Genomic DNA, 230,686 nt, shown 5'->3' with positions numbered 1-230,686 from the left:
CAAGCGTATTGAGGATTTGAAAGGCAAAACCATTGGTGTGGACGCGCCGGGCACCTCGCCATATTTTGCGCTGGCCTGGATGCTGGATAAAAATGGCATGAGTATGAAAGATGTGAAGATAGCCACACTGTCACCGCAGGCGTCGGCGCAAGCGTTCGTCGCAGGCCAGAATGATGCAGCGATGAGCTACGAACCGTACCTTTCCACTATTCGTCAGCACCCTCAAACGGGCAAAATTCTGGCCACCACGCTGGATTATCCAATGGTAATGGACACGCTGGGTTGTACCCCGGCATTTTTGCAGCAGAATCCACAGGCTGGGAAAGCGCTGGTGGAAAGCTATTTCGATGCGCTGGCGATGATCAAATCACAGCCGGAGAAATCCTATGAAATCATGGGAGCGGCAGTGAAATCGACCGGCAAGGCATTTGCTCAGTCCGCCAGTTATCTGCGTTGGCAGGATCGTGAGCAGAACCGCCGCTTTTTCAACGGTGAAATTCAACAGTTCAGCAATGAAGCCGCCAAACTATTACTGGAAGCGAAAGTTATTCGCAAAAAACCAGATATTTCCACCCTGTATGACGCCAGTTATGTGAAATGACCATGGAGGAGTCTGATGTGAACAGTTTCACCAGTGCGGTCAATGCTGCGCCCCAAACGCCAACTGCTCTGCCGGACGCCGCGTCGCGCGTACATAATCCGCTGATGGTGCCGCTGAGGCCGGTTTCTTCCCGTCTACGCTGGACGCTGGGGGTCGCTTTCTTTGTGCTGTTTGTTGCTATCTGGTCGCTGGTGACATTCGGTGGCGCCGTATCACCCACATTCCTGGCCGATCCGCTGACCATGCTGCATGAAGGCGTACTGTTGTTTACGGAGTACAACTTCTCGCTGGATATCGGCATGACGGTAATGCGCGTACTGGCTGGATTTCTATTGGCGGCCATTATCGGTGTCCCGCTGGGGATTCTGATGGGCGCTTATAAGCTGGTGGAGGCATTTTTTGAGCCGTTTGTCTCGTTCTGCCGGTATCTACCGGCATCAGCCTTTATCCCTTTGCTGATCTTATGGGCGGGGATCGGCGAAATGCAGAAAATACTGGTGATTTTCATCGGTTCCTTTTTCCAGATTGTCCTGATGGTGGCCGTCACTGTCGGCACTGCACGTCGTGATCTGGTGGAAGCGGCCTATACACTGGGGTGTTCCAGTCGCAGTATTGTGCGACGAGTATTGATTCCCGGTGCCGCGCCGGATATCGCTGAACTGTTGCGGTTGGTGCTGGGATGGGCCTGGACCTATGTCATTGTAGCGGAGCTGATTGGCTCTTCCAGCGGTATCGGTCATATGATTGTCGATAGCCAGGCACTGCTCAATACCGGACAAATCATCTTCGGCATTATTGTGATCGGCTGTATCGGCTTGCTGTCTGATTTTCTGTTTAAAGCCGCTAACCGCCGGTTATTTGCCTGGAGTGCGTTGCGATGAAATACAGTAAATTATCCGTACGCCAGGTTGAGCGGGTTTTCACCGGGCCGAAAGGCGAAACTATCCAGGCACTGAAACCGATTGAATATCAAGTGAATGAGAATGACTTTATCACTATTCTCGGTCCTTCCGGTTGCGGTAAATCGACGCTGCTGCGGATTATCGCCGGGTTGGATGAACCGACCCGTGGTGAAGTGTGGCTGGATGGCCGCCTGGTCGATGGGCCGGGTGCTGATCGTGGCATGGTGTTCCAGAGTTACACGCTGTTTCCGTGGCTGACGGTGCAGGAAAATATCTGCTTTGGTTTACAGGAGCGTGGTGTCAGTAAGGCACAACAAAAAGAGCGCAGTAATTATTATATTCATCAGGTGGGGTTGCGTGGTTTTGAACATCACTACCCACGCCAACTGTCTGGCGGGATGCAGCAGCGTACTGCCATTGCCCGCGCATTGGCTAACGATCCAAAAGTGTTGCTGATGGACGAACCGTTTGGTGCGCTGGATAACCAGACCCGGGTGATGATGCAGGAGCTCTTGTTGTCAGTTTGGGAATCATCGCGCAAGACGGTGTTGTTTGTCACTCATGACATTGATGAAGCCATTTTCATGGCGAACAAAGTCGCGATTTTTAGTGCTCGGCCGGGACAGATTAAACATGAAGTGGCAGTGGATTTCCCCTGGCCCCGTGACTATACCCTGAAAACGTCGCCGGCGTTCATGGCGTTGAAAGCGCAGATTACCGAAGAGATTCGCAGTGAAACCCGACAAGCTCTGACGCACTGATGGAGACCACCGCTAGCGCCAAGCCTGTGCGGTGGAGCATCAACTGAATTTGCTAATGACAAAATAAGCAGTGAACCAAGGTTGTGTCGATATTGTTACCGTATCCAGTGATACCTGCTGTACCCGTAGGGTGTGAATATGGCATAAAGTTTGTCTGATTAAGGTTTTGTTTCGAAACGTTGCATTTATAAGACAGATCACAGGAAGGATTATGACACAACAGGTTTTTTTCCCTGCTACCGTACTGCGTGGGGCAGGTGTAAGCCAGCAACTGGGAACATTGTGTGCCCAATTGGGTACACGGGTGTTAGTGGTCGGGGGCCGAAAGGCATTGGCTGCCACGGAAGCGCTGATTCACGGGCAGTTGCAACAGGTGGATGTGGCGCTGGCAGCGGTGGAGTGGTCTGGCGAGCATTGCAGTATCAGCCAGATCGAGCGGCTGTGTGAGCGAGTGCGTGAAACCGGCAGTGATGTGTTGTTGGCGGTGGGCGGTGGTAAAGCGCTGGATACTGGCAAGGCGGTGGCATTCCAGTGCGCTATCCCGGTGGTGACTTTGCCGACTATCGCGGCCACCTGTGCCGCTGTTACACCGTTGTCGGTGCGTTACCACGATGACGGCCATTTTCACGACCTGTACCATTTGTCCGTTGCCCCGGCCGCCGTGGTGATCGACAGTGGCTTGCTGGCACGGGCGCCATTACGCTGGTTGGCCGCCGGGCTGGGCGATACGCTGGCTAAATGGTACGAATTCAGGGCGATTGATACCGGTCGTAACGACAGCGGGTTTGCGGCGTCTTCTCGGGCCAACAGCGAAATCTGTTTTCAACTGATTAACCGCTATGGTGCTGAAGCCTGTCAGGCGGTGAATGCCGGAAAAAGCAGCGATGCGTTGGATCAGGTGCTGGATGCCATCTTCCTGTTTGCCGGATTAACGTCGTTGATGGCCAGTGGCGCTCACGCGGCGGCATCTCATGCGTTGTATGAAGGGTTTACGGCGTGTGACAAGACCCGCGAGTTTGGCCATGGTTTGCTGGTGGGATTCGGTAATCTGTGTTTGCTGGCACTGGAACAACGCAGCGATGACGAGTTGCTGGAGGCTATCCGGCTGGCGCGTGTCTGTGCGGTGCCGCTAGCGCTGGCTGACATCTGTCCAGACCTGACGGAGGATGAATTGAAGACCATTGTCCGGGCATCGGTAGTGGCACCGGATATGGACAATCTGCCATTTAGTGTCACTGAAGATATGATTCATCAGGCAATTTATCGCGTTGAAGCGTTGGCTGAACGCGCAATCACGGGCTGAAGTTGATCAGAACAACCGGTGTTATCGAAAGGGCAACTGCCGGATGATATACACCGGCAGATGAGCGGTGGGCTAGCCTAGTGCCTTTTCTATACAGCGCTTGAAAATTCGCACGCCCACCTCCAGTGACTTCAGGTCGAAGTGCATGTCAGGGTGATGTAAGCCGGGTTCAAGGTTGGTTCCCAACCCCCAGAATCCGGCTTTTACATTTGGGCGCAGACGTGGATAGAAGAAGAAATCTTCCCCTCCAACCGTGCTTTGGGGTGGGGTTAATCCAGCGCTCCCCAGCACATCAACAATCGCTTCACTGATCAGGGTCGTGGCGTCTTGATGAATTTCCGCCGCCGGGATGAATTTCATCAGTTTGACATCGGCAATAGCGCCAAAGGCTGCGGCACTGTGCTCGATAGCACAGGTCACTTTCTCTTTCAGCAGATCCATTGTGTCGTTGTGTGCGGCACGCAGATCCCAGCAGACGACGGCTTTATCCGGAATGGAATTGGTGACGCCCGCGTCGCACAGAAAACGAGTGGCTTTGGCGCTCCAGGTGAGATGTGGCGGCAAAGGGACGGCTTTTACCGCCATGACGGCATGGGAGGCGGCCTCTAGCGCATTAATACCCAGATGGGGGCGTGCACCGTGGGCGGGTTTGCCGTGAAAAGTCACTTCCAGTGTACTGCTGGCAGAGTAATACATGGCCGGAATGGCTTCACCCAATACACACTCTTCAACCGGACGCAGGTGAAAGCCGAGAAGCATCTCCACATCATCAATAGCACCGCCTTCCACCATGGCGATAGCGCCAGTAGCCAGTTCTTCTGCGGGTTGAAACAGGATCTTCAGCCGGCCCTTTTTCACACTGCCTTCGCGTATGATCTCCTGTGCTACGGTCAGCACCACCGATGCGTGCGCGTCATGACCACAGGTATGGCGGGCGCAGTGTTCGCCATTGATGATATGGCCGAGTGCATCCATGTCGGCACGTAGCGCCAGCACTGGACCGGGAAGACCGCTGTCCAGCTCGGCGACGATACCGGTGGTGCCGCTAACGCCACGGGTGACGTTATAGCCCACTGCTTCTAACTGGTTGGCGATATAATCGGCGGTCTGAAACTCCTGAAACCCCAGCTCTGGAATCGTGTGAAGGTAATGGTAATGCGCTAAAACAATGGACATGTATTGGTTCTCTGTTATCGATCAGCAGAAGCTGAATAAAGCAACTCTCGGGCCAACCATCAACGTTATGGTGATCGTACCAGCCATGATACTCAGATTACCGGTTAAACAGCGCTTATCCATCAAGGTCAGTCAGGTGAGGTTGTGGTTTATCAGCGGCTCTATCCATCATTGCATCGGAAGAATGTTGTCAGATCAATAGACGGTCAGCTATCGCAGCCCGAAAATGAAATCTATGCAGAAAATTCATCCTTTTGGTTGATATCTTTCAGTCCTTTCACCGTGTTTACATCATTACTCCTGTGTGCACTTTTTTTTGATTGCACATCTTTCTCTGTCTCTGCTGTATAACAAGAATAAAAGGAGTGTCACATGAGTGATGTTACGTTACTTCCTCAGGTGATGGCTTTCCTCAGCCGTTCACATGGTAATTTCATTAATGGTGATGTTGTACCCGGTAGTGGTGAGCCGTTTGACGTCATCAATCCCGCCACGGGTAAACCGCTGTCGCAGGTTTTCAGCGCTGATGCATTACAAGCCGATGCCGCGATGCAGGTTGCGCGTGAGGCATTTTCTTCCTGGCGTGAGATGCCCACCTTACAGCGCGGTACGCTGTTGTTAAAGCTGGCAGACAAGCTGGAACAACACCGTGAAGAGCTGGCACAGCTGGAAAGCCTCTGTTCAGGCAAAACCATTACGCTGTCGCGTATGCTGGAGCTTGATCAGTCAGTAGCGTTTTTACGGTATTTTGCCGGCTGGGCAGGGAAAATCAGTGGCGAAACGCTTGATGTTTCCCTGCCTTCCTTTGCCGGGGAGAAATATACCGCATTTACCCGTCGCCAGCCGGTAGGTGTGGTGGTCGGCATCGTTCCCTGGAATTTCTCTATTATGATTGCTGTTTGGAAACTGGCAGCGGCGCTGGTCTGTGGTTGTACCGTGGTGCTGAAACCCAGCGAGTACACGCCGTTGACGTTGCTGAGGGTAGCCGAACTGGCGATGGAAAGCGGTTTTCCGGCCGGCGTGCTGAATGTGATCAACGGTCCGGGAGCCACACTGGGTCCACAACTGATTTCTCATCCCGCTTGTGCCAAGGTCAGCTTTACTGGCTCAGTGGCGACTGGCCATGCCGTTAACCGGATGGCAACCGAGGGGAGCAAACGCGTCACGCTGGAACTGGGGGGAAAAATGCCGCGCTATTTTTTGACGATATGGCGCCAGAGGAGATGGTCAATGGCATCATCGAAGCGGGGTATCTCAATCAAGGGCAAATTTGTGCTGCTGCCGAGTGTTTCTACCTTCCCGAAGAGAAGATTGATGTGGTTTTGTCAATGCTGAAAACACGGCTGGCAGCGATGAAATTGGGATCGCCGCTGGATGAAAGCACGGAAATGGGCCCGCTGGCTAACCGGGTGCAGTTTGACAAAGTGCTTAGCCTGATTGATACCGCGCGGCGTGAGGGCAACGACATTATTTGCGGTGGCCACGCCCTGGAGAGAGACGGCTTTTTCGTCCAACCCACGGCCATTCGTGTCTCTCAACCGGATGACACATTGATGCGGGAAGAAACCTTCGGTCCGGTGTGCGGTTTTATCGCCTATCGTGACGAGCAACAGGCGTTGGATCTCATCAACAGTTCAGCATTCGGCTTGGCAGCCAGCGTCTGGTCGCACAATATCAGCAAGGCACTGCGCTACAGTGAAAGCATTGCAGCCGGCATGGTCTGGGTGAATATGCATACCTTCCTCGATCCTGCCGTGCCCTTTGGCGGCATGAAAGGCTCTGGTGTTGGGCGCGAATTCGGCAGTGCGTTTATTGAGGATTACACCGAGCTAAAGTCGGTTATGGTGCGTTACTAAAAAAGTTAACAGGGCAGGACGATGATGATACTGCCCTAGCTGATCCGCTTTTCATACCATGTTGCATTGACATTACGCAGCAGTTCGGTGCGATTGCTGGCGTGTGTCTTGATGAAGATATTGCGCAGGTGGGTTTTTACTGTCGAAAGAGCAATATTAAGGTGACTGGCAATATGTTTATTGCAGGCTCCTTCGCGAATCATCTCCACCACTTCCTGCTCTTTGCGTGTCAGCCGTTGTGGTGCTTCCGAGGGTAATAACTCCGCGGTTGCCACCTCTATTAACGGCAAGGTGGCACGTAAGCGCATACTCTCTTGTGATGTAAAGGGTTTATCCCGCATCAGCGAAAGGGCGGCGACAATCTTTTTCTGCTTACGCACAAAGATTTCGTTCATATCGCCTATCGCATACGGTTTCATAAACCGGTGGTAATACGGGGTTTTGCGAAAGGTATCATCCAGCCCGGCGAAGGTCACTGGCTGATGGTTGAAACGTTTTGGGTGCAGCGGATCCAACGCTAAAAATTCACGCATATAGCTTTGATGCATCTCTTTGGAAATGCCGGATAAAATATGCTGCTGAGGCATCAGTTGCTCATCCACCAGATAGAAAGCGCCGAACGAGCCGGGAATCAGCCGGGTGATATTTTCCAGACAGCTATAGATGAACGCATCAGATTGTATTGTTAAAGTCACTTTCGGCATTCTGGATTCCTCACAATTTCTTATTGGTTTCTATAAGCGCACCAATTGCCCATCCATAAGCGCAGTCAAACCTGACATCGTAATTGGTTGTATTCGATGTGTTATTGGTAATAGATTGATAATTAGCGATAAAGCCGCGAAAGAGTGAGAGGGTGTGACGGGCGTCGTAATCTGTGAAGATTTCCCTAAATGTTTCCATAAAGCAACGCCTGGTTACCCCGTAAGATCCTGTGGCAGTGCGGCAATATCTTGTGTCTCACCCTGCATGCCAGAGGCGCACAGAGCGTTAAATTCATACAGCAACGCTTTTAGCTGCTTCATTTTTTGCGGACCAAACTGCTCTTCTATTTGCTGATAGCCAGCTTCAATCTCGCTGCATGCTTGCTGGTAAAGCGTGACGCCTTGAGGTGTCAGGGAAGCAAACAATTTGCGTTGATCGTTAAGCGGCTTGAGACGAAAAACCAGCCCGTCTCGCTCCAGCCGCGTCAGGATGCCAGTGAGGCTTGGCCGCAAAATACAGGCTTCTCTTGCCAGTGAGTGAAAGTCCAGTGAACGGCGTTCCGCCAAAATACGAATAATGCGCCACTGCTGTTCAGTAAGATTGTGGCGGTTCAGTATCGGCCTGAAAAAACGCATTGCCGTTTCACGCGCTTGAAGTAACGCAATTGTCAGGGATTCATGCATAAGCATTCCGGTTTCATCAAAGAGTGATCTGAAGCATTGCTGATTCCCAGTATATTTTCTGACTCTCCAACTGCCTAGCAAATAAAACATATCGATGAAAATAAATCCTAAAACATTAACAAGTTAATAAAGTGATCTTTATCACGAAATCAAATAACAAAAAATTAACAATAACGTAAATTTTATATTTTTTATATATAAATTATATAGTTATACTCTAATTGTTTAAGTGATAACTGGATCACAATTCCATAACATTCGATTGATTTGTTCTTCATACCCGATCTAATAATTATGTCATTAACATGTTAACAATAGCGTGCAGGACATGTTCTCGTGTGAGGAAAGACAATAATGAAGAGGTCTGTATTTGCTGTCGCGTTAAACCACTCATCTCAGATCGCGGCCTGGGATGAGGATTTCCATTTGGCGCCCTATAAGACGCCACCCAAAACACCAGTTTGGTTTATCAAACCGCGTAATACCCATTGCTGCGATCAGGACATGATCTCTTTGCCGTCAGGGCAGCAGGTTTTCAGCGGCGGCACACTGGCGGTGGTGATGGGTAAAAAAGCACGCAAAGTGGCCTCGACGGATGCCCCGCAATATATCGCCGGTTATGTGCTGGTGAATGAGCTGAGTCTGGCGGAAAAGAGCTTCTACCGGCCAGCCATCAAAGCGAAATGTCGTGATGGTTTCTGCCCGATTGGTGAAATGAGCGGGATTCAGGATGTCAGTGCGCTGGACATTGTCACCGAAGTCAACGGCGTGGTGAAGCAGCGCTGGTCGACGTCAGAACTGCATCGTGACGCGGCAACGTTGATCGCTGCATTGAGTGATTTCGCCACGCTTCAGCCAGGCGATCTCATTCTACTGGGCACACCGCAGCAACGTGTGCCGGTCATGGCGGGAGACACGGTGGTCATCAACGCTGATGGCTTGCCATCCCTGACTAACCATTTCACGAACCAAGCCATTGAGATGGAACAGCCTGATGCCTATCCAACGCTGTTTGCGTTGGGGCTGAACTATGCCGACCATGCCACGGAACTGGATTTCAATGCACCGGAAGAGCCGTTGGTTTTCATCAAGGCACCTAATACGTTGACCGGTGACAACGCTGTCAGCGTGCGCCCGGATCATCTGGAATACATGCATTACGAGGCGGAGTTAGTGGTGGTGATCGGTAAAACCGCGCGCAACGTCAGTCGTGAACAGGCGCTTGAATATGTGCAGGGGTACACCGTGTGTAATGACTATGCGGTGCGCGATTATCTGGAAAACTATTATCGCCCCAACCTGCGGGTGAAAAGTCGCGACACGCTCACGCCGCTGCTACACACCATCGTACCGCGCGAGTTGATTCCCGATGCGCAAAACTTGCAATTGAAAACCTTTGTGAATGGCGAGTTACGTCAGTCTGGCAATACCTGCAACATGGTATTTGATGTGCCTTTTCTGGTCGCCTGGCTGAGCGAATTCATGACGTTGCAGCCCGGCGACATGATTGCCACCGGCACACCAAAAGGCTTGGCCGATGTGAAACCCGGCGATGAAGTAGTGGTGGAAGTGGAGGGTGTTGGTCGCTTAACCAACCGGATCGTCAGTGAACAACAGTTTGAGGATAGCCTGGAATGAAAAAAATAAATCATTGGATTAATGGTAAAAATGTCAGTAGCGATGACTACTTTACCACCATCAATCCGGCAACCGGAGCGGTGCTGGCGGAAGTCGCTTCCGGTGGGGAAAAAGAGATCCATCAGGCAGTAGCAGCGGCGAAAAATGCATTCCCGAAATGGGCCGATACCCCGATGAAAGAGCGCGCACGTCTGATGCGCCGTTTGGGTGAATTGATCGACCAGAACGTATCGGCGATTGCCGAACTGGAAACCGCCGATACCGGCCTGCCGATTCATCAGACCAAAAATGTGCTGATCCCGCGGGCGTCACACAACTTCGACTTCTTTGCAGAAACATGTCAGCAGATGAATGGGCGGACCTATCCGGTGGATAGCACGATGCTCAACTATACATTGCTGCAACCGGTGGGTGTTTGTGCGTTGGTATCGCCGTGGAATGTCCCGTTTATGACGGCAACCTGGAAAACAGCACCCTGTCTGGCGCTGGGAAATACCGCAGTGCTGAAAATGTCCGAATTGTCGCCACTCAGCGCCGATCGTCTGGGCGAGTTGGCGTTGGAGGCGGGGATTCCGCCGGGTGTGCTGAATGTGGTGCAGGGTTATGGTGCCACGGCGGGGGATGCGCTGGTGCGTCATCACGATGTACGCGCGATCTCCTTCACGGGAGGAACCGCTACCGGCCGTCAGATCATGAAGAACGCCGGGCTGAAAAAATTTTCCATGGAGCTGGGTGGCAAGTCGCCAGTGCTGGTGTTTGAAGATGCGGATATTGAGCGTGCGCTGGATGCGGCGTTGTTCACCATCTTCTCGCTTAATGGCGAACGCTGTACTGCAGGCTCACGCATCTTTATCCAGCAAAGTATCTATCCCGAATTTGTTAAACGTTTTGCCGAACGCGCCAATCGCTTGCGCGTCGGTGATCCCACCGATCCCAACACTCAGGTGGGCGCGCTGATCAGTCAGCAACACTGGGAAAAAGTTTCCCGCTACATTCGTCTCGGCATTGAAGAAGGCGCCACGCTGCTGGCGGGTGGCCCGGATAAACCGGCGGGACTAAGTCAAGGGCATTTCCTTCGTCCGACGGTGCTGGCCGATGTCGACAACCGGATGCGTGTGGCACAGGAGGAGATCTTCGGTCCGGTGGCCTGCCTGTTGCCATTCAAAGATGAAGCGGAAGGTTTACGTCTGGCCAACGATGTGGAATACGGTCTGGCTTCCTATCTCTGGACGCAGGATGTTAGCAAGGTATTGCGCCTGTCGCGCGGCATTGAAGCTGGCATGGTGTTTGTCAACACACAGAATGTGCGCGATCTGCGGCAGCCATTTGGCGGCATCAAAGCTTCCGGTACTGGTCGTGAAGGCGGCGAATACAGCCTTGACGTGTTTGCAGAACTGAAAAACGTTTGTATCTCTTTTGGCGATCATCACATCCCTAAATGGGGTGAGTAGGAGTCACCGATGGGCAAGTTAGCGTTAGCAGCAAAAATTACCCACGTTCCTTCGATGTACCTGTCGGAATTACCGGGTCAGTACCACGGTTGTCGTCAGGCCGCTATCGATGGACACCGGGAAATCAGCCGACGCTGCCGTGAGCTGGGCGTCGATACGGTCGTGGTGTTTGACACGCACTGGCTGGTGAACAGTGCGTACCACATTAACTGTAATCGTCACTATAAAGGTGTCTACACCAGCCACGAACTACCACACTTTATTCGAGACATGGAGTACGAATATGACGGTAATCCGGAACTGGGTTATCTGATTGCCGAGGAAGCTTCGGCCCATGGTGTGCGGGCCAAGGCTCATGCCATCGAAACCCTGAGTCTTGAATATGGCACGCTGGTGCCGATGCGATACATGAACAGCGATCGTTACTTCAACGTGGTTTCTCTCTCTGCCTTCTGCACCGTGCATGACTTTGCCGACAGCCGTCGTATGGGGGAAGCGGTGCGCCGCGCCATCGAAAAATATGATGGTACGGTAGCCGTACTGGCCAGTGGATCGCTTTCTCACCGTTTCATCGACGATCAACGTGCTGAACAGGGCATGAACGCCTGGACACGCGAGTTCGATAAGCAGATGGATAAACGCGTCGTGAAGCTATGGCGTGAGGGCTTGTTCGCCGAATTCTGCCGCATGTTGCCGGAATATGCCGACTACTGCTATGGCGAAGGAAACATGCATGACACCGTCATGTTGATGGGGCTGATGGGCTGGGATACTTATCGTGGTCACGTGGAGTTTGTGACCGAACTGTTCCCCAGCTCCGGCACTGGGCAAGTCAACGCCGTTTTCCCGCTGACCGTCTGAGATCATCGTTAACACAGAAATTGGCATGCCCTTATTGCCGACAGGGACGCCTTTTGCCGTCCCTGAATACTGAATACAGGAGTTTGTTATGCCCCATTTTGTGACGGAATGTACCGAAAATATTCGTCAGCAGGCACGTCTGCCAGTGCTGTTTGCCCAAGTCAACACGTTACTGGCGGACAGCGGCATTTTTCCACTCGGCGGGATTCGCAGCCGGGCGCACTGGATTGATACCTGGCAGATGGCTGACGGTAAACAAGATTACGCTTTTGTCCATATGACACTGAAAATCGGTCACGGCCGGGATCTGGCGGCGCTACAACCGGTGATGATATCCCTGTTCGCCTGTATTCAGGCGCATTTTGCCGAGCTGATGGCCGAGCGTTATCTGGCGTTGTCATTGGTGGTGGAGGAGTTACATCCAGTCCTCAATTTCAAACAGAACAACGTTCATGCACTGTTTCGCTGAAGGAAAAATCATGAGAAATGAACTGCAGTTGTTACGCCATCAGGCTTACATCGACGGTGAGTGGGTCGATGCCTTGAATGGCAAACAGTTCAACGTAACCGATCCAGCCAGCGGCGACGTGATTGCCAGTGTGGCGGATGTGGGAGAAGCCGAAACCCGGCAGGCGATTGCTGCCGCAGAGCAGGCGCAAAAAAGTTGGCGCAAAACCAGTGCGCATGAACGCAGTGCCATTCTTAAGCGCTGGCACAAACTGATCATGCTGTATCAGATGCCACTGGCGCAGTTGCTAAGCCAGGAGCAGGGAAAACCGCTTAATGAATCCATGAGTGAAATTGCCTACGGTGCCAGTTTTATCGAATGGTTCGCGGAGGAGGGGAAACGTACTTATGGCGAAACCATCCCTTCTCCGACGGTTAGCCGCCGGCTGGTCACTATCAGACAGCCGATCGGCGTGGTGGCGGCCATCACCCCCTGGAACTTTCCCAATGCGATGATTACCCGCAAAGTCGGGCCGGCACTGGCGGCGGGTTGCACTGTGGTATTAAAACCGGCCGCTGAAACCCCGTTGTCGGCACTGGCACTGGCGGTGTTGGCTGAGGAAGCCGGTTTGCCGAAAGGGGTTCTGAATATCGTGACATCGTCTGATGCGGCGACTATCGGCGCGACGCTGACCGCCAGCGATGTGGTGCGCAAGCTGTCATTCACTGGCTCAACGCGTGTCGGCAAGCTGTTGATGGCACAGAGCGCCGACACGGTAAAAAAACTGTCGCTGGAGTTGGGCGGCAATGCCCCGCTGATCGTCTTTGACGATGCTGACCTGAACAGCGCGGTCGCCGGGGCTCTGGCCGCCAAATTCCGCAACAGCGGCCAGACCTGTGTGTGTGCCAACCGTATTCTGGTGCAGGACGGTATCTATGACGCTTTTGCCGGGCGATTTGCGAAAGCCGTTGCCGAGCTGAAGGTAGCGCCAGCCAGTGACAGCAAGGCGCAACAGGGCCCGCTCATCACGTCCGCAGCCTGTCGCAAGGTGGAAGAACATATCGCCGATGCGCTGTCGTTGGGAGCAACGCTGTTGACCGGCGGCAAACCGCATGCGTTGGGTGGGCAGTTTTTCCAGCCTACAGTGCTGTCAAATGTCACGACGAAGATGCGTATCGCTCATGAAGAAACTTTCGGCCCGGTTGCGCCGCTGTTCCGTTTTCATGACGAACAGGAGGCCATTGACCTGGCCAACGCCACGGAGACTGGCCTGGCGGCCTATTTCTGGTCGCAAAATGTGCAGCGGGTCTGGCGTGTCGCCGAAGCGCTGGAGAGCGGTATGGTCGGCATCAATGAAGGCCTGATGTCCAACGAGGTGGCGCCGTTTGGCGGGGTTAAACAATCTGGTCTGGGGCGCGAAGGTTCCCGCTACGGCATTGATGAATATCTGGAAGTGAAATATCTCTGCTTTGGCGGAATGGGCGAAACAGGAGTGTCACCATGCTGAATGCGGAAACCATTAATAGCCTGGCTGGTGAGCTGCATCAGGCCGAGAAAAATCGCGAACAGATTCGCCAGCTTTCGTTGCGTCACCCGGAGATAACTATTGATGACGCCTATGCGATTCAGCGCCGGTGGGTGTCAACCAAAATCGCCGAAGGTCGCGTACTGAAAGGGCACAAGATTGGGCTGACCTCGAAAGCGATGCAAGCCAGTTCGCAAATTGACGAACCTGATTATGGTGCCTTGCTGGACGATATGTTCTTTAACGATGGCAGTGATATTCCCATTGATCGCTTCATTGTGCCGCGTGTTGAGGTCGAACTGGCCTTTGTGCTGGCGAAACCGCTGCGTGGCCCGAATTGCTCGCTGTTCGACGTGTATAACGCCACCGACTATATCATCCCGGCGCTGGAAATCATTGATGCGCGTTGCCACGGCATCGACCCGGTGGAGCAACGTCCGCGCAAGGTGTTCGACACCATTTCAGACAATGCGGCCAATGCGGGGGTCGTGATGGGGGGACGCCCGATTAAACCCGATGCACTGGATCTACGCTGGATTGCAGCGTTGATGTATCGCAACGGCGTTATTGAGGAGTCTGGTGTGGCGGCGGCGGTACTTAACCATCCGGCCAACGGTGTGGCTTGGCTGGCAAATAAACTGGCACCCTATGACGTTCAGCTGGAAGCGGGCCAAATCATCCTCGGAGGATCGTTCACCCGGCCGGTGCCGGCGCGTAAAGGCGACACCTTCCATGTGGATTACGGTGTGATGGGTGCCATCAGTTGCCGTTTCGTTTAAGGAGTAAGCATGTTCATTAATGTGTTTAAACAGGCGCTGCGGGAGAAGCAGCCACAGATTGGTTTGTGGCTCGGGCTGGCCAACAGCTATAGCGCCGAACTATTGGCAGGAGCTGGTTTTCACTGGCTGATGATTGATGGTGAGCACGCACCCAACGACGTGCGTTCCGTGTTGGGACAGTTGCAAGCCATCGCGCCCTATAACAGTCATCCGGTGGTGCGTCCGCCGTGGAATGACCCGGTGATCATCAAACAATTGCTGGATACCGGTGCCCAGACGCTGCTGATCCCGATGGTACAAACCGCAGCAGACGCCGAGTTGGCGGTAAAAGCCTGTCGTTACCCACCCCATGGGATACGAGGCGTAGGCAGTGCGTTGGCACGCGCCTCGCGCTGGAATCGTATCGCCGATTACCTGGTGCGGGCTGATGAGCAGATCTGCGTACTGGTGCAGATTGAGACGCGTCAGGGTGTGGAAAATCTGGACGCTATTCTGGCGGTTGAGGGCGTAGATGGCGTGTTTATCGGACCGGCGGATTTGAGTGCGGATATGGGGTTTCCCGGTAATCCCACGCACTCGGACGTTCAGGCGGTGATTGAACAAGCCATTGACAGGATCCTGGCGGCCGACAAGGCACCGGGCATCCTGATGGCCAATGAAAAACGGGCGCAGCACTACCTGGAACGTGGCGCGTTGTTTGTTGCGGTCGGCGTCGATACCACATTACTGGCCCGCTCGGCAGAAGCGCTGGCAGCCCGTTTTACTACCCTGCCGACCCCGGTTATTCACCGCAGCAAGTCGGTTTACTAAGCACAAGGGAGAAAACCATGACAACGTTAATGCAACATGAAAACAGAGAAGAGTTGTCCGGCATTGAACAACGGGTCATTAAAAAGTTATTCAGACGTTTAATTGTCTTTTTGTTCGTGCTGTTTGTTTTCTCCTTTCTTGATCGCATCAACATTGGTTTTGCCGGTCTGACCATGGGCAAAGAACTGGGGTTGACCTCCACCATGTTTGGCCTGGCGACCACACTGTTTTATGTGACCTATGTGCTGTGCGGTATTCCCAGCAATGTGATGCTGGGAATTGTCGGTGCACGCCGCTGGATTGCGACCATCATGGTGCTGTGGGGGATCGCTTCCACCTGCACAATGTTCGCCTCCAGTCCGCATACACTCTATGTACTGCGTATGCTGGTGGGGATCACCGAAGCGGGCTTTCTACCCGGTATTCTGGTCTATCTGACCTGGTGGTTTCCCGCTTACTATCGTGCTCGTGCCAATGCGTTATTTATGATTGCCATGCCGGTTACCATGATGGTGGGATCGATATTATCTGGATATATCCTCGCGCTGGACGGCGTAATGAACCTGAAAGGCTGGCAATGGTTATTCATGCTGGAAGGCGGCCCGTCGCTGATCCTCGGTGTGGTTACCTGGTTCTTTCTGGACGATAAACCGGCCCAGGCCAAGTGGCTGGACAAAGAGGAAAAACAGGCACTACAGAACATGATCGACCAGGAACGGGAGACGGTAGCGCCGACGCCACATGTATCGCGCCGTATGTGGCGGGATGTGTTGACCCCGACGGTATTAATGTACACGCTGGCTTATTTTTGCCTGACCAATACCCTAAGCGCCATTAACATCTGGACGCCGCAGATCCTGCAAAGTTTTAATCGAGGGAGTAGCAATATCGTCATTGGCCTGCTCGCGGCCATTCCGCAATTCTGCACTATTCTCGGTATGGTCTGGTGGAGCCGACGTTCCGATCGCTTGAAAGAGCGCAAACGCCACACCATCGTGCCATATCTGTTTGCCGCCGCCGGTTGGCTGCTGGCTTCCGCCACTTCGCACAATATGGTGCAGTTGCTGGGCATTATCATGGCTTCGGCAGGATCGTTCACCGCCATGGCGATCTTCTGGACCACGCCGGACCAGGTGATCAGTTTCAAAGCACGCGCGGTAGCGCTGGCGGTGATTAATGCTGTCGGTAATGTCGGGTCTGCACTCAGTCCTTTGCTGATCGGTATCCTGCGTGATGCCACCGGCAGCTTCAATTCCGGACTATGGTTTGTCGCCGGATTGCTCGTCGTCGGGGCGTTGGTGGTATCACGCATTCCGATGTCTGCAGGAAGGCCGCAAACGCAGACGGTGATGTTGTCTACACGCAATGTGGGAGGTAGCGATAATGCCGACAACAATGCCGCAACACTTTGAAAATATCGATATCAGCAAAGAGTACGATGCCCGTTACGGTAATGATGATGTTCATTATGAAACCTTTGCCCGTCTGGCAGCGTTTTTTGGGCGCGATATGCGCCCACACTGGCATGATCGTTATTTTCAACTGCATTTTCTGGCAACGGGGGAAATTACCCTGCAACTGGAGGATCATTTTTATGCAGTAAAAGCACCGTTGTTTGTGTTGACTCCCCCCTCAGTGCCCCATGCGTTTTTCACCGAGCCGGATAGTGATGGTCATGTTTTAACGGTGCGGCAGGAGCTGATCTGGCCGTTGATAGAGACATTATGGCCGGGTAGTGGTAGTGCCATTAATATGCGAGGCATTTGCCTGTCGTTGGAGTCGTCGCCACAAACATTGGAGGCGTTGAATCATTATTGGCCGCTGATAGCCCATGAGTTTCAACATCAACAGCCAGGGCGCGACACACTACTATCCTCACTGGCGCTGGCGATATTTACGTTATTGCTGCGGGAGGCTCCTCCCAATGATCATTCCGTTTGTAGTGTGCGTGGAGAAATGAAGCTGTTCCAGCGTTTCAATCGTCTGGTTGACGATCATTTCCGTGATCACTTTACAGTGTCCGATTATTCGCAGCATTTGGGCATCAGTGAGTCACGCCTGACGGAGTTGTGTAAGCGTTTTGCCAATCAACCTCCTAAGCGCCTGATTTTTGAACGTGTACTGCGCGATGCAAAGCGTCTATTGCTGTATAGCTCGCAAAGCGTTCATCAAATTGCTTTCACGCTGGGTTATAAAGATCCGGCCTATTTCGCACGGTTTTTTAATCGAATGGAAGGTTGTGCGCCAAGTAAATATCGCCATCGCTGAGTCTTGCGCCGGGCGGTTCTGGTTGGTTAACCCGCTGTTCTTTTTTATTACTTTTGATCCCGATCGCAAATTACATATCTATCGTTTAATCCTGGTGAAAAGTACCGGTAATCGCCTGAAACGTCTCTTCCTCCTGGTCCTGTACAGCGGTTAAATCGGTTAACAGAAAACAAACATCGAATTAACAAATTGGCCGTTGTTTGTTCCTTTTTACTGAGAAGACATGAGGTAGATATGAAGCCTGAAGCACATCGCGCTGCCACCAATCGACCGTTTACCGGTGACGAGTATTTAAAGAGCCTACAGGATGGGCGTGAAATTTATATTTACGGCGAGCGGGTGAAAGACGTCACCACACACCCAGCGTTCCGTAATGCCGCAGGTTCTGTCGCTGCCTTATATGACGCGCTGCATGCACCGGAAACACATGACAACCTGTGCTGGCAAACGGATACGGGTAACGGCGGTTACACTCACCGCACGTTCCGTTTTGCCCGTTCGGCTGAAGAGATTCGTCAACAGCGCGATGCTATTGCGGATTGGTCACGCCTTAGCTACGGCTGGATGGGGCGCACGCCTGACTACAAAGCGGCTTTTGGTTGCTCACTGGGTGCCAACCCGGAATTTTATGGCGAATATGCGGACAACGCGCGTACCTGGTACAAACGCATTCAGGAAGCCGGTCTTTATTTTAACCACGCTATCGTCAACCCACCCATCGACCGCCATAAACCGGCGGATGAGGTGAAAGATGTGTATGTGCAGGTGGAGAAAGAGACCGATGCAGGCATCATCGTCAGTGGCGCCAAGGTTGTCGCCACCAATTCGGCGTTGACCCACTACAACTTCATTGGCTTTGGTTCCGCGCAGGTGATGGGGGACGATCCTGGTTTTGCCCTGATGTTTATCGCTCCGATGGATGCTGATGGTGTGAAGCTGATTTCCCGCGCATCCTATGAACTGGTCGCTGGCGTTACCGGTACACCGTTTGACTACCCGCTCTCTAGCCGCTTTGATGAAAACGACGCGATTCTGGTGCTGGATAAGGTGTTGATCCCGTGGGAGAACGTACTGATCTATCGCGATTTTGATCGTTGTCGTCGCTGGAGTGTGGAAGCAGGATTTGCCCGTCTCTATCCGATGCAGGCGTGTGTGCGTCTGGCGGTGAAACTCGATTTTATCACCGCGTTGTTTCAGAAAAGCCTGGAGTGTACCGGTGTGTTGGAGTTCCGAGGCGTACAGGCTGCCTTGGGGGAAGTCGTGGCGTGGCGCAATCTGTTCTGGTCATTGAGTGATGCCATGTGGGCTGAAGCCAAGGACTGGAAGAATGGTGCCTGGTTACCGGATATGCAGGCAATGCAGACCTATCGGGTGCTGGCGCCGATGGCTTACAGCAAAATCAAAAACATCATTGAGAGTAATGTCACCAGTGGCCTGATCTATCTTCCATCCAGTGTACGTGACCTGAACAACCCAGAAATCGACCGCTATCTGGCTCAGTATGTGCGCGGCTCCAATGGGATGGATCACGAGCAGCGGATCAAGATCCTCAAACTGATGTGGGATGCCATGGGCAGCGAATTTGGTGGTCGCCATGAACTCTATGAAATCAACTATGCCGGTAGTCAGGATGAAGTCCGTCTGCAATGCCTGCGTCACGCACAGGGTTCCGGCAACATGAAGAGCATGATGGATATGGTAGAGCGCTGTCTGGCGGATTATGACCGCGACGGCTGGACCATACCGCATCTTCACAACAATACCGATATCAACCAGCTTGATCGATTGCTGAAATAACGGGAGGTTCCCATGTCTCATGAAGAACAACAGCGTTTACGTTTCCGTGACGCGATGGCCAGCTTGCCAGCGGCTGTTAATATTGTCACCACTCAAGGAGTGGCAGGGCGCTGCGGTATTACCGCTACAGCAGTCTGTTCGGTGACAGATACGCCGCCGACACTGTTGGTTTGTGTCAATCGTAAAAGCGCCATGAACCCGGTGTTCGAGCAAAATGGCAGGATGTGTGTCAACGTGCTGAATCATGAACAAGAGGAGATGGCACGCCATTTTGCCGGGATGACAAACGTTGCCATGGAACAGCGTTTCTTGCTGGAAGGTTGGCACGATGGTGAACTGGGGCAGCCAGTGTTGCACCAGTCCCTGGCTAGCCTGGAGGGAAACATTCAGCAAATTCAGTCCATTGGGACGCATCAGGTCTATTTGTTGGAAATCAGGCACATCACGCTAGCGGAAGAGGGACACGGTCTGATTTACTTTAAACGTCAGTTTCACACCATCCATCATGAGGACGCGCTGGTAACCGCATGACGCAGGTACTCCCGAGATGAAAAGTGGCGGGAAAAGCACAAGGCAGTAGCCTCGCCACTATCACCGCTATATGGCGTTGTCACCAAACTCAAGCCTGACGATAATCGTCAGGTTTACTGCGTTTTGAGATACTACGGGACTGCCAACCAGGGTAACCGGCTACGGCATTAGCCGTGCTACGGGCTGTAGACATTATTCCAGCGTTTGACGCTGTGTCAGCATCGGGAAACCTTTCATCCACAGCGTCACCACCAACAGGGTGCCGATGCCGCCCAGCACGATGGCAGGCACGACGCCCAGCCAGGCCGCAGTGACGCCGGATTCAAACTCTCCAAGCTGGTTGGACGTGCCGATGAAAATGGAGTTGGCCGCGCTGACTCTGCCTCGCATTTCATCCGGCGTTTCCAGTTGAACCAATGTTGAACGGATCACCACGCTAATCATGTCGGAAGCGCCCAGCACCAACAACGCGGATAAGGACAGCCACAATTGATTGGACAAGCCGAATAGGATGGTTGCCAGCCCAAACAGGGCCACGGCCATAAACATGATTTTACCGACATTCTGACGCAGAGGGTGTCGAGTCAGATAAATGGACATCAGTACGGCACCAAGCGCGGGCGCACAACGCAACAGGCCAAGCCCCCAGGAGCCGGTATGTAGAATATCTTTGGCGACGATAGGCAACAGAGCGGTCGCGCCACCCAGCAATACCGCAAACATATCCAACGATATGGACCCCAGTATTACTGGATTGCGGCGGATAAAATGTATACCGCTGAACAGGGTTTTCAGATTGACCGGTGATTTGGCCAGTGCCTGATGGGTGTAACGCAACCGGAACAGGAACAGGGATGAAAGTAGAAAACACGCCATGCTGGCGGTGTACAGGACGGTGGATCCCAATAGGTAGATCAGGCCGCCAAGGGCTGGCCCGACGATGACGGTCGCCTCACGGGCGGACGCCATCAGCGCCAGCGCACGGGACAGCAGACCTGGCTCAATCAGGTTAGGCAGTAACGCTTGCGTTGCCGGCATCTCAAAAGCCCGTGTCGCACCCAGTATGGCTGAACAGGCATAAATCATTGTCGCACTGATGGTCTGTGTGAAACAGCCCACTGCCAGCACCAGCACCGTGGCAGCCATCACCAGCCGGGCAAACAGAATAATCCGTCGCCGGTTATACTGGTCCACCGCGTGGCCAGCAAACAGAGTCAGAGCCAACTGCGGCAGAAATTGGGCCAACCCCACCAGCCCGAGGTTTAATGCGCTGTTAGTGAGCGCATACATTTGCCAACCAATCCCCACGACTAACATCTGAAAGGCCAGAGAAGACGCAATCTGACCAGTCCAGAAACACAGAAATGTCGGGGATTTGAACAGTGAGGTTTCCACGGGTGTTGATCCTGAAAGAGTAATGGTAGGGCCGACGAAGCCACCAGTTTACATGAGTGGCACTTTCATTAGCCAGATTGGTTTACAGCAGATAATGATCGCATTCTGATCGGGTTTTCTGAGTTTCAATCTGATAGACCGGTATATCCAGTAGTGGCAAAGTAGTGAACATATCATGCACCTATTTTCTTTCACATTGCTGACGGGCTGTTTGTCCTCAGTAATTCGGTTATCGCCTGCCTCTTGAAATTCATTGGGTATAAATAGATTTATATTTTTCAACTATTATTATTAATAACGGATCATAGTGACTTGTCAGTGTGAAATTTATGGTCATTAACCATCTTAATCATGATTGAATTATAAGGTTATATATCTTTAAAATAACCTGAAGTAATAATGGTTTTAATTTACTCATTTTTTTGCTGACTTGGTGCGATATATCAACAGTAGACTTGATGAATGACAACTCAACAACTAGGCTTTATTTAGCTTTAAATATCTTTGACAGGATATATCCGTCATACTTCAAGTTGCAGGTGTGTCGGCTGCGTTTGCTCACCCGAATCACTGATCTGAGTAAGCTCATCGGGATTCGCTCACCTGCCGCCTTCCTGCACTTCGAATTATTTTGGGTATATAAGGCTATTCAAATGAACTATATCCGCTATTTTTGCACCTTGCAGGTGTGTTGGCGTGATTGCCCGGCCTTACCTAGGCCGCTATGATCAGCATTCAAATCGGCTCAAGGCAGATTTCCGCTTACCGCCGAGCACTTACTCAGGTAAGTGCTCGGGGTTTGCCTACTTGCTATCTTCCTGCATCTTGAAATCTAGTGGATATATACAGTAGAGCAAGGTGAATATTATGTCAGATCAAATGGTTGGTGAGTGGAGTGGTTTTCATAAACTTGATGCGGTTGATATGGCTTTATTCGATTCAGTTGTCGTACATTTATTGGGCGTAAAATATACGCCACTGCTTGTTGCCACCCAAGCCGTTTCAGGGAGAAATTATTGTTTTCTCTCTGAGGCTGTTGGGCTTTATCCAAAAGCAAAAACCAATGTTGTAATAATCTATATTTATAAGCCCCTGGATGGGGATGCACATATCACCCACATTGATAAAGTCTTACCATAGAAAAGCGTAGAGAGGCTGACCATGGTTGGCCTCTCTACTATCCACGGGAATCAGTATCCATAACGAATGGCATCTTTACTTTTCTGCATTAGCATATCAATCTTGGTTGAGTAATCTTCCAACCCTTTTGCATCACCTGCTTCTGAACATTGACGGCGTTTCGCGTTATAAGCTTTCATTAACTGCGCCTGTGCAAAACCGGGTTTCCCATAACAGGCTATACTCTGTTCCCAGCATGCAATCGCCGCATCCATCTCTTGTTGTTCATGAAAATGCCTCCCCAGTTCATTGAGGGCATTAGCGCGATCCTGTGGCGTAAGATCTTGCGCCATAATGGTCTCTATTGGTGTAACCATACCTCCTCCAGATTTATGATTAATGGAATAGGTTAAGAATGTGGCCGAATATCAGGCCGACGCTGATGACATCGGAGTCGCTGAACGTCACATTGGATAACCCAAACTTGCCAAGCAGTGGCAGAAGCAGGGCGGGCAATAGCGTAATAAACAGCCCGTGGAAGATACCGCCAATAATCGCCCCCCGGCGCCCACCCACGGCATTGGCAAATATCCCCGCAGTGCCGCCCGCAAAGAAGTTGGTCAACATGCCCGGTAAAATCATGGCCAGGCCGATAACCGGGAAGAAGAACATACCGATAATTGATCCAATAGTGGTGGAAATAAAACCGATGATCACGGCGTTAGGGGCATAGGGGAATAGCACCGGACAATCGAGTGCTGGAATCGCGTTCGGCACGATACGAAGGGCGATGCCGCGAAACGCGGGGACTATTTCAGCCAGCAATAACCTGACACCCGACAGCAGGACATAAACACCGACCACAAACTGCACGGATTGCAGGAAAGAATAGACCAGATAATTGACGTTATTAGCGAAAGGCGCAACCACGATCGGACCTGCGGCGATGGCCGGGATGATATAGATCGGGATCATCACTACCATCATCGAAAGATAGGTATCCTGCAAGAAGGAAAATGCCTGGGGAAGTTCAAAATCTTCCGTACTCTTTTCAGCATTCCCGGTCAGTTTGGCGACCCCGGCCTGAATGATGTAGCCGATAGTACAGAAATGACCAAGCGCAAAATCATTCGACCCGGTTATTTTCCGCACGATAGGTTGCGCCAGTACGGGCATACCGACGGCCATTGTGCCAGCAATTACACCGCCGATAATAATAAGCTCTGTGCCGCGTAATCCCCCCATATAGCCAATCACGGAGCAGACGGTTGCCATCCAAAGCGAAGCCTGACCGGTCAGAAATATATATTTAAATCTTGTGAATCTGGCGATTAATATATTTACTATGAAAGCCAAAACCATAATCAATGCAGTTTCACGCCCGAGAGTTTGTTGTGCAATACCGGCAATCGATCCGACATCGGTAACAACGCCGCGCATGTTGAATCCCTTCTGGAATATTTCACCCAGAAAATTAAGCGCATTAACAATGATATTGGCACCAGCAAGTATAATTAGAAAACCCAACAAGGTTTTCAGTGTCCCGGTTATGACTTGCCCTGGGCTTTTTTTAAGGGCAATAAGCCCAATCATGGCAATGAGCGATATTAATATTGACGCTTGGCCAAGCACATCGTTTACAATAAAATGGAGGAAAGACATAATAAGTCCCCTGTATGGATTCACAATAATCGGAGTGTTAATTAAAAATTATTTAGCCAAATGCCCCATGGTTTGAAGCACGGGGATTAGCTTTGTTTTTATTTCATTTTTATCCACCAAACGTTTCAGATATATAATTGTCGCGTTGATGGTGTAATGCTGAAACTGAGATTTGAAGTTCTCACCGGTCATAATAATATCCGCACGCGTCGAGGTGGCGCTGGAAATATCACAGTGAGCAAGAGTGGCTTCGACCCCCAAATCTTTCAGCGCCGCTTCAATACTCATTTCGCAGGCAAAGCTGCTACCCAGACCAGCGCCGCATACTGCCAGGATTGATAACTTTTCCATAAATATTCCTTAGGTGTTCGTTAGTCGATTTTGCGCTGTTGCCTATATAACCCGAGATCTATCAAGGTACAGATGCACCGTCTTTATTACTCGGCCTTTCCATCGCCATCAGCCCGTTGGGCCGCCGTGCGCATCGTTCAGATCGGCTCCAGGCAGATTTGTCGCTTACTCGTATTATTGACTTAGAATTGCTGAACTATTTTCAGTATCGTGTCTTTATCTTTCGCTATTTTTAATTTCTTTATGGTTTCCTCATCGCAGAATATTTTTGCCAGGCTGGCAATCATATCAATATGTGAGTGGCTATCCACGGCAGCCAGACCAAATATGATATAAACCGGGTCATTATCTTCACTGCCAAACTCGACACCTTCAGAGATAATAACCAGAGAGAGTGCGGTTCTTATTACTCCGTTTTCTGGTCTGGCATGTGGCATAGCAATACCTTCGCCGAGAACATAATAAGGGCCGATTTCTTCATGCATTGCATAAATAGCTTGAAGATAGCGATCTTCGACCGCTAATTGAGCAATTAATGGTTGCATGGCTAAAGCTACTGCACTTCGCCAGTCTTCTGTTTTATCAATTATGCTAATGTTACTTTCATTAATCCAGTCAGTTAACATAATATCCCTTTTCGATGAATTGGAATTTATTGCAGTATGATGTTTCTTAAAAGTAAAAACTGTGATCTATCTTTTCCTATCTGTTATTTTCAAAAAATAAAAAATAGCCAGTAAAGCATGAAAAATAATGTCTTATAGAAATAGTGGTTATTTATTTTTTATCATGATGAAATCCTTATCAGGAAAGATAATATTATTTAATAACGTTAATTTTCACCGTGCCATTATTAATGAATTTAAATTTTCATATATCCGTCATCCTGGAATCGATTGGCATTGGTTCTGAAAGCGACTTTACTACCCAGTCATTGATGCTATCCATGTCTATCGGTTGATCTTGATCCACCGAATAGACCGGGCCAAAACCCATCGGCGTCGCTTTTTCGGCAAGCGTGATCAATTCTGGTATGTATTCAGCACCAGGATGTCCAGGTAAACGCTGGTCGAGCCGTGCCATGTAGCGTTGTCCCGCCAGATCGCCAGAAATATGACACCAGATTTCCACCATGTTAGTGACACCCGCCTGCACCAGGTATGTTTTCAGTACGTCTTTCGGTTGAAAACCAAACCAGGCATCGACGATAAAAGTGCTGCCGTTGGGTGCTCCGGCCACAATGGACCAGATAACCTGATAACTCGCCTGGCCCAGTAGGCGATTAAACCGGCGATCCACACCTTCAATGCGCTGAAGAAAAGGGTTTTTAATGCCATCCAGTGATAGCTGAAGCCAGCCGGTCCGTTCAGAAAGCGCCACGGCAAGACGACTTTTCCCCGATGCGGGAATTCCGTTGACCAGGATAACCCGCTTACCCGAGACGTTGTTGGTCGACTCAGGTGGTGATACCTGCGTATCAGAATGGTAGTGAGCCCGGGATTCAACGTCAGACACTGTTCTTTTCTCCGTCATTTTTCACCTGCCCGGCCTTATTTAGCGGCGTGGTAATATTGTTGAATAACTGCCTGAATCTCGTTCAGACGCGGAATGGCCAGCGTTTCCAGTCTTTCCCTGGTAGATGTTCTGTCCAGCGAAATACAGTCTTTCCACAGTGAGCGACCGGCGATCACACCGGAAGCTCCTTTGCTCATGGCATCGGCGACCTGTGTAAGGAACGTTGTGTGATCGACGCCTGCCGACAGTACCGCCCAAGGCACATCGCCGGCGAGTTTGGTGATCTCTTCACATGCGAGTAGTGATCCCGGGTAGGGTAGTTTGAGCACTTTGGCACCGCAATCAAGACAAATTTTGGTTCCTTCGTAGATCAACGATGGCACTTTTTCTTTATAGGCTTCTTCGGTTTCACTCTCGAGTTTATAAGTCAGGAACTCAACGACCAGCAATAAATCTTCGCGGGCAAAATCTTCAATGCAGTGGTGCAGGATTGCTATATTATGCTGATTGGCTGCTGGGTGATCGGCGCGTAGATAAACCATAATTTTACCTCCGGTTGCGCCTAGCTCACGTACTCGACGGGCAGTTATTTTCGGCACCAGTCTGGAGAGGCGATAGCCTTCCGGGGATACATCCCATCCTGACGCATCCAGACCAATCAGTAACGCGGTATCTCGGGCGATAATGCCGTCGTCGACTAATTGTGGTACGGCACACACAGCATCGACCAGGACACAGGACGCTTTGCTGGCCAGATACTTGGTGATATCCGCTTTAATCACCCCCAACTCACGTTCAGAGATGCTGGCCTGCTGCTGAGGGTCGTTCGATAACAGGCTGCGCATGGCACCGCGCTGATCACAGGCGATAACCATCATCGCGCCATCGTTACCGCAGATTTGCTGATAACTGCGTAATTCTGAAGTGGACATTTTTGACATATGTTTCTCCTTTGGGTGAAATTTATTGCATGTAAAAAATCTCTCAGACTGACTTGTAGTGATCTCCATTTTCTCTGGTTTTAGCAGGATTAAAACTGCTCAATGTGCCGGTATATAAGGGTTTATTCGTCTTAAGCGCATTGCATTCTCTTGGGCGCTGCGCAATAATTACCCTATCAACGAAATGAGTGTAATACATTGCTGAAAGGAATTTCAAGCTGAAAGAGCCAATTTTGCAAGAAGTTGCAGCCACGCGCGCTATGATGCATATGGTGGCGAAGCTGCATTACGAGTCAGACATGTCTCAAAAGGAGATTGCCCAGAAATTGGACGTCTCTACCGCAACGATTTCTCGATTGCTTAATAAAGCGCGTGCGGCGGGCATTGTGCGCATTGAAGTCATCGAGTTGTCTTCACCGGAAAATATGACCGCCGATCTGATACAGCGACTGGGGCTGAAGCAGGCATTTGTGGTGGATGCCCCGCCTAACAATGTGCTGGGTTCACTGACCACACCCCTGGCTTCAATTCTGCAACAGGCCGGACTAGGTGCTGGCTCGGTGTTGGGGATTGGCTGGGGGCGGGCAATCAGAGAAGTGACGCTGGCTGGTTTACCGCGGCTACCCGGCGTGTTGACCGTTGCATTGAACGGCGGTATGCAACAGGCGGCACCACATTTCCAGATAACCGAATTTGTCCGGCGCGCCGCCGAGCAGATGGAAGGCACGCCGTATTTTCTGCATGCACCTTATATTTCTTCTGCTGAACTGCGTGATGCGTTTCTCAGTGATGCCAGTGTGCAGGAAATTATTTCACTGTGGGATCGTCTTGATGTCGCGATTGTTGGTGTGGGGTTAACCCATGCGCCGAAGCCGAGTGAATCCACCACGGCGACACCTGGCGAGCAGGCGTTGAGTCAGGCTGCTGGCGATGTGCTGCGTCACTATGTGACTGAGTCTGGTGAGATTCTGCATTGGGAAGGCGAGGAGCGAATGATTGCGGCATCGCCTGAACAGTTGCGCCGTACACCGCTGACTATCGGGGTGGCGGCGACACCAGAAAAAGCTGCCGGGATTATCGGTGCGGTGCGTTCGGGGATGATTAACTCGTTGGTAACGGATGTCAATACCGCCCAGGCGATCCTGGAGAGACTGCCAGTGAATGGGCTGTAGAACGCACGTCACGGTAATAAAACCTAATCTCCCGGTACACGGATTTATGGTGCACAGTGACGGTTAGTAATTCGTCTATTCCTACCATTGCTCCATTTATTCTTTATTCCGGGAAAACTTTCGTCGCTTTAGTGTCCACCGAACATATCCTGTGATAGTAACGGAAAGTGGTTGCTGCTCTGTTTACCGCGGGCAACCGCCACTTTCTGTACCGGGCATTCAGGTGTGTGAGGCGCTGTCTGTACTGCGATGGGACATATAGTCACGTGGCCCTTCTCCCACATACAACTGACGTGGGCGATAAATATTCAGTGGCTCGCTGTGCATTTCGTTCCAGTGCGTCACCCAACCCAATGTCCGTCCGACAGCAGTGACCACGGTAAACATGGTTGAAGGTAATCCCATTGCCTTTAGAATAACCGCCGTATAGAAATCGACACTGGGGTACAGGCCATTGTCAATGAAGAATGGGTTGCTCATCGCCACACTTTCCAGCGCCATCGCTACCTGTAGCAAGCTGTCCTCCATACCCAGTTCTTTCAGAACCCGATGACAGGTATCCCTCAGGATAGCCGCGCGGGGATCGAAGTGTTGATATAGAGAGTTACCAAAACCCAGGCGGCGGAACACTTCAGGATGCAACATGGCCCGGTTCAAAAACTCAGGGATCTGATCCACGGTTTGGATCTCTTCCAGCATCTGCATGCAAGCCTCACTCGCACCACCGTGTGATGACCCCCACATCGACGCCAGACCTGCCGCAATACAGGCGAAAGGGTTAGCCCCTGAGGAGCCGGCCGCTCGTACCGTCATGGTGGAAGGGCACTGACCATGATCGGCATGCAGGATTAGAATCTGATCCATTGCATGCTCCAGTACGGGATTGATCTCGTATGGCTCAGCCTGCACTGCGAACAACATATGCAGAAAGTTGCCAGCGTAGGACAAGTTGTTGCGCGGGTAGTTAGCGGGTTGTTCGATGGCGTATTTGTAGCTCATGGCCGCCAGTGTCGGCATTTTTGACAGCAGTCTGACTTCCGCCAGTTTTCGGTGATCCGGATCATCCACATCCAGCACATCATGATAGAACGCCGCCAGCGCACCCACCAATGCGCACATTAATGCCATGGGATGAGAATCGCGACGAAAGCCGCTACACATCCGTGCCATCTGTTCGTTTACCAGTGTATGGCGCGTGATGATTTGTCTGAAATCCTGATATTCCGCTTCAGTAGGTGGTTCGCCATACAAAAGGATGTAACTCATTTCCAGAAAGTCACATTGACTCGCCAGTTGAGCCACCGGAAATCCCCGATGTAGCAGAATACTGTTATCGGTGTCGATATAACTGATGGCGGACTTGCAACCTGCGGTATTGTTAAACCCTGGATCGAAGCTACATAGCCCTTGTTTTTCCAAAGGCCGGATATCTACGCCAGCGCGTCCCAGTGTCCCGGAAAGCAAATCCATTGAAATATCATCATGTTCGTCCAGCGAAAGCGTTACTTGTTGTTGCGTCATAAATATGATCTTCCTGACTGCAAGATGAGAAAATGGCGATGAGACGCGCCGCTCTGTCCGACAGGTCTGCGTCGATGCCGCCTGGCGGTGTTTCTCCAGGCAGATTCTCCACAATAGCGACCTACTAGCGGTGATTCTTTGATGTAAATGAAGAAAAAGGAGGTAAACGCGATATGCACCCATCTGACGGAATACGTCAGTCCCATTCCTTGTCTCTCATTTCATGCTACGGAACCCGTGGTTTTTAAAACCCACTCATTCTAAAAATCACAAACAGGAATGACGCGATGATAAAAACATCCCATTTGTCTCACCCATCTCTACTCCACATCGAGATGAATACGTCCCACTCTGATGATAAGTTAATGCCTGAACCATCAAATCTAAACGATCCTCGCTGGAAAAGTTTACCGTCTTTATTGAATGACTCAGTATTAGCAAGATTCGATCAGAGTCGATGTACCAACAATCACGGCATACATGAACGAGCAATGTGTTTCGGATTATCGTTAAGCTGGTTGGAAAAGGTCAAGAAAGACGGTTCCCATGCCAATCACTATGCAGCGGCAGAAAGGATGAATTATCTGGCTTCCTTTGATGGCGTTGTAAACTCCCGAATTCTGCATAATTTCTATCGTCACGAACACGCGTTCCAAATCAAACTAGCGACAGCAAGCGGCGATATCAGCAAGGCTTCGTTGGCAGGAACAGAAAGCCTGATTCAGGCGGCGGAGTATAAGAATATAAAACTCAAACCACGGCTTGAGAATCAGCTCAGTAAAGATATGCCTTTCCTGACTATGGTAAAAACATCAGAAAGATATTTGAAAGATGATGATGCTGCATTCGATACATTTAACTCAGCATTAGCTGATGCAAAACGAGGCATTATGGCTATCTATAGCCATGAAGGATCTCATGCACTGGGCTTTTCTAAATCAGAAAACGGAAAAAAATTAATATTCGACCCTAATAATGGTGAGTTTGAATTTCATAAAAATGATTTCAAGGAAATGATTAATAAATTCTCCGCAATCAGCGGGTTACCTATGGTGGGTCTACAGATTTTCAACGCCGAATAACCCTTGCACGCGATGGATTAGTAAACTCTATTTATGCCCGTACTATTATCCCAACTCGCCGTCTGCCACCGGCCCTCAGTGTCAGCTACCGTGTTAAGTCAAGAAAAAATAAACTTTAACTTTTGGTGAATAGCATCCTGTGCACTGAGGGAAGGAATATCCGAAGCTACCCTCTATAACTGGCGTAATCAGGCTAAACAGACGGGAAAACCGGTGCCCGGTGCAGACAAAAACAGTGAACAGTGGCCGGCGGAAGCCCGCTTCGCTGCCATCGTGGAAACCGCCACGAAAGATTTCGGCTGGCTGCGCTCACGCTGTCAGCAACACTGGTATAAGACCGGAAATCACCACGCAGTTTGACGGCATTTCCCTGTTTTGCCTGACAGGTCAGGTAACTGCTCATCAATCCACCTGCTATTGTGGGGGGATGTGTTGTGATAAGAAGTCGGAATGTGGCATCTGGGAACGCTTATTTATAAAGGTTAGTTAAATTGTGATTTGTGAATTACGCCGCATAGGTGCTCTATCTCTATAGCGTTCAGATTCGGCGTTCGAGGAAGCTGACCTTCCATTGTATTATTGTTATTTTATGGCCTCTTTGTATTCATCTATAACGGAATCTTGCCGACGATCCCGGATGAACTGAATCAAGAATAGAATCTATTCATCACCCTCCATGTTTTCTAAACTTATATCACATTAACTTATGCTATTTTTCTTCACTTAGTCCATGTGGGATATTTACGTGCATTGTATGTAATAACATATCCTTACACATTCTTGGTCCTTTTTAATATAAGTCGTGGAGTTTTGTTCATCACTTTTTATGATGAAACATTGATGTATTATTTATTAAGATTAACAACTCATTCTACTCAATATCATACATTCCTCTGGAACCTTTTGGCGCTGTACGACCCCGGAATTACATATATTAACGCCTATAAAGTGGATAATCTGTTCGCTGGTGGCTTTATTTTGGTTCAGCTAATACATTAAATAATTAAATTAATTTCTGAAGTTATTACATGGCGTCATATCAGTTTTGAGCGGCTACGACATCGTGCAATAAGTATTTTGACGTGAGGAGTACGGCTCAACGTGTAAAAGAGCATTCTTTGCGTAGATGTTAGTATCTGGCGGGTCAAAGTTGCTGCAATTAAAAATTACAAAAATTATCGACTATAATTTTTTTTGCTTAACATGGAATTAATTGCTAAATAATTAAATTATGCAGAATTATATTCTGCATGTGTGGGTATATTTTTCCTATATGACACGGAATAAGAAATATCTTACATATGTATGAAAAGGTTAATGAGTTATTAAAAAAAGCGTAAAGGATAAGGCCTTCCGTAAATTTCAATAAGATAATTCTTGGTAAAAAAAATATAAATCCGATCAATAAATGGTTATTTATAGCTTAAATCTATTGATCTGGTGTTTACGATCGGCAAAAACGATTGGAATCATTTTCTCAAGGTAATATTCTCTCTCCCTGAGAATTATTAGAGTTATTAGATTACCGGGGTTGTTAAAATTATAAGAAAAGTAACCCCTCTTTAAAAAAATTATTCTGTTACCTTGCAAATGGTGTTCTTTGTCTTGACTTTTATAGTTCAACAATAGATGTGAAGAGGTGCTCGATGCCAAGAGTAGTAATATGGAGTGAATGCCACTACACAGAGCAGGGATTAAAACTGTTGCTATTAAGACGGATGGCATTTATTAGAGAGGTTGCCTCTATTCAATTCAATCCAAAGATTGAGTTGAATACTAAGGACTATCTTATCATTAATTTAACAGGTAGTAACTTCACTAGATGCCTGGATTTTCTTAAGGAAAATGAAGAGGTCATAGATTGGGGAAGAGTCATCATTTTGTCATCTGAAATAGATGCCTTTATCATTGAACTGGTTTTGATCAAGAAATTTAAATTCATATGTGTGTCTAAAAATGTCTCTGAGATAGAAGAATTGTGCGAACAGTTTATTCTTCATAAGAACATTGAAACAGCTGAGTATAAATTAAATGTTACAAATATGGAAAGGAAGGTCTTGATTATGCTGATGTCAGGGCTCTCAACTATTCAGATTTCTTATATGTTAAAGCTCAGCTTTAAAACAGTCAGTCATCATAAGTGTAACTTCCTTAAAAAGATCGGTGTAGAGAAAACATCAGCTCTTAATTTTTGGTATCATCACCGAATATGTAATAAAAAAAAACAATACAAAAAAATCATTGAATATGCTTGATAGGGTATTCAATCCAAGCTCATACAATTTAACTATACGCTGGATTTCTACGAGAGGGTTGGATATTGAAGCTTGATAGCCGAATAGACTTCTATTACACCTATGAACCCATAGTTGATTCTTATGGAAGAATATTTTGCTTTGAAATGTTAACCAGATTAAAGATGGCAAATTCTGGCAGGAATCAGTGTATTTTCTCTGAACTGTCTCCTGAACTAAAAATAAAGATTTTTATTAATCAGCTTAGTATCATCATCTGCAATGCAAAGTTATATATTGAAAATAACATATTGGTGTCGATTAATATTGACCACGATATTGCAAAATTCATTCATGATGATGATGAAGTGTGTGAAATTTTAAAAAATGCACATTACATTAGGCTGGAAATAAACGAATTTTTCCCTGAATTCAGACATAATTCAGATGGTTTTTTATTGTCATATTTATCCTCGTTATGCCCGCTCTGGTTGGATGATTTTGGTGCTGGGCTGACGAGTTTGAGCATCGTTATGACCAAAAATTTCGAATATATAAAAATAGATAAGAATTATTTTTGGAAGCATAGAGGAACTGATTCATTTCTCAGAACGCTTAGTCACATTCGTCCTTATACGCAGGGTATTATCATTGAAGGCATTGAAAAAGACGCTGATATTGCCTGTCTTGAAGGGATAAAAAATGTGGCGATGCAAGGTTACAAATGGCCTCCATTTTCTCAGGCCAGGCTTATTCGGTGGGCATTAAAAAAAATGCATTAATGTTTATTGTAAACATTTTATGAATTGTTTTTTTAGGTTAAAAAACCAAGAGTGGTAGCATGGAATGAATATATTATAAGTATTGAAATATATGCGAACATTGCTTGCCTTTGAATAAATATGTAATGGCGTAGTCATAAATGGCTCCTGTTTTATCAGGGGGCGATTTATTAAATTAGCATTTAAAACGCATATTTATATTTGCTATGAAAATAAGTTGGGTTCATTGGTGACCAAAAAACCAAGGGCGGTAGCGTTGAAAATATGATAATTGTAGATTGCCATTTTTTGAAGATATTTATATCCCACAATGAATTAACGGATGAGAGCTTTTTCTGATCTTTGATTTTTAGGCTTGTTAATGTGATGACGTTTAAATAGTCCTTTAAATAGTCATTTTAAATTGAATGCGCAAAAAATAGTGATAGTAATTAAATGACGAAAATAAAGTTGCTAGCATTTGTTTTATCAGCCTCGTTGCTTAGTGGGTGTACCGTTATTCCTGGATCCTACTTGCCGGTAAGCAATAAAACAGAGATAAAACAAGCAGATAATAACTATGATATTAATCAGTTAGTTACGCTTTATCCGATGACCCCCAGTCTGATTGAGAAAATGCGACTAAGGCCTGCGGTGGCTCGTCAGAACCCCATTTTAAATAATGAACTGAAAGACTATCAATACCATATTGGTCCCGGTGATGTTCTAAATATCACAGTCTGGGAACATCCTGAACTGACGACCCCTGCTGGACAGTTCAGAAGCTCTAGTGAATCAGGAAGTTGGGTACATAGTGATGGAACTATCTTTTATCCTTATATCGGAAAAGTAATGGTAGAAGGTAAGACGGTCAGTGATGTCCGCCAGGAGATTACCCGCCGTCTGGCGCAATATATTAAAAGCCCCCAGGTAGATGTCAATGTTGCTGCGTTTCGCTCGCAAAAAGTCTACATCACCGGCGAAGTAGTGAAGTCTGGCCCGCAGGCGATCTCCAATATTCCGCTGACTATCCTTGATGCGGTAAACAGTGCGGGCGGTATGACCGAATTTGCCGACTGGCGAAACGTCATACTTACCCATCATGGTCAGGATCTGCATATCTCACTGCAAGCTCTGATGCAAAATGGTGATTTGATGCAGAACCATTTACTGGATCCCGGCGATATTCTCTACATTCCCCGTAATGACGACCTGAAGGTTTTCGTGATGGGTGAAGTCAATAAACAGTCAACATTAAAAATGGATCGTTCGGGCATGACATTGACCGAAGCGTTGAGTAGCAGCCAGGGACTGAATCAGGCGGTCGCCAATGCAACGGGAATCTTCGTGATCCGCCCGTTGCGTAAGGCTCATGGAAGTAAAATTGCCAACATCTATCAGCTAAACGCTACAGATGCCAGTGCGCTGGTCATGGGGACTGAATTTCAATTACATCCCTACGATATTGTGTATGTCACTGCGGCCCCGGTTGCTCGCTGGAATCGTGTTATCAGCCAACTGGTGCCTACTATTGCCGGGATATATGACATCACTCAATCTGGTAAAGACATTCAAAGCTGGAACTAACTATGTTTAGTTCAATAGTGGTGGTTTGCATGGGTAATATCTGTCGCTCTCCATTAGGTAAGGCGCTGCTGGAAGCGCAATTGCCTGGCATTAATATCGATTCTGCAGGTCTTGGTGCGTTGGTTGATTGTCCAGCAGATCCCAAAGCGCAAGAGATTGCGCTCAGGCATGGGCTAAACCTAGAGCATCACCGGGCCAAAAGCCTCACTGTCGAAATGTGTTATCGGTTTGATCTGATCTTGGTTATGGAAAAATGTCACATTGACATGGTTGAAAATATTGCCGCCGAAGTCCGTGGGAAAACGTTCCTTTTCGGGCATTGGGGGGATAGACAGGACATTAATGATCCTTACCGTAAGGATATTCTCTATTTCGAGTCAACATACCAGTTGCTTAACTTATATTCAAAAAAATGGGCTAAGGCGCTAAAGAGCTAATCAAGGAATATAATGCTAGATAATAAATCACCCACTCAGCAATTAAACAGGGATTTTAACGAATTAAGTTTGGGGCAACTGTTTGGAATATTGATAGATAATAAATGGCTGATCACATTGATTGTGACGTCATGTATTATCTTGGCCTTTCTTTATTTGTTAATAGTAACGCCAGTCTACCGGGCAGATGCTATGGTGCAGGTAGAGCAGACAGAAGGGAGTTCAATAATATCCAGCCTTTCAACGGTATTGCCTTCTACACCACCTGCTTCAGAAACAGAAATAGAGCTTATCAAGTCCCGGTTGGTGATAGGGAAAACGGTCAATGACCTGAAACTGACAACGGAGGTCAGCCCAGATTATTTCCCGGTATTTGGCCGTCTGTACCATCAGATGACCAGCAAGGGCGCTTGTCCATGTATTTCTTTGTCCGGCCTGAAGGTGTCGGATGCACTGATGGAACAACCGCTGGAGTTAACGGTAACCGGGCAAAATTCATTTAGCCTGACCTATGATGGGGACGTTATCGCGACGGGGAGGGTCAATCAGCCGGTGGTAACTGGCGCGGTCAGCCTGCGTGTAACGCGACTCGATGCCCCCATTGGCACAGTATTTCAGGTCAAGAAAAGAGAAATGCTAAATGTCATTAATGAGATTTTAAGCAATCTGTCTGTTACTGAAAAAGATAAAAACACCGGTATTATTGCTCTTAGCCTGCTGGGTAATGATCGGGTGATGATCCGCAAAATTCTGAATAGCATCACTCAAAACTATCTACAGCAAAATATTGAGAGTAAATCCGCTGAGGCGGCCAGAAGCCTGGAGTTTGTACAACATAAAATTCCTGAGATCAAAAGTGCACTGATATTGGCTGAAGATCGGTTAAGCCGCTACCGTCAGCAAAACGATTCGGTTGACTTGTCTCTGGAAGCGAAGTCTATGCTTGACGGCTCATTGCAGCTTGATAATGAGTTGAACCAGCTTACGCTGAAAGAAGCCGATATATCCAAGCTGTATACTAAAGAACATCCGGTTTATAAGGCGTTGCTGGATCAAAAAAGGGTTATAGAGCAAGAAAAGCAAAAAATTAACAACCAGATTAGTCAGCTACCTAAAACGCAACAGGAGATCCTGGGTCTTACGCGTGATATGGATGTCACTCAGGATATTTATGTACTATTGCTTAATAAGCAACAAGAACTCAGCATCACTAAGGCGAGTAATTTAGGCAATGTCAGGATTGTCGACCCAGCAATAACGCAACTCAAACCAGCTGAGCCTAAAAAAGCCGCCATTCTTTTACTGTCAGTGTTTATCGGGATTATCGTCTCAATAGGATATCTGATGATGCGGACGGTTATGAACCAAGGGGTCAAGAATCCGCTGCAGCTTGAGAACAACGGCATTAATGTCATCGCCACCATTCCGTTTTCTGAGGATCACTGGCATCGCAGTCGTATAAAAAATAGCGCTTACCCACTGGTCGATACACTTGGTGATGCGGTGGCCCTTGAAGCTATCAAAGGTTTGCGTACCAGTCTGCACTTTATCGCCCTGGAAAAGGGCAACAATATCCTGATGGTTACCAGCTCAGCGCCAAAGCTGGGAAAAACCTTTATCAGCGCCAATCTTTCGGTGGTTATGGCGCAGGCCAATAAAAAAGTGTTGCTCATTGATTGCGATATGCGGCGAGGAAAGCTACATGAGATCTTTGGTATCGATAAAAATCTGGGATTATCCTCAGTCTTGTCGGGGCAAGTATCTGCCCAAAGCGTAGTGTTTCAAACCCGTGTGCCTAATATGGATGTCATCCCTCGGGGTAAAGTACCGGATAATCCCTCTGAATTGTTGATGTCACCAAAGCTTAATGAGTTATTAAGTTGGGCCAGTAAAGAATATGACATTGTCATCATTGACAGCACGCCATTATTGGCGGTAACCGACGCTATCATCGTTGGTCGACATGCTGGAATTTCATTGCTGGTTGTTGGGTTCGAAAATACCTCGATGCGTGAAGTTAAAACGGTGATTCAGCGTTTCGAACGTAGTGGTGTGAACATTGATGGTACGGTACTTAACTCGTTTATGAAAAGAGCATTCAATTATTACGCCTACGGTGGTGATTATATTTACTCTTATGAAAAAAAATCTGAAAGCCGGTGATGTATTCTGTTTAAGTCGGTTCATGTACGGCACTCATAAATGAAGTTATCATGACAATATTGAACGTTGGAGTCTGGATTGAAAATAAATCCAGATTATTGAAAGTTGCGTCTAATTTATCCTTAAGACTGTTATCGGCCTTCATTGGCGTATCAGCCCAATTTGTCATGGGGTATATGGTATCTCCCGCACAATACGGGCAATACCTGATTGTGGTGACAGTTTGCAACCTCATGCTTATTTTTTCAAAATGGGGACTGGATACGCTAATTATCAAAGAAATTTCGAAAGAATTCATCAGCCATAAGGTCAGTTTGTTACAACATAAAACCTCAGTGATCTATTTTAGTCTGCTGATTGTTTTCTGTTCCTCCGTACTGTTTATGCTTATTCTCTATTTGGTGAAAGATAGCGGATTGTTCAGTTTTTATTGGTTATCTGGTATCAATGAAAAAATATTTTTATTTATTTCGTGTTTTTTGGGACTCTCAGCAATGGGGTTGTCACTGCTGAGAGGGCAGAGTAAACCGGTAATCGCCGATCTGATAGAGAATATCATCAGACCTGTTTTTTTTATCGCTGTAGCATTTGTTTTTTACTGCTGGTCAGGAATTAATGCACAAAATCTAGCGGTAATTTATATGCTGTCGTTCATGGTGATTTTCTTATGCTGTATTACACTCTCGACCCCTTTACTCCATCCGGTGAATATCTCTTTGGCGTACATAGGCTCTCAAAAGGGGCATTGGTTAAACCAGGCACTGTTTATCAATATTACTGCTATCATCAGTTTTGCCTATTTCCAACTGGATACCTTGCTGGTTGCCAAATTTCTCGGTAATGAGAGTGCCGGTGTCTACGGCATGGTGTGTAATTTTACTCGGTTTATCACCATGCTGGCGACGATACTTTCCCTGCAGTTTCAGCCGGTCTTTGTCAGGCTCAGTGAAAGAGCGAACCATGGTGAATTATTCAGTGTTCTTAAGAAGTGTCTGTTAGTTTCATACCTGTTTTCACTGGTCGCCTTTATAACATTGGTCATTGCTGGACGCTTTGTTCTTCATCTGATCAATCCTGCTTATGTTATCGGCTATCCAGCGTTGGTCATGGTCTCTTTTGCTCATACCTTCAATGCGTTGGCGATTGTTCTTATTGCTTTTGGTAACGTGGTTAACCTCCACAAAAAAGTCATGGTGTATTACGTCCTTGGCGCGCTGGTGACTACCGGTCTTGATCTGATCCTTATCCAAAAGATGAATCTGATTGGAGCTGGATTGTCATTAGCCTTGGGATTACTGTTTTTTAATGTCTTTATATCTATAGCAATATTGAAAAGAATGAAGAGCGAACGACATAATGAAATCAAATAAAATAATCTGTTATCCGAAGGTATCTCGATATGAGTTTGGTAATTATGGAATAGGGGGTCCAGGTCTGGGAAATATGTTATTTCCCTGGAGCAGAGCGTGCGTTTTTGCTAAAGATAATCACGGTATTCTGCTTAGTCCAGCCTGGGCTCAAATCAAGCCGGCGCGTTTATTACGTGGTGATATGGATCGGCGGAATTACTCAGGTTATTTTAAGCACAATAATGAGTGTTGGTCCGGGTTGAAAAAGATAATGGCAATTTTAACCACCCGAATCATTGATGAAAGTCAACGGCATAAAGCAGTATTGCAAAATAGTGTCATCGTTAAATTTGAAGGGATGGCGACTCTTTTCGAGGAGATCAAATCTGAGTCTGCTTTTATTCGTCAGAAACTACTCGATATCACTCGTGAAGAGCATAAAAAAGCCCTATGTGAGGATTTTTCGCGTACGCTCTGCGTTCATATACGACTGGGTGATTTCCAGGCGCCAACGCCACAAGCGCTGAGCAATGGCAAGACTAATACCCGTATTCCTCTATCCTGGTACATAAAGTGTGTGGAAAAAATCAGAGAGCAATACCCAGTGCCGCTGAAAGTTTGTATATTTTCTGATGGAAGCAATGAAGAGCTCGGTGAAATGCTTTCGATGAAAGATACTTACCGGGCTGATTATGGCAGTGCCGTAGCAGACTTATTAGCGCTGAGCTGTGGCAAGATACTTGTCGCCTCAGGTTCCACATTTAGCATGTGGGCCAGCTATCTGGGGCGTATGGATGTCATTTGGTATAAAGGGCAGTTGAAGCAAAAACTTTACCATGATGGTGAAGCATTGGAAGTCGAATGGGACGGAGAGGACAATAGCCTGGATAATATGTTTGAGAATAGGCATTAACATGTTTATTGTTAATGCTATTTTAGCGATACTTACCATTTTATTGGTTTTATTATCTGTAGTTAACTCTGCTCGCAACGGGTTTTACGATATTATTTCAGGGTTGATAGTGGGAGTGTTGGTTTTTATTGCCATGCCATTGGTTATGGTGTTTGCTTTCGGTGAAATACCGCCCAGCTTTCTGTCAATTGATACATTAACGTTGCACGAAAATAATGGTATTTATTTCTTTATATTCCTCTTTGTTTCGTTGATATTGTTGGTTAACGTGTTGACGAAAAATATCAACTTTACGTTGAAACCTATTATTGACAAAAGTATTAGTGATAAGTGTACAGATATTTTTGCTTTTTTAGTCATTGGATTGTATTTTTTTCTTACTGTTATTATTGTTTTATCAACGAATAAAATATCGGGAGGGCACTGGAATGAAGCCTCACAAGATATGTATGAAAATAGTCTTGTGTCCGTTGTGCTAGGTAACTTCTCCAACGTCTATCGTGTTATTTACCCGATGATATTAGCTTTGTTAAGAGTGGATTGTAAAATCAGCAAAAGAACTTATTCTATTCTGCTGCTTTTGTATCTGGTCATTGAATTGGTTTTTGTGAATAATCGAATAGTAGTGCTGTTTGCTGTAATGTCCTTAGCCTATGTTAATAAAAAGAGATTGGTCAGATTCTCCTTGGCTTGTATGATTATTTCTCCTTTTGTCGCATTTATTAATTATGCATACCCGATTGCACGGGGACTGATGTGGGTCAATGGGTTTTCAATTCAGGGAATAAGTGATGCATTTAGCCTGGCGATTGCTTACCGAATGAATGAACGATCCAATGGCGAAGGTTCCTTTTTTGCAGAGATATTCAATAACCTGTTTGAAGCATTCAATATGAACGTGTTTAAATATGTTTACAACACGTTCGGACATATCCATGATTTCTATTATGGAAAGACAGTTTTGCTCAGAAGTTTTTCTTTCTTTATTCCGTCTTCGATTTGGCCCGGGAAGCCGGCGGGTATTGGCGTTAATTTAGGGAACATGATTACAGGTGAAAATATACTGACCCTCAACTCAACACCATTGGGGGAGTTTTATGGTAATTTCGGTTGGTATTCACTTATCTTCGCGCCAGCCTTATTTTTTATCATTTGGTTGATATCAAGGCCGTTGTTGGGAGTTAAGTCCATGAGCTTTTGTTTATTCATGATCAGTTTTGCAGCTCTGCGGTTTGATTTTTCTTTTATCATGATTTCTATCTTTACTCTTTATGTTACTACACTCATGACCCTTGCGATTTATTTGTTCAGATATCCTTCGTTGCGTTGAAGATAAACATGTTTATTCTGATATATAGTGTGTCAGTATTTTAGTTTCAGGGTGTTATTGAAAAATGCACGGTGATTGTCAATAATATTGTGCCAGAGGAAGTGATGAAATTATTCTTTTTTCAACCTTACATGACTACTTATCGTGAACCATTTTTTGAAGATATTCATTGTAAAACCAATGGTGAATTTGAAGTTATTTGCAGTGTAACTCCACAGGATTTTTACAGTTCTGATAAAGTTCATTTTAAGATGACGTCGTTGGCGATGAAAAAAATAAGCAGACTGTTTTTTTTTCGTAACATACCCTGGAAGAGAATCCGTCAAACACCATCTTGTGTGATTCATTTTGCTGATTTTAAATATATTAGTCTCTATCAAAGTGTCTTATTAAAATGTATATCATTCACCAGGGTCTATTTGCATGGTCAGGGTGGATATAAATCGCATGGTACGATAGCGAAACTGTTTTATTTTTTCTCTGTTTTATTAACTGATGGTTATATTTGTTATAACGAGTTCTGTGCAATAGAGCTTAAAAAGAAATTGCCCTATTTTTTACATAGAAAAGTATTCCATATCGATAATTGCCTGTATCTCAACCCTGTCGAGAAAATCAATGCCGATGCAGGAAAAAGTATTGCTTTCATCGGGCGCATCAGACCCCGCTGTGGCCTGGAGGAATTACTCGATGCATTGGAACTGGCCAGGCAGAAGGACACCAGCCTAACCATCGAAATTGTTGGTAGCGGTGATCCCGATTTCATTGTCGGTCTGTCACGGCGCTACAGCTTTGCCCATTTTCATGGTGCCGTTTATGACGAGGAGCATATTAAACGCCTTCTATCATCTTGCCTGGCGGGCGCGTATGGCGGCGATGCCGGACTATCAGTCGTTCACTACATGGCACTGGGCTTGCCGGTCATTGTTCACAATGATTTGCGCCAGCACATGGGCCCTGAGCCGGCTTATGTCAGGGATGCTAAAAATGGTTTGCTGTTTGAAAAAGGCAATATCAACAGTCTTAGCAAAAAGCTACTGCAACTCGCTGGTGATCGTGAATTGAGAAACCGTCTGGCGGGCGCTGCGCTTGATACGTTCCACACATTGCAGTCTCCCTCTATGGCTGACAAGTTATTGAACATTATTAAGGAATAGATCGTGTTATTTTTAGTGGATATGCCACCGCCGGTACATGGGATGTCAAATATTAATTTGGCGATGTACAACCGTGTATTAAATGAAAATATTGCTGTTGTTGTTATTGATACTACGCCACACTGGTGCAATCTGAAGACGCATACCCGGCGCTGGAAACTGGTTAAAATATTCCACGCATTATGGGTAATGATAAGAATCTTAAAGTATTGTGTGTTCAGTCCAGACAAGAAAGTCTATCGGCCGATTAACGGAGATCGTGGGCAGGTTTTCGATTATCTGTATCTTGGATTATTGAGTTGGTTCAAATGTTCTATTATTATTCATCATCACTCTTTTAACTATATTCATACGCAAAAAAAACTGTTCAAGAAATTGGTGAAAGTGCTACAAGGAAATGTTCGACATATTGTTCTTAGCGATAATATGGGTGCGTCGCTTTCAAGACTTTATGGTATACCTATAAAAAATTTTATCACGATTTCCAATGCCTCTTTTTTTAATGATGCGGAATGCTGTACACAGCAGCGGCGACATGACTCAACGCTTACTCTGGGGCATTTATCGAATCTGTGTCTTGATAAAGGGATTGGAATTATATCCAAGACGATTGAATCATTAAATAAAACCACCATTCCTTTTACGTTTATTCTGGCTGGGCCGTTCGCGGATGAAGTATCCAAAAGAATTGTTACTGAGTTGTGTGAAAATAATCATAATGTAAAATATATTGGTCCTGTGTATGGCGAACTCAAGAAAGCGTTTTTTAGTAATATTGATATCTTTTTATTTCCTTCCGTTTATAAAAATGAAGCAGAACCATTGGTGTTATATGAAGCTGCGCAGCAAGGCGCATTGCTGATTGGCAGCGAAACTGGCTGTATGAAAGAGATGATTTCTTCTCTGGATGGAATCAGCGTAGGACTGCCGCCAGAGAGAGAATGTCCTGATTTATTCATTGATGCTGTGGTGTCATATATCACAGCGACGCCAATGAGCGACGTACAACGCGCGAAAAATCATCGTAAGAATCAGTTTCAAATTCTGGTGGCAAAGAATCGGTTAAAATTGCAGCAACTAATGAAGGATTTTACCGATGTATGAACTTGATAAATTTAGCCTTCCTCCAGGCTTTAGAGGACGTTCATCATTAATTGTCATTATCTGGTGGGCGGTTCAGGCAACACTTTTTTCCTGGTCACCGCAATTTTGTTATCGCTGGAGAGTTTTTCTGCTCAGAGTATTTGGTGCCAAAATTGGTAAAAATGTTCTGATAAGGCAGTCGGCAAAAATAACTTATCCCTGGAAACTCACCATTGGAGATTATTCATGGATTGGTGATGATGTGGTGTTATATACCTTGGGCAAAATTCGTATCGGCCATCATTCCATAATATCTCAACGTTGTTATTTGTGTACGGGCAGTCATGATTACCTCTCATCCGGTTTCGATATTATAGAGAAACCTATTTATATTGGAGATTCTTGCTGGTTAGCCACTGATGTCTTTGTTTCACCTGGTGTGAGTATCGAGAATGAATGTGTAGTTGGGGCACGCAGTTCAGTATTTAATAATTTGCAAAATAACGCTATTTATCGGGGGACTCCAGCAGTAAAAATTCGGGATAAAGTCTGACATTACTTATTTTTTATTAATGGGGTTAATATGACCAAAGTTGCACTTATTACAGGTATTACTGGGCAGGATGGGTCTTATCTGGCAGAACTTCTGCTTGAGAAAGGCTATGAGGTTCATGGTATTAAACGACGTGCTTCATTATTCAATACAGAACGTGTTGATCATATCTACCAGGATCCTCACGAAACTAACCCGAAATTCTCTCTTCACTATGGGGATCTCTCTGATACTTCGAATCTAACCCGGCTTCTGGCTGAAATCCGCCCTGATGAAGTTTATAACCTGGGCGCAATGAGCCATGTGGCGGTGTCCTTCGAGTCACCCGAGTACACTGCGGATGTTGATGGTATTGGTACCTTGCGTTTGCTTGATGCCATCCGTTTTTTAGGCATGGAAAAGAAAACACGCTTCTACCAGGCTTCAACCTCAGAATTGTATGGTCTGGTTCAGGAGATCCCGCAAAAAGAGACTACGCCTTTTTATCCACGTTCGCCCTATGCAGTGGCAAAACTTTACGCTTACTGGATAACCGTCAACTACCGCGAAGCTTATGGCATGTATGCCTGTAACGGCATTTTGTTTAACCATGAGTCTCCGCGCCGTGGAGAGACCTTTGTTACCCGGAAAATCACTCGGGCATTGTCCAACATCTCGCAAGGCCTGGAAACGTGTCTATATCTTGGCAACATGGATTCATTGCGTGACTGGGGTCATGCAAAAGATTACGTCAAAATGCAGTGGTTGATGCTTCAGCAAGACAAACCACAGGACTTTGTTATTGCCACCGGGAGTCAGTATTCAGTGCGGCAATTTGTTGAACTGGCCGCTAGAGAACTGGGAATTACGTTGCGTTTTGAAGGGCAGGGCGTTGATGAAAAAGGCATTGTCGCGGCAGTAAGCGGCGATGACAACGTTAATGTGCAGGTGGGTGATGTGATTGTTGCGGTCGATCCCCGCTATTTTCGACCGGCTGAGGTGGAAACGCTACTCGGGGACCCTACTTTGGCAAAAGAAAAACTGGGTTGGGTGCCCGAAACTACCCTACAGGAATTGGTAGCTGAAATGGTGCAGAGTGATCTCGAATCAGCGAAAAAATTCAAACTACTTAAATCACACGGTTATGGCATATCAATTTCCATGGAGTGAGTCGCTGATGAACAAACAACGCATCTATGTGGCAGGCCATAAGGGTATGGTAGGTTCCGCTATTGTACGCCTGTTGGCAAAAAGAGATGATATTGAACTGGTATTGCGCGACAGAGCCGAGTTAGATCTGATTGACGCCAAAGCAGTGGATCGTTTTTTTTCCCAGGAGAAGATTGATCAGGTTTATCTGGCGGCAGCTAAAGTCGGTGGTATTGTCGCAAATAACACCTATCCAGCTGATTTTATTTATCAAAATCTGATGATTGAAAGCAATATCATTCATGCCGCACATTGCCATGATGTCAATCGACTGCTGTTCCTGGGATCATCCTGTATATACCCTAAAATGGCGGTGCAGCCAATACAGGAAAGCCAGTTGCTGACCGGTGCTCTGGAAGAAACTAATGCACCTTATGCAACGGCGAAAATTGCTGGGATCAAGTTGTGCGAATCTTATAATCGTCAGTATCACCGAGATTACCGTTCGGTTATGCCCACCAACCTTTATGGGCCAGGCGATAACTTTCATCCAACTCAATCCCATGTTATTCCCGCGCTGATGCGCCGTTTCCACGAAGCAGCACTGAACAATACGCCCGAAATATGGGTATGGGGCAGTGGGAATCCAATGCGTGAATTTTTGCATGTAGACGATATGACCGCCGCCAGCGTGTATGTTATGGAGCTGGATGTTGCGATCTATCAGGCTAACACCCAGCCGATGCTGTCTCATATTAATGTGGGAACCGGGGTTGATTGCACCATCAGAGAATTGGCGGAAACCATAGCCCGTGTGGTGGGATATAGTGGCAATATCCTGTTTGATGCGACGAAACCGGACGGCACACCGCGTAAACTGTTGGATGTCACGCGGCTTAAAAACCTTGGCTGGCACGCTACGATTTCACTGGAGGACGGGTTAAAACAGACTTATCAATGGTTCCTTAATAATCAATCGGCTTTTCGAACATGATCAGCTCTTCCTGGCACTTTATTCCTGTCTGAATTCACATCACATCACATCACATCATGACGTGATGTGATGTGTTGCTCTCTGATTGTTTTGTTAATTACCCAATAGACGGTGATGTTATTCCGTGGGGGGAAAGCTTGGCCGATGAAAATAGTGATTTACGGAATTAATTACAAGCCTGAATTAACCGGGATAGGGCGATACACGGGTGAAATGGCAGAGTGGATGGCAGCACAAGGCCATGACGTTCACGTTATCACCACGCCGCCTTATTATCCTGAATGGCAAGTCCACCGAGGTTACAGTGCGTGGCGTTATCGAAAGGAGGTAAACGGTAACCTCACTGTGTACCGTACCCCTATTTATATACCTACCAAGCCCAGCACGTTGAATCGTCTGATTCATTTGAGTAGTTTTGCGTTGAGTTCACTGTTTCCTTTGCTGGCGCAAAGAAGGTGGAAGCCAGATAGGATCATTGCTATTGCGCCTACTCTGATTGCCGTACCAGGTATGTTGATGTTATCCCGATTAACGCGGGCGAAAACCGTGTTGCATATTCAGGATTTTGAAGTGGATGCCATGTTGGGTCTGGGCATGGCCAGTGAGGGCCGTTTTGCCCGGTTGGCCAGAGCGTTTGAAAAAAAATGTTTGTGCTCAGTCGATTACGTTTCTCTTATTTCACATTCAATGGCCAGTCAGGCCATTAAAAAAGGCGTATGTGCCTCTAACACACTGTTTTTCCCTAACTGGACAGAAATAGAACGTTTCCTCAACGTCGATGAGATGAGTGTCGATATCTTACGCCACCAGTTGGGGTTAGCCACCGATAAAAAGATTGTGCTTTATTCCGGAAATATTGGCGAAAAACAGGGACTAGAAACTGTTATTTCCGTTGCAGAGCAGTTGCAGGATCAAGACATTATTTTTCTCATCATCGGGGAAGGTGCAGGTAAAGCCAGACTTGAAAAAAGCGTGATTGAAAAGCAGCTAACACGAGTTGTGTTTAAACCATTACAGCCTTATGAGCAACTGCCCGCATTACTAAAAATGGCCGATTGTCATCTGGTTATTCAACGTAAAGGCGCGGCAGATGCCGTTTTACCGTCCAAACTGACCAATATTCTTGCTGTCGGAGGAAATGCCGTGATAACCGCGGAGAAAGATACCGAATTAGGGCGTTTATGTCTCATGCATAAGGGTATAGCGACTTGCGTGGAACCGGAATCTTTTGAATGTTTGCTTTCCGGGATCACTTACGCTTTAACCCTGCCTAAATACAATGCGATTGCTCAGGAATATGCTCGGCGGTCACTTGATAAAGAAAACATTTTGAGCCAGTTCATTGCCGACATCAGGGGGTGATAATGAAAAGTTCTCCGTTGTATCCCGTTATTATGGCCGGCGGTAATGGTAGTCGACTGTGGCCTCTTTCCCGCACCTTGTATCCCAAACAATTTTTGTGTCTCGACGGTCTGAGCTCCATGTTGCAAACCACTATTAAGCGTCTTGATGGTATTGCTTGTGAAGACCCGATTGTTATTTGCAACGAAGCACACCGCTTTGTTGTCGCGGAACAATTGGGGCAGATGGGTAAGTTGACCAAAAATATTATTCTCGAACCTGAAGGACGAAATACGGCACCAGCCATTGCGCTGGCGTCATTATTCGTGACTAAAAAATCACCATCGTTAAATAGCATCATTGACAATGGTGACGGGGATGATGACCCGTTGTTATTAATCCTCTCTGCCGATCATGTTATTCGTGACGAGGAAATATTCCGGCAAACGGTACTTAGTGCTATTCCCCTGGCAGCAGCCGGTAATCTGGTGACTTTTGGTATTGTGCCTGATGCGCCCGAAATCGGTTATGGTTACATTAAGCGCGGTAACCCATACTCTCTACAGACTGCAACGGACATTGCTTACCATGTCGCTCAATTTGTCGAAAAACCGGACGTTGACACCGCCCGGCAGTATCTCGAAAGTGGGGAGTATTACTGGAATAGCGGGATGTTCCTGTTTCGCGCCAGCCGCTATTTGGAGGAGATTGAGCGCTGCCGTCCCGATATTCTGGCCGCATGTCAGGCCGCTGTGGGTCTGACCATCCCCGATCTGGATTTTTTGCGAGTGGATAGAGCGGCTTTCATGGACTGCCCGGACGAATCTATCGATTACGCCGTCATGGAGCAAACTGATGATGCAGTCGTTGTGCCGATAAGTGCGGGATGGAGTGATGTAGGTTCCTGGTCATCATTATGGGAAATAAGTGATAAGGATGGTCACGGCAATGTTCATCATGGCGATGTGCTGAACTACCACTCAGTCGGTAACTATGTCCATGCTGAGTCTGGGTTGGTGACTACTGTAGGGGTAGAAAACCTGATTATTGTTCAGACCAAGGACGCGTTGTTGGTGGCCAGCCGTGAACGAGTGCAGGACGTTAAGAAAATAGTCGAGTTGCTTAAGTTACAAGGGCGTTCTGAACATTATATCCATCGGGAGGTTTATCGTCCCTGGGGGAGGTATGACTCCATTGATACAGGGGAACGCTATCAGGTTAAACGCATTACGGTAAAACCCGGAGAAGGATTGTCTTTGCATATGCATTATCACCGGGCAGAACACTGGATTGTTGTTGGAGGAACGGCAAAAGTCACCAAAGGTACGACTACGCAATTAATCAGTGAAAATGAGTCTATTTATATTCCTCTGGGTGAACAACATTGCCTAGAGAATCCTGGCATGATCCCTCTGGAATTAATTGAGGTGCGTACCGGTTCTTATATTTCTGAAGATGATATTGTCCGATTAAAAGATCGCTATGGTCGTATCTAAGTAATAAAAAACAAACAGTTTTGTTTTCTATAACTGAATAGATGAGCTTACTTTAATATATCTAAGGATATGGTATGACTTTTCCTCTAACATGTTTTAAAGCCTACGATATTCGTGGGCGTTTAGGTAGTGAATTAAATGAAGATATTTCCTATCGTATTGGTCGCGCTTATGGTGAGTTTTTTAAACCTAAAAATGTGGTGGTTGGCGGAGATGTCAGATTAACCAGTGAGGCCTTGAAAAGAGCGCTAACGGAGGGATTAAGGGATGCGGGAACTGATGTTATCGATATAGGGTTGAGTGGGACAGAAGAGATCTATTTTGCCACTTTCTATTTAGGGATTGATGGTGGTATCGAAATAACTGCCAGCCATAACCCAATCGATTATAATGGAATGAAACTGGTGCGCACCGGTGCCAGACCGGTGAGCGGCGATACAGGTTTGCGGGATATACAGCGTCTGGCTGAGATTAATCAATTCCCTCCTGTCATTGAACAGCAACGGGGGAGTTATCGGACACTTTCATTGCTTAGCGAATATGTCGATCATCTGATGGGTTATATCAACCCTGAAAATTTTACTCCGATGAAATTGATATTCAATATTGGAAACGGTGCAGCTGGACACGTCATTGATGCTGTGGAAAAACGTTTTCAGCAACAGGCTATTCCTCTGACATTTGTCAAAGTGCATAACACGCCCGATGGCCATTTTCCCAATGGCATCCCAAATCCTTTATTACCAGAATGTCGGGCAGAAACCGCACAGGCGGTATTACAGCATAAGGCAGATTGTGGCATCGCTTTCGATGGCGACTTTGATCGCTGCTTCTTTTTCGATAATCGGGGGGAATTCATCGAAGGTTATTATATTGTCGGATTGCTAGCTGAGGCTTTTTTAGATAAGCAGCCGGGCAGTGTAATTATTCACGATCCCCGACTGAGCTGGAATACCATTGACGTCGTAAAAAAAGCGGGAGGGAAACCGGTAATGTCGAAGACTGGCCATGCTTTTATTAAAGAAAGGATGCGTAAAGAAGATGCCGTCTATGGCGGTGAAATGAGTGCACATCACTATTTCCGTGATTTCTCCTATTGCGATAGCGGAATGATCCCCTGGTTGCTGGTTGCAGAACTGATGTGTACCAAACAAACTACGTTGAGTAAACTGGTCTGTGACAGAATATGTGCTTATCCCTCATCCGGTGAGATTAACAGTGTACTGTCGTCGCCGGATACGGCTATCGCCAGAGTCTATGATCACTTCTCATCTCAAGCATTATCGGTAGATAAAACCGACGGTATGACTCTGGAGTTTATCGACTGGCGATTTAACTTACGCAGTTCAAATACCGAGCCGGTTGTCAGACTAAATGTTGAATCTAGAAATAATCCCGACCTGATGAAGCAAAAAACACAGGATATATTATCTCTGTTGCGATTGTAAAAATCGGTTCTGTTATTTCGATATTTCCATTTAGTAAAAAGCTCAGTATCACAGTGAGATATTTTGCTACATGATGGGTATATTATGACAAATTTTAAAAGTGCTCAAATCAGAGCAAGCACATCAGTTATTCTAATGGTGCAGCGTTTTGCTGATGTGACAATTATTCTTCTTTCAGTCTATTTTTTTTATTTAGTGAGGAATGATATCTTTTTTAACGAAAAGATGGTGTTGGTTCTTATCTCTCTGGCCGTTTTTATGATGATTGGCGAAATAGAGAACGTATATCACCCCTGGCGAGGCGTGAAGTTTACGACGGAAATAATCATTTTGCTGCAGAGCTGGTCACTGAGTATTATCGTTACTTATTTTATCACTATGTTATTCGGTATTGATTCCGATTTTATTCGTATTAGTTTATTTTTGCAGTGGTATTTCTGGGTTTCTGTGGGTTTATTCCTCAGTCGTTTGAGTATCAGGATGATGACTCGATTAATTCTGCAAATGAGAAAATTTTCTCGCAATGTTGCAATTGCAGGAGCGCTACCAGTGGGGATCAATCTGGCCAGGAGCTTTAATGATGCCCGGTGGATGGGATTTAACGTCGTAGGTATTTATGACGATAGTGCCCAGAAGCAACAGATGGATTTTCCTTATGCTGGTGACTTTCAGACGCTGGTCCAGGAAGCCAGAAACGGTAATATCGACAGAGTTTATATTGCCATGCCGATGTCTGAAGAGATGAAGATAAAAAGTCTGGTTTGGGAGTTACTCAATACCACTTGCTCGGTCATGCTTATCCCCGACACCTCTTCACTGAGCATTCTGCAAATCGGTAGCGAAGAGGTGAACGGCGTATCAATTGTGTCGCTTGTTGACACGCCAATAAACGGTATTAACCAGGTACTCAAAAGGTTGGAAGATATTATTTTGTCCTCAAGCATTCTTTTGATTATTTTTCCACTGATGCTATTGATTGCAGCGGTAATTAAATTAACCTCGCCTGGTCCGGTAATTTTCCGTCAGACTCGTTATGGTGTGGATGGTAAGCCGATTGATGTGTGGAAATTTCGTTCGATGCGTGTCACGGAGAATGGAGACAATATTATTCAGGCAGTCAAGGGAGATAAACGTGTTACCCCGGTGGGGCGTTTCCTGAGACGCACTTCACTGGATGAGTTACCGCAGTTCATCAATGTACTTAAAGGGGATATGTCCATCGTTGGGCCACGTCCACATGCAACTGCCCACAATGAACAGTATCGGATTCTGATTCGTGGGTATATGTTGCGTCACAAAGTGAAACCGGGAATTACCGGACTGGCTCAGATTAATGGTTGTCGTGGGGAAACCGATACCCTGGATAAGATGTCTGCCAGAGTGGAGTATGATCTTGAATATATCCGTAACTGGAGTCTTTGGTTGGATATAAAGATATTTTTCATAACCTTCTATAAAGGTTTTATCAGTGATAGGTCTTATTAACATTTTATACTCGCCATACGTCAAGTTGCATGCGCGTTGGCGGTACTCCATTACTCGACCTATCCTTGACCTTTAGGACCGCTGCAAGCAAGTGTTCAAATCTACTCCCGGCAGATTTGTCATCCGAATCACTTACCTGAGTAAGTTCATCGGAATTCCTTCGCTTGCCAGCTTCCTGCAACTCGAATTAGTTAGTGTATATGTTGCCATTATCACACGCGATGTTCTGTAGTACGTGTTCTGTATTATCTCTGATGTTGGGTTATATAGCGGGAGTTTGTTATGGCAGCAAGAAATAGATCTTTATTGAAGTCGATTGACCGTTCCAGAAGGATATTAGGCATTAAAGCATTATGGTGTTTGCTGCCGTTGTCATTTCTGGCCACAGGTAAAACCTGGTCGTCAATGAAATCACCGGCAACGTCACTCATCCCGCCGGAAAATTCCTTTTCAACGGTACCGCGGTATACCGATACCATCAGTATTCTGGATTTCAATGCTGAAACGTCGTCTGCTGATAATTATGCCGCTATTCAGGCAGCGCTGGATTCGGGTAAACACGTTTATATCCCTGACGGGGAATATAGCGTGTCCAATACACTGCTAATCAGACATTCGGGACAAAAAGTGTTTGGATCAGGCTCTATCGTGATGTCAAAAGGAGAAGTTAAAAATGTCTTCATAGCGGAAGGCATAAATAATATCACCTTTGATGGCATTACCGTTATTGCCGGCGGTGGTATCGGATCTATTTATCACACCTGCTGTATTAAATTGGTGCAATGCAGTTACCCAACGGTAAACGACTGTACTTTATCCGGGCATATTGGTGGTGCAGTTCAGTTGGTCAATTCTCATTACGCTGTCATTAGCAGTAACCAAATTGGTGCGGCCGGGGATGCCGGGCAGGAGGAGGCATTCTCTATTGATATCGCCGTCTATTTTAGCGGTAATGGTAATCATATTCGTGGTAATCGGTGTTTGGGGCAGGGCGGCTATGGCATAGTGGTACAGACGTTGAATGATTCTCCGGGGGATTTTGATCGTATTGATAACACGCTGATCAGCGAAAATATGATTGGCAAACACAGCTGTTACGGAATACTGATGTACCGTGGCAAACAACGCTCCCAGGTAGTGGGTAGTGTAGTCAGCACCAATATTATTGACGGTATCACCGGGTCGAGAAAGAATCCGGCCAAAGGGGATAATAGCTTTGGTGCCGGGATTTATCTGCAAGGCGCAGAGGGGATATCGGTTACTGCAAACAATGTACGAAACTGCAACCAACAAACCACCAGTGAGTTATTGGCACCGGCCGGAATTGGAATATCTAATTCCAAACGTGTGACGGTGGTGGGTAATATCATTGAAGACTGCCACTATCATGGTATTGATGTGAATGACTCGAATCATGATGGATCGATTATCGGCGGAATCAGCATTAGCGGGAATATGTTGCGTAATATCCAGAAAACCGGTGTTCGTATTGTCACTGCGTCAAATATCTTGATAAGCAATAATACGCTGGATACGTGTGAGCATGGTATTTATGTCTCCTCGCAGAAAAGCAAAACGCCCTGTGAAGATGTGGTCATCGCGTCGAATATCGTTAAAAATGCGCGGGTGAATGGCCTCTATGCCATGTTTTCCCAGGGCTGCATTATTTCACTTAATAGGGTCGATAAGTGTGGCGGCTCAGGCATTGTGCTGTTCAGTTCCGGCAATACCAAAATTGCGGAAAACATACTGAGCTTCGCCGTTGTTAGGGGCGTTGATATTGATGCCACCTGTTTCGGCTTGAATGTGGTCAGCGGCAATATGGTGACGGATAGTCATACGGCTTTTCATTTTGCAGCCAAAACACAGAGCGTCAATAACCTAAGTAGCAACAGCAAACTTGAATGAAGTATTCCGGGCTCCCGACAATCGAAAAACGAAACGGCCCCAGTCGGCGGTGCGACATCATTTGCGAGCTACTCAGTTCGCCACTGCGGATCGCAATATCAAACCCTTCATTAATCACTGCTACTATCCGCTCGCTAAAATCGAAATCCAGTTCTACCTCGGGATAGCGCTGACGAAACTCAGACAAATGCGATAACAGCATGCGGTAGCCGATGGCCGGGACGGTAATGCGTAATCGGTCTGCAAAGCCCGATGGTACTGACACTGCTGGTTGGACCGCACTGTCGCTGGCATTGTGCAGAAATGCGCAACCCCGTGAGGTAATGGCGATGTGTCAGAAGGATCTGTCGCCGTAATTCACTTCCAGTACCGGACGCAGCCGTGCGTAGATTGTTTCAATCTCCGCCGGTATATCCACCTCAGCAATAAAGTCGGCACCTCGGGGGCCGTATCCTCCTGGTGCATTGCGCAGACGGGGGATCTCCCCCAGCAGCAACGAAGCAAAACGGGGTAACGACCACAGACTCTGGTTATCTATTCCGGCAAAACGCAGGCTTTCGCCATCGCGCTCAAGTTGTGGCACAAATGTCGGCCAGTTAAGGAAACTGATTTCAGGACGATCACGCCAGACGTGACGGAAACTGGCGTCGGTGCGTAATTGCATCAGCGGATCCTGGGTCAGAGTGATTTGCGCATGCGTATCACCGGCGGCTTCCAGCACACGGCGTGCCTGTAACGCATTATCGCCACAGTTGGTCGAAGCAGTTTCCAATAGCAACTGCTCTGGCGACAGCGCAAAGCACCGCACGCCGATGTCATATAACACTTCAGCTTCGCTGCGCCCATCAGTGGCAATGTGCTGATAACGCGGATGTTGCTGCACCGCTTGGTATAGCAACGTTGTGGAATGACCGATGCCTCCGGCAATCAGCAATCTTGAAACAGAACCCCGAGTCAGTGCCTGAAATGCCGCCTCAGCAGTAGGTAAAATCGCGTTGCCCAGCAGGATCAATAGCGAAGGCTTGCCAACCGGCCCGTGTCCGGTCGTCTGATCGTAAGCGAGAAAACGTGCCAGTTGATTCATATCGGCAATAACAGCATCAGAAAACATCACCATCTCCCTTCAATAAGTTCTGACATCAATAATTGCTTAACCTGACGCAAAAAGGTAAAAATTTCATCACTAACTCAGTAATCAATAAGATTAAATGTAAGTCCATAGAACAAAAATTATTTTTAAGACGCGGTTTGCTTCAACGTTGATGGCACCGGATTTCTCTCCTGAATCATTTATCTGAGTAAGCTCATCGGGATTCACTCTCTTGCCGCTTTCCTGCAACTCGAATTATTTTGAGTATAAACAATCCGCCAGTAAAACGATCCATCCACTTGACTATCGACGCTTTATTAAGGAGGTGAAACATACGACGGGTCATTACTATCAATAGTAATGACCAGAGTGTACCAATCATAACGGTGTCATTAATTTATTTAATGAGCATCTGTCTGTTGTATTGACTTAACGATCCAATCATTTTATGTGTAAGTGTTATTGTTAGTAACAGAATATTTTATTTATGAGAAAGCAATGAGTAATTAATTTTAAATTTAGTAACTTTGTAATCCCTTCGACTTTTGCACTTCGGTTATCGAGACGCCTTCGGATAGTTGTGGTCATGCTGACCTTTTCCCGAGCGTTGGAAGGTGAAGAGGGCGGGAACGATGGAGCACTCATTGTGGGTCTATTTGTGAATTTAGTTAAGAGTGATGAAGAATAGTGTTGCTTGCGTAAACTATGTGACACATCGTACGATGCCAGACAGTGGAAAAAATTAATATGGGATCAACGGAACGTCTACCTCGCCAGATGTTTGAGAGTGCGGGAAGTACTCGACCTCCGTGTGAAAAAGATCAGTCTGACTGATCACCCAATATTCCGTATGGGTCCCGGTCAATGAGGCCTACGGGCGGATAGTGCGTACTGATGCGCTACCGTTCGTGTTTGACATGGCCTCATTGTCCGCCGTGCGTGTTTAAGTCCACAAGCAACTATAAGAGGATAATCAATATGGCATACGCTAGCACCAATCCCTACACGGGAAAAATCCTGAAGACGTTCCCTAACGCTACTGACATGGAAGTGTCACAGGCATTGGAACAGGGTCAAGCAGCTTTCCTTAAGTGGAAGGATGTCACCATCGCTGAGCGTGTTGCAGTGCTGCAGAAGGCGGCTGATTTGCTGCGCAAGAAATGCACTGAGTACGCCGGGGTACTGACTCTGGAGATGGGGAAGTTGCTAAGCGAAGCGAAAGCGGAGGTTGAATTGTCCGCGGCGATTTTTGAGTATTACGTCGAGAACGCTGAAAAGCTTCTGGCACCGGAGACGCTGCCATCCAAGGATCCGGCAGTGACTGAGGCGATGATAGTGCACGAACCGCTGGGGATTATTCTGGCGATTGAACCCTGGAACTTCCCGTATTATCAAATCGCCCGCATCATCGCCCCACAGTTGGCCGCTGGCAACGTGGTCGTACTTAAGCACGCCTCTAACGTACCCCAGTGCGCTGACGTCTTTGAAAAATTGATGCTTGAGGCCGGTTTGCCGGTCGGTGGCTTCAAGAATCTCTACGCCACCCGTAGCCAGATCGAGATGATGATTAACGACCCACGTGTGCATGGCGTGGCGCTGACGGGCTCGGAAGACGCTGGTGCCATTGTTGCTGCTCAGGCGGGCCAGGCGCTGAAGAAATCCACGATGGAACTCGGTGGTGCTGACGCTTTTGTGGTGCTGGCCGACGCTGACCTGGATAAAGCAGTGAAGTGGGCGGTGTTCGGACGCCACTGGAATGCGGGTCAGGTATGTTGCTCGTCCAAGCGCCTTATCGTGGTCGAGGCCATCTACGATGAGTTCGTCAAACGCTATGCTGCGGGTGTGGCCGCGCTCAAGGCCGGCGACCCGATGGATCCATCGACCACCCTGGCGCCACTGTCTTCTCAAGGTGCAGCCGATGATGTCATAAAACAGGTCGAAAAAGCGGTCGCTCAGGGGGCTACTGCTACCGTGATCGGTGCCGAAGTACCATCCACCGGCGCTTTCGTCCGACCCGTGATGTTGACAGAATTGACTGTGGATAATCCCGCTTATTATTGGGAGTTCTTCGGTCCGGTATCGCTGATCTTCAAGGCCAAAAACGAGGCGGAAGCCATCGCTATCGCCAACGACTCACCGTTTGGTCTCGGTGGTTCGGTATTTACCCAGGACATCGCGCACGGTGTTGAGGTAGCCAAAAAGATCTCTACTGGTATGGTCTACATTAACCACCCGACTGCTGTGAAGGCTGACTTGCCTTTCGGTGGCGTGCGTCGTTCTGGTTATGGGCGCGAGCTGATTGATCTGGGCTTGAAGGAGTTTGTTAACCACAAGTTGATCGGTGTGACGGATATCGACGGTGCGTTTTGACGTGTTGTTAGCGCGGCCTTTTAGGTCATGAAAGTTCCTGTCATGATGACTTCGTGCCAGCCGATTCATTGGTAGCAACGAAGTCCAGATGCATGAAAGGTTTTGCCTGCCGGGTATTCCTGTTTCGTTGGGAAAGCCCGGCAGACGGACTAAGGTGGTCTGGATCAGTGGCAGTCATTGGCCAGCGCAGCCGATTACGTTCTGGTGAATTACGCTTCTCGCCTCATTTAGCATTTTTGATAAGGGTGACAACGACATTACGTGAGTGCAGCCAATGTTTACTATTTCGGAAGTAAAAAAGGACTCACTTGAGCTGAAAGCGCTTATCTCTGAGCTGGATGCTTTTCAATTGCCACGCTATCCCCTGGAAAGCGCTCACTGTATTGATTTAAGTGCACAAGATGATGATGCGATTTGTTGTTTATTAGTTCGAAATTCAGATGGGGCAGCTATAGGTTGTGGTGCATTATTATTTCAGGATGGAAATGCGGCTGAAATAAAAAGGGTTTTCATTAAGCCATCCTGTCGAGGTGTAAAGTTAGGGTATAAAATCATTTCCCATCTCGAAAAAATTGCTATTGTGAATGGTTGTAAAATAGTGAGACTCGAGACAGGTATTTATCAACAATCTGCGATAAAGCTCGTCGTTAACGGACATGGCGACATACTGATGGGATGAATATATTAAAATAGTCAATTACAAAACTTATATTATCATCTCAACCTCTCATTTTTCGTTGCAACACCGCCTGTATTACCAACAGAACGTTAATAAAAACATTGCGAAATAAATAATAAATCTATCAATTGTTATTGATGATAATCATTTTATCCCCAACATACTTTACGTTGTCAGTGTGCTTGTGCTGGTCGCTTTTACTCACTCCAGTTACTTATTTATACAAGCACCTGTGGATTGACTTGACTGCCGCCTTCCTATGATTTGAATTATTTAAGGTGTGTTTAGTTAATATGGATATAAAATGTTGACGAATTGTTTATGCATTGATATGGTTGGTAGCCATTAGAGTCATGGTGTTTATATATCAATAATAATGACTGGGATTGTTTTATCAGGGAAAATATCGGTAATTCTTGCTTTTTTACTAATATTTTCTGGGAATATTGTTGATGAATAAAGAAATCAGTTATTTTATAGAAAGAAAGCTAAAGACCTATGGGAATGTTTTATTCGCTTACTTTATGATGGATAAATCTTCTTTATCAAATCCTGTTTTTATTTCTAACTACCCACAAAAATGTATTGATACCTATATTGATAATAAACTTTTTATCAATGATCCTGTTATACATTTATCTTTAAAAAGAGTAACTCCATTTTCCTGGGATGATAACGATCTCGCTGTCTTACGGTCTGAAAATGAAGATGTTGCCATGTATCTAAGGGAACATGGCATCACCGTAGGTTACACATTCGTTCTTCACGATCATGATAACAATCTGGCGATCTTGACTATTGCTAACAATGATGAAAAAAATGATTTTGAGGATTTTATAAAGAACAGAGAAAATGATTTACAAATGTTGTTAGTGACTACTCACGAAAAAGCAATGAGATATAAACACTTCGTTAAAGGTAAAACGGTGCCTTTGGATTGCTTGCAAAGTGCATTGATTACACCACGTGAAACAGAAGTGCTTTTCTTGGTTAGTAGAGGGAATACTTATAAAGAGGTGTCCAGAACACTGGGTATCAGTGAGGCAACAGTGAAATTCCATATCAATAACTCTGTCAGAAAACTTAATGTAATTAATTCTCGCCATGCCATAAGCAAAGCACTCGAGCTCAATCTGTTTCGAGCCTTCACGGAATCGCTAATGACCAAAAAATTGGTTGCAATATAGTATATTTAATACCCACATTCCATTATGTAGCTAACCAACCTTTAGATGATGTTGTACATTTAATACCTATATAAAAGAATAGTATCACCTATACCAATAATATCTTCAGACTATTCTTTTACGAAGATTATTTTTTTATCTGATTAGTTATAATCAACGCAGAATTAAAAATCGATCTCTTCGTCATATAAGGTATATCACTGTGAGCAATGGTTTTTGTGTCATTTATAAAGGAACAGATGCCGATATAAACAAACTTCAACAATCCTTTAGTGGCAAAGGTGAAGTATTACATAGCGGGTATCTTTATATAGGTCAAAACACGTCCTACCATAAATTCTCTTTTGAAAAAGGGACTGCTTATCTTATTGGCACACTCTACAATCCAGATTTTCTGAAAACGGTAGCCGGAATGTGGGACGGGGAAGCCTATACCGCAAATAATGCCGCTTTACTGGCTCTGCTGTATATGCGTCTTGGTGAAGGGGCGCTTGCGATGGCAGAAGGAGAATTCTGCTTCTTGATTGAAGATCCTCAAGGTGAATTGACCTTGGTGACCGATTCACGGGGTTTCTCACCCGTTCATGTTGTAGAAGCGGGAAAAAATTGGGTTACTAATTGTCTAAAATTTGTGACTACGGTTGAAGATGAGAGCGCATTAAATTTTGAAAGTGAAGATCGGGTTTGTGAGCGTTCTCTGCGGGCCGATGATTATACACCCATAAAAAATGCTCAACGTCTGAAACCAGGTTCAATCAATGTCATTACCTATGATAGTGAAGGTTATTTATTCAATAACTGCAAAGCACTGGTTAACCCATCCAGTAATCACACCTTGTACCTGCATCGCAAAAGCCTTCTTGGCCTGATCGAACGTTACCTTACTGCCCCTCTCGACGAATTATCCCAATGCTATGATACGGTAGGGATTCCCCTTTCGGGTGGCCTCGATTCTAGTCTTGTCACCGCCATGGCCAGCCGTCGTTTTAAACAGCTTAATACGTATTCGATTGGGACAGAACTCAGCAACGAGTTTACGTTCTCTCAACAGGTAGCTGATGCTTTGGGAACACACCATCAGGTGAAGATTCTTTCCGAAGCCGAGGTTATCAACGGCATTATCGAGTCTATTTACCACAACGAAATTTTTGATGGTTTATCTGCTGAAATTCAGTCGGGTTTATTTAATGTCTATCGGCAAGCACAAGGGCAGGTGAAGTGCATGCTGACAGGGTATGGCTCTGACTTACTGTTTGGCGGCATTCTTAAACCCGGCATGCAATACGATAATCCTAACCAACTCCTATCCGAGCAAGTTTATCGCACCCGTTGGACTGGGGAGTTTTCAACACATGGCGCTAGCCATTATGGAATTGATGTTCGTCACCCCTTCTGGACCAATCATCTGATTGCCCTCTGCCATACGCTGGAGCCCGATTACAAAATTTATGACAACGAAGTCAAAAATATTCTGCGTGACTATGCAGATACGCTTCAACTGCTACCGAAAGAAATCGTCTGGAGAAAGAAAATAGGTATCCATGAAGGATCATCGGTTAACCAGGCGTTTGCCAATGTACTTGGATCCCAGGTTGATAATTATCAGGTCAAGAGCCGCTTTACCTACCGTGTTTATAAAGCATTTTTACAGCGGAGACTGACCATTGATGAAGTCACACCATCACAACTTAGCGCTTTGATTAATTAGGAATAATTATGGTATTAGAAGAAAACCGAGGAGCGGTTAGGTTAATTACGCTGAACCATCCTAATGAGCACAATCCTTTCAGCCGTTCACTTGAAGATAGTGTTAAGCAAGCACTTGCCCGAGCCAATGATGACGATGCTGTGCGAGCCGTGGTGGTATATGGCGGGATCGATCGTTCTTTTTCTGCTGGCGGTGATTTCAATGAGGTTAAACAACTGTCCCATAGCCGCGATATTGAAGCCTGGATTGACAGAGTTATCGATCTGTATGAAGCCGTACTGACTGTAAATAAACCAACGTTGGCCGCCATTGATGGCTATGCCATCGGTATGGGGTTCCAGTTTGCGCTGATGTTTGACCAAAGGTTAATGTCAAAAACGGCGAATTTTGTCATGCCAGAATTAAAACATGGCATCGGTTGTTCCGTCGGTGCGGCAATTCTGGGATTTACCCATGGCTTTAGCACGATGCAAGAGATCATTTATGAGTGTCAATCGCTTGATGCGACACGCTGTATTGACTACCGGCTGGTTAATCAAATCGTGGACAGCGAGGTGCTGCTGGATATCGCCATTAAGCAAGCGGAAAGCATGGCAAATTATCCAGTTGCTGCGTATCGCAATACAAAGAAAACAGTAAATCAACCGTTTATCAGTCTACTTGAAGAAACGCGCGAAGCGTCGAAATTGGTTCACAAAGCGGCTTTTCAGGCGAGAGATGCTCAACGTCATTTTAAAGAAGTGCTAGGCGAAAAATATTAAAAGGAGAGGGTAATGGATAACAATGTGAAATTTAATCCGATCATGGCATCTGGTTTTGGTGCTTATATCGATCATAAAGATTTTCTGGAAGCAAAAACTGAAGTCATAAAAAAACTGCTGATGCGGCAGGGATTTGTGGTGGTTAAAAACCTGGATATTGATGCCGATACCTTTCGCGATATTTATTCTGCCTATGGCACTATCGTAGAGTATGCGGACGAGAAAATCGGTGTGGGGTTTGGTTATCGGGACACACTAAAGCTGGAAGGGGAGAAGGGTAAAATTGTCACAGGACGTGGTCAATTACCTTTTCATGCCGATGGTGGTCTGCTGCTTTCTCAAGTTGATCAGGTATTCCTGTATGCAGCAGAGATCAAAAACGTGAAATTCCGAGGTGCGACTACGGTATGTGATCATGTCCTTGCTTGCCAGGAAATGCCCGCTCACTTATTACGCGTACTTGAGGAAGAGACCTTTGAAGTTCGCGTTTTAGAACGAGGATATTATGTTGATGTATCACCTGCGGGGTGGTTTAAGGTGCCGGTTTTCACTGATCTCGGCTGGGTGAGAAAGATGCTTGTCTATTTCCCATTTGATGAAGGGCAGCCAGCTAGTTGGGAACCGCGTATCGTCGGTTTCAGTGACCAGGAAACCCGAACTTTCTTTAAGGAATTAGAAACTTTCTTCAAGCAACCCCGCTATTTCTACAAACATTTCTGGGAAGATGGTGATTTACTCATCATGGATAACCGCCGCGTGATTCACGAACGTGAAGAATTTAACGACGATAATATTTTGCGTCGACTCTATCGCGGACAAACAGCTGATCTTTGATCCACCTCTTTCCGGTGTATTTATGCGCCGGAAGGTTATTCTCTGGGAATAAAAATGAACAAAGATCTCGCCATAATCTATAAACGTTACTCTTCAAGTGAACTACTTTTTAAATATTTATCAACAAAAACGCTTACTCATAAATTGACACGTAAATTCTCGCTTCTTTTCCTGAAAAAATATCTATCTCGTCCTAAAGGGAAACTGTTTTCATTAATTAATGACATCTATTTTGGTGGTCAAACGTTAGATGAAGTAAAACAGACAGCCGTTAATCTGGCGCAAGCAGGTATCTCAAGTATCCTCGATTATGCAGTCGAGGGTGAAAACGATGAAGCACAGTTTGATTCCGCTGTGGAAAATACCCTGCGTTTAATCGACATGTCACAAAAAATGGAAAGTATTCCATTTGTGGTTATTAAGCCCTCTTCACTAGGGCGCTCGGCAATATATGCCAGACAGAGTAGGGCATCTGTGCTGAACGCCTCGTCAGATGAAGAATGGGCTAGAATTGAGGCTCGATACCACCGTATTTTCGAATATGCCGAGGCTCACAACGTACGGGTAATGGTTGATGCCGAGCAAACCGCCATCCAGCCAGCAGTGGATCGGTTAGTGTTGAATATGATGCGCGTGTTTAATGTCAAAACAGCTACCATTACGCTAACGTTGCAATTTTATCTGAAAGACCAATTGCGCCTTCTTGATGAATATTACCAGGAGGCCTGTTTATATGATTTCGTATTAGGCGTGAAGGTTGTACGTGGTGCCTATCTGGAAGAAGAAAAAAAAGTTAATGGTGGCGTGTGCTGCTTTTCCACCAAGCAAGCAACGGATTGTAGTTATAACGCAGCCATTGACTATATTTCACCACGTCTTGATAGGATCTCGCCCTTCTTCGCTACACATAACGAAGACAGTCTGTCTCGTATTATGAAAAGTGAAGTGCTGCATGCTCACCAGGTCTGGGTGGGGCAACTGTACGGTCTGGGAGACCACATCACTTATTCCTTATCATGCATGGAATTTCGTGTGTGTAAGTACCTACCTTATGGTCCTCTTGATAAGTCGTTACCCTATTTATTGCGGCGAATCGAAGAAAATGCGATTGCCACGGCAACGTTTAAAAAAGAAAATAAACTCCTGCAGAAGGAGTTACTGCGACGTTTGGCCGGAGGAGTATAAATGGCTGATTATCAATGTAAGGTAATTAATTCCAATACTACGTTTTTACTGTCATCAGATGAAACTATTCTGAGTGCAGCCTATGAGGCTGGCGTTAAGCTTCCCTACCGATGTGCCGCTGGTCATTGCGGCGTATGTAAAGTGCGTCTCACGGCCGGTAAAGTCAAAATGGATCACTCCGGCGGTATATCGCGCAACGACATTGCTAGCGGATATATCTTGCCATGCTGCTCTATACCACTCACTCACCTCGAAATTGAACCTGGGTCGTCATGTTGAAAAATCGTATTGCTTCTTTTTTGCTACTTTTCACTTTCCAAAATGTGGGTAGCGCCCACGGAGAAATACTACCGATAGATGAAGTAAAAGTAGACGGGGGGGATTTCTATGTCGGCCTCGTTTTTGGTAAAGAGGATTATGCAGCCCACGCCAACACGCATCTGACACCGTTTTCTATCATGAGAACGGAAGTTACGTATCACCAATATCAGGCATTGCAAGCATGGGCGGAGACGCAAGGTTATCAAATAAGTGGTGGTTGTAACGGCGCTACGTTTGAAGACTGCTGGCCATCAGAAAAAGACGGCGGTCGGCATCCTGTCACTAATGTTTCCTGGTGGGACGCGGTTATTTTCGCCAATGCATTAAGTGCCCAGCACAACTTACAACCCTATTATGTTACCGCCGACGGCCAGGCACTGAAAATTCCGCCAGAAGAGGGTACCGACCGTGGTATACGAGAAAATCCTCAGGCATCGGGCTATCGCTTGCCTACGCTAGCAGAGTGGCAGGTAGCGGCCAGAGGAGGAAATAAAGGATTGAGCGATGGAACCTATGGCAGCCGCTATGCAGGTAAAGACCAACCAGCGAGTGTTGCAAACCTCCCGGTATCAGGAACCCAGACATTCAGCACGCTACCGGTGGCCTCTAAGCAACCAAATTCGCTGGGTCTGTATGATATGAGCGGTAATGTTTCTGAGTGGTTAAATGAGAATTACGCGGTAAAGGGCGGCAAAAAGATGTACTACTTTTGCGGTGGAAGCTATATGGATCGGGTTGGTTCATTAGCGAGTTGCGATGTGCATACTCCCGGTTTTGCCATGTCTGATATTGGTTTTCGTTTGGTGAGGCCGATCGATGATAAATAAATGCTTCTGCTTATTTGCCCTGCTTATTAGCTGCGCAAACGCCTATGCTTTGACACCGGTAACGCTGAAAAATGGCGTCAATCAATTGGATATAAACCAGGATGGGTTAAAGGATTACGTCGTTCTGGCGCAGTTTGATAACAATACGTCGCATCCCAATCTTGGGCTCACCTTTTTTATCCATCGTCCGGATGGTGGATACAGCATCATGCCGGTAACAAATAGTTCCGAATTCACCTGGTTTGATTATCGATTGTCTGCCAGCGCTGATTTTCTTGTTCAGGATAATCGGCTGTTCAAGATAAAAAAACACTATTATCTAGTGACGGCGAGGAAGACAGAGGAAGATTTATTCGATGTCGGCAAAGTTTCACTAACGATTTATCGTTTCAAGGTTTCGCGAGATGATCCCGGCGTGCCACTCTATGAATGGTCGATGAGTAAGACCGTAACAGCCCAACACGCCTATCAGTCGGCCGATGAAGCTTATCAGGAAGTTGATGAGGCAATGTTAACAAGATGAAAATCTACCCCCTGATGCTCTTGATGTCGCTGTTTTCTGATGATGCGTTGGCAAAAAATGACAGTAATACCTACCGGCAATTACTTCAGGATTTTTTTGGTGCAGAGCCGCCACTGTGTTTGGGAGAAAGAGCGTGGCCGGTGAACAGTCATACTCATGATTCGCCCTGGGTCAGCGGTCGCCTGAATGCGCTGGTGGATGCACGGCTGGCACGAAAGACTCAGGAGGGCAAAAAAATAATTTATAATTTGACTCCTCTTGGGGCGAAAAACTGGCGGAAATATGGTGACTTATGTTACGGCCGAATGCATGTCACACGTATTGAAAAAGTCGATCACATTAACCGCGAGTTGACGGTGGTCTATTTCTACTACCGCCTGGAGCCGCTAGAACGTTGGGCTCAAAATCGTTCGCTACGTTTTGCTTTTAGTGAACTGGATAATCTGGTGAACGGAATGGATAAGATACGTTACACCGCTACTATCCGCGAAACCCTGGGTGGCGCGGCCAAACTACAAGATTACCCTACACCGGTTGAGCTGGATTATTGATCGCTAACGAGCAGGTAAGATGTCCGCTTGACACTTATTATTGCATCTCTCTTTGTTCATCCCATTGGCTGCGATGGGCAACCTGTTCGGCCGCTTTATGTCATTGGCACACCCTGTGAACACACCCGTTGGTTTATGTCCACCGATAGTCGTTGTCCCGGCTACTGGACCGAAGATCTGGAGTATCTACCATGACTGATGCCGTAACTGTGCTGCGTGGCAACCGCCATCGTTGGAAAGTGTTGGGTATTGGCGTAATAGCGAATGTCTGCTTTTCGATGATCGTGGGCGGTCTGCCGGCGACTGCGGTGTTTGTGCGCTCCGGCTACCATATTACCAATGCTGAACTGGGATTTGTGTTGGGGATGTTAGGGCTTGGGATTGCGCTCAGTGAGCTGCCGTGGGGACTACTCACCGATCGCTGGGGCGATCGGCCAGTATTGTTGACTGGATTGTTCAGCACTGCGCTGATGTTGCTATTAATGGCGGCGTTTGCTGCGCCATATACTGATTTTATTCCCGCTTATGGCCTGTTGATTGCAGGCGTTTTGGCGATTGGATTACTGGGCAGTAGTGTTAACGGTTCCAGTGGGCGGGCAATCATGGCCTGGTTTCAAGAGGGGGAACGCGGTTTGGCGATGAGTATCCGCCAAACTGCCGTGCCAATGGGTTATGGTCTTGGTGCTCTGCTGCTGCCTTTTTTGGTGGCAAACTACGGGTTTGTGGTGATGTATATCGTGGCGGCGATATTGTGTGTGGTTGCCGGTTATTATGCTTGGTTATGGTTGCATGAACCGGATCCCCAGCATCATGCCAGCATGGCAGCGGTGGTTCAGTTTCAGGTAAGTAAGGGGCCGCTGCATGATATTGCTGTCTGGAAAATCGTGTTGGCCATCGGCTTTTTGTGCGTCCCACAGCTAGCTTTACTGACCTTCGGCTCAGTATTTCTGCATGATTTTGCCCATCTGGACATGATGTTGGTATCGGTTAGTCTGGCCGTGATCCAGGCTGGAGCGATAGTTTCCCGTATCTGGAGTGGTCGTTGGACCGACAAAAACAAGAACCGTAAAAATTATCTGAGAACCTGCACAGCAATGAGTATTGTGGCATTTGCCGCGCTTGGTTTATTGGTCCATTACTGGCCGGGTATGCAGAATAGATCCCTGTCTACCGGGTTGTTGGTGGCTCTGTTTATGTTCTCGGGCGTAGTGGTTTCTGCCTGGCACGGTGTGGCCTATACCGAGCTGGCATCAATGGCTGGCGTTAAACGTGCCGGTACGGCGTTGGCGATGGGAAATACCAGCGCGTTTATCGTTATGTTTATCACCCCGATAGCCATCCCCTGGTTGCTGGTTACTGCCACCTGGAGCTCAGTCTGGTTGGTTTCGGCATTGTGTGCCGTAGGTGCGCTGATCTTCTTCCCGAGAGTCGGAAAGTAACGGTAGCTGGAGTTATGGAGCGATAATACTATGAATCGGATAACCCTATGAATCGGATAACCCGGTTTCCCCTTTCTTCCCGGTCGCTGTCATCTCAAGATTCGAAAACAAATTTTGGTTCACAGAAAACTGGAAAGTTTACCGAACGGGCGATAAAGCATACTTTATGAATCCGGTCGTGAATGGATGTTGCCAGCTCTTCGTTCGAACGACTCCTCAGCGTGACTTTGGGTTTAAGCGTGACGGAAACAAAGCGACCGGCTCCACCTGCTTCTACTTCACCAATACCGACAGGATTATCTTCGTATTGCGTCACTACGATTTTTTCATCTGATGCGTAGTGGAGATACCAGAGCATATGACAAGCCGATAATGACGATATCAGCAAATCCTCCGGGTTCATCTTGGTCGCGTCACCGCCGAGAAGGGGATCGTTCGAGCATTGTATAACCGCCTTGTCCGGCACAGCGATGTCCCAGGTGCGATCATAGCCTCGATAGTGGACTGTTCCTTCCCCCCGATTTTCTGTCCAGACGATGTGAGAAATATAATTGTGATGCATATCAGTCTCCCTGCTGTTGCTATTCAATAGAACCTTGTCGTGGGGCCACCCAGGTAGATGGCGAGGATTGGCAATTTCATTTAACTCTGTATGTTTTCGCTGGACGAAATCGACGACGTAGTCTCTTGGTCGTGGTTCGTAGCCAGAGCCTGTTTCAGCATATAGAGATGGGCCTCCAGAAATTGCGCCGGCGCAATCGGATTTAAACGATCGAAGATCATATGCCAGATGATTGCCATAACCATAGGACCAATAAGTACTTCCGGTGTGGTGCTCAAGGGAGATGGCACTAACTCGCCGCGCGAGATGCCACGCTCGAAACGGCAGCTCGCAATATCGGGTATTGCGGTCAGATTCTGCTCGGCTCCGGCCCGGAATTCGTCGGATGGGGTCAGCCAGTATGGCTCTATCGACCGGAGATGCCGCGCACCATCAGGGATGGCGATATCATTTTGTCTGAGGTTTTTTCATCGTTCGGCATGCTCGAAACCCAACACCAGCCGGCGATCGCCGTAGGTAATATTCATTCTGACTTTTACGATGCCGCCGCATTGGCGAGGGCTTCCTATGAGGCGGGCGTAAAGGCACTCAAGGCTGGTACTGTCTTTTCCGAGGTCGTCGAAGCGATGCGTTCGCCGATGCGCGATCTGGCTTGTTGGCAAGTTCATCCCCTCATTCATTCGCTGACACCATATAACATGATCGGCGCGGGCGAGCGTATCGCCGACCTGCCTGAGATGGCTCGTTATGGCAAAGTGCTGCCATTTTCGTCGATGGGCACCGACCGGGTACTCGAAGCTGGAATGGTGTTCGCCCTTGAGCCCAACTGCGGCATCGGTCGGCGAGTGATCAATCTCGGCGGGACCGTTATCGTCGGCGAGAACGGCGGGATTGAGCTCAACAGCAACTCGACACGATTGATGCATGCTTAGCGTTTATCCGGGGAAAACGGACACCGTTTTTTAAAAAGAAGATATTTTAAAACAATGAATTATCGCATCTATGCACTCTCGTTTCAGGTAGGACGGTTGCTTCTTTATAGCCAAGCCGCCGTCCTTTCTCACGGCGTTCCTTCGCCGACTGAAGGAGAGTGGTTTCGTTAAGCAGACGGTCTAATGCAACCCACAAACGTAAATCGACTGCACGTGATGCTCATGGCCGTGATTACACCATCATGGTGGTCGAGGATGCCTGTGCGGCCAATTCCGAAGAAGAACATCGGGAGGCCATGAAAGTTCTGGCGACGATGCCGGGGTTGTTTCGGTAGAGAATTTGAAAGAGCTATGATGAGGCTGGCGCGATTGTAAAAGTGTTATATGCTGAATTGTAAATAAAAAGTAGGCTTAAGGAGAACAGAATAGAAGAGAATATGGTACGCCCTACTGGATTCGAACCAGTGACCTACGGCTTAGAAGGCCGTTGCTCTATCCAACTGAGCTAAGGGCGCTTTACGCGGATACTGTTGAATATACAATTGTTAAATAGATAACAGTGGGCTGGATTATACCCACCCGTCCCGGTGAGTCAATGTATTGGAGCGTGATTCAGACCATACGGCCAATCCCTGAACAAATACGTCACCGGCGAAGGGGATAATTACTGATAAGGCGTCGCCATCTTTGTGCTACAGATGGCGGTTAAGCAGCGTTACTTCACTTGCTTGAGCACCATCTCAATATAAATTTCTCGTAACCGACGGGTTATTGGTCCAGGTTTTCCGTCACCAATGATTTTGTCGTCCAGGCTGACAACCGGCAGCACAAATGTGGTCGCGGAACTGATGAAGATTTCACTGGCATGGTAAGCCTCTTCTGGCGTGAAACACCGTTCTTCCAGACTGAGGTGATCCTGCTCGACCAGTTTCAACAGTGACTGGCGGGTAATGCCATGCAGAATATCGTTACTGAGCGGGCGGGTGACGATGGTTTTATCGGCCAGAACGATGTAGCAGTTGCAAGAGCTGCCTTCGGTAATGAAACCATTCTCAACCATGAAGGCGTCATCCGCATGCCGGGAGTGGGCATACTCTTTTGCCAGGCAGGCCGCCAGCAGGCTCACCGTTTTTATATCACGGCGATGCCAGCGAATATCAGGACTGGTCACCACATGCAGGCCACTTTCGGCCTTGGGATTGTCGAATATGGCGCGGGCCTGGGTAAACAGCACCAGCGTAGGTTTCACATCGGCAGGCGGGAAGTGAAAATCACGATCACCTGCATTACCCCGACTGAGTTGCAAATAGATACCACCTTCTTGCAACTGATTTTTTTCGATCAAGGTTCGGTGGATATTTCTCAACTCGTCAACCGACATCGGCAAAGGTAGTGACAGCTCATGGCAGGAGCGCTGCAAACGCGCCATGTGGCCGTCGAACTCCGCCAGTTTTCCATGAATTACCGAGGTTACCTCGTAAACGGCATCAGCGAAGAGAAAGCCGCGGTCAAAGATGGATACTGTGGCATTCTGTTCTTCGACAAACTTCCCATCAACATAAACAATACGTTGCATCACAACACTCCTGATCATTATTCAATGCACGACGGTGTGCGTTATCCCCATAAGGCAGCTTGCGGCGGCAACATGGTGCTGCCGTTATATTGCAGACCTGCGTCACGATCGCGTTGTAGTAACAACGGGCCATCGAGATCAACCACACTTGCCCCTTGTGCCACCATAAATGCCGGGGCTATGGAAAGTGACGTGCTGACCATACAGCCAACCATGATCTGCATCCCTTTATTCAGGGCAAGCGCGCGTAAGCGAAGCGCTTCAGTCAGGCCACCGGTTTTATCCAACTTAATGTTTATCATGTCATAACAATCCAGCAGCTTGTCCAATGACTGACTGTCATGGCACGATTCATCGGCACAGATAGGTATCGGATGAGGCAATGTCGCCAGAATGGCATCTTTTCCAGCGGGAAGCGGTTGTTCGATCATGGTGACGCCGAGCTGTGCCAATTCAGGGACCAGTAAGGTATACAGTGTGGCGTCCCAGCCTTCATTCGCGTCGACGATCAGTCGGGCGAGGGGGGCGCCTTTACGTACGGCGGAGACGCGCGCCAGATCGTCTTTATCAGCCAGTTTCAGTTTCAGTAATGGACGATGGGCATGCTGTTGCGCAGCCCGATACATATGCTCCGGTGTATCCAACGACAAAGTATAAGCCGTTTCCAACGTGGTGAGATCAGGATAGTTCAATCGTTGCCAGATCCGTTGTTGGTGCTGTTTACATTCCATATCCCAGAATGCACAGTCGAGTGCGTTGCGGGCTGCACCTGCCGGAAGCCGGGTTTGCAATGTTTCCCTGTCCATATCATTGTGCAAATCGCTGGTGAGTGAGGCGAGTTGTTCCACTACACTTTCTATTGATTCACCGTATCGAGCATAAGGAACGCACTCACCATATCCGGTCAGGTCGCCGGAATGCAGGGCTACCGTCACGACATCAGCCTGCTTTTTACTGCCACGCGAAATGGTAAAGACATGACGCAGTGGCCAGCTCTCATGAAAGAATTCTATTGATTTCATATTGTTGCCAATTGGTCCACTATGCGCCCAACGCCTTGACGGAAAGGATCCACCGTGGGAAGTCCCAGTTTGTTTTCGATATTGGTCATTAACAGTATGGCTTCCTCGTCGCTAAGTGCCGCCGTATTGACCGAGATACCGACAAATCGGCAATCAGGGTTGGTTAATCGGGCCATGGCAAGGTTCAATGCCATACAGTCAGCCAAATCGGGGATCGGGTAATCGACGCCGCGCATGGTTTTGCGGGTTGGTTCATGACAAAGTACCAGTGCATCAGGCTGAGCCCCATGGATGATACCGGTGGTAACGCCCGCAAAAGAAGGGTGGAACAGAGAACCTTGCCCTTCGATAACATCCCAATGGTCGGCATCGTTTGCCGGTGTGAGGGTTTCTACTGCACCGGCGATGAAATCGGAAACTACCGCGTCAATGCTGATACCCGCACCGCTGATAAGAATACCGGTTTGTCCTGTTGCTCTGAATGTGGCTTTACCACCACGGGCGAGAATCTCTTTTTCGATAGCCAGCGCGGTATACATTTTTCCACAGGAACAGTCGGTACCGACCGGTAGCAATCGCTTCCCTGAACGTTTACGTCCGTTGGCTACAGGATAGGACTCGGTAGGATGGCGGACATCAGACAGTGAACGACCGAGTTTGGTCGCCAGTTCACTTAATGCCGGTACATCGGCCAACTTATTGTGCAATCCGGCCGCTAAATCCATTCCGGCTTCCAATGCTTCACTTAGTACGGTAATCCATTGTTCCGAAATAATGCCGCCCCGGTTAGCCACACCAATGACCAGCGTTTGTGCCCCGGCCGCTCGTGCGGCGTGAATATCGACGTCCGGCAATCCACAATCAGCATGGCAACCTGGCATGCGATATTGCCCGACACAATATTCCGGATGCCATTGTTTAATACCGATAGCCACTTTTGCGGCTAATTGATCGTGGGCATCACCAAGAAATAACAAGTAGGGCTTTTTAATATCCATTCTTTTTCCTCATAAACGTTATAGGGCGAATAAGTGAAACATGGTCAGATGGTGATTTTATTGGGGTATAAAAAGATTGTGTAATTGATAATATATGTAGTTGTTTATGTCAATACATCTTGTTTATCTAATTCATAAAATCATGTTATGGTATTTTTATGGTTTTTAAATCTAATTAGTTAAAATTAAAAAGATTATTATGCTGTATAAATTAATTTTATCTGTTTTTTGCGGTTTTTTATAAAAAAGAGGATTTATAATGAAATATGATTATTGTTATCCAATTGATTTTTAAGTAGTTTTAATATTTTTAGTTTTGTGGTTAAATGCATCATTTTGGTGCGTTGATTTATTATTGGGCCCTAAAATAAAGCATGCCTGATATTGTTTCAAGTTTGTTAATTGATATCAGCCAGACAGTGATTGTCTGAGATTGAGGAAACTCGGGTCTATTCAAGGATACAGATAAGATAAGTAATGATATAAAGGTAATGTAATAACCACATTACACACTCTCAATGCGCCTTGCTCTTTATCCGTACTTTACCTTTTCTACTTGTTGATGCAGCAATAGGGTTATCTCGAAAATAACAGAATGAGGTGTGTTCATTGCCATGAGCATTATGGAATTTACTGAATTAACGTTAATTTAAACAATCTTATGAAATAAAACCATTTGACATATAACCAGATGGAGTCGGTGTTTTTTTTATACATACGATTCATGGTTAATTCAGCCAAACGATGATCTATTACTGAGTTAACTCTTTCTTCCTCGTCGCCACTCGTTAGGCGTATTTTCCCCGTTATTCGATCTGATGCGTCTATTTTTTTCAATGAATTTAATGATGATAGTCAATCATTTCTTATGATCTATTCTTATATAAAATGAAAAATCAAATTTTTCAGATTGAAGAACCCACTATCCAGAGGTTCTTCATCTTATAAAAACTGAACTGCCCACGCTGGGTAATCGCAATCCAGTGTTTAACCTGTTCGCTCAGGAGTAACCATTATAGAAAATGATTAACGCTCTCCTGTCGGAGGCATAAACTTAGCCAGACTTTGTTTTTGCTTACCCATTTCGTCCATGTTAGCCGGGTTTAGCCAAAGTTGCATAGCCTGACGGATCCCTGGCCACTCGTCATCAATGATCGAATACCAGCGGACGTCACGACTATGCCCCTTGGAGACCTGCGTCTGTCTGAGGGGACCTTCATATTTGAATCCCAGACGTTCTGCTGCATTAATCGCACTCTGATGCAGACTGTCACATTTCCACCCGCATCGCCGGTATTGCAACGTTTCCAGCGTATAAGACAGCAAAAGATATATTGCCTCGGTACTACATAAGGTACGTTTCATCAAAGGTGACCAGTTTATCCACCCTAATATCGCACACAATCTGAATGACCATACAGACTTTGGATAATATCCACGTTGTTCATGGTGTTGAATATGATGCAGGGCAAGAGACGGCTCAATATTCTGCAACGCACAGCATTACCCTGATAATTTGACTCAACCAATCGCTTATATGGGGCAACTATCCTATTAACCATTTTGTAAAAATGGATATACAACACATTATTCTTTGCATCTTTGCCAAAGGTTATTTTGCAGAATAAAGTTTCGCCAAAGCTGAGATTTAGATAAAAATTTGTTGGTAGTGATATCGACAGACTGCGTAATCTGAGATAGTTTGAGTGACAGCCCTGAATGGGCTACAGCGTCGCTCGGACGGTCCGGGCGCTCACGTTACTTCGAGGATCTTATGGCTGATTTCAATTCTCCGCGTCGTTTTACTCGTATCGATCGTCTTCCCCCTTACGTATTTAATATCACTGCCGAATTAAAAATGGCTGCGCGTCGCCGTGGCGAGGATATTATTGATTTCAGTATGGGTAATCCGGACGGCCCGACGCCACCCCATATTGTAGAAAAACTTTGTACCGTAGCGCAGCGTGAGGATACCCACGGTTATTCCACATCCCGCGGCATTCCGCGGTTGCGCCGTGCCATCTCTCGCTGGTATGCCGATCGTTATCAGGTTGACATTGATTCGGAAAGTGAAGCGATCGTGACCATCGGCTCGAAAGAAGGGCTGGCGCACTTGATGTTGGCCACACTCGATCATGGCGACACGGTATTGGTGCCCAATCCCAGCTACCCCATTCATATCTATGGTGCGGTTATCGCCGGTGCTCAGGTCCGCTCTGTACCATTGGTGGAAGGTGTGGACTTCTTTAATGAACTGGAGCGGGCAATCCGCGAAAGCATCCCCAAACCCAAGATGATGATTTTGGGGTTTCCATCAAACCCGACCGCGCAATGTGTTGAGCTGGATTTCTTTGAGCGGGTGGTGGCGCTGGCCAGGCAATATGATGTATTGGTAGTCCATGATCTGGCCTATGCAGATATCGTCTATGATGGCTGGACGGCCCCGTCCATTATGCAGGTGCCGGGTGCGAAAGAGATTGCGGTTGAATTTTTCACGCTATCCAAAAGTTACAACATGGCTGGCTGGCGAATCGGCTTTATGGTGGGGAATGCCGAACTGGTCAACGCGTTGGCTCGTATTAAGAGCTATCACGATTATGGTACTTTTACACCATTGCAGGTAGCTGCTATTGCAGCATTGGAAGGGGACCAACAGTGTGTGCGTGATATTGCCGAACAATATCGGCAACGTCGTAACGTGTTGGTGCGTGGTCTGCATGAAGCTGGATGGATGGTCGATGAACCCAAGGCTGCCATGTATGTGTGGGCAAAAATACCGGATGCCTATGCTCACCTGGGATCGTTGGAGTTTGCCAAGCGTCTGCTTTCTGAAGCGAAAGTCTGTGTGTCTCCGGGGATCGGTTTTGGCGATTATGGCGATACGCATGTACGCTTTGCATTAATAGAGAATCAGGATCGTATTCGCCAGGCAGTCAGGGGCATCAAGGCTATGTTCCGGGCGGACGGTTTGTTGCCAGCGCTTCGTTCAGGTGCTGCCAAGGTTGATTAAGTGGTGCGACAGCCTTTTTTGCCGGCAGAGAAATTTTTCTGATAGTTTGATCACGATGTGCTTTACCGTTACTTGTAGCGGTAAAGTGATAATGTTTTTCTATCAGCCCTAATAGATGGAACTTAACCAATAAGACGAGTCATGTCATGCGCTTATCGCCATTGAAAATCTTGTTTATCAGTATATTTTGTCTCAGTGTCGTAGGGTGCCAACATTCTGCGCCGGTGAAACCGGCTTCTGGTCATCAGGCAGTGAACATACCGGTTAATGAGCAGATTAATCAACTTGCCTCGTTAATTGCAGCTGGCAATTATCTGAAGCTGCAATGTAATCGCAGTGATTTGCCAGATAATAATACTATGCAGAAAACGGCGTTACAGTTGGCGAAACAGAAAGGGTGGGACACCAGTCACTACCAGGCATTATCGCAACTCAGCGCGAATCTGTATCAAGGGTTATTAAAAGATGGCACATTGAAAGCAACGCAGTGCTCCGCTTTTAATCGTTCGCTAGAACCATTTATTGAGGCTATGCGCAGTAACAAGTGACATTGTCATTCGGCGGGAGGTGCTGCCGGCTTTCCTCCCGGCCAATCCTCTAGTGCATCAAGGATAAAGGGTTCACCGTTGAAGCTGAATACGGTGACCTCCTGCTCAATTCGCTCAATAATTAATCCCTTTATCGGGCTGTCTCCCTCATGATAAAGCTGCCGATTAAGAGTAATGCTGCGCTGTTTCTGTCCAGAGGTATAGACATGCGCGCTATAGATTAACGGCGGTAATTCCCCCGGTTCCACTGTATTCAGCGCACTATTATTGATGGTGTGCTTTACCGGGAGTCTGTTTTTTTTACTCTGTGTTTGAGCGGCGGTCAGGTTTCCCACCAGACGGCTGGTTGTGTTTTGAGCCTGAACAGTGTGTGGCAGAATGGACGTGGCAATAGCGGTGGTGGGAACTATCAGCGTAGGATTTTCCATTTCCGTCCAACGTTGATGACTTAGCCATCCGAGAGAAATCAGCAGCGTGGCGTAAATTGCCAGCAGGTAGCCGGGAATACGATAACCCGCAGTAGCGTCCGTGGCTGATGACTTGACTTCCGGTGTGTTATCCACATCTACCTCAAACGTTATCTCAATGTGATGCTCATCCCAAGCAAACGGCAAGAACAGCAGGAGCAAGCAGCATTTCATGCCTTATTTTTAATAAAATGGGAAGTGTTAAAAAGTCTCTTACGCCATTTATGTGACCTGAACTTCATTTCGACAAAAAACTGTTATCTTAGTAATTAATACCGGTAAAAATTTGAGCTTTGTCGCAAAAAAAACATATCAATATGTTTTAATGAAACAATGTTTTGATATTGTTTTGTTGTTGTTTCTTTTTAAGTTATAGTGCTAAATAAGATCACTGTGTAAGACAAAAAATGTTGGGAGTTAAATAGTCTAATCAGGATAACAATAATATTATTGTTATCATATGATAATGGTGATAACGGAAAGTCGGTGTCAATAGGTATAAGTGGATTCTATGGGTATTATGCTTTATTTGGTTTGATGTTATTAAACCGTTATAACCATGGTATGGCACTGTATGCCAGATAGATTTCAAGTGCATGGAGAGAGCAGTGAATAATTCCCGATGCACTGACATGATTTATTGATTTTAATAAATGAAAAACGTGTCCAGAGCCAGTTTCAATACTGACTACAGTGGCTCTTGGAAGGTCGGACAACAACGCCAACACCAGCACATCATATGACGGGTATAAAATAATGAACGATAAGTATAATGATATTGCTGTTTTTTAGCACATCATATTTGAATTATGTGTTTGCTAATAATTAATATTTTCATGTTGTGATTAATGAAAGCAGATTATAGACACGGTGAATGTTTGTAATGAACGTATCATATTTTTATTGTCAGGATATTACCCGTTTTTAGAGCGCGGTCGCATTACTAATATCGAAGAAGAACTCAGTTGATTTATCTTGGTGATTATTTCTGATTTTTTGTTAAATATGAATCTATATCCAGAAAAGAGCGTTACATAAAAATAAAGAGGTTTTTTGCTCTAGTGAAGGGAATCTGCAATTACTGCTTAAACACCATTTCTATACCCAAAATAATTCGAGTTACAGGAAGGCGGCAAGTGAGCGAATCCCGATGAGCTTACTCAGGTAGGTGATTCGGGTGAGCGAACGCAGCCAACACACCTGCAACTTGAAGTATGACGGGTATATACATGAAATAGTGGGTGGTTGAGCTATTGGTGATGGATATACAGTGATGACATATGTCCATGGTTTCCCCTTAAACCGGGATGTGTTTCATTGGGGAGCGTATTAAATATATATCAATACCGGGATTATTATCCAAGTATGCAATATTCGGCCGTAAGGCAGCAGAAGTGGTAGGCCGCATGATGATGTTTTCACCGGTGAATGCTTGCCACGTAGTAATCCCTTTGCTTCAGATCATCTCAGCGGGTGGGGGAATAATAGGGCCGCGAACAAATAGGGACAATGTTTGCAGATGAAAATTTCACGACTGCCACCTGTATCTCCGCTTGTTATCAGGCGTACTTTGCTCGGTGTGTTGCTGTTACTGATTTGTCAGCAATTGGCGATGTTAGTCAGGCAGATAGTATTACCACAAAATATGCCACTGCCTGCTGCGCATGCCATGCCTGTGCAGGCTAAACAGCAATCTGTGACGCTGGGTGCTTTCACATTATTTGGTGTCTCTTCTGAAAAAATTAAAACGGCTGGCGGGCTGGATTCCGTCCAATTGAACAATCTACCGCTTTCTTCGCTGAAATTAAGTCTGACTGGTGTTGTCGCCAGTCGAGAGAGCGGCCGATCAATCGCTATTATTAGTAAGGATAATCATCAGGTTAGCCGTGGCGTCGGTGAGCGGGTACCAGGCTATGATGCCAAAATTATCTCCATTCAGTCGGATAAAATCCTATTGCAGTATCAGGGACGCTATGAGGTGTTGGGCTTATATGATCAAGAGCGGGACGGGCAAACCGATATCGTGCAGTTAAAGGAGCAACTACAACAACGTCCTGCAGCAGCGATTAGTGATTATCTCGCTTTTTCTCCTGTGATGACAGAGAGCAACGAACTCTCCGGCTATTTACTTAATCCCGGAAAAGACAGTGATGCATTCTATCGGGTTGGTTTTCAAGACAACGATCTGGCTGTGGCGATGAACGGCCTGGATTTGCGGGATGAAAAGCAAGCCAAGAAAGCGATGGAACGCATGTTGGATGTGCATGAGTTTACCGTGACAGTAGAGCGGGAAGGGCAGCGGAAGGATATTTATTTAGAGCTTGGGGGAGACGAGTAAAGTGTTTGCTAAAGGAATAATAAAACGCTGGGGCTGGTTAGGCATAATCGCCCTTTTGCTCGGATCATCCTGTGGATGGGGCGCCGAGTTTTCAGCCAGTTTTAAAGGCACCGACATTCAGGAATTTATTAATACCGTCAGTAAAAACCTGAATAAAACAGTCATTATCGATCCGACAGTACGTGGCACCGTAACGGTACGCAGCTATGACATGATGAATGAAGGGCAGTATTACCAGTTCTTTCTCAGTGTGCTGGATGTATATGGTTTCTCGGTCGTATCAATGGATAACGGTGTGTTGAAAGTGGTTCGCTCAAAAGATGCCAAGACGTCTTCAATACCGGTAGCCAGTGACGAGCAGCCGGGGGTAGGCGATGAATTGGTTACCCGAGTTGTCCCTGTCAATAATGTTGCAGCCCGTGATCTGGCGCCGTTATTGCGTCAACTGAATGATAATGCTGGTGCAGGCAGTGTCGTACATTATGAGCCTTCCAACGTCCTGTTGATGACCGGGCGTGCCGCCGTCGTGAAACGGCTGATGGAAATTATCGATGAGGTAGATAAAACCGGTGACCGCAATGTCGTGACTGTTCCGCTGGTTTACGCTTCTGCGGAAGATGTGGTCAAACTGGTAGCTAATCTTAACAAGAGCGATGAGAAAAATAGCTTGCCGAGCACAATGCTGGCAAATGTGGCGGCGGACGAACGCACCAATTCGGTGGTGGTGAGTGGTGAAGAGCACTCCCTGAAGTGGACAGTAGACATGGTCCATCAACTGGATCGCAAATCGGTGGCACAAGGTGGGACTCGGGTCATTTATTTGAAATTCGCCAAGGCATTGGATCTGGTGAATGTACTTACGGGAAGTAACAGCGGCAGTGGTAATAGCCGAAACACTTCCAGCAGTAGCGGCAATAAAAGCAAGTCAGGAAGTTCAGACTCAAGTAGCAGTAGTAGTACAAGTAGTTCGTCTTCGGGTAGCAGCAGTTCTTCTGATAGTACCAGCACGGGGTTTGGTTCCGCTTTTGGCAGCAACTCAAGTTCCGGTGGGAAGACCATCGTCATTCAAGGCAAGGAAGTGACCATCCGGGCGCACGATCAGACCAATTCACTGATCATTACCGCGCCACCTGATATCCAGCGCGATCTGGAAAAGGTTATCGATAAACTGGATATTCGCCGTCCTCAGGTATTGGTAGAGGCCATTATTGCGGAAGTCCAGGATGCGGATGGCCTCAATCTGGGGATTCAGTGGGGTAACAAGCGTGCGGGTATGACGCAGTTTACCAACACCGGCATGCCCATTTCGACTGCGATGATAGGTACCGATCAATACCGTGCAGACGGTACGTTAACCTCGGCTTATTCCAGCGCACTTGGCAGTTTAAATGGCATCGCAGCCGGTTTCTATCAGGGCAACTGGTCAATGTTGCTGACTGCGTTGTCTAGTAACAGCAAGAATGATGTCCTGGCAACGCCCAGCATTGTTACGTTGGATAATATGGAAGCGACGTTTAATGTCGGCCAGGAAGTCCCGGTGCTGACTGGTTCGCAAACTACTTCCGGCGATAACATTTTCAATACCGTTGAGCGCAAAACGGTGGGTATCAAGCTGAGGGTTAAACCACAAATTAATGAAGGTAATTCGGTGTTACTGCAAATTGAGCAGGAAGTGTCCAGCGTCGCGGATTCCTCTTCCAGCAGTAGCAGTGATCTGGGCGTGACCTTCAATACTCGCACGGTAAATAATGCCGTGTTGGTCGGCAGTGGGGAGACGGTCGTTGTTGGCGGCTTGTTGGATAAAAGCACGATAGAATCGGATAGTAAAGTTCCTATCTTGGGCGATATTCCGATTCTGGGGAATCTGTTCCGTTCCAAGAGCCGTACGGTATCAAAACGTAATCTTATGTTGTTCCTGCGGCCAACTATCATTCGTAGTGGTGAACAGTTCCAGAATGCGACCGTAAATAAGTACCGATCCTTCGATTATGAACAGGATCAGCAGCGTGGTGCAGGACAGGGCGAGCGGGTATTGAATAACGATACGCTGCATTTACCTTCTGGCGGCAATACCTACATCTTCAGTCAAGTACAGTCTGCCATTGCTACGTTTTATCCTCGGGAGGGCCGATGAGCGAATCGCTTATCGACGCTGCCGAGTCACGTCCTCTGCTGCCATTCGCCTATGCGCGAGCCCAACAGATTCTGCTGTTACAGGGTGAGAGAACCTCGGCTGCACAGGTTCTCTGTGTACCGCAAACATCGGCGATGGCGCTCCTGGAAGCGCGGCGCGTGGCAGGAATACCACTAAATATCAGTCGGGTGAGTGCCGAAGCGTTTACACGAGAGCTGGTGATGCGCTATCAGCGCGATTCAGAAGAAGCGCGGCAACTGATGGAAGACATCGGTAACGATATTGATTTCTATACGCTAGCGGAAGAGCTGCCTAATAGTGATGATCTATTGGACGCTGAAGACGATGCGCCAATTATCCGCCTGATTAACGCCATGCTGACGGAAGCCATCAAAAACAAGGCATCCGATATTCATATTGAAACCTACGAACGTAATCTGCTGATTCGTTTTCGTGTCGATGGTGTATTGCGGGAAATTTTGCGGCCGCAGCGCCAGCTGGCATCGTTGCTGGTTTCGCGTATCAAGGTCATGGCCAAACTGGATATCGCCGAGAAACGTGTCCCGCAGGATGGTCGTATGGCATTACGCATTGGTGGCCGTGCCATTGATGTGCGGGTTTCAACATTGCCATCAAACCATGGTGAGCGGGTGGTGTTGCGTCTGTTGGACAAAAACAGTGTGCAGCTGGACTTGGATGCACTTGGTATGACAGAGAACAACCAGAAGCAGTTGGACACGCTGATTCACCGGCCACATGGCATCATCCTGGTGACCGGGCCGACCGGCTCGGGGAAAAGTACCACGCTTTACGCTGCGCTCAGCCGCCTTAATGCCACCGAGCGCAACATCATGACAGTGGAAGACCCGATTGAATATGAATTGGACGGTATCGGCCAGACGCAGGTGAATACCAAAGTGGATATGACCTTTGCCCGTGGGTTGAGGGCCATTCTGCGCCAGGACCCGGATGTCGTGTTGGTTGGAGAAATTCGTGATAGCGAAACAGCACAAATTGCGGTGCAGGCATCCCTGACCGGTCATCTGGTGTTATCCACACTGCATACCAACAGTGCGTTGGGTGCGCTGTCACGCCTGAAGGATATGGGCACCGAACCTTTTCTGCTGTCTACCTCTCTGCTGGCTGTGTTGGCGCAGCGGTTGGTGCGTACCCTGTGTCCGGAGTGTCGTCAGCCCTATGCTATTGATGAAGAGCAAGCCCATCAGTCCGGTCTGCCTGTCGGTACAACATTGCATCATTCGGTGGGTTGTGAGCAGTGTAATTTCACTGGCTATCGCGGCCGTACCAGCATCCATGAGCTGTTGTTGATTGATGACCGGGTCCGGACGGCGATCCATCGTGGTGACGGCGAATTGGATATTGCCCGTATGCTCGGTAATAACCGCACCACTATTCGTCAGGATGGAATGGAAAAAGTGCTGGCCGGTATCACTACCTGGGAGGAAGTGGTGCGGGTGACCAAAGAGGAATGACATGGCGCTATTTCAGTATCAGGCGTTGAACGCGCAGGGGAAAAAATGCCGTGGCTTACAGGAGGCCGACTCCGCTCGTCAGGCACGTCAGCTTTTACGTGAAAAAGGACTGACGCCGTTGAAAATGGATGAACAACGCGGTGAAACGACGGCGCAAAAAGGGTTTGGGTTGTCTTTACGACGCGCTCACCGTATCAGCTCGGGTGACCTGGCCTTGCTGACCCGACAACTGGCTACGCTGGTCGCTGCGGCGTTACCGCTGGAAGAGGCGTTAGATGCAGTTTCGAAGCAGAGTGAAAAACCGAAGCTGAGCCAGTTGATGTCATCGATCCGGATGAAGGTCATGGAAGGACATTCGCTGGCTGAAGCCATGAGCAGTTTCCCCGGCAGTTTTGAGCGATTGTATTGTGCCATGGTGTCAGCCGGGGAGGCCTCCGGTCATCTTGATGCGGTGCTTAATCGTCTGGCTGATTACACCGAACAGCGCCAGCAGATGCGTGGGCGTATTCAGCAGGCGATGATTTACCCTTGCGTGCTGACGGTGGTAGCCATTGCGGTGGTGAGTATTTTGCTAACGGCGGTCGTGCCTAAGGTAGTGGAACAGTTTATTCACATGAAACAGGCATTGCCATTGTCAACCCGCTTGTTGATGGGGATAAGTGATGGAGTGCGCACCTTCGGGCCCTGGGTGGTGCTGGTTGTGGTACTCGGCATTATGGGGCTACGGGTGTTGTTACGTCAGGAACAGCGGCGTATTGCCTTTCATCACCGCTTACTGTTTTTACCGCTGATTGGACGCATTGTGCGGGGCCTGAATACCGCCCGTTATGCCAGAACCCTGAGCATTCTCAATGCCAGTGCAGTGCCATTATTGCAGGCGATGCGCATCAGCGGTGATGTAATGACCAACGATTACGCCCGCTTTCGGCTGAGCCAGGCGACCGATGCGGTACGCGAGGGCGTCAGTTTGCATCGGGCACTGGAGAAGACGGCGCTGTTTCCCGCCATGATGCGCCACATGATTGCCAGCGGAGAACGCAGTGGTGAGCTGGATAGCATGCTTACCCGTGCCGCCGACAACCAGGACCGTGAGTTCAATGCGGAAATGACATTGGCGCTGGGGCTGTTTGAGCCGTTGCTGGTGGTCAGCATGGCTGGGATCGTGCTGTTTATCGTTCTGGCTATTTTACAGCCGATTCTGCAACTGAATACCCTAATGAGCATGTAGTGAAGATTGATATTGAATGAGGTAATAAAAGATGGAACGACGTCAGCGCGGTTTTACCCTGTTGGAAATCATGGTGGTTATCGTCATTCTCGGCATATTGGCGAGCCTGGTGGTGCCGAATCTGATGGGAAATAAAGAGAAGGCTGACCGGCAAAAAGCGGTTAGTGACATCGTGGCGCTGGAGAGTGCGCTGGATATGTACAAGCTTGATAACAACCGTTATCCCTCAACGGAGCAAGGATTGCTGTCGCTGGTGAAAAAACCGACGGTACAACCAGAACCACGCAACTATCCACAGGATGGATATATTCGCCGTCTGCCGCAGGACCCGTGGGGCGCGGAGTACCAACTGCTTAATCCAGGACGTCACGGCAGGCTGGATATTTTCTCATATGGCCCGGATGGCATACCGGATACGGAAGATGACATCGGCAACTGGAATGTTGGCACGCGTGCGCACAATAGCACCACTAACGAGTAATCAATGGTGCGGCAACGTGGATTTACCCTGCTGGAAATCATGTTGGTAGTCCTGTTGGCTGGGCTGGCTGCCATGATGGTCATGATGTCCACCCCGGTTCCCAAGTCGCAGGACAGTGCCTGGCAAATGTCCCGTTTCCGGGCGCAACTGGAATTCGCGGTGGCAGACAGCCAGATGAATGATCACATCCTCGGTATTTACATCTTCCCTCAGCGTTGGCAGTACGTTTTGTTACAACGTCAGGTGATGGATTTGCCTGATGATCAACAGCGTTTGAGCTATGCGTGGCAACCCTGGACACCTCATCGCATGGCATCGGTTACCGAGTTGCCTTCGGTATTTCAACTGGAACTGGCGGGTGCGGGAAAAGCGGCAGGCAACAGCAAGCGCGTTTCTTCTACTGACAGAGACCCCGATATTATCGTTTTGCCCGGCGGTGAAGTAACGCCGTTTCGGCTGGCATTTAGAACCAAAGATCAGCACGCGACCTGGCTACAGGTGGATGAGAACGGCAATTTGCTCACTTCACAGGATGTGGAAAGATAGCGATGAAGCAACAAGGAATGACACTACTGGAAGTGATGATCGCGCTGGTGGTTTTTGCGCTGGCAGGCCTGACGGTGTTAAAAACCACCGCGCAGCAGGCTGGCACGCTGAGTCGACTGGAGGAGAAAACCTTTGCTTCCTGGATTGCGGACAATCAACAGGTGCAGGTGCAACTGGAGAACAGTTGGCCGGATACTCGCTGGATAGAGAGTGAAGTCCCCTTTGCCGGAACGCTGTGGTACTGGCGTTTGCAAGGTGTGGAGACGGCCGATAGTCATGTCCGCGCGTTAGATGTCGAGGTCCGTCACAATAAAAACTCACCGTCGGCGGATGCCTGGTTACGCAGTTATGTGGTTAGGAAGGGAGAGCCGGCACGGTGAAACTCTATTCAGCGACACGTGGCTTCACCTTACTGGAGATGATGTTGGCGCTGGCGGTATTTGCGGCGCTGAGCCTGAGTACCTCTGAAGTATTGAATGGCGTAATACGCAACGATACGGTCTCAGCGCGCAAAGCCGGTAGGCTGGCCGAGTTGCAGCGTGCATTTTCACAGATGGAGCGGGATTTTTCACAGATGGTCCCCTATCGTCGTGCAGGAAGCAAACATGGCTTTTATGCCGGGCGATATCAGTTTGACAGCAACGACTGGGCTGTCAGTTTTATCCGCAATGGCTGGCTTAATCCACTGGGTGTATTACCGCGCTCAGAGCTGCAACCCGTGAGCTATCGTTTACGTAACAATACTCTGGAACGTCTGTTTTATGATTCGCCCGATCCACTCAATGGGCAGGAACCGGCAATCCGGCCGTTACTGACCCATGTCGATGGTTTCGTCCTGCATTTTTTGGAAAGGGAGCCTGGCAGGATCGCTGGGACGATCCCGATAATCTGCCGGAAGGTATTGCAGTGGTGGTGAATCTGCGGGATTACGGCGAAATAACGCGGCTGTTCCTGCTGACGCATACCTACAAAGAGAAGAAAAAGAGTAAGACTGGTACACCGGATGGCGACACGGAAGCGCGTCAGGATACTACCTATAACCCTGATGCGGGGCAGTCTTCGAGCGGGAATGGTTCATGAACAGTCGGCAGCGTGGTGTCGCGTTGTTGGTCGTGATGCTGATTCTGGCACTGATGGTGACCGTAGCGTACTCGATTACCGAGCGAACCGGCATGGCCTGGCAACGTACGGAAAGCCAGCTTAACCGGATGCAGGCAAAGTGGTATGCCCGAGGCGCGGAAGCCTTGGTAGAAAGCATCTTGTTGCAGGATGCGCTGGCCTCACCGAAACGGACTTCTCTGGGACAATCCTGGTCTCGGGTGGTACACCAGACGTTGCCCGATGGCGGAGAAATCCGTAGTCAGGTGCAGGATGGTTTGACTTGTCTAAATTTGAATGCACTGAATCAACGTGACAACAAGAATGAAAATACGGGAAAAACCAGCGATACGCTGATGTCTACGCCTTATGCCGCGAAGGTATTACGGCAACTCATTATTGGTCTGGGTGAAGATGCCACACGGGCGGACAACGTGGTTGACGCCATCCGTGACTGGATCGACGAGGATAGTCAGCCACGAGCCAATGGCGCTGAAGATGAAAGCTACCCGGCCTATTATCCGGCAAACCAGAATATGGTGGATGTAAGCGAACTGCGCGTGGTGTCCGGGATGGATACCGCGCTTTATCGCCGGCTATTACCGTATGTCTGCGTCCTGCCAGTGAAAACGATGATGATTAATGTGAACACTCTCCGTGTTGAGCAGGCTCCGCTGATGTCTGCATTGTTTATGGGAGAGCTTAATACTGAGGATGCACTAGCGGTATTGTCACAACGTCCGGCAGAAGGATGGGGCAGTGTGAACGAATTTATCCGGTTGCAGCAGTTACCTGATGGCAGTAAGGCTGGCGCGCAAAAAGTGCTGGCGATTAAAAGTGAATGGTTTTTTGCCGATGTGCAGGTTTTGACCGGTGACAATGACGTTTATCAGCGCAGCCTGTTTCATATTGATGGTAAGAAAATTGATGTAATACAACGGCAATACGGGGGATATAGGACGGTGAACCCATGAACAGGACAGAGAACGCCAGTGGGAAACAGCATCTTGTCGTGCGTTTATCCGCAGACGCGACAGACAGTCTTGAATGGCTGATTTGGTCACCCGGTCGCCAGTTGGTTGTCGCTCAAGGGAGCGGTACGGTAGCGGAGTTGAAGGCGAGTTTGGCGGTTTGCCCGGTAGTTTCCGCCCGGGTGCTGGTTCCTTCCACCGACGTGGTTTTTCATATACTGACGTTGCCACGTCAGGCACGGCGGCAATTGTTACAGGCGATTCCCTTCATGTTGGAGGATCAACTGGCGGCAGATGTTGAAAAACTGCATTTTGCCGTTATAGAAATACGCGATGAGCAGGGTACGGTCGCCGTTGTGCAGAAAGATCGGATGAAGCAATGGCTGAAACAGTGTCACGAGATCGGGGTCAGTGTGGAAACGCTGTTGCCGGATGTGTTGGCATTACCCCGGCTGGACAGTGCCTGGAGTGCGTTGAATCATCACGATTTGTGGTTGTTCCGACAGGATAGCGGTATCGGCATGGCGGCAGAAACCTGCTGGTATCAGGCACTGATCAACACATTCCAGCCATTGCCGGCAGTACATTGCTACAGCCCGGTTCCTGCCGAGGCTATCACCTGGCAGCCACAACCAGTCACAGATTTGTTTACGCTGGCCGCGAAAGCCTTATTACCGGTGAGTATGGACCTGCGACAGGGCGAATTTGCGCTGGTGAAATCCTGGCGTCAGGCTGTTCAGCCATGGCGTGGTGTATTGATCGCGCTGTCCGTCTATCTCTTGTTGCTGGCAGGCGATGCTGGTTGGTCACATTATAAACTTTATCAGCAGGCAAATTATTGGCATCAGGAGAGTATCCGTGTTTACCGCAAGCTGTTCCCGGAGGAAACCACGGTTGTCAATCCACGGGCGCAGATGCAACGTCATTTGCAGCAGGCCCAGGTAGGGAATTCGTCCGCTACCCTGACCGAACAGATAAGTCGCTTACAGCAGTTGGTCGCTCATAATGCCGGAATTCAATTACAGTCACTGTCTTATGAACATGCCCGGGGTGAGTTGCGGTTGAATCTACGCGCTAATTCATTTGAACAAATGGAGCAGTTTCGTCAGCAGGCGATGGCTTATTATCAGATTCCACCGGGTGAGATAAAGCAGGAAAAGGACCATGTGGAAGGCCAACTGTTATTAAGGAGTCAGCCATGAATGAACTGCGGCAACACTGGCAGAGTATGAGTCTTCGGGAGAGGAGGTTGATGCTGGTATGTGTGGGGTTGGTGGTTCTGTGCTTGCTGTATTACCTTCTGTGGCAACCCTGGCAACGACAAAGCCAGCAATGGCGGCTGATGATTGAACGTGAACGGCAGACGGTCAGTTGGATGCCGAAGCAGGCGGCGCGGCTGCCGACACCGAGGGGACGGAAACAGGTGAGTGGACGGGAGGTCAGTCTGACAGTATTGATTCCGCAAACCGCCGCACAATATGGCATCACCATTCAACGTTTACAGCCGCAGGGAAATCAGGTGTCGGTGACATTGTCTCGTAGTGATTTTAATTCGTTGATGCACTGGCTGTTGGAACTGGAGCAGAAAAACGGTGTGATTACCCAGGTACTGGAAGTCGCCGCGGTGGAAAACAGTATGGGAAATGTAGACGTGAGTCGACTGTTACTGGAACGATAAAATGGTGGCTAACACATTGATAGTCTGTCACAAAATGCGGGGTGTCGCGCAAATATCATCATTGGATTACGGTGATGATTGGTTTGATACCCAGGATATGCCAGCATCGTTATTACAGCAGGGAGAACCGGGGTGGAGTAACACATGATGGATCTAAACACATTTGCCACTGTATTTCCGTGGACATGGCAGGTTGCTCTGTTTGTGTGCGGGTTATTGATTGGCAGTTTTCTCAATGTGGTCATCCATCGTTTGCCAATTATGCTGGAGCGTCACTGGCAGCAGGAAGCCCGGTTTCATCTTGGTCTGGCTGAACCAGAGCCCGTTTCCCGCTATGATCTCTGGTGGCCATCCTCTGCCTGCCCTGATTGCCAGCAACCGCTGCGTTTCAGAGATAACGTTCCTGTACTGAGCTGGCTGTGGCTGCGTGGTCGCTCTCACTGTTGCCTCCGACCCATTTCCTGGCGCTATCCGCTGATTGAAGTGTGTACCGCGTTGTTATTTATACTGGCAGGCAGTTGGTGGGCACCGGGATTGGCGTTACTGGGGGGACTGGTACTATTCTGCTTCCTGTTAGTGCTGTCGGTGATTGATATCCGAACCCAATGGCTGCCGGATGTGTTGACGTTACCGTTGTTGTGGCTGGGGCTTCTGTTCAATTTGTTTGAAACCTTTGTGCCCTTGAGTCAGGCGGTAGTGGGGGCAATGTCGGGTTATCTTTCACTGTGGTTGATTTATTGGCTGTTTAAACGCTTCACGGGGAGAGACGCTCTGGGATACGGTGATTTCAAGTTTCTGGCCGCACTGGGTGCCTGGGTGGGATGGTCGGCATTACCAAACCTGGTGCTGATCGCTTCATCACTGGGATTATTACTGACGTTGTTGTGGCGTGGTGTTCGGCGGCAGAATATACAGCAACCACTGGCGTTTGGCCCCTGGCTGGCGCTGGGTGGCGGTATCAGTTTAGTATTGAATGCCGTTAGTGGATTGAGTGGGTAATTGCCAGAACTCCCCTAAGCGGTATCCTCGATCGACATACCGGGGTTTATTCCACCATCAGTATGAAGGTCCCTACCCACAAAAACAGTATGAATGAAACCCCCATAAAGAAGTACTTCATTTATTTTTCTCCAGAAAAATTACTTAAGCAACGATGGCGACTGCACGTTTATTGTTCAGACTATTATCCCGACAATTATCCCACTGGCGATGCTCTGTATCACCGTCGGACTCATATCCGTCATGATGGAATTGGCGCTAAATTTACGCCTGGTGTGGGGTCAATTCAAGCGATAAACCTCTTTTGAAACAAAGACCGGCATTGAAAATATTTACACTATATTACGTGCCGTGACGTTATTTTTCTGGTTATGAATGTTTGTATTTTTCAGGTCGGCGGATGTATCGCGTTGGGTCATACCGATGATACATGTTCACCTTTCGAGAATAGTAGACGACGATGGTTTGTTATCCATATTTAGCTTACCGCTATGGCGTTTTCCCCCATCACTAATTGACATATTCCCAGTCGGTTGAAGCCTAATAATGCGCGAGATCAGTATTTTTATACATCCAATCGTTATATTGTTTTATATATAACGATTGGCAAGGGAAAAATGATGCAAAAACAATGGCGGTCATTACTGATTATTGCGCTTTTCATGATTTCGACATCGGGGTGGGCAACGCGTCAGGTTACTGATCAACTAGGACGTCGTGTCACCATACCGGACCAGGTAACCCGAGTGGTTGTCTTGCAGCACCAAACGTTGAATCTGCTGGTGCAACTGGATGCACAGGACACGCTGGTCGGCGTCTTGTCCAGTTGGAAAAAACAGTTGGGTGAAGGTTATTTACGGTTAGCACCCCGCCTGGCAACGCTGCCAATGCCGGGTGACTTGACGCAGGTTAACATTGAAAGCTTGCTTAAACTGGCCCCTCAGGTGGTGTTTGTCGCTAACTATGCGCCGCCCGAGATGCTGTCGCAGATTGAACATACAGGCATTCCGGTGATTGCGGTTTCGTTGCGTCAGGATAAAACCAGTGAGGCGGATAAGATGAATCCGGCGATGGATGATGAAGATGTGGCTTATAACGAGGGACTGAAAGCCGGTATTCGTCTGATTGGTAACGTGGTAAATCGCCAGTCACAGGCAGAAGCGCTGATTGCTTATACGTTTAAACAACGGAGTATCGTGGCGACGCGTTTAAACGATATTCCGCTGACCAAACGGGTGCGTGTTTATATTGCGAATCCTGATCTCATGACCTACGGATCGGGTAAATATACCGGGCTGATGATGTCCCATGCTGGGGCTATCAACGTTGCTGCCGCTTCGGTGAAAGGATTTCGGCAGGTATCGATTGAGAACGTATTGCAATGGAATCCACAGGTCATTTTAGTGCAGAATCGTTACCCGGATGTGGTGGGACAAATCATGCATGATCCGGCATGGCAGTCGATTGATGCGGTCAAACATCACCGGGTATATCTGATGCCTGAATATGCCAAAGCCTGGGGCTATCCGATGCCGGAAGCACTGGCGATTGGTGAATTATGGTTGGCAAAGCAGCTTTATCCAGCGCGTTTTAAGGATATCAATATGCAGCGTGCCGCCAATGACTACTACCAACGCTTTTATCGTACGGATTACCAACCCTCTGTTCTCGCTACAGTAAAATGATGGGGGGCAGTTACCGAATCACGTTGTTGTTGATTGTACTCATGACGTTACTGATCGCCGTAGGATCGCTCGCGGTGGGCCAGTTTGAGCTGCCTATCGAGCGTATTGTGTCGATTCTGATTTCACCGTTTACTGGCGTAGATTCGACTATCACTGAGGTGGAAAGACAGGTGGTGTGGGATGTCCGGCTACCGCGCGTATTGTTGGCATTGTGCGCCGGTAGTGGGCTGGCGCTATGCGGTGCCGCATTACAAGGGGTGTTTCGTAACCCGCTGGTTGATCCACACATTATTGGTGTGTCGGCTGGTTCCGCTTTCGGTGGCACATTGGCTATCCTGTTTGGCTGGCCGCCTTTGTTGTTACTGCTGTCCACGTTTACCGCCGGCATGGTAGCTCTGCTGTTGGTGTTTATGATTGCGTCACTGCTGGGCAGGCAACAGATTCTGGTATTGATTCTGGCAGGGGTACTACTCAGCGGTTTTTTCGGCGCATTAGTCAGTCTGATGCAATATCTGGCGGACACGGAAGAAAAACTACCCAGCATCATATTCTGGCTGTTAGGCAGCTTCGCTACGGCACAGTGGGATAAAGTGATGATGCTGGCCGCATCGTTGACGGTGGCGGGTGGACTTTTACTGCGATTACGCTGGCGCATCAATGTGCTTTCCATGGGAGAGCAGGATGCCACCACGTTGGGTATTCCCGTTCCGTTGTTACGTTGGCTAATCCTGACGCTCTGCGCGCTGATTGTCGCCGCACAGGTTGCGGTAAGTGGCTGTATTGGTTGGGTGGGCCTGGTGGTTCCTCATCTTGCGCGCTTGTGGGTCGGTCCGGATCATCGTCGCCTGTTGCCGGTATCGATGTGGCTGGGCGGCGGTTTTATGGTGTTGGTTGACGATGTGGCCCGCAGCCTGACGACGGCGGAGTTACCACTCAGTATCATTACGGCATTGTTGGGCGCACCGATGGTCGTGTTGTTGCTGTGCCGTAACCGAAGGGAGAATCGATTGTGACTGCCCCGATGTTGACAACAGAAAGTCTGGTGTGTGGTTATTCTGCCGGGCAAACGCTGTTCGCTCCGTTGAATCTCCACATTCAGGCTGGTGAAATTACCGCCATATTGGGGGGGAATGGACGAGGGAAAACCACGCTGATGCATACGCTGCTTGGGTATTTATCACCGTTAGCGGGCTGCGTAACACGTTATGGCAGTATCGGGTTTGTGCCACAGCGGTTTGCGCCATCTTTTGCCTACAGTGTGCTGGATATTGTACTGATGGGACGGGCAAGTAAGATTGGCTGGTTATCCATGCCTTCAGCGCAGGATATCGCACTGGCCACTGCGGCGTTATCCCAACTGGATCTGATGGATTTGGCGGATCGACCATTCAATACGCTATCCGGCGGGCAGCAACAGCGGGTATTGATTGCCCGGGCACTGACCACGGAGTGCCAGATCCTGATGTTGGATGAACCTACGGCGGCACTGGATTTACAGCATCAGGCCAGTGTGCTGCAACTGCTGCGACGGCTGGCAAAGGAGCAGGGGATTAGCGTGGTGTTTTCCACCCACGATCCTGCGCAGGCGATGATGATCGCGCAGCGCTCACTATTGCTGATGAATGACGGTGAATGTCTGCATGGGCTAAATGGTGACGTTCTGACGGAAGACAATCTGACCCGGCTGTATGGCATCCCGGTTAAAATGCTGACCGTTGCGTTCGCTCAACAGCATTATCGTACCTTGATCCCCCTGTTTACGGCAATGGAGTCCTAATGAATCGGGCATTACGCGTCTTTGCCGCCGGCAGTCTGAGACAACCTTTCAACGTGCTGCTGAAAACATTCACACAACATTATGGTGTGGAAACCGAACCCACGTTTGGCCCTGCGGGGTTGTTGTGCCAACAACTGATGACCGGGGGTGTCGCCGATTTGTTTGCCTCCGCTGACTGTGGGCATCCGTTACGCTTGCAGTCGCAGGGAATGACCGGGAAAACGGCTCGTTTTGCGACCAATCAACTGTGCATAGTGATGCGCAATGATCCCGCATTGACTGGACAAGACTGGTTGTCAACATTGCTCGATTCGCGCTTCACACTATCAACCTCTACACCGGGTAGTGATCCTGGTGGCGACTATGCACATCAGTTTTTTGATCGGATCGAGTGTTTGCATCCCGGGAAAGGAGACCTGCTGCGCAGCAGGGCGAAACCTTTACTGGGTGCGGGACTCAAGTCATTGCTTCCGGCGGGGACGATAGCTAGCGCTAACCTGATCCTTACCGGACAGAGTGATATCCATATCGGTTATGCCAACTACATTCCACAGATGCAGCGTTATCCCGAACTGCACATTGTTAAACTGGCAGCACCTTATGCCGTTACGGCAGAATATATGCTGGCAACGCTCAAACCTGAGCAGCCAGAAGCGGTATTACTGGCGCGTTATCTGTTGTCTGAAACGGCACAGTGTTGTCTGGCCGAATATGGTTTCGGAACGGTGATGTAACGAACGGTGTTATTTTGCCGCACGGTCAGGAGAGCGATTCTGGTATGATGTCTGCCGTTTTACGCTGGCGATGGGCTGGCGTCGCCTTCGCTAACGGGAGCACTTACCTTGATTTCCACCGATTTTTCTTCTCTCCCACTTCCCGCGTCACAATTATCCAATTTGCAGGAACTGGGGTATGCCGCGATGACACCCGTGCAAGCGGCTGCGTTACCCGCCATTCTGCGCGGTGAAGATGTGCGGGCCAAAGCCAAAACCGGCAGTGGTAAAACGGCCGCTTTTGGTATTGGTCTACTGAACACCATTGAGACAAGTTCATTTACCACTCAGTCGTTGGTGTTATGCCCTACACGAGAGTTGGCCGATCAGGTAAGCAAAGCGCTGCGTCGACTGGCGCGGTTTACCCAAAATATTAAAATCCTGACCCTCTGTGGTGGGCAGCCGATGGGGCCACAACTGGATTCGCTGGTTCATGCTCCTCACATCGTGGTGGGAACACCGGGACGGGTTCAGGAGCATCTGCGCAAAGGATCATTGTCTTTGGCCGCGATGAAAATTCTGGTACTGGATGAAGCCGATCGTATGCTGGATATGGGGTTTACCGAGGCGATTGATAATGTGATCAGCCATACTCCATCTCAGCGACAGACATTGTTGTTTTCCGCTACGTATCCGGCGGAAATTGCGCGTATCAGCGCCCGGGTACAGCGTCAGCCAGTCAGTATCGAAGTTGATGAAGAACACGATGATACCGCTATTGAGCAGCATTTTTACGAGACATCCCGTGAACGTCGGCTTCCACTGCTGGTTGCGCTATTGAGCCAGCATCAGCCGGCCTCCTGCGTGGTGTTTTGCAATACCAAGCGTGAGTGTCAGAGCGTGTTCGACGCGCTGGCCGCACAGGATATCAGTGTGCTGGCACTGCATGGCGATATGGAGCAGCGGGATCGCGATCAGGTATTGGTCCGTTTTTCCAATCACAGCTGTCGCGTGCTGGTAGCAACGGATGTGGCCGCACGGGGGCTGGATATCAAGCAACTGGAACTGGTGGTGAATTTCGAACTGGCGTTTGATCCTGAAGTGCATGTGCATCGTATCGGACGTACCGGGCGGGCGGGTATGCAAGGGCTGGCGATCAGCCTGTGTACGCCGGAAGAGATGAATCGTGTTCATCTGCTGGAAGATTATCTCGGTATTACCGTGAACTGGCACCAGGCAGCGTCGGTAGGTGGTGGCGTGGTGGCACTGGAGCCGGAAATGGTCACGCTGTGCATTGACGGAGGACGTAAGGCTAAAATCCGTCCGGGCGATATTCTTGGTGCCCTGACAGGGGACGCTGGTTTAACCGCAGCGGAGGTGGGTAAAATCGATCTGTTTCCGGTTCATGCTTACGTGGCTATTCGTAAAAGCAGTGCCAAGCGTGCTTTGCAACAGCTTCAACAAGGGAAAATCAAGGGAAAAAACTGCAAAGTTCGGTTGTTACATTAAAGCTGATATCCGCTTGTATAAGCCCGATACAAATCGATAATCACGTGGTAGGCTGGTAACTTATGTCTGGAACAATGTTGCTACCGGATGTTAACAAAATGGAGTCGGCACAAGAGGATGAGGCCCGTTCGACGGTGATGCCGTGTGGCTAAGTGAGTCAAGCTGTTATGCCCACTCCATTCATACAGTTAATCAACAGGGAGAAACTGAGCCTGATGCAGAAAACAGAAGTGGACCTGCGGCTGGCGGAAATTGACCAACGCTTAACGATGCTATTGGTGCCGGGATTACGTGACAGTGATGACGAACACTGGCAAAGCTGTTGGGAACGACGATTCCCTTTCTGGCAGCGTATTCGTCAGAAAGAGTGGTATCAGGCAGATCTTGACCGCTGGGTGTCGGCGATTCGCCGTGAGCTGTCGGCCTGTACCCAGCCGGTGATTTTAGTCGGTCACAGCTTTGGGGCACTGGCTTCCTGCTATGTCGTGCAGCAGAAAATAGAAGGCATTGTCGGGGTGATGTTGGTAGCACCTGCGGAACCTATGCGTTTTGAAATTGAAGATCGTATTCATCCAGATTTGCTAACAGTGCCCAGTTTGGTATTTGCCAGCCATAATGATCCGGTAATGACGTTTTCCCGCGCAAAATACTGGGCGAAGGCTTGGGGTAGTGAACTGGTGGATGTTGGCGAAGGGGGGCATATCAACGCGGAGTCCGGTTTCGGTCCGTGGGAATATGGGCTGCAACGTCTGGCTGAATTTGCCGAAAAAATCGTACCTTGATCACATTGTCTGGGGAGACGTTCCGCGTCTCCTGTGATCGTCTCCTTTTCTATCCCGGCGTGCCCCCCTCCTTTTAAACTGGTTTACTTATCGCCGTATCTTCTCTGATATTCAAGGTCGGAAAATAATGGATAAAATTACCCTGATTACCGGGGGATCTCGTGGTATCGGTCGCGCAACAGCACTCTATCTCGCTGACAAAGGGCATAAAATCTGTATTGGTTACCATACTCGTAAAGACAGCGCTCAAGAGGTTATTTCGGCTATTTGTCATAAAGGTGGTAAAGCTATCGCTGTTCAGACTGACATCGCAGATGAAGAACAGGTGCTGGAACTGTTCCGACAAACCGACAAAGATCTGGGGTGCCTGTCTGGTTTGGTGAACAATGCCGGGATCCTTAAACCACAGGCAACCATTGAGCAGGTGAATGCTGATCGTCTGAACGCGATATTTGCCACCAATGTAGTGGGGAGTTTTCTCTGTGCACGTGAAGCTGTCAAACGTATGTCCTTCAGACATGGCGGGCAGGGCGGTGCCATTGTCAATGTATCATCTGCTGCATCCCGGCTGGGTTCGCCACATGAATATGTTGATTATGCTGCTTCGAAAGGGGCAATTGATACTCTGACGATCGGCTTGTCGCAGGAAGTTGCCGGGCAAGGAATACGGGTTAATGCCATTCGTCCTGGATTTATTTATACCGAAATGCATGCTGATGGTGGAGAAGCCACCCGCGTCGATAGGATAAAAGATAATCTGCCGATGAAACGCGGCGGTCAGCCTGTCGAGGTCGCACAAGCGATAGCCTGGTTGCTGTCTGATGAGGCTTCTTATGTCACCGGGAGTTTTATCGATCTGGCTGGTGGGAAATAGGCATCGCGCTAAATGGTGTCCCGCAGTAAACCAGCTAGAGAAACGGTAATATAAAAAGGCCGTAGGTAGCATACGGCCTTTTTGATTATATTTACTGCCCTGACCAGGAATGAATGGATTTATCCCGAACCTGTAATTTTTGTGCCGGGGTGAGTTTGTTATAGCCGTTACTCATACCGCTTTCCCAGTCGCCATACAAGGGATTAGGTAACACAATAAACTGTGTGCCAAATTTGATCTGGTTATGGCGGACAAATTCACGTCGCTTGGCATTTTCCTTATGGTAAGTGGCGGCGCCAAAATCATTCAGATTATCGCCGATATACAACACGATATCGTTTCCGGCTGACTTGACGGTGTTAAAGCGTTCCTGCTTGTTCGAATTCCCGGTATTTAGCAACACAGTTTGTGCTGATACACCGGGGAAACCCAATTTAATCATGTTATCGCGGGTATCATTAAATTCTGATTGTTGACGGTTTGAGATATAAACCATCTTCCCGCCGTGGCTATTAACATAGTTGGCGAACTGCACCGCGCCTGGAATAGCCGATGCCTGTTTGGCTTGAATCCATTTTGACCAGCTTTTACTGTCAAAAGGTTGGTCATGCTTGACTTGCCAGCCGCTATAAAGACTGTTATCCAACATGGTTTCATCAAGGTCAACTACGACAACCTTCTTCTTGCCTGGTGCGACGGATGCATTATCAAAAGCACTCCGTGCGGCGTTAAATGCTTGATAGCATAATGCCTGATATTCGCCTGATTCCTGGAACCAGTTAAGTGCCAGCACGCTCTGATTGGATAATGTGGCCTGTGCTTCCTGCTGCGCTTGTTGTACACAACCGGTTAAGGCCAGCAATACGACCAGTGTCCCTGCCTTGAAGGTCAAATTTCTCATTGTCTCTCCTGTATGTATTCTGCCTGATAAAAAATAAAACTTATCAAATCAGTACGACTATAGGCTGTAAAGCTATTCATGCCAGTTTTACACACCTTACTCAGTTCAGATGACGAGAAAACTTTATTTATTAACACATCGGTTTTTCGCCTGGAATTACCACGATATATAATGTAATGCTTTTTATTTATAACGAATTTTATAGATAACATCGTATTCTACTGATGAATTGCCTACTGACATCACACATAGAGACTACTTTATGAAACTGGAATCGCTGGCTTTACACCACGGATATGTATCAGAAGCGACCACGAAATCGGCCGCTGTACCTATCTATCAGACAACCTCTTACACCTTTGATGATACTCAACATGGCGCTGATCTTTTCGATCTAAAAGTGGCAGGCAACATCTACAGCCGTATTATGAATCCAACGACTGACGTGCTTGAACAGAGGCTCGCCGCTATTGAAGGTGGTGTCGGTGCGTTGGCGGTTGCTTCTGGTATGGCTGCCATCACCTATTCCATACAGGCATTGACTGAAGTTGGCGATAATATCGTCAGTACCAGCCAGCTCTATGGCGGTACTTATAACTTCTTTGCACACACGCTACCGCGTCAGGGCGTTGAAGTCCGGATGGCTAACTTTGATGATTTTGACGGGCTTGAATCGCTTATCGACGATCGAACGAAAGCACTGTTTTGTGAATCTATCGGCAACCCAGCAGGCAACATTGTCGATATTGCCCGTCTTGCACAAATTGCTCACCGGCATGGTGTCCCCGTGATCGTGGATAATACGGTGGCAACGCCTGTATTGTGCCGGCCTTTCGAACACGGTGCCGATATCGTGGTTCATTCACTGACTAAGTATATTGGCGGACACGGTACGACTATTGGCGGAATAATTATCGATTCAGGAAAGTTCGATTGGGTTGCCAATAAGTCTCGCTTTCGTTTATTGAGCGAACCCGATCCTTCTTATCATGGCGTGATTTATACCGAAACGTTTGGTCCTGCTGCTTATATAGGCCGTTGCCGTGTCGTACCGCTGCGTAGTACGGGTGCTGCACTCTCGCCGCATAGCGCCTTTTTATTGCTCCAGGGGCTTGAAACATTAAGTCTTCGCATGGAGAAGCATTGTAGCAATGCACAGGCGTTAGCCGCTTTTCTTCAGAATCATCCTTTGGTTAACTGGGTTAACTACGCCGCGCTTCCTGACAGTCCTTATAAGTCGAACTGTGAAAAAATAACTTCTGGCAAGGCTTCAGGGATTGTAAGTTTTGGAATAAAGGGGGGCAAAGATGCCGGTGGACATTTCATCGATGCATTAAAAATGATCTTACGACTGGTTAATATCGGTGATACCAAGTCCCTGGCTTGTCATCCTGCCAGTACAACCCACCGACAGCTTAACCCGGATGAGTTGGCTCGCGCCGGTGTGAGTGAAGACTTAGTCAGGATTTCTGTTGGTATCGAGAATATTGAAGACATCATTGGTGATATTTCACAGGCCCTGGACGCTTCTCAAAAATAATATCTTTGGCTCTCCTGATAATGACCACATTTCATGTTGAAAGACGGAATTAAAGGAGAGCTAATATGGAAATCCCCGCGACAAAACGATGTGTTTATAAACGGGGTTTTTCGTCATCTGAACTGAGAAGATCGCTGTGATCCGAAGGGTAGATAAGCTCATAAATCATGTTTCATCGATAGTCAAATTATGGCTATTAAAGTTGGGCTGTAATGGACTTTTATGGAACTGAATGGGATGTTGTTTCTATTTTACTTGGTGATTTTATGCACCATGGGATGTGTGGAAAGTGGTTTTGGTGTCCCCAGCAGGAATCGAACCTGCAACTAGCCCTTAGGAGGGGCTTGTTATATCCGTTTAACTATGGGGACGTTAAGGGAGGCCATTATACTCAATTCTGCCTTGATCATAAGCACTTATCGGCTCGATTGCTCAATCCGCCACCACTCGGTCGTGATTATTTTTCTCTTATAGGATTTTTCTTCGCTTTTGGCGGTGGTGTCGTTATTTGAGTGTTCATGGTTGCCAACATCCAATGCCTCTGCATCCGTAAACCTCGCTGCCTGATACGCCAATATGAGACGTAACCCTTTGACAGCGGACAATAGTCACCTGTGGTATTATTACTGTCACAAAAAGTGGTGACAAACTTTCGATATGGGAGCACTGCGCCTAATTTGTATCTATGCTAATCAGTAGGCTGGGTCTTGTGGTAGCGCCAGACATGGTCTGGATGGTGCTAACCACCTCGTCGCGGAACAATTCGGCAACAAAATTCAAAAGTGAGAAAATATGAAAGTGACCAGATGCATGTCTAACGCCGTTGCGGGAATGACCATTAAGGTATCGTCCAGCGTTTAGTGGTGGAAACTGCTTATCACTTTTATGATTTGGTTGAGGGTTACTGAGCTTCGTCTATTTACTGCACAAATATTACTGAGCCGCGGCTTAACTGTCTGATTAGTGCACCATGCTGAGAAAAATGTAGCGGGAAACATGTATGCCAATCACTCAATTGTGAAGAAATCGCACATTTGGCGCTAGCGCTACACAATTGGTTACAGCAGGATCCTCATACTGAAATCATGGGCCTGCGGACCTGATTTTCACCGCCGCTGAAGTGAGATCAAGTATCTGCGATTGCGGGCAAAGTAGATGCGGTGAAATAAAATGTTACACTGTTAGGAAGGCTATCACTTTATTTTCTTAATCCATTCTTAACTGAGAAAGTAAATGCACATTTCTGCCAAATGGCTACACGAAAATGATCAGGGAGAACTATTATGAATTTCCGCCTGAGTGGAGTGGTATTGACGAGTTTATTGCTCGTCGGATGCGCCAGTTCCAATGAGTCTGCTCCACCACAGCGTTCAGACCCTTTTGAAGGCTTTAACCGTTCTATGTTCAACTTTAACTATTATGTCCTGGATCCCTATCTGATTCGTCCTGCCGCTGTCGTCTGGCGTGATTATCTGCCGCAGCCTGCGCGTAACGGACTTGATAACTTTTTCACCAACCTGGCTGAGCCAGCTGCCATGATTAACTATTTTATCGAAGGCAATCCTTATAGAGCGATGGTGCATTTTAACCGTTTCTTTCTTAACACTTTGCTGGGAATGGGCGGTTTTATTGATGTGGCGTCTATGGCGAATCCTAAACTGGCGAAGGACGAACCACTCCGTTTCGGCAGCACGCTCGGGTATTATGATGTGGGGTATGGCCCTTACATTGTCTTGCCGGGGTATGGTAGTGCGACAATCCGTGAAGATGGTGGCGATGTCGTGGATACGCTTTATCCGCCATTGAGCTATCTGACTTTTTGGATGTCGGCAGGGAAGTGGATGTTGGAAGGATTGGAAAGCCGGGCCCAGTTGCTGGATTCCGATGGCTTGCTGCGTAATTCGTCAGATCCTTATCTGGTTGTTCGCGATGCATACTTCCAGCATAATAATTTCCTGGCTAATGATGGTAAGTTCACGCCACAGGTGAATCCCAATGCGAAATCAATTGAAAGCAGCTTGAGTGAGATAGATTCAGGCAAATAACTATGCCAGTTTGTTCTCCAGAGCGCCCTGGCCGGGACCGGAGAGGTTGGCAATTATCGAGTCTGAACGGTTGCTGTTGCGTGATGCCGTTCACTTGAACCGGAATACCACGTTTGGTTTCCTGTAGATGCCAAACGTGGTCGTTGCCTGGGTATTCCGGTTTCTTGGATGACGAGCATTGTCTACATTATGGCGACCTAAAGGCTGTGATCAGAATTTGTAGTTGACGTTGACACCATAAAGCCAGGCTTTGCCTTGGGAAGTGAAACTATAGGAAGGTAACGACGCACTCACTCCCGGTTCCGTTATGTTCACTTTTTGTCCATGCATGTAAGACACCCCGACGTCGACAGACGTATCTTTATTGAACGCATAAGTGGTACCGGCACTCAACCAGAAACGATCTTGATCGGGGATGGAGATAGTGCGTTTATCGGAAGGAACCGGACTATCGTCATAGGCAATCCCGGTGCGGAACGTCCAGTTATCGTCAAAGTAATAGGTCGTTCCCAGCGCAATACGGTAGACATCATGGAAACTTTCATCTTTAAGAAACAGCGTTTGTCCATTGCTACCCGTGGCTTTCAGTTGTTGGAAATGACTCCAGCCAGTGTAAGTGAGGCTGTAGTGAACCGCCCATTTTGGGGCTACACGGTGGTAAGCGGAGACTTCCCACATTTCCGGCAGATTAAGAGTTAATTTCCCAGGTATTGTTGCACCCGCAGTGGAAATGGCGCTGCTGAATTTGCCATCAAAATCAATATCTACTTTTGATCGATACGTAAAGCCGAAACGATTGTTTTGATCTAACTCGTACAGGATGCCCGCGTTCCAGCCATATCCCCAGTCATTGCCTTCAAGTCGGGTGATTTCAGCAGAAGAACTCAGACCAAATGCCGGTCCGATTTCACCTGCATTACGCACGATTTTTGCGTCGGCATAAACGGCGTCGATTCCCAGGCCAAAACTGAAATGTTTATTAAGCCGGTAGGCGGCGCTGAGGTTTAGGTTCGACGTCGACAAATCGGTTTTGCCACCGATTGAGCCTGCAGAGTAATTGTCACTGAATTCAGTCGACAAACCATAGTAGGTGACGGCAGAAGCGCCTACGGCCCACTGCTCATTCAACGGCATAATGAAATGGAGATTCGGCACCCAGGCATGTGGGGCAATGTTTTTTGCCCCCGCATCCTGGCCACTGGAACTGGAGCCAGATAGATTGATATCAGGATTAATATAGGTCACGCCACCAGAGATTGCTGGACGATCAAACAACGTCATAGTCGCAGGGTTACGGCTACCGGACGTTGCGTTATCAGCTACGGCACTTTCGCCAGAGAAAGCACGTCCGAGACCTGATGATGAATATTCATTGAGTTGAAAACCGGCAGCGGAAGCATTAGTGGATATCATGGTCACAGCGGCAGCAAGTGACCATTTTTTTAGCGAGCTTTTCTGGTTGTTCATGACCAAAACCTCATCATCTGCTCGTTATTTAATTCTGTTGCACATGTAACAAAGGATGCGCACTTCAGGGAGGGCTACGGGTGAGCAGAGTAGGCCCAGTGGCAAAAATATAAAAAACAAAGCTAAGAATATTTTATTAAAATGTTAAAAATGTTAGCAAAATTATGCGTAAAGCGAACGAAATATAACGAAAATGGTAGCTTTCTTTATGTTTATTTACATTTTCTTTTTTGGTAAGCCGTCCAGAAATGTGATTGGTTTCACTTAATATCCCTGTGACCAGTAAGTTCTAGTGATATCTCTCAGTGACGAGTAAAATGAGCTGGAAAATATCATTTTACGATCTAGGTCGTGCCTGCCCGTCAGGTTATTGCCGTAGGAGAGTTTTGCGATGACAAATGTAATGAATAATTGCCATGCCGAAGAAACAGCTGCTTGTTGTTGTGTTGATGTAGGTACGGTGATAGACAACACTGACTGTACGGCCTCTTATAGCCATGTATTTGTTGCTCGTGCTGAAGCAGAATCCATGCAAAAAGCGTTGTCGGATAAAGCGCGGGCGGTAGAATCAGACCCCTGCATCATTAGCAGCACGTTGTCAGATGTGGAAGGTGGGGTAAAACTGGACATGAATTTCATCTTCAGCTGCCAGGCTGAAACGTTGATTTTTCAGTTAGGTTTGCGTTAATTCCTTTCCTGTCAGGGGGATGCTTTCCCCCTTTCTTAACTTCTTTTCAATACCTCATTCCTGATCTTGTTTTTTATTCAGCAAAGCTCGCCATAAAACGTGGTTAACGTCTATTTTTATTACTTATTGGTTTGTTGGTTGTAATAATGTAGTTAACAATGAAATCAAATCATATCAGTCGTACCCCTCTTCTTAATATCAGCAGGAGTATTTATGGGCGAGGTATTACCAATGGTAACCCGTCGGGGCGATCGCATTGCGATTGTCAATGGGTTACGTACCCCGTTTGCCCGTCAGGCAACGGCGTATCGTGGTATACCGGCTTTGGAATTGGGCAAACTGGTAGTCACAGAGCTATTGATACGTAGCGGTATTGACTCGGAACTTGTTGAGCAACTGGTTTTTGGTCAAGTGATTCAGATGCCTGAAGCGCCGAATATTGCACGGGAAATTGTCCTGGGAACAGGCATGAGCGTTCATACCGATGCCTACAGCGTTTCGCGTGCCTGTGCTAGCAGTTTTCAGGCGGTAGCCAATGTGGCAGAAAGTATTATGGCCGGTACAATTGAGGTAGGTATTGCGGGAGGTGCGGATTCATCGTCGGTATTACCCATTGGTGTCAGTAAGCGACTGGCTCGTATATTGGTGGATCTCACTAAAGCCCGTAACCTGAGACAACGACTGGCCTTGTTTGCTCAACTGCGCTTTAACGACCTGTTGCCAGTGTCGCCAGCCATCGCCGAATATTCGACTGGACTACGGATGGGTGATACCGCAGAGCAGATGGCTAAAAGCTATGGAATTACCCGTCAACAGCAGGATGCATTGGCGCATCGCTCACATCGTCTGGCGGCACAGGCATGGCAGCGTGGTGTGCTGCGTGATGAAGTGATGACCGCCTATGTGCCTCCTTACCAACAGGCGGTAGAGGAGGACAATAATGTTCGCCATGACTCCTCTCTGGCGCAGTATGCGCGGTTACGCCCCGCATTTGATCGCCAACATGGCACCGTCACTGCGGCTAACAGCACACCAATGACGGATGGTGCCGCCGCGGTATTGATGATGAGCGAATCCCGGGCCAATGCGTTGGGATTGACGCCTCTCGGTTATCTTCGCAGTTACGCTTTCATCGGCATTGATGTGCGGCAGGATATGTTACTAGGACCCGCCTACGCCACGCCGCTGGCGCTCGATCGTGCTGGTATCACCCTATCAGATCTGACCTTGATTGATATGCATGAGGCCTTTGCGGCACAAACGTTAGTTAATCTGAACCTGTTCGCCAGCGCCGATTTTGCCCGGCATCAACTGAGGCGCAGTGAGCCGCTGGGAAACGTGGATATGGATAAATTCAATGTGTTGGGGGGATCAATTGCTTATGGGCATCCTTTTGCTGCGACGGGAGCACGTATGATCACACAAACATTACGTGAATTACGGCGCCGTGGCGGTGGTTTGGGGTTAACCACTGCCTGTGCGGCCGGAGGATTGGGGGCCGCAATGATTCTGGAGGTGACAGCATGACGGAACAGCCGGCAATTGTAGCGCTGGAGAAGGAGAAATCAGCTTTCTCGCTGACGTTGCGACCCGATAACATTGGTATTATCACGATGGATGTCGCGGGTGAAAAAGTGAATACCCTGAAAGATCAATTTGCCAGGCAAATCATGGCGGTATTAACCCAGGCGCAACAGCATGCCGCTCTGCGGGGATTGATTTTTGTGTCAGCCAAAGCGGATTCCTTTATCGCCGGGGCCGATATCACCATGTTGGATAATTGCACTGATGCCAAACAGGCCGAAGCGTTAGCCAAAACAGGGCAGGAGACACTGGCGTATATCGCCGGACTGCCTTTTCCCGTCGTAGCCGCCATTCATGGCGCTTGTCTGGGCGGTGGACTGGAGCTGGCACTGGCTTGCGATTATCGGGTTTGTACCACAGAGGATAAAACCGTATTGGGATTGCCGGAAGTTCAGCTGGGTTTGTTACCTGGTTCAGGCGGAACACAGCGTTTACCCCGTTTGATTGGCGTTGATAAAGCGCTGGATCTTATGCTGACCGGAAAACATGTTCGCAGCCAACAGGCTCTCAGGCTGGGTCTGGTGGATGACGCCGTACCACACAGCATTTTGCTGGAGACGGCCGCGGCGATGATACGACAAGGCAAGAGAACATCATCGTCAGTGAATTGGCGTATCGGCTTTATGCATAGTCGTCTGATCAGATCGTTGTTGTTTAGGGTGGTTAAACAGAAAACACAGGCCAGGACGCAGGGACATTACCCGGCCACCGGGAAAATTATTCAAGTGGTACGCGATGGCTTGGAAAAGGGTGAAGCGGAAGGATATCTGTCGGAAGCACGGGCGTTTGGCAAACTGGTCATGTCACCAGAGTCCATTGCTCTTCGTGGTCTGTTTTTCGCCGCTACAGCGCTGAAAAAAACGTCGGAAACCGGTGATGAATCGCGGGTGATCCATCGGGTTGCTGTGTTGGGTGGTGGTTTGATGGGGGGAGGTATTGCCAGCGTAACGGCGATTCGAGGCGGGCTGCCAGTAAGAATCAAAGATATTCAGGAAAAAGGGGTAAACCGCGCATTAAAGTGCCATTGGCAGAAGCTTGAAAAACAGCTAACCCATCGACGCATAACACATATTGAGCAGCAACGGCAAATGAGCCTGATGACGGGTAGTACGGATTATCATGGTTTTGAGCAGGTCGATATTGTTATTGAAGCGGTATTTGAGGATTTGGCCCTGAAGCAACAGATGGTGTCAGAGGTTGAGCAATTTGCTTCACCTGATACGATTTTTGCTTCGAATACGTCCTCGTTGCCTATTCATCAGATTGCCGCCAAAGCCAGTCGGCCAGCACAGGTTATAGGACTGCATTATTTCAGCCCGGTGGACAAAATGCCGCTTGTTGAGGTTATTCCCCACACGGGTACTAGCGCGGAAACTATTGCCACTACGGTGGCATTAGTAAAAAAACAGGGAAAAACGGCTATTGTTGTCGCTGACTGCGCGGGGTTTTACGTTAACCGGATTCTGGCGCCTTACCTTAATGAAGCGGCACGTTGCCTGCTGGAAGGCGAGCCAGTAGATACTATCGATCAGGCGCTGGTTCGCTTTGGTTTTCCGGTCGGGCCTTTTACGCTGTTGGATGAAGTGGGAATTGACGTTGCGATAAAGATTGTTCCGATCCTGACTCGTGAGCTGGGTGAACGTTTCAGTGCGCCTCCCGCGCTGAAAGTTATTGCCAGCGATGATCGCCAGGGACGGAAAAATGCGCGTGGATTTTACCGTTATGGTCATCAGCGGTATATCTGGCAACGGTCTAAGAAAAATGTTGATAATACCGTTTATCCGTTGCTCGGTGTTACCCCGAAAGCGCATTTGGATTCGGCATTGATGGCACAACGTTGTGTGATGCTGTTGTTGAACGAAGCAGCGCGTTGTCTGGATGAAGGCATTATTCGTAGTGCCCGCGAAGGTGATATCGGTGCGGTATTGGGTATTGGTTTTCCACCATTTCTGGGAGGACCATTTCGCTATATAGATCATTTGGGGAGCGATACGGTGGTTAAAACACTGCAAGTACTACAACAACATTATGGTGATCGTTTTGCGCCTTGTCGCGCTTTGCTTTCCCGGAGTGAAAGCGCGGAACCGTATTTTTATCCTTCAAGGCATTCTGATAGGTCCTCCCTGCAATCTGAAATCTGAGGCAGGGTAATTAGCTTTCAGGGATTCACTCGATTGCCTCTTCCCTGCATTTTGAAATCTATTGGGTATATTACGAATGGCGGTCATCTATACCGAATAGATCTTTTTATTAAATAGACTCAGAAGCCAATAATTAATTAGCTCATTGCGTTTTAACAGTGATATACCCTATTGGGATATGACCATAAAATATGTTGATGTAAAAACGGTGAATATAGTAAAAAAACAGCGCGCATTGCAGCAGAATGTGCATGTGATAAATGAGCTGAATAAGTCGTGAGTCTACTGATATAACAGGGGGTTTTGATTCCCTGGATGTTGGGCATAACCCTAAAATAGGACAGGAGAAAAATACAGTGAGCTTTCATTAGTAAATGTAGATGAACAATCCCATTTTTCCAATCGCATGAAATGGAATTGTCATAAATAAGCGTCACGATGTATTTAGAATAAAACTGGCATTATTTGTTCTGTATTTATTATTTTATCGGGTTTTTGTGCTTATTTTGTCTTATTGTTTGGGCGAAAATAACGGAAAGAAAATAAATAAAGGCATTGAAAAGAATATTGTTTTTATAATGACAGTGTCAGCTATCCCATACGCAAGAGTAATGTGCTGAAAAGGCAGAAAATTACATCCCAATGCGTGATATGACGCTTTTGTCGGATAGTCGAGTGGTGTGGCTGGTTGCTATCCAGGGGTAAATGGGGTAAAAAAATGCGCTTTGTGTTGGTTAAAACTGCTGCAAATATGCATTCAAGTACGCTGTTCCAGTCTGTGATGTAGAGCAACACGGGGGGACGGCGTTTCAGGTAATCTATGATTGTTATAAATTTTTACCATCATTTTCATCAATATAGCGGTGTAATATGCAAGTTTTGATCATGCGTCATGGTGATGCTGTACCTGACGCAGCCAGTGATGCGCTCAGGCCTCTTAGCGCCCGGGGTTGTAATGAGACACATCAAATGGCTGCCTGGTTGAATAATCAGGCGATTGATATCGATCGAGTCTTGGTCAGCCCTTATCTCCGTGCCCGTCAGACGTTGCAAGCTGTGCGGAGCACACTTCCCCTGCCAGAGGAAGACGAATGTCTGCCGGAATTGACACCAGGTGGTGATGCGAAACTGATAAGCTACTATTTGCAAACCCTGGCAAAAGAAGGGACTGGCGGTGTGCTGATCATCTCTCATTTACCGCTTGTTGGCTATCTGGTCGCCTCGTTGTGCCCTGGTGAAACCGCACCGATGTTCGCTACTTCAGCGGTTGCCTGTGTGAACCTGGAAGCTGAGTCCGGTGTCGGCGAATGCCACTGGCAAGTGAGCCCTTCGCAGTTAACGATTAAAGCCAGTAGTTAGCCAAGCCCACCTGGTCCTATTATTTTATTCCACTGTCGGAATATCCATTGCGACAAGTACCAATAGCGCGGCGTCGCCGCCGAATTCTCGTGGTGCCTGATGAAACGCCAGCACATCGGGGTGTTGGGCCAACCAGAGTGGCGTCTGCTGTTTTAGAATGTGTTTGCCGTGTCCATGCATGACGCAGGCGCAATACACATGTTCGCGGCGGCAGGCGGCCAATAGTGCCCCAAGTTCCTGTTTTGCTTCCTGCTGCGTCAGTCCATGTAAATCCAGAAAAAGCTCTGGTGAATAGTCGCCACGGCGCAACTTTTTCAGTTCGTAGTGGTTGGTATCAGGACGAATGTAGCGCGTCGGCCCTTCATTATCTAACTGGGGCTGAAATTCGTCAGAGAAATAGAAGCTGGCATCTACCTGTTCCTGTGTCACCCGACGAGGCGCTAATTCCCCAAGTTTACGACGTTCTGGTTTATGAACAAAAGTATCCTGACGTAACCGACGGGCTCCTGTCACAGAGGAGCGGAAAAGCTGTAATTCCTCCTCATTTAGCGTGTATTTTTTTTTCATAACGGTTTCACTTCGCGATAATTTCCTCACAGTGTACATTTTCTTTCTGACGTCACTAAATAAAACTCGGTATTACCGGGCGTTGGGCGGTGATATCTGCTGATTTGTCGTAGGCTTCATGGCAAACTAGACGCCGACTTTATATTGAGAGATATCTGCGGAGGGCAGACTTGGACAAAATTTTCGTCGATGAGGCGGTCAACGATCTGCATACTCTTCAGGATATGTTGCGTTGGACCGTGAGCCGGTTTAACGCAGCCCATGTCTATTATGGTCACGGTACTGATAACCCGTGGGATGAAGCGCTGCAACTGGTATTGCCCAGTCTGTTTCTGCCGCTTGATATTCCCGAGGATATGTACCGTGCCCGATTGACCTCCAGCGAACGCCACCGCATCGTTGAACGGGTGATCCGCCGGGTGAACGAACGTATTCCGGTAGCCTATCTGACTAATAAGGCCTGGTTCTGCGGACTGGAATTCTATGTGGATGAACGTGTTCTAGTGCCGCGTTCCCCGATTGGAGAGTTGATCAACAACGGCTTCCAATCCCTGTTGCCCACATCGCCGCATCATATCCTGGATCTGTGTACTGGCAGCGGTTGTATCGCTATTGCCTGCGCCCAGGCTTTCCCGGAAGCTGAGGTGGATGCGGTGGATATTTCCCCCGATGCGCTAGCGGTAGCTGAGCAGAATATCCAGCAGCATGCTATGGAATATAACGTTACGCCAATCCGTTCTGATCTGTTCCGTGATTTGCCTGCCATTCACTATGATTTGATCGTGACCAATCCCCCGTATGTGGATGAAGAGGATATGGCCGATTTGCCACAGGAGTTCCGTTATGAGCCAGCACTGGGACTGGCGGCAGGTAGCGACGGGCTCAAGCTGGTACGCCGGATTCTGGCTTGTGCGCCAGATTATCTCAGTGAAGAGGGCGTGCTAATCTGTGAAGTGGGCAACAGCATGGTGCATTTGATGGAGCAGTATCCGGATATTCCATTCACCTGGCTTGAATTTGAACACGGTGGTGACGGCGTCTTTATGCTGACTCGATCACAGTTGGTGGATTGCAAAACGCATTTCAGCATTTACCGCGACTGAGTCTGTCCGGTAACGACCTAATTCTTTTATCACGCTAAGGAGATGTGATGGCAGGAAACAGTATTGGTCAGTTTTTCCGTGTCACCACCTTTGGTGAGTCTCATGGTATTGCCTTGGGCTGCGTTGTGGACGGCGTCCCCCCCGGTATCCCGTTGACTGAAGCAGATTTACAGCACGATCTTGATCGCCGTCGTCCGGGAACTTCCCGCTATACCACCCAACGTCGGGAGCCGGATCAGGTCCGTATTTTGTCCGGCGTATTTGAAGGGGTGACTACCGGAACCAGTATTGGCCTGCTGATTGAGAATACTGATCAGCGCTCGCAGGACTACGGTGCTATTAAAGATCTGTTCCGGCCGGGGCATGCAGATTACACCTATGAACAGAAATACGGGATCCGAGATTACCGTGGCGGTGGGCGGTCCTCGGCTCGTGAAACCGCGATGCGTGTGGCTGCCGGGGCAATTGCCAAAAAATATTTGCAGCAACAGCATGGTATTCAAATCCGCGGTTATCTGGCCCAGATCGGGGAAGTCAGTTGTGAATTGAAAGACTGGGAGCAGGTTGAACAGAATCCGTTCTTTTGTCCGGATCCAGATAAGCTGGAAGCCTTGGATGAACTGATGCGTGGGCTGAAGAAGGCCGGGGATTCCATTGGAGCCAAGATCACGGTGGTAGCGGAGTCTGTCCCGGCAGGGCTGGGAGAGCCGGTGTTTGATCGTCTTGATGCCGATTTAGCCCATGCACTGATGAGCATTAATGCTGTAAAAGGTGTGGAGATCGGTGACGGCTTTGCGGTGGTGACCAAACGCGGCAGCGAAAACCGCGATGAAATAACTCCGGATGGTTTTCAGAGCAACCATGCTGGCGGCATTCTGGGTGGTATCAGTAGTGGTCAGGCAGTTATTGCACATCTGGCACTGAAGCCTACATCCAGCATTATGGTGCCAGGCCGCACGATTAACCGCGACGGTGAAGCAACCGAAATGGTTACCCGTGGGCGTCACGATCCTTGTGTGGGCATTCGTGCTGTTCCTATCGCTGAGGCGATGATGGCGATTGTACTGATGGATCATCTGCTGCGTCAGCGGGCTCAGTGTGGTGATGTTGTCAGCCAGGTTCCCCGTTGGTAAGGCAGCATGAAAACAGGTTTGATAGCAATGGCGGCACTGTTGCTGAGTGTCGCAGCCGAGGCAAAAACGCCCTGGCAGGAAGTTACCCACCCGATAGCTGGCACAGCACAGTCCATTGGCAGTTTTGCCAATGGCTGTATCATCGGTGCGCAACCGTTAGCGCTGCAATCGTCGGATTATCAGGTTATGCGCGTCGATCAACGCCGTTATTTCGGTCATCCGGAGCTAGTGGCGTTTATTTATCGTCTGAGCTCGCAAATACGTCGTGCCACTGGGGCGGAATTGCTGATTGGCGATATGGGAATGCCTGCCGGTGGTCGTTTCAGTAGCGGCCATGTTAGCCACCAATCTGGTCTGGATGTGGATATCTGGTTACAACTACCTCGTCGCCGTTGGAGCCAACAACAACTACTTCAACCACAACCTGTGGATTTGGTGATGGCGGGTGACCGGCAAGTCAATCCTCATCTGTGGCGACCTGAGATCGACTATTTGATAAAAACGGCGGCACAGGATAGAGACGTAACACGTATTTTCGTTAATCCGGCGATTAAAAAGCAGCTTTGTCGTGAAGCCGGTGAGGATCGTGCATGGTTGCACAAAGTCCGCCCGTGGTTTGCTCACCGTGCCCATATGCATGTCCGTCTGCGTTGTCCGGCCGATAGTCTGGAGTGTCAGGAGCAGGACTCTCCGCCCGCAGGTGATGGTTGTGGGGCTGAACTTTCCAGTTGGTTTCAGCCGCGCCAGCCGAGTACTAAAACACCAGTAAAAACGTTACCACCCCCGTTGCCCCCGTCATGTCAGGCACTCGTTGACAGACATTTTAGTGTGGAATAATTCATGGAATGGTTTGTTGTAGGGCCAGAAATGCTGGGCCTGTTGTTTTTCGTTGGCATGCTGGCGGGGTTTATTGATTCGATTGCTGGAGGCGGCGGATTGTTGACCATTCCTGCATTGTTAGCGGCGGGGCTTTCGCCTACGCAAGTCTTGGCGACCAATAAGCTCCAGGCCGTGGGCGGCTCTTTTTCCTCCAGCTTGTATTTTATCCGCCATCGCGCGGTAAAACTGGGAGAGCAGAAACTGGCTATCGCTTTTACTTTTGTGGGGGCGGTTTTCGGTGCCTGGCTGATTCAGCAGATTCATGCCGGTTTCTTGCGACAGCTTTTACCGGTACTGGTGATCGGGATCGGCCTTTATTTCCTGTTGGTGCCCAAAATAGGAAATAATGATCGGCAGCGTCGTTTATCCGCTGTGCCGTTTGCTCTGGTTACTGGTGGCTGTGTCGGATTTTATGACGGTTTTTTTGGGCCGGGAGCGGGATCTTTCTTTGCTCTCGGTTATGTCACACTGCATGGTTTTAACCTGGCGAAAGCGACTGCTCATGCCAAAGTACTAAACTTCACATCCAATTTTGGTAGCCTGCTATTTTTTATTCTGGGTGGAAAAGTCGTATGGGGATTGGGTGGGGTGATGCTGCTGGGACAAATCATTGGCGCGCGCCTCGGTGCCAGAATGGTCTTGACCAAAGGACAAAAACTGATTCGTCCTATGCTGGTGATGGTTTCTGCACTGATGAGCTGTAAGTTAATTTATGATAGTCACGGCAGCGCTATTTCGCAGTGGCTGGGACAGATCTTTTCATGACAACGTCACCACAACACACCGTAGTTCATCGCTATGATCAACTGATCCAACTGTTTAATGACTGCTTTAGCCGCGATTACAACACTCAGTTAATCAAGGGTGAGGATGAACCGATTTATCTGCCAGCGGATGAACAGGTGCCCTATCACCGGATTGTGTTTGCACATGGTTTTTATGCCAGCGCCATGCACGAAATTTCACACTGGTGTATTGCGGGCGCAGCGCGTCGTCTGCAAGTGGATTTTGGTTACTGGTATTGCCCCGATGGGCGCGATGCCGAAACTCAACATCAGTTTGAAGACGTTGAAATCAAGCCTCAAGCGTTGGAGTGGTTGTTCTGCGTCGCGGCGGGTTTTCCCTTTAATGTTAGCTGCGATAACCTCAATGGCGAGGTAACGCCGGATCGTATTGCGTTTCAACGGCGGGTCCACGGCCAGGTTATGCACTATTTGCAGCATACTATTCCTGAACGTCCGGCGCGCTTTATTAACGCGTTACAATTGTTTTACAATACAGCGCCACTAACGAGCACGGACTTTCCATACCCCGACGATCTCTGCTGAGTGACCGGTAAATATGAATAACTGAGGACGATAGATGATCGCAGAATTTGAAGCGCGTATTTTGACGCTGATCGATGACATGGTGGAACATGCCAGCGATGATGAACTTTTTGCCGGTGGCTACCTGCGCGGTCATTTGACGCTGGCTGTCGCCGAGGCGGAAGAACATGGTGAGAATACGGCTGATGCGCTGTGTACCCGAGTATATGGCAGTCTGCACAACGCGATTCAACATGGCGAGCTTTCTCCGCCCGACCAGGCGTTGGTGAATGACATGTGGGAACGACTTTATCTCCAGGCGCAGCACCAGCAGGCAAGTTAAACCATGTTGCCTTATGGGCTGATTGATTGGCCCATGTTCGGTTTACCGCCTGGACAGATATATAGATAACATTACACCGGCCGGCTTTTGAGCAACTTTCTTATCCAAAAACGGTTTGGATTGAGTGCCGCCAGGGTTTCCTTATCCAGTGGCAATGGCTCACCGTATATCTGTGACGCCAGAATTTCTGCCGCCAGCGGTGCTGAACATAAACCCCGTGAGCCAAGCGCCCCCAGAATAAACAGATTGCGGTGAACCGGCGCGGCAGCGCTCGCGTTTCCCGTCGCCAGTTGTTGCGGTAAATCCTGATAGTCTGCCACTGTCTGCTGATAATCAGGCACAGCTCCCAATAATGGCAGATGATCGCGAGTGGCGCAGCGGATACCACTGCGCGCTAGCTGACCGCTGATATCAATGTCTTCCGGCCAGGTGGCATCTGGCAGACAATCAATCAACCGTTGATGGTTTTGCTGCTGATCCTCTTCGCGGTAATCCGTTCCGCTATCACCACGCTGGTAACTGGCACCGATACAGTGCTGCTGATGCTGTGGGCTGAGTGGTGTCAGGTAGCCATTGTAGCAGAGTACCTGTTTAAGTTGTCTCAAGCGTGGGGTGGTGGGGATATGCGTTACCTGGCCGCGGACGGGATAGGCGGGTAAATGTCGGGTCTGTTCCCACTCTGTTAATTGATGACCGTTGGCCAGAATGACTGTGGCGTGGTTCTCTTCCCGATCTTCATTGAGTATCAGCGTCCAGCCTGACGAAGTCTGTATCAGACGTTTTACCGGGGTATTCATCTGTGCTATCAGTCCACGCTGTTGTGCCAGCGCTAACGCGGCGGCCGTCAATTCTGCCGGGCATAGCCAGCCGCCTTGTGGATAGGTGATACCATGAGTCTGTAACGGCAAATCGACGAGTGTGGTCAATTCCTCTGCTGAATGGTCGGCAACCAGTTCCAACGGCCAGTGACCGGCAATAATTTTTGCTATCTTGCGGGCGCTTTTGTCATCGTAAGCTAGCTGACTTACACCACACCATTGATGTTCAAATTGAACGCCCTGAGCGGCAAGGGCATCATAATAACGCCGTGCATAGGTAAATGCATTGGCGAAGAAACAGGATAAGGCATCGTGTTTATCGTTCAATAGCGGGTAGAGTGCCCCCTGGCGGTTGCCTGATGCACCTTGCCCCACCGTGTCGTCGGTGCAATAAAGCGTGACTTGAGTTCCTCGCCGTTGCAGTGCCAACGCCGTTAGAATACTGGCTATACCACCACCAATAATTGCCACATCATGGGAATCTGTTGCCGCCGGCCGGGTATACCAGGGCGTGGTATCGAGTGCTGTTATGGCTTCTGGCACTGTACCGCATAGCATTTCCCGTTTATGACCAAACCCTTTGATTTTACTTACGTTAAACCCCGCTTGTTGTAGTCCGCGGCGAACGAATCCTGCTGCTGTGAAGGTTGCAAACGTACCTTGCGGACGACATAGCCTGGCCATTGAACCGAACAGATTCTCCGTCCACATATCCGGATTTTTGGCCGGGGCAAAGCCATCCAGAAACCAGGCGTCAATTTTGTGTGTCAGACTATCGTCCAATTGGGGTAGCAACATATTGATGTCACCGAACCATAAATCCAGCGTGATAGCGCCTTTTGCCAGAATCAGACGATGACAACCGGGTAATGCTATTGGCCACTGTTGACGCAATTCATTGGCATAGTGTGCCAGCTCCGGCCACTGAGCATGTGCGGCGGCCAGATCGTGGCAACGTAACGGAAACTTTTCAAAACTGATGAAATGAAGTCGACGCAGCACAGCATGTGGTGCCTGTTTGCGAAACTGATCAAATGCCTGCCACAAGGTAAGAAAATTCAACCCAGTACCAAACCCGGTTTCCGCAACAGTACATACTGCATCGGAATGGTAGGTAAAACGTACCGGAAAATGGTTTCCCTGTAAAAAGACGTAGCGGGTTTCATCCAATCCATTCTGATTGGAGAAGTAGACGTCATCAAACTGTTGCGATACAGGTGTACCCTGATCGTTCCAACTCAGTACAGCATGTTGAATGGGAGGGGTTGTCACGGCAACTAACTCATTATTCAGGCAGTGGTGCGATTTTAGCGATCAGTCGGTTAGGGCGCAAATTTGAGAAGAGTTCGTCTGATCGGACTTGTTCAGCTTACAAGTGTACGCTAAAGTGCATGGCTAAATCCCAAACTATATAAGTGGAAGAGGTATTGAATGAAACGTGCTGTAATTACTGGTCTGGGGATCATATCTAGTATCGGTAATAACCAAGAAGAAGTCCTGGCATCTTTACGTGAAGGCCGCTCAGGCATAACGTTTTCCCAAGAGCTGAAAGATTCCGGCATGCGTAGCCACGTATGGGGAAACGTTAAACTGGATACCGCTGGACTTATTGATCGCAAAGTTGTGCGTTTTATGAGTGATGCATCTATTTATGCTTATCTTTCCATGGAGCAAGCTATTGCAGATTCCGGTTTAGCACCGGATCAGGTTTCTAATGACCGTACTGGTCTGATTGTGGGCTCTGGTGGTGGTTCCCCACGCAACCAAGTGGCTGGTACGGATGGTATGCGTGCCAAAGGTTTGCGCGGTGTTGGTCCTTATATGGTAACCAAATCTATGGCATCTGGTGTTTCTGCCTGTCTGGCGACGCCGTTCAAAATCCGTGGTGTTAACTATTCCATCAGTTCTGCCTGTGCAACTTCGGCTCACTGTATCGGTAATGCGGTAGAGATGATTCAGTTGGGCAAGCAGGATGTTGTTTTTGCTGGTGGTGGTGAAGAGTTGTGCTGGGAAATGGCCTGTGAGTTTGATGCCATGGGCGCGTTGTCCACCAAGTACAATGACACGCCGGAAAAAGCGTCACGTACCTATGACGCGGATCGTGATGGTTTTGTTATCGCTGGCGGCGGCGGTATTGTGGTAGTGGAAGAACTGGAGCACGCATTGGCGCGTGGTGCGCACATCTATGCAGAAGTTGTTGGGTATGGTGCGACCTCCGATGGTGCTGATATGGTGGTTCCGTCAGGTGAAGGTGCCATGCGCTGTATAAAGATGGCCCTGCAAAGTGTTGATACACCGGTTGATTACATTAATACTCATGGTACATCTACACCAGTAGGTGATGTGAAGGAACTGTGGGCGATGCGTGAGGTTTTTGGTAACAATGTCCCGGCGTTTTCTTCAACCAAGTCGATGACCGGCCACTCTCTGGGAGCCGCAGGCGTTCAGGAAACCATCTACTCGCTGCTCATGCTGAAGCATGGTTTTATTGCACCGAGTATTAACATTGAAACGCAGGATGAACATGCCGAAGGCATGGAAATCATCACTAAGCCGACTGAACGTAAGCTAAACACCGTGATGTCCAATGGGTTTGGTTTCGGCGGAACTAACGCCGTGTTGGTAATGAGTAAATATCCTCAGTAACTCTCTCGCTGATACCGGGGTAGTATCTATCTACCCCGGAATTCTTCTGTGTTCCGGTTATGGTTTTTCCTCAGCAAAATTTCCTATCACTACAGCCCCTCTAAGTCGTTACTTCATCAGAACAGAATCCACAGCAGAAGCATCACCAGTAATGTACCCATTATGGCTAATGCCATCGGTTTACCAAATAATGGACGCCACTCTGTGGGTAGCATGGCGATAAACGGGTTGATCAGTGGTTGACCAGATAAGGCGTAGGCAGACGACGCTTTTCCCTGCGTATTCTGCAAACGTTTGCTGAACAAAAAAGTCACTATATCGTTGATCTGAAACGGTGTTAGCTGGGTTTGTGGTGTAGCGTTAAAATGAGTTTGAGTGTAATTCAGCAACATCTGCTGTTCTTGTGTATCGACAGGCTGTTTCAGTACGGTTTGCAGCGTTGCCAGCGTCGGCGCTGGATGATGCTGAATTAATGCCGTCTGAGTTTGCAGGAACTGGCTCAGTATTTGAAAATTTTTCGCGGGAATGGGATCCCCACTATCCAGGCCCTGTATATTCATCAGTGTCAGCCATACCTTGGCGACGGGTTCACCAGTGAGTGCTGTCAGGCGAGATACGAGTTGGTTCAGGCTGTTGTGTTCAGCAGGCAACAATGGTCGTTCCAGCGGTGTGGCGACCGATAAGGGAATGGGCGTGACAACCGAGCCGGGGGAAATGCTTTGCCCAGATTGTAACAATGGTCCTGATGGCGCTACCTGACCCGATGGCGGGAGTCCTCCCGATTGCAATGACTGGCTGGCCTGCGGCATTTTGCCATTTTGCAGTAGTGTGACGACCTGTTGTAACTGTGAATGACTTAGTGAGCTGAGCACGGTATGACCGAATTGCTGACGAATAAACTGACTGACTGCCTGACGGTTATTCCCTTGCGGTAACAGTTCGGTAAGCTGTTGTAATAACTGGCGAGCACCAAGTGTATCTTGTGCGGTGGAGAGTCGGGTCTGTAGCACTTGCTCGGCAGCCTTGAATTGCGTCGACATAATTTCCGCACCATTCCTGATTCCGAGATCATGGCGTAAACCAGCCCATATTTCCGCTGTTTTAGACGAACTGAGTGCCATGATTTTTACAATCAGCCGTTCCAGCGTGGTTCGCTGTGCTGGTGTCAAAGGTAAGTCTTCTCCCTGGGTACTGGCCTTTAACGATGGCGTATCGACTGTCTTGTCGCCTTGTAAAGAGTTACCGGGGCCGCTTACTGGTTGCATTGGGGATCCTTACCGGGTCGCTGTTCAGGGATTGTGCAACAGATTGAATAAAAGATAACCATGATATCAATCACCGGATCTCACGGGTAGTCGGTCACGTGATTGTATGAAAAATTTTAGTCTAAAAGAGAACAGTACACGTAAGCATGAAGGTTGAATCGAAAGGAGGCCTCTACGAAAAGGCAGTGTAACCGGAGTGAAACCTGTTGCCACCGTAATATTATGTCTACGGCATCTCTATAACTGATGATGTCACGGAGGCAAATCCATTATCTCCGTGACGATATGTTGTTGTTTGAAGAGGAAAATAGGTTACATCGATTCTACTGATGACGTGCGATGATGATACTTGCGCCAGATTTTCAGCACAGCTGGCAAAATCAGCACGGCGATGGCTAATATCAGCAGGCTTTTGCTGATAGTGCTGTCCCACAGAATGGCTAACCCGCCATTACTGATGGACAGGGCACGACGCAGATTTTGCTCCAACATGTCCCCCAGAACAAAGCCGAGAATCAGTGGTGACATAGGGAAATGCATTTTGCGCAGAATATAGCCAAATACGCCTAATCCCACCATTAGCATCAGATCGAACGTCGTACTGTGAACGGCATAAACACCCACTGCAGAAATGGCGGCAATGGCCGGAACCAGAAGTGACATGGGAATGTTCAGCATACGGGTGAACAGGCCGATCATCGGAATGTTCATGATCAGCAGTATCAGGTTACCAATCAGTAAGGCGGCAATTAGTCCCCAGACGATATCTGGCTGCTCGGTAAACATGGCCGGGCCAGGTGTAATGTTATATAGCGTCAGTGCTCCTACCATGACAGCGGTGGTGCCCGAACCAGGGATACCCAGTGTCAGCATGGGAATAAATGAACCGCAGGCCGAGGCGTTATTTGCCGCTTCAGGCGCGGCGATACCGCGAATATCGCCTTTGCCGAAGGTGTCGCTATTGCCGCTGAGTTTTTTCTCGGTCATCCAGGCGATAGCGCTGGCAATGGTGGCGCCCGCGCCAGGCAGTACACCGATAAAAAAACCCATTAGAGAAGAACGAATCGTCGGGCCGGCACACTGCATGGCTTCTTTGACGTTAAATAGCATGCGCCCGGTGTGTTTTACCGCTTTTTGTCCGCCACTGGTGCTTTCCAGCATCAGCAGAATTTCACTCACGGAGAACAGACCGATGACCACGACGACGAACTGGATACCATCGGAAAGATGTACGTTATCAAAGGTGAAACGGTATACGCCGGTATTGGCATCCACCCCTACGGTGGCCAGGCTCAACCCTATCAATGCCGCCAGGAATGACTTCAGTGGATTTTGACTCATCATGCTGCCCAGACACGCAATAGCGAACACCATCAGGGCAAAATACTCCGCCGGACCGAAGGCCAGTGCCCAGTTAGCCAATAATGGTGCAAACAGAATAATGCCGAGAATGGCGATAGTGGAGCCAATAAAGGAACTGACAGCGGAAATCGAAAGTGCGATACCCGCCTTGCCTTGCTGTGCCAATGGATAGCCATCCAGTGCTGTCATGATGGCACCTGCATCACCAGGCACATTAAGCAGGATAGATGAAATGCGGCCACCATATTCACAGCCAATGTAAACTGTCGCCAGTAGGATTAATGCTGACTCGGCAGGCAGTTTCAATGCGAAGGCTAAGGGCATCAGGATAGCGACGCCGTTGATTGGGCCCAAGCCGGGAAGCAGACCCACCACGGTACCGATAAAACAGCCAGTCAGGGCAATGACCAGGTTTTCCGGTGTCATGGCCACCGCAAATCCTTGCATCAGGAAATACCAGGTTTCCATTGTATTTATCTCCCCTTAGCTGAATACGCTGCCAATCGGCAGCGTGACATCAAGCAGTCTATCGAAGGCGTAAAACAGAAAAACGCCCATGACACATCCAGATATTGCTGCGGCCCACCAGGTGGCACCAAATAACATGCCGATGCAAAATGCCAGCAGGGCGGTGGCCAGTGGAAACCCCAGCCGCTCAAACAACCAGGCGTAAACAAACAGGGTGACAATCAGGGTCAGCAGGCGTTTTAACAACGTGTAATGCGGCCACGACACCGTATCCGATTTTCGTATCAGCATAAAAATGGCACATATGGACATCAACAGCAGAATGCCGATGGGGAAAGGGCGCGGCCCAACAGGTTCGTAGCTATATTCACTCTGAATTCCCCAGCCGATATATAGTCCAGCGAGACAGAGCAACAACCAGATGCCTGCGAATAAACGGTCACTCATGGCAACCTCCATTATTTTGCCAGACCAAAGTCTTTTGCTTGCTCGTGATAATCGACGACCTGTTTTTTGACATAGGCATCCAGTTCTTTACCCATCATATTGAATTCAAACAGACCACGCATATCGCGTTGTTTCTTGAACTCGTCGCTGGCGGCCATTTTTTTGAAAATAGCTTCCCACCACTGGTAGGTGGCATCACTGACTTTCGGACCGAGATAAAAGCCGCGAATGATTGGCCATACCAGGTCATAACCTTGCTCTTTGGCCGTTGGAATATTGGCTAACTGACCGGGTAGACGATTATTGGAAAATACGGCTAACACACGGATTTTCCCACTTTTCAAATGGGGAACCATTTCACTCATATCGCCAGAAACTACCTGAACATGCCCACCGAGCATGGCGGTCAGTGGTTCACCGCCACCTTCAAAAGCGACATAGCGCATTTTTCGTGGGTCGATACCGGCATAGCGTGCCAGCAACGCACTTTTCATCCAATCCTGACTGCCGATGGAGGCACCTGCACCGATAACCACCTGGTCGGGGTTTTTCTGCATGGCATTGAGTAGATCTTTCAGGTTTTTGTAAGGCGAATCGGCGCGGACGGCCACCATGCCATAGTCGGTCCCCACGGCTGCCAGCCATTTCACATCATCAACGGTATAGCGGCCGAATTTTCCCTGCGAAAGATTAAGCAGTGAACCACCTGAAAACGCTACCACGGTACCTGGCTCATTCGGACGCTGTGCAATGATGGTGTTATAGGCTACTGCTCCCACGCCGCCGGGCATATAAGTGACGCGCATTGGACTGTCTATCAGTTTGGTTTCCTGCAATGTTACTTGCAGCAGTTTACAGGTGAGATCAAATCCACCGCCAGGTTTGGCTGGCGCAATACATTCGGTACGTGATGGTGTGTCTGCCGCCTGAACCATGGGTACTGAAAACAGTAGAGCAGAGGCGGTAAGGGTAAGACGGAGGTATTTTTTCATGATGACTCCTCATATTTATGCTGTTGGTGCATCCCTGTCACGGGAACGGTCGGTTATTGAATTGTTACGGCCGTAACCTTTCAGTTACCTTTCAATCGTTATAAAAGTTTCACTGATGTGATTTACATCGCTTAAAACAGGTGATAGAGGCGACAGGAATAGATGAAAGTGTTAATGGAATGCTGGATGTTGGTTCGCAAAATGAAACTTTTGTTGTGTCCGTCTTCCCATCAATGGTCATTATTGCCTTGGTGATGTGGTAAATAAATGGTGTCTGAAATGCGAATGACTGATAAGGCAATTTTTTGATGACAACGATTTTTAACCAGAATAGTTTTTCACAATAGGTTGTTTGTAATGCGTATTTTACTTGTCGAAGATCATCCGGAACTGGCGCACTGGTTGCAGAAAGCACTCAGTGGTGCCGGGTTCGCGGTAGATCTGGTCGGCGATGGGCTGTCAGCAGATCATCTGTTGCAGAACGAATGTTATGCACTGGTTGTACTGGATGTCTCTTTGCCGCGGATGAACGGTCTGGAATTGTTGGCTCGGATCAGAAAACGTGGTCAGAACCTGCCAGTGCTGTTGCTTACGGCACGTTCCGGCGTGGCTGATCGCGTCAAGGGGTTGAATTCAGGGGCGGATGATTACCTCACCAAACCGTTTGAACTGGAGGAATTGGAAGCCCGACTACGGGCTTTGCTGCGGCGCAGTCGCGGACAGATACAGGAAGTGCAACATTTTGGTGACTTGAGTTGGCATGACGAGGGGTATTTTTTGCTACAGGGCAAACCTCTGACATTAACGCCACGGGAATTGGCGGTACTGAATACGTTAATGCAACGGTGTGGTCGCCCGGTTTCCCGCCAACATGTTTACGATCAGGTGTTTACGCTGACCGATGATGCCAATCCGGAAAGTATCGATCTTTATGTCCACCGTGTGCGTAAAAAACTGGCGGGCAGTAATGTGGTTATCGTGACATTGCGGGGGCTGGGATACAGTCTTGAGTGCCAGAATGCGTCTGACTGACTCATTACGTGGTCAACTGATTTTATATCTCGGCATGCCGATGCTGCTGTTGTGGGCACTATCGGTATGGACGCATTACCATAATGCGGTAGCGGCGGCCACGCAGGCTTATGATCGCATGTTGCTGGCTTCCGCACGGACGGTTGCAGAGCGTCTGATCGTGCGGCAGGGTCACTTGATAGTGGATGTTCCCTGGGTAGTGCTTGATAGTTTTGAGCGTAACATGAACGATCATCTCTATTACCAGGTGTTGTCTACCAACGGGGAAACGCTTTCCGGCTATGATGACTTACCGCCTTTGCCACCCAATACACCATTATCGACGCTTTATCCGGCATTGGTACATTTCTATGATGCGCAGTACCGTGGTCGGGATATTCGAATTGCCGCGCTTTGGCAGCCGGTCAATGAAAATAGCGTAGACGGCATGGCGCTGATTCTGGTGGCGGAAACGTTGTCTTCCCGACAGGACTTTGCCCGTCAGTTGCTGATTACCGCTATTATCAGCCAGGGTGCTCTGGTTTTGATCACGGTGATCCTGGCTATTTTTCTGTTGAAAAAATTGCTACAACCGCTGCGTCGTCTTTCCAGTCTGATGTTACGGCGTGATCCCGGCGATTTAACGCCATTACCGCCCATTTTACCCTGGTCGGAAACACAACCGTTGATTCTGGCTTTCAATCGTTATATCGAGCGCCTAAGAAACATGGTTTCTCGTCAAGAACGGTTCAGCGCGGATGCTGCTCATCAGTTAAGAACCCCCCTCGCCGTACTGAAAACTCAAGTTTCGGTTGCATTATCCAGCCCTCAACCAGAACTGTGGCGTGAGAGTCTGGCGGGGATGAAACAAACGCTGGACAGCACTATCCAGTTAACCGATCGCTTATTACAACTGTCACGTTTGCGGGCGTACGATAATAGAGAACAGACTTGGCAGACGGTGAATTTGGCCGAGCTGGTACGTGAAACCTGTTTTTCCCGTTTGCCACAGGCGCGCAGTAAATGCATTGATTTGGGGTATGAAGGCGCGGTGTCTTGTCTGATATGCGGTGAGCCGTTATTGCTGACAGAATTGTGCGCCAATTTATTGGATAACGCGTTGAAATATACACCATATGGCGGAGTGGTAACGGCCAGGGTCATCGGCCAACAACTTGAGATCGAAGACAGCGGTCCCGGAATCGCTGAAACTGACCGGGCACAGGCGATGATGCCGTTTCACCGTCTTGACAGTGGCGCAGGACTGTCGGGTACGGGATTGGGACTGGCGCTGGTCAAGGACATTACCGCCTGGCACGGGACGCGTGCCGAGCTTTCTCAGGGTGCTGAGCTGGGGGGGCTGTTGGTTCGAGTGCAGTTCAAAAAGCGCTCATCTGCCTGAACAACCGCTCTGCCATGTAGCACGTCGTCATGGTGTATCGCGCTACCGGTATTCCCTGACAGTGGTTTGTGGCAAAATAACCCCCTTGCTTTCACTGGAACCGCGCGTTTGTCGCCAGACGTAAATCAGGAAATATAACGTGAAAATCCTCGTTGATGAAAATATGCCTTATGCCCGTGAGCTGTTTAGCCGACTGGGTGACGTTATTACCGTACCGGGAAGGCCGATTCCGGTTGAGGCGCTGAATGGCGCTGATGCTCTGATGGTTCGCTCGGTCACGAAGGTCAATGCTAGTCTGCTGGCAGGGAAAACGATCAAATTTGTTGGTACGGCTACGGCGGGAACTGACCATGTTGATGAGGATTTCCTTCAACAACAGGGCATTGCCTTTTCTGCGGCCCCTGGCTGTAATGCCATTGCAGTGGTGGAGTACGTTTTTTCTGCCTTGTTGATGCTGGCGGAACGTGATGGATTCAGTCTGAAAGATCGCTGTGTCGGTATTATTGGTGTAGGGAATGTGGGGTCTCGTCTTCATGCCCGACTCAAGGCTTTTGGCGTCAGGACTCTGTTATGCGATCCGCCGCGTGCCGAACGTGGTGGCGACGAGGACTTCCTGTCGCTGGAGCAGGTGGCGGGGCAGGCGGATATTCTGACTTTCCATGTCCCGTTGTTTAAAGACGGTCCGTATAAAACCTGGCATAACGTGGATGCGACACTGCTTGATTCACTGAGGGACGGCACTATTCTGATCAATGCCTGCCGTGGCCCGGTGGTGGATAATGTCGCCCTGCTCAATGTGCTCAAACAGGGGAAAAAACTTAGCGTAGTGCTGGATGTCTGGGAACCTGAGCCCGAGTTATCAACGGAACTATTAAGTCTGGTCGATATCGGTACTGCCCATATCGCTGGCTATACATTGGAAGGCAAGGCACGCGGTACAACCCAGGTCTTTGAGGCCTGGAGCCGTTTTATCGGCCAACCACAGCAGGTGGTATTGTCATCCTTATTACCGGCACCGGCATTTACTGAAATCACGTTAACCGCCTCGCTGGATGAACGGTTGTTAAAACGGCTGGTGCATCTGGTGTATGATGTCCGCCACGATGATGCATTGTTGCGTCAGGCGGCACCTATTTCCGGTGGTTTTGACCGGTTACGCAAATTCTATCAGGAACGTCGGGAGTGGTCGTCACTGCATGTCATTTGCGTTGACCAGGGCAGTGCAGAATTGTTGAAGCAGTTAGGATTCAGTGCTGTTGTCCAGGGTGAACGCTAGTTATTAGTTTATCAACGAATTCGTTTTTTCAGGCGGTGTTTTCACCGCCTGAGGTATTTTATAAAAAGGTTGGGGAGAGGAACCACATGTCCAATGGCTGGAATATAGCGGTGCTTGGCGCGACGGGTGCAGTAGGCTCTGCGTTGCTGGAGTTATTGCAGGAACGTGAATTTCCAGTGGGTGAGCTGTATCCGCTGGCCAGTGAACGCAGTGCGGGGGAAGTTATACGGTTCAATGGTCGCTCCAGACCGGTTGAAAATGTCGCAGACTTTGATTGGTCACAAGCGCAACTGGCTTTCTTTGTCGCCGGACAGGAGGCCAGTTCCCTCTATGCTGACGAAGCAGGGAATACTGGATGCCTGGTTATTGACAGCAGTGGCCTGTTCGCGCAGGAGCCGGATATTCCACTGGTGGTGCCGGGTGTTAATTCGCAGGTGCTGGCTGATTACCGTAATCGTAATATCGTGGCGGTGGCAAGTAGTCTGACTAGTCAGTTGCTGAGGGCCATTAAGCCACTGACGGAACAGGCCGGACTTTCCCGCTTGCATGTGACCAACCTGTTATCAGTGTCGGCGCATGGTAAAGCTGCCGTGGACGATCTGGCCGGGCAAAGTGCTCGCTTGCTCAATGGTATTCCGCCAGAACCGGGCATTTTCCCGAAACAACTGGCATTCAACCTATTGCCATTACTACCAGATAATGAAGGAAGTGTAAGAGAAGAACGTCAACTGGTAGATCAAGTGAGGAAGGTGTTGCAGGATGATGGTTTGCCAATTTCGGTGAACTGCATTCAGTCACCGGTGTTCTATGGTCATGCTCAGGTCGTTCATCTTGAGGCATTGCGTCCATTATCGGCAGAAGAAGCCCGTGATGAACTGAATCAGGCTGACGATATTGTGCTTAGTGAGGATCAGGATTACCCCACTCAGGTGGAAGATGCTTCTGGCAATATTCATCTCAGCATTGGTTGTCTGCGTAATGATTATGGCGTAGCAGAACTGCTGCAATTCTGGTCGGTGGCGGATAATATCCGCTTTGGTGGTGCGCTGATGGCGATAGAAACTGCTGAACGTCTGGTTGAGGAGTATCTGGGGTAATGACCGAGTTGCAGGTTGATGAAGGTGCGGTATCACTGAAGATTGCCCTGGGAATCGAGTATGACGGCAGCCGCTATTGTGGCTGGCAGCGTCAGGCTGACGTAGAAAGTGTACAAGGTTATCTTGAACGTGCGTTATCACAAGTTGCCAACGAACCGATTACTGTTTTCTGTGCTGGTCGGACGGATGCCGGCGTTCATGCGACGGGGCAAGTTGTCCATTTTACAACGCATTCAGTGCGTAAAGATGCCGCCTGGACCATGGGCGTCAATGCGAATTTACCGCCTGATATCGCGGTTCGTTGGGTTAAAACCGTGGACGATGATTTTCATGCCCGTTTTAGTGCTACCGCCCGCCGTTACCGTTATGTCATCTATAATCACCGCTATCGGCCGGCTATCTTGTCTCGCGGTATCACACATTTCTACCTGCCACTGGATGCGGAACGTATGGAACGCGCGGGGCAGTGTCTGTTAGGGGAACATGATTTTACCTCGTTTCGCGCGATGCAATGTCAGTCCCGTACGCCGTGGCGGAATGTAAAGCATCTAAAGGTCACGCGTTATGGTGACTATATTGTGGTAGATATCAAAGCCAACGCCTTTGTGCATCATATGGTGCGCAATATTGTTGGCAGCCTGATGGAAGTGGGATGCGAAAACCAGCCGGAAGGCTGGATGGCCTATCTGCTGGCGGCCAAAGATCGTTCGTTGGCAGCGGCTACCGCCAAAGCGGAGGGACTTTATTTGGTGATGGTTGATTACCCAGCGAGTTTTGGTCTTCCCAAACTGGCCATGGGGCCATTATTTCTGGCTGATGACTGATTCTGATTTATTCGGGAACGGAGTGCGCTGTTGCGCGGAGAAATAGCATGATGAGATATCCAATATGATGGAGTTTGTAAGGTTTGTTATTGATTTTATCTTGCACATTGATGTCCATTTGGCGGAATTGGTGACGCAGTATGGCGTCTGGGTCTATGCCATTTTATTCATTATTTTATTCTGTGAGACCGGGCTGGTTGTTATTCCCTTTCTGCCGGGAGACTCCTTGCTCTTTGTCGCGGGTGCGCTGGCGGCGTTGCCATCAAATGCACTGGATATTCATCTGATTGTCGTTTTACTGGTGATCGCGGCTATTTTGGGGGATGCGGTGAATTATGCCATCGGATGGTTGTTTGGTGAGAAATTGTTCCGCAATCCTGATTCAAAGATTTTCCGTCGCCGCTACCTGGACAAAACGCATCAGTTTTATGTTCGTCATGGCGGAAAAACAATTATTCTGGCGCGCTTTGTACCGATTGTGAGAACATTTGCGCCGTTTGTGGCGGGAATGGGACGCATGAGTTACCGGTACTTTGCCGCCTACAACGTGGTAGGCGCATTGCTGTGGGTATTATTATTTTCCTATACGGGCTATCTGTTCGGTGATTTACCCTTCGTGCAGAAAAATCTGAAACTGCTGATTGTGGCAATCATCTTCATCTCTATTCTGCCCGGTATGATTGAGTTCTGGCGTCATAAAAGAGCTACGATACACAGTAGTAGGAAATAAGTAGAAAATTATTTTAACGCCCGGTTTGACCAGTTTTTTATCCACAGATCGGCGTTGTTATGCTTTAATGAGCGGCATTTATGGCTATGTTTATGTGGACAGCTATGAGTGCTAATGCCTACTCCTGTTCTTTCAGGTGTTCAGGCATCGCTTTTTCGGCTGCGTTACCATGGAATGGTAGCGCATAAGCAGCGTACTGGCGTACGCCAGGTTCAAGCAGAAAGGTTATCAATGAGCTGGATTGAACGAATTCTTAACAAAAGTAATATCACACCAACCCGCAAGGCGAACATCCCCGAAGGGGTTTGGACTAAATGTGATAGTTGCGGGCAGGTACTTTACCGCGCTGAACTGGAACGTAACCTGGGAGTGTGTCCTAAGTGTGACCACCACATGCGTCTGTCCGCCCGTGCCCGTCTCAGCGCCTTCCTTGATAAAGAAGGCGCGATTGAGTTAGGTAGCGAACTGGAACCCAGAGATGTACTGAAGTTTAGAGACTCCAAAAAGTACAAGGATCGTCTGGCTGCTGCACAGAAGCAATCCGATGAAAAAGACGCCATGGTGGTCATGAAGGGCACGCTTTATGATATGCCAGTAGTAGTGGCATCCTTTGAGTTTTCGTTTATGGGCGGTTCCATGGCTTCGGTCGTCGGTGCACGGTTTGTGCGGGCTGTCGAGCAATCGCTGGAAGATAACTGTCCGCTGGTGTGTTTCTCTGCCAGTGGTGGTGCCCGTATGCAGGAAGCGCTGATGTCGCTGATGCAAATGGCGAAAACCAGCGCCGCGTTGGCCAAAATGCGTGAACGTGGACTGCCGTATATTTCAGTCCTGACTGATCCCACCATGGGGGGGGTGTCAGCTAGTCTGGCGATGCTCGGTGATCTGAACATTGCTGAACCGAAAGCATTGATTGGTTTTGCCGGGCCACGTGTTATTGAGCAGACGGTCCGTGAAAAGTTGCCACCAGGCTTTCAGCGCAGTGAATTTCTGTTGGAAAAAGGCGCGATTGATATGATTATTCGCCGTCCCGAGATGCGTTATAAACTGGCGACTCTCCTTGCCAAATTGACTAACCATCCCGAACCGGAGGACATTGCCGAACATCAGCAAGTTGTCACTACCGAATCTCAGGATGAAGCCTGATTAAAATGATGAACAGGATGCGCGAGCACTACTGTGTTTCTCCGTGTTCTGTGTCAATGAACCGTAAGTCAGTGAACGGGACTCATGGATAATCTTCAAATACCACAAGCCACGTCGCCTTTGGCTACGTGGCTTCATTATCTTGAGCATCTGCATGCCCAGCCCATTGAACTGGGACTGGAGCGTGTCAAACAGGTTGCCGAAAATCTCCAACTCTTACAGCCTGCCAGTGTCGTATTTACGGTCGCTGGAACCAATGGTAAAGGGACAACCTGCTGTACGTTGGAATCAATCCTGCTGGCCGCCGGGAAGCGGGTAGGGGTTTATAGCTCTCCTCATTTGTTGCGTTACACCGAGCGGGTCCGCATTCAAGGCAAAGAACTGCCTGAAGCGGTGCACTGCCAGGCTTTTGCGGATATCAACGCTGGCCGGGATAGTGTTTCTTTAACTTATTTTGAATTTGGTACGCTGGCGGCATTGCAACTCTTCAAACAGGCGCAACTGGATGTGGTCATCCTTGAAGTTGGCCTGGGAGGGCGCTTGGACGCAACCAATATTGTTGATGCTGATGTGTCCGTAGTGACCAGTATTGCACTTGATCACACCGATTGGTTGGGAAATGACCGGGAAAGTATTGGCCGGGAGAAAGCCGGTATCTTCCGTCGTGGCAAACCCGCCGTGGTAGGTGAGCCGGATATGCCGGCGTCGATCGGTGCTGTCGCGGAAGAAAAAGGGGCCGTACTGTATCGTCGCGGTAATGAGTGGCGTTTTGTCTCTCAACCAGCCAGTTGGTGTTGGGAAAACACGTCGCATCAGTTAACCGGGCTGCCGCTGCCGCATGTACCGCTGCCGAATGCCGCTACTGCACTGGCCGCGTTGTATTATTCTCCGTTAGACATAGATGAATCTGCAATTCGATATGGCCTGCAGCAGGCGACCTTGCCGGGACGTTTTCAGATTGTGAACGAAAAACCACTGCTGATTCTGGATGTGGCGCATAATCCTCATGCGGCCGCTTATTTGGCCAGCCGTCTGTCTGCATTACCGCGACGAGGTAAGATCCGCGCAGTAATGGGGATGCTGGCAGATAAGGATATTCCGGGCACGTTGGCTCATTTGGCGCCGCTGGTGGATGAGTGGTATTGCGCTCCGCTGGAGGGCCCGCGAGGTGCCAGTGCCGATGAATTGGCCCGGTATCTTGATGCTTGCCGGCAATATCCGGATGTAGTGTCTGCCTGGCGACAGGCTATGCAAGAGGCGCTCGAACAGGATATCGTTATCGTTTGTGGTTCTTTCCATACAGTAGCGCATGTTATGAACGCGCTTGACGGGAGCAGAATGCATGGCGAGTAAATTCCAGAATCGCCTGGTGGGAACTATTATCCTGGTTGCATTGGGTGTCATTGTCTTGCCTGGATTGCTGGACGGTAAGAAAAAACATTACGAAGATGAGTTCGCTGCTATTCCGCTGGTGCCCAAACCAGGCGATGCCGTGGAGGCAGAGTCTATGCCGTCAATTAATCAGTTATTGCCGACTCAGCCGCCGGAAGGTGCCGAAGCTGCGATGCAGGATAAGAATGACGGTTCGACCATGACGGCACCGACAGCGAAAGAAGATGATGGATCTACGAAGCGTGTTTCACACTCGGAAACGCAGTCTGTGCCGGTAGCTGTAGCACCGCCCGTTGTTGTGAAACCTGAACCCAAGCCGGAGATAAAACCAAAATCGGAAACCAAATCGAAAGAGGTGTTAAAACGGGCCGAAGGGAAGCCGGCGACATCAACGCAAGAGCAGACGGCGCCAGCAGGTCAGGCATTTGTCGTTCAACTGGGTGCTCTGAAAAATTCAGACAAAGTGAATGAGATTATCGCTAAATTGCGTCTTTCCGGTTATCGGGCCTATACCACGCCCTCTGTACCAGTAGCCGGACAGATTACGCGAATCTATGTAGGTCCGGATGTATCAAAAGAGAAACTGCAATCATCATTGCATGAACTGAAACAACTCAGTGGATTGAATGGTCAGATAAAAACGTACAGCGCACGTTAAAGTGGCAACGGAAGGAGGGAAATGACCTTACCTTTTGTCGGTTTTATTTTGCTGTATTGAATCAAATAATCGGTGTTTCTGTTGCCGGCGTACCGGATATTACAGCGGGTAATAAAATTTTCGGGCGGGTATCTCTATGGAGATTCGACGATTTTTTTATTTGTGTATTTATTGAATTAATGACAGGGAAATCCGCTACGCAAACGTTTTCTTTTTCTGTTAGAATGCGCCGCGAACAGGATGAGCGGTGCTGTCGATAGTTATTGTTCATTATTAGGATAGTTCATGGTTTGGGTTGATTACGTCATTATCGGTATTATCGGATTTTCGGCTCTGGTCAGTCTTGTCCGCGGGTTTATACGTGAAGCGTTGTCGTTGGTTACCTGGGGATGCGCGTTTTTCATCGCAAGCCATTATTATGTGTACCTTGCGGTGTATTTCACGCGGTTTAATGATGAATTGGTGCGTAACGGCATCGCCATTACCATTCTGTTTATTGCGACGTTGATTGTGGGTGCTATTGTCAACTATGTGATCGGTTCGCTGGTTGAACGTACCGGGCTGTCAGGCACTGATCGTGTTCTGGGGATCTGTTTTGGTGCCCTGCGTGGTGTGTTGATCGTCTCTGCTCTGCTGTTCTTTTTGGATACCTTTACTGGTTTTTCACAGAGTGCCGACTGGAAGCAGTCTCAGTTAATTCCGCGGTTCAGTTATATAATCAGGTGGTTTTTTGACTATCTGCAAAGCACGTCGAGTTTCTTGCCGCGGCACATTTAGCCACGGTAGCGCTGATGAGGAAAAGACAACATGTGCGGTATTGTCGGTATCGCCGGTTTTACACCGGTCAACCAGTCGATTTATGACGCATTAACGGTGTTACAGCATCGTGGGCAGGATGCCGCAGGCATCGTCACCATTGATGCTTTTAATTGTTTTCGCCTGCGTAAGGCTAACGGCCTGGTGAAAGATGTGTTTGAAGCACGGCACATGCAGCGATTACAGGGTAACATGGGGCTGGGTCATGTGCGTTACCCAACAGCCGGCAGCTCCAGTGCTTCTGAAGCCCAGCCTTTTTATGTCAATTCCCCTTTTGGTATCACACTGGCACACAACGGTAATCTGACCAATGCTCACGAACTGCGTAAACAGTTGTTCGAGCAAGGTCGCCGGCATGTGAATACCACTTCTGATTCTGAAATCCTGCTCAATATCTTTGCTAAAGAGCTGGACCGTTTTCAGCATTATCCGCTGGAGGCTGATAATATTTTTGCCGCTGTTGCATCAATGCAGCAGCAAATTCGCGGTGCCTATGCTTGTGTCAGCATGATTATCGGCCACGGTATGGTTGCATTCCGCGATCCGAACGGTATCCGCCCTCTGGTGATTGGTAAGCGTACACTGGAAGACGGACATAACGAATATATGGTTGCATCCGAGAGTGTGGCGTTAGATACGCTGGGCTTTGAATTTTTACGTGATGTTGCACCAGGCGAAGCGATTTACATTACGGAAAAAGGGCAACTGTTTACCCGGCAGTGTGCGGAGAATCCGAAGAGTAACCCTTGCCTGTTTGAATATGTCTATTTCGCACGTCCCGACTCGTTTATTGACAAGATTTCGGTTTATAGCGCCCGTGTACGCATGGGGCAGAAATTGGGTGAAAAGATTGCTCGTAATTGGGAAGACCTGGATATTGATGTGGTTATTCCGATTCCGGAAACGTCTTGCGATATCGCACTGGAAATCGCTCGCATTATCAACAGACCTTATCGTCAGGGATTTGTGAAAAACCGTTATGTTGGCCGCACGTTTATCATGCCTGGGCAGCAGACGCGTATAAAATCGGTGCGGCGTAAACTGAATGCCAACCGGGCTGAATTCCGTGATAAAAATGTATTGTTGGTGGATGACTCTATCGTGCGTGGTACTACGTCGCAACAGATAGTGGAAATGGCGCGTGAAGCGGGTGCTAAACGAGTTTATCTGGCCTCGGCGGCACCGGAAATCCGTTTCCCGAACGTCTACGGTATCGATATGCCCAGCGCGAATGAGCTGATTGCGCACGGCCGCGAAGTAGAAGAGATTCGGCAGATTATTGGTGCCGATGCCCTTATTTTCCAGGATCTTGACGATTTGATCGACGCGGTACGTGAAGATAATCCTGATATTGTCCAGTTTGAGTGTTCCGTATTTAATGGAATTTATGTGACCAAAGATGTGGATCAAGGTTATCTGGATTATCTGGAAGTGCTGCGCAACGATGATGCTCAGGCATTGCGTAGTCAGAGCGAAGTGGAAGACCTGGAAATGCATAACGAAGGGTAAAACCAAGGTTTGTGACACATCAAAAGGGGAGACGCTGATGCGGACTCCCCTTTATCATTGTTATTCTTGCCAATCGCTGGCTGATGCGGCAAAGTCAGCGCAGATCATTTTACCGTATCCAGATGTGGTATGTCAGAGGTCATCTTATGAAACGACTCATCATCGGTATTTCCGGTGCCAGTGGGGTAATTTACGGTATACGTTTATTGCAGGTTTTGCAGTCGGTGGATGGGATAGAAACCCATTTGATCATGAGTCAGGCGGCACGACAAACGCTGTCGCTGGAAACCGATTTGAATGTGAAGGATGTACAAGCGCTGGCAGATGTGGTGCATGATTCACGTGATATCGCCGCCAGTATTTCTTCTGGATCATTTAAGACTGCGGGCATGGTTATTTTACCTTGCTCGATCAAAACCCTTTCCGGAATTGCCCACAGTTATACGGATAGTTTGCTCACCCGTGCGGCGGATGTAATGTTGAAAGAGCGGCGTTCACTGGTGTTATGTGTGCGGGAAACGCCATTGCATTTAGGTCATTTACGCTTGCTGAATGCTGTTGCAGAGTTGGGGGCTATCATCATGCCACCTGTCCCAGCGTTTTATCATCGCCCACAAACTGTGCAAGATATCATCGATCAAACAGTCAACCGGGTTCTTGACCAGTTTGATATTAGGTTGTCACAAGATCTGTTTACTCGCTGGCAAGGTACGTAATCATTTATTTTATGGTGAAATTTATTGCCGGAAGCGCCTTTTCATGATTAACGGCTGAACATCGCTCATGTAACTATTTTGCCCTAGTTTACTACAGTGCACTATTATGATGCAGTAATGTGATCTAATTTGGTGCAATGTGATCTCTCTTCATGGTTTTTTCTCCGAAAATATGGCGAACAAAACGTAGGTGGAAAGCTGCCTAATTAATTGATTACATTGATTGATTAGTACAGTAGTGGTCATATTATTTCCCTTTGTTACTGGTATTTATTATGGCACGGAAAGTGCATTGCCATGCTGTAGCAAACACACACATAGTAAATACAATGGCATTATCGACTAAAAAAGCGTTTTGATTCAATGAATAGCTTCGGCGTTCAACCATTTATTGATAAGGGTAACTTTATGAAAAATCTGTTTAAACTTTTGCCTTTAGCGTTGGTATTCGCAACGAGCAGTGCCCTTGCGGAAGTACCAAAAGATATAAAAATCGGTACTGATCCAACGTATGCACCGTTTGAATCTAAAAACGCTAGCGGTGAACTGGTAGGATTTGACATCGATCTGGCGAAAGAGATGTGCAAGCGTATGGCGGTTAAATGTACCTTTGTCGAAAGTGACTTTGATGCGTTGATTCCGTCGCTGAAAGCGAAAAAAATTGATGCCATTATTTCCTCTCTGTCTATCACTGAAAAACGTCAGAAAGAGATCGCCTTTACCGATAAACTGTATGCCGCCAACGCTCGTCTGATTGCTAAAAAAGGCGCCAATATTCAGCCGACAGTGGAATCATTGCGTGGAAAACGAGTTGGTGTATTGCAAGCGTCAACCCAGGAAGCTTACGCCAATGCCAACTGGCAGCCGAAAGGGGTTAATGTTGTGGCTTACCAGAATCAGGACCTGATTTATTCTGACCTGATTGACGGTCGTATTGATGCCGCCTTCCAAGATGAAGTGGCAGGAAGCGAGGGTTTCCTCAAGCAGGATATAGGTAAAGACTATGCTTTTGCCGGTCCGGCAGTGAAAGATGACAAATTTTTTGGCGTGGGCACCGGTATGGGGCTGCGTAAAAATGAAACCGAGCTGAAAGCCGCGCTGAATAAAGCTTTTGAATCTATGCGTAAAGACGGTACTTACAGCAAATTGGCGAAAAAATATTTCGATTTTGACGTATACGGCGGTTAACCCTTCCGTGATTAACTTCTGCCTGCCCTGGCAGGCAGAAGATGGTTTTTACTGAACGGATATACGTGATGTTGTATGGTTATTCCGAATTAATACTGGAAGGCGCGTACATGACGCTGCAACTGGCGATATGCTCGTTGTTATTGGCGTTGGCGATTGGTTTAATCGGTGCGGGTGCCAAGTTATCTTCTAATCGGCTATTGTCGGTCTGTTTTTCTGGCTATACCACCTTGATTCGCGGCATCCCTGATCTGGTGCTGATGTTGCTCATTTTTTATGGACTGCAAATAATACTGAACAATCTGACTGATGCGATTGGTCTTTCACAGATCGATATTGATCCGTTATCAGCGGGGATTATCACGTTAGGGTTCATTTATGGCGCTTATTTTACCGAAACATTTCGTGGGGCGTATCTGGCGGTGCCACGCGGACAAATCGAGGCGGCAGTCGCTTTTGGTTTCTCTCCATCACAAGTGTTCAGACGCATCATGTTTCCCTCAATGATGCGTTTTGCTTTGCCGGGTATCGGCAATAACTGGCAGGTTATTTTGAAAGCAACTGCTCTGGTTTCTTTACTGGGGTTGAGCGATGTGATTAAGGCGACTCAATTGGCGGGTAAGAGTGCTCATCAACCTTTCTTTTTCGCCATTGTAGCGGGTGTGATGTATCTGATTTTTACTACCTTGTCTAACGGGGTGCTGTGGTGGCTGGAACGGCGTTATTCTGCAGGAGTCAGGAAAGTTAATTATGAGTGAGATCCTGCAACAATACTGGCGGCCTTTGTTATGGAGTGATGGCTATCACTTTACAGGTCTTGCCATGACACTATGGCTGCTGATTATTTCGGTCGTGATTGGTGGATTGATGGCGATTCCACTGGCTGTTGCCCGAGTTTCTCCCCGGCGTCGCTTTTCCCTGCCGGTGTGGTTATTTACCTATATTTTCCGGGGAACACCGCTCTATGTACAATTATTGATTTTTTATTCCGGTGTCTACAGTCTGGAAATAATCCGTGGCACGGATTTACTGAATGCTTTTTTTCGTAGTGGCTTGAATTGCGCCATTCTTTCGCTGTCACTTAATACGTGTGCCTATACTACCGAAATTTTTGCTGGTGCGATCCGTTCTGTTCCTCATGGTGAAGTTGAGGCAGCCAGAGCCTATGGATTTTCCCGTTTCAGGCAGTATAGCTGTATTATTTTGCCGAGTGCGCTGCGTATTGCACTCCCTGCTTATAGCAATGAAGTGATCTTGATGCTGCATTCTACTGCGCTGGCATTTACCGTTACTGTGCCGGATATCCTCAAGATCGCACGCGATATTAATGCGGCGACTTATAAGCCGTTTTATGCCTTTGGCATTGCCGCCGTCATGTATCTGTCGATTTCATTTGTGCTGATCTCCTTGTTCAGAAAGGCAGAGCAACGCTGGTTACGGCACCTCCATACCCGTTCATCTCATTAGATATGCAGGAATATAGCATGCAGAATAATAAGCTGATGGTGACGGAATTACGTAAACGTTATGGCCAACATGAAGTGCTTAAAGGTATTTCATTGCAGGCTAAAGCGGGGGACGTTATTTCAATTATCGGATCGTCTGGATCAGGTAAAAGCACCTTGCTACGTTGTATTAATTTTTTGGAAAAGCCGTATGAAGGTTCTATCCATGTGGGCGGTCAGGAAATTCACATGGTGCGGGACAAAGATGGTCAATTGAAAGTGTTTGATAAAAAACAGCTTCAGTTGTTGCGTACCCGGCTGACGATGGTGTTCCAGCACTTTAATCTGTGGAGCTTTATGACAGCTCGGGAGAACGTTATTGAAGCGCCGGTACAGGTGTTAGGGCTGAGTAAAGCTGAAGCCCGTGAGCGGGCGATATTTTATCTTGATAAAGTCGGTATAACCGGTGCGGCACAAGACAAATATCCGGCGGATCTCTCCGGTGGCCAACAGCAACGTGTATCAATTGCCCGAGCGTTAGCAATGGAACCGGAAGTATTGCTATTTGATGAGCCGACTTCCGCACTGGATCCTGAACTGGTAGGTGAAGTTCTGCGTATCATGCAACAACTGGCCGAGGAGGGAAAAACCATGGTGGTAGTTACTCATGAAATGGGATTTGCACGCCATGTTTCCAGCCACGTTATTTTCCTGCATCAGGGGGTTATTGAAGAACAAGGGCCACCAGAGCAAGTCTTTGGTAACCCACAGAGTCCACGTTTGCAACAGTTTCTATCTGGTGCACTGAAATAGCCTGAATATCCATTCAGGCTCAGACGGCTGACCGCGCTTTTCTTCCTCTATAAATATACTCCCGAGAAATCGGGAATATATTTATAATCAATGTATTAAATTACAAATAGCTCACGCGATTTTGTGGGCATGACAAGATTAAGATGTTTTTGTCATCAACCATAACCTAAACATTTGTTCAGGCCGGTATAGTGTTAAGCATCATGTCAGGTTGGTGCCGGTGTCAGCCCGCGTTTTTAATCAGATCATTCAACGCTTCTTCCAATTCAAAGAACCGGAAACCGAATCCTGCTTGTTCCAGACGATAGGGAATAGCGCGTTGTCCACCTAGCGCCAACGTTGCTGCTTCTCCCATTATGAGCTTCAACGCCCAACCAGGCATGCGCAAAAAGCCAGGGCGATCCAGCACATTTGCCAGCATGGCGGAGAATTTCTCATTACGGACTGGATAGGGGGAAACCATGTTGAATGGGCCACTCAGGATTGGATTATCCAGCAGGTAAAGAATGCCATTGACCATATCGTCGATATGTATCCATGGCAGATACTGTTTACCTGTGCCTATTGGCCCCCCCAAACCCAGACGAAATAACGGCAGCATCTTGGCCAGCGCCCCGCCTTCGGTGGAAAGCACTACGCCAGTACGTAGCAGACATACTCGTGTTTTATCGCTTTCAGCAGCCTGTGCCAGTGTTTCCCAATGAGAGCATAGTCGATAGGTAAACTCATCATGAGGTGTCTCGTCTTCTGTTACCAGCGCTTGTCCTTGGTCGCCGTAATATCCGACTGCGGAACCTGAAATAAACACTGCTGGTGGTATATCGCTGTTTTTGATCAGTTGCGCCAGTTGCTCGGTTATTTCCCAACGGCTGTGACATAACCGATCTTTCTGGATAGTTGTCCAGCGTTTATCAGCAATAGGCTCACCTGCCAGATTGATAACGCCGTTAAAACCATCAAGGGACGTTTGATTCCGCAACGTAGGCCAGTAATCCACTTGATTACCCAACAGACGACGGGCATGTTCAGGATTGCGAGTCAATACGGTAATGCTGTGGGAAAGTGACAGTAATCGCTGAATCAAATGACGACCGATAAGGCCGGTGCCACCGGTGATTAATAGCTGCATATATGGCCTCACTTAGTGCTTATCCCAATAGACTACGGTTGCCATGCTTGTGGTAGACAGTGCTGCGGTTCTTGGATACTGAGTGTATACATTGATTCTAAAATACACATCTGAATCATCTTCCGCGTGGCATACCAGAGAGCCAGCTATATCTTGTGATAGCTCATGGTCATAGAGACGGAATCGGCATAACGCAGAGCAAACAGTTTATCGACCTCGACTTCTGCATAAATCACCCATTCGTGCTCGCAGATAATATTAAGTATATCCTGCGTTAGTTTCTCCAGCAGTGAGAAACGGTTTCCCTCTACATGATGAATCACTTTTTTTGTGATGGTGCGATAATTCAAGGCATCGGTGATATTTTCGCTGTTTCGCGCCTTATCCGCCGGGTAATGGATCACAATGTTGATGACGATGTCCTGTTTATTATTGATTTCCTCTTCCTTGATACCAATAAAAGTGCGTAATCGCAGATTTTTTATACGAATAACAGCATTAGCATAATGTTGCGGCATGGTGGCTCCGATAGTATTACTGGCATGATCTTTTATTTACCATACCAGAATTTATCGTGGGTCAATGTACTGGAATAGTGGGAATTAATTACTGTTCTGCGAGCTTATAAGCACGTTGAGTGGCAGAGCGATCCCGGATGCGTTCGAACCAGTCTTTTATTGCCTGAAATTCTGACAAGGCAATATTCTGCCGTTCATGAGAAACGACCCAGGGATAAGTTGCCATATCAGCAATACTGTAGTTCTCACCGGCCAACCATGGCGTCTTCCGTAATTGCTTATTCAGTACGGTATAGAGACGATATGTTTCCTTTTGATAGCGCTCAATCGCATAAGGCACAGGCTGCGGCGCATAGTGGTTGAAATGATGATTTTGTCCCAGCATCGGCCCGAATCCGGCGACCTGCCAGAATAGCCATTGTAGAGTAGCAGTACGTTCCCGCAAGTTTGTGCTCAGGAACTTGCCCGTTTTTTCTGCCAGATAAAGCAAAATGGCACCTGACTCAAGCAGGTTTATTGGCTGTCCGTGATCTATGGGATCCAGATCAACGATCGCTGGAATTTTGTTATTAGGTGCGATGGACAGAAAATCCGGTTTGAATTGATCGCCAGCGCTGATATCGATGGGATAAAGCTAATAGGGAATCTGAGCCTCTTCCAGAAACAGTGTGACTTTATGGCCGTTTGGGGTAGGAGCGTAATACAGATTAATCATGAATGGTGCCTTCGTGTCATTTGATTCATCAAGACATAAGCATGACTGTAGTACAGAATCGTGTTTCATAGAAAACCGAATTAACTACTACCTTGATTCCAACAGCAATGACTATTGTTGCATCAATGGGAGGTGTTATTTTTTGATCGAATGCAGGCGCGCATTTATGGAGCAAAAAGTGCTGTGTTCTGGTGCGTTTGATTCAGAATGGCGCAGCATGACCGTGGTCGGATGAAGCAGATGATGGTTAACGTATAGCGGTGTTTCGATTTCACACTAATTTGGCAACTGGTACAACCTTTGCACTTCCCTGAACAATGATTGTTTCCAAGGGGAAAAGAGAATGCAACAGCATCCATTAGCGACAGGGTTGAAACGCACATTAGGTAGCTTCCATCTCTGGGGGATTGCCGTCGGGCTGGTGATATCTGGGGAGTATTTTGGCTGGAGTTATGGTTGGTCACAGGCAGGAACATTAGGTTTTCTGATTACAGCACTGGCTATTGCTGCTATGTACTGCGCATTTATTTTCAGCTTTACCGAGTTAACCACGTCTATTCCTCATGCCGGAGGGCCTTTTGCTTATGCTTATCGGGCCTTCGGTCCTACCGGCGGATTCCTCGCCGGGTTCGCAACCTTGATTGAGTTTGTTTTCGCGCCACCAGCGATTGCCATGGCCATCGGTGCTTATCTGAATGTGCAGTTTCCAGCGTTGGAGGCCAAATGGGTAGCCGTCAGTGCTTATCTTGTTTTTATGGGGTTGAATATTCTGGGGATCGGTATTGCGGCCACATTTGAACTGATAGTGACACTATTGGCGATTTTTGAGCTGTTGGTATTTATGGGGGTGGTCGCCCCTGGATTTGAATGGAGTCATTTTACTCATGGTGGATGGGCTGGAATGGATACCTTCAGCCCGGTGGCCGTTTCGGGTATTTTTGCTGCCATTCCCTTTGCTATCTGGTTTTTCCTGGCGATAGAGGGAGCGGCGATGGCGGCGGAGGAAGCGCACGATCCACAACGTACCATTCCACGTGCGTTTATTGGTGGTATTTTAACGCTGACGCTGCTGGCCATCGGGGTAATGTTGTTTGCCGGTGGTGTTGGCGACTGGAAACAGCTGTCTAACATCAATGACCCATTGCCGCAGGCGATGAAGTTGATGGTAGGAAACAGTAGCGGTTGGCTGCATATGCTGGTCTGGCTGGGGCTATTCGGGCTGATAGCGTCATTCCACGGTATTATTATGGGATATTCCCGTCAGATCTTTGCCTTAGCCCGAGCGGGTTATCTACCTAAAATGCTGGCTAATGTCCATCCGCGTTTTCGTACGCCGAACCGGGCCATTATTGCCGGTGGTATAGTGGGTATTGCTGCCATTTTTTCCGATTCTCTGGTGACGATTGGCGGGCAGCCGTTGACAGCCAACATTGTGACCATGTCAGTATTTGGCGCTATTGTGATGTACATTATTTCCATGGCATCGCTGTTCAAGCTGCGTCGCAGTGAGCCAAATCTGATCCGTCCATTCCATGCACCGTTGTTCCCATTCGTACCCGCCTTCGCACTGGTGATGGCCAGTATCTGCCTGATCGCGCTGGTTTATTATAATGTCTTACTGGCATTGATGTTTACCGCTATGATGCTGCTTGGCTATGGCTGGTTCCGATTAACCACGCAGGCTCGTGCGATGGCAGTGTTTGATCCGCATTTGACTGTGTCGAAGTGAGTGTCAGGAGACATATGTATCAGACGACGTTAGGACATCGCCGTTATATCTTCAGGGATTTGCGGGAATTAATGGCCAAGGCCTCGCCTTTTCGTTCCGGTGATGCATTGGCTGGTATTGCTACACAAAGTGCGGAAGAGCGCATGGCCGCACGCATTGCACTGGCGGATGTTCCTCTGTGCGCATTTTTACAGCAGGTATTGATTCCTTATGAGGAAGACGACGTTACCCGGTTGATCATTGACAGCCACGATAGTGTGGCGTTCGCACTGATCTCTCACTTGACAGTAGGCGAATTTCGCAACTGGTTGCTTAGTGAACAAACTGACAGTGCGATGCTTGCTAAAGCAGCCCCAGGCATCACGCCAGAAATGGCGGCAGCGGTCAGTAAAATCATGCGTAATCAGGATTTAATTCTGGTAGCCAAGAAATGTCGAGTGGTTACCTGTTTTCGTAATACCATCGGCTTGCCGGGACATCTCAGTGTACGGCTACAACCGAATCACCCTACGGATGATCTGAAAGGTATCGCTGCCAGTATGTTGGATGGGCTGCTATATGGCTGTGGTGATGCTGTCGTGGGGATCAATCCCGCCAGTGATAGTTTGCCGCTGTTGGAGAAGCTCAACTACATGCTGGATGATGTGATCAGCCATTTCGGTATTCCCACCCAGTCTTGTGTATTGACCCATGTTACCAACACACTACGGTTGATTGAACGTGGGGTTCCGGTGGATCTGGTGTTTCAGTCGATAGCCGGAACGCAAGCAACCAATGCCAGTTTTGGCTTTAATCTGGCAATGTTGGAAGAGGCACATCAAGCGGCATTGAGCCTGAATCGTGGCACGCTGGGCAACAACGTGATGTATTTTGAAACGGGTCAGGGGAGTTGCCTGTCTGCCAATGCGCATCATGGTGTTGATCAGCAAACCTGTGAGGCCCGGGCATATGCAGTGGCTCGCCACTTTTCACCGCTGCTGGTGAATACCGTGGTAGGGTTTATTGGCCCTGAATACCTTTATGATGGTAAACAGATTATCCGCGCCGGTCTGGAGGATCATTTCTGTGGCAAATTGCTGGGTGTGCCATTGGGCTGCGATGTTTGTTATACCAACCATGCCGAAGCCGATCAGGATGATATGGACACCTTGCTGACTCTGCTGGCGACGGCTGGTCTTACTTTCCTTATCGGCGTACCCGGTGCGGACGATATCATGCTCAATTATCAGAGCACGTCTTTTCATGATGCCCTTTATATCCGTGAATTACTGGGACTGAAACATGCCCCGGAATTTGGCGACTGGCTGACACAAATGCAGATTATTGATGCGCAAGGCCGATTGCAAGATGCGAGTCACCGACATCCATTATTGCAGCATCGACCCTATCTTGAGGGGGAGGAATGAAACCGGTAGTTCATCCCAATCCATGGCAGGAATTACGAGAATACACCGCCGCGCGTATCGCCTTGGGACGTACCGGTGCCAGTATGCCAACCGATGAACTACTGAAATTCGGTCTGGCTCATGCGCGAGCGAGAGATGCAGTACATCAGCCTTTTGACAGTGAAATGCTAGCAAATTCACTGCACGAGGAAGGATTGAAAACATTGACGGTACACAGCGCGGCAGAGAGTCGTGAACAGTATTTGTGTCGCCCAGATCTTGGGCGCCGTTTGTCGTCGGATAGTCGTGAGCTATTACTCGCGGTTGCCGATCAACCGGCCGATCTGTTACTGGTGGTGGGTGATGGTCTGTCTTCCAAGGCGGTTCATCGTCAGGCATTGCCGCTGATTCAGGCTGTGTTGCCCTATGTTGCACAACTGGAATTGACGTTGGCGCCGATTGTATTGGCACATCAGGCCAGGGTGGCGTTAGGTGATGATATTGGTGAATGTTTGCAGGCGAGGATGGTAGCAATACTGATTGGAGAACGGCCCGGTCTGTCATCGCCGGACAGTTTGAGTATTTATATGACCTGGGATCCAAATACCTGCCGTCTGGAATCGGAGCGCAATTGCATTTCCAATATCCGTCCAGAGGGGTTGAATTACCCTCAGGCGGCCTACAAACTGGCCTGGTTGCTGGAACACGCTTTTCAACGTCGCTTATCCGGCGTACAACTGAAAGATGAAAGTGATAACCCGGTAATGCAGGGAATTATTCGACCATTGACGTCTTTGCCGACAGCAAATGACGCATGAGGATTTTGCAATCACGACGGACAAATGTTTTGGTAAACTTCTCTTGGTCTGATCTTTTTCCAAGACACTTCGGGAATTAACCATGAAACTGATGTTTGCATCTGATCTGCACGGCTCGCTTACGGCGACGGAAACAGTATTGACGCATTTTGAACGCAGTGGTGCGCAATGGCTGGTTTTACTTGGCGATTTTCTTAATCATGGCCCGCGTAATCCGCTACCAGAAAACTACCTGCCAGCAGAGGTGGCAGTCAAACTGAATGAGTATGCTCCCCGGATTATTGCGGTGCGAGGAAACTGTGATAGCGAAGTGGATCAGATGTTGCTGCAATTTCCGATGATGACACCCTGGCAACAGGTATTGCTGCCGCAATGTCGGTTATTTCTCACCCACGGACATCTTTACCACCCCGATCATCGGCCTCCATTACAGGCCGATGATGTTCTGGTCTATGGGCATACACATATCCCAGTGGCTGAACGGCGTGATGATATTTACTGCTTTAATCCGGGTTCAGTCAGCCTGCCGAAAGGGGGATATCCCGCCAGTTACGGACTGTTGATGCAGAATAGATTGCAGGTTGTGTCACTGGCTGGGGGAGAAGTTATTGCGCAGGTAATCATTACACACTAATTTAGTTCTACTCTCATGCTACATCTATTATTCAAACAAATGGACGCGATAACGCGTCGCTACTAAAAGGTTTCAGAGGATGGCGGAACAAACTCAGATGGCAGGTACCGAGTGGGTGGATATCGTTGATGAAAACAATGAAGTAATCGCTCAGTCAAGCCGTCAGCAGATGCGTGCGCAGTGCCTGAGGCATCGCGCTACCTATATCGTTGTACATGACGGCATGGGGAAAGTCCTGATCCAACGTCGAACCGAAATCAAGGATTTTTACCCCGGCTGGCTGGATGCAACGGCTGGGGGGGTCGTACAAAGTGGTGAAAACATGTTGGAATCAGCTCGTCGAGAAGCAGAGGAAGAGCTAGGTATTGCTGGAGTCCCCTTTGCCGAGCACGGCTTGTTCTACTATGAAAGCGACGACTGCCGTGTATGGGGGGCGTTGTTCAGCTGCGTAACTCATGGTCCATTTGCGCTGCAAGAAGAGGAAATTGACGAAGTAAGTTGGCTGACACCAGAAGAGATAACGTCGCGCTGCGATGAATTTACGCCGGATTCACTCAAGGCATTATCACTGTGGCTAACTCGTAATAACGCCAACGAGTATGGAAAAATTCTGCCGCGGCCGGCACGTACACTGGTTGATGACCTTCCTGGGCCTGAAGATCGCAGTGCGCTGGAAGAGGAAAAATAGTACCACTTAATATTTTTTCTAGATGGGATAGAAGAGGAACCGGCCTTGTCTTATCCCGTCAGGTGGAACACCAATAAAAAACGCCAGCTTTCGCTGGCGTTTTGGCAGATCAAACTGACTAATTGATTAGATCTGAGTCGCCTGAATAGCAGTCAGCGCCACGGTGTACACGATATCGTCTACTAATGCACCACGGGACAGATCGTTAACCGGCTTGCGCATACCCTGTAGCATCGGCCCAATGGAGATCAGGTCTGCTGAACGTTGTACCGCTTTGTAAGTTGTGTTACCGGTGTTCAGGTCAGGGAAGATGAACACAGTAGCTTTACCGGCAACCGGTGAGTTTGGTGCTTTGGATTTTGCAACATCAGCCATAATGGCGGCGTCGTATTGCAGAGGGCCATCAATAATCAAATCCGGACGTCTTTGCTGGGCGATATGGGTGGCTTCGCGTACTTTTTCCACGTCGCTACCCGCACCTGAATCACCAGTGGAATAGGAAATCATCGCAACACGAGGTTCTATACCAAATGCAGTAGCAGAATCAGCCGACTGAATGGCAATCTCAGCCAATTGTTCCGCTGTCGGATCCGGATTGATGGCACAGTCACCATACACCAGAACTTGTTCCGGCAGTAGCATGAAGAATACAGAGGAAACCAGTGAACTGTTTGGTGCGGTTTTGATTAACTGTAATGGCGGACGGATGGTATTGGCTGTGGTGTGAACCGCACCGGAAACCAGACCGTCAACTTCATTCTGTTCCAGCATCAGAGTACCGAGTACCACGTTGTCTTCCAGTTGTTCACGGGCAACGACTTCAGTCATGCCTTTGTTCTTGCGCAGCTCAACCAGACGGGCTACATAGCGCTCACGAACGGCGACAGGATCGACGATCTCAATACCTTTACCCAGTTTCACACCTTGAGCGGCGGCAACACGCTGGATTTCATCTGGATTACCCAACAATATACAGTGTGCGATACCTCGTTCGGCACAGATAGAGGCGGCCTTAACGGTACGGGGCTCAGTACCTTCAGGAAGCACGATACGTTTGCCAGCTTTACGCGCCTGTTCCGTCAATTGGTAACGGAAAGCCGGAGGAGACAAACGACGTGAACGTTCAGAAGCGGCAGACAGAGAGTCTATCCATTGGCTATCAATGTGACGGGCAACGTATTCCTGGACTTTTTCTACACGTTCATGGTCGTCGATCGGCAGTTCCAGGTTGAAGCTTTGCAGACTCAAAGAGGTCTGCCAGGTGTTGGTGTTAACCATAAATACCGGCAGGCCGGTCTGGAAGGCACGTTCACACAGCTTGCTGATGCTCGGATCCATTTCGTAGCCGCCAGTCAGCAACAGTGCTCCGATTTCGATACCGTTCATCGCTGCCAGACAGGCCGACACCAGTACATCGGGACGGTCCGCTGAAGTTACCAGCAATGAGCCGGGACGGAAATGTTCCAGCATATGAGAAATACTGCGGGCGCAAAAGGTGACGGACTTAACGCGGCGAGTCTGAATATCGCCTTCGTTGATGATCTTGGCATTCAGATGATTCGCCATATCGATCGCACGAGTAGCGATCAGATCGAAACTCCAGGGAATGCAACCCAATACTGGTAGCGGGCTGTTGGCAAACAGCAGTTTGGGATCAATGTTGGCAACGCTGGCCTTGGTTGAATCATCAAAAATTTCAGACAGGTCAGGACGGGTGCGACCTTGTTCATCCACCGGCGCATTTAGTTTATTAATGATGACACCAGTGATGTTTTTATTCTTACTACCACCAAAACTAGAGCGTGCCAGTTCGATGCGTTCTTTCAATTGGGTCGGTGAATCGTTGCCCAGCGCCAGAACGAACACGATTTCTGCATTCAGGGTTTTGGCGATTTCATAGTTTAGCGCATTGGCAAACTGATGTTTGCGGGTAGGCACCAGACCTTCAACCAGCACAACTTCAGCGTCTTTCGTATTGTCGTGATAGCGGGCAATAATCTCTTCCATCAATGCGTCCTGCTGATTAGTGCTCAGCAGTGATTCGACGTGGCTTATCTGTAGCGGTTCAGCGGCATTGATGGCGGAAGTTGCACGAATAATAGCGGTGGTCTGGTCCGGTGCATTGTCACCGGCACGGGGTTGGGCGATCGGCTTGAATACGCTCAGGCGAACACCTTTCTGTTCCATTGAGCGGATGACACCCAGGCTGACACTGGTCAGACCCACACTGGTGCCAGTAGGAATCAACATAATTGTACGGGACACGACTTAACCTCTTTACGGTTGCTCGTTGTTCAAAAACAACTCCGTCAGCCTGAGCTGACGGAGTTGGGATACTTTATTTATGCGGTCAGACGGAGAGCATCTTGAGCGATAACCAGCTCTTCATTGGTAGGGATTACCAGAGCTGGTCGGCTGCTGTCTTTGGCAATATTGCCACTGTTACCAAAGCGGGCGGCAAGATTACGTTCGTGGTCGATTTCAAAGCCCAAAATACCCAGTTTGTTCAGTGTCAATTCACGGACCATGGCCGCGTTTTCACCAATACCACCGGTGAAGACAACTGCATCAAGCCGGCCTTCCATCAGCGCACTGTATGCCCCGATGTATTTAGCCAGACGATGGCAGTAAACGTTCATGGCGCGTTTGGCATTCTCTTTGGTGGTGTAGTTGTCTTCTACATAACGGCAGTCGCTAGTGACTTCTGTCAGACCCAGCAGACCTGATTCTTTGGTCAGCATTTTATTGATATCAGCAACGCTCATGCCCAGAGAGTCATACAGATGGAAAACCACGGCCGGATCGATATCACCGCTGCGGGTACCCATAACCAGACCTTCCAATGGAGTCAAACCCATGGAGGTATCTACACACTTGCCGTTGAGGATGGCGGAAACTGAACCACCGTTACCCAGATGGCAGGTAATGACGTTCAATTCATCAACAGGTTTGTTAAGTACTTTAGCCGCTTCCTGCGTCACATAGAAATGGCTGGTGCCGTGAGCGCCATAACGACGAATATGATGTTCTGTATATAATTTGTACGGCAGGGCATACAGATAAGCTTCTTCCGGCATGGTCTGATGGAATGCAGTGTCAAAAACAACAACATTCTTGTCAACCAGTTTCGGGAAGGATTTCAACGCTTCGTCGATACCAATCAGATGCGCCGGATTATGAAGGGGTGCAAATGGGATGGCATCTTTGATACCCTGCAAAACGTCAGCATTGATAATAGCAGAATGAGTGAATTTCTCACCGCCATGCACGATACGGTGACCAATCGCAACCAGTTGAGCAGAAAGCTCCGGTTTCTGGACGAGAATGGTGTTAACGATGAAGCTCAGTGCTTCACTATGAGCAGCTCCTGCACCCAGCGCTGCTTCCTGTTTACCACCATCCATTTTCCATTTGATTCGTGCTTCAGGAAGATGGAAACATTCGGCTAGGCCAGACAGGTACTCGTCCCCGTTAACTGCATCAATGATGGCGAACTTCAGGGATGAACTACCACAGTTAAGAACCAGTACTAACTTACTCGACATGGAAGTACCTACTTGTTATACATGGTTAAAAAATGTCATATAGCACTCAGCATAGCGTACAAGGCGGTTGACATTTATGATTAACATCATGGCTTGGTAGAATTTACCAGTCATGACATGAAAAGTGCCGTTGCTTAGGTATCTTCTGACGCACGGAACGCCGATGAATGGCTGGCATCAACACTCTAAAACTTTCGATTGTTGAATGAGAACCGACTACTGCATATTTAGTATGGAGTAAAGAACGTGCCTTTACTCGGCGTATAGTCATACTACGTTAGTATATCAGGGCCAATTAAGGCCGAATTAGAATACCGATAGCGAACATCAAACACAAAATATATTTTAAGGTTGTCAATTGAAGTTGGTTATTTATACAAAAATTTTATTTTTTATATGTGAAGTTGAGGTTTGACAATGACGACAAAACCCACCGGTAAAATTGGCTGGTTACAGTTATTCCAGCGAGGCCAGCATTACATGAAAACCTGGCCGGCAGATAAGCGCCTAGGCCCTCTGTTCCCGGAAAATCGTGTCGTTCGCGTCACTCGTCATGGTATTCGTTTTATGCCACCACTGGCAGTATTTACGCTGACATGGCAAATCGCTCTTGGTGGTCAGATAGGACCATCTGTTGCCACAGCGCTATTTGCTTTGAGTCTACCCCTACAAGGACTATGGTGGTTGGGACGCCGTTCTATTACACCACTCCCACCTTCTTTATTGCATTGGTTTCATGAAATTCGTAGTAAATTATTGGAATCAGGCATATCGCTGGCTCCGCTAGAGGATAAACCTACCTATCAAATGCTGGCCGATGTGCTGAAAAGAGCCTTTAAACAGTTGGATAAAACGTTTTTTGACGACCTTTGATCTGGACCGGGTTTTTGCTCTGGATATTGGAATATTTTTCCATCCAATTCTGCTTTAAATCAATAAACCGGATGCTATTGCTACCGTGGCAACATCCAGTATACGATTCTGCCGTCAATGTAATTTAGGCCGGAATGTGATTCAGGAGAGCACCATGGAAATGACAAATGCCCAGAGATTAATCCTTTCAAATCAATATAAAATGATGACAATGTTGGATCCGGATAACGCTGAGCGGTATCGCCGATTACAAACGATCATTGAACGTGGTTATGGTTTGCAGATGCGGGAATTGGATCGTGAATTTGGCGATCTAAGTGAAGAGGTTTGCCGCACGATTATTAATATTATGGAAATGCACCATGCTTTGCAGGTGTCCTGGGCGAACCTGAAAGAAAAATCGGATCTGGATGAGCGTCGTCTGACCTTCCTCGGTTTTGATGCAGCTACAGAAGCTCGTTATCTGGGGTTCGTGCGTTTTATGGTACATGTGGAAGGGCGCTACCCGCATTTCGACTCAGGAACGCATGGATTTAACTCGCAGACCAAAATGTGGGATAAATACAACCGCATGCTGGCAGTGTGGCAATCCTGTCCTCGTCAATATCATTTGAGCGCAGTGGAAATCGCTCAGATTATCAATGCCTGAACATTAAAGGGGATTTCTGTGGAGTGTAAAGGTTTTCTGTTTGATCTGGATGGTACGTTGGTTGATTCATTACCCGCAGTGGAACGCGCCTGGAGTAATTGGGCAAGGGATCATGACATAGAACCACAAGAAGTTCTTGATTTTATCCACGGTAAACAGGCAATTACATCATTGCGTCATTTTCTTGCCGGGAAAAGTGAGGCGGAAATTCAGTATGAGTTTGTCGCGCTGGAAAAAGTGGAGGCGGCGGATACCAACGGAGTGACAGCGATGCCGGGCGCCATGGCATTGCTGGAACGACTGGATGCACTGAATATCCCCTGGGCGATTGTCACTTCAGGCACGATACCGATTGCCCATGCCCGTCACCGTGCGGCAGGATTACCACAGCCAGCGGTTTTTATTACTGCCGAGCAGGTGGCAAAGGGTAAACCAAACCCTGATGCCTATCTGCTAGGTGCGGAGAAACTGGGATTCCTACCTGCTGACTGTGTAGTGGTAGAAGATGCGCCAGCTGGTGTACTGTCTGGTCTGTCTGCCGGATGTCAAGTGGTTGCTGTCAACACCCCGGCCGATACACCTAAGCTGGAACAGGTCAGTCTGATATTACATTCTCTATCATCACTGCGTGTTGAGCCCACAGCCGATGGTGTGAGTGTCATCACATTTCCCTGAGTACAACAAAGTGTAATGAAATATGATCAAAACCCTGCTTTGACAGGGTTTTTTTATGCCATGCTGAACCTATTCCATAAAAATTGTCCGCATCAAGGTGGAGTATGCTGAATAGCGAACTTCTCTGGGTTTTATCCCTTTTGTTTATCACCATTGTGCTTTTTGCCACCAACAAACTACGTATGGATGTAGTGGCGTTATTGGTGATTATTACTTTTGTGCTGAGTGGCACGTTAACGTTGCAGGATGCATTAGTTGGTTTCAGCGATCCGAACGTGATTCTCATTGCTGCCTTGTTTGTCGTCGGTGAAGGACTGGTCCGTACCGGGATAGCCTACCAGGTCGGAGATTGGCTGATGCATGTTGCTGGCCACAGTGAAATACGCATGCTGGTTTTACTGATGTTTACCGTTACCTGCCTGGGCGCGGTAATGAGCTCCACAGGCGTCGTGGCGATTTTTATCCCCGTAGTTTTAAACGTTTCGACGCGGATGAAAATCGCACCAGCACGGTTGATGATGCCGCTGAGTTTTGCCGGTCTGATCAGCGGTATGATGACGTTGGTGGCAACACCGCCGAACATGGTCGTCAGCAGTGAACTGATGCGTAATGGTATGGAAGGATTTCGTTTTTTCAGTGTTACGCCAATTGGTGTTGTCGTGTTGCTGATGGGGATTGTTTACATGTCCGTTGCCCGGTATTGGTTGGGTAATACTGAAAGTGATACCCATAAAAAAATATGGAAAAGAAAGACCTTCCGGGATTTGATCCGTGATTACAAACTGACGGGCAGAGCCCGACGCTTAGCGATTAGGCCCGGTTCATCGTTTATTGGTCAGCGTCTGGATGACCTACAATTACGCCAGCGTTATGGGGCGAATGTGGTAGGAATCGAACGTTGGTGGAAATTCAGACGAGTAATGGTCAGTGTGGCTGGCAACACGGAACTGAACCTTAATGATGTTTTACTGATTGATATGTCGGCTTCTGACATAGATTTACGGGAATTTTGTATCTCTCAGCGCCTCGAACCGATGGTGTTGCGTGGGGAATATTTCTCTGCACAGGCGCGTGATGTCGGGATGGCCGAAGTATCACTTCTTCCTGATTCAGAACTGGTGGGTAAAACCTTGCATGAAGTGGCATTCCGCAGCCGCTATGGTTTGACTGTAGTCGGGATCCGTCGTAATGGGGAGGTCATGGAAGGCGTGCTGGCAGATGAACCCTTAAAATTGGGGGATATCCTGCTAGTGATCGGTGACTGGAAAAACATCCGTCAATTACATCAGCAAAAGTACGATTTTATCGTGCTTAATCTTCCTGCCGAGGTCGATGACGTGGCCCCAGCGGCCAGCCAGGCACCGCACGCGTTATTCTGTCTGGCATTGATGATTGCCATGATGCTGACTGATGAAATCCCGAATGCAGTGGCAGCATTAATTGCCTGTTTATTGATGGGACAGTTTCGCTGTATTGACATGGAAAGTGCTTACCGAGCGGTGCACTGGCCGAGCTTGATTCTTATCGTCGGCATGATGCCATTCGCGCTGGCATTACAGCAAACCGGTGGCGTAGCGTTGATTGTTCAGGGATTGATGGATGTCGCGGGGGATTCAGGGCCGCAAGTGATGCTGGCATGTCTATTTTTTCTGTGCTCCGTGACGGGATTGTTTATTTCCAATACCGCAACGGCCGTATTAATGGCTCCGATAGCGATAGCCGCTGCTGGGCAAATGCATGTTTCTCCTTATCCCTTTGCCATGATTATTGCGATTGCGGCCTCAGCGGCTTTCATGACACCGGTATCATCGCCAGTGAACACGCTGGTATTGGCGCCTGGCGGTTATCGATTCGGGGATTTTGTGCGCATCGGCGTTCCTTTTACGCTGTTAGTGATGATTGTCAGCGTGATAATAGTGCCCTGGATCTATCCTTTTTAGCTGACGTCGCCTAGAGCGGTGAGTCCTGGCTGATTTCATCCAGTGACAAACTGAAACTGGGAATGAATATCGTCACAAAATAATCCATCTCGGGACTTTGACGCTGTTGAAGCGTCTTTTCCAGACGCGCTTTCGCCATCAGGAATTCATTATTTCCAGCAGAAAGCTCTTCCAGACATTTCAGGTAAGCGCACAACGTATCCGCCTGCTTGACGATAGCGTGCTCATCTTCACTGGTAAATTTATCATCCAGCAACATGCTGTAATCTTGCTGTAGTTCTGCGGGTAGCATTTCGATTAACTTTTGCTGGGCGATTTTCTCTATTTTTTTATATTCGTGGGCAATCTGTGCGTTGTAATACTTGATCGGCGTAGGCATGTCACCAGTGAGAACTTCACTGGCATCATGATACATCGCCAGCAAGGCAATCCTTTCTGCATTGAGATTACCATTGAATTTACGGTTTTTGATGATGGCCAGCGCGTGGGCGACAAACGCTACTTGCAGACTATGCTCTGAAACGTTTTCCATCCGTACATTACGCATCAAAGGCCAGCGGACAATCAGTTTCAGGCGGGATAAGTGAGCGAAAAAGTGACTCTGAACCATAAACAATCTCTCAGATAACAACAGGGAGGACTTCTATTGTGAGCGTCTGATGGTGAATAAGCAAATCAGTCACTGAACGCCGAAGTGTCATAAAAGCAAGCCTCGGGGTCAGGTCCGAGCTTGCTTCAAGGCATTAGATACTTTCTGATTTATTGGCTAAAAAATTACTGATGGTAGCCTTCCAGGAAGCGCCCTAGTTTACGTATCGCCATATCCAGTTCATCAATTCGCGGCAATGTGACAATGCGAACATGATCCGGTTCTGGCCAGTTGAAGGCCGTGCCTTGCACTAACAACACTTTTTCTTGCAGGAGCAAATCGAGAACCAGCTTTTGATCGTCGTGGATGTTAAAGCGTTTGGCATCAATGCGCGGGAACATGTACAAAGCGCCATCGGGTTTTACGCAAGAGACGCCAGGAATCTGGTTGATAAGTTCCCAGGCTCGGTTGCGTTGCTCATATAGTCGGCCTCCGGGATGAATAAATTCGCTGATACTTTGGTAGCCACCCAGTGCTGTCTGAATGGCATGTTGCATTGGCACATTGGCACACAAACGCATTGAGGCCAGCATTTCCAATCCTTCAATATATCCCTGGGCGTGTTTTTTCGGGCCATTAAGCACCATCCATCCCTGGCGGAATCCTGCAACACGATAGGTTTTGGATAACCCATTGAAGGTAACCGTCAATAAATCCGGAGCCAGCGTGGCGATCGAGTGATGTTGAGCATCATCATAAAGAATCTTGTCATAAATCTCGTCCGCAAAAATAATCAAATTATGCTGGCGGGCGATGTCTACAATTTCCAACAGTAGCGCTTTGCTATATACGGCTCCTGTCGGATTGTTGGGATTAATAATAACTATGCCGCGGGTATGGGGGGTGATCTTGTTGCGGATATCATCCAGGTCAGGGAACCATCCTGCTTCTTCATCGCATCTATAGTGAACCGCATTGCCACTCGATAACGAAACTGCTGCCGTCCACAGTGGATAGTCTGGTGCGGGCACCAGCATTTCATCACCCGTATTTAATAATGCTTGCATTGATTGAACAATTAACTCAGACACGCCATTGCCGATGTAGACATCTTCAACGGTCATATCACGCATATCACGAGCTTGGTAATGTTGCACAATCGCTTTGCGTGCCGAGTAGAGCCCTTTTGAGTCACAGTAGCCTTGGGCTGTCGGTAAATTACGGATAACATCAACCAAAATTTCATCAGGCGCATCAAAGCCAAAGGGAGCCGGGTTTCCGATATTGAGCTTAAGTACCTTGTTTCCTTCTTCTTCCAGTCGTTTTGCTTCTTTTAGTACCGGACCACGAATGTCATAACAAACATTTTCCAGCTTTTGGGATTTTTCTATCGGGGACATATACCAAGCCTTTTGCAGAGAACGCTTATTTTTCAGGAGGAGTAGCATAAGCGGCCTAATGTACTCCTCCTGTAGATACTTTTGAAGAATGATTCTTGGTTATGGCCGACATGGACAAAGTAATTATCTGTGTGGTTAAAAGTACCGCTATAGATACTAAATTAGGTTTTTATCGCTATAAAAAGTCTTTTTTATTCATCATTAATTATAAAACAATGTATTAAAATAGAGATTTATTCGATCCTGACGTTGAGGGTCGCACCACTTTTCGGTTATGTGAATAATCTGTGCTAATCACTCAAAAAAGAGTATTTCAAAAGTAAAACAGTGCCCCTATAAGCTAAAAAAGAGGCTGTAACCGGTATCAGTAAATAGAAAATTGAACTTTTATAGTTTTTTGCGCTCGTTTATTTCTGTTGAAAGCAGCCATGTGGATGAAATGTTTTTTTAGTGAAAAATTCATATGGCTAATGCTAAACGTGTAAATTTGTTATGGACCAGGTAATAGGAAAGGATCTTCTCTCCAATAGTGAAGACAAATCAGCTGATGAATAATAGTATCTGTTCAAATTTTATTTCCCTCGAAACTATTTCATACGGGCTAAATTTGGATGAATGCAGAGTATTGAGTGGAATTTATGGAAATGAAAAACCTATGCCTGTCTGTTAGTTTGATGATGAAATCGGATATCGGTTTGCATTAAAAAACTGTTTTAGAACGTCTGATTGACCTGCATTCAGTTGGTGTTTATTAATGTATTACGTTGAAATATTAGTGAAAATATCTGATTGTGCTGAAAAAAAGATATTTCGTAACTGAGTGTCATTAATCTGTCCAATTGATTTTGCCAGAGATTTTATGGGTTAATATGAAATGAAGTTTCAATTCATGCAATGATTGGCTCATGCATTAATCATGAAAAATGCTATCTATTTCTTTTGCTTCTAAGCGATTATCGATTTCGGGATGCGCAAAATATGTGTAAAAAGGTAAAAATAAGAAATGCTTGTATATTAATAAGGTAGGAAAACAGTAAACGAATGCGCAGTCAAAATCTTATATCATGCCCCTTCACTTTTTTATGACAGAAGTGTGGTCTGGCATTCTGAAAGCTTTTATTTTATGATCTAAAACAAATAAAAAAGGTTCTTTTTTCAGGATTAATAGCATAATAAGATAATCAATAAGGAGGTCGAGAGTAAAAAGGCGATTATGGTAACGAAGTATAAGTATTTTTTTGCCCTGATCGTTCGTCTGCGATATTGTCTTTCATTGTGTCGGACCTTTCCGATGCAGCGTATCAACACCAGGTATGTTTTGTTAAAAATTAAAATAGATAAGTGAAGAACCGTATGACAAATGCAAATCGCCCAGTACTTAATCTGGATCTAGATCTGTTGAGAACGTTTGTCGCTGTTGCAGATTTGAATACCTTTGCGGCAGCTGCCGTTGCGGTGTGCAGAACGCAATCGGCGGTCAGTCAACAAATGCAACGACTAGAGCAACTCATTGGCAAAGAACTCTTTGCTCGCCATGGGAGAAATAAACTACTTACAGAACATGGTATCCAGTTTTTGAATTACGCCAGAAAAATTCTGCAGTTTAACGATGAAGCCTGTGCATCTCTTATGTACAGCGATATTCAGGGCGTGCTGACTATCGGGGCCTCGGATGATACAGCGGATACTATTCTGCCTTTTATTTTGCAGCGTGTGACAACCGTGTTTCCCAAATTATCTGTTGAGGTAAGCATTAAACGCGGCACGGAAATGATGGATATGTTACAGGAAGGAAAAATTGACCTGATCATAACTACGGTCAACAATACTGATTTGCCACATGTCCTGTTAAGAACTTCACCAACTTTATGGTATTGCGCTGCTGATTATCAGTTTCAGCCAGGTGAGACGGTGTCGTTGGTTTTACTTGATGAGCCGAGCCCATTCCGTTCACTGGCATTAGAGCAACTTACGGCAGCGGGCATTCCTTGGAAAATATCCTATGTTGCCTCTACGTTATCTGCTGTCCGTGCTGCGGTAAAAGCAGGTTTGGGCATCACTGTTCGTTCGGTCGAAATGATGAGCCCGGAATTGCGTGTACTTGGTGAAGAAGAAGGATTGCCAAGATTGCCTGATACTCGCTATTACCTATGTAAAAACCCACAGCATGAAAACGAGTTGAGTACCGCGCTTTTTAATGCTATTGAGTCTGGTACACGCTCTCATCTTCTTCCTGTCGGGATGTTACCGAATAATGATGTACGGGAACCACCTTTAGAGTAACGGTTGAAGGAGTGACTTGATAGGGAGGGTCGTGTTACCCCGATATGGAAAACATCGTTAATACGGATGGTGTGGTTTACTCTGTCACCATCCGTCTTTTATCTGGTGGTCTCAGTTTTCCGTTTTTAATGAAACAAAGGTTCTTTTTTTTAAAATCTTTGTTACTAAAGAGTAAGTGTTAACATTAGTGTACTCATTTTGGTTTTTTTAATAACATAAAGAAGGAAAATGTGTTCTGGATCAAAAAATAACCCTATTAACCCTACGGAGGGAACGGTATTCGCTGCGAAAATGATATAGTGTTCATGCAAATAGAGGTTTTTTGTCTTTAAAATTTGTTAACATGTGGTATCACAGACTCGATTTAGCTTAATAGCAGCACACAAAATGTTAACGAAAACCGCGTGCATGTGAAGTAATGTACTGTTAGTTTTAAAGAGGTTGAGAAAAGGTTACAAAACAAGGAATCAAACCATATTTTTATGCCCACTTAACCCCATAAGTTGTGGTTTTTGATGTGGTGAAAAATCCTCCCTTTTAATCGATGTGGCGCATTAACTGCCGACAAAAGAGCAGATGTACAGGCCACTTTTGATGAGTAAGCAAAGAGTATGTCAACAACTACTGAAGTTCTCGCCCACCATTGGGCTTTTGCACTATTCCTTATCGTTGCCGTAGGTCTCTGCGGTTTAATGCTGACCGGTGGGTTCTTGCTGGGTGGCCGTGCCAGAGGAAGATCTAAAAACGTTCCTTATGAGTCCGGGATCGATTCTGTAGGTTCAGCTCGTTTGCGTCTGTCCGCCAAATTCTATCTGGTCGCCATGTTTTTCGTCATTTTTGATGTTGAAGCCTTGTACCTTTATGCCTGGGCCGTTTCTATCAGAGAAAGTGGCTGGGTGGGTTTTATCGAGGCCACTATCTTCATTTTGGTGCTGTTGGCTGGTTTGGTCTATCTGGTGCGTATCGGCGCGTTGGACTGGACACCTGTGCGTTCCAAAAGACAGGTTATTAAATCAGACATTATGATCAACACCACCAACAATCATCAGCAGTAATAGCGAGGCATTAATAAAATGGACTATACGCTCACCCGCATAGACCCGGACGGTGAGAACGACCGTTATCCCCTTCAGAAGCAGGAAAGCGCCAGCGATCCTCTTGAACAGCATGTTCACCGCAGCGTATTTATGGGTAATCTGGAGCATACTTTACATGATATGGTGAACTGGGGGAGAGGTAATTCCCTGTGGCCTTTTAACTTCGGCCTTTCCTGTTGTTATGTCGAAATGGTTACTTCGTTTACTGCGGTACATGACGTAGCTCGTTTTGGTTCCGAAGTATTACGTGCCTCGCCACGTCAAGCCGACTTCATGGTGGTCGCCGGTACGCCGTTCTTGAAAATGGCACCTGTTATCCAACGTTTATATGATCAGATGCTGGAGCCAAAGTGGGTGATTTCCATGGGCGCTTGTGCTAATTCCGGCGGTATGTATGACATTTATTCTGTTGTACAGGGGGTGGATAAATTTTTGCCGGTAGATGTTTACATTCCTGGCTGTCCGCCTCGTCCCGAAGCTTATATGCAGGCACTCCTGTTGCTTAAGGAATCTATTGGGAAAGAACGCCGACCTCTGTCGTGGGTGGTTGGCGATCAGGGTGTTTACCGTGCCAATATGCAGTCCGAACGGGAACGTAAACGTGGAGAGCGTATTGCAGTAACCAATTTGCGCTCTCCCGATGAGATTTGACCTGTGAATGATAAGCAAGTAGTGGCTGCGTAATATTATGATAATAGTGTGTAGCCATTATCAGTCACAGAAATAGCACATTTACTGTGGTGACATAACTTATGACAGATTTAACGACGCAGGATCTCGCACTGCCTGCATGGCAAACTCGCGATCATCTTGACGATCCAGTGGTAGGCGAACTGTGTAACCGTTTTGGTCCAGAAGCGTTTACTTTTCAGGCGACCCGTACAGGAATACCCGTTGTTTGGGTAAAACGTGAGCAGTTACTGGAAGTTCTCTCCTTTTTGAAAAAGCAACCAAAACCTTATGTCATGCTATTTGACTTGCATGGCATGGATGAGCGGTTACGTACTCACCGTGAAGGTTTGCCATCAGCAGATTTTTCCGTTTTCTACCACATCATTTCCATCGAGCGTAACCGTGACCTTATGGTGAAGGTTGCACTGAGCGAAAATGATCTGTATTTGCCGACGATAACCAAACTCTTCCCTAACGCTAACTGGTATGAGCGTGAAACATGGGAAATGTTTGGTACGGTTTTTAATGGCCACCCGCATTTGACGCGCATCATGATGCCGCAGTCCTGGGAAGGGCATCCATTGCGCAAGGATTATCCGGCGCGTGCGACCGAATTTGATCCTTTTGTTCTGACCAAACAAAGGGAAGATCTGGAAATGGAATCGCTCAAGTTCAAACCTGAAGACTGGGGCATGAAACGAGGTACAGAAAATGAAGATTTCATGTTTCTGAACTTAGGGCCAAACCATCCATCATCGCACGGTGCTTTTCGTATCATTCTGCAGTTGAATGGTGAGGAAATTGTAGACTGTATTCCTGATGTCGGTTACCACCATCGTGGCGCTGAGAAAATGGGAGAGCGTCAATCTTGGCACAGTTACATTCCTTACACTGATCGTGTCGAGTATCTCGGCGGTTGTGTAAACGAAATGCCGTATGTGCTGGCGGTTGAAAAACTGGCGGGCATTGAGGTGCCGGAACGCGTCAAAACTATTCGCGTTATGCTGTCTGAGCTATTCCGTATCAATAGCCATCTGCTCTTTATCAGTACATTTATTCAGGATGTTGGTGCTATGACACCGGTGTTCTTTGCTTTTACCGATCGTCAAAAAATTTATGATCTGGTAGAAGCTATTACCGGTTTCCGCATGCATCCTGCCTGGTTCCGTATCGGCGGCGTTGCCCATGATCTACCGCGTGGTTGGGAGCGTCTGTTACGTGAATTCCTCGACTGGATGCCAGCACGTCTTGACACCTATGTAAAAGCTGCTTTGAAAAACACCATTTTAAAAGGACGTTCCCAAGGTGTGGCAGCTTATAACGCGAAAGAAGCGTTGGAGTGGGGTGTAACTGGTGCCGGTCTGAGGGCAACGGGTATTGGTTTTGATGTGCGTAAATGGCGTCCATATTCCGGCTATGAAAACTTTGACTTTGAAGTACCCGTTGGCGACGGTATCAGTGATTGCTATAGCCGTGTCATGCTGAAAGTCGAAGAGCTGCGTCAGAGTTTGCGAATTTTGGATCAGTGCCTGAAGAATATGCCAGAAGGTCCGTTCAAGGCTGATCATCCTCTGACCACGCCGCCACCTAAAGAACGGACACTACAGCATATCGAAACCCTGATTAACCATTTTTTACAGGTTTCCTGGGGGCCGATCATGCCCGCCAACGAATCATTCCAGATGATTGAGGGAACCAAGGGAATCAACAGCTATTACCTGACCAGTGATAACAGCACCATGAGTTACCGAACTCGTATTCGTACGCCGAGCTTCGCGCATCTCCAGCAGATTCCTTCAGTCATTCGAGGGTGCCTGGTATCCGATTTGATCGTGTACCTTGGCAGTATTGATTTTGTCATGTCAGATGTGGACCGTTAATTATGCATGATCATAACAACACTCAGGATCATATTGATGCGCAGGGGCAACCTGCTGTTGCGAATTCGCCGGCGGAAAAGGATATTTTTGTGTTAAGCGACGCTGAGCGCGATGCAATAGAGCACGAAAAACACCATTATGAAGATGCTCGTGCAGCTTCTATTGAAGCGTTGAAAATTGTGCAAAAGCGGCGTGGATGGGTGCCTGATGGCGCTATTAATGCTATTGCGGACATCTTGGGTATCCCAGCCAGCGATGTGGAAGGCGTGGCGACGTTTTATAGCCAGATTTACCGCCAGCCGGTTGGCCGACATATTATCCGGTATTGCGACAGCGTAGTTTGTCACATTACGGGCTATCAGGGGATTCAGGCCGCGCTGGAGAAAAAACTGGCGATTAAACCAGGACAGACCACATTTGATGGCCGTTTTACGCTATTGCCGACGTGCTGCCTGGGTAACTGTGATAAAGGGCCGACGATGATGATCGACGACGATACCCACAGTAAGCTAAAGCCTGAAGATATCGATTCGTTATTGGAGCAGTATCAATGAGTAAAAACATTGTTCTGACTGCTGAGCAACACCCTCTTACCTGGCGTCTGCGGGCAGATAAACAACCGGTATGGTTAGACGAGTACCGGAGTAAAAACGGTTATTCTGGAGCCCGGAAAGCATTGGGTGGAATGGCCCAGGGTGACGTTGTTTCTCTGGTCAAAGATGCAGGACTGAAAGGGCGTGGTGGTGCCGGTTTTTCCACTGGACTGAAATGGAGTTTGATGCCGAAAGACGAGAGTATGAATATCCGCTATCTGTTGTGTAATGCAGATGAAATGGAACCGGGTACATACAAAGACCGTCTGCTGATGGAGCAGCTGCCACACCTGTTGATTGAAGGCATGCTGATTGGTGCTTATGCACTTAAAGCCTACCGCGGATATATTTTCCTGCGTGGTGAATACATAGAAGCGGCGGCAAATCTGCGTCGGGCAATTGCTGAGGCAACAGAAGCCGGGCTGCTCGGTAAAAATATTATGGGCAGCGGTTTTGATTTAGAGCTTTTTGTTCATACCGGTGCCGGGCGTTACATTTGCGGTGAAGAAACCGCATTGATTAATTCACTGGAAGGGCGCCGTGCTAACCCGCGTTCTAAACCACCATTTCCGGCATCTGCTGGGGCATGGGGTAAGCCTACTTGCGTAAATAACGTAGAAACCCTGTGTAATGTTCCGGCCATTATCGAGCACGGCGTGGAGTGGTATCAGGGAATTTCTGCTGGTAAGAGCAAGGATGCGGGTACCAAATTAATGGGATTCTCTGGCCGGGTTAATAATCCGGGATTGTGGGAGTTACCTTTTGGTACGACGGCGCGTGAGATTCTGGAAGATTACGCCGGTGGCATGCGTGATGGATTAAAACTGAAAGCTTGGCAGCCTGGTGGTGCGGGGACCGATTTTCTGACCAGTGATCATCTTGACTTACCGATGGATTTTGAGCACATCGGTAAAGCGGGCAGCCGTTTGGGAACAGCGTTGGCGATGGCGGTTGATAACGAAATCAATATGGTATCACTGACGCGTAATCTGGAAGAGTTCTTTTCCCGTGAGTCCTGTGGCTGGTGTACACCATGCCGAGATGGTTTGCCCTGGAGCGTGAAAATATTGCGTGCTCTGGAACATGGCGAAGGCCAACCGGGTGATATCGAAACGCTGGAACAGTTATGCCGCTTCCTTGGCCCAGGCAACACTTTCTGCGCGCATGCGCCGGGTGCCGTTGAGCCACTGCAGAGTGCAATAAAATATTTCCGGGAAGAGTTTGAAGCGGGAATCGCTCAACAACCCATCAACAATGCCAAACCTATTCGTGGAATTCAGCCGAATTTGCTGAAGGCGCGTTGGTAGTTGGTCGGTGGCGGGAGTGCTAAAACTCTCGTATCGAGCGAGCTTGACTCTTATCCTGGTAGACAGAATTTTTTGATTAGTGCCTGCTATTAAGCGGGCCATTATGGAAGCATGCTGACTATGGCAACGATTCATGTAGACGGCAAAGAATATGAAGTGGACGGAGCGGACAACCTACTGGAGGCGTGTCTTTCTCTGGGACTTGATATTCCCTACTTTTGCTGGCACCCGGCGCTGGGGAGCGTCGGTGCTTGCCGCCTGTGTGCGGTTAAGCAATACCAGAACGCGGAAGATACCCGCGGTCGCCTGGTAATGTCCTGTATGACGCCTGCGACTGATGGCGCTTATATTGCTATCGAGGATAGCGAAGCCAAACAGTTCCGTAAAACCGTGGTGGAGTTTCTGATGACTAACCATCCCCACGATTGCCCGGTTTGTGAGGAAGGGGGGAACTGTCATTTGCAGGATATGACGGTAATGACTGGGCATAATACCCGTCGCTACCGTTTCACCAAACGTACTCACCATAACCAAGATCTGGGGCCGTTCATCTCTCATGAAATGAACCGCTGTATTGCCTGTTACCGTTGTGTGCGTTATTACAAAGACTATGCGGGCGGTACTGATCTGGGCGTTTATGGCGCGCATAACAATGTCTATTTCGGTCGTGCGGAAGATGGCGCACTGGAGAGTGAATTCTCCGGTAACCTGGTGGAAGTTTGTCCTACTGGTGTTTTTACCGATAAAACACACTCTGAACGCTATAACCGTAAATGGGATATGCAGTTTGCGCCCAGCATTTGTCAACAATGCAGCGTCGGTTGTAATATCAGTCCGGGTGAGCGTTATGGCGAACTGCGACGTATCGAAAATCGGTACAATGGTAGTGTTAACCACTATTTCCTGTGTGACCGAGGTCGTTTTGGTTATGGTTACGTCAATCTGAAAGATCGCCCGCGCCAGCCGTTACAGCGTCGTGGTGATGACTGGATCGCACTGAATGCTGATCAGGCTCTTCAAGGGGCGGCAGATGTATTGCGTCAGGCGAAGAAAGTCATTGGTATCGGTTCTCCTCGCGCCAGTGTGGAAAGTAATTTCGCGTTACGTGAGCTGGTCGGTGCCGAGAATTTTTACACGGGTATTGCCCAGAGTGAGCAGAACCGGCTACAACTGATTCTTAAAGTATTGCGTGAAAGTGGTATACACAGCCCATCCTTACGAGAAATCGAAAGCTATGATGCTGTTCTGATATTGGGTGAAGATCTTACGCAAACTGGTGCCCGTATTGCACTCTCAGTCCGTCAGGCGGTAAAAGGTAAAGCCCGTGAAATGGCCGCAGCCCAGAAAGTAGCTGACTGGCAGATTGCCGCTATTCTGAATATCGGTCAGCATGCCAAGCATCCCCTGTTCATTACTAATGTAGATAGCACCCGTTTGGATGATATCGCTGCATGGCGTTATTGTGCCCCGGTTGTCGATCAGGCTCGCCTCGGTTTTGCCATTGCTCATGCATTGGATAACGCCGCACCGGCGGTTACCGATCTGGCTCCAGATTTGGAGCAAAAAATAGATGTTATCGTGCAGGCGCTGGCTGGCGCGAAAAAACCGCTGATCATTTCCGGTACCAATGCGGGTAGCGAAGAAATCATCGCGGCGGCTGCCAATGTGGCAAAAGCGTTGAAAGGGCGCGGTGCTGATGTTGGTCTTACGTATGTGGCGACGGCGGTAAACAGTATTGGCCTCACTATGGTGGGCGGTCATTCGCTGGATGAAGCATTGACTCAACTAGAGAGTGGCGACGCTGATAGTGTCGTGGTCCTTGAGAATGATTTGTACCGTCATGCGCCAGCGGCTCGGATAGATGCCGCCTTGGCGAAAGTAACCAACCTGCTGGTATTGGATCATCAACATACTGATGTTATGGACAAGGCCAGTCTTATTCTGTCATCAGCCAGTTTTGCCGAAAGTGATGGTACGGTAATTAATCAGGAAGGTCGCGCACAACGCTTCTTCCAGGTATATGACCCCACTTATTATGATAACAAAGTAGTGATGCTGGAAAGCTGGCGTTGGTTGCACGCATTGTATATTACTTACCATAGCCGTCAGGTTGACTGGACACAGCTCGATCATGTCATTGATGCCTGTGTTAGTGCACTGCCACAACTGGCTGCGATCAAACAGGCTGCGCCTGACGCATCCTTCCGCATCCATGGACAAAAACTGGCTCGTTCCCCTAATCGGTCCAGTGGACGTACTGCAATGCGTGCCAACATAAGCGTGCACGAACCACGGCAACCCCAAGATAAAGACACCATGTTCGCTTTTTCAATGGAAGGGAATAATAGTCCAATTTCCGACCGCCAGGAGATTCCATTTGCGTGGGCTCCAGGTTGGAACTCACCTCAAGCCTGGAACAAATTCCAGAATGAAGTGGGCGGACAGCTGCGTCATGGTGATCCGGGTGTACGTCTTATTGAAGCGGGTGACGATACCCTGGGATATTTTGACCATATTCCGGCGCCGTTTGTGGTTCAGTCCGGGCAGTGGTGTGTCGTACCTTACTATCACTTGTTCGGCAGCGAAGAGATGTCTCAGCGTTCAGCTGTTATTCAGCAACGCATGCCACAACCTTATGTGATGGTGAATTCCGCTGATGCAGCTCAGTTGGGGGTTAATCCCGGGACCTTGCTGGAGATTATCTGTGATGGTCAAACGTTACGTTTGCCTTTACGGGTGAGTGAAGAATTAGGTCAAGGGCAAGTCGGTTTGCCGTTAGGCTTCCCGGGTATTGCCCCGGTGCTGGCGGGTGCGACTGTTGAGAAGATGCAGGAGGCCGCGCAATGAGCTGGTTAACACCGGAAACAATGGATATTTTGATCGCTGTAGGTAAGGCAATTGTTATCCTGCTGGTTGTGGTGACGTGTGGAGCATTCATGAGCATGGGCGAACGTCGTCTGCTTGGATTGTTTCAGGGACGTTATGGACCGAACCGGGTTGGTTGGGCCGGCTCATTACAATTGGTCGCTGATATGATCAAAATGTTCTTCAAGGAAGATTGGGTACCAAAATTTGCTGATCGGGTGATTTTCACCTTGGCACCGATGATTGCCTTTACCGCATTATTACTGTCCTTTGCCATCGTTCCGGTAAGTCCTACCTGGATGGTTTCAGACTTGAATATCGGATTACTGTTCTTTCTGATGATGGCCGGGCTCGCGGTTTATGCCGTACTTTTCGCCGGCTGGTCCAGTAACAATAAATATTCGTTGCTGGGCGCGATGCGTGCATCGGCGCAAACCCTGAGTTATGAGGTATTTTTGGGGTTGTCGCTGATGGGGGTGGTCGCTCGGGCAGGGTCCTTCAATATGGGGGTTATCGTTGATTCGCAAGCCCACTTATGGAATATCATTCCTCAGTTTTTTGGCTTCCTTACTTTTGCTATCGCGGGTGTTGCAGTCTGTCACCGTCATCCGTTTGACCAGCCAGAAGCCGAACAGGAACTGGCCGATGGGTATCATATTGAATATTCAGGTATGAAGTTCGGTCTGTTCTTCGTGGGCGAGTACATTGGTATTGTTACGGTTTCCGCATTGATCGTCACGCTGTTCTTCGGTGGCTGGCATGGCCCGTTCCTACCGCCATTTATATGGTTCGCATTGAAAACGGCCTTTTTCATGATGATGTTTATCCTGATTCGTGCTTCTTTACCCCGTCCGCGTTATGACCAGGTGATGGCCTTCGGATGGAAAATCTGTTTGCCGTTAACGCTCCTTAACCTGTTGGCGACAGCCGCGGTCATTTTGTATAACGCTTAACAAGGGTGAATAAACCATGACATTGAAAGAGCTAGTGATTGGTTTCGGCACCCAGATTCGCAGTATCTGCATGGTGGGTTCCAACGCGTTCAAAAAACGTGAAACCAAGATGTATCCAGAAGAGCCAGTCAATCCGCCACCACGTTATCGTGGACGTATTGTACTGACGCGTGATCCCGATGGTCAGGAGCGGTGTGTTGCCTGCAACCTGTGTGCTGTAGCTTGCCCAGTGGGCTGTATTTCTTTACAGAAAGCGGAAATGACGGATGGGCGCTGGTATCCGGAATTTTTCCGCATTAACTTTTCACGCTGTATTTTCTGCGGTATGTGTGAGGAAGCCTGTCCAACCACGGCAATACAGTTGACGCCTGATTTCGAAATGGGTGAATTCAAACGTCAGGATCTGGTGTACGAAAAAGAAGATCTGCTGATCTCGGGGCCGGGTAAGTATCCGGAATATAACTTTTACCGGATGGCCGGCATGGCAGTTAATGGGAAAGGAAAAGGCGAAGCAGAAAACGAAGCCAAACCCATTGATGTCAAAGGCCTGCTGCCTTAAGGAGCCAAGCATGGAATTCGCTTTTTATGCAGCTGCGATAATTGCGGTATTGGCGACATTACGTGTCATTACTCATACCAATCCAGTACATGCACTACTTTATCTGATTGTTTCATTGTTAGCCGTAGCGGGTGTTTTCTTTTCATTGGGCGCCTACTTTGCCGGTGCATTGGAAATCATCGTTTATGCTGGTGCCATCATGGTGCTGTTCGTCTTCGTTGTAATGATGCTCAACTTGGGTAATTCCGTGGTAGAGCAGGAAAAAATATGGCTGAAACCCAGTGTCTGGATCGGCCCTGGCATATTGTCTCTGCTCCTGTTCGGTGTGATTGTCAAAGGTATCTTCAGCGTTACCGATCAAGGTATCGTGGGCAATACGGTTGATGCCAAGACTGTCGGTATCAGCCTGTTCGGACCTTATGTACTGGCCGTTGAGCTAGCATCTATGCTGCTGCTCGCCGGGCTAGTTGTGGCTTTCCACATCGGACGTGAAGACAAACATGGCGAATTGATCAGTAAAGAATCGGTGAATCAGGATGTTGATAAAAAAATAACGGGGGAACGGGCATGATTCCGCTACAGCATGGTTTGCTTCTGGCTGCCATCCTCTTCATTTTAGGGCTGACCGGACTGATTATCCGTCGCAACTTGCTGTTCATGTTGATCAGCCTTGAAATCATGATTAACTCGGCTGCGCTGGCGTTTGTTGTCGCCGGTAGCTACTGGGGACAGCCAGATGGTCAGATTATGTATATTCTGGCGATTACTCTGGCAGCCGCAGAGGCCAGTATCGGTCTGGCGATGTTGCTGCAGTTGTATCGTCGTCGTCATACTCTGAATATTGATACAGTCAGTGAGATGCGCGGATGAACTTACTCTATTTAACTATTTTATTTCCGCTAATTGGATTTCTGTTGCTGGCATTTTCTCGTGGTCGCTGGTCGGAAAATTTTTCCGCCACGATAGGTGTCGGATCCGTTGGTCTAGCGGCATTAGTGACGTGTTATATCGCTGCCGACTTCATTAGCCACCAGCATGGCGGCGGTGTCGTATTTTTCAATCAGCATCTGTGGACCTGGATGGCAGTCGGGAACTTTGACATCAGCGTTAACCTAACGCTGGATGGATTGTCTCTGACCATGTTGTCGGTTGTCACTGGCGTCGGTTTCTTCATTCACCTGTTTGCCTCTTGGTATATGCGTGGTGAAGAGGGGTATTCCCGCTTCTTTGCCTATACCAACCTGTTTATTGCCAGCATGGTAATCTTGGTGCTGGCCGATAACCTGATGCTGATGTATCTCGGTTGGGAAGGTGTAGGGTTGTGTAGTTATCTGCTTATCGGTTTCTACTATTTGAACCCAAGCAATGGTGCTGCGGCGATGAAAGCCTTCATCGTGACCCGTATCGGGGATGTGTTTCTGGCGATTGCACTGTTCATCCTTTACAAAGAACTGGGTACGTTGAACTTCCGTGAGCTGATGGTGCTTGCACCACAGCGACTAGCAGAAGGTTCTTCGGTCATTACCTGGGCAACCTTAATGCTGTTGGGTGGCGCGGTTGGTAAGTCAGCTCAGTTGCCATTACAGACTTGGCTGGCTGATGCGATGGCTGGCCCGACCCCAGTATCTGCGCTAATCCACGCCGCGACCATGGTAACCGCCGGTGTTTATCTGATAGCCCGTACTAATGGTTTGTTCCTGATGGCACCGGAGGTACTGAATCTGGTCGCCTTGGTAGGTGCCGCGACCTTATTGTTGGCTGGTTTTGCGGCTTTGGTGCAGACCGATATTAAACGCGTGCTTGCCTATTCCACCATGAGTCAGATTGGCTATATGTTCCTGGCTCTGGGTGTGCAGGCGTGGGATGCCGCTATTTTTCATCTGATGACGCATGCATTCTTTAAAGCATTACTCTTCTTATCTTCCGGTTCGGTCATTTTGGCTTGTCATCATGAACAGAACATTTTCAAAATGGGTGGATTACGTAAAACCATCCCACTGGTCTATGTCTGTTTCCTGGTGGGAGGCGCGGCATTGTCCGCGTTGCCATTATTGACGGCCGGCTTCTTCAGTAAAGATGAAATCCTTGCAGGTGCCTGGGCTAATGGCCATGTCAATTTAATGTTTGCCGGTTTGGTGGGGGCCTTTATGACCTCGTTATATACCTTCCGCATGATTTTCATTGTGTTCCATGGTGAAGCAAAGATAAAAGCACATGCTGGAAAAGGCCTTTCTCATCATCTTCCACTGTTGGCCTTGTTGATATTATCCACCTTTGTCGGAGCATTGATCGTTCCACCTTTACAAGGTGTGTTGCCTGAAACGACTCATCTTGGACACAGTCAGGTGCTGAGGTTGGAGATGACATCAGGTATCGTGGCGATTGTGGGTATTCTGGTGGCAGCAGCACTGTGGTTAGGGAAGCGTCAGTTGGTCAACAGTGTGGCAAACAGCGCACTGGGACGGTTCTTTACCATCTGGTGGTTCTATGCCTGGGGTTTTGACTGGTTGTATGACAAGATTTTTGTCAAACCGTATCTGGCTATCGGGAAGCTGTTGCGGCGCGATCCGTTGAATTCATTGATGAATATCCCGGCGGTGTTTGCCCGTTGGGGCAACCATAGCTTGATCGTCAGTGAAAATGGCCAATTGCGCTGGTATGTCGCTTCCATGAGTTTAGGCGCAGTTGTCGTACTGGCGTTGTTGTTGCTGGTATAAACGGTGACGTGGTGATGTGAAGGGCGGGTTATTCCTGCAGGGATAACCCGCGGCAGCAAGTTTTCAGTTTTCTTTAATCTAGGGACACAAAACGCCATGCTACTACCTTGGCTAATTCTTATCCCCTTTATCGGCGGTCTGCTGTGTTGGCAGTTCGAGCGTTTCGGTACTAAAGTGCCGCGCTGGATCGCGCTGATTTCTATGGGATTGACACTGGTACTGTCTCTGCAGTTATGGCTGCAGGGGGGATACTCACTGGCGGTACCAACCGGTCTGCCACAATGGCAATCTGAATTTGATATGCCGTGGATACCGCGTTTTGGTATTTCAATTCACCTGGCATTAGATGGCCTATCACTGTTGATGGTGGTACTGACAGGCCTGCTGGGTGTGCTGGCTATTCTGTGCTCATGGCGTGAGATTCAGCGCTATCAGGGCTTTTTCCATCTGAACTTGCTTTGGATCCTCGGTGGTGTAATCGGTGTGTTCCTGGCTATCGACATGTTCCTGTTCTTCTTTTTCTGGGAAATGATGTTGGTGCCCATGTACTTCCTGATTGCTTTGTGGGGGCACAAAGGTTCTGATGGTAAAACGCGTATTGCCGCGGCAACGAAATTCTTTATTTATACCCAGGCCAGTGGTCTGGTGATGTTGATTTCCATTCTGGCGCTGGTGTTTGTGCACTACAATGCGACTGGCGTCTGGACATTCAACTATACGAATTTGTTGCATACCAAAATGTCTCACGGCGTCGAATACCTGCTAATGCTGGGATTCTTCATCGCGTTTGCGGTCAAAATGCCGGTGGTGCCATTACATGGCTGGCTGCCGGATGCACATAGCCAGGCACCAACAGCCGGTTCTGTTGACCTGGCAGGGATTTTGCTGAAAACCGCGGCTTACGGTCTATTGCGTTTTAGTCTGCCTCTGTTCCCGTATGCTTCACATGAGTTTGCACCTATCGCCATGTGGTTAGGTGTCGTCGGTATCTTCTATGGTGCCTGGATGGCATTCAAGCAGACCGATATCAAGCGTTTGATCGCTTATACCTCTGTTTCCCATATGGGATTCGTGATGGTTGCCATTTATTCCGGCAGTCAACTGGCCTATCAAGGGGCCGTTATCCAGATGATTGCACATGGCTTGTCTGCTGCCGGTCTGTTTATTATCTGTGGCCAATTATATGAGCGTCTGCATACCCGCGACATGCGTCAGATGGGTGGATTATGGGCACGTATCAAATACCTGCCGGCGTTGTCTCTGTTCTTTGCTTTGGCCACATTAGGGATGCCGAGCACCGGTAACTTTGTCGGTGAATTCATGATGCTGTTCGGCAGCTATCAGATTGTGCCAATGATTACGGTTATTTCGACCTTTGGCTTGGTGTTTGCGTCTATCTACGCATTGGCCATGATGCAGCGTGCTTTTTATGGCTCTCCAAAATCTGATGAGCCGGTGCAAGCCATGAGCATACGTGAACTGTCGCTCATTATGCTACTGGTTGTTTTGCTGGTGCTATTGGGTATATACCCACAGCCGATTCTGGATACGTCCAGCGCAGCGATGACCAATATTCAGCATTGGTTCATGTCATCGGTCCCGGGTTCAATAATTTCAACAACAAGGCTGTAATTCGCCATGACAATAACTCCTCAACAACTGATCGCGCTATCGCCGCTGTTAATCGTTGGATTGACAGTAGTGGTTGTGATGCTGTGCATTGCGTGGCGACGCAACCATTTTGTCAACGCAACACTTACGGTTATTGGCCTGAATATCGCGTTGTTTTCCCTTTATCTGGTTAGTCAGGTAGGGCCAACAGACGTTACTCCACTGATTCGGGTTGATGGCTTTTCCATGTTCTATACCGGGCTGGTGTTGTTAGCCAGTCTGGCAACCAGTACTTTTGCCTATTCATGGCTGGAAGGCTATCCAGACAATCGTGATGAATTTTACTTGCTGGTTCTGATTGCAACGATGGGAGGCCTTTTGCTCGCCACCGCCAATCATCTGGCTTCATTGTTCATTGGTATTGAGCTTATCTCGCTCCCGTTGTTTGGTTTGGTGGGATATGCTTTCCGTCAGAAACGGTCACTGGAAGCAGGTATCAAGTACATGTTGCTCTCTGCTTCAGCATCGTCTTTCCTGCTGTTTGGCATGGCACTGATATACGCTGAGTCTGGCGATCTGAGTTTTGCCAGCCTGGGCAAAAGCCTGAGTGATCACCAACTACATGAACCGTTGTTGATGGTCGGGCTGGGAATGATGCTGGTGGGGCTTGGCTTTAAGCTGTCGCTGGTACCTTTCCACCTCTGGACACCAGACGTTTATCAAGGTGCGCCGGCACCCGTTTCAACATTCCTGGCAACGGCCAGCAAGATTGCTATCTTTGGTGCGGTTATGCGGTTGTTCCTGTATGCGCCGGTGGTGGATAGCGAGTCTGTTCGGTTGACGCTTGGCGTGATTGCTTTCGCCTCTATCCTGTTCGGTAACCTGATGGCGTTGGCGCAGAGTAATATTAAACGTCTGCTGGGCTACTCTTCTATCGCGCATCTCGGTTATCTGCTGGTGGCATTGATTGCAGTACAATCGCACCAGTTGGCATTGGAAACAATAGGTGTCTATTTGGCAGGATATCTGTTCAGTAGCCTAGGCGCTTTCGGTGTCGTCAGCTTGATGTCCAGCCCATACCGTGGGTCAGATGCTGACTCCTTGTTCTCTTATCGAGGGCTGTTCTGGCATAAACCGATCCTGTCAGCGGTAATGACCGTGATGATGCTGTCCCTCGCCGGTATTCCGATGACCTTAGGGTTTTTCGGTAAGTTCTATGTGTTGGCAGTGGGTGTGAATGCCCACTTATGGTGGTTGACCGGCGCAGTGGTTGTGGGGAGTGCAATTGGTCTTTATTACTACCTGCGTGTCTTGGTGAGCTTGTATCTTAGTGCACCTCAGACGTTGAACCGTGATACACCGAGCAACTGGGCATTAACTGCTGGTGGTATTGTGGTGCTGATTTCCGCTGTTATGGTTCTGTTCTTTGGTCTGTACCCGCAGCCATTGATTTCTCTGGTGCAGATGGCTCAACCACTGATGTAACTGTCGTCACTGTAGATATTTAAAACGCCGAAGGGATAATACCGACGGCGTAATGAAATGGTCACTCCACCCTGTAGCGGTAGGTTACAGGGTGTTTTTTTAAAGAGACTACATTGTGAATACGATTACATGTATTGATATCAATCTCGGCAAGTATTCATTTCATATCCATCGCCAGAATAAATCTGGCTGGATTCATTGGGTTGGATGTTATTTCTTTGACTTCAATGAACAGGTATTGATTCCCATTAACGGATAGAGCGGACAAAATCCCACCACTCCCGTCAGAAATGGAATAACACCAATCCAGCCCCACCATCCGATCGTGCCAGTTGCGACCAGTGCGATGAGCACCAGGCCAATAATGATACGGACGATACGATCCACACCACCTACATTCAATTTCATAATTTTTCCTCATTGAAAATTTGATGACAAAACCATTGTGATCTACCGGCACGTTATCTCAGCGCCGGTTTATACGGTGAGTACATTACAATTCTAGTGCATTATCAGCAGCACACAGACTATCTTGTAGTCATTTTCTTTTTATTACTTAGACTTATACAATTTAGGACATACTACTGTAATAGCAAGTCACATGGCCTGACTTGTTGGTGCGTAATTACGATCCCACCGGTTAGCACCTCGCTTTTCTTATCCCATAAATACAATGATCCGGCAGTCCTGTCTTAGTTGTGTGAAATTATCTATAGTTAATTACTGAGAGTAAAAAAATCTTTTACAAATAGGAGAATATCATGGCGTCGATCCATCAACAGCCTGGAGAAATCCATATTGAGGATGATTTGAAACTGCTATCTGAAATATTAGAAGAGATAGTGCGTTATTCGGGTGATTATGCAGACAAAACTTATCAGGAGTTGAAAAAGAAAGCTGAGACTTCATTACAGCAGGTAAAAACACATCTCAATGATATGTCTGATGGTTATTGTCAACGAGCAAAGCAGGTTGCTGATAAAGCGGATATTTATCTGCATGACAATCCCTGGTATGGGGTTGGAATCGGGGCAACCGTTGGTTTGGTACTAGGTGTTTTGCTGGCGAAAAAATAGTCCCTACCGATATGCTAATTGCGATGGAAGTCTGCGCCACTTCTCATTACTGGGGCGCACTTTTCAATCAATGGGTTTTCTCGTCCGGCTTATTCTCACCCAACATGTCAAAGCATTAGCACATCATCAGAAAAACGATGTTAATGAAGCCCTGGCAATCGGTGAGACTTGCTGTACGCCGGTACTCATTTTGTTGCTATAAAAACCGTTGAACAACAGGATATTAAGGTTCTTCGTCGTGTCCGAGGCGAACTAGTCCTGTGCACTGGCAGTAGAACAAGGAAGTTCAGCCTGCTTGAGGGCAAAGACAATTTGTGCTTCGGTGAATCGTGACTTTTTCATCGATACCACCTCCGTTCAGGAGAATCTTCATCACGTCAGAATTCTGTTTCTGAATGGAGCAGGATTCCGGGTCAGGATCAGTTCCAGTAAACCTTGAAAAAGAGATATTTATTTTTGAGAAAATCGTGGTATCTGATGATAGAGCAGTATTACATCGTATACTCTGTGCCGACTTTTGTGCATTGATTTTATAAAGAATAGTCTGAGCATTGCTCACTAAATACGGAGATAAGCGTTATTGTGAATAATTCAGAAGTGGATTTAATTACATTGGAGTTTCTTGACATGGAATAGGCTATATCCTAAAAATCTTACTAGTGAATCGCCACGGATAATCTAGACACTTCCGAGCCGTTGATAATATTGGTTTTCATATTCTGTCGGCGACATCTGATCGCTCGAACCATGCCGACGCTTACTATTATAAAACATTTCGATGTAATCAAAAATATCACTGCGGGCTTCTTCTCGCGTTCCGTAGATCTTTTTCTTTATCCGCTCGCGTTTCAGTAACTGGAAAAAGCTTTCTGCAACCGCGTTATCGTGACAGTTACCGCGACGGCTCATACTCCCCTCCAGGCCGTGTGATTTCAGGAACGACTGCCACTCATGGCTTGTGTACTGACTGCACTGGTCCGAGTGAACCAGCACCTGTCTTTGGGGATTACGCCGCCATACAGCCATCAGCAGTGCGTTCAGGACAATGTCCTTTGTCATCCGGGATTGCATTGACCAGCCGATAACCTTACGTGAGAACAGGTCAACAACCACGGCCAGATACAGCCAGCCTTCGTGGGTCCTGATGTAGGTTATGTCCGTTACCCAACGCTCATCCGGAGCATCCGGATTGAACTGTCGCTGGAGCCTGTTGGGCGACACGATACTGGCTTCGCCTTTACGTGCCCGCGGGCTCCGGTACCCGACCTGAGCCTTTATCCCGACACGCTTCATCAGTCGCCAGACTCGGTTCACTCCGCACTGTTGCCCGCTATCCCGCAGGTCCAGATGGATCTTGCGATAGCCATAAACGCAACCGGACTCCAGCCAGAACTGTTTGATCTGGCCCGTCAGTCTCAGATCTGTCTGGTGGCGCTGAGAATGCGGCTGCTGAAGCCAGGCGTAAAAGCCACTGGGATGAACATCCAGCACCCGGCAGAGCAGGCGAACAGGCCAGCAACAGGTGTTGTCACGGATAAAGGCGTACTTCAGTCGGACAGCTTTGCGAAGTACGCCGCGGCTTTTTTTAATATGTCCCGCTCGTCAGTAACCCTCTTCAGTTCCTTCTGGAGCCGGCGGATCTCGGCCTGAGCATCTGACTGTTCTTTATTAGTGGATGAGTCCGGACCGTACTTCTTTATCCAGGCGTAAAGGCTGTGGGTGGTGATATCGAGACGTATTGCAACGCTGGAAACAGAATGACCGCGATCAACAACCTGTTTGACTGCTTCAATTTTAAACTCTTTGGGATAACGCTTACCGTTCATGGGCACCTCTCTTTAAGTCATCTTAAATGACTCCGAAGTGTTTGTTAAACCCGTGGCGATTCATAATATTTATAGAAGCCCTGACCAGACTTTCTGCCATACAGACCGGCGTCTACCATCTGTTGTAATAGCGGAGCCGGGCGGAATTTGGGATCCGCTAAACTTTGATATAACGCTTCCAGTGTCAGTAATACGGTATCCAATCCAATTAAATCAGCCGTTTCCAATGGCCCGGTTTCATGGTTGTAACATTGCCTAAAAATGGCATCGACCTGTTCAGCACTGCCGATTTTTTCTTGCACGACCCTGATAGCTTCATTGATATATAGATGGGAAATACGGTTGGCGACAAAACCAGGAGCATCGTTCACGACAATGTGGCGTTTATTAATCTGAGCGAGGAATGATGCTGCGCGATCAATGGTGGTATCGCTGGTGTGTTTTCCTCGTATGGTTTCGACTATCGGTTTCTGCGGAACCGGATTCATAAAATGCATGCCCAGCACTTTGTCTGCTCGCCGCGTTAAATCGGCCAGGCGGGTAATTGAAATGGCCGAAGTATTGGCAGCAAATATACAGTCAGGAGGGCAAATATCATCTATCTCAGGATAGATTCTTGCTTTGGTAGTCCATTTTTCTGTGGTATTTTCTATAACAAAATCAACATTTTGTATATCATTTAGTGACGTTGTCATGTGAATAAATGAAAACAGGACGTCCAAATCCAGATCCCGATTCATTTTGCCCATCAACATATTTAGCCGAATATTTTGCCGGATTGTTGTCAGGGCCTGTTCCAGAATAGCTTGCTCCAGATCCACCAGGATGACATCAATATGATGCTCTGCTAATACCTGACTGATGCCGGTACCCATGACACCCGCACCGATAACGGCAACTTTACCGATCATGTTAGATCCTTATTCTTGTACCAAGATTTTCTTGGCATTACGATAGAAACTTAATGACGTTCAGGAAAGGTAGAGCAAATAACAATGTCTTTTTCTAGCTCATTTCTGCTGACTCAATTTATAAAACTGACGGTTTCTCCTTTAGTGTATAACGCGAATTTACATGTCGCCAATTGCTGGTTCGATATCAGTCAGTTTGATGACGACTTGTTTATAAAAGAAAATATTTTCCTGCCGGCCACGGTGAAGTGTTCGATAAGAAAAAGGCGCGCCGAATATTTTGCTGGTCGTTATTTGGCAAAGCAGTGTCTTACAGAAATGGGAATACAACAGTTTAATGTGTCTAGCGATAGCAACCGGTGCCCGATATGGCCGGAACATTTGCTGGGGTCGATCAGCCACAGTAACGATAGCGCCGTGTGTATTGTCGCCAAGAAAAAAGATTATGCCGCAGTTGGAGTCGATACAGAAAATTGGGTTGTTCAGGCAAACGCAGCAGAAGAGCTTGGCAATGTTGTACTCGATCAGCGTGAACGGTGGCTGGTTAACACGATGAGTGAAGGGCTGGATAAATACTTTACGCATATTTTTTCTGCCAAAGAATCCATATTCAAAGCGCTATATCCGGCGGTGGGACGGTATTTCAATTTTTCTGCGGCTAAGTTGATAAGTATGGATCTGCCGCAGAATTCATTATGTTTCGAACTGGCGGAGAATCTGGCTGACGCCTACTGCGAGGGCGTGCAGCTGCAGGTCTGGTTTAACGAGTCGGCAAGCGGCGTCACCACGTTGTGCCTGATTGAACACAAAAATATTTCCGGGTGAGTGATTTTAGCCGTGCGGCATTATTCGTATTTTGATGAGTAATGCTAGATTTTGATAATACCGTCGATAAGGGTCTGGCTGTATCCTCCGATCCAGGGATGTCCATCGATATAAGCTACCTTCACTCGTCCACTGTGATTGAGCATTGTGCCCTGACGAGCGCTGTAACTCAGCTTCAGCTTTGTGTCCATGTTACCTGGATAATATTCCATTTGTAGTAACCGGGCGATGCAGGCATTGGCGCTACCTGTCACCGGATCTTCAACCAGTTGTCCATTCTCTATGGTAAATACTCTGACTTCATAATCGTCCTGCATTGTGTGGTCATGAGGTCCATAGAGGGCCAATCCATTGGACTGGCACTGTTGAAGCAGAGATTCAAGCGATGCCAGATTGGGCCGGACATTCAGGCAGGCTGTTGCTGTTTCCATGCGTACCGTAGTCCAGCAAACCCCTATACGTACCGTGGCAGGTGCGTATTGTCTGTCTCTCAAATTATTTCCCAGTATCGTGTTAAGCAGGGAATACTGGTCCTCATGGAGGAGGTCAATCTTCGCCTCGGGTGCCCGAAACGCGAGCTGACCATCGGCGGCGATATTAATGGATACCAGGCCAATGCCACACTGTTGGATAAGCTGGTTGGAAACATGGGGTTTCAGTCCTGCTTCCAATAAGGCATGTGCGGTGCCCAGCGTGGGGTGCCCGGCAAAGGGGAATTCTGATACCGGTGTGAAGATGCGTATCTGATAATCGGCTATCGGGTCGGTAGGTGGAAATACAAAGGTGGTTTCAGAAAGGTGGGTCCAGCGCGCGATATCTTGCATTTGCTCATCACTCAGACCGTCAGCATCCAGTATGACGGCCAATGGGTTGCCTTTGTATGCAAGGTGAGTGAAGACATCGACTTGCTTAAACTTACGTTCTGACGGCATTGGGCACTCCTTTTTGGGCAATGGAAGTGCCCATCTTATAGTTATTGAAAGACATTTGTCCTGTAGGGGATAAACATTGGGTCAGAAGAGATTAAAACTCACACAAATCTGACCGGGATTCTGACTCCGGCTTATGGCATAATGCGCGCCAAATCACATTCTAACGTGAGTAAGTGCTGTGTTAAGTACCAATAATATTACGATGCAATTCGGCAGTAAGCCGCTATTTGAAAACATTTCCGTGAAGTTTGGCAATGGTAACCGCTATGGGTTGATCGGTGCCAATGGCTGCGGTAAATCCACCTTTATGAAAATCCTTGGCGGTGATCTGATACCGACCGCGGGCAACGTGTTTCTCGAACCTAATGAACGATTGGGGAAACTGCGTCAGGATCAGTTTGCGTTTGAAAACCATACTGTGCTGGATACGGTGATTATGGGACACGCTGAGCTGTGGAGGGTAAAGGAAGAGCGTGACCATATTTATTCCATGGCGGAAATGAGCGAAGAAGATGGGTATAAAGTCGCTGATCTGGAAATAAAATATGGCGAAATGGATGGGTATACTGCCGAGTCCCGTGCTGGTGAGTTGCTGCTAGGCGTCGGTATTCCACTGGAACAGCACTATGGGATGATGAGTGAAATTGCACCTGGCTGGAAGTTGCGTGTATTGCTGGCACAGGCATTATTTGCTGATCCTGATATTCTGCTGTTGGACGAACCGACCAACAACCTGGACATTGACACGATTCGTTGGTTGGAACAGGTGCTGAATGAACGTAACAGCACCATGATCATCATCTCCCATGACCGTCACTTTTTGAATATGGTATGTACCCATATGGCGGATCTGGATTATGGTGAGTTGCGTATTTATCCCGGAAATTATGACGAGTATATGACGGCATCGACGCAATCTCGTGAGCGTCTGCTGGCGGATAATGCCAAGAAAAAAGCGCAGATCTCTGAATTGCAGTCATTTGTCAGCCGTTTTAGTGCCAATGCTTCCAAATCCCGTCAAGCGACGTCCCGAGCCCGTCAGATAGAGAAAATCCAGTTGGAAGAGGTGAAAGCCTCCAGCCGCCAGAATCCATTCATCCGTTTTGAACAGGATAAAAAACTGTTCCGTAACGCATTGGAAGTGGAAGGACTGACTAAGGGTTTTGATAATGGGCCACTGTTCAGCCAGCTAAAATTGCTGATTGAAGTCGGTGACAAGGTGGCTATTCTCGGTAATAACGGGATTGGTAAATCGACGCTGATGAAAACACTGGTTGGTGATTTACCACCGGATGCCGGTACGGTGAAATGGTCTGAGAATGTAAAAATTGGTTATTACGCTCAGGATCATGAATATGAGTTTGAGGGAGATCTCACCGTATTTGACTGGATGAGTCAGTGGAAGCAGGAAAAGGATGACGAACAGGCGGTGCGTAGTGTATTGGGTCGTCTTCTATTCTCTCAGGACGATATCAGAAAGAATGTCAAGGTATTATCCGGCGGAGAGAAAGGCCGTATGTTGTTTGGCAAGCTGATGATGCAGCGTCCGAATGTATTGGTGATGGACGAACCAACTAACCATCTGGATATGGAATCCATTGAATCACTGAACATGGCGCTGGAAATGTACCCAGGTACGTTACTGTTTGTGTCGCACGACCGCGAATTCGTTAGCTCATTGGCGACACGTATTCTGGAAATTACACCGCAGAAAGTGGTGGATTTTTCCGGTAATTACGAAGATTACCTGCGTAGCCGTGGTATTGAGTAATCGTTAGCGTCAATATACATGGTAATTACTCAAGGTAGTGGAGGAATCTCCGCTACCTTTTTTATCATCTGATGTCGGATTCGACTTGGTAAGATTAAATCTATTTCAGTATGAAAACAGCGATGAATATCGTGAATGCCACTAAAACTTGCGCCTAGAGAGTGTGTTACTGGCTTAGGAAAAGATAATATCCGTCAGACTTTTTTGCTTTTTAAACTAAAGTATTTAAAGTAACTATAATACAGCGGTGAATATAAGCCTCATGGTAATAAATACAGGTTAAAATAACAAAACGAGCATCAGCAGTTTTAATAGAAATCCACTAAAATCAACATGGTATTTTATTTTATTTTATTTTTGAGTAATTATCTGCGTTAAATCGATTAAGCACTACCAGTAAAAGTGAAAATAGTGGTCTTAACGAGTGATTGCGATAATTTCTCATTTCACCTGATGAAAAAAAATTTAAAAAGACAGCATGTGTATACAGTCACAGAATATACATAAATAAGAGGGTTATTCCCCTGCGGATTGATAGAGATCAAGTCGGTTAAACTAATTTCCTCATTACCATATTCCCACACATCCGCATGTTACTCCGTCTGAGTTACAGGAGAATAATAAAAAATGAGTGGGGAAAATTTAATGCTTTCCCATCACGGCGTTAATCGTCGTGATTTTATGAAGTTATGTGCAGCACTCGCCGCAACCATGGGGTTGACTGATTCAGCTGCGGCAGAAATAGCGCAATCCATTACATCACCGCAGCGTCCACCGGTGATTTGGATTGGTGCTCAGGAGTGTACCGGCTGTACTGAATCATTATTGCGTTCGACTCACCCGACTGTTGAGACTTTGCTGTTAAATACCATTTCGTTGGAATATCACGAAGTGCTGTCCGCTGCTTTTGGTGAACAGGCAGAAGAGAACAAACACCACGCTATTGAACAATATAAAGGGAAATATGTACTGGTGGTGGATGGGTCGATACCGATAAAAGACGGTGGCATCTACTGCGTGGTGGCGGGTAAGCCGATTGTCGAACATATCCGTAACGCAGCAGAAAACGCTGCGGCCATCATTGCCATCGGTTCCTGTTCCTCCTGGGGCGGCGTTCCGGCAACGGGAGGAAACCCGACTGGTGCCGTCAGCTTGCAGGACGTATTACCGGGTAAAATGGTCATTAACATCCCCGGTTGTCCACCTAATCCACACAACTTCCTGGCCACTGTAGCCCATATTATTACCTATCACCGCGCCCCTGCCCTGGATAGTCACAATCGTCCGATGTTCGCCTATGGTCGTTTGATTCATGAAAACTGTGAACGTCGCCCGCATTTCGACGCCGGTCGTTTCGCCAAAGAGTTTGGTGATGAAGGTCATCGTCAGGGATGGTGTTTATACCATCTGGGCTGTAAAGGGCCGGAAACCTATGGCAACTGTCCGACGCTGGAGTTCTGCGATATCGGCGGCGGTATCTGGCCGGTAGGGATTGGCCATCCATGTTATGGCTGCAACGAAAAAGGGATTGGTTTTACCAAAGGGATTTTCCAGTTGGCTAACGTGGAGAATCCAACGCCACGAGTTGAAAAGCCGGCAACTAACAGTCCTGAAGGTGGACAGAGGTCGGCGACAGCGACCGGGCTTATTGGTGGTGTGCTAGGTGCGGTTGCGGGTGTCAGTCTGATGGCGGTACGCGAACTGGGACGTCAGCAAAAACAGAAGGATGCCGGAAAATCATCCCGGGAGGATTGAGCCGTGAACAGACGCAATTTTTTAAACTGGCTTCTGCCGGTGCGTTACTGGCTGGCACACCGCTGGCCAGTCAGGCGGAGGCGACCAATAAGCCGCCGATCCCCGGCGCACTCGGGATGCTGTATGACTCCACGTTGTGTATCGGCTGCCAGGCATGTGTGACCAAATGCCAGCAAGTCAACCATCTGGAACACAACCCGAACAGTAAAATTTACACCGGCGGTGCGCCGACCTGGTCCAACAACGACAAACTGAGTCCTTACACCAATAACATTATCCAGGTATGGAGCTCGGGTGATGGTAAAAACAAGGATCAGGAGCAAAACGGTTATGCTTACATTAAAAAACAGTGTATGCACTGCGTTGATCCTAACTGTGTGTCGGTGTGTCCGGTTTCCGCATTAAAGAAAGACCCAAAAACCGGTGTGGTGCACTATGACCCCGACATCTGTACCGGGTGTCGCTACTGCATGGTGGCCTGTCCGTTCGATGTGCCGAAATATGACTATGAAAATCCGTTCGGCAAAATTCATAAATGCGAATTATGTAATCAGCCCGGTGTTGAGCGTCTGGATAAAGGCGGCATGCCTGGGTGTGTTGAAGTCTGTCCTACCGGCGCGGTGATTTACGGTACTCGTGAGGATCTGCTGGCAGAGGCCAAACGTCGTTTGGCACTCAATCCGGGTGATGAGTATCACTATCCGCGTCAGATGTTGGATAAAAACGATACCTATCTGCACGCCGTGCCGAAATATGATCGCTATGTCTATGGTGAAAAAGAAGCTGGCGGCACTCAGGTACTGGTGTTGGCGGGAGTGCCTTACCAGAATCTGGACTTGCCAAAACTGGATGCGCTTTCTACCGGCGAACGTTCCGAGCATATTCAACACACGCTGTATAAAGGCATGGTGCTACCACTGGCGTTATTAGCCGGGATTTCCGTACTGGTCCATCGAAATACCCGTGAAGACAGGCAGGACCATGATAAGTCACAGGAGGACGATCATGACGGCGCATAAAGCAAGTCCGTTGGGTGGGCGCCAGGTCAGTTGGCCCGTGATGCTGCTGGCACCGTTTGTGGTGATCTGTGCGGTACTTATTCTCAAACGTCTGGTGTTGGGGCTTGGCTCGGTGGCTGACCTGAATGGCGGGTATCCGTGGGGGATCTGGATCTCCTTCGACCTGCTGGTCGGAACCGGGTTCGCCTGTGGTGGCTGGGCGTTAGCCTGGGCGGTATATGTCTTTAACCGTGGTCAATACCATCCATTGGTACGCCCGGCGCTGCTGGCCAGCCTGTTTGGTTATTCGTTGGGGGGGCTGTCCATCACCATTGATGTCGGACGTTACTGGAATTTACCGTACTTCTTCATTCCCGGTTTCTTCAACACCTCATCGGTGCTGTTTGAAACAGCGGTCTGTATGACCATCTACATCGGGGTGATGGCCCTGGAGTTTGCGCCGGTCATCATGGAACGCTTTGGCTGGAAGGTTTCGCTCCAGCGGATGAATAAAGTGATGTTCTTTATCATCGCGTTGGGGGCGTTACTGCCGACCATGCACCAGTCCTCAATGGGGTCGCTGATGATTGCCGCCGGTTATAAAGTGCATCCGCTGTGGCAGAGTTATGAACTGTTGCCGCTGTTGTCGCTGTTGACCGCCTTTATCATGGGATTCTCGATTGTTATTTTCGAAGGCTCGCTGGTGCAGGCGGGGCTGAAAGGACGGGGACCGGATGAAAAAGTGCTGTTTAACCGGTTGGCGCGCGTCACCGATGTATTGGTCTTACTGTTTCTGGTGGTGCGTTTCGGCGAAATTTTCTGGCACCACAAGACCAGTTATCTGCTGGCATTTGATCGCTACTCCATCATGTTCTGGTGTGAATCGGCACTGATGCTGTTCCCGCTGCTGATGTTCCGTCTGGAGCGTTGTCGCCGCGACTCGCGCTGTCTGTTTATCGGTGCAGTCAGTATGTTATTCGGCGCCGCTTTGTGGCGATTGAGCTATTCACTGCTGGCATTCAATCCTGGTGGTGGTTACCACTATTTCCCTAAAGCGCAGGAAATTCTGATTTCTATCGGTTTCGTAGCGATTGAAATCTGCGCATACATCTTGTTAATCCGCCTGCTGCCGGTACTTCCCGCGCTGGAAGGCGTTCATAAGAATCATCAGGCCGAGGTAAAGCATGAGCCAACGCATCACCATTGATCCTATTACCCGCATTGAAGGGCATCTGCGCATTGATTGCGAAATTGAAAACGGGAAAGTCACCAAAGCCTGGTCATCCGGCACTATGTGGCGCGGCATGGAAGAGATCGTTAAGGGCCGCGATCCGCGTGATGCCTGGATTATTGTGCAGCGTATCTGTGGCGTATGTACCACAGTGCACGCGATTGCTTCTGTACGTGCAGTAGAAAATGCATTGGGTCTGAACGTACCGGTTAATGCACAATACATCCGTAACCTGATTCTGGCGTCACATAGTATTCACGATCATATCGTGCATTTTTATCAACTTTCCGCGCTGGATTGGGTAGACGTCACTTCAGCACTGAAAGCCGATCCGCAAAAAGCGGCTAATTTGTTGAAAGGATTGTCTGAGTGGCCACTCAATAGCGCCGCGGAATTTGCCAAGGTGCAGCAGAAGCTGAAGGATCTGGTCGCCAGTGGGCAATTAGGGATCTTTGCCAACGGTTACTGGGGGCACCCGGCGATGGCATTGCCACCGGAAGTCAATCTGATTGCCGTGGCGCACTATCTACAGGCGTTGGAATGTCAGCGTGACGCCAACCGGATTGTGGCGATTCTGGGGGGTAAATCACCACATATCCAGAATCTGGCAGTGGGTGGCGTTGCCAACCCCATTAATCTGGATTCGCCGAGTGTGCTCAATCTTGAGCGTCTGATGTATGTGAAAAGCTTTATTGACCGGCTGGGGGATTTTATCGAGCAGGTTTATAAAGTGGACTGTGCCGTTATTGCGGCCTATTACCCACAGTGGTTGACGTTGGGTCGTGGGGCTGACCACTATCTGAGCGTGCCGGAATTGCCGACCGATGACAAGGGCGGTAGCTTCCTGCTGGCGGGGGGCTATATTGAAAGCGGCAATCCTTCCACCTTCCGGCCGATTACCAGTCATAACGATAAGTTCCTGATCGATGGCATCAAGGAGAGTGGTAAGCACGCCTGGTACAAGGATGACGAACCCCTGGCGCCGTGGGAGGGACTCACTCGTCCTGATTACACGGGCTGGCAGGAAGATGGGAAATATTCCTGGGTGAAATCACCGACGTTCTATGGCAACACGGTGGAAGTAGGGCCAGTGGCCTGGTTGTTATGCAGTCTGGCTGCCAAACACAAGGATACAGAAACCCATTTCGCACAGCTTGGCGCTGCTTACCGGAAACTCAGTGGTCGCACGCTGGAAGAGAAACAACTGCATTCCACATTGGGCCGTGTGATTGGCCGCACCATACACTGTTGTGTGTTGAAGGATACGTTGGCACACCAATGGCAGGCGTTGGTAACCAACATTGGCAAAGGTGATCACGAGACCTTCATTAAGCCGGATTTTTCTCCGGATACCGAGTTTCGCGGCGTTGGTTTCGGCGAAATGCCACGCGGTATGTTGTCGCACTGGGTGGTGTTCAAAAACGGCAAGATAACCAACTATCAGGCGGTTGTGCCATCTACCTGGACCTCCAGTCCGCGTAACTATGAAGATAAAGCAGGTCCGTATGAACAATCACTGGTGGGAACGCCAGTGGCCGATCCGCATAAACCGTTGGAAGTAGTACGTACCATTCACTCGTTTGACCCTTGCATGTCCTGCGCGGTGCACGTGGTGGATACGGTAAACGGCAATGAAGTCACACGGGTGAAGGTGCTGTAATGAATATACTGGTGTTGGGGATAGGTAATCTGTTGCTGAGCGATGAGGCTATCGGTGTGCGTATTATTGAGGCGTTGGAACAGCGCTTTATCTTTACGCCCGCCATCGATATTGAGGATGGTGGTACGTCGGGGATGGAGCTGCTTGAAACCATGGCTGACCGTGATCATCTGATTGTCGCGGATGCGGTGCTGACGGGAAACGCGCCGGGAAACGTGGTGGTACTACACGATGACGAAGTACCGGCGTTGTTTACCCGCAAAATATCCCCGCACCAGTTAGGCTTGTCCGATGTATTGATGGCACTGCGACTTACTGGTGAGTTCCCGAAACAACTCACGCTGGTGGGCGTAGAACCTGACTCGTTGGCGCCAGGGATTGGGTTATCTGCTACGGCGACAGCGGCGATAGAGTCGGCGTTGCTGCATATTGTCGCCGCATTACGGCACGGTGGTGTGACAGTGACTGAGCGTCAGTGCAGTGAGGTGCCTTGTGAGTAATATGGAAAAGCCTGAACACAGTGCTATGTTGGTGGACGATCAACACACTATGCCGGGTGAGCGCAAAGAAAATTCACTTATTCCGGTGCATGATCATCATCCGGCGGCCTGGCTGGAAGCCATATTTACCCGGATAGCGCAGGAAAAAATGCAGTCACTGCCTTTTTATCGGGCGGCAGTTCCGGTCCGGGCCTGCGGTTTTACCCTATTTGAACAGCAATGGTTCGGTTGTCTGCTGACGCCCTGGATGATGAGTCTGCTGGTGTTGCCCGGTCCGCAACAGGACTGGCCGAGGCGTACTCTGGCAGAGCGTCTGGCGTTGAGTCTGCCGTGTGGTCATGTCAATTTTATCGTCGGTGAAATGGACGATGGCATTCAGTATCTCTCCTGTTCGCTGATGTCGCCGATAGATTCGGCATTAAGCGGAGAGCAGGCGATACAACTGGCGGAGCAAAGTGCCAAAATGGCGCTGTCCCTGCCAGTGACGGATGGTGAAGTACCGCAGAATCTTGGCCGACGAGCGCTGTTCAGCCTAAATCGGAGTTAGCAGCATGCATGAGATTTCCATGTGCTACAACGCGCTGGAACTGATTGAACAACAGGCCCGTCAGCATGGCGCACGGAAAGTAAAAGAAGTGTGGCTGGAGATTGGGGCGTTGTCCTGTATTGAAGAAAGCGCGCTGCGCTTTTGTTTTGAATCCGTATGCCGTCAGACGATGGCGGATGGCTGTGAACTGCATTTGCAGGTGCAGCCTGCGCGCGCCTGGTGTTGGGAGTGTAGCGAGATAGTCGAAATCACGCAGCATGACGCTGGGTGTCCGCGTTGCGGCAGCTATAATTTACGCGTTGATGGCGGTGACAGTTTGCAGATAAAACAGCTCGCCATTGAGTGACCACTTGTCCCGGAATGCTTGCCGGGCAAAAACGAAAAGTGTCAGAAACGGTTTTGTAACCGGGAGGAATTATCCCTATGTGTACCACATGCGGTTGCGGTGAAGGGGAGAGTAGAATAGAAGGCGATGAACCCCTTCATTCACATGACCACCATCATGAACATGAACATGAACATGAACATGATCACGAACATGAACATGATCACGAACATGATCACGAACACAGCCATTCTCATCCCAATACTCACTCACATCAGCACCATCATGCTCACGGGCATCATGATCATCACCATAATGAGGGTGAGGCGCGTTATGTCATTATTCATCACCATCATTATTACCATCAGGGCGACGTCAATCACTATTACTATGCCGCGCCGTCTGCGGAGCCGGTTTCTGCCCCGGTAGTGACCCGAGTGTCCGCCGCGCCGGATGAAGAAGAGGTGTTTCAGCCAACAGTCGATCAGCAGGATTTGCATTACGGTCAGGGAGTGGCGGGGACTCACTCACCAGGTATTGGCCAGCAGCGTCTGCTAAAGATTGAGATGGATGTCCTGAGTAAAAACAACCATCTGGCTGCACATAATCGGGAACACTTTGCGGAGCAGAATATTCTGGTGTTGAATCTGGTCTCCAGTCCCGGTTCCGGTAAAACCACCTTGCTCACCAGCACGCTTCATCTGTTGCAGGATCATCTGCCCTGCGCGGTGATTGAAGGTGATCAGCAAACGACCAATGATGCCGAGCGTATCCGTGCGACTGGAGTGAACGCCATTCAAGTCAATACCGGCAAAGGCTGCCATCTGGATGCGCAGATGGTGCATGATGCGGCACATCGTCTACAACTGCCGGACAACAGTCTGCTGTTTATCGAAAACGTTGGTAATTTAGTGTGCCCGGCCAGTTTTGACCTTGGTGAGCGCCATAAAGTGGCAGTCCTTTCGGTAACGGAAGGCGAAGACAAGCCGCTGAAATACCCGCATATGTTTGCTGCGGCATCACTGATGATTATCAACAAGATCGACCTGTTGCCATATCTTGACTTTAATCTGGAAGCTTGTGTGGCCAATGCTCGCCGGGTGAACCCGGAGATTCAGGTCATTGCCTTGTCTGCCCGTACCGGGGAGGGGATGGACGAATGGCTGGCCTGGCTGGAGGGGCAACTATGTGCTTAGGTGTCCCCGGTAAAGTGATCTCGGTAGGTGAAGATATTCATCAGCCTGCCTGGGTGGATGTGTGTGGCGTACAGCGTGCGGTGAATATCGCGTTGGTGTGTGAAGGTGAACCTTCTACGTTGGTAGGGCAGTGGGTGCTGGTACATGTCGGTTTCGCTATGAGCTTGCTGGATGAACAGGAGGCTCAGGATACGTTGGAGGCTTTGCAGTCAATGCAGGCTGTCGGACTGGAACTGGATGAAGTACGGCAAACGGGAGCCATTTATGCAGTACGTTGATGAATTCCGTGATCCTGAATTAGCCAAAGCGATATTGCAGCGTATTCAGGCATTGGTAGCGGATATGCCGCAACTGAAGACGCGACCACTACAGTTGATGGAAGTCTGTGGGGGGCATACTCATGCTATCTTCAAATTTGGGCTGGATCGGCTATTGCCACCGGAAATCGAATTTGTTCATGGACCGGGCTGTCCGGTGTGTGTATTACCGATGGGGCGTATTGATGCCTGTCTGGAGATTGCCGCCCATCCAGAGGTAATTTTCTGCACGTTTGGCGATGCGATGCGCGTTCCGGGGCGCAACGGCTCATTGCTGGATGCCCGTCGCCACGGTGCGGATATCCGGGTTGTCTATTCGCCGCTGGATGCGTTGGTGTTGGCGGAAAAAAATCCTGACCGGCAGGTGGTGTTCTTTGGGCTGGGCTTTGAAACCACCATGCCCAGTTCGGCGCTGACGTTGCAGCAGGCGAAACGGCGTGGTATCAAAAATTTCACGCTATTTTGCCAGCACATCACCATTATTCCGACGCTGCGCAGTCTACTGCAACAGCCCGATTTGCGTATCGACGGTTTTCTGGCGCCAGGTCATGTCAGTATGGTCATCGGCGCGTATCCTTACCAACCGCTGTGTGACCAGTTTCATAAACCGTTTGTCGTGACGGGGTTTGAACCGCTGGATATTTTGCAGGCGTTGCTGATGCTGGTGCAACAGTTGCACGATGAACGTTGTGTGGTGGAAAACCAATACCGTCGCATTGTGCCGGATAATGGCAATCCGCTGGCTCAGCAGGCGATGGATGAGGTGTTTGAGGTCAAAGCCAGTAGTGAATGGCGTGGTCTGGGTGAAATTGCCTTGTCTGGTATGCAACTGCGTGAAACCTATGCCGCTTTCGACGCTGAGCGACGTTTCATGCCGCAGCAACAGGATGTGGCGGATGAGCCGCTTTCCCGCTGTGGTGACGTGTTGACCGGACGCTGCAAACCGGGTGATTGCCCGCTGTTTGGCCAGAGTTGCACGCCACAGAATGCCATCGGCGCGCTGATGGTGTCTTCCGAAGGGGCATGTGCTGCTTATTATCAATATCGCCGGGAGTGTGCCTGATGACGACAGTAGTTCAGCCAAAAGAGATCACGCTGGCCCACGGCAGTGGTGGTCAGGCGATGCAGCAGTTAATTGAGAGTCTGTTTTTACAAGCGTTTGATAATCCATTGTTGGGGCAACGGGAAGATCAGGCGCGTTTGCCGTTGGCGCCGTTGGCCAGTGCCGGTGACCGGCTGGCGTTTACGACTGACAGCTACGTGATTGATCCAATCTTTTTCCCCGGTGGTGACATTGGCAAGCTGGCGGTATGCGGTACGGCCAATGATGTTGCCGTCAGTGGCGCCAAACCACTTTACCTTTCCTGTGGTTTTATCATTGAGGAAGGGCTTAGCGGTGAAACGTTAATGCGCATCGTCAACTCGATGGCACAAACGGCGCGGGAAGCCGGTATTCAGATTGTGACCGGTGATACCAAAGTGGTGCCGCGCGGTGCTGCCGATAAAATTTTCATCAATACGGCGGGTATTGGTGTGATTCCGACGGACGTGCGCTGGGGGACCAGTGAAATCCGTCCCGGGGATAAGATTATTGTCAGTGGAACGCTGGGTGACCACGGTGCCACCATCCTCAATCTACGTGAGAATCTGGGGCTGGAAGCTGAGTTGACCAGTGATTGCGCGGTACTGGAACCGATGATTGCTCCGCTGCGACAGATTGACGGCGTGCGTGCGCTGCGTGATGCCACCCGCGGTGGTGTGACAGCTATTTTGCACGAGTATGCGCAAGCCAGTGGTTGTGGCATGGAGGTACTGGAAAGCACGATCCCGGTGAAACCGGCAGTGCGTGGTATCTGTGAGCTATTGGGACTGGAAGCACTGAATTTTGCCAATGAAGGCAAGCTGGTGCTGGTGGTTTCACTCGAGGCCGAAAACGCGGTACTGGATGCGTTGCGTGCTCACCCGTTGGGGCGTGATGCCACCACGATAGGTAGCGTGACAGAGAAAGAACAGGTCCGTCTGTGCGGGGTATTCGGCGCGACTCGTCTGCTGGATTTGCCGCACAGTGAGCCGATGCCGAGAATTTGCTAGTGTCCTTAATTCCTGGGCTATCAAGAAAGTGTTTTTCCATTGTTTATGCGCTTAATCCGTGGTTTTTTCTGGCGTAATCGGGTTCTTGGGGCGGCGGCGGTGGCTGACCCGTCCCAGGCTGGACGTAAACCGGATAGTGGTGGGAGACACAGGATTTTTTAGCGTTCAACATTATTTACGGTGCCCACAGACTCTCTATGTCATTAAACCACAACGGCATTGAAATCCGCGTAAAAGGTAAAGTGCAAGGGGTGGGGTTTCGCCCTTATGTCTGGCAGCTTGCCCACCGTCTGCAACTGTGCGGTAACGTCAGTAATGATAGTGCCGGCGTGCTGATTCATCTCTATCCTGCGTCGGCGGCAGACACGTTTTTAGTGATGTTACAGGCGGAATGCCCGCCGCTGGCCTATATCGACAGCGTGAAGCATCAGTCTTATTACTGGTCGGCTATTCCCACCGAGTTTGTGATAGAACACAGCGGTGCCGGGCAGATGGACACCCAGGTAGTGCCGGATGCCGCCACCTGCGATGCCTGCCAGCAGGAACTGCATGATCCTGCCAACCGTCGTTATCACTACCCGTTTATCAATTGCACCCACTGTGGCCCACGTTTTACCATCATCCGCAAAATGCCTTATGACCGTCCCTATACCGCGATGGCTGCATTTCCACTCTGCCCGGATTGTTTGCATGAATATCAGAATCCGGCTAATCGCCGCTTTCATGCCCAGCCGAACGCTTGTCCGACGTGTGGGCCACATGTGTGGTTGAGTGATGGTCAGTCAACACTGACAACGGACGATGATGCTATTGTTCAGGTCGCGCAGGCATTGCTGGCCGGGAAGATTGTGGCGGTAAAAGGGTTGGGCGGATTCCACCTGGCGTGTGATGCCACCAATCCGCGGTCGGTGGCATTATTACGGCAGCGTAAACACCGGCCAGCAAAACCGCTGGCTGTTATGCTGCCTGATGAACAGTGGCTGGTGCGTTGCACGACGACGGATGATATCCCGGCGGCATTACGGTTACTGAAAAGTCCGGCCGCCCCGATTGTCCTGCTGCCACTGCGTAAATCGGGGCCGCTGGCAGTGGATATCGCCCCTGCGCTGGACGACGCCGGGTTGATGCTGCCCGCTAATCCGCTACAGCATGTGTTACTGAAGCAGGTAGGATGCCCGTTGGTGATGACGTCCGGCAATGCCAGTGGTAAACCGCCGGCATTGAGTAACCAGCAGGCACTATCCGATTTGGCGGGTATTGCCGATCACTGGCTGTTGCATGATCGTGACATCGTTCAGCGGGCGGATGATTCAGTGGTGAGGATGCACGGGCGTCATGCTGAAATGCTGCGACGCGCACGAGGTTATGTACCGGACGCCTTACCGCTGCCACCGGGTTTTGACTCGCAACCGTCGCTGTTGGCGATGGGCGCTGATCTGAAAAACACGTTCTGTCTGCTGCGAGGGAATCACGCTATTGTCAGTCAGCATCTGGGCGATCTGGCAGACAGTGATATCGAACAGCAGTACCAGCAGGCGATCGCTTTGTTTAAGGATATTTACCGGTTTACGCCACAGGCAATCGCCGTTGATGCTCATCCCGGTTATCTCAGTCATCAGCGGGGAAAACAGCAGGCGTTACAACAACAGATTCCGTGTATTGAGGTGCTGCACCACCATGCTCATCTTGTGGCTTGTATGGCGGAGCATCAACGCCCGCGTGATGCCGGGCCGGTCATCGGCCTGGCGCTGGATGGTATCGGTTATGGCGACCACGGTCAGTGGTGGGGAGGCGAATGTTTGCTGGTGGATTATGCACATTGCCGGTCCTTGGGCGGATTGCCGGCGGTGGCCCTGCCCGGCGGTGATCTGGCAGCCCGCCAGCCATGGCGTAACTTGCTGGCGCAGTGGTTGAAGTTTGTACCTGACTGGGCTGATTTGTCTGAGGCCGCCGTTATTCCGGCGGCCTCGGTACCGTTACTGACGAAAGCGATCGAGCGAGGTCTTAATGCGCCGTTGGCATCCTCTGCCGGACGGCTATTTGACGCGGTGGCTACCGCGACCGGTTTTCCTTCCGCGACCCAGAGTTGGGAGGGCGAAGCGGCCTGTTGGCTGGAGGCGCTGGCCCGACAACATCAGCAGGCGAAGCCGCCGGTTACGATGCCTGTGCTGGAAAACACGCTGGATCTGGCTACTTTCTGGCGGCAGTGGCTGGCGTATCGTGCTGCCCCGGCCGACAAGGCGTATGCGTTTCATGTGGCGTTGGCACAGGGGCTGGCAGCGCTGGTTCAGCGAGCTGCGGCACAGGTTCAGGTCGACACGGTGGTGCTTTCCGGCGGCGTGATGCACAATCGGCTATTGGTACAGTTACTTCGACAATCGCTGTCTGAGTTTGAGGTATTGCAGCCCAGCCGCTTGCCCGCCGGTGATGGCGGTTTGTCGTTGGGGCAGGCGCTGATTGCTGCTGGTCGCCTCTCGTCTTGAGTTGATACCCTCATCGGCTAAACCCTCACCGGTAGCACTGAGACTGCTGGTGAGGTATCCGGTTATTGTCCTTGCAGATCATGGGCGATAGCGGTCTTGAAGTCCGACATCGGACAGAAACCGTTAGCGTCAGTGTTACAACCGTCAATATGCAACGTCACCCGCTGTGCCGGTTTTTTCAGTGACAACGGCGTAGCGTTACGGATTTGCTCGGTAGATTGATAGACATATTCAATTTTCATCAGATCCTGATTAGTTTTTTCATCATGCCAGCGCTGAAATACGATCTTGCCGCTGATCGGGGTGCTTTCATACTGATTGGGTAATTGATAAGGCGCGGTTTTCATCGCGGCAAGCAGGGAGGCAATATTGGAGTCATGACCAACCAATACGGTAACTTTAGCTTTTTGCGCTGTGGCGGCCAGTTTGTTATCTGACGGTGTGCCATTCAATATGGCGCTGATAAAAGTCAGCAATGGTGCGGCGGCATTCTGCGCTACGGCCGGCGAACCAAACAGTGTTTCATGGTATAGGTTTTTAATCTCTTCCAGTTGACGCCACTGTTTTTTATCGCTGATTTTGCCCCAGGCGACTTCATGTTTCGGGTAGCCTTCATAGTATTGCAGCATGAAACCATCGGCTGCACCAGTACCCATTCGCAGTGGACCACTGATTCCCGGCTCCTTGTTCTGTGCGAGAATCACGACGTTACTCTGTGTAGCCAGTGTGCAGGTTTTCTTTTCCATGCAGATTTTAGAGTGTCGATAATCCATCACCTGTTGCAGCACCTGATAATTGTTTTGCAGTCGTTGGTTAATTCCATCGACGCCGCCGGGGCCAGCATGTTGGTTGATGGAATCAAGCGCCTTGTTCTTAAAATCATCGGTAACGTTGGCGGTAATGATCGGATTGAAGGTAGGGTCCATAGTGCCTACGTTGTCCTGATGGTAGACGGTTATTGCACAGCCAGGAAATCCACCTTGCACAAAACTTTTGGCCGTATCAATCGTCCGTGGCAGGCTGTTGGCATACACGAATACCTCGCCTTCCGGCGGGCAACCTTTCGCTGGCAGAACGCCGTAGTGACTGAGCCATTCATGCGTATATTGAGCAGATAGCGCTTCTACCTTTGCCCCTTTGGGTGTCAATAATCCGCCTTCGGTTTTCCATTTTGGCCAATGATGGGGCGTCGATTCAGCCAGAATGTCACCATATCCCACCAGTGGCGCCCGGATGCCGTGACGGCTGAAAATCAACACCTGTTGCAACTGATAGCTGGCCGGTGGTTGAGCCGGTTCAGCTGACTGTACCGATAACGGTAGAATCAGCGCCAGGGTACTGAGGGTAAACATGGGGATTATATTTTTCTTCATTATTTTCCATCCTTTTGTTGTGAAACGGTCAGTTACACCGTTCGTATTAACCATTCTCTAGCATAGACGTGGAAATAAAAGAGAGAACGAGTTAGCGTCGGAAAAACAGCAAAGAAGTTATCACCAGTGCTTCAGGTTCGGATAAGTCTGGTTGTTCGTGATGCTCAGTGAGCTATGGTCACAGATTCCGATTAGTATAGATGGAGGATTGGCGATGTATCTGCGCCCTGATGAAGTGGCTCAAGTTCTTGAGCATGCAGGTTTTACCCGGGATTATGTTACGGATAAAGCCTATGGATTTTATAAAGGCGAATACTATGTGTATGTGAATCGTGAAGCGAAAATGGGGCGTACCTCATTTATTCTTCATCCAGATCAAGGTCCGAAAAGTCTGAAATATGCTTATCCGGCAGAGGCATTACGCAGCAGCCCGGCGTATGTCCGTTTCCCTCGTGATCCTCAGGCTGTGAGCCCCGCATTTATTGGCATTCCACATGGTTTTACCTCGCGAGTGATGCTGAATCGTTATCTGAACAGCATGTTTCAATAGATCCATTGCGCTGCCTGGCATTAGCAGGGCAGCGCCGATTTATGTCATCTCCCCGTTGCTGGTATATTGCCGGCGTTCGTTCACCGGAATCACTTATTTGAGTAAGGTCATCGGGATTCACTCTCTATCGCCTTCCTGCAACTCGAATTATTTTGGGTATATTGGCGTTATTTAAAACCGAATAAAAACAGTGAATTTGGCGTTGTCGTTTATATTTAAAATAGCATCAGGTGTTGATTTTATGATTTTTACTGTCGGGATAAATAGTATCTCGCCGTATTTTAGACAATGCCGCCTTATTTTTTGCGTGGAAGATAAACATCCTCCTTATATCTCTTTTATCGTGAATTAATACAATAATCGTTATGTAATTATATTTATAGCGATAAGCAATCACATCGTGAAAATAATGATAACCATTATCATTAATCTGGCCAATTGATTTAAAAAAACGCGATTATTGTGAGTATATGTGATGGATTTGTTGTTATTAAGATAATTACTTGAGGTTTTTATTAACGGATGCATAATGTATTACAGTTAATGTGGCTTTGCCATATTCACGTCTGAAAACAATTTATACCCAATAAATTTCAAGATGCAGGATGGTGGCAACCAAGTGAATTCCCAGGCGCTTATTTTGATAAGTGATGGCGAGTCACTGAGGGCCAATAACGTGAATAATGACGGGTATATATTAATCAATAAACAATTACCACCTATATCCAATGGATTTCGAGTGCCAGGAAGTCGACAAGCAAATGAATCCCGATGAGTTTACTCAGATAAGTTATTTCGGTGATAAATCTGCTCCTGGCGGATGGATTTTGACGCAGCTTGTAGTAGCTCACAGAGGCGAGACGCAGAAATAGTCGAGCCATTGGGCGTAGTCAGCGCATCTGCAACTTGAAAGCGGGTGGATATAGATGGGATATGACTCTGGGTGATGTGGTGCAAGGAGTTCCCGATGCAGATCAGCAGACGACAATTTTTTAAAATATGCGCAGGCGGTATGGCCGGAACCACGGTTACGGCTTTGGGATTTTCTCCCGCTGTGGCATTGGCAGAAACACGGCAGTATAAATTATTGCGTGCAAAAGAAACGAGGAATAATTGCACATACTGCTCTGTCGGTTGCGGTGTTTTAATGTACAGCCTGGGTGATGGTGCCGAGAATGCAAAATCATCCATTTATCATATCGAAGGTGACCCAGACCATCCGGTTAGTCGTGGGTCTTTGTGTCCTAAAGGGGCCGGGTTGATTGATTTCATCCACAGTGCCCAACGCCTGCAATATCCGCAGTACCGTGCGCCAGGGTCTGATAAATGGCAACGCATCAGCTGGGACGAGGCTTTGGATCGTATTTCCCACCTGATGAAAGAAGACCGTGATGCCAATTTCGTGGAAAAAAACAGCGCTGGGGTAACCGTTAACCGATGGCCGACTACCGGTATGCTCTGTTCTTCGGCAGCAAGTAATGAAACCGGTATGCTGGATCAACGTTTTTCCCGGGCGTTGGGCATGGTTGGTATCGATACACAGGCTCGTCTGTGTCATGGGCCAACTGTTGCCGCACTTGCCGCCACGTTTGGCCGGGGGGCCATGACCAATAACTGGGTCGACATCAAAAATGCCAACATCGTCCTGGTGATGGGAGGCAATCCGGCGGAAGCGCACCCAGTAGGCTTTAAATGGGCGCTGGAAGCCAAGGTGAAAAACGGCGCTAAACTGATTGTTGTTGACCCACGATTTAACCGCTCTGCCGCAGTTGCCGATCTGTATTCGCCTATTCGCGTAGGCTCGGATACCACCTTTTTGCTCGGCGTCGTAAATTACCTGCTGTCTCATGACAAGGTGCAGATGGCGTATGTCAAAGCCTATACCAATGCCAACTTGTTGGTTGATGCGGATTATCGTTTTGATGAAGGCATCTTTAGCGGCTATAACGAGCAAGAACACAAATATGACCGCACCTCCTGGCAATATGAACTGGATGAAAATGGCTATGCCAAACGCGATCCAACCTTGAGCCATCCGCGTTGTGTCTGGAACTTGCTGAAAGATCATGTCAGTCGTTATACGCCTGACATGGTCACCAGCGTGTGTGGTACGCCGAAGCAGGATTTTCTCACTATCTGTGAATTGCTGGCGTCAACCAGTGTTCCCGACCGTACCGCAACTATCATGTATGCGCTGGGTTGGACACAGCATACGGCCGGTGCTCAGATCATTCGTACCGCGGCGATAATCCAACTGTTATTGGGTAATGTCGGTATGGCTGGCGGCGGTGTCAATGCGCTGCGTGGGCACTCAAATATCCAGGGTTATACCGATTTGGGGCTGTTATCGCTGAATCTGCCTGGCTATATTCCGCTACCTTCCGAAAAACAGCCCACGTTACAGGATTATCTGGTTCAGACCACACCGAAGGCGTTGCTGCCGGAACAGGTCAACTACTGGAAAAACACACCTAAGTTTTTTATCAGCTTGTTGAAAAGTTTTTGGGGAGACAACGCGCAGAAGGAAAATGACTGGGGTTATGACTGGTTGCCTAAATGGGATAAGAGCTACGATGCGTTGGCCTATTCCCACATGATGCTGGATGGCAAGGTAAACGGCTATATTGTGCAGGGATTTAACCCGATTGCCGCGTTTGCCGATTCCAACAAAGCCCGGGACGCATTGGCCAAACTCAAATATCTGGTAGTTATTGATCCATTGGCGACGGAAACATCCAGTTTCTGGCAGAACCACGGTGAACTGAACAATGTGGACTCCAGCCAGATCCAGACCGAAGTCTTTCGCCTGCCGTCCAGTTGCTTTGCCGAAGAAAATGGCTCCATTGTGAACTCCGCACGCTGGCTACAATGGCATTATCAGGGCGCGGAACCGCCTGGTGAAGCGCGTCATGACGGTGTCATTATCTCTGGCATCTTCTTGCGCCTGCGCGAGCTGTACGCGAAAGAGGGAGGGGCCAATCCGGCACCGGTACTCAACATGGCCTGGGATTATCTGGAACCGGCGGATCCGTCGGCGGAAGAGATCACCAAAGAGGCCAATGGTCGTGCGCTGGCGGATTTGTTTGACGACCAAGGTAAGCTGATCCTCAAAAAAGGTCAGTTGTTGTCAGATTTTTCGCAGTTGCGTGATGATGGCAGTACCGCCTGTTTCTGCTGGATTTACTCAGGCTGCTGGACGGAGCAGGGGAATCAAATGGCCCTGCGTGATAATGCCGACCCTTCTGGGCTGGGATGTACGCCAGGGTGGGCCTGGAGCTGGCCGCAAAATCGCCGCATCCTATATAACCGCGCTTCTGCCGATGAGCAGGGCAAACCCTGGGATCCCAACCGTGAGCTGATTCGCTGGAATGGCAAAAAATGGACGGGAACCGATGTGGCCGATTATGCGGCGACAGCGGCACCCGGTAGTAGTGCCGGGCCTTTCATCATGCTGTCGGAAGGGCTGGGGCGTTTGTTCGCGATTGACAAAATGGCGGATGGACCATTCCCTGCACACTACGAACCTATGGAATCTCCGCTGAAGTTCAATCCGGTTTATAGCAAGGCAATACATAATCCGGCTGTACGCCTGTATGACGCGGATCGTCTGCGTATCGGCACGGCTGCCGAGTTCCCCTATGTGGCAACCACGTATGCGATTACCGAGCTGTTCCGCCACTGGACCAAACATGCGTTATTGAATGCCATTACCCAGCCAGAACAGTTTGTGGAAATTGGCGAAGGGCTGGCGAAACAAAAAGGCATTCAGGCCGGGGATGTAGTGAAAGTCAGTAGCAAACGGGGCTACATCAAGGCTAAAGCAGTGGTGACCAAGCGTGTCCGTACGCTGATGATTGAGGGGCATCCGGTGGAAACCATCGGTGTGCCTTGTCATTGGGGGTTTGAGGGCACGACGAAGAAAGGTTTTCTGGCCAATATACTGACGCCGAATATTGGAGATGCCAATAGTCAAACGCCGGAATATAAAGCGTTCTTGGTGAATGTGGAAAAGGCGTAGCGGAGAAATACTATGGCAATGCAATCGCAAGATATTATCCGTCGCTCCGCGACCAATTCACTGACACCGCCGCCACAGGTACGCGATCATAAAGAGGAAGTCGCCAAATTGATCGACGTTACGACCTGCATCGGTTGTAAGGCTTGTCAGGTGGCTTGTTCGGAATGGAACGATATTCGTGATGAGGTGGGGCACAACGTTGGTGTGTACGACAATCCCACTGATTTGAGCGCCAAGTCCTGGACGGTTATGCGGTTTTCCGAGGTTGAGGAAAACGGTAAACTCGAATGGTTGATCCGTAAAGATGGCTGTATGCACTGTGCTGACCCCGGCTGCCTGAAAGCCTGTCCGTCGGAAGGTGCCATTATCCAGTATGCCAATGGTATTGTGGATTTTCAGTCGGAACACTGTATCGGTTGTGGTTACTGCATCGCGGGATGCCCGTTCGATGTGCCGAGAATGAACAAGGATGATAACCGGGTATACAAATGCACACTGTGTGTGGATCGGGTGGATGTCGGTCAGGAACCTGCCTGTGTGAAAACCTGCCCTACGGGGGCGATTCATTTCGGCACTAAGGCAGAGATGAAAGTGTTGGCGGCGGAGCGCGTGATAGACTTGACGAACCGTGGCTATAAAAACGCCGGGCTGTACGACCCCGCAGGTGTCGGTGGCACACATGTGATGTACGTGTTGCATCACGCTGATCGTCCGCCGCTTTATCATGGTCTGCCTGACAATCCAATCATTAGTCCAGCGGTCACTTTCTGGAAGGGTGTCTGGAAACCTTTGGCGGCCATTGGTTTTGCTACGGCCTTCGCTGCCAGTGTATTCCACTATGTCGGTGTCGGTCCCAACCGGGTAGAAGAGGACGAGTCAGAGACGGATGAGCAGAAGCACGAGGACAAACAGCATGAAAAAGAGTAATCGGATTCAGCGTTACAGTGCGTCTGAGCGCATCAATCACTGGATTGTGGCTTTCTGTTTTGTGTTTGCCGCACTCAGTGGGTTGGGATTTTTCTTTCCATCATTAAACTGGCTGATGAACATTCTGGGTACACCACAGCTGGCACGGGTTCTGCATCCGTTTATTGGTGTGGTGATGTTTGCGGCGTTTCTGTTGATGTTTTTCCGTTACTGGAAGCATAACCTGATTCAGCGTGATGACATCGAATGGGCTAAAAATATCCATAAGGTTGCCGGAAATCAGGAAGTTGGCGACACAGGTAGATATAATTTCGGCCAGAAATGCGTGTTCTGGCTGGCTATTGTCAGTTTGCTGCTGCTGCTGGCCAGCGGTATCGTTATCTGGCGTCCCTATTTTGCCGGCGCTTTCCCGATTCCGGCTATTCGCCTGGCCTTGCTGGTTCATTCAATTTCAGCGGTCGTGTTGATCCTGGTCATTATGGTTCACATTTATGCGGCGTTATGGGTCAAGGGAACCATTACGGCGATGGTTGAAGGCTGGGTATCGACATCCTGGGCGAAGAAACATCACCCACGCTGGTATCGTGAAATCCAACGTAAACAACAGGAAAATAAACCCTGATGAGTATTCGTATTGTTCCTCAGGAACAGTTAAGCGGTAATGAACAATCATCTACGGTGGGAGTAATCCCACCGCTGCTTTTTGCCAATCTGAAAAGTCTGTACAGCAGCCGCGTCGAGCGGTTGCGTCAACTGGCGGAAAACAACCCGCTGAGCGACTACCTGCATTTTGCCGCTACGGTAGTTGACGCCCAGCAGACCGTACTGCATGACCATCCGTTGCAAATGGATTTAACCGATATTCTGCAAAAAGCAGCCGGTCGTCGCCCACCGCTGGATATTGCGACTTTCCCCCGCAATGCCCATTGGCATACTTTGTTGCAGGCACTGATTGAAACGCTGAAACCAGATGCCAGCGGTCAGGTGTTATCGACGCTGGAAAATCTGGAAAAAATGCCAGTGCAGGAATGGGAAGCCATGGCTTCGGCATTATTCAATCATGAATTTACGGCGGAAAGTAATGACAAAGCCCCTTTTATCTGGGCTGCGCTCTCTCTTTACTGGGCGCAGATGGCAAGTCAGATGCCGGGTAAGGCTCGGGCCGAACAGGGTGAACATCGTCAGTTTTGCCCAGTGTGTGGCAGCATGCCGGTTTCCGGTGTGGTGCAGTTAGGTACCACCAGCGGTCTGCGCTATTTGCACTGTAACCTGTGTGAAACGGAATGGCACATGGTGCGTGTGAAATGCAGTAACTGTGAACAATCCGGCGATCTCAACTATTGGTCGCTGGATAACGAGCAGTCGGCGATTAAGGCTGAAAGTTGTGGTGACTGTGGTACTTATCTGAAAATCCTGTACCAGGAAAAGGATCATCGCGTCGAAGCCGTCGCAGATGATCTGGCTTCGCTGGTACTGGATGTCAAAATGGAAGAGGAAGGTTTTGCGCGCAGTAGTATCAATCCTTTCCTGTTTCCGGAAAGTATGAATTAATGTTTAAAAGCGCCCGGTTCTTGTCTTAGAGCCGGGGGCTGTCTGTTTATCCCTTCATGTGCTGCGAATGCTCTATCGCGCTGATCTGATCGAGCCGTTCCTGATGTCGTCCACCCTCAAAATGGGCACTGAGCCACTGATCAATAATCATTTTTGCCATTTCTGAACCAATAACCCGCGCGCCCATAGCCAATATATTGGTGTTGTTATGTTCGCGTGACAGTTTGGCTGAATAGGGTTCGCTACAGGCAACTGCACGGATACCGGTCATTTTGTTAGCCGCAATCGAGATACCGATTCCCGTTCCACAGATGAGAATGCCCAGCTCGGCCTCACCTGCAATGATGGATTCTGCAACTTTACGTGCATAAATCGGATAATCCGTTCTCGTGCTGGCGTTTGTTCCCACATCAATAACCTCAATACCCTGGGATGATAGGTACTGAATGATGTCATTTTTCATGTCAAAACCAACGTGGTCACTGCCGATTGCCATCTTCATAAGTGTCAGTTCCTGCTGTATCAGAGGTGAGTTATAGGCCAGCCAGTTGGTCTGTACTGACCGAGAGTGGCTTATTGATTTATTTTCACAAATAAATTAATTTTGTGAAGTTTATAGGATTGAAACCCATGTCCACAACTGATTTTCTGGGCATTTATATGATGACAATGAGTTTGCCATGCTGATGGATAACGAATGATTCATCGTGTCTGTTTGCTAAAATAATCAATATATTATTGATTTTAATAAAAAATAATAATTTTTCTCATCTGTGATGATGCGATTTGCCCCATTGAGCGGTATCTTTTCATGAATTTTATTAATTTATAAAAAAACAATATTTGTGAAGTTTGTTGCATATTTTTACTATCAGATATGGTGTTATCATTACCGGGATATGGATAAACCAGGTAATAACAATGAGCGAAACTGAATCAGAGAAAACGATCCCCAGGGGTATAAGCATTGCGCCTTATATTCGTATGAAGCAGGAAGGCATGACGGCGAATGAAAGCCGGATCGCCGAATGGTTTCTGGCGACGGGTAATGTCGGTGACAGTACCGCGATTAAAGACGTCGCTAATGCGTTGAATGTATCAGAAGCGATGATAGTCAAGGTATCGAAAATTCTTGGGTTCAGTGGTTTCAGGCAGTTAAGAAGCGCTATTGTTGAATATTTTGAGCATGCGGAACATGACTCCTCTGCGGAGCTGTCACTGACGGATAGCCCGGAAGATGCAATTAACAAAGTGTTTAATTTGACGCTGCGAACGATTGCCGAAGGACAAACCATCGTTAACCCGGAAGAGATATACCAGGCTGCCAGACTATTTTATAGCGCAAATCAGCGAGAGTTATATGGCGTAGGCGGTTCTAATTCGATATGCGCTGATATACAGCATAAATTTTTACGCATTGGTGTGCGCTGTAATGCTTATCAGGATGCTCACATCATGATGATGTCGGCGTCGATGCTTAAACCAACGGATGTTGTGTTAGTGGTATCACATTCTGGGCGCACCAGTGATTTGATGAAAGCGGTCTCTATCGCCAAGAATAATGATGCAAAAATAATTTGCATTACACATAGCGCCAATTCCCCCATTGCCAAATTGGCTGATTTTAATATTTGTTCGCCTGCACCTGAGACACCCCTGTTAGGGAGAAATGCCTCTGCACGTATTTTGCAGTTAACGTTGTTAGATGCATTTTTTGTTTCAGTAGCACGGCTGGATATTGAGACTTCCAGTAAAAATCTGGAAAAAACCAGTGCTATTGCGAGTTATCTAAAGCTTTAGCATTCATCACTATGCCCAATAGATATCAAAACGCAGGAAGGTAACAACCGAGTTAATTTCTGGAAACTTACGCTGATAAGTAACAAGGGTTAGCGAGGTAAGACAACGCCTCTGTAATTTGAAAGATGACGGGTATATCTCACGGAGAAAGAGTAATGAATACGCTATTGAAAACGACGGGTGCCGCACTATTGGGATTATGTTTTTCTGCCATGGCTCACGCTGCCGATTATGCCGTCATTCTTAAAACGTTATCAAATCCTTACTGGGTTGAAATGAAAGGCGGAATAGAGAAAGAAGCCAAAGACCTTGGTGTAACGGTGGATATATTTGCCTCCGCTTCTGAAGGTGATTTTCAGGCACAGATGCAGTTATTCGAAGATCTGGTAAATAAACACTATAAAGGTATCGCTTTCGCGCCGTTGTCTGCATCTAATCTGGTGATCCCTGTCTCTAAAGCGTATCAGAAGGGTATTCGTTTAGTTAACTTGGATGAAAAGATAAATCTTAATAATCTGGCGAAAGCTCACGGTAATGTATCGGCATTTATCACTACAGATAATCAGGCTGTCGGTGAGAAAGGGGCAAAATTCATTATAAATCGACTAGGCACGCAAGGAGGGGATGTTGCCATTATTGAAGGTAAAGCAGGTAATGTTTCCGGCGATGCCAGAAGAACCGGAGCAATGATAGCTTTTAAGGCTGATCCCGCTATTAAACTTGTTGCCAGCCAACCTGCGGATTGGGATCGAATCAAAGCCCTTGATGTTGCCACCAACGTATTACAGCGGCATCCGAATCTGAAGGCATTTTATTGTGCTAACGATACTATGGCCATGGGTGTAGCACAGGCTGTAGCGAATGCTGGCAAGACCGGCAAGGTTATTGTTGTGGGAACGGATGGTATACCGGAAGCCCGTAAAATGATCAGTGAAGGCACATTAACGGCAACGGTTGCCCAAAACCCTGCTGATATTGGTGCATCGGGCTTGAAGTTATTGGTCGACGCTGTGAAGTCAGGCAAACAGATTCCTTTGGGTCAGGCACCTAAAGTCGAGATGGTTGATTCAGTATTAGTGACAAAATAATCGTACCTGGAGACGGTAAAAAACTTGCCGTCTTAAATCACTAATCCGGGGAGTTATATGACCATTCCATATATTAAGATGGAAGGGATCGGTAAGTCTTTTGGTCCGGTCCATGCATTAAGTTCTGTCAATATAGCGATTAACTCAGGAGAAATACATGCGCTATTAGGTGAAAATGGTGCCGGGAAATCAACTCTCATGAAAATACTGTCAGGTGGATATGAACCGGATAGTGGTCATATATTTATTGACGGTAATGAGTATGGAAAGATAGACCATAAACTGGCGGCAAAACTCGGAATAGGAATTATTTATCAAGAGTTAAGTGTCATTGATGAACTGACAGTGATGGAAAATCTATTTATTGGAAAATTACCGGTAAAACGTTTTTGTGGCATCAATGTTGTTCATTGGCAAGAGATGAAAAAACGTGCCGCGATGATGTTGCTCCGGGTAGGGTTAAAGGTCGATCTGTTTGAGAAAGTTGGTAATTTGTCAATCAGCCATAAACAGATGTTGGAAATTGCCAAAACCCTGATGCTGGATGCCAAAGTTATTATTATGGATGAGCCGACTTCATCCTTGACCAGTAAAGAAGTTGAGTATCTTTTTATTTTAATAAAACGATTAAAACAGGAAGGGAAAAGTATCATTTATATTTCCCATAAGCTGAATGAAACCAGAAAAATTTGTGACCGTTTCACGGTGCTGAAAGATGGAAGTAGCGTGTGTTCAGGGGAAATTAGCGATGTCAGTAATGACGATATTGTCAGACTGATGGTAGGAAGAGAGCTTCAAAATAAATTTACTGCGATAAAAGAAAAAACGGGTACGGGAAACGAACCAGTTATTTTCGAAGTCAAGGATATTACCAGTAAAGATAAACGACGTGTGAGGAATATCTCTTTTCAAGTAAAGAAAGGCGAAATCTTGGGATTCGCCGGATTGGTAGGTTCGGGACGTACCGAGTTTATGAATTGCATTTTTGGTGCGGAGCCTATCAGCTCTGGTCAGGTTTTACTGAACGGTGTGGAGATAACGCCTCGCTCGCCACTTGATGCGTTAAAGAAAGGCATGGGATATATCACCGAAAGTCGAAGAGAGAATGGTTTTTTTGACAATTTCTCAATTGAACAGAATATGGCAATCAGTAAAAGCCTGAAAGAGGGTGGATATAAAGGCGCAATAGGGTCGGTTAACCGTCATGATGAAAAACGCATAGCCGAAGAACAAAGAAAATTATTGTCGTTAAAGTGCCGTTCTGTGGACCAGAATATTACTGAGTTATCGGGCGGTAATCAGCAGAAAGTCCTTATCTCAAAATGGTTGTGTTGTGATCCGCAGGTGATGATTTTTGATGAACCGACACGGGGTATTGATGTCGGTGCCAAAGCGGAAATTTATAAAGTCATGCGCGAACTTACCTTACAGGGGAAAACGATATTAATGGTTTCTTCCGAATTGCCAGAGATTATGTCTGTTTGTGACCGTATAGCCATATTTTGTGAAGGGAAGCTTGCCAATGTATTGGTTAATGAAGATGGGCTCTCGGAGCAGGATATTATGAAATGGGCTCTGCCAAATGATTGAGGATTATGTCAATGTCAGAATCAACATTTAATTTCCCTCGCTTTTGGGAAAAGTATGGCACGTTTTTTATATTGGCCATTATCGTTGCGATTTTTGGTGGTATTTCAAGCGAGTATTTTTTAACGACGAGTAATATCAGCCAGATATTTGTACAGAGTTCCGTTACCGTTTTAATCGGTATGGGGGAATTTTTTGCCATCCTTATCGCGGGTATCGACTTATCCGTTGGCGCGATTCTCGCTTTATCAGGTATGGTTACGGCCAAGCTCATGCTGGCTGGATTCGACCCCTTCCTGGCGGCGTTGATTGGCGGTGTCATCGTCGGGGGCGGTTTGGGGGCGATTAATGGTCTTTTGGTCAATTGGACCAGACTGCATCCTTTTATTATTACGCTGGGAACTAACGCCATATTCAGAGGGATGACATTGGTTATCTCTGATGCTAATTCCGTTTATGGTTTTTCTTTCGGTTTTGTTAATTTCTTTGCTAAATCGTTGTTAGGTATTCCGATGCCGGTTATTTTCTCGCTGGTTGTAGCGATTATTCTATGGTTTATTACCGCACATACCCGGCTTGGTAGAAACATTTATGCTTTGGGAGGAAATAAAAATTCGGCATTTTTCTCAGGAATAGATGTCAAGTTTCATGTGCTGATCGTTTTTGTTATCTCTGGAATATGCGCCGGTCTGGCAGGCGTCGTATCAACGGCACGGCTTGGCGCGGCAGAGCCATTGGCTGGTATGGGATTTGAAACTTATGCCATCGCCAGTGCGATTATTGGCGGAACCAGTTTCTTTGGCGGAAAAGGGCGCGTTTTTTCGGTCGTTATTGGCGGGTTGATTATAGGTACTATCAATAATGGGCTCAATATTCTCCAGGTACAGACATATTATCAATTAGTGGTCATGGGCGGTTTGATTATTGCGGCAGTGGCACTCGATCGACTGATTAGTAAATAGGAATAGAAGATGAAAATTTCCCCTTCATTAATGTGTATGGATCTGTCTAAATTTAAAGAGCAGATAGAATTCATTGATAGTCATGCTGATTATTTCCATATTGATATTATGGATGGTCATTTTGTACCGAATTTGACATTGTCGCCATTTTTTGTACAGCAAGTAAAGAAAATAGCCAGTAAGCCATTGGATTGTCATCTGATGGTGATGAATCCACAAGATTATATTGAACCGTTGGCTAAAGCGGGCGCAGGATTCATCACATTGCATCCGGAAACCTTATCTGGCCAGGCATTTCGTCTCATAGATAAAGTCAGATCGCTTAATATGCGTGCTGGTTTGATTCTGAACCCGGAAACTACTATCGCGGCAATGCATTATTATTTGCATAAAGCGGATAAAATTACGGTCATGACGGTCGATCCAGGGTTTGCCGGTCAGAAATTTATCCCGGAAATGCTGGATAAGATTGCTGAATTAAAGCATTACAGAACAAAAAATAATCTTGCTTATGAAATTGAAGTGGATGGTTCGTGCAATCAATATACCTATAAGAAGCTAATAGATGCTGGTGCCGATGTGTTTATTGTGGGTACCTCTGGGTTATTCAACCACTCGCCGCATATTGAAAATGCCTGGGAAGTAATGAAAAGCCAGATTCAGGCGGCACAACGCGAGGTGTAGCATGAATAACAAACAGCCGGTTGTCGTTGGCGTGGATATGGGAGCAACGCATATACGAATATGCGTACTGTCATTGAAAAATGAAGTATTGGTCACCTCACGGGAAAAAACAGATAACATTATTCAGACAGGTTTGGCGGAGGGCATAGCAAAATTTATTCACGCTTATGTGGGTGCTCAACGCTTTATTTCTGGTATTGTCATGGGCCTTCCGGCGTTGGTAGAAAAAGATAAAAAAACAGTTATATCGACGCCGAATCTTCCCTGCCATAAAAATGATATCGAAGGACTGGCTGAGAAGCTGGAGAATTTATTGCGATGTCCGGTATTGTTTGAGCGTGATGTCAATTTGCAGCTGTTTTATGATGTCAATGAATTCAATTTGGTTAACAAGTTGGTATTAGGGTGCTATCTGGGAACCGGATTTGGTTTTTCTATCTGGATGAATGGTATGCCTTTTACTGGTGCCCATGGCGTCGCTGGTGAGCTTGGGCATATTCCTTATGGCAATAATAGCCGACATTGCGGTTGTGGTAATGCAGGATGTCTTGAGACGATCTGCTCAGGTGTGGCATTACGGCGATGGTATGAAAAAGAATCAAGAGAATATGCGCTATCGGATCTTTTTATTCACGCTCAAGACGATGGCGACATTATCCAGTTCATTGACGATGGTGCAAAAGCGATCGCGACGGGGATTAATCTGTTTGATCCTGACGCCGTGGTTCTGGGGGGTGGGGTAATTGATATGACCGCATTCCCGTTGGATATGCTGATTCAGCACATCAAACGCTATATCAGAAAACCATTACCTTTTGAAACCGTCAGTTTTTTAAAAGCGTCGTCATCCGCTTTTAATGGTGCGATTGGCGCCGCCCGTTTAGGGTTAAAAGATATACCCGTTATCTCTCAGGTCGCAGGTGCGTTAATGGCGCCCAGTCACCCGAATCACTTACCTTAGTAAGCTTCGGGATGCCTTCACGTGCACCTTCCTGCAACTCGGCATTTATTGGGTATAGCGATATTAATGATTGTTCGGAAGGAAATATTTTTAGCAGTAAGCGTTCTATTTGTAAGGTAATTGTGTGCCACATCAGGGAATATAATTATATAAAAAGAGAATAGCCGGGATATTGGTTTCCCGGCTATTTGATTGTCAGCGTTAAACCACCTCCTCGGGAGGTGGTGATTGTTAAATCAGTATTCTTGTTATTTCCTTTTGGATTTTGGGACTAGCCCAACATAGGTCATGATCGCCAGTACGTAACACAGCATCATAACCAGCGCCATTGAGAAGGCGGATGTTCCTGTCAGCCCGGTCAACGGTACGCTGACGGCACCCAGCGCAAACATGCTCAGTCCAATCAAGGCCGAAGCACTGCCTGCTTTGTCTCCCTGGCCTTGCATCGCCAGGGCTGACGAGCATGGACCAATCAATCCGATAGCAATGACAGCGAAAAACAGTGGCACCAATATCCACAATAACGGGGCGTGCAAATAACCGGTAACCAACAGGATTGCTGTCGAAACAACGGCAATGCTTAGCCCCAGTTTCAGCACCCGGGTTTCTCCCCAATGTAGGCTGAGTGCGGCAGAAAACTGGCCGGCAGCAATCAGGCCCACGCCATTAATGGCAAAGCACAAGCTGAACATCTGTGGACTGAGGTGATAAATATCCTGTAGCACAAACGGGGATGCCCCGATATAAGCAAACAGTCCTGCGCCAGACAACCCTTGTGCCAGACATAATCCCATAAATTCACGTTCTTTGAGCAAACTGCCCAGTGAGGACAGCAATACACCAACTCCCCCGGTGACTCGACATGCTGGTGGCAGTGTTTCACTTAACCGTAGCGAAGAAAGTACCAGCAGCAGGATGGCGATAACGGCTAACGCGATAAAAATGCCGCGCCAGTCGGTCAGACTCAACAGTGCTCCACCCAACACGGGGGCGAGAATCGGTGCGAGACCATTAACCAGCATCAGCAGGGCGAAAAAGCGGGTCAATTCATGCCCGGTATAAAGATCGCGCGCCACCGCACGGGAGAGTACGGCGCCGCCTGCGCCTGCGAGCCCCTGGAGGAGACGTGCGACGATCAACTGGTTGACATCCTGTGCCAGTGCGCACCATATCGACGTCACCAAAAGGAGTGCCAATGAGATCAGTAATGGACGCATTCTACCTAAGGTATCACTGAGTGGGCCAAAGATGAGTTGGCCAGCACCGAGTCCTAGCAAACCGGCAGTCAGGCTGAGCTGGGCTCGAGAGGCAGACGTTGTCAGTTCTGTCGTTAATTGGGGTAACGCGGGGAGATACAAATCTGTACACAGCGGCCCTAGTGCGGCCAACATTCCCAGCACAATGGCATAGCCGAGTCGGGAGGGCTTCTTGATGTTGTTCATGAATGATTGTCTTCGGGAAAAGTTAACTGGAAGATATGTTGATAGCGCTGAGTTAGTGTAGCGATCGGTGCTTTTTGCGGGAGTACCGATCTAAAAGTAGTTCCCTCTGATAGCACTGTCATAAATTCTACCCGTGCCGCAATGCTTTCGGGTGAACATTGAGGGTAGCGTCGTTGCAGCAAGGTAACGGTCTGATGGAAAATTTGGCGTCGTCTTCTTGCTGAATATCTGAGACGCGGGGATTCCGTGTTGCTTCCGTAGCCATTTCTAGTGTTAATGCATTGTCGTCGTCATGCATCAGATTATCACCGATTAATGACGGTGTTGCCAGCGCATGTGCCATGCGTGAATGTGGATCTTTTTCCACCAGCATCAGCAGCTGGATTTTTTTATCAACGATACGCGGAACGGTCTCTTCGATGATGGCGTCTTTTTTGGCAAAATAACGATAAATCTGGCTTACACTTAACTCGGCATGTGTGGCGATTTCCGCCACGCCAGCCCCATGAAAGCCAGAGCGGCGAAAACAGGTTATGGCAGCGGAGATGATCTGATCGCGTCGGGTCTGAGCTTTGTCATCTTTCGTCTGTATTGGTTGCACATTATCCTCTCGTCTACTGTAGACAGTTATACTTACAGGACATTACAGAACGTTATCGGACGACTTACTCAAATTTCTTTATATTGCGAATGAATAACCATTTTAAATATAAAGGCATTATTTCATGCAAAGTAAAGCATTTCTTTTATTGATGGTCTTTTCTCTGGTGGGTTGTGATCGTGCTGTCGAACCAAAGTTTGATCATGCCCCAATAACAGTTGTGGTCAAAACGTTGAAAACTCAGCCTGTCGTGTTGAGCAGCGAATTGACCGGGCGAGTTACGGCAGCAATGGTGTCTGATGTTCGGCCGCAGGTGGATGGAATTATCCAGAAACGACTGTTTATCGAAGGCAGTGAGGTGAAAGCCGGACAAGTGCTGTATCAGATCGACCCCGCCAGTTATCAAGCGTCTTATGATCAAGCCGTGGCGGCGTTGAAAAACGCAGAGGCTACGGTGCGTTCGGCCAAATTGAAAGCTGAACGTTATGCCCGGTTGGTGAAGGAAGATGGTGTTTCCCGGCAGGATGCTGATGATGCACAAGCCAGCTACGAGGAAGACGTGGCCACGGTGGCGGAAAAAAAAGCATCACTGGAAACTGCACGGATTAATCTGGCTTATACCAAAATCAAGGCCCCGATCAGTGGGCGTATCGGTATCTCTTCGGTAACTCCCGGAGCGCTGGTAACGGCAGATCAGACTACCTCACTGGCTACTATCCGCCAGCTCAATCCTATTTTTGTTGACTTAACCCAGTCCAGCAGCCAACGGCTGGCAATGCGGGAACAGCAAAAAAATGCGCAGACGCCGGTAACACTGACATTGGAAAATGATAAACCCTATGCGCAGAAAGGGATCCTGAAACTGGCAGAGTTGTCAGTGGATGAATCCAGTGGCACCGTAACGGTGCGGGCTGAATTTCCCAATCCACAGGAAACCCTGTTACCTGGAATGTTTGTCCGCGCGTCGGTGGAAGACGGTGTTGATCCCGCAGCGGTTCTGGCGCCACAGCAGGGCATCACCCGGGATGTGAAAGGCAACGCGACGGCACTGGTAGTGAATGATAAACAACAGGTCGAACAGCGTCAGGTGGTTACCGGGCAGGCTATTGGTAACCAATGGCTAGTCACTTCCGGACTGAAGGCTGGTGACCGGTTGATTATTGAAGGTACCGATAAGGTAGCGCCCGGCGATACGGTACAAGCAGTAGAAGACGGTTCGACTGCTCAACAACCCTCACTGACAGACAATAATACAGGGAATCGTTAAGTATGTTTTCTCGCTTTTTTATTCACCGGCCGATATTTGCCTGGGTGATTGCCATTGTCATTATGTTGGGTGGGGCGCTGGCCATCCAAACACTGCCGGTAGCCCAGTATCCTGATGTTGCTCCGCCATCCATTGCTATTAAGGCCACTTACACGGGGGCTTCAGCACAAACGCTGGAAAACAGCGTGACACAGGTTATAGAACAGCAACTGACCGGACTGGATGGCCTGCTCTATTTTTCTTCTTCCAGCAGTTCTGATGGCGAAGTGAAGATCACGGTTACCTTTAAGCAAGGTACTGATCCGGATATCGCGCAGGTACAGGTACAGAATAAGGTTCAGCAGGCAGAAAGCCGCTTACCGACCGAAGTGCAAGAACAAGGGGTAACCGTCACCAAATCGCAGAGTAGCTTTTTGTTAATCACCGCATTATATGATACGACAGATAAAAGCTCTTCATCGGATATCGCCGATTATTTGGCCAGTAACCTGGAGGATCCTCTTGCACGCGTGAGCGGTGTGGGGAGTGTGCAGGTCTTCGGTTCACAATATGCTATGCGCATCTGGCTGAATCCGGCTCGTCTGGCGGCTTATAGTCTGATGCCTTCCGATATTTCATCGGCGATTAAAGCACAAAATACACAGGTGTCTGCTGGTAAAATCGGTGCCCGGCCCTCCAGCAGTGAACAGCAGTTAACGGCTACGGTAGTGGCGCAGTCTCGGCTGAAAACACCACAGCAGTTTCGGAATATTGTGGTGAAAAGTGAGTCTGACGGCTCCATTGTGCGGTTAGGTGATGTCGCGCGTGTTGAATTGGGAAGTGAGGATTACAGTAATACCACGCGGTTGAATGGACATCCCGCTGCCGGGATTGCCGTCATGCTGGCCCCGGGAGCCAATGCTCTGAGTACCTCGGAGCTGGTAAAAGCCAAAGTGGCTGAACTCGAAGGTAGCATGCCGCAGGGCTATAAAGTGGCCTATCCCCGAGATAGCACCGACTTCATCAAAATTTCCATTGAAGAGGTGGTAAAAACCCTGTTTGAAGCGATTCTGTTGGTCGTGGTTGTCATGTTTGTCTTCCTGCAAAACCTGCGGGCGACGCTGATTCCGGCGATTGCGGTTCCGGTAGTGCTGTTGGGGACATTTGGCGTGTTGTCGGTGTTTGGCTATTCCATCAACACCCTGACGCTGTTTGGCATGGTGCTGGCTATCGGTTTGCTGGTGGATGATGCCATTATAGTGGTGGAGAACGTCGAGCGTTTGATGCGGGATAAAGGATTGTCTCCCGTTGCGGCGGCGGAAGAGTCCATGCGAGAGATTTCCGGTGCACTGGTGGGTGTGGCGTTGGTGCTGAGCGCGGTCTTTTTGCCGATGGCTTTTTTTGGTGGCTCTACCGGCGTGATTTACCGTCAGTTCTCCATCACGATTGTTTCTTCCATGCTGCTGTCGGTACTGGTGGCCTTGATATTGACGCCGGCATTGTGCGCCACAATGTTAAAACCGGTGGTGCATATAGCCGCACCCCGAGGATTTTTTGCCGCCTTTAACCAGCGGTATGGGCGTTTGCAGTCATCTTACATCGAACGCGTTTCCCGGATACTGCGCGGTCCGTGGCGTTATCTGGCACTGTACGGTGTGATACTGATCGTGCTGGGAGTATTGTTTGCGCGTTTGCCGGGCGGCTTTCTGCCGACGGAGGATCAGGGCAGCGTGATGGTGCAGTTCACCTTGCCGGCAGGGGCGACAGCAAATCGCACGGACAAGGTAGGTAAACTGATTGAGCACTATTTTCTTACCAAGGAGAAAAAAAAATACCAAGGCTATCTTTGTTATTACCGGCTTTAGTTTCAGCGGGAGCGGCCAGAATGCGGGTATGGCATTCGTGGCGTTGAAAGATTGGTCTCAACGTCCAGGAACGGAGAACAGTGCCGACGCAATAGCCAAGCGTGCGATGGGAGCATTCTCCAGTATCCGCGACGCCAAAGTCTTTGCCCTGACACCGCCCGCGGTGGACGGACTGGGGCAATCCAATGGTTTTACTTTTGAATTGCAGGCAACCGGTACGACTGATCGCGACAAGTTGTTGCAGTTGCGTAACATGCTGCTGGCGTCGGCGGCCAAAGATTCCAAACTTTCGGCGGTTCGCCCCAATGATTTGGCCCAGATGCCGCAGTTGAAAGTCGATATTGATACCGCAAAGGCTGAAGCGTTAGGACTATCAATAAGTGATGTGACGTCCACGCTGAGCAGTGCCTGGGGGGGGACTTACATTAATGACTTTATTGATCGCGGGAGAGTGAAAAAAGTATACATGCAGGGTGAAGAAGATGCCCGCAGTAAACCGGATGATCTGTACAAATGGTTCGTGCGTGGCAGTGGCAGTGTGATGACGCCATTCTCGTCCTTCGCCACTACCCACTGGACTTATGGGCCGGAAAGTCTGTCGCGTTATAACGGACTGGCCTCGTATGAGATTCAGGGAAGCGGTGCTTCTGGTGTCAGTTCTGGTGAAGCGATGGATGAAATGCAAGTGTTGGCGAAAGCCTTACCGACGGGCACCACATATTCGTGGAGCAGCTTGTCTTATCAGGAACGGTTAGCCAGCGGTCAGGCAGTATCGCTATATAGCATCTCCATTCTGGTGGTATTCCTTTGTCTGGCGGCGCTGTATGAAAGCTGGAGTATTCCTTTCTCAGTCATACTGGTTATCCCGCTTGGCATAGTGGGCGCTGTGTTGGCCGCGACCTTCCGTGGGCTGGAAAATGATGTCTATTTCCAGGTCGCGCTGCTAACGACCATCGGTCTTTCGGCAAAAAATGCCATCCTGATTGTGGAGTTCGCCGAAGCGGCCTATCAACGTGGGGCCTCATTATATGAGGCGGCACTGGAAGGCGCACGAACTCGCTTGCGGCCTGTATTAATGACGTCTCTGGCGTTTATTGCCGGGGTTTTCCCGTTGGCCATTGCTACTGGCGCGGGTGCCAATAGTCGGGTGTCCATCGGCAGTGGTATTGTCGGCGGTACATTGACGGCGACGGCATTGGCCATCTTTATGGTGCCGATGTTCTTTGTTCTGGTCAGACGCGTATTCCCCCGTCGTGCCGGGAAAGTTGTAACGACGGATGATAAACAGGGAGACGCGTAAATGCGATATGAATTCTGGTTACTGAGCAGTGCCCTGATGCTGTCTGGATGCGTTTCTCTGGATCCGCACTATCAGCGTCCGGCGTTACCGGTGGTAGCTAACTGGCCAAAGGGGCAGTCCTATCCGGCGGCATCACCGGCGGCTCTTAACGCCAGTGATATTCCCTGGCGGAGTGTCATTGTGGATACCAACCTGCAGCGGGTCATTGAAATGGCGTTGACCAGCAACCGTGATTTACGCAAAGCGCTGGCGGATATTGAGGCGGCCCGGGCGCAATATGGCATCCAAAGAGCGGAACAGTACCCTTCGCTTACCGCAGGCGTTGATGGTACACGCAGTCGCTCATTGACCTCCGGCTCAAACTCCACCACCGAGTTGAAGAGTAGTTATAATGCGGATTTGTCCGTCAGTTCGTTTGAATTGGACTTGTTTGGTAAAAACCGGAGTCTGACTGGCGAAAAGCTGGAAGCGTATCTTTCTGAGACAGAAACGGCCAAAAGTACCTGGCTGACGCTGATTGCCGATACTGCGTCTGCCTATATCGCGTTGGCCACTGATCGCAGCAATCTGGCATTGGCGCAGGAGACGGTAATCAGTGCCCGGAAGTCGATGGAGGTAACCAGTAGCCGTCAACGTAACGGCGTGGCCTCAGGGGTGGATGTAGCGGAGGCGGAAACTACTTATCAGCAGGCACGTTCGGATGTTGCCAGTTACATGACCAGTGTCGCCCAGGATAAAAATGCACTTGTTCTGCTGGTCGGACAGCCTGTACCGGAGACACTGTTACCGCAGAATCTCGCTTCTCTGGCGACGGCTATCAAACCAGTGGCGGCGGGAATTTCTTCTGATGTTTTGTTTCAGCGTCCTGATGTGTTAGCGGCCGAACATACCTTGAAATCGGCTAATGCCAGTATTGGGGCGGCACGAGCAGCGTTTTTCCCCAGTATTAGCCTGACTGCCAGTAATGGATTAAGCAGTGGTGAGTTATCGTCATTGTTCAGTGGTGGTGCCCATGTCTGGTCGTTTGCTCCCAGTATTAGCCTGCCGATTTTTGATGGTGGTTCAAATCTGGCTTCATTGCGTTATGCCGAAGCAGAGAAAAAAGGTTATATCGCTAGCTATGAGAAGACGATTCAATCAGCGTTCAAAGATGTAGCGAATGCGTTGGCACGTAAGGGAACGATAGATGAACAGCTCGCGGCACAACGAGCATATGTCGCTTCAGCGCAACGTAGTTATCAGTTAGCTAACGACCGTTATCGGGAAGGCGTGGATACTTACCTCAATGCGCTGGACTCCCAGAGAACGCTTTATACTGCCAGGAAGTCTTTGATCAGCACCGAGCAAACCCGGCTGGATAATTTGGTGACGTTGTATAACGCGTTGGGCGGTGGAGTGAAAGCAGAATATGGGGTGAAAACGGAATAGTTGTCAGACCCGGTGTTATGCTTGCGTATGCCCGGATATCCCGGGCATACATCGTCATCAGACACACACTGTTCGGTCGGTTTTTATATTCAATACAGGGAACGGATTGACAACTTATTTTACCCGCACATCAAAGCCGGGGAAGTATTTCTTTGCTAGTGTATTAACGGTACCATCGGTCTGAACTTTTCTGATGGCATTGTTGAGTTCGGTGGCTAACGTGGTATCACCTTTGCGTAACCCGAAGCCGATGCCACTGCCCAGAATTTTGCTGTCTTCCACGGGCTGGCCAATAAACGCAAAACCTTTGCCTTCGGGTTTGTCCAGAAAACCAGATTGTCCGGCTGCGGCCATAACCAGCGTACCATCCAGACGACCAACCGTCAGGTCGTTATACACCAGATTCTGATCTTTATAGGAGATAACGGTGACGCCTTGCGGTTCCCAGTGAGTTTTGGCAAACACTTCCTGAACCGAGCCCTGCAAGACGCCGATGCTTTTACCTCTTAGCCCTGCCACCGTTGGGGTCAGACCCGAGTTCGACTTGCCGACAAGTTGAGTTGGGATACGGTAAATCGGGTTGGTGAAATTAATGGCTTCTTTGCGTTTATCAGTGATGTTCATCGCCGAGTTGATGGCATCAAATTTCTTGGACTCTAACCCTGGGATCAAAGCATCAAATGATCCTTCCACCCAGGTGCATTTAAAATTCCCGGCTTTACAGATAGCGTTCCCCAGGTCGATATCGAACCCTACCAACTGGCCCTGAGCATTTTTACTTTCAAATGGCGGGTACTCTGCTTCCAGACCGAAGCGTAGCTCAGTTTGTGCTAATGCCACAGTGGAGGACAGGAAGCCCAGCGATAACAGCAACATGCTTAGTTTTTTCATTTCTAGGATGCTCTCTGGTGAATAACACGATAATTAACGAAACATATATGGGATTTCTATCAGACGTCTTTATTCCACCTGGCACAAAGCCTTTGCTCCGGCGCAGATAGTCATTTCATCTTTGGAAAATGACAAACGAATCAATTTATTATCCGTTCCATCGGCATAGAACGCCGACAGTGGAATGGTGGCAACACCATGATCAATAATCAGCCGCTTCACCATATCATTGTCACTTTCATCACTGAAATGAGCATAACTGGCGAGCATAAAGAAGGAACCGGCCGAAGGCAGTAATGTAAACGGTCCACCGTTTAGCTGAGCGACCATTAGATCTCGTTTCTGTTGATAGAACGCGGATAGTGACAGATAAGTGGCCGGATCAGCCATGTAATCCGCCAGCGCGTACTGCATCGGCGTGTCGGCGGAGAACATCAGGAACTGGTGTACCTTCAGGATTTCATTCATCAGATCGGCAGGTGCCAGACAGAAACCCACTCGCCAGCCGGTCACGTGGAAGGATTTACCGAATGACGACACAATCACGCTGCGAGTCGCCAGTTCATTATGTGTTGCCATGCTGTGATGCAACTGATTATCAAACACGATGTGTTCATACACTTCATCGGAAAGTACCACGATATTGGTGTTGCGGGTTACGTTGGCTAGCTGCATCAGGTCTTCGGCATTCAATACCTGCCCGCTGGGATTGTGCGGCGTATTGATGATAATCATCCGGGTACGTGGAGTAATGGCGGCCTGCACTTCATCCCAGTTAATGGAAAATGACGGCACGGACAATTTCAACGCTACCGGCGTGGCCCCTTGCAACCGGACAATGGGGGCATAACTGTCAAACGACGGTTCGAAGTAGATCACCTCATCCCCCGGATGCACCAGTGCCGATATACTGGCATACAGTCCTTCGCTGGCACTGGCGGTAATCGTGATTTCGCTGCCAGCGTCATAAGTTTGCCCATAAAGCCGTTTCACTTTTTCAGCCACGATGTCTTTCAACGACACCAGCCCGGACATTGGCGCATATTGGTTATGGCCTTGCTCCATTGCATGGGTGACCGCGTGAATCAGCTTTGGAGAACACGGAAAATTGGGCGCACCCTGTGACAGGTTGATGGCATGGTGTTGATTGGATAACTGACCAATAACGGTGAAGATGGTAGTACCTACATCCGGTAATTTAGAACTGAATTGTACCGGGGTTTGAATCGGCATAGTGTTCTCCATTTTTTGCCGTTATAAATGAATAAGTATTCACTCATTAGACGTTTCTCGTATTGTCGCCACAATCGAATTGTTGTCATAATAGCCATGAGAAAAACGCATGGCTTATGCGATAAAAAATGACCAGGCTAGGGTTAAAGGATCGAATGAACAAGCGAATGCCTCCTCTTAATGCACTGCATGCCTTTGTGGTCACGGCGCGACATCTTAATTTTACCCGTGCGGCGGAAGAGTTGTTTGTCACGCAAGGCGCGGTCAGCCGTCAAATTGCGGTACTGGAAGCCTGGCTGGGGTTTTCTTTGTTCCAGCGTCAGGCCAGAGGACTGCGGCTCACACAGCAAGGCAGTTTACTGTTGCCGGAAATCAGGGACGCGTTTGACCGGCTGTTTACGGCCACCGATAACGCCTATCGTAAGAACGGGATTATCCGCATGAAGGCGCCGACCTGTGCGATGCGCTGGCTGGTACCACGGCTGATGAATATAGAGCAGGAGCGACCAGATATTCATGTGTCATTGACCACTACCACGGAACATGATGTCAATTTCAAAATCGAAGACTTCGATGTGGCCATCGTTTTCGCGCCCGATGTTGCACCGCAGCAGCATGACGGCAAATTATTTGATGAAGTATTGTCGCCGGTGCTGGCGCCACATCTGTTGCCTGACGGGCCGGGTACGCTGACGCAGGCGTCGCTGTGCCGACTGACGTTTTTGCATCCGACTTATGACCAACGGGACTGGCGGTTATGGTTGAAAACGCACCTCATCGACGAGCAGGTGATGCGTCGTAACCAGCAGTTTGACACCATGGATTTGGCTATCAGCGCGGCAATTCAAGGGTTTGGTATTGCTATTGCGGATATCACGCTGGTGGCGGAGGATATTCAGCAACAACGGTTGATAATGCCGTTTGACGACACGGTGAAGACCGGCGCCGCCTATTATCTGGTACACCGACCAGGCATGCAGGCCGAATGGTTGAACGACTTTATCAATTGCTTTACTGACGGGATTGCTGTGCCCTGACGGGTTATGTCAGGTATTGGACAGTACGGTGAACAGCGGGGCGGTAACAGCGGTATGTTTCACGTTTCGACAAGGTGCTCGACTGCATCTAAGATCATCTACATGAATCGACGACGGTGGCGTGTCTCAGCCGGGTTTCTACTTTTTCACACTTCCATCGATGTTTACTGACTGTATTGGCTCACCGTTTCTGGATATATCCTACAGCTGCGGTGCGCCACTACTGCTTGATTTTGAACGCGGCGTTAGGGTAATCGATGTAGCGCTAGAGGCCGGGTTTAAAACACAGGGGTCGTTTATGCGTTTATTCAGGCGCACCTTTGGCCAGCCGCTGTCTACTTTTCAACGGCCTCCCGACGGGGATACCTGACATTATGTGTATCGATTCCGTTTACCGGAAAGGAGAATCATTATGCAGGTTGACATCGTTGATTTCAAAACCACACGGGTTGCGGCACTTGAGCACTGTGGTCCGATGGAAAAGCTTAACGATACCATCGATCGGTTTATCCGTTGGCGGCGGGAAAGCGGCCTGTCGCCGCAAGGCAGCAACCGGACGTTTGGTATTGCCTACGATAATCCCGAAACCACAGAGCCGGCACTGTATCGCTTTGACATCTGTGGTGAAGTGACCGCCGACGTCCCAGTCAATGCTCAGGGCGTCATCGCCAAAACAATCCCCGGTGGCCGTTGTGCCAGAGTCAGACACTATGGCGCACATCAGCGTCTGGGGGAAAGCATTTCCCCCTTGTACCTGGACTGGTTACCACAGAGCGGTGAGAAACTGAGGGATTTTCCGCTCTACTTTCATTATGTCAATCTGTTTCCGGAAACGCGGGAAACAGAACTGGTTACTGATATCTATCTGCCATTGAAGTAACACGCTGAGGTGGGGAAGCACCGGGAGGGCCCGTATTCGCTTCACTGGTGCTTTCCGCTATATTCATCGTTACCCGTTTTTTACGCTATACATGGCTATGCATACAAATGCATAGCCATGCGTTTCTCTGCTTCTGGAGGGTAAAAGCAGTGTTTTTCCATCACCATGCTTTCACTCTCTTTGGCAGTGTTGTGGCGCGTCAATAACCGATAGCGGCACCGGACGGGCGGCGTGAATCGTTGGCACCGTACAAGTATCCTTCACGGACTTTGCCGGATACGGCGGCGTCATTGCCAGACGATGCCGAGGAGACGCCTGCTGCGCCAGGCAGGCCGACCATAATCAGTTCAGCGGCGCCCCACGGTGTTTGTTCCACCATGTCATAACCCCGTTCTTTCAATAAATTCAGCGTATCAGCAGACAATCCGCGTTGCTCGTAGTAGACCTTATCCGGTAACCATTGATGATGAATGCGTGGCGCATCCACCGCTTCTTGTGGCGCCATACCGTAGTCGATGATATTCAGTGCGGTTTCCAGGGTAATGGTAATGATCCGCGATCCTCCCGGTGAACCCAGCACCAGGAATATTTTACCGTCTTTGGTGACCAGAGACGGGCTCATGGACGACAGCGGACGTTTACCGGGCGCAATAGCGTTACGCTCTCCTTGTACCAGACCGTACAGGTTTTGCGCACCGACCTTGGCCGTGAAATCATCCATTTCATCGTTGAGGAAAAAACCGGTACCGGGGGCGATGACTCCCGCACCGAAACGGCCATTGATGGTGTAGGTGGTGGAGACCGCGTTGCCCTGATTATCGACAATCGAATACTGGGTGGTTTCCAGTTTTTCATGCGGCGCTGCCCCAGGTTTCACCTGAGTGGAAGGCGTGGCGTCTTGCGGCTTGATTTTTTCTCGTATCTCGGCGGCATAGGTTTTGCTCAGCAGTCGATCGAGTGGGTTTTTTACAAAGGCCGGATCACCCAAATAGGTGTTGCGGTCCATATAGGCATGGCGCATGGCTTCGGTCAGAATGTGTACTGATTGTGCGGAGTTGAAACCCATGCTTTTCAGGTCATAACCCTCAACAATATTCAATATTTCACACATCGTGGTGCCGCCGGAGCTAGGGGGTGGGGAAGAGACAAATTTGTAGCCACGGTAAGTACAACTGATAGGTGCGGTTTCAGTCACTTTGTAATTGGCGAAGTCTGCCGACGTCAGTATTCCGCCACCTTTTTTGGCTGCGTCAGCGATGATTTGAGGCACTTTCCCCTTATAGAACGCATCCGGGCCTTGATCGGCAATTGCCTGTAGCGTATTGGCCAGATCGGTTTGCACCAATCGGTCACCTGGTTGTAACGGGCTGCCGTCAGGACGCAGGAAAATGCGAGCGGCTTCTGGGTCCTGTTTGAAACGCTTGACAGTGGTATCCAGAATATCGGTGTCGTAACGGGTCAGGATGAAACCTTTGCGCGCCAGTTTTATGGCGGGGGCCATCACCTGTTCCCTGCTTAGCTTGCCATACTCTTTCCGTGCGGTTTCCAGACCGAGTACGGTACCGGGCACCCCGGCAGCCAGATAACCGTATAGGCTGGCACCTTTCTTCACGTTACCGTCGGCATCCAGATACATTTTGGCTGTCGCTGCTGCGGGTGCTGTTTCACGGAAGTTGATAAAGGTGTTCTTGCCATTGGCCAGATGAATAGTCATGAACCCACCACCACCAATGTTGCCGCAGCACGGATTCACCACGGCCTGGGCATAACCAACGGCGACGGCTGCATCAATGGCGTTTCCGCCCATTTTTAGCACATCAATGCCCACTTGTGAGGCAAGATGCTGTGAACTGACAACCATGCCATTTTTTGCTTCTACGGCGGGAATAGATGCGGCATGAACGGTTCCACTGATCAGCAATGCGGCCAGGCTTACTGTCAGAAACCTTTTTCCTGAAGCCATAATTACTCCTGTTGGTTTCATTTAAGGTGTTTGTCTTTATACAACCAATGGGCCATGCAATTTGCATGCACTTTTTTATTGCGTGTTGTCATCGGGTGATGAGATAAATGACTATACCCGTCACACTTCAAGTTGCAGGTGTGTTGGCGGCGTTCGTTCACCCGAATCACTTACCTGAGTAAGCTCCTCGGGATTCACTCTCTTACCGCCTTCCTGCAACTCGAATTACTTGGGGTATAAAATAGTATTGACGGTTAACGCGAGAAAAAATAGGGCATTACCGGGGAAATATTTGTGCGGAATGGTTTTTGTGAACTGAACCCAATCTGGATGATACGAAAAATGACCGGAAATGTATCAAACCGGATTGGGTTATTCAGGAAGGTCAGGTTTTCAGACCATCGGGGGGGCGTGATTCAGTTGCGCGGCACGCACGGTGGCGACTATTTGCTCGTACACATTCTGATTGGCCTGAAACTGGTTTTTTATGCTGCAACAATGTTGGGAGATGGAGCGGTCAAATAGAATGCGTCCCAGCTTTTCGTCAAGGATAGCGTCGTCTGTCTCACTGAGGGCCAAACCACAATTAAGATTGCTGATGCGCCGTGCATTGTCGAACTGATCAAATGCGCTGGGGATAATCAGTTGAGGTATGCCCGCGAAGAAAGATTGCGCGGTCGTACCAATACCACCGTGATGGATAATAGCGACACAACGATGCAGATATTTTTCCAAATTGATGTGGTTCTCAATACGGATGCCTTTATCATGGTCATAAAGTGAATTCTTTTTCCCAATAATAAGACATTGAAATCCTTTTTTTCTGACTTTTACTATTAACTCGGCTACCACGCTGTTATTAGCACTAAGTGCCCAGCTTGGCATAAAAATGACGGTTTTGTTACTGGCATTAAAAAAACAGTCCAGATCATCGGTTTCCTGATGCGCTAATAAATTAAACAGAGGAAACCCGACTTGTTTAATATGTTGCGGCCAGTCAGGTTGTGGCGCGGCGAACCAGTCCGGGAAAAGGCAAATAACATTGGAATCTGTTTTATGCGTCCAGGATGTAAGGATTTTATGAATTTTAGGCAAGCCGATAGATGCGCGAAATTGATTAATATCGGGGGCTAATTCCCGATCGATAATATATCTTTCGATTAGCCCTAGCATGACGCTACGGATTCTGAACGGGAAGTGTGATAACCAGGCAGTATACCGATGAAGCGCGGTGTCATAAGCTGACATGAAAGTTGAAGGGCTGACTCTGACTGGAATAACACAGCAGCCTTTTTTCTCACTTAACATCTTGGCAGAAAACGCCCATAAAGAAGTCAGTATAATTGAGGATTCATCTGTCACGCTATTCAGTGCATCATAAAGCGGCTGTTGTTGTTGCATCATGAAGTGACAAATTTCTTTATAGGCATATTTCGGATGCCACAGTCGTTTGGAGTTAACAGCGGCCAGATAATTTTCATTGGTACCCACGGAAATAAATTTTAGATGCCTTTCAAGCGCGGTCTTTTCGAAAAAAGGGTTGGTACAAAGATAAACATCATAACCGGCTTGTATAAGTGACTCGCCAATGGCGATAAAAGGATAAACATCACCCGCGGAACCTAGGGTGGCCAAAAATATCTTCATTTCTCCCTCCATAGAACTACTACTTCCATTATTCCTATTTGCCTTATTATATAAAGCAAATATATTACTGTTTTGTTACTATCATCATTTTCAAGAATGAAAATAAACAACTTCATGCAGTGTATGAAAACTGAATTATTCTGTACAGAATTAGTTACTGCCGGTTCCGGCTTCGGAACCGTTGATCATGATAGTTGTTAAAACTCTGCCGGATGATGCTCGGGGAATAGTAAAATTTTCGGTATATTTCTGATGTCGATAACGAGATTTGACGTTATTTGTCAGTCAATGACCGCCGTCGTGAATATTGAAATACAGCACAATATGTTTTATTGGTTGGAAATCTGTACTTTCCGCATTTGAATACGATGCCCAGTATTTAGTGCCTCTGTGGTTATGTCCACCGCCAGCCATGGTGTGCGGTGGTACATGATCAGGCCCCCAGTGTTGCGCCACCATCAATCACCACGTCCTGCAATGTGATATGGCCGGCCAGGTCGGATGCCATAAACAGAACCGCGTTGGCGATATCTCGCGGATGGGCAATTTTTCCCAGCGGAATGCCCAGCTTGAACTGTGTGGGGAACCCGGTAATGGTGTCTTGTTCTGACGTGGGGGAGTGCCACAAGCCGCGTTGCATCAGCGTATCTGTCGAGCCTGGAGAGATCAGATTACAACGGACACCATAGGGGGCCAGTTCCAGGCCTACTGTCAGACATAAGCTGCGTAACGCGGCTTTGGAGGCGCAGTATGCCGCCATACCTGCCCGGGGAACATGCGCGGCGTTGGATGAAATGGAAACAATGACCCCGCTACGTTGTTGTTGGAACTGGGGAATGACGGATTGAAACAGGTTGAACGCGCCGCCGGCATTGACCGACAGACACGCCTGCCAGTCCTGCTGGCTGAGTATTTCAGTCGCGCCTATGCGCAGAATGCCGGCCCCATTGATCAAAACGTCCAGGCGGGGCGTTCGCATCAGTAACTCGCCACAGCTGTCGGCGACTGCGGCAGCATCACTGATATCCAGCACCCAGGGCGTAAAAGGGGTATCGTAATCAGGAAACGCCAGATCAAAACCGATAACGTTTGCTCCGGCCTGGGTGAAACGGCAGGCGATTTCATAGCCTATACCACGTCCGGCACCGGTTACCCATACTTGCTTATCACGAAAATCGAGCTGTTGGTTCATGCTTCCTCCCGTTGTAGGGCATTGAGCAGCGACAACCAGTGACTAATGGTGGGTTTTTTCACCAGCGAGATAAAGTCCAGGTCGTGACCAGCCTGTCGCCAACGCGCGACCAACGACATAATGTGCACAGAATCCAACCCGTAATCGAGCAGGTTTTCATCATCGCCAATGTCGGCGCTATCGTCATCCAGCAGTGGCAGTAACTCGGATCGCAGGCGTGATGGACTGTAACTTATGGACGATGACGTGGCTGCCAGCAACTGCTCGGTGGTTATCACACATCCGCAACGACCTGAGGTATAGCGCAGCGCCATCATGTGTTCTTCTCGCGAGAAATCAGCCAGTGCATCGGCGACCATGAAGGGTTTGATATCTCGCATGAAGGCGTCGTTGGCTGTGGTCAGACAACCGATATGCGCATAGACGCCACATATCATCAGCTGATTACAACCGGCATCACTGAGCTGTTGTTCCAGCGTGGATCGCTGGAACGCACTGTAGCGCCATTTGACGAGTACGGTATCGGTGATTTCCGGCGTCAGGGCCGCAACAATTTTTTGTTGTTCGGGATAGCGATTGATACCTGGCCCCCACATATCGTTGAGCAAGGCTCGGTCGGCATCGTGCTGATGATTGGGTTGGGCGGTATAAAATATCGGGATGCTTTGCTGACGGCAAAAGCGTTTCAGGCGCACGATATTCTGAATCAACTGAGTGGTCAGCGCGCTGTTTTCGCCCCAGAAATTAAGAAAGTAGTCCTGCATATCATGAATCAGTAATGCGGCTCGTTGTGGTTCCAATGACCAGTTCACTTTATTGCCAGGCAGTTCACCGGATGTGGGAAGGGGGTAGTCAGTCAGTTTCTGGATGCTCATGGGTTATTCTCCTGCAATTAAGGTTGAGCGCGCTGCTTGTGCGAGCTGGCGCAACCGCTGTTTATCAACTTTGCCTACCGGTGTTTCGGGCAGTGACGAGATGCGTTCAAAACGATCCGGCAATTTATAGTCGGCAATGCCTTGTTCGCGCAGATGGCGACGTAGGGCCACGGGTTTGATGTTTTCGCGGGTGACGATAAAGGCGTAGCTTTTCTCTCCCATCAACGGATCCGGAATTGCCACCAGCGCGGCGTTTATCACTCCGGGGTGACGTAACAACAGGTTTTCAATCTCTTCAGCGGCAATTTTTTCTCCACCACGATTAATCTGGTCCTTTTCCCGGCCAACAACCTGCAAGTAACCGTTTTCTGTCTGGATAACCAGATCGCCAGAGCAGTAAAAACCATTTTTATCAATTACTTGATGATTGTAGTGTGGGCTACGATAGTAGCCACAGAAGGTATAAGGGCCGCGGGTCATCAGTCGTCCCACTTGTCCGCATGGCAAGGGATTTCCCTCGGCGTCGGCGACCCACACTTCGTCATCCTCACTGATAGGACGTCCTTGCGTAGTGAACAGATGAGTTTCATCGTCATCTAGCCGGGTATAGTTCACCAGACCTTCCGCCATGCCGAAAACCTGTTGTAACTGACAGCCGATGCAGGCCGGAATACGTCTGGCCAGCGCTTCACTCAAGCGAGCGCCACCGACTTGCAGTAGCCTGAGACTGTGTAGCGGGGTGTTGTTCCCGCATAGTTCGATGGCTTCCAGCCATAACGTGACGGCCGGCGGAACCAGCGCGGTGACATTAATTTGATGACGTTCAATAAGTGGGAAACAGCTGGTGGCACTGGGATCACCTGCCATCACCACGCTGCCGCCGGCGAAAAATACGCCCAATGCTCCCGGTGAGCTCATCGGATAGTTATGGGCTGCCGGTAAAGCACACAGGTAGCGGGTATGGTGATCAAAATGGCAGATCTCCACGCTGGCACGAATGCTGTAGTAGTAATCGTTGTGCGTACGTGGGATCAGCTTGGGCGTGCCGGTACTCCCGCCGGAAAGCTGGAAAAAGGCGACATCGTCAGCCGACGTAGGGGAGGTTGGCAATATAGGCGTTTCTGCCTGTAGCAATATCGTCAGATCGTCGGGGGAGCCATTATCGCCACGCAGTATAATGTGTTGCAGGGAAGGGTAACGCTGCTGTAATTCCTGAATGAAACTGTCATCGTGAAACAGGTTGTGACTGCGATCAGCGATCAGTAGTGTCGGGGTGATCTGTTCGGCATAGGCACACAGTTCGCTGCGCTGATGGTTGAACAGGGCATTCACCGGCACTATACCAGCGCGTAACAGCGCGAAATAGGTCAGGTAAAATTCGGCGATATTCCCCAATTGCACCAGTGCGGTTTGCCCATGTTGCACCCCGCGGCGCAGAAGCGCGGAAGCCAGACGATTGGCAGATTGGTGTAGCTGTCGATAACTGAACGTCCGCTCACCGCAGATCAGGGCGATAGCATCGTTGTTGGCCTGACGATCAAGAATATCGCACAGTGGCAAATCGACCCAATATCCACGTTTCCGGTAGCGTTGTTCCCGCTCTGCTGGCCAGCGAGTGAATTCAATGCTCATGCCGCACACTCCTCATCCTGCCTCAGGCCAAAGGCGCGCAACATGGTGCTTAATTTGACGCCGGTTTCGTGCCACTCCGCCGTGGGCTGTGAGTCTGGCACAATACCGGCACCGGCAAATAGTCTGATGCTGTTCTTATGCACTTCACCGCAGCGGATGGTCACCACCCATTCACCATTACCTTGTGCATCACACCATCCGACAATGCCGCCGAAGCGTTCACGATTAAACGGTTCCAGTTTGTCGATCAGGTTTTTAGCCTGCTGATATGGCGCACCGCATAACGCCGGCGTTGGATGCAACAAACAGGCGATCGACAGTGCATTCTCCAGTGGGTCACTGACTTCACCGATAATGTGGGTCGCCAGATGCCACAGCACTGGCGTGCTGAGTAGCGAAGGGGTTCCCGGTATCTGTAATGTGCGACAGCGAGGGGCCAGCACGTGCCGCATCTCTCTGATTACCAGGTTGTGCTCGTGACGATCTTTGGCTGAATCCAGCAATGATTGGCGCAGTTGGCTATCTTCGCCGGAATCTTCGCTACGGCGGACGGAACCGGCCAAGGGCTGAGAGGTGATGTGATTGCCCTGTTTATGTAACAAGAGTTCCGGGCTGGCTCCCAGCAGCGCGCCCTGAGCCAGCGGCACATGAAAGTTATAACTACCGGGGTTCTGCTGATTAAGCTGTAATAACAGGTGGATTGAGTCCAGCGGCTGATCGGTTTCTATCTCCAGCAGGCGGGAAAGTACCACTTTATCCAGTATGCCACTGCGGGTGGCATTAACACACTCACGGATCATTTGGCAAAAGTCTGCGTTGGCCGGTATTTGGCGCAGTTGACGGATACGAATAGCCACTTCTGTTTGTGCACCGGTTGCCAGCGTGTCGCGCGAAAACCAGTGTTGACGCTGTGGTATAAACAGATTGGCTGGCTGCCCTTTATCAAAAGGGATAGCACCGACAATCAGCGGTTTTTCAATACCATCGCGGTGTGCCTGAGCGAATAGCCGACGAACCTGATGCTGAAAATGGCCGTTGAGCATCGCGCCATCATCAACCGGGTGCGTTAGCGACGCATAACATCCGTGGGCATGCAGACTTTTGTCGGGTGACAGGAAAAGAAAATCGTCATGATGAAGATCGCTGATATCCAGAGACGAGGAGTGAGTAAATAAAGGCTGAGCAGATTGAATAGACACGGTTTGTTCCTTATGTCTGTTAAATGAGCATCGCAACAGGTGCGATTCGCATTTCTATAGGTAAATGTACCGATTACAGATAAATGAACGACGGTTAGTGCGTGTGACTTGTTCAGGACACGGTGCTGCAACGCTATCCGCGCCTGCCTTTCAGGCCGGGACGTCGTGCCCCGGTGTTATAACGATGGGTTACCAGCTGTAGCTGACGGTGGCGACAATGCTACGACCACTGCCATAGAAACAGGAGGTGGTGCCGCTACAGGACGCAACATAATGTTTATCTGCCAGGTTATTGACGTTGAGCTGTACCGCTGCCCCTTTCAGGTGTGACGACGCTTCGGCCAGATCGTAACGGACCATGGCGTCATACAAGGCATATGAGGGAACCTTGAAACTCTCGGCGTTATCACCATAGCTGGTGCCGATATAACGCACACCGCTGCCAACGGTAACGCCTTTCAACGCACCGTCCAGGAAGCGATAGCTACCCCAGGCTGACGCGGTATGGCGAGGAATTGATGACGGGCTCTTATCGATCTGGTTGGCGGTGTTGCTCTCTTTGGTGACCGCATCAGTATAGGTATATGCCGCCATCAGGCTGATTTCTGGCGTCAGTTGTGTATGTACCTCAGTTTCCACCCCTTTGGATTTCACCTTGCCGATTTGTTCGTTATAACCAAGCACGCTGTTGTAAGAGGTAATGTTTTTCTGGGTGATATCAAACAGTGATACGGTCAGTAGTGTGTTACTGCCTTTGGGCTGGAATTTCACTCCGGCCTCTTTTTGTTCGCCGGTCGTGGGCTTGAATGG

General features: G+C 48.4%; 206 protein-coding genes, 2 tRNA genes and 3 pseudogenes (2 of these 211 only partly in view). 157 read left to right on the top strand and 54 right to left on the bottom strand.

Annotation, left to right across the window (positions count from 1 at the left end; genetic code table 11):
- From PCO85_15760 to PCO85_15745, 4 genes are all read left to right on the top strand, one after another.
- Window positions 1-601 carry the 3' portion of an ABC transporter substrate-binding protein gene (locus PCO85_15760; GenBank protein WJV52671.1) on the top strand. Its footprint begins 362 nt before the window's first position, so 601 of the gene's 963 nt are visible here — the last part of the coding sequence; its start codon lies beyond the left edge, outside the window; its stop codon occupies window positions 599-601.
- Window positions 602-705: 104 nt separating this feature from the next.
- Window positions 706-1,482: an ABC transporter permease gene (locus tag PCO85_15755; protein WJV56106.1), complete on the top strand. Its 777-nt coding sequence runs from the start codon at window positions 706-708 to the stop codon at window positions 1,480-1,482.
- Window positions 1,479-2,264 (top strand): ABC transporter ATP-binding protein, encoded by a 786-nt coding sequence (locus PCO85_15750; protein ID WJV52670.1) that lies wholly within the window; start codon window positions 1,479-1,481, stop codon window positions 2,262-2,264. The genes PCO85_15755 and PCO85_15750 overlap by 4 nt, the downstream gene beginning before the upstream one ends.
- Before the next feature lie 211 nt (window positions 2,265-2,475).
- A complete protein-coding gene (locus tag PCO85_15745) occupies window positions 2,476-3,567 on the top strand; it encodes an iron-containing alcohol dehydrogenase family protein (GenBank protein ID WJV52669.1) in 1,092 nt (363 codons plus the stop codon).
- Between the two features lie 72 nt (window positions 3,568-3,639).
- On the opposite strand, the gene PCO85_15740 is transcribed toward PCO85_15745, so the two are convergent.
- Window positions 3,640-4,743 carry a M20 peptidase aminoacylase family protein gene (locus PCO85_15740; protein ID WJV52668.1) on the bottom strand — a complete coding sequence of 368 codons (1,104 nt, stop codon included), beginning with the start codon at window positions 4,741-4,743 and terminating at the stop codon, window positions 3,640-3,642.
- A gap of 372 nt (window positions 4,744-5,115) precedes the next feature.
- On the opposite strand from PCO85_15740, the pseudogene PCO85_15735 reads away from it, so the two are divergent.
- Window positions 5,116-6,599 (top strand): annotated as a pseudogene (locus tag PCO85_15735) (aldehyde dehydrogenase family protein).
- A 35-nt stretch (window positions 6,600-6,634) separates the two neighbouring features.
- Here the strand turns inward: PCO85_15735 and PCO85_15730 are convergent.
- Together PCO85_15730 and hpaR are read right to left on the bottom strand one after the other, a co-directional pair.
- A complete protein-coding gene (locus PCO85_15730; protein WJV52667.1) occupies window positions 6,635-7,303 on the bottom strand; it encodes a LuxR C-terminal-related transcriptional regulator in 669 nt (222 codons plus the stop codon).
- Window positions 7,304-7,516: 213 nt separating this feature from the next.
- A complete protein-coding gene (gene hpaR / locus PCO85_15725) occupies window positions 7,517-7,987 on the bottom strand; it encodes a homoprotocatechuate degradation operon regulator HpaR (GenBank protein ID WJV52666.1) in 471 nt (156 codons plus the stop codon).
- Window positions 7,988-8,341: 354 nt separating this feature from the next.
- On the opposite strand from hpaR, the gene PCO85_15720 reads away from it, so the two are divergent.
- The 11 genes from PCO85_15720 (at window position 8,342) to hpaC (ending at window position 20,095) form a co-directional block, all read left to right on the top strand.
- Entirely contained in the window at window positions 8,342-9,625 is a 1,284-nt protein-coding gene (locus tag PCO85_15720; GenBank protein ID WJV52665.1) for a fumarylacetoacetate hydrolase family protein, read from the top strand.
- Window positions 9,622-11,076: a 5-carboxymethyl-2-hydroxymuconate semialdehyde dehydrogenase gene (gene hpaE / locus PCO85_15715; GenBank protein ID WJV52664.1), complete on the top strand. Its 1,455-nt coding sequence runs from the start codon at window positions 9,622-9,624 to the stop codon at window positions 11,074-11,076. Before PCO85_15720 ends, hpaE begins: the two co-directional genes overlap by 4 nt.
- A 9-nt stretch (window positions 11,077-11,085) precedes the next feature.
- Window positions 11,086-11,937 carry a 3,4-dihydroxyphenylacetate 2,3-dioxygenase gene (hpaD, locus tag PCO85_15710; protein ID WJV52663.1) on the top strand — a complete coding sequence of 284 codons (852 nt, stop codon included), beginning with the start codon at window positions 11,086-11,088 and terminating at the stop codon, window positions 11,935-11,937.
- Between the two features lie 88 nt (window positions 11,938-12,025).
- Window positions 12,026-12,406 (top strand): 5-carboxymethyl-2-hydroxymuconate Delta-isomerase, encoded by a 381-nt coding sequence (locus PCO85_15705; GenBank protein ID WJV52662.1) that lies wholly within the window; start codon window positions 12,026-12,028, stop codon window positions 12,404-12,406.
- A gap of 10 nt (window positions 12,407-12,416) precedes the next feature.
- On the top strand, window positions 12,417-13,892 hold the full coding sequence (locus tag PCO85_15700; GenBank protein ID WJV52661.1) for an NAD-dependent succinate-semialdehyde dehydrogenase: 1,476 nt from the start codon (window positions 12,417-12,419) through the stop codon (window positions 13,890-13,892).
- A complete protein-coding gene (gene hpaH, locus PCO85_15695) occupies window positions 13,886-14,689 on the top strand; it encodes a 2-oxo-hepta-3-ene-1,7-dioic acid hydratase (GenBank protein WJV52660.1) in 804 nt (267 codons plus the stop codon). The genes PCO85_15700 and hpaH overlap by 7 nt, the downstream gene beginning before the upstream one ends.
- A gap of 9 nt (window positions 14,690-14,698) precedes the next feature.
- A complete protein-coding gene (hpaI, locus tag PCO85_15690) occupies window positions 14,699-15,499 on the top strand; it encodes a 4-hydroxy-2-oxoheptanedioate aldolase (protein ID WJV52659.1) in 801 nt (266 codons plus the stop codon).
- Window positions 15,500-15,516: 17 nt separating this feature from the next.
- Window positions 15,517-16,911: a 4-hydroxyphenylacetate permease gene (hpaX, locus tag PCO85_15685; GenBank protein WJV52658.1), complete on the top strand. Its 1,395-nt coding sequence runs from the start codon at window positions 15,517-15,519 to the stop codon at window positions 16,909-16,911.
- Window positions 16,883-17,767 (top strand): 4-hydroxyphenylacetate catabolism regulatory protein HpaA, encoded by an 885-nt coding sequence (hpaA, locus tag PCO85_15680; GenBank protein WJV52657.1) that lies wholly within the window; start codon window positions 16,883-16,885, stop codon window positions 17,765-17,767. Before hpaX ends, hpaA begins: the two co-directional genes overlap by 29 nt.
- A 234-nt stretch (window positions 17,768-18,001) precedes the next feature.
- Window positions 18,002-19,564, top strand: a complete 1,563-nt coding sequence (hpaB, locus tag PCO85_15675; GenBank protein ID WJV52656.1) for a 4-hydroxyphenylacetate 3-monooxygenase, oxygenase component — start codon at window positions 18,002-18,004, stop codon at window positions 19,562-19,564.
- 12 nt (window positions 19,565-19,576) lie between these two features.
- Window positions 19,577-20,095 (top strand): 4-hydroxyphenylacetate 3-monooxygenase, reductase component, encoded by a 519-nt coding sequence (gene hpaC, locus PCO85_15670; GenBank protein WJV52655.1) that lies wholly within the window; start codon window positions 19,577-19,579, stop codon window positions 20,093-20,095.
- Window positions 20,096-20,287: 192 nt separating this feature from the next.
- Here the strand turns inward: hpaC and PCO85_15665 are convergent, their stop codons facing one another.
- Window positions 20,288-21,490: an MFS transporter gene (locus tag PCO85_15665; GenBank protein ID WJV52654.1), complete on the bottom strand. Its 1,203-nt coding sequence runs from the start codon at window positions 21,488-21,490 to the stop codon at window positions 20,288-20,290.
- A gap of 867 nt (window positions 21,491-22,357) precedes the next feature.
- Here PCO85_15665 and PCO85_15660 point away from each other — a divergent pair.
- Window positions 22,358-22,630 carry a hypothetical protein gene (locus PCO85_15660; protein WJV52653.1) on the top strand — a complete coding sequence of 91 codons (273 nt, stop codon included), beginning with the start codon at window positions 22,358-22,360 and terminating at the stop codon, window positions 22,628-22,630.
- A gap of 50 nt (window positions 22,631-22,680) precedes the next feature.
- Here PCO85_15660 and PCO85_15655 read toward each other — a convergent pair whose 3' ends face one another.
- The 6 genes from PCO85_15655 to PCO85_15630 all read right to left on the bottom strand — a co-directional run bounded on the left by PCO85_15655 (window position 22,681) and on the right by PCO85_15630 (window position 27,078).
- Window positions 22,681-22,986 (bottom strand): hypothetical protein, encoded by a 306-nt coding sequence (locus tag PCO85_15655; GenBank protein WJV52652.1) that lies wholly within the window; start codon window positions 22,984-22,986, stop codon window positions 22,681-22,683.
- Between the two features lie 19 nt (window positions 22,987-23,005).
- Window positions 23,006-24,274, bottom strand: a complete 1,269-nt coding sequence (locus tag PCO85_15650; protein ID WJV56105.1) for a PTS sugar transporter subunit IIC — start codon at window positions 24,272-24,274, stop codon at window positions 23,006-23,008.
- A 45-nt stretch (window positions 24,275-24,319) separates the two neighbouring features.
- Window positions 24,320-24,622 carry a PTS sugar transporter subunit IIB gene (locus tag PCO85_15645; GenBank protein WJV52651.1) on the bottom strand — a complete coding sequence of 101 codons (303 nt, stop codon included), beginning with the start codon at window positions 24,620-24,622 and terminating at the stop codon, window positions 24,320-24,322.
- A gap of 182 nt (window positions 24,623-24,804) precedes the next feature.
- Window positions 24,805-25,248: a PTS sugar transporter subunit IIA gene (locus tag PCO85_15640; protein ID WJV52650.1), complete on the bottom strand. Its 444-nt coding sequence runs from the start codon at window positions 25,246-25,248 to the stop codon at window positions 24,805-24,807.
- Between the two features lie 244 nt (window positions 25,249-25,492).
- Window positions 25,493-26,047, bottom strand: coding sequence for an AAA family ATPase (locus PCO85_15635; protein WJV56104.1), 555 nt, complete (start codon window positions 26,045-26,047; stop codon window positions 25,493-25,495).
- Between the two features lie 125 nt (window positions 26,048-26,172).
- Entirely contained in the window at window positions 26,173-27,078 is a 906-nt protein-coding gene (locus tag PCO85_15630; protein WJV52649.1) for a tagatose-bisphosphate aldolase, read from the bottom strand.
- Window positions 27,079-27,311: 233 nt separating this feature from the next.
- Here PCO85_15630 and PCO85_15625 point away from each other — a divergent pair, with 233 nt between their 5' ends.
- On the top strand, window positions 27,312-28,250 hold the full coding sequence (locus PCO85_15625) for a sugar-binding domain-containing protein (GenBank protein ID WJV52648.1): 939 nt from the start codon (window positions 27,312-27,314) through the stop codon (window positions 28,248-28,250).
- Window positions 28,251-28,469: 219 nt separating this feature from the next.
- Here the strand turns inward: PCO85_15625 and PCO85_15620 are convergent, their stop codons facing one another.
- The gene (locus tag PCO85_15620) at window positions 28,470-29,771 is read right to left on the bottom strand and encodes a citrate synthase (GenBank protein WJV52647.1); all 1,302 of its coding nucleotides are present in this window, start codon (window positions 29,769-29,771) and stop codon (window positions 28,470-28,472) included.
- Between the two features lie 287 nt (window positions 29,772-30,058).
- Between PCO85_15620 and PCO85_15615 the strand changes: the two genes are divergently transcribed.
- From PCO85_15615 to PCO85_15520, 20 genes are all read left to right on the top strand, one after another.
- On the top strand, window positions 30,059-30,853 hold the full coding sequence (locus PCO85_15615; GenBank protein WJV52646.1) for a YopT-type cysteine protease domain-containing protein: 795 nt from the start codon (window positions 30,059-30,061) through the stop codon (window positions 30,851-30,853).
- A gap of 213 nt (window positions 30,854-31,066) precedes the next feature.
- Complete coding sequence (locus PCO85_15610) at window positions 31,067-31,213, top strand: hypothetical protein (GenBank protein WJV52645.1); 147 nt, start codon at window positions 31,067-31,069, stop codon at window positions 31,211-31,213.
- A gap of 1,286 nt (window positions 31,214-32,499) precedes the next feature.
- Complete coding sequence (locus tag PCO85_15605; protein ID WJV52644.1) at window positions 32,500-33,108, top strand: LuxR C-terminal-related transcriptional regulator; 609 nt, start codon at window positions 32,500-32,502, stop codon at window positions 33,106-33,108.
- Window positions 33,109-33,173: 65 nt separating this feature from the next.
- Entirely contained in the window at window positions 33,174-33,869 is a 696-nt protein-coding gene (locus tag PCO85_15600) for an EAL domain-containing protein (GenBank protein WJV52643.1), read from the top strand.
- 435 nt (window positions 33,870-34,304) lie between these two features.
- Entirely contained in the window at window positions 34,305-35,435 is a 1,131-nt protein-coding gene (locus PCO85_15595; protein ID WJV52642.1) for a polysaccharide export protein, read from the top strand.
- Between the two features lie 2 nt (window positions 35,436-35,437).
- Entirely contained in the window at window positions 35,438-35,872 is a 435-nt protein-coding gene (locus PCO85_15590; GenBank protein ID WJV52641.1) for a protein tyrosine phosphatase, read from the top strand.
- A gap of 12 nt (window positions 35,873-35,884) precedes the next feature.
- Window positions 35,885-38,035, top strand: a complete 2,151-nt coding sequence (locus PCO85_15585; GenBank protein ID WJV52640.1) for a polysaccharide biosynthesis tyrosine autokinase — start codon at window positions 35,885-35,887, stop codon at window positions 38,033-38,035.
- A gap of 50 nt (window positions 38,036-38,085) precedes the next feature.
- Window positions 38,086-39,405: an oligosaccharide flippase family protein gene (locus tag PCO85_15580; GenBank protein WJV52639.1), complete on the top strand. Its 1,320-nt coding sequence runs from the start codon at window positions 38,086-38,088 to the stop codon at window positions 39,403-39,405.
- Window positions 39,392-40,297: an alpha-1,2-fucosyltransferase gene (locus PCO85_15575; GenBank protein WJV52638.1), complete on the top strand. Its 906-nt coding sequence runs from the start codon at window positions 39,392-39,394 to the stop codon at window positions 40,295-40,297. The genes PCO85_15580 and PCO85_15575 overlap by 14 nt, the downstream gene beginning before the upstream one ends.
- Before the next feature lies 1 nt (window position 40,298).
- The gene (locus PCO85_15570; GenBank protein WJV52637.1) at window positions 40,299-41,627 is read left to right on the top strand and encodes a hypothetical protein; all 1,329 of its coding nucleotides are present in this window, start codon (window positions 40,299-40,301) and stop codon (window positions 41,625-41,627) included.
- Window positions 41,628-41,731: 104 nt separating this feature from the next.
- Window positions 41,732-42,784, top strand: a complete 1,053-nt coding sequence (locus tag PCO85_15565) for a glycosyltransferase (protein ID WJV52636.1) — start codon at window positions 41,732-41,734, stop codon at window positions 42,782-42,784.
- A gap of 3 nt (window positions 42,785-42,787) precedes the next feature.
- Window positions 42,788-43,888, top strand: coding sequence for a glycosyltransferase family 4 protein (locus PCO85_15560; GenBank protein WJV52635.1), 1,101 nt, complete (start codon window positions 42,788-42,790; stop codon window positions 43,886-43,888).
- A complete protein-coding gene (locus PCO85_15555; GenBank protein ID WJV52634.1) occupies window positions 43,881-44,420 on the top strand; it encodes a putative colanic acid biosynthesis acetyltransferase in 540 nt (179 codons plus the stop codon). Before PCO85_15560 ends, PCO85_15555 begins: the two co-directional genes overlap by 8 nt.
- Window positions 44,421-44,450: 30 nt before the next feature.
- Window positions 44,451-45,569, top strand: coding sequence for a GDP-mannose 4,6-dehydratase (gene gmd / locus PCO85_15550; GenBank protein ID WJV52633.1), 1,119 nt, complete (start codon window positions 44,451-44,453; stop codon window positions 45,567-45,569).
- 7 nt (window positions 45,570-45,576) lie between these two features.
- Entirely contained in the window at window positions 45,577-46,542 is a 966-nt protein-coding gene (locus PCO85_15545) for a GDP-L-fucose synthase (GenBank protein ID WJV52632.1), read from the top strand.
- A 144-nt stretch (window positions 46,543-46,686) separates the two neighbouring features.
- Window positions 46,687-47,904, top strand: coding sequence for a glycosyltransferase WbuB (locus tag PCO85_15540; GenBank protein WJV52631.1), 1,218 nt, complete (start codon window positions 46,687-46,689; stop codon window positions 47,902-47,904).
- A gap of 2 nt (window positions 47,905-47,906) precedes the next feature.
- Window positions 47,907-49,379: a mannose-1-phosphate guanylyltransferase/mannose-6-phosphate isomerase gene (locus tag PCO85_15535; protein WJV52630.1), complete on the top strand. Its 1,473-nt coding sequence runs from the start codon at window positions 47,907-47,909 to the stop codon at window positions 49,377-49,379.
- A gap of 74 nt (window positions 49,380-49,453) precedes the next feature.
- Complete coding sequence (cpsG, locus tag PCO85_15530) at window positions 49,454-50,827, top strand: phosphomannomutase CpsG (GenBank protein WJV52629.1); 1,374 nt, start codon at window positions 49,454-49,456, stop codon at window positions 50,825-50,827.
- An 84-nt stretch (window positions 50,828-50,911) separates the two neighbouring features.
- The gene (locus PCO85_15525; GenBank protein ID WJV52628.1) at window positions 50,912-52,312 is read left to right on the top strand and encodes an undecaprenyl-phosphate glucose phosphotransferase; all 1,401 of its coding nucleotides are present in this window, start codon (window positions 50,912-50,914) and stop codon (window positions 52,310-52,312) included.
- A 282-nt stretch (window positions 52,313-52,594) separates the two neighbouring features.
- Window positions 52,595-54,220 (top strand): right-handed parallel beta-helix repeat-containing protein, encoded by a 1,626-nt coding sequence (locus tag PCO85_15520; protein WJV52627.1) that lies wholly within the window; start codon window positions 52,595-52,597, stop codon window positions 54,218-54,220.
- On the opposite strand, the gene PCO85_15515 is transcribed toward PCO85_15520, so the two are convergent.
- On the bottom strand, window positions 54,186-54,485 hold the full coding sequence (locus PCO85_15515) for a LysR substrate-binding domain-containing protein (GenBank protein ID WJV52626.1): 300 nt from the start codon (window positions 54,483-54,485) through the stop codon (window positions 54,186-54,188). The genes PCO85_15520 and PCO85_15515 overlap by 35 nt on opposite strands.
- A gap of 69 nt (window positions 54,486-54,554) precedes the next feature.
- Window positions 54,555-55,331 (bottom strand): YdcF family protein, encoded by a 777-nt coding sequence (locus tag PCO85_15510; GenBank protein WJV52625.1) that lies wholly within the window; start codon window positions 55,329-55,331, stop codon window positions 54,555-54,557.
- A 957-nt stretch (window positions 55,332-56,288) separates the two neighbouring features.
- On the opposite strand from PCO85_15510, the gene PCO85_15505 reads away from it, so the two are divergent.
- The 12 genes from PCO85_15505 to PCO85_15450 all read left to right on the top strand — a co-directional run bounded on the left by PCO85_15505 (window position 56,289) and on the right by PCO85_15450 (window position 67,695).
- On the top strand, window positions 56,289-57,680 hold the full coding sequence (locus tag PCO85_15505) for an NAD-dependent succinate-semialdehyde dehydrogenase (protein ID WJV52624.1): 1,392 nt from the start codon (window positions 56,289-56,291) through the stop codon (window positions 57,678-57,680).
- A gap of 274 nt (window positions 57,681-57,954) precedes the next feature.
- Window positions 57,955-58,359, top strand: a complete 405-nt coding sequence (locus PCO85_15500) for a GNAT family N-acetyltransferase (protein WJV52623.1) — start codon at window positions 57,955-57,957, stop codon at window positions 58,357-58,359.
- A 452-nt stretch (window positions 58,360-58,811) separates the two neighbouring features.
- Window positions 58,812-59,546 carry a LuxR family transcriptional regulator gene (locus PCO85_15495; protein WJV52622.1) on the top strand — a complete coding sequence of 245 codons (735 nt, stop codon included), beginning with the start codon at window positions 58,812-58,814 and terminating at the stop codon, window positions 59,544-59,546.
- Between the two features lie 202 nt (window positions 59,547-59,748).
- The gene (locus PCO85_15490; GenBank protein WJV52621.1) at window positions 59,749-61,254 is read left to right on the top strand and encodes an asparagine synthetase B family protein; all 1,506 of its coding nucleotides are present in this window, start codon (window positions 59,749-59,751) and stop codon (window positions 61,252-61,254) included.
- Between the two features lie 8 nt (window positions 61,255-61,262).
- Window positions 61,263-62,015: an enoyl-CoA hydratase/isomerase family protein gene (locus PCO85_15485; GenBank protein WJV52620.1), complete on the top strand. Its 753-nt coding sequence runs from the start codon at window positions 61,263-61,265 to the stop codon at window positions 62,013-62,015.
- 12 nt (window positions 62,016-62,027) lie between these two features.
- Window positions 62,028-62,849 (top strand): TauD/TfdA family dioxygenase, encoded by an 822-nt coding sequence (locus tag PCO85_15480; GenBank protein ID WJV52619.1) that lies wholly within the window; start codon window positions 62,028-62,030, stop codon window positions 62,847-62,849.
- A 54-nt stretch (window positions 62,850-62,903) separates the two neighbouring features.
- On the top strand, window positions 62,904-64,034 hold the full coding sequence (locus PCO85_15475) for a proline dehydrogenase family protein (protein ID WJV52618.1): 1,131 nt from the start codon (window positions 62,904-62,906) through the stop codon (window positions 64,032-64,034).
- On the top strand, window positions 64,035-64,313 hold the full coding sequence (locus tag PCO85_15470) for a 2Fe-2S iron-sulfur cluster-binding protein (GenBank protein WJV52617.1): 279 nt from the start codon (window positions 64,035-64,037) through the stop codon (window positions 64,311-64,313). It begins immediately after the preceding gene.
- On the top strand, window positions 64,307-65,182 hold the full coding sequence (locus tag PCO85_15465; protein WJV52616.1) for an SUMF1/EgtB/PvdO family nonheme iron enzyme: 876 nt from the start codon (window positions 64,307-64,309) through the stop codon (window positions 65,180-65,182). Before PCO85_15470 ends, PCO85_15465 begins: the two co-directional genes overlap by 7 nt.
- On the top strand, window positions 65,172-65,705 hold the full coding sequence (locus PCO85_15460; GenBank protein ID WJV52615.1) for a CpmJ protein: 534 nt from the start codon (window positions 65,172-65,174) through the stop codon (window positions 65,703-65,705). The genes PCO85_15465 and PCO85_15460 overlap by 11 nt, the downstream gene beginning before the upstream one ends.
- The gene (locus PCO85_15455; GenBank protein ID WJV52614.1) at window positions 65,702-66,256 is read left to right on the top strand and encodes a carbapenem biosynthesis protein CpmH; all 555 of its coding nucleotides are present in this window, start codon (window positions 65,702-65,704) and stop codon (window positions 66,254-66,256) included. Before PCO85_15460 ends, PCO85_15455 begins: the two co-directional genes overlap by 4 nt.
- A gap of 191 nt (window positions 66,257-66,447) precedes the next feature.
- A complete protein-coding gene (locus PCO85_15450; GenBank protein ID WJV52613.1) occupies window positions 66,448-67,695 on the top strand; it encodes an MFS transporter in 1,248 nt (415 codons plus the stop codon).
- 94 nt (window positions 67,696-67,789) lie between these two features.
- On the opposite strand, the gene PCO85_15445 is transcribed toward PCO85_15450, so the two are convergent.
- Window positions 67,790-68,257 carry an OsmC family protein gene (locus PCO85_15445; GenBank protein WJV52612.1) on the bottom strand — a complete coding sequence of 156 codons (468 nt, stop codon included), beginning with the start codon at window positions 68,255-68,257 and terminating at the stop codon, window positions 67,790-67,792.
- A 419-nt stretch (window positions 68,258-68,676) separates the two neighbouring features.
- Between PCO85_15445 and PCO85_15440 the strand changes: the two genes are divergently transcribed.
- Window positions 68,677-69,189, top strand: coding sequence for a M24 family metallopeptidase (locus tag PCO85_15440; GenBank protein WJV52611.1), 513 nt, complete (start codon window positions 68,677-68,679; stop codon window positions 69,187-69,189).
- A 158-nt stretch (window positions 69,190-69,347) separates the two neighbouring features.
- Window positions 69,348-69,524, top strand: coding sequence for an isochorismatase family protein (locus PCO85_15435; GenBank protein ID WJV52610.1), 177 nt, complete (start codon window positions 69,348-69,350; stop codon window positions 69,522-69,524).
- Window positions 69,525-69,627: 103 nt separating this feature from the next.
- On the opposite strand, the gene PCO85_15430 is transcribed toward PCO85_15435, so the two are convergent.
- The 6 genes from PCO85_15430 to PCO85_15405 all read right to left on the bottom strand — a co-directional run bounded on the left by PCO85_15430 (window position 69,628) and on the right by PCO85_15405 (window position 74,150).
- A tRNA-Arg gene (locus tag PCO85_15430) sits at window positions 69,628-69,704 on the bottom strand.
- A gap of 200 nt (window positions 69,705-69,904) precedes the next feature.
- Window positions 69,905-70,765, bottom strand: coding sequence for a D-amino-acid transaminase (locus tag PCO85_15425; protein ID WJV52609.1), 861 nt, complete (start codon window positions 70,763-70,765; stop codon window positions 69,905-69,907).
- Between the two features lie 41 nt (window positions 70,766-70,806).
- Window positions 70,807-71,787 (bottom strand): L-Ala-D/L-Glu epimerase, encoded by a 981-nt coding sequence (gene ycjG / locus PCO85_15420; protein ID WJV52608.1) that lies wholly within the window; start codon window positions 71,785-71,787, stop codon window positions 70,807-70,809.
- Window positions 71,784-72,785 carry a DUF1611 domain-containing protein gene (locus PCO85_15415; GenBank protein WJV52607.1) on the bottom strand — a complete coding sequence of 334 codons (1,002 nt, stop codon included), beginning with the start codon at window positions 72,783-72,785 and terminating at the stop codon, window positions 71,784-71,786. Before PCO85_15415 ends, ycjG begins: the two co-directional genes overlap by 4 nt.
- A gap of 630 nt (window positions 72,786-73,415) precedes the next feature.
- Window positions 73,416-73,622, bottom strand: a complete 207-nt coding sequence (locus PCO85_15410; protein WJV52606.1) for an Hha/YmoA family nucleoid-associated regulatory protein — start codon at window positions 73,620-73,622, stop codon at window positions 73,416-73,418.
- A 189-nt stretch (window positions 73,623-73,811) separates the two neighbouring features.
- Window positions 73,812-74,150, bottom strand: coding sequence for a GNAT family protein (locus PCO85_15405; GenBank protein WJV52605.1), 339 nt, complete (start codon window positions 74,148-74,150; stop codon window positions 73,812-73,814).
- 409 nt (window positions 74,151-74,559) lie between these two features.
- Between PCO85_15405 and alaC the strand changes: the two genes are divergently transcribed.
- Complete coding sequence (alaC, locus tag PCO85_15400) at window positions 74,560-75,795, top strand: alanine transaminase (protein WJV52604.1); 1,236 nt, start codon at window positions 74,560-74,562, stop codon at window positions 75,793-75,795.
- Window positions 75,796-75,941: 146 nt separating this feature from the next.
- On the top strand, window positions 75,942-76,343 hold the full coding sequence (gene gspS / locus PCO85_15395; GenBank protein WJV52603.1) for a type II secretion system pilot lipoprotein GspS: 402 nt from the start codon (window positions 75,942-75,944) through the stop codon (window positions 76,341-76,343).
- A 5-nt stretch (window positions 76,344-76,348) separates the two neighbouring features.
- On the opposite strand, the gene gspB is transcribed toward gspS, so the two are convergent.
- Window positions 76,349-76,972 (bottom strand): type II secretion system assembly factor GspB, encoded by a 624-nt coding sequence (gene gspB / locus PCO85_15390; protein WJV52602.1) that lies wholly within the window; start codon window positions 76,970-76,972, stop codon window positions 76,349-76,351.
- A gap of 1,357 nt (window positions 76,973-78,329) precedes the next feature.
- Between gspB and gspC the strand changes: the two genes are divergently transcribed.
- The 20 genes from gspC (at window position 78,330) to PCO85_15290 (ending at window position 97,116) form a co-directional block, all read left to right on the top strand.
- Complete coding sequence (gene gspC / locus PCO85_15385; GenBank protein WJV52601.1) at window positions 78,330-79,148, top strand: type II secretion system protein GspC; 819 nt, start codon at window positions 78,330-78,332, stop codon at window positions 79,146-79,148.
- A 43-nt stretch (window positions 79,149-79,191) separates the two neighbouring features.
- A complete protein-coding gene (gspD, locus tag PCO85_15380) occupies window positions 79,192-81,282 on the top strand; it encodes a type II secretion system secretin GspD (protein ID WJV56103.1) in 2,091 nt (696 codons plus the stop codon).
- Complete coding sequence (gene gspE, locus PCO85_15375) at window positions 81,279-82,775, top strand: type II secretion system ATPase GspE (GenBank protein ID WJV52600.1); 1,497 nt, start codon at window positions 81,279-81,281, stop codon at window positions 82,773-82,775. The genes gspD and gspE overlap by 4 nt, the downstream gene beginning before the upstream one ends.
- Before the next feature lies 1 nt (window position 82,776).
- Complete coding sequence (gene gspF, locus PCO85_15370) at window positions 82,777-84,003, top strand: type II secretion system inner membrane protein GspF (protein WJV52599.1); 1,227 nt, start codon at window positions 82,777-82,779, stop codon at window positions 84,001-84,003.
- Between the two features lie 31 nt (window positions 84,004-84,034).
- Entirely contained in the window at window positions 84,035-84,484 is a 450-nt protein-coding gene (gspG, locus tag PCO85_15365; protein WJV52598.1) for a type II secretion system major pseudopilin GspG, read from the top strand.
- A gap of 3 nt (window positions 84,485-84,487) precedes the next feature.
- Window positions 84,488-85,030 (top strand): type II secretion system minor pseudopilin GspH, encoded by a 543-nt coding sequence (gene gspH, locus PCO85_15360; protein ID WJV52597.1) that lies wholly within the window; start codon window positions 84,488-84,490, stop codon window positions 85,028-85,030.
- A 2-nt stretch (window positions 85,031-85,032) separates the two neighbouring features.
- A complete protein-coding gene (gspI, locus tag PCO85_15355) occupies window positions 85,033-85,410 on the top strand; it encodes a type II secretion system minor pseudopilin GspI (GenBank protein ID WJV52596.1) in 378 nt (125 codons plus the stop codon).
- Window positions 85,407-85,946 (top strand): type II secretion system minor pseudopilin GspJ, encoded by a 540-nt coding sequence (gene gspJ, locus PCO85_15350; GenBank protein WJV52595.1) that lies wholly within the window; start codon window positions 85,407-85,409, stop codon window positions 85,944-85,946. The genes gspI and gspJ overlap by 4 nt, the downstream gene beginning before the upstream one ends.
- The gene (locus tag PCO85_15345; GenBank protein ID WJV56102.1) at window positions 85,919-86,110 is read left to right on the top strand and encodes a hypothetical protein; all 192 of its coding nucleotides are present in this window, start codon (window positions 85,919-85,921) and stop codon (window positions 86,108-86,110) included. The genes gspJ and PCO85_15345 overlap by 28 nt, the downstream gene beginning before the upstream one ends.
- Window positions 86,107-87,102: a type II secretion system minor pseudopilin GspK gene (gene gspK, locus PCO85_15340; protein ID WJV52594.1), complete on the top strand. Its 996-nt coding sequence runs from the start codon at window positions 86,107-86,109 to the stop codon at window positions 87,100-87,102. Before PCO85_15345 ends, gspK begins: the two co-directional genes overlap by 4 nt.
- Window positions 87,099-88,301, top strand: a complete 1,203-nt coding sequence (gene gspL, locus PCO85_15335) for a type II secretion system protein GspL (protein ID WJV52593.1) — start codon at window positions 87,099-87,101, stop codon at window positions 88,299-88,301. The genes gspK and gspL overlap by 4 nt, the downstream gene beginning before the upstream one ends.
- Window positions 88,298-88,777, top strand: a complete 480-nt coding sequence (locus PCO85_15330; GenBank protein WJV52592.1) for a type II secretion system protein M — start codon at window positions 88,298-88,300, stop codon at window positions 88,775-88,777. Before gspL ends, PCO85_15330 begins: the two co-directional genes overlap by 4 nt.
- A gap of 147 nt (window positions 88,778-88,924) precedes the next feature.
- Complete coding sequence (locus PCO85_15325; GenBank protein ID WJV56101.1) at window positions 88,925-89,776, top strand: A24 family peptidase; 852 nt, start codon at window positions 88,925-88,927, stop codon at window positions 89,774-89,776.
- A gap of 617 nt (window positions 89,777-90,393) precedes the next feature.
- Entirely contained in the window at window positions 90,394-91,461 is a 1,068-nt protein-coding gene (locus PCO85_15320) for an ABC transporter substrate-binding protein (protein ID WJV52591.1), read from the top strand.
- Entirely contained in the window at window positions 91,458-92,474 is a 1,017-nt protein-coding gene (locus tag PCO85_15315; protein WJV52590.1) for an iron ABC transporter permease, read from the top strand. The genes PCO85_15320 and PCO85_15315 overlap by 4 nt, the downstream gene beginning before the upstream one ends.
- Window positions 92,471-93,238 carry an ABC transporter ATP-binding protein gene (locus PCO85_15310; protein WJV52589.1) on the top strand — a complete coding sequence of 256 codons (768 nt, stop codon included), beginning with the start codon at window positions 92,471-92,473 and terminating at the stop codon, window positions 93,236-93,238. The genes PCO85_15315 and PCO85_15310 overlap by 4 nt, the downstream gene beginning before the upstream one ends.
- Complete coding sequence (locus tag PCO85_15305) at window positions 93,238-93,972, top strand: molybdate ABC transporter substrate-binding protein (protein ID WJV52588.1); 735 nt, start codon at window positions 93,238-93,240, stop codon at window positions 93,970-93,972. Before PCO85_15310 ends, PCO85_15305 begins: the two co-directional genes overlap by 1 nt.
- A gap of 108 nt (window positions 93,973-94,080) precedes the next feature.
- The gene (gene dbpA / locus PCO85_15300; GenBank protein ID WJV52587.1) at window positions 94,081-95,460 is read left to right on the top strand and encodes an ATP-dependent RNA helicase DbpA; all 1,380 of its coding nucleotides are present in this window, start codon (window positions 94,081-94,083) and stop codon (window positions 95,458-95,460) included.
- 215 nt (window positions 95,461-95,675) lie between these two features.
- Window positions 95,676-96,242, top strand: a complete 567-nt coding sequence (locus PCO85_15295; GenBank protein WJV52586.1) for an alpha/beta hydrolase — start codon at window positions 95,676-95,678, stop codon at window positions 96,240-96,242.
- A 127-nt stretch (window positions 96,243-96,369) separates the two neighbouring features.
- The gene (locus tag PCO85_15290; GenBank protein WJV52585.1) at window positions 96,370-97,116 is read left to right on the top strand and encodes an SDR family oxidoreductase; all 747 of its coding nucleotides are present in this window, start codon (window positions 96,370-96,372) and stop codon (window positions 97,114-97,116) included.
- A gap of 91 nt (window positions 97,117-97,207) precedes the next feature.
- On the opposite strand, the gene PCO85_15285 is transcribed toward PCO85_15290, so the two are convergent.
- Window positions 97,208-98,017, bottom strand: a complete 810-nt coding sequence (locus PCO85_15285) for a 5'-nucleotidase, lipoprotein e(P4) family (GenBank protein WJV52584.1) — start codon at window positions 98,015-98,017, stop codon at window positions 97,208-97,210.
- A 262-nt stretch (window positions 98,018-98,279) separates the two neighbouring features.
- Here PCO85_15285 and PCO85_15280 point away from each other — a divergent pair, with 262 nt between their 5' ends.
- Window positions 98,280-99,557: an aminotransferase class I/II-fold pyridoxal phosphate-dependent enzyme gene (locus PCO85_15280; GenBank protein ID WJV52583.1), complete on the top strand. Its 1,278-nt coding sequence runs from the start codon at window positions 98,280-98,282 to the stop codon at window positions 99,555-99,557.
- 296 nt (window positions 99,558-99,853) lie between these two features.
- Here the strand turns inward: PCO85_15280 and PCO85_15275 are convergent.
- Window positions 99,854-99,928: transfer RNA gene (locus PCO85_15275), tRNA-Arg, on the bottom strand.
- Window positions 99,929-100,840: 912 nt separating this feature from the next.
- Between PCO85_15275 and mlaA the strand changes: the two genes are divergently transcribed.
- Entirely contained in the window at window positions 100,841-101,602 is a 762-nt protein-coding gene (gene mlaA / locus PCO85_15270; GenBank protein WJV52582.1) for a phospholipid-binding lipoprotein MlaA, read from the top strand.
- Between the two features lie 210 nt (window positions 101,603-101,812).
- Here mlaA and fadL read toward each other — a convergent pair whose 3' ends face one another.
- Window positions 101,813-103,069 (bottom strand): long-chain fatty acid transporter FadL, encoded by a 1,257-nt coding sequence (gene fadL, locus PCO85_15265; protein ID WJV52581.1) that lies wholly within the window; start codon window positions 103,067-103,069, stop codon window positions 101,813-101,815.
- A 391-nt stretch (window positions 103,070-103,460) separates the two neighbouring features.
- Here fadL and PCO85_15260 point away from each other — a divergent pair, with 391 nt between their 5' ends.
- The 4 genes from PCO85_15260 to sixA all read left to right on the top strand — a co-directional run bounded on the left by PCO85_15260 (window position 103,461) and on the right by sixA (window position 108,841).
- The gene (locus tag PCO85_15260) at window positions 103,461-103,757 is read left to right on the top strand and encodes a YfcZ/YiiS family protein (protein ID WJV52580.1); all 297 of its coding nucleotides are present in this window, start codon (window positions 103,461-103,463) and stop codon (window positions 103,755-103,757) included.
- A 213-nt stretch (window positions 103,758-103,970) separates the two neighbouring features.
- A complete protein-coding gene (gene fadI / locus PCO85_15255; protein ID WJV52579.1) occupies window positions 103,971-105,284 on the top strand; it encodes an acetyl-CoA C-acyltransferase FadI in 1,314 nt (437 codons plus the stop codon).
- A complete protein-coding gene (gene fadJ, locus PCO85_15250; GenBank protein WJV52578.1) occupies window positions 105,281-107,482 on the top strand; it encodes a fatty acid oxidation complex subunit alpha FadJ in 2,202 nt (733 codons plus the stop codon). The genes fadI and fadJ overlap by 4 nt, the downstream gene beginning before the upstream one ends.
- An 870-nt stretch (window positions 107,483-108,352) precedes the next feature.
- Window positions 108,353-108,841: a phosphohistidine phosphatase SixA gene (sixA, locus tag PCO85_15245; protein WJV52577.1), complete on the top strand. Its 489-nt coding sequence runs from the start codon at window positions 108,353-108,355 to the stop codon at window positions 108,839-108,841.
- A gap of 24 nt (window positions 108,842-108,865) precedes the next feature.
- Here the strand turns inward: sixA and smrB are convergent, their stop codons facing one another.
- Window positions 108,866-109,408 (bottom strand): endonuclease SmrB, encoded by a 543-nt coding sequence (gene smrB, locus PCO85_15240; GenBank protein WJV52576.1) that lies wholly within the window; start codon window positions 109,406-109,408, stop codon window positions 108,866-108,868.
- A gap of 170 nt (window positions 109,409-109,578) precedes the next feature.
- Here smrB and prmB point away from each other — a divergent pair, with 170 nt between their 5' ends.
- Genes prmB through PCO85_15210 form a run of 6 tightly spaced genes read left to right on the top strand, consistent with a single transcriptional unit; the run spans window position 109,579 to window position 114,173 of the window.
- Window positions 109,579-110,511 carry a 50S ribosomal protein L3 N(5)-glutamine methyltransferase gene (gene prmB, locus PCO85_15235; protein WJV52575.1) on the top strand — a complete coding sequence of 311 codons (933 nt, stop codon included), beginning with the start codon at window positions 109,579-109,581 and terminating at the stop codon, window positions 110,509-110,511.
- Between the two features lie 47 nt (window positions 110,512-110,558).
- Window positions 110,559-111,644: a chorismate synthase gene (gene aroC / locus PCO85_15230; protein WJV52574.1), complete on the top strand. Its 1,086-nt coding sequence runs from the start codon at window positions 110,559-110,561 to the stop codon at window positions 111,642-111,644.
- 6 nt (window positions 111,645-111,650) lie between these two features.
- Window positions 111,651-112,481 (top strand): penicillin-insensitive murein endopeptidase, encoded by an 831-nt coding sequence (gene mepA, locus PCO85_15225; GenBank protein WJV52573.1) that lies wholly within the window; start codon window positions 111,651-111,653, stop codon window positions 112,479-112,481.
- A 3-nt stretch (window positions 112,482-112,484) separates the two neighbouring features.
- Entirely contained in the window at window positions 112,485-113,288 is an 804-nt protein-coding gene (locus tag PCO85_15220; GenBank protein WJV52572.1) for a sulfite exporter TauE/SafE family protein, read from the top strand.
- The gene (locus PCO85_15215; protein ID WJV52571.1) at window positions 113,285-113,851 is read left to right on the top strand and encodes an elongation factor P hydroxylase; all 567 of its coding nucleotides are present in this window, start codon (window positions 113,285-113,287) and stop codon (window positions 113,849-113,851) included. Before PCO85_15220 ends, PCO85_15215 begins: the two co-directional genes overlap by 4 nt.
- A gap of 34 nt (window positions 113,852-113,885) precedes the next feature.
- Entirely contained in the window at window positions 113,886-114,173 is a 288-nt protein-coding gene (locus PCO85_15210; protein ID WJV52570.1) for a YfcL family protein, read from the top strand.
- A gap of 71 nt (window positions 114,174-114,244) precedes the next feature.
- Here PCO85_15210 and mnmC read toward each other — a convergent pair whose 3' ends face one another.
- A complete protein-coding gene (mnmC, locus tag PCO85_15205; GenBank protein WJV52569.1) occupies window positions 114,245-116,263 on the bottom strand; it encodes a bifunctional tRNA (5-methylaminomethyl-2-thiouridine)(34)-methyltransferase MnmD/FAD-dependent 5-carboxymethylaminomethyl-2-thiouridine(34) oxidoreductase MnmC in 2,019 nt (672 codons plus the stop codon).
- A gap of 159 nt (window positions 116,264-116,422) precedes the next feature.
- On the opposite strand from mnmC, the gene fabB reads away from it, so the two are divergent.
- The gene (gene fabB, locus PCO85_15200; protein WJV52568.1) at window positions 116,423-117,637 is read left to right on the top strand and encodes a beta-ketoacyl-ACP synthase I; all 1,215 of its coding nucleotides are present in this window, start codon (window positions 116,423-116,425) and stop codon (window positions 117,635-117,637) included.
- A gap of 116 nt (window positions 117,638-117,753) precedes the next feature.
- Here fabB and flk read toward each other — a convergent pair whose 3' ends face one another.
- The 4 genes from flk to PCO85_15180 all read right to left on the bottom strand — a co-directional run bounded on the left by flk (window position 117,754) and on the right by PCO85_15180 (window position 122,171).
- Window positions 117,754-118,902, bottom strand: coding sequence for a flagella biosynthesis regulator Flk (flk, locus tag PCO85_15195; GenBank protein WJV52567.1), 1,149 nt, complete (start codon window positions 118,900-118,902; stop codon window positions 117,754-117,756).
- Window positions 118,903-119,214: 312 nt separating this feature from the next.
- Window positions 119,215-120,732, bottom strand: a complete 1,518-nt coding sequence (locus PCO85_15190) for a tripartite tricarboxylate transporter permease (GenBank protein WJV52566.1) — start codon at window positions 120,730-120,732, stop codon at window positions 119,215-119,217.
- A 15-nt stretch (window positions 120,733-120,747) separates the two neighbouring features.
- Window positions 120,748-121,179 carry a tripartite tricarboxylate transporter TctB family protein gene (locus tag PCO85_15185; GenBank protein ID WJV52565.1) on the bottom strand — a complete coding sequence of 144 codons (432 nt, stop codon included), beginning with the start codon at window positions 121,177-121,179 and terminating at the stop codon, window positions 120,748-120,750.
- A gap of 11 nt (window positions 121,180-121,190) precedes the next feature.
- Window positions 121,191-122,171 (bottom strand): tripartite tricarboxylate transporter substrate binding protein, encoded by a 981-nt coding sequence (locus tag PCO85_15180; protein WJV52564.1) that lies wholly within the window; start codon window positions 122,169-122,171, stop codon window positions 121,191-121,193.
- 357 nt (window positions 122,172-122,528) lie between these two features.
- Between PCO85_15180 and tctD the strand changes: the two genes are divergently transcribed.
- The 16 genes from tctD (at window position 122,529) to hisP (ending at window position 138,191) form a co-directional block, all read left to right on the top strand.
- Window positions 122,529-123,203: a transcriptional regulator TctD gene (gene tctD / locus PCO85_15175; GenBank protein ID WJV52563.1), complete on the top strand. Its 675-nt coding sequence runs from the start codon at window positions 122,529-122,531 to the stop codon at window positions 123,201-123,203.
- Complete coding sequence (locus PCO85_15170; protein ID WJV52562.1) at window positions 123,190-124,584, top strand: sensor histidine kinase N-terminal domain-containing protein; 1,395 nt, start codon at window positions 123,190-123,192, stop codon at window positions 124,582-124,584. Before tctD ends, PCO85_15170 begins: the two co-directional genes overlap by 14 nt.
- Window positions 124,585-124,723: 139 nt before the next feature.
- The gene (gene pdxB, locus PCO85_15165) at window positions 124,724-125,860 is read left to right on the top strand and encodes a 4-phosphoerythronate dehydrogenase PdxB (protein ID WJV52561.1); all 1,137 of its coding nucleotides are present in this window, start codon (window positions 124,724-124,726) and stop codon (window positions 125,858-125,860) included.
- 86 nt (window positions 125,861-125,946) lie between these two features.
- Entirely contained in the window at window positions 125,947-126,957 is a 1,011-nt protein-coding gene (locus PCO85_15160; GenBank protein ID WJV52560.1) for an aspartate-semialdehyde dehydrogenase, read from the top strand.
- A complete protein-coding gene (gene truA, locus PCO85_15155; GenBank protein WJV52559.1) occupies window positions 126,957-127,781 on the top strand; it encodes a tRNA pseudouridine(38-40) synthase TruA in 825 nt (274 codons plus the stop codon). Before PCO85_15160 ends, truA begins: the two co-directional genes overlap by 1 nt.
- A gap of 67 nt (window positions 127,782-127,848) precedes the next feature.
- Entirely contained in the window at window positions 127,849-128,511 is a 663-nt protein-coding gene (locus PCO85_15150) for a DedA family protein (GenBank protein ID WJV56100.1), read from the top strand.
- Window positions 128,512-128,742: 231 nt separating this feature from the next.
- Window positions 128,743-129,654: an acetyl-CoA carboxylase, carboxyltransferase subunit beta gene (gene accD / locus PCO85_15145; GenBank protein WJV56099.1), complete on the top strand. Its 912-nt coding sequence runs from the start codon at window positions 128,743-128,745 to the stop codon at window positions 129,652-129,654.
- 84 nt (window positions 129,655-129,738) lie between these two features.
- Window positions 129,739-131,007: a bifunctional tetrahydrofolate synthase/dihydrofolate synthase gene (gene folC, locus PCO85_15140; protein WJV52558.1), complete on the top strand. Its 1,269-nt coding sequence runs from the start codon at window positions 129,739-129,741 to the stop codon at window positions 131,005-131,007.
- A complete protein-coding gene (dedD, locus tag PCO85_15135; GenBank protein ID WJV52557.1) occupies window positions 130,997-131,704 on the top strand; it encodes a cell division protein DedD in 708 nt (235 codons plus the stop codon). Before folC ends, dedD begins: the two co-directional genes overlap by 11 nt.
- A 285-nt stretch (window positions 131,705-131,989) precedes the next feature.
- A complete protein-coding gene (gene cvpA, locus PCO85_15130; GenBank protein ID WJV52556.1) occupies window positions 131,990-132,481 on the top strand; it encodes a colicin V production protein in 492 nt (163 codons plus the stop codon).
- A 30-nt stretch (window positions 132,482-132,511) separates the two neighbouring features.
- On the top strand, window positions 132,512-134,029 hold the full coding sequence (purF, locus tag PCO85_15125) for an amidophosphoribosyltransferase (GenBank protein WJV52555.1): 1,518 nt from the start codon (window positions 132,512-132,514) through the stop codon (window positions 134,027-134,029).
- 146 nt (window positions 134,030-134,175) lie between these two features.
- Entirely contained in the window at window positions 134,176-134,745 is a 570-nt protein-coding gene (locus PCO85_15120) for a UbiX family flavin prenyltransferase (protein WJV52554.1), read from the top strand.
- 408 nt (window positions 134,746-135,153) lie between these two features.
- Complete coding sequence (locus PCO85_15115) at window positions 135,154-135,933, top strand: lysine/arginine/ornithine ABC transporter substrate-binding protein (GenBank protein WJV52553.1); 780 nt, start codon at window positions 135,154-135,156, stop codon at window positions 135,931-135,933.
- A 68-nt stretch (window positions 135,934-136,001) separates the two neighbouring features.
- A complete protein-coding gene (locus tag PCO85_15110) occupies window positions 136,002-136,691 on the top strand; it encodes a histidine ABC transporter permease HisQ (protein ID WJV52552.1) in 690 nt (229 codons plus the stop codon).
- Window positions 136,684-137,400, top strand: a complete 717-nt coding sequence (locus PCO85_15105) for an ABC transporter permease (protein ID WJV52551.1) — start codon at window positions 136,684-136,686, stop codon at window positions 137,398-137,400. The genes PCO85_15110 and PCO85_15105 overlap by 8 nt, the downstream gene beginning before the upstream one ends.
- A gap of 17 nt (window positions 137,401-137,417) precedes the next feature.
- Window positions 137,418-138,191 carry a histidine ABC transporter ATP-binding protein HisP gene (hisP, locus tag PCO85_15100; protein ID WJV52550.1) on the top strand — a complete coding sequence of 258 codons (774 nt, stop codon included), beginning with the start codon at window positions 137,418-137,420 and terminating at the stop codon, window positions 138,189-138,191.
- Window positions 138,192-138,414: 223 nt separating this feature from the next.
- Here hisP and PCO85_15095 read toward each other — a convergent pair whose 3' ends face one another.
- The 3 genes and pseudogenes from PCO85_15095 to PCO85_15085 form a co-directional block, all read right to left on the bottom strand.
- Window positions 138,415-139,320 (bottom strand): TIGR01777 family oxidoreductase, encoded by a 906-nt coding sequence (locus PCO85_15095; protein ID WJV52549.1) that lies wholly within the window; start codon window positions 139,318-139,320, stop codon window positions 138,415-138,417.
- A gap of 146 nt (window positions 139,321-139,466) precedes the next feature.
- On the bottom strand, window positions 139,467-139,838 hold the full coding sequence (gene folX / locus PCO85_15090; protein WJV52548.1) for a dihydroneopterin triphosphate 2'-epimerase: 372 nt from the start codon (window positions 139,836-139,838) through the stop codon (window positions 139,467-139,469).
- 88 nt (window positions 139,839-139,926) lie between these two features.
- Window positions 139,927-140,553, bottom strand: a pseudogene (locus PCO85_15085) (glutathione binding-like protein).
- 343 nt (window positions 140,554-140,896) lie between these two features.
- Here PCO85_15085 and eat point away from each other — a divergent pair.
- The 5 genes from eat (at window position 140,897) to yfcD (ending at window position 145,807) form a co-directional block, all read left to right on the top strand.
- Window positions 140,897-142,282, top strand: coding sequence for an ethanolamine permease (eat, locus tag PCO85_15080; GenBank protein WJV52547.1), 1,386 nt, complete (start codon window positions 140,897-140,899; stop codon window positions 142,280-142,282).
- Between the two features lie 14 nt (window positions 142,283-142,296).
- Entirely contained in the window at window positions 142,297-143,688 is a 1,392-nt protein-coding gene (locus tag PCO85_15075) for an ethanolamine ammonia-lyase subunit EutB (protein ID WJV52546.1), read from the top strand.
- Entirely contained in the window at window positions 143,685-144,485 is an 801-nt protein-coding gene (gene eutC / locus PCO85_15070; protein ID WJV52545.1) for an ethanolamine ammonia-lyase subunit EutC, read from the top strand. Before PCO85_15075 ends, eutC begins: the two co-directional genes overlap by 4 nt.
- An 82-nt stretch (window positions 144,486-144,567) precedes the next feature.
- On the top strand, window positions 144,568-145,119 hold the full coding sequence (gene yfcE, locus PCO85_15065; protein WJV52544.1) for a phosphodiesterase: 552 nt from the start codon (window positions 144,568-144,570) through the stop codon (window positions 145,117-145,119).
- 79 nt (window positions 145,120-145,198) lie between these two features.
- Window positions 145,199-145,807, top strand: coding sequence for an NUDIX hydrolase YfcD (yfcD, locus tag PCO85_15060; GenBank protein WJV52543.1), 609 nt, complete (start codon window positions 145,199-145,201; stop codon window positions 145,805-145,807).
- 126 nt (window positions 145,808-145,933) lie between these two features.
- Here yfcD and pta read toward each other — a convergent pair whose 3' ends face one another.
- Together pta and ackA are read right to left on the bottom strand one after the other, a co-directional pair.
- Window positions 145,934-148,072 carry a phosphate acetyltransferase gene (gene pta, locus PCO85_15055; protein ID WJV52542.1) on the bottom strand — a complete coding sequence of 713 codons (2,139 nt, stop codon included), beginning with the start codon at window positions 148,070-148,072 and terminating at the stop codon, window positions 145,934-145,936.
- Between the two features lie 77 nt (window positions 148,073-148,149).
- Window positions 148,150-149,352: an acetate kinase gene (ackA, locus tag PCO85_15050; GenBank protein ID WJV52541.1), complete on the bottom strand. Its 1,203-nt coding sequence runs from the start codon at window positions 149,350-149,352 to the stop codon at window positions 148,150-148,152.
- A 417-nt stretch (window positions 149,353-149,769) separates the two neighbouring features.
- Here ackA and yfbV point away from each other — a divergent pair, with 417 nt between their 5' ends.
- From yfbV to PCO85_15030, 4 genes are all read left to right on the top strand, one after another.
- The gene (gene yfbV, locus PCO85_15045) at window positions 149,770-150,225 is read left to right on the top strand and encodes a terminus macrodomain insulation protein YfbV (protein WJV52540.1); all 456 of its coding nucleotides are present in this window, start codon (window positions 149,770-149,772) and stop codon (window positions 150,223-150,225) included.
- A gap of 154 nt (window positions 150,226-150,379) precedes the next feature.
- The gene (locus PCO85_15040) at window positions 150,380-150,874 is read left to right on the top strand and encodes a YfbU family protein (protein ID WJV52539.1); all 495 of its coding nucleotides are present in this window, start codon (window positions 150,380-150,382) and stop codon (window positions 150,872-150,874) included.
- Window positions 150,875-150,892: 18 nt separating this feature from the next.
- A complete protein-coding gene (locus PCO85_15035; GenBank protein WJV52538.1) occupies window positions 150,893-151,549 on the top strand; it encodes a sugar phosphatase in 657 nt (218 codons plus the stop codon).
- A gap of 104 nt (window positions 151,550-151,653) precedes the next feature.
- The gene (locus tag PCO85_15030) at window positions 151,654-153,489 is read left to right on the top strand and encodes an SLC13 family permease (GenBank protein ID WJV52537.1); all 1,836 of its coding nucleotides are present in this window, start codon (window positions 151,654-151,656) and stop codon (window positions 153,487-153,489) included.
- Window positions 153,490-153,499: 10 nt separating this feature from the next.
- Here the strand turns inward: PCO85_15030 and yfbR are convergent, their stop codons facing one another.
- Both yfbR and PCO85_15020 read right to left on the bottom strand, forming a co-directional pair.
- The gene (yfbR, locus tag PCO85_15025) at window positions 153,500-154,099 is read right to left on the bottom strand and encodes a 5'-deoxynucleotidase (protein ID WJV52536.1); all 600 of its coding nucleotides are present in this window, start codon (window positions 154,097-154,099) and stop codon (window positions 153,500-153,502) included.
- A 164-nt stretch (window positions 154,100-154,263) separates the two neighbouring features.
- Window positions 154,264-155,478 (bottom strand): pyridoxal phosphate-dependent aminotransferase, encoded by a 1,215-nt coding sequence (locus PCO85_15020; protein ID WJV52535.1) that lies wholly within the window; start codon window positions 155,476-155,478, stop codon window positions 154,264-154,266.
- Between the two features lie 1,353 nt (window positions 155,479-156,831).
- Between PCO85_15020 and lrhA the strand changes: the two genes are divergently transcribed.
- The 14 genes from lrhA (at window position 156,832) to nuoN (ending at window position 173,500) form a co-directional block, all read left to right on the top strand.
- Window positions 156,832-157,761, top strand: coding sequence for a transcriptional regulator LrhA (lrhA, locus tag PCO85_15015; GenBank protein ID WJV56098.1), 930 nt, complete (start codon window positions 156,832-156,834; stop codon window positions 157,759-157,761).
- 611 nt (window positions 157,762-158,372) lie between these two features.
- Window positions 158,373-158,816 (top strand): NADH-quinone oxidoreductase subunit A, encoded by a 444-nt coding sequence (locus tag PCO85_15010; protein WJV52534.1) that lies wholly within the window; start codon window positions 158,373-158,375, stop codon window positions 158,814-158,816.
- Between the two features lie 18 nt (window positions 158,817-158,834).
- Window positions 158,835-159,509, top strand: a complete 675-nt coding sequence (locus tag PCO85_15005; protein ID WJV52533.1) for an NADH-quinone oxidoreductase subunit B — start codon at window positions 158,835-158,837, stop codon at window positions 159,507-159,509.
- A 101-nt stretch (window positions 159,510-159,610) separates the two neighbouring features.
- Entirely contained in the window at window positions 159,611-161,410 is a 1,800-nt protein-coding gene (gene nuoC, locus PCO85_15000) for an NADH-quinone oxidoreductase subunit C/D (GenBank protein ID WJV52532.1), read from the top strand.
- A 2-nt stretch (window positions 161,411-161,412) separates the two neighbouring features.
- The gene (gene nuoE, locus PCO85_14995; protein WJV52531.1) at window positions 161,413-161,964 is read left to right on the top strand and encodes an NADH-quinone oxidoreductase subunit NuoE; all 552 of its coding nucleotides are present in this window, start codon (window positions 161,413-161,415) and stop codon (window positions 161,962-161,964) included.
- Window positions 161,961-163,310, top strand: coding sequence for an NADH-quinone oxidoreductase subunit NuoF (gene nuoF, locus PCO85_14990; protein WJV52530.1), 1,350 nt, complete (start codon window positions 161,961-161,963; stop codon window positions 163,308-163,310). Before nuoE ends, nuoF begins: the two co-directional genes overlap by 4 nt.
- 120 nt (window positions 163,311-163,430) lie before the next feature.
- Window positions 163,431-166,157, top strand: coding sequence for an NADH-quinone oxidoreductase subunit NuoG (gene nuoG, locus PCO85_14985; protein WJV52529.1), 2,727 nt, complete (start codon window positions 163,431-163,433; stop codon window positions 166,155-166,157).
- A complete protein-coding gene (nuoH, locus tag PCO85_14980; protein ID WJV52528.1) occupies window positions 166,154-167,128 on the top strand; it encodes an NADH-quinone oxidoreductase subunit NuoH in 975 nt (324 codons plus the stop codon). The genes nuoG and nuoH overlap by 4 nt, the downstream gene beginning before the upstream one ends.
- 16 nt (window positions 167,129-167,144) lie before the next feature.
- On the top strand, window positions 167,145-167,687 hold the full coding sequence (gene nuoI, locus PCO85_14975) for an NADH-quinone oxidoreductase subunit NuoI (GenBank protein WJV52527.1): 543 nt from the start codon (window positions 167,145-167,147) through the stop codon (window positions 167,685-167,687).
- A gap of 10 nt (window positions 167,688-167,697) precedes the next feature.
- The gene (gene nuoJ / locus PCO85_14970) at window positions 167,698-168,258 is read left to right on the top strand and encodes an NADH-quinone oxidoreductase subunit J (GenBank protein ID WJV52526.1); all 561 of its coding nucleotides are present in this window, start codon (window positions 167,698-167,700) and stop codon (window positions 168,256-168,258) included.
- On the top strand, window positions 168,255-168,557 hold the full coding sequence (gene nuoK / locus PCO85_14965) for an NADH-quinone oxidoreductase subunit NuoK (GenBank protein WJV52525.1): 303 nt from the start codon (window positions 168,255-168,257) through the stop codon (window positions 168,555-168,557). Before nuoJ ends, nuoK begins: the two co-directional genes overlap by 4 nt.
- Window positions 168,554-170,404: an NADH-quinone oxidoreductase subunit L gene (gene nuoL, locus PCO85_14960; protein ID WJV52524.1), complete on the top strand. Its 1,851-nt coding sequence runs from the start codon at window positions 168,554-168,556 to the stop codon at window positions 170,402-170,404. The genes nuoK and nuoL overlap by 4 nt, the downstream gene beginning before the upstream one ends.
- Before the next feature lie 96 nt (window positions 170,405-170,500).
- Window positions 170,501-172,036, top strand: coding sequence for an NADH-quinone oxidoreductase subunit M (gene nuoM / locus PCO85_14955; protein ID WJV52523.1), 1,536 nt, complete (start codon window positions 170,501-170,503; stop codon window positions 172,034-172,036).
- Between the two features lie 6 nt (window positions 172,037-172,042).
- A complete protein-coding gene (gene nuoN / locus PCO85_14950; GenBank protein ID WJV52522.1) occupies window positions 172,043-173,500 on the top strand; it encodes an NADH-quinone oxidoreductase subunit NuoN in 1,458 nt (485 codons plus the stop codon).
- Between the two features lie 210 nt (window positions 173,501-173,710).
- Here nuoN and PCO85_14945 read toward each other — a convergent pair whose 3' ends face one another.
- Window positions 173,711-173,908 carry a DUF2892 domain-containing protein gene (locus tag PCO85_14945; protein ID WJV52521.1) on the bottom strand — a complete coding sequence of 66 codons (198 nt, stop codon included), beginning with the start codon at window positions 173,906-173,908 and terminating at the stop codon, window positions 173,711-173,713.
- Window positions 173,909-174,261: 353 nt separating this feature from the next.
- Between PCO85_14945 and PCO85_14940 the strand changes: the two genes are divergently transcribed.
- Window positions 174,262-174,576, top strand: a complete 315-nt coding sequence (locus tag PCO85_14940) for a DUF883 domain-containing protein (GenBank protein WJV52520.1) — start codon at window positions 174,262-174,264, stop codon at window positions 174,574-174,576.
- Window positions 174,577-175,254: 678 nt separating this feature from the next.
- Here the strand turns inward: PCO85_14940 and PCO85_14935 are convergent.
- Window positions 175,255-176,402 (bottom strand): IS3 family transposase gene (locus PCO85_14935; protein WJV52519.1). Its coding sequence is split into 2 segments (ribosomal slippage): window positions 175,255-176,165 and window positions 176,165-176,402, totalling 1,149 coding nucleotides; the frame shifts between segments, so codons are not numbered across the junction.
- Window positions 176,403-176,446: 44 nt separating this feature from the next.
- Window positions 176,447-177,313 (bottom strand): 3-hydroxyacyl-CoA dehydrogenase family protein, encoded by an 867-nt coding sequence (locus PCO85_14930; GenBank protein ID WJV52518.1) that lies wholly within the window; start codon window positions 177,311-177,313, stop codon window positions 176,447-176,449.
- A gap of 84 nt (window positions 177,314-177,397) precedes the next feature.
- Here PCO85_14930 and PCO85_14925 point away from each other — a divergent pair, with 84 nt between their 5' ends.
- The gene (locus PCO85_14925; GenBank protein ID WJV52517.1) at window positions 177,398-178,138 is read left to right on the top strand and encodes a 4'-phosphopantetheinyl transferase superfamily protein; all 741 of its coding nucleotides are present in this window, start codon (window positions 177,398-177,400) and stop codon (window positions 178,136-178,138) included.
- 44 nt (window positions 178,139-178,182) lie between these two features.
- On the opposite strand, the gene PCO85_14920 is transcribed toward PCO85_14925, so the two are convergent.
- A complete protein-coding gene (locus PCO85_14920) occupies window positions 178,183-179,070 on the bottom strand; it encodes a PhzF family phenazine biosynthesis protein (GenBank protein WJV52516.1) in 888 nt (295 codons plus the stop codon).
- A 178-nt stretch (window positions 179,071-179,248) separates the two neighbouring features.
- Here PCO85_14920 and PCO85_14915 point away from each other — a divergent pair, with 178 nt between their 5' ends.
- The 13 genes from PCO85_14915 (at window position 179,249) to hypF (ending at window position 193,944) form a co-directional block, all read left to right on the top strand.
- Window positions 179,249-180,841 (top strand): ABC-F family ATPase, encoded by a 1,593-nt coding sequence (locus tag PCO85_14915; protein ID WJV52515.1) that lies wholly within the window; start codon window positions 179,249-179,251, stop codon window positions 180,839-180,841.
- A gap of 627 nt (window positions 180,842-181,468) precedes the next feature.
- Window positions 181,469-182,596 carry a hydrogenase 2 small subunit gene (gene hybO / locus PCO85_14910; GenBank protein ID WJV52514.1) on the top strand — a complete coding sequence of 376 codons (1,128 nt, stop codon included), beginning with the start codon at window positions 181,469-181,471 and terminating at the stop codon, window positions 182,594-182,596.
- Window positions 182,593-183,615: a hydrogenase 2 operon protein HybA gene (hybA, locus tag PCO85_14905; GenBank protein ID WJV52513.1), complete on the top strand. Its 1,023-nt coding sequence runs from the start codon at window positions 182,593-182,595 to the stop codon at window positions 183,613-183,615. The genes hybO and hybA overlap by 4 nt, the downstream gene beginning before the upstream one ends.
- Entirely contained in the window at window positions 183,602-184,801 is a 1,200-nt protein-coding gene (hybB, locus tag PCO85_14900; protein WJV52512.1) for a Ni/Fe-hydrogenase cytochrome b subunit, read from the top strand. Before hybA ends, hybB begins: the two co-directional genes overlap by 14 nt.
- On the top strand, window positions 184,779-186,485 hold the full coding sequence (gene hybC, locus PCO85_14895) for a hydrogenase 2 large subunit (protein ID WJV52511.1): 1,707 nt from the start codon (window positions 184,779-184,781) through the stop codon (window positions 186,483-186,485). The genes hybB and hybC overlap by 23 nt, the downstream gene beginning before the upstream one ends.
- Window positions 186,485-186,985, top strand: coding sequence for a HyaD/HybD family hydrogenase maturation endopeptidase (locus tag PCO85_14890; GenBank protein WJV52510.1), 501 nt, complete (start codon window positions 186,485-186,487; stop codon window positions 186,983-186,985). The genes hybC and PCO85_14890 overlap by 1 nt, the downstream gene beginning before the upstream one ends.
- Before the next feature lie 49 nt (window positions 186,986-187,034).
- The gene (hybE, locus tag PCO85_14885; protein WJV56097.1) at window positions 187,035-187,532 is read left to right on the top strand and encodes a hydrogenase-2 assembly chaperone; all 498 of its coding nucleotides are present in this window, start codon (window positions 187,035-187,037) and stop codon (window positions 187,530-187,532) included.
- 4 nt (window positions 187,533-187,536) lie between these two features.
- The gene (gene hypA / locus PCO85_14880; protein ID WJV52509.1) at window positions 187,537-187,878 is read left to right on the top strand and encodes a hydrogenase maturation nickel metallochaperone HypA; all 342 of its coding nucleotides are present in this window, start codon (window positions 187,537-187,539) and stop codon (window positions 187,876-187,878) included.
- A gap of 77 nt (window positions 187,879-187,955) precedes the next feature.
- Window positions 187,956-189,053 (top strand): hydrogenase nickel incorporation protein HypB, encoded by a 1,098-nt coding sequence (hypB, locus tag PCO85_14875; GenBank protein ID WJV52508.1) that lies wholly within the window; start codon window positions 187,956-187,958, stop codon window positions 189,051-189,053.
- Entirely contained in the window at window positions 189,044-189,331 is a 288-nt protein-coding gene (hybG, locus tag PCO85_14870; protein ID WJV52507.1) for a hydrogenase maturation factor HybG, read from the top strand. Before hypB ends, hybG begins: the two co-directional genes overlap by 10 nt.
- A complete protein-coding gene (gene hypD, locus PCO85_14865) occupies window positions 189,318-190,433 on the top strand; it encodes a hydrogenase formation protein HypD (protein WJV52506.1) in 1,116 nt (371 codons plus the stop codon). Before hybG ends, hypD begins: the two co-directional genes overlap by 14 nt.
- Window positions 190,433-191,461 carry a hydrogenase expression/formation protein HypE gene (gene hypE / locus PCO85_14860; GenBank protein WJV52505.1) on the top strand — a complete coding sequence of 343 codons (1,029 nt, stop codon included), beginning with the start codon at window positions 190,433-190,435 and terminating at the stop codon, window positions 191,459-191,461. The genes hypD and hypE overlap by 1 nt, the downstream gene beginning before the upstream one ends.
- Window positions 191,462-191,658: 197 nt before the next feature.
- The gene (hypF, locus tag PCO85_14855) at window positions 191,659-193,944 is read left to right on the top strand and encodes a carbamoyltransferase HypF (GenBank protein WJV52504.1); all 2,286 of its coding nucleotides are present in this window, start codon (window positions 191,659-191,661) and stop codon (window positions 193,942-193,944) included.
- 62 nt (window positions 193,945-194,006) lie between these two features.
- Here the strand turns inward: hypF and agp are convergent, their stop codons facing one another.
- Window positions 194,007-195,317, bottom strand: a complete 1,311-nt coding sequence (gene agp, locus PCO85_14850) for a bifunctional glucose-1-phosphatase/inositol phosphatase (GenBank protein ID WJV52503.1) — start codon at window positions 195,315-195,317, stop codon at window positions 194,007-194,009.
- Between the two features lie 214 nt (window positions 195,318-195,531).
- Here agp and PCO85_14845 point away from each other — a divergent pair, with 214 nt between their 5' ends.
- The 5 genes from PCO85_14845 (at window position 195,532) to fdhE (ending at window position 202,363) form a co-directional block, all read left to right on the top strand.
- Window positions 195,532-195,867: a YgaC family protein gene (locus PCO85_14845; protein WJV52502.1), complete on the top strand. Its 336-nt coding sequence runs from the start codon at window positions 195,532-195,534 to the stop codon at window positions 195,865-195,867.
- Between the two features lie 967 nt (window positions 195,868-196,834).
- A complete protein-coding gene (gene fdnG, locus PCO85_14840) occupies window positions 196,835-199,885 on the top strand; it encodes a formate dehydrogenase-N subunit alpha (GenBank protein ID WJV52501.1) in 3,051 nt (1,016 codons plus the stop codon).
- Window positions 199,886-199,897: 12 nt separating this feature from the next.
- On the top strand, window positions 199,898-200,812 hold the full coding sequence (gene fdxH, locus PCO85_14835; GenBank protein WJV52500.1) for a formate dehydrogenase subunit beta: 915 nt from the start codon (window positions 199,898-199,900) through the stop codon (window positions 200,810-200,812).
- Window positions 200,799-201,434: a formate dehydrogenase cytochrome b556 subunit gene (fdoI, locus tag PCO85_14830; GenBank protein ID WJV52499.1), complete on the top strand. Its 636-nt coding sequence runs from the start codon at window positions 200,799-200,801 to the stop codon at window positions 201,432-201,434. The genes fdxH and fdoI overlap by 14 nt, the downstream gene beginning before the upstream one ends.
- On the top strand, window positions 201,434-202,363 hold the full coding sequence (gene fdhE / locus PCO85_14825) for a formate dehydrogenase accessory protein FdhE (protein ID WJV52498.1): 930 nt from the start codon (window positions 201,434-201,436) through the stop codon (window positions 202,361-202,363). Before fdoI ends, fdhE begins: the two co-directional genes overlap by 1 nt.
- A gap of 46 nt (window positions 202,364-202,409) precedes the next feature.
- On the opposite strand, the gene rpiB is transcribed toward fdhE, so the two are convergent.
- Window positions 202,410-202,865, bottom strand: coding sequence for a ribose 5-phosphate isomerase B (gene rpiB / locus PCO85_14820; GenBank protein WJV52497.1), 456 nt, complete (start codon window positions 202,863-202,865; stop codon window positions 202,410-202,412).
- A 419-nt stretch (window positions 202,866-203,284) separates the two neighbouring features.
- Here rpiB and PCO85_14815 point away from each other — a divergent pair, with 419 nt between their 5' ends.
- The 6 genes from PCO85_14815 (at window position 203,285) to alsK (ending at window position 209,445) form a co-directional block, all read left to right on the top strand.
- Window positions 203,285-204,163, top strand: a complete 879-nt coding sequence (locus PCO85_14815; GenBank protein WJV52496.1) for a MurR/RpiR family transcriptional regulator — start codon at window positions 203,285-203,287, stop codon at window positions 204,161-204,163.
- Window positions 204,164-204,318: 155 nt separating this feature from the next.
- The gene (alsB, locus tag PCO85_14810; GenBank protein ID WJV52495.1) at window positions 204,319-205,251 is read left to right on the top strand and encodes a D-allose transporter substrate-binding protein; all 933 of its coding nucleotides are present in this window, start codon (window positions 204,319-204,321) and stop codon (window positions 205,249-205,251) included.
- A gap of 57 nt (window positions 205,252-205,308) precedes the next feature.
- Window positions 205,309-206,841 (top strand): D-allose ABC transporter ATP-binding protein AlsA, encoded by a 1,533-nt coding sequence (gene alsA, locus PCO85_14805; GenBank protein ID WJV52494.1) that lies wholly within the window; start codon window positions 205,309-205,311, stop codon window positions 206,839-206,841.
- Between the two features lie 11 nt (window positions 206,842-206,852).
- Window positions 206,853-207,800, top strand: a complete 948-nt coding sequence (alsC, locus tag PCO85_14800) for a D-allose ABC transporter permease (GenBank protein WJV52493.1) — start codon at window positions 206,853-206,855, stop codon at window positions 207,798-207,800.
- Between the two features lie 9 nt (window positions 207,801-207,809).
- Window positions 207,810-208,484 carry a D-allulose 6-phosphate 3-epimerase gene (gene alsE / locus PCO85_14795; GenBank protein ID WJV52492.1) on the top strand — a complete coding sequence of 225 codons (675 nt, stop codon included), beginning with the start codon at window positions 207,810-207,812 and terminating at the stop codon, window positions 208,482-208,484.
- A gap of 1 nt (window position 208,485) precedes the next feature.
- Window positions 208,486-209,445: an allose kinase gene (alsK, locus tag PCO85_14790; GenBank protein WJV52491.1), complete on the top strand. Its 960-nt coding sequence runs from the start codon at window positions 208,486-208,488 to the stop codon at window positions 209,443-209,445.
- A 248-nt stretch (window positions 209,446-209,693) separates the two neighbouring features.
- Here the strand turns inward: alsK and PCO85_14785 are convergent, their stop codons facing one another.
- Both PCO85_14785 and PCO85_14780 read right to left on the bottom strand, forming a co-directional pair.
- Window positions 209,694-210,887: a multidrug effflux MFS transporter gene (locus PCO85_14785; GenBank protein ID WJV52490.1), complete on the bottom strand. Its 1,194-nt coding sequence runs from the start codon at window positions 210,885-210,887 to the stop codon at window positions 209,694-209,696.
- Window positions 210,888-211,014: 127 nt separating this feature from the next.
- On the bottom strand, window positions 211,015-211,488 hold the full coding sequence (locus PCO85_14780) for a TetR/AcrR family transcriptional regulator (GenBank protein ID WJV52489.1): 474 nt from the start codon (window positions 211,486-211,488) through the stop codon (window positions 211,015-211,017).
- A 124-nt stretch (window positions 211,489-211,612) separates the two neighbouring features.
- On the opposite strand from PCO85_14780, the gene PCO85_14775 reads away from it, so the two are divergent.
- The 3 genes and pseudogenes from PCO85_14775 (at window position 211,613) to PCO85_14765 (ending at window position 217,327) form a co-directional block, all read left to right on the top strand.
- Window positions 211,613-212,755 carry an efflux RND transporter periplasmic adaptor subunit gene (locus PCO85_14775; protein ID WJV52488.1) on the top strand — a complete coding sequence of 381 codons (1,143 nt, stop codon included), beginning with the start codon at window positions 211,613-211,615 and terminating at the stop codon, window positions 212,753-212,755.
- A 2-nt stretch (window positions 212,756-212,757) separates the two neighbouring features.
- Window positions 212,758-215,899, top strand: a pseudogene (locus tag PCO85_14770) (efflux RND transporter permease subunit).
- The gene (locus PCO85_14765; GenBank protein ID WJV52487.1) at window positions 215,900-217,327 is read left to right on the top strand and encodes an efflux transporter outer membrane subunit; all 1,428 of its coding nucleotides are present in this window, start codon (window positions 215,900-215,902) and stop codon (window positions 217,325-217,327) included.
- Between the two features lie 114 nt (window positions 217,328-217,441).
- Here PCO85_14765 and PCO85_14760 read toward each other — a convergent pair whose 3' ends face one another.
- Both PCO85_14760 and PCO85_14755 read right to left on the bottom strand, forming a co-directional pair.
- On the bottom strand, window positions 217,442-218,218 hold the full coding sequence (locus tag PCO85_14760; GenBank protein ID WJV52486.1) for an ABC transporter substrate-binding protein: 777 nt from the start codon (window positions 218,216-218,218) through the stop codon (window positions 217,442-217,444).
- A gap of 69 nt (window positions 218,219-218,287) precedes the next feature.
- On the bottom strand, window positions 218,288-219,451 hold the full coding sequence (locus PCO85_14755) for a methionine aminotransferase (protein ID WJV52485.1): 1,164 nt from the start codon (window positions 219,449-219,451) through the stop codon (window positions 218,288-218,290).
- Between the two features lie 155 nt (window positions 219,452-219,606).
- Here PCO85_14755 and PCO85_14750 point away from each other — a divergent pair, with 155 nt between their 5' ends.
- Together PCO85_14750 and PCO85_14745 are read left to right on the top strand one after the other, a co-directional pair.
- On the top strand, window positions 219,607-220,488 hold the full coding sequence (locus PCO85_14750) for a LysR substrate-binding domain-containing protein (GenBank protein ID WJV52484.1): 882 nt from the start codon (window positions 219,607-219,609) through the stop codon (window positions 220,486-220,488).
- Window positions 220,489-220,900: 412 nt separating this feature from the next.
- Window positions 220,901-221,368 carry a GyrI-like domain-containing protein gene (locus PCO85_14745; GenBank protein WJV52483.1) on the top strand — a complete coding sequence of 156 codons (468 nt, stop codon included), beginning with the start codon at window positions 220,901-220,903 and terminating at the stop codon, window positions 221,366-221,368.
- A gap of 199 nt (window positions 221,369-221,567) precedes the next feature.
- Here the strand turns inward: PCO85_14745 and ggt are convergent, their stop codons facing one another.
- The 7 genes from ggt to PCO85_14710 all read right to left on the bottom strand — a co-directional run.
- Window positions 221,568-223,331 carry a gamma-glutamyltransferase gene (gene ggt / locus PCO85_14740; protein ID WJV52482.1) on the bottom strand — a complete coding sequence of 588 codons (1,764 nt, stop codon included), beginning with the start codon at window positions 223,329-223,331 and terminating at the stop codon, window positions 221,568-221,570.
- 393 nt (window positions 223,332-223,724) lie between these two features.
- On the bottom strand, window positions 223,725-224,978 hold the full coding sequence (locus PCO85_14735) for a glycosyltransferase (GenBank protein WJV52481.1): 1,254 nt from the start codon (window positions 224,976-224,978) through the stop codon (window positions 223,725-223,727).
- A 433-nt stretch (window positions 224,979-225,411) separates the two neighbouring features.
- The gene (gene dhbA, locus PCO85_14730; protein ID WJV52480.1) at window positions 225,412-226,170 is read right to left on the bottom strand and encodes a 2,3-dihydro-2,3-dihydroxybenzoate dehydrogenase; all 759 of its coding nucleotides are present in this window, start codon (window positions 226,168-226,170) and stop codon (window positions 225,412-225,414) included.
- Window positions 226,167-227,045 (bottom strand): isochorismatase family protein, encoded by an 879-nt coding sequence (locus PCO85_14725; protein WJV52479.1) that lies wholly within the window; start codon window positions 227,043-227,045, stop codon window positions 226,167-226,169. Before PCO85_14725 ends, dhbA begins: the two co-directional genes overlap by 4 nt.
- Window positions 227,046-227,048: 3 nt before the next feature.
- Window positions 227,049-228,677 carry a (2,3-dihydroxybenzoyl)adenylate synthase gene (locus PCO85_14720; GenBank protein WJV52478.1) on the bottom strand — a complete coding sequence of 543 codons (1,629 nt, stop codon included), beginning with the start codon at window positions 228,675-228,677 and terminating at the stop codon, window positions 227,049-227,051.
- Window positions 228,674-229,876 (bottom strand): isochorismate synthase, encoded by a 1,203-nt coding sequence (locus PCO85_14715; protein ID WJV52477.1) that lies wholly within the window; start codon window positions 229,874-229,876, stop codon window positions 228,674-228,676. Before PCO85_14715 ends, PCO85_14720 begins: the two co-directional genes overlap by 4 nt.
- Window positions 229,877-230,065: 189 nt before the next feature.
- Window positions 230,066-230,686, bottom strand: partial view of a TonB-dependent siderophore receptor gene (locus PCO85_14710; GenBank protein WJV52476.1) — the 3' portion only. It continues 1,596 nt past the right edge of the window; the window shows 621 of its 2,217 coding nt (coding positions 1,597-2,217); the start codon falls outside the window, past its right edge; the stop codon is at window positions 230,066-230,068.

The organism is Prodigiosinella aquatilis (assembly GCA_030388725.1).
GTDB classification, from domain to species: domain Bacteria; phylum Pseudomonadota; class Gammaproteobacteria; order Enterobacterales; family Enterobacteriaceae; genus Prodigiosinella; species Prodigiosinella aquatilis.
The sequence above is the reverse complement of the archived record's forward strand: the minus strand, read 5'-3'. Positions and strand labels throughout refer to the sequence as shown.

Bases quoted from the DNA above. Each gene is read 5' to 3' on its own strand.
- PCO85_15745 (WJV52669.1), top strand. From the start codon at position 2,476: ATGACACAACAGGTTTTTTTCCCTGCTACCGTACTGCGTGGGGCAGGT.
- PCO85_15565 (WJV52636.1), top strand. From the start codon at position 41,732: ATGAAATTATTCTTTTTTCAACCTTACATGACTACTTATCGTGAACCA.
- nuoE (WJV52531.1), top strand. From the start codon at position 161,413: ATGCATGATCATAACAACACTCAGGATCATATTGATGCGCAGGGGCAA.
- hisP (WJV52550.1), top strand. From the start codon at position 137,418: ATGCAGAATAATAAGCTGATGGTGACGGAATTACGTAAACGTTATGGC.
- fdnG (WJV52501.1), top strand. From the start codon at position 196,835: ATGCAGATCAGCAGACGACAATTTTTTAAAATATGCGCAGGCGGTATG.
- PCO85_14720 (WJV52478.1), bottom strand. From the start codon at position 228,677: ATGAGCATTGAATTCACTCGCTGGCCAGCAGAGCGGGAACAACGCTAC.
- PCO85_15460 (WJV52615.1), top strand. From the start codon at position 65,172: ATGATAAATAAATGCTTCTGCTTATTTGCCCTGCTTATTAGCTGCGCA.
- dhbA (WJV52480.1), bottom strand. From the start codon at position 226,170: ATGAACCAACAGCTCGATTTTCGTGATAAGCAAGTATGGGTAACCGGT.
- truA (WJV52559.1), top strand. From the start codon at position 126,957: ATGACCGAGTTGCAGGTTGATGAAGGTGCGGTATCACTGAAGATTGCC.
- hpaC (WJV52655.1), top strand. From the start codon at position 19,577: ATGTCTCATGAAGAACAACAGCGTTTACGTTTCCGTGACGCGATGGCC.
- PCO85_14735 (WJV52481.1), bottom strand. From the start codon at position 224,978: ATGAAGATATTTTTGGCCACCCTAGGTTCCGCGGGTGATGTTTATCCT.
- hybB (WJV52512.1), top strand. From the start codon at position 183,602: ATGACGGCGCATAAAGCAAGTCCGTTGGGTGGGCGCCAGGTCAGTTGG.
- PCO85_15755 (WJV56106.1), top strand. From the start codon at position 706: ATGGTGCCGCTGAGGCCGGTTTCTTCCCGTCTACGCTGGACGCTGGGG.
- gspK (WJV52594.1), top strand. From the start codon at position 86,107: ATGAACAGTCGGCAGCGTGGTGTCGCGTTGTTGGTCGTGATGCTGATT.
- flk (WJV52567.1), bottom strand. From the start codon at position 118,902: ATGCAACCAGTAAGCGGCCCCGGTAACTCTTTACAAGGCGACAAGACA.
- smrB (WJV52576.1), bottom strand. From the start codon at position 109,408: ATGAAAAAAAAATACACGCTAAATGAGGAGGAATTACAGCTTTTCCGC.
- PCO85_15160 (WJV52560.1), top strand. From the start codon at position 125,947: ATGTCCAATGGCTGGAATATAGCGGTGCTTGGCGCGACGGGTGCAGTA.
- alsC (WJV52493.1), top strand. From the start codon at position 206,853: ATGTCAGAATCAACATTTAATTTCCCTCGCTTTTGGGAAAAGTATGGC.
- PCO85_15405 (WJV52605.1), bottom strand. From the start codon at position 74,150: ATGAAACGTACCTTATGTAGTACCGAGGCAATATATCTTTTGCTGTCT.
- cvpA (WJV52556.1), top strand. From the start codon at position 131,990: ATGGTTTGGGTTGATTACGTCATTATCGGTATTATCGGATTTTCGGCT.
- PCO85_15700 (WJV52661.1), top strand. From the start codon at position 12,417: ATGAGAAATGAACTGCAGTTGTTACGCCATCAGGCTTACATCGACGGT.
- PCO85_15260 (WJV52580.1), top strand. From the start codon at position 103,461: ATGACAAATGTAATGAATAATTGCCATGCCGAAGAAACAGCTGCTTGT.
- hypD (WJV52506.1), top strand. From the start codon at position 189,318: ATGCAGTACGTTGATGAATTCCGTGATCCTGAATTAGCCAAAGCGATA.
- PCO85_15180 (WJV52564.1), bottom strand. From the start codon at position 122,171: ATGAAAAAATACCTCCGTCTTACCCTTACCGCCTCTGCTCTACTGTTT.
- mlaA (WJV52582.1), top strand. From the start codon at position 100,841: ATGAATTTCCGCCTGAGTGGAGTGGTATTGACGAGTTTATTGCTCGTC.
- PCO85_15575 (WJV52638.1), top strand. From the start codon at position 39,392: ATGAAATCAAATAAAATAATCTGTTATCCGAAGGTATCTCGATATGAG.
- fadI (WJV52579.1), top strand. From the start codon at position 103,971: ATGGGCGAGGTATTACCAATGGTAACCCGTCGGGGCGATCGCATTGCG.
- PCO85_15415 (WJV52607.1), bottom strand. From the start codon at position 72,785: ATGGATATTAAAAAGCCCTACTTGTTATTTCTTGGTGATGCCCACGAT.
- hpaE (WJV52664.1), top strand. From the start codon at position 9,622: ATGAAAAAAATAAATCATTGGATTAATGGTAAAAATGTCAGTAGCGAT.
- hpaD (WJV52663.1), top strand. From the start codon at position 11,086: ATGGGCAAGTTAGCGTTAGCAGCAAAAATTACCCACGTTCCTTCGATG.
- nuoG (WJV52529.1), top strand. From the start codon at position 163,431: ATGGCAACGATTCATGTAGACGGCAAAGAATATGAAGTGGACGGAGCG.
- PCO85_15295 (WJV52586.1), top strand. From the start codon at position 95,676: ATGCAGAAAACAGAAGTGGACCTGCGGCTGGCGGAAATTGACCAACGC.
- PCO85_15075 (WJV52546.1), top strand. From the start codon at position 142,297: ATGTATCAGACGACGTTAGGACATCGCCGTTATATCTTCAGGGATTTG.
- PCO85_15615 (WJV52646.1), top strand. From the start codon at position 30,059: ATGATAAAAACATCCCATTTGTCTCACCCATCTCTACTCCACATCGAG.
- PCO85_15285 (WJV52584.1), bottom strand. From the start codon at position 98,017: ATGAGAAATTTGACCTTCAAGGCAGGGACACTGGTCGTATTGCTGGCC.
- yfbR (WJV52536.1), bottom strand. From the start codon at position 154,099: ATGGTTCAGAGTCACTTTTTCGCTCACTTATCCCGCCTGAAACTGATT.
- hpaI (WJV52659.1), top strand. From the start codon at position 14,699: ATGTTCATTAATGTGTTTAAACAGGCGCTGCGGGAGAAGCAGCCACAG.
- PCO85_15480 (WJV52619.1), top strand. From the start codon at position 62,028: ATGGATAACAATGTGAAATTTAATCCGATCATGGCATCTGGTTTTGGT.
- PCO85_15120 (WJV52554.1), top strand. From the start codon at position 134,176: ATGAAACGACTCATCATCGGTATTTCCGGTGCCAGTGGGGTAATTTAC.
- PCO85_15210 (WJV52570.1), top strand. From the start codon at position 113,886: ATGATCGCAGAATTTGAAGCGCGTATTTTGACGCTGATCGATGACATG.
- PCO85_15455 (WJV52614.1), top strand. From the start codon at position 65,702: ATGAAAATCTACCCCCTGATGCTCTTGATGTCGCTGTTTTCTGATGAT.
- PCO85_15110 (WJV52552.1), top strand. From the start codon at position 136,002: ATGTTGTATGGTTATTCCGAATTAATACTGGAAGGCGCGTACATGACG.
- PCO85_14845 (WJV52502.1), top strand. From the start codon at position 195,532: ATGTATCTGCGCCCTGATGAAGTGGCTCAAGTTCTTGAGCATGCAGGT.
- nuoM (WJV52523.1), top strand. From the start codon at position 170,501: ATGCTACTACCTTGGCTAATTCTTATCCCCTTTATCGGCGGTCTGCTG.
- hpaH (WJV52660.1), top strand. From the start codon at position 13,886: ATGCTGAATGCGGAAACCATTAATAGCCTGGCTGGTGAGCTGCATCAG.
- gspH (WJV52597.1), top strand. From the start codon at position 84,488: ATGGTGCGGCAACGTGGATTTACCCTGCTGGAAATCATGTTGGTAGTC.
- PCO85_14890 (WJV52510.1), top strand. From the start codon at position 186,485: ATGAATATACTGGTGTTGGGGATAGGTAATCTGTTGCTGAGCGATGAG.
- ggt (WJV52482.1), bottom strand. From the start codon at position 223,331: ATGGCTTCAGGAAAAAGGTTTCTGACAGTAAGCCTGGCCGCATTGCTG.
- hybE (WJV56097.1), top strand. From the start codon at position 187,035: ATGCCGGGTGAGCGCAAAGAAAATTCACTTATTCCGGTGCATGATCAT.
- PCO85_14745 (WJV52483.1), top strand. From the start codon at position 220,901: ATGCAGGTTGACATCGTTGATTTCAAAACCACACGGGTTGCGGCACTT.
- PCO85_15495 (WJV52622.1), top strand. From the start codon at position 58,812: ATGAATAAAGAAATCAGTTATTTTATAGAAAGAAAGCTAAAGACCTAT.
- PCO85_15280 (WJV52583.1), top strand. From the start codon at position 98,280: ATGAAACTGGAATCGCTGGCTTTACACCACGGATATGTATCAGAAGCG.
- PCO85_14785 (WJV52490.1), bottom strand. From the start codon at position 210,887: ATGAACAACATCAAGAAGCCCTCCCGACTCGGCTATGCCATTGTGCTG.
- PCO85_15605 (WJV52644.1), top strand. From the start codon at position 32,500: ATGCCAAGAGTAGTAATATGGAGTGAATGCCACTACACAGAGCAGGGA.
- eat (WJV52547.1), top strand. From the start codon at position 140,897: ATGCAACAGCATCCATTAGCGACAGGGTTGAAACGCACATTAGGTAGC.
- PCO85_14945 (WJV52521.1), bottom strand. From the start codon at position 173,908: ATGAAATTGAATGTAGGTGGTGTGGATCGTATCGTCCGTATCATTATT.
- ycjG (WJV52608.1), bottom strand. From the start codon at position 71,787: ATGAAATCAATAGAATTCTTTCATGAGAGCTGGCCACTGCGTCATGTC.
- PCO85_15540 (WJV52631.1), top strand. From the start codon at position 46,687: ATGAAAATAGTGATTTACGGAATTAATTACAAGCCTGAATTAACCGGG.
- PCO85_15040 (WJV52539.1), top strand. From the start codon at position 150,380: ATGGAAATGACAAATGCCCAGAGATTAATCCTTTCAAATCAATATAAA.
- dedD (WJV52557.1), top strand. From the start codon at position 130,997: ATGGCGAGTAAATTCCAGAATCGCCTGGTGGGAACTATTATCCTGGTT.
- hypA (WJV52509.1), top strand. From the start codon at position 187,537: ATGCATGAGATTTCCATGTGCTACAACGCGCTGGAACTGATTGAACAA.
- PCO85_15630 (WJV52649.1), bottom strand. From the start codon at position 27,078: ATGTCAAAAATGTCCACTTCAGAATTACGCAGTTATCAGCAAATCTGC.
- gspG (WJV52598.1), top strand. From the start codon at position 84,035: ATGGAACGACGTCAGCGCGGTTTTACCCTGTTGGAAATCATGGTGGTT.
- hpaB (WJV52656.1), top strand. From the start codon at position 18,002: ATGAAGCCTGAAGCACATCGCGCTGCCACCAATCGACCGTTTACCGGT.
- PCO85_15585 (WJV52640.1), top strand. From the start codon at position 35,885: ATGCTAGATAATAAATCACCCACTCAGCAATTAAACAGGGATTTTAAC.
- PCO85_15190 (WJV52566.1), bottom strand. From the start codon at position 120,732: ATGGAAACCTGGTATTTCCTGATGCAAGGATTTGCGGTGGCCATGACA.
- PCO85_15020 (WJV52535.1), bottom strand. From the start codon at position 155,478: ATGTCCCCGATAGAAAAATCCCAAAAGCTGGAAAATGTTTGTTATGAC.
- nuoL (WJV52524.1), top strand. From the start codon at position 168,554: ATGAACTTACTCTATTTAACTATTTTATTTCCGCTAATTGGATTTCTG.
- fdhE (WJV52498.1), top strand. From the start codon at position 201,434: ATGAGTATTCGTATTGTTCCTCAGGAACAGTTAAGCGGTAATGAACAA.
- aroC (WJV52574.1), top strand. From the start codon at position 110,559: ATGGCAGGAAACAGTATTGGTCAGTTTTTCCGTGTCACCACCTTTGGT.
- alsA (WJV52494.1), top strand. From the start codon at position 205,309: ATGACCATTCCATATATTAAGATGGAAGGGATCGGTAAGTCTTTTGGT.
- PCO85_15185 (WJV52565.1), bottom strand. From the start codon at position 121,179: ATGAGTGACCGTTTATTCGCAGGCATCTGGTTGTTGCTCTGTCTCGCT.
- nuoH (WJV52528.1), top strand. From the start codon at position 166,154: ATGAGCTGGTTAACACCGGAAACAATGGATATTTTGATCGCTGTAGGT.
- PCO85_15590 (WJV52641.1), top strand. From the start codon at position 35,438: ATGTTTAGTTCAATAGTGGTGGTTTGCATGGGTAATATCTGTCGCTCT.
- PCO85_15470 (WJV52617.1), top strand. From the start codon at position 64,035: ATGGCTGATTATCAATGTAAGGTAATTAATTCCAATACTACGTTTTTA.
- fdxH (WJV52500.1), top strand. From the start codon at position 199,898: ATGGCAATGCAATCGCAAGATATTATCCGTCGCTCCGCGACCAATTCA.
- mepA (WJV52573.1), top strand. From the start codon at position 111,651: ATGAAAACAGGTTTGATAGCAATGGCGGCACTGTTGCTGAGTGTCGCA.
- PCO85_15580 (WJV52639.1), top strand. From the start codon at position 38,086: ATGACAATATTGAACGTTGGAGTCTGGATTGAAAATAAATCCAGATTA.
- PCO85_15010 (WJV52534.1), top strand. From the start codon at position 158,373: ATGTCAACAACTACTGAAGTTCTCGCCCACCATTGGGCTTTTGCACTA.
- PCO85_15115 (WJV52553.1), top strand. From the start codon at position 135,154: ATGAAAAATCTGTTTAAACTTTTGCCTTTAGCGTTGGTATTCGCAACG.
- agp (WJV52503.1), bottom strand. From the start codon at position 195,317: ATGAAGAAAAATATAATCCCCATGTTTACCCTCAGTACCCTGGCGCTG.
- cpsG (WJV52629.1), top strand. From the start codon at position 49,454: ATGACTTTTCCTCTAACATGTTTTAAAGCCTACGATATTCGTGGGCGT.
- PCO85_14775 (WJV52488.1), top strand. From the start codon at position 211,613: ATGCAAAGTAAAGCATTTCTTTTATTGATGGTCTTTTCTCTGGTGGGT.
- PCO85_15655 (WJV52652.1), bottom strand. From the start codon at position 22,986: ATGGTTACACCAATAGAGACCATTATGGCGCAAGATCTTACGCCACAG.
- nuoF (WJV52530.1), top strand. From the start codon at position 161,961: ATGAGTAAAAACATTGTTCTGACTGCTGAGCAACACCCTCTTACCTGG.
- gspI (WJV52596.1), top strand. From the start codon at position 85,033: ATGAAGCAACAAGGAATGACACTACTGGAAGTGATGATCGCGCTGGTG.
- accD (WJV56099.1), top strand. From the start codon at position 128,743: ATGAGCTGGATTGAACGAATTCTTAACAAAAGTAATATCACACCAACC.
- PCO85_15545 (WJV52632.1), top strand. From the start codon at position 45,577: ATGAACAAACAACGCATCTATGTGGCAGGCCATAAGGGTATGGTAGGT.
- PCO85_15525 (WJV52628.1), top strand. From the start codon at position 50,912: ATGACAAATTTTAAAAGTGCTCAAATCAGAGCAAGCACATCAGTTATT.
- rpiB (WJV52497.1), bottom strand. From the start codon at position 202,865: ATGAAGATGGCAATCGGCAGTGACCACGTTGGTTTTGACATGAAAAAT.
- PCO85_15570 (WJV52637.1), top strand. From the start codon at position 40,299: ATGTTTATTGTTAATGCTATTTTAGCGATACTTACCATTTTATTGGTT.
- PCO85_15510 (WJV52625.1), bottom strand. From the start codon at position 55,331: ATGTTTTCTGATGCTGTTATTGCCGATATGAATCAACTGGCACGTTTT.
- alsB (WJV52495.1), top strand. From the start codon at position 204,319: ATGAATACGCTATTGAAAACGACGGGTGCCGCACTATTGGGATTATGT.
- PCO85_15445 (WJV52612.1), bottom strand. From the start codon at position 68,257: ATGCATCACAATTATATTTCTCACATCGTCTGGACAGAAAATCGGGGG.
- eutC (WJV52545.1), top strand. From the start codon at position 143,685: ATGAAACCGGTAGTTCATCCCAATCCATGGCAGGAATTACGAGAATAC.
- gspC (WJV52601.1), top strand. From the start codon at position 78,330: ATGAAAATTTCACGACTGCCACCTGTATCTCCGCTTGTTATCAGGCGT.
- PCO85_14755 (WJV52485.1), bottom strand. From the start codon at position 219,451: ATGCCGATTCAAACCCCGGTACAATTCAGTTCTAAATTACCGGATGTA.
- PCO85_14930 (WJV52518.1), bottom strand. From the start codon at position 177,313: ATGATCGGTAAAGTTGCCGTTATCGGTGCGGGTGTCATGGGTACCGGC.
- PCO85_15465 (WJV52616.1), top strand. From the start codon at position 64,307: ATGTTGAAAAATCGTATTGCTTCTTTTTTGCTACTTTTCACTTTCCAA.
- lrhA (WJV56098.1), top strand. From the start codon at position 156,832: ATGACAAATGCAAATCGCCCAGTACTTAATCTGGATCTAGATCTGTTG.
- folC (WJV52558.1), top strand. From the start codon at position 129,739: ATGGATAATCTTCAAATACCACAAGCCACGTCGCCTTTGGCTACGTGG.
- PCO85_14765 (WJV52487.1), top strand. From the start codon at position 215,900: ATGCGATATGAATTCTGGTTACTGAGCAGTGCCCTGATGCTGTCTGGA.
- PCO85_15740 (WJV52668.1), bottom strand. From the start codon at position 4,743: ATGTCCATTGTTTTAGCGCATTACCATTACCTTCACACGATTCCAGAG.
- ackA (WJV52541.1), bottom strand. From the start codon at position 149,352: ATGTCGAGTAAGTTAGTACTGGTTCTTAACTGTGGTAGTTCATCCCTG.
- PCO85_15555 (WJV52634.1), top strand. From the start codon at position 43,881: ATGTATGAACTTGATAAATTTAGCCTTCCTCCAGGCTTTAGAGGACGT.
- PCO85_15305 (WJV52588.1), top strand. From the start codon at position 93,238: ATGAATCGGGCATTACGCGTCTTTGCCGCCGGCAGTCTGAGACAACCT.
- PCO85_15535 (WJV52630.1), top strand. From the start codon at position 47,907: ATGAAAAGTTCTCCGTTGTATCCCGTTATTATGGCCGGCGGTAATGGT.
- PCO85_15440 (WJV52611.1), top strand. From the start codon at position 68,677: ATGCCGCGCACCATCAGGGATGGCGATATCATTTTGTCTGAGGTTTTT.
- yfcE (WJV52544.1), top strand. From the start codon at position 144,568: ATGAAACTGATGTTTGCATCTGATCTGCACGGCTCGCTTACGGCGACG.
- PCO85_15215 (WJV52571.1), top strand. From the start codon at position 113,285: ATGACAACGTCACCACAACACACCGTAGTTCATCGCTATGATCAACTG.
- PCO85_15320 (WJV52591.1), top strand. From the start codon at position 90,394: ATGATGCAAAAACAATGGCGGTCATTACTGATTATTGCGCTTTTCATG.
- PCO85_15640 (WJV52650.1), bottom strand. From the start codon at position 25,248: ATGTTAACTGACTGGATTAATGAAAGTAACATTAGCATAATTGATAAA.
- yfcD (WJV52543.1), top strand. From the start codon at position 145,199: ATGGCGGAACAAACTCAGATGGCAGGTACCGAGTGGGTGGATATCGTT.
- PCO85_15730 (WJV52667.1), bottom strand. From the start codon at position 7,303: ATGCCGAAAGTGACTTTAACAATACAATCTGATGCGTTCATCTATAGC.
- hypE (WJV52505.1), top strand. From the start codon at position 190,433: ATGACGACAGTAGTTCAGCCAAAAGAGATCACGCTGGCCCACGGCAGT.
- gspF (WJV52599.1), top strand. From the start codon at position 82,777: ATGGCGCTATTTCAGTATCAGGCGTTGAACGCGCAGGGGAAAAAATGC.
- hpaR (WJV52666.1), bottom strand. From the start codon at position 7,987: ATGCATGAATCCCTGACAATTGCGTTACTTCAAGCGCGTGAAACGGCA.
- fdoI (WJV52499.1), top strand. From the start codon at position 200,799: ATGAAAAAGAGTAATCGGATTCAGCGTTACAGTGCGTCTGAGCGCATC.
- PCO85_15485 (WJV52620.1), top strand. From the start codon at position 61,263: ATGGTATTAGAAGAAAACCGAGGAGCGGTTAGGTTAATTACGCTGAAC.
- hpaX (WJV52658.1), top strand. From the start codon at position 15,517: ATGACAACGTTAATGCAACATGAAAACAGAGAAGAGTTGTCCGGCATT.
- fabB (WJV52568.1), top strand. From the start codon at position 116,423: ATGAAACGTGCTGTAATTACTGGTCTGGGGATCATATCTAGTATCGGT.
- PCO85_15645 (WJV52651.1), bottom strand. From the start codon at position 24,622: ATGGAAAAGTTATCAATCCTGGCAGTATGCGGCGCTGGTCTGGGTAGC.
- PCO85_15325 (WJV56101.1), top strand. From the start codon at position 88,925: ATGGATCTAAACACATTTGCCACTGTATTTCCGTGGACATGGCAGGTT.
- hybG (WJV52507.1), top strand. From the start codon at position 189,044: ATGTGCTTAGGTGTCCCCGGTAAAGTGATCTCGGTAGGTGAAGATATT.
- PCO85_15720 (WJV52665.1), top strand. From the start codon at position 8,342: ATGAAGAGGTCTGTATTTGCTGTCGCGTTAAACCACTCATCTCAGATC.
- PCO85_15005 (WJV52533.1), top strand. From the start codon at position 158,835: ATGGACTATACGCTCACCCGCATAGACCCGGACGGTGAGAACGACCGT.
- PCO85_15170 (WJV52562.1), top strand. From the start codon at position 123,190: ATGCGTCTGACTGACTCATTACGTGGTCAACTGATTTTATATCTCGGC.
- fadJ (WJV52578.1), top strand. From the start codon at position 105,281: ATGACGGAACAGCCGGCAATTGTAGCGCTGGAGAAGGAGAAATCAGCT.
- sixA (WJV52577.1), top strand. From the start codon at position 108,353: ATGCAAGTTTTGATCATGCGTCATGGTGATGCTGTACCTGACGCAGCC.
- PCO85_15475 (WJV52618.1), top strand. From the start codon at position 62,904: ATGAACAAAGATCTCGCCATAATCTATAAACGTTACTCTTCAAGTGAA.
- nuoK (WJV52525.1), top strand. From the start codon at position 168,255: ATGATTCCGCTACAGCATGGTTTGCTTCTGGCTGCCATCCTCTTCATT.
- PCO85_14815 (WJV52496.1), top strand. From the start codon at position 203,285: ATGAGCGAAACTGAATCAGAGAAAACGATCCCCAGGGGTATAAGCATT.
- PCO85_15705 (WJV52662.1), top strand. From the start codon at position 12,026: ATGCCCCATTTTGTGACGGAATGTACCGAAAATATTCGTCAGCAGGCA.
- nuoC (WJV52532.1), top strand. From the start codon at position 159,611: ATGACAGATTTAACGACGCAGGATCTCGCACTGCCTGCATGGCAAACT.
- gmd (WJV52633.1), top strand. From the start codon at position 44,451: ATGACCAAAGTTGCACTTATTACAGGTATTACTGGGCAGGATGGGTCT.
- nuoN (WJV52522.1), top strand. From the start codon at position 172,043: ATGACAATAACTCCTCAACAACTGATCGCGCTATCGCCGCTGTTAATC.
- PCO85_15660 (WJV52653.1), top strand. From the start codon at position 22,358: ATGTCAGATCAAATGGTTGGTGAGTGGAGTGGTTTTCATAAACTTGAT.
- PCO85_14725 (WJV52479.1), bottom strand. From the start codon at position 227,045: ATGAGCATCCAGAAACTGACTGACTACCCCCTTCCCACATCCGGTGAA.
- PCO85_14940 (WJV52520.1), top strand. From the start codon at position 174,262: ATGGCGTCGATCCATCAACAGCCTGGAGAAATCCATATTGAGGATGAT.
- hpaA (WJV52657.1), top strand. From the start codon at position 16,883: ATGCCGACAACAATGCCGCAACACTTTGAAAATATCGATATCAGCAAA.
- PCO85_15500 (WJV52623.1), top strand. From the start codon at position 57,955: ATGTTTACTATTTCGGAAGTAAAAAAGGACTCACTTGAGCTGAAAGCG.
- folX (WJV52548.1), bottom strand. From the start codon at position 139,838: ATGCCGCAACATTATGCTAATGCTGTTATTCGTATAAAAAATCTGCGA.
- alsE (WJV52492.1), top strand. From the start codon at position 207,810: ATGAAAATTTCCCCTTCATTAATGTGTATGGATCTGTCTAAATTTAAA.
- PCO85_15595 (WJV52642.1), top strand. From the start codon at position 34,305: ATGACGAAAATAAAGTTGCTAGCATTTGTTTTATCAGCCTCGTTGCTT.
- gspL (WJV52593.1), top strand. From the start codon at position 87,099: ATGAACAGGACAGAGAACGCCAGTGGGAAACAGCATCTTGTCGTGCGT.
- PCO85_15150 (WJV56100.1), top strand. From the start codon at position 127,849: ATGGAGTTTGTAAGGTTTGTTATTGATTTTATCTTGCACATTGATGTC.
- PCO85_15095 (WJV52549.1), bottom strand. From the start codon at position 139,320: ATGCAGCTATTAATCACCGGTGGCACCGGCCTTATCGGTCGTCATTTG.
- hybC (WJV52511.1), top strand. From the start codon at position 184,779: ATGAGCCAACGCATCACCATTGATCCTATTACCCGCATTGAAGGGCAT.
- PCO85_15505 (WJV52624.1), top strand. From the start codon at position 56,289: ATGGCATACGCTAGCACCAATCCCTACACGGGAAAAATCCTGAAGACG.
- tctD (WJV52563.1), top strand. From the start codon at position 122,529: ATGCGTATTTTACTTGTCGAAGATCATCCGGAACTGGCGCACTGGTTG.
- PCO85_15290 (WJV52585.1), top strand. From the start codon at position 96,370: ATGGATAAAATTACCCTGATTACCGGGGGATCTCGTGGTATCGGTCGC.
- PCO85_14925 (WJV52517.1), top strand. From the start codon at position 177,398: ATGTCTTTTTCTAGCTCATTTCTGCTGACTCAATTTATAAAACTGACG.
- fadL (WJV52581.1), bottom strand. From the start codon at position 103,069: ATGAACAACCAGAAAAGCTCGCTAAAAAAATGGTCACTTGCTGCCGCT.
- PCO85_15425 (WJV52609.1), bottom strand. From the start codon at position 70,765: ATGCAACGTATTGTTTATGTTGATGGGAAGTTTGTCGAAGAACAGAAT.
- gspS (WJV52603.1), top strand. From the start codon at position 75,942: ATGCGCTTATCGCCATTGAAAATCTTGTTTATCAGTATATTTTGTCTC.
- purF (WJV52555.1), top strand. From the start codon at position 132,512: ATGTGCGGTATTGTCGGTATCGCCGGTTTTACACCGGTCAACCAGTCG.
- PCO85_14750 (WJV52484.1), top strand. From the start codon at position 219,607: ATGAACAAGCGAATGCCTCCTCTTAATGCACTGCATGCCTTTGTGGTC.
- PCO85_15030 (WJV52537.1), top strand. From the start codon at position 151,654: ATGCTGAATAGCGAACTTCTCTGGGTTTTATCCCTTTTGTTTATCACC.
- PCO85_15105 (WJV52551.1), top strand. From the start codon at position 136,684: ATGAGTGAGATCCTGCAACAATACTGGCGGCCTTTGTTATGGAGTGAT.
- PCO85_15450 (WJV52613.1), top strand. From the start codon at position 66,448: ATGACTGATGCCGTAACTGTGCTGCGTGGCAACCGCCATCGTTGGAAA.
- PCO85_15750 (WJV52670.1), top strand. From the start codon at position 1,479: ATGAAATACAGTAAATTATCCGTACGCCAGGTTGAGCGGGTTTTCACC.
- hypF (WJV52504.1), top strand. From the start codon at position 191,659: ATGTCATTAAACCACAACGGCATTGAAATCCGCGTAAAAGGTAAAGTG.
- PCO85_15330 (WJV52592.1), top strand. From the start codon at position 88,298: ATGAATGAACTGCGGCAACACTGGCAGAGTATGAGTCTTCGGGAGAGG.
- PCO85_14760 (WJV52486.1), bottom strand. From the start codon at position 218,218: ATGAAAAAACTAAGCATGTTGCTGTTATCGCTGGGCTTCCTGTCCTCC.
- alsK (WJV52491.1), top strand. From the start codon at position 208,486: ATGAATAACAAACAGCCGGTTGTCGTTGGCGTGGATATGGGAGCAACG.
- hybO (WJV52514.1), top strand. From the start codon at position 181,469: ATGAGTGGGGAAAATTTAATGCTTTCCCATCACGGCGTTAATCGTCGT.
- nuoJ (WJV52526.1), top strand. From the start codon at position 167,698: ATGGAATTCGCTTTTTATGCAGCTGCGATAATTGCGGTATTGGCGACA.
- alaC (WJV52604.1), top strand. From the start codon at position 74,560: ATGGCTGATTTCAATTCTCCGCGTCGTTTTACTCGTATCGATCGTCTT.
- yfbV (WJV52540.1), top strand. From the start codon at position 149,770: ATGACGACAAAACCCACCGGTAAAATTGGCTGGTTACAGTTATTCCAG.
- PCO85_15220 (WJV52572.1), top strand. From the start codon at position 112,485: ATGGAATGGTTTGTTGTAGGGCCAGAAATGCTGGGCCTGTTGTTTTTC.
- PCO85_15520 (WJV52627.1), top strand. From the start codon at position 52,595: ATGGCAGCAAGAAATAGATCTTTATTGAAGTCGATTGACCGTTCCAGA.
- PCO85_14920 (WJV52516.1), bottom strand. From the start codon at position 179,070: ATGCCGTCAGAACGTAAGTTTAAGCAAGTCGATGTCTTCACTCACCTT.
- gspE (WJV52600.1), top strand. From the start codon at position 81,279: ATGAGCGAATCGCTTATCGACGCTGCCGAGTCACGTCCTCTGCTGCCA.
- PCO85_15620 (WJV52647.1), bottom strand. From the start codon at position 29,771: ATGACGCAACAACAAGTAACGCTTTCGCTGGACGAACATGATGATATT.
- nuoI (WJV52527.1), top strand. From the start codon at position 167,145: ATGACATTGAAAGAGCTAGTGATTGGTTTCGGCACCCAGATTCGCAGT.
- PCO85_15315 (WJV52590.1), top strand. From the start codon at position 91,458: ATGATGGGGGGCAGTTACCGAATCACGTTGTTGTTGATTGTACTCATG.
- hypB (WJV52508.1), top strand. From the start codon at position 187,956: ATGTGTACCACATGCGGTTGCGGTGAAGGGGAGAGTAGAATAGAAGGC.